General features: G+C 43.5%; 213 protein-coding genes, 4 pseudogenes, 1 riboswitch and 2 other annotated features (1 of these 220 cut by a window edge). Of the genes and pseudogenes, 148 read left to right on the top strand and 69 right to left on the bottom strand.

The window, feature by feature from the left end; translation table 11 throughout:
* Positions 1–240, bottom strand: the 5' end (the start) of a protein-coding gene (locus tag ACFQWC_RS17380; RefSeq protein WP_377108685.1) for a VLRF1 family aeRF1-type release factor. It extends 561 nt beyond the left edge of the window; only the first 240 of its 801 coding nucleotides appear in the window; its start codon is at positions 238–240; the stop codon falls past the left edge of the window.
* A 134-nt stretch (positions 241–374) separates the two neighbouring features.
* Between ACFQWC_RS17380 and ACFQWC_RS17385 the strand changes: the two genes are divergently transcribed.
* Together ACFQWC_RS17385 and ACFQWC_RS17390 are read left to right on the top strand one after the other, a co-directional pair.
* Complete coding sequence (locus tag ACFQWC_RS17385; protein WP_299741532.1) at positions 375–791, top strand: GNAT family N-acetyltransferase; 417 nt, start codon at positions 375–377, stop codon at positions 789–791.
* 164 nt (positions 792–955) lie between these two features.
* A complete protein-coding gene (locus tag ACFQWC_RS17390; RefSeq protein WP_377108687.1) occupies positions 956–1,189 on the top strand; it encodes a hypothetical protein in 234 nt (77 codons plus the stop codon).
* A gap of 239 nt (positions 1,190–1,428) precedes the next feature.
* On the opposite strand, the gene aldA is transcribed toward ACFQWC_RS17390, so the two are convergent.
* Positions 1,429–2,877, bottom strand: coding sequence for an aldehyde dehydrogenase (aldA, locus tag ACFQWC_RS17395; RefSeq protein ID WP_377108689.1), 1,449 nt, complete (start codon positions 2,875–2,877; stop codon positions 1,429–1,431).
* A gap of 267 nt (positions 2,878–3,144) precedes the next feature.
* Positions 3,145–4,167 (bottom strand): NADP-dependent oxidoreductase, encoded by a 1,023-nt coding sequence (locus ACFQWC_RS17400; protein ID WP_299742641.1) that lies wholly within the window; start codon positions 4,165–4,167, stop codon positions 3,145–3,147.
* Positions 4,168–4,277: 110 nt separating this feature from the next.
* Here ACFQWC_RS17400 and ACFQWC_RS17405 point away from each other — a divergent pair, with 110 nt between their 5' ends.
* The gene (locus ACFQWC_RS17405) at positions 4,278–5,210 is read left to right on the top strand and encodes a phosphotransferase (protein ID WP_299741537.1); all 933 of its coding nucleotides are present in this window, start codon (positions 4,278–4,280) and stop codon (positions 5,208–5,210) included.
* A gap of 26 nt (positions 5,211–5,236) precedes the next feature.
* On the opposite strand, the gene ACFQWC_RS17410 is transcribed toward ACFQWC_RS17405, so the two are convergent.
* Complete coding sequence (locus tag ACFQWC_RS17410) at positions 5,237–5,740, bottom strand: peroxiredoxin family protein (protein WP_377108692.1); 504 nt, start codon at positions 5,738–5,740, stop codon at positions 5,237–5,239.
* A gap of 170 nt (positions 5,741–5,910) precedes the next feature.
* Between ACFQWC_RS17410 and ACFQWC_RS17415 the strand changes: the two genes are divergently transcribed.
* A complete protein-coding gene (locus tag ACFQWC_RS17415) occupies positions 5,911–6,228 on the top strand; it encodes a phospholipase (RefSeq protein ID WP_299741541.1) in 318 nt (105 codons plus the stop codon).
* A 356-nt stretch (positions 6,229–6,584) separates the two neighbouring features.
* Positions 6,585–7,682, top strand: a complete 1,098-nt coding sequence (locus tag ACFQWC_RS17420; protein ID WP_377108694.1) for an acyltransferase — start codon at positions 6,585–6,587, stop codon at positions 7,680–7,682.
* Positions 7,683–7,766: 84 nt separating this feature from the next.
* Here ACFQWC_RS17420 and ACFQWC_RS17425 read toward each other — a convergent pair whose 3' ends face one another.
* Positions 7,767–8,210, bottom strand: a complete 444-nt coding sequence (locus ACFQWC_RS17425; RefSeq protein WP_377108696.1) for a GNAT family N-acetyltransferase — start codon at positions 8,208–8,210, stop codon at positions 7,767–7,769.
* A 287-nt stretch (positions 8,211–8,497) separates the two neighbouring features.
* Between ACFQWC_RS17425 and ACFQWC_RS17430 the strand changes: the two genes are divergently transcribed.
* Positions 8,498–9,217 carry a 5-formyltetrahydrofolate cyclo-ligase gene (locus ACFQWC_RS17430; protein WP_299741547.1) on the top strand — a complete coding sequence of 240 codons (720 nt, stop codon included), beginning with the start codon at positions 8,498–8,500 and terminating at the stop codon, positions 9,215–9,217.
* 148 nt (positions 9,218–9,365) lie between these two features.
* Here the strand turns inward: ACFQWC_RS17430 and ACFQWC_RS17435 are convergent, their stop codons facing one another.
* The 3 genes from ACFQWC_RS17435 to ACFQWC_RS17445 form a co-directional block, all read right to left on the bottom strand.
* Positions 9,366–9,923: a beta-class carbonic anhydrase gene (locus ACFQWC_RS17435; RefSeq protein WP_299741549.1), complete on the bottom strand. Its 558-nt coding sequence runs from the start codon at positions 9,921–9,923 to the stop codon at positions 9,366–9,368.
* Positions 9,924–9,958: 35 nt separating this feature from the next.
* Entirely contained in the window at positions 9,959–10,456 is a 498-nt protein-coding gene (locus tag ACFQWC_RS17440; protein ID WP_299741550.1) for a hypothetical protein, read from the bottom strand.
* 120 nt (positions 10,457–10,576) lie between these two features.
* Positions 10,577–11,227 carry a cobalamin B12-binding domain-containing protein gene (locus ACFQWC_RS17445; RefSeq protein WP_299741552.1) on the bottom strand — a complete coding sequence of 217 codons (651 nt, stop codon included), beginning with the start codon at positions 11,225–11,227 and terminating at the stop codon, positions 10,577–10,579.
* Positions 11,228–11,573: 346 nt separating this feature from the next.
* Here ACFQWC_RS17445 and queF point away from each other — a divergent pair, with 346 nt between their 5' ends.
* The 9 genes from queF (at position 11,574) to ACFQWC_RS17490 (ending at position 21,112) form a co-directional block, all read left to right on the top strand.
* A complete protein-coding gene (queF, locus tag ACFQWC_RS17450) occupies positions 11,574–12,071 on the top strand; it encodes a preQ(1) synthase (RefSeq protein WP_034761195.1) in 498 nt (165 codons plus the stop codon).
* Between the two features lie 125 nt (positions 12,072–12,196).
* Positions 12,197–13,096: an EamA family transporter gene (locus ACFQWC_RS17455; protein WP_299741560.1), complete on the top strand. Its 900-nt coding sequence runs from the start codon at positions 12,197–12,199 to the stop codon at positions 13,094–13,096.
* Between the two features lie 255 nt (positions 13,097–13,351).
* Positions 13,352–14,200: a YitT family protein gene (locus ACFQWC_RS17460; protein WP_299741562.1), complete on the top strand. Its 849-nt coding sequence runs from the start codon at positions 13,352–13,354 to the stop codon at positions 14,198–14,200.
* A 123-nt stretch (positions 14,201–14,323) separates the two neighbouring features.
* Positions 14,324–15,961, top strand: coding sequence for a DUF2339 domain-containing protein (locus ACFQWC_RS17465; protein WP_299741563.1), 1,638 nt, complete (start codon positions 14,324–14,326; stop codon positions 15,959–15,961).
* A gap of 79 nt (positions 15,962–16,040) precedes the next feature.
* Positions 16,041–16,154 (top strand): RAxF-45 family protein, encoded by a 114-nt coding sequence (locus ACFQWC_RS17470; protein ID WP_098351140.1) that lies wholly within the window; start codon positions 16,041–16,043, stop codon positions 16,152–16,154.
* A 224-nt stretch (positions 16,155–16,378) separates the two neighbouring features.
* Positions 16,379–18,256, top strand: a complete 1,878-nt coding sequence (gene abc-f / locus ACFQWC_RS17475) for a ribosomal protection-like ABC-F family protein (protein ID WP_377108702.1) — start codon at positions 16,379–16,381, stop codon at positions 18,254–18,256.
* Positions 18,257–18,342: 86 nt separating this feature from the next.
* On the top strand, positions 18,343–19,317 hold the full coding sequence (locus ACFQWC_RS17480; protein ID WP_377108704.1) for an NAD(P)/FAD-dependent oxidoreductase: 975 nt from the start codon (positions 18,343–18,345) through the stop codon (positions 19,315–19,317).
* A 97-nt stretch (positions 19,318–19,414) separates the two neighbouring features.
* Positions 19,415–19,930 (top strand): GNAT family N-acetyltransferase, encoded by a 516-nt coding sequence (locus ACFQWC_RS17485; RefSeq protein ID WP_299741569.1) that lies wholly within the window; start codon positions 19,415–19,417, stop codon positions 19,928–19,930.
* 102 nt (positions 19,931–20,032) lie between these two features.
* Positions 20,033–21,112, top strand: a complete 1,080-nt coding sequence (locus ACFQWC_RS17490) for a nitric oxide synthase oxygenase (protein WP_377108706.1) — start codon at positions 20,033–20,035, stop codon at positions 21,110–21,112.
* 39 nt (positions 21,113–21,151) lie between these two features.
* Here the strand turns inward: ACFQWC_RS17490 and ACFQWC_RS17495 are convergent, their stop codons facing one another.
* From ACFQWC_RS17495 to ACFQWC_RS17530, 8 genes are all read right to left on the bottom strand, one after another.
* Complete coding sequence (locus ACFQWC_RS17495; protein WP_377108708.1) at positions 21,152–21,379, bottom strand: hypothetical protein; 228 nt, start codon at positions 21,377–21,379, stop codon at positions 21,152–21,154.
* Between the two features lie 87 nt (positions 21,380–21,466).
* Positions 21,467–22,114, bottom strand: coding sequence for a class F sortase (locus ACFQWC_RS17500; protein WP_299741574.1), 648 nt, complete (start codon positions 22,112–22,114; stop codon positions 21,467–21,469).
* A 74-nt stretch (positions 22,115–22,188) separates the two neighbouring features.
* Positions 22,189–23,541, bottom strand: coding sequence for a copper amine oxidase (locus ACFQWC_RS17505; RefSeq protein ID WP_374055636.1), 1,353 nt, complete (start codon positions 23,539–23,541; stop codon positions 22,189–22,191).
* Between the two features lie 351 nt (positions 23,542–23,892).
* Positions 23,893–24,609, bottom strand: coding sequence for an anti-sigma factor (locus ACFQWC_RS17510; RefSeq protein WP_377108711.1), 717 nt, complete (start codon positions 24,607–24,609; stop codon positions 23,893–23,895).
* On the bottom strand, positions 24,606–25,169 hold the full coding sequence (locus ACFQWC_RS17515) for an RNA polymerase sigma factor (RefSeq protein ID WP_299741580.1): 564 nt from the start codon (positions 25,167–25,169) through the stop codon (positions 24,606–24,608). Before ACFQWC_RS17515 ends, ACFQWC_RS17510 begins: the two co-directional genes overlap by 4 nt.
* 242 nt (positions 25,170–25,411) lie before the next feature.
* Positions 25,412–26,416, bottom strand: coding sequence for a rod-share determining protein MreBH (mreBH, locus tag ACFQWC_RS17520; RefSeq protein WP_044339203.1), 1,005 nt, complete (start codon positions 26,414–26,416; stop codon positions 25,412–25,414).
* Positions 26,417–27,353: 937 nt separating this feature from the next.
* Positions 27,354–27,857, bottom strand: coding sequence for an acyl-CoA thioesterase (locus ACFQWC_RS17525; protein WP_113968670.1), 504 nt, complete (start codon positions 27,855–27,857; stop codon positions 27,354–27,356).
* A gap of 91 nt (positions 27,858–27,948) precedes the next feature.
* Positions 27,949–29,142 (bottom strand): NupC/NupG family nucleoside CNT transporter, encoded by a 1,194-nt coding sequence (locus ACFQWC_RS17530; protein WP_377108714.1) that lies wholly within the window; start codon positions 29,140–29,142, stop codon positions 27,949–27,951.
* A 136-nt stretch (positions 29,143–29,278) separates the two neighbouring features.
* A riboswitch (purine riboswitch) is annotated at positions 29,279–29,380 on the bottom strand.
* 191 nt (positions 29,381–29,571) lie between these two features.
* On the opposite strand from ACFQWC_RS17530, the gene ACFQWC_RS17535 reads away from it, so the two are divergent.
* On the top strand, positions 29,572–31,395 hold the full coding sequence (locus ACFQWC_RS17535; protein WP_299741589.1) for a solute:sodium symporter family transporter: 1,824 nt from the start codon (positions 29,572–29,574) through the stop codon (positions 31,393–31,395).
* A 68-nt stretch (positions 31,396–31,463) separates the two neighbouring features.
* Here ACFQWC_RS17535 and ACFQWC_RS17540 read toward each other — a convergent pair whose 3' ends face one another.
* Positions 31,464–31,592: a YflJ family protein gene (locus tag ACFQWC_RS17540; protein ID WP_299741591.1), complete on the bottom strand. Its 129-nt coding sequence runs from the start codon at positions 31,590–31,592 to the stop codon at positions 31,464–31,466.
* A gap of 277 nt (positions 31,593–31,869) precedes the next feature.
* Complete coding sequence (locus tag ACFQWC_RS17545) at positions 31,870–33,159, bottom strand: MDR family MFS transporter (RefSeq protein ID WP_299741593.1); 1,290 nt, start codon at positions 33,157–33,159, stop codon at positions 31,870–31,872.
* Between the two features lie 187 nt (positions 33,160–33,346).
* Between ACFQWC_RS17545 and ACFQWC_RS17550 the strand changes: the two genes are divergently transcribed.
* Positions 33,347–33,928, top strand: a complete 582-nt coding sequence (locus tag ACFQWC_RS17550) for a DUF6944 family repetitive protein (RefSeq protein ID WP_341357342.1) — start codon at positions 33,347–33,349, stop codon at positions 33,926–33,928.
* Positions 33,929–34,251: 323 nt separating this feature from the next.
* On the opposite strand, the gene ACFQWC_RS17555 is transcribed toward ACFQWC_RS17550, so the two are convergent.
* Entirely contained in the window at positions 34,252–35,484 is a 1,233-nt protein-coding gene (locus ACFQWC_RS17555; protein WP_299741596.1) for an aminopeptidase, read from the bottom strand.
* A 234-nt stretch (positions 35,485–35,718) separates the two neighbouring features.
* On the opposite strand from ACFQWC_RS17555, the gene ACFQWC_RS17560 reads away from it, so the two are divergent.
* On the top strand, positions 35,719–36,111 hold the full coding sequence (locus ACFQWC_RS17560; protein WP_299741598.1) for a hypothetical protein: 393 nt from the start codon (positions 35,719–35,721) through the stop codon (positions 36,109–36,111).
* A 193-nt stretch (positions 36,112–36,304) separates the two neighbouring features.
* Here ACFQWC_RS17560 and ACFQWC_RS17565 read toward each other — a convergent pair whose 3' ends face one another.
* Positions 36,305–36,763, bottom strand: coding sequence for an RrF2 family transcriptional regulator (locus tag ACFQWC_RS17565; RefSeq protein WP_299741600.1), 459 nt, complete (start codon positions 36,761–36,763; stop codon positions 36,305–36,307).
* Between the two features lie 161 nt (positions 36,764–36,924).
* Here ACFQWC_RS17565 and hmpA point away from each other — a divergent pair, with 161 nt between their 5' ends.
* A complete protein-coding gene (gene hmpA, locus ACFQWC_RS17570; RefSeq protein ID WP_341357344.1) occupies positions 36,925–38,139 on the top strand; it encodes an NO-inducible flavohemoprotein in 1,215 nt (404 codons plus the stop codon).
* Positions 38,140–38,302: 163 nt separating this feature from the next.
* On the opposite strand, the gene ACFQWC_RS17575 is transcribed toward hmpA, so the two are convergent.
* Positions 38,303–38,473 (bottom strand): hypothetical protein, encoded by a 171-nt coding sequence (locus ACFQWC_RS17575; protein WP_299741604.1) that lies wholly within the window; start codon positions 38,471–38,473, stop codon positions 38,303–38,305.
* 201 nt (positions 38,474–38,674) lie between these two features.
* Here ACFQWC_RS17575 and ACFQWC_RS17580 point away from each other — a divergent pair, with 201 nt between their 5' ends.
* Entirely contained in the window at positions 38,675–39,052 is a 378-nt protein-coding gene (locus ACFQWC_RS17580) for a DnaJ family domain-containing protein (RefSeq protein WP_299741606.1), read from the top strand.
* A gap of 38 nt (positions 39,053–39,090) precedes the next feature.
* On the opposite strand, the gene ACFQWC_RS17585 is transcribed toward ACFQWC_RS17580, so the two are convergent.
* On the bottom strand, positions 39,091–39,276 hold the full coding sequence (locus tag ACFQWC_RS17585; RefSeq protein WP_299741607.1) for a histidine kinase: 186 nt from the start codon (positions 39,274–39,276) through the stop codon (positions 39,091–39,093).
* 48 nt (positions 39,277–39,324) lie between these two features.
* On the bottom strand, positions 39,325–40,806 hold the full coding sequence (locus ACFQWC_RS17590; protein ID WP_377108720.1) for a methyl-accepting chemotaxis protein: 1,482 nt from the start codon (positions 40,804–40,806) through the stop codon (positions 39,325–39,327).
* 178 nt (positions 40,807–40,984) lie between these two features.
* Here ACFQWC_RS17590 and motA point away from each other — a divergent pair, with 178 nt between their 5' ends.
* The 15 genes from motA (at position 40,985) to ACFQWC_RS17665 (ending at position 58,222) form a co-directional block, all read left to right on the top strand.
* Positions 40,985–41,776, top strand: a complete 792-nt coding sequence (gene motA, locus ACFQWC_RS17595) for a flagellar motor stator protein MotA (RefSeq protein WP_299741609.1) — start codon at positions 40,985–40,987, stop codon at positions 41,774–41,776.
* On the top strand, positions 41,763–42,554 hold the full coding sequence (gene motB, locus ACFQWC_RS17600; protein WP_341357345.1) for a flagellar motor protein MotB: 792 nt from the start codon (positions 41,763–41,765) through the stop codon (positions 42,552–42,554). Before motA ends, motB begins: the two co-directional genes overlap by 14 nt.
* 335 nt (positions 42,555–42,889) lie before the next feature.
* Positions 42,890–44,281 carry an alanine/glycine:cation symporter family protein gene (locus tag ACFQWC_RS17605; RefSeq protein WP_299741611.1) on the top strand — a complete coding sequence of 464 codons (1,392 nt, stop codon included), beginning with the start codon at positions 42,890–42,892 and terminating at the stop codon, positions 44,279–44,281.
* A 237-nt stretch (positions 44,282–44,518) separates the two neighbouring features.
* Positions 44,519–45,469: an ABC transporter permease gene (locus ACFQWC_RS17610; RefSeq protein ID WP_377108724.1), complete on the top strand. Its 951-nt coding sequence runs from the start codon at positions 44,519–44,521 to the stop codon at positions 45,467–45,469.
* Entirely contained in the window at positions 45,462–46,412 is a 951-nt protein-coding gene (locus ACFQWC_RS17615; protein WP_341357347.1) for an iron chelate uptake ABC transporter family permease subunit, read from the top strand. The genes ACFQWC_RS17610 and ACFQWC_RS17615 overlap by 8 nt, the downstream gene beginning before the upstream one ends.
* On the top strand, positions 46,409–47,170 hold the full coding sequence (locus ACFQWC_RS17620; RefSeq protein WP_299741617.1) for an iron ABC transporter ATP-binding protein: 762 nt from the start codon (positions 46,409–46,411) through the stop codon (positions 47,168–47,170). Before ACFQWC_RS17615 ends, ACFQWC_RS17620 begins: the two co-directional genes overlap by 4 nt.
* Before the next feature lie 18 nt (positions 47,171–47,188).
* The gene (locus ACFQWC_RS17625; RefSeq protein WP_299741618.1) at positions 47,189–48,139 is read left to right on the top strand and encodes a siderophore ABC transporter substrate-binding protein; all 951 of its coding nucleotides are present in this window, start codon (positions 47,189–47,191) and stop codon (positions 48,137–48,139) included.
* Between the two features lies 1 nt (position 48,140).
* Entirely contained in the window at positions 48,141–48,449 is a 309-nt protein-coding gene (locus tag ACFQWC_RS17630; protein ID WP_299741620.1) for an antibiotic biosynthesis monooxygenase family protein, read from the top strand.
* A gap of 121 nt (positions 48,450–48,570) precedes the next feature.
* Positions 48,571–49,665 carry a carbohydrate kinase gene (locus ACFQWC_RS17635; RefSeq protein WP_299741622.1) on the top strand — a complete coding sequence of 365 codons (1,095 nt, stop codon included), beginning with the start codon at positions 48,571–48,573 and terminating at the stop codon, positions 49,663–49,665.
* 22 nt (positions 49,666–49,687) lie between these two features.
* Positions 49,688–50,617 (top strand): pseudouridine-5'-phosphate glycosidase, encoded by a 930-nt coding sequence (locus ACFQWC_RS17640; protein ID WP_299742643.1) that lies wholly within the window; start codon positions 49,688–49,690, stop codon positions 50,615–50,617.
* A gap of 96 nt (positions 50,618–50,713) precedes the next feature.
* Positions 50,714–53,191, top strand: a complete 2,478-nt coding sequence (locus ACFQWC_RS17645) for a PAS domain-containing protein (protein ID WP_377108727.1) — start codon at positions 50,714–50,716, stop codon at positions 53,189–53,191.
* A 286-nt stretch (positions 53,192–53,477) separates the two neighbouring features.
* The gene (locus ACFQWC_RS17650; RefSeq protein ID WP_377108729.1) at positions 53,478–54,794 is read left to right on the top strand and encodes an FAD-dependent oxidoreductase; all 1,317 of its coding nucleotides are present in this window, start codon (positions 53,478–53,480) and stop codon (positions 54,792–54,794) included.
* Positions 54,791–55,780 (top strand): class I SAM-dependent methyltransferase, encoded by a 990-nt coding sequence (locus ACFQWC_RS17655; protein WP_299741627.1) that lies wholly within the window; start codon positions 54,791–54,793, stop codon positions 55,778–55,780. Before ACFQWC_RS17650 ends, ACFQWC_RS17655 begins: the two co-directional genes overlap by 4 nt.
* 532 nt (positions 55,781–56,312) lie before the next feature.
* The gene (locus ACFQWC_RS17660) at positions 56,313–57,620 is read left to right on the top strand and encodes a lysine N(6)-hydroxylase/L-ornithine N(5)-oxygenase family protein (protein ID WP_299741629.1); all 1,308 of its coding nucleotides are present in this window, start codon (positions 56,313–56,315) and stop codon (positions 57,618–57,620) included.
* 83 nt (positions 57,621–57,703) lie between these two features.
* The gene (locus ACFQWC_RS17665) at positions 57,704–58,222 is read left to right on the top strand and encodes a type 1 glutamine amidotransferase domain-containing protein (RefSeq protein WP_299741630.1); all 519 of its coding nucleotides are present in this window, start codon (positions 57,704–57,706) and stop codon (positions 58,220–58,222) included.
* Between the two features lie 70 nt (positions 58,223–58,292).
* Here the strand turns inward: ACFQWC_RS17665 and ACFQWC_RS17670 are convergent, their stop codons facing one another.
* Complete coding sequence (locus ACFQWC_RS17670; RefSeq protein ID WP_044338940.1) at positions 58,293–58,514, bottom strand: DUF1128 domain-containing protein; 222 nt, start codon at positions 58,512–58,514, stop codon at positions 58,293–58,295.
* A 166-nt stretch (positions 58,515–58,680) separates the two neighbouring features.
* On the opposite strand from ACFQWC_RS17670, the gene ACFQWC_RS17675 reads away from it, so the two are divergent.
* The 13 genes from ACFQWC_RS17675 (at position 58,681) to ACFQWC_RS17735 (ending at position 71,120) form a co-directional block, all read left to right on the top strand.
* Positions 58,681–59,175, top strand: a complete 495-nt coding sequence (locus ACFQWC_RS17675) for a low molecular weight protein-tyrosine-phosphatase (protein WP_299741638.1) — start codon at positions 58,681–58,683, stop codon at positions 59,173–59,175.
* Positions 59,162–59,581: a hypothetical protein gene (locus tag ACFQWC_RS17680; protein WP_299741639.1), complete on the top strand. Its 420-nt coding sequence runs from the start codon at positions 59,162–59,164 to the stop codon at positions 59,579–59,581. Before ACFQWC_RS17675 ends, ACFQWC_RS17680 begins: the two co-directional genes overlap by 14 nt.
* A gap of 17 nt (positions 59,582–59,598) precedes the next feature.
* Entirely contained in the window at positions 59,599–60,441 is an 843-nt protein-coding gene (locus ACFQWC_RS17685) for a YihY/virulence factor BrkB family protein (RefSeq protein WP_148967403.1), read from the top strand.
* 118 nt (positions 60,442–60,559) lie between these two features.
* Positions 60,560–62,296, top strand: a complete 1,737-nt coding sequence (locus ACFQWC_RS17690; RefSeq protein WP_377108731.1) for a LytS/YhcK type 5TM receptor domain-containing protein — start codon at positions 60,560–60,562, stop codon at positions 62,294–62,296.
* On the top strand, positions 62,293–63,015 hold the full coding sequence (locus ACFQWC_RS17695) for a LytR/AlgR family response regulator transcription factor (protein WP_377108732.1): 723 nt from the start codon (positions 62,293–62,295) through the stop codon (positions 63,013–63,015). The genes ACFQWC_RS17690 and ACFQWC_RS17695 overlap by 4 nt, the downstream gene beginning before the upstream one ends.
* Before the next feature lie 359 nt (positions 63,016–63,374).
* Entirely contained in the window at positions 63,375–64,823 is a 1,449-nt protein-coding gene (locus ACFQWC_RS17700) for a carbon starvation CstA family protein (protein WP_299741645.1), read from the top strand.
* A gap of 349 nt (positions 64,824–65,172) precedes the next feature.
* On the top strand, positions 65,173–65,370 hold the full coding sequence (locus ACFQWC_RS17705) for a hypothetical protein (RefSeq protein ID WP_299741647.1): 198 nt from the start codon (positions 65,173–65,175) through the stop codon (positions 65,368–65,370).
* A 194-nt stretch (positions 65,371–65,564) separates the two neighbouring features.
* Positions 65,565–65,817: a binding site (T-box leader), on the top strand.
* A gap of 63 nt (positions 65,818–65,880) precedes the next feature.
* Positions 65,881–67,104: an MFS transporter gene (locus tag ACFQWC_RS17710; RefSeq protein WP_377108733.1), complete on the top strand. Its 1,224-nt coding sequence runs from the start codon at positions 65,881–65,883 to the stop codon at positions 67,102–67,104.
* A 24-nt stretch (positions 67,105–67,128) separates the two neighbouring features.
* Positions 67,129–68,154: a hypothetical protein gene (locus ACFQWC_RS17715; RefSeq protein ID WP_377108734.1), complete on the top strand. Its 1,026-nt coding sequence runs from the start codon at positions 67,129–67,131 to the stop codon at positions 68,152–68,154.
* A gap of 46 nt (positions 68,155–68,200) precedes the next feature.
* Positions 68,201–68,405, top strand: a binding site (T-box leader).
* A gap of 171 nt (positions 68,406–68,576) precedes the next feature.
* Complete coding sequence (gene proS, locus ACFQWC_RS17720) at positions 68,577–70,007, top strand: proline--tRNA ligase (protein WP_377108735.1); 1,431 nt, start codon at positions 68,577–68,579, stop codon at positions 70,005–70,007.
* 95 nt (positions 70,008–70,102) lie between these two features.
* Positions 70,103–70,276 carry a hypothetical protein gene (locus ACFQWC_RS17725; protein ID WP_299741654.1) on the top strand — a complete coding sequence of 58 codons (174 nt, stop codon included), beginning with the start codon at positions 70,103–70,105 and terminating at the stop codon, positions 70,274–70,276.
* 105 nt (positions 70,277–70,381) lie between these two features.
* The gene (locus tag ACFQWC_RS17730) at positions 70,382–70,531 is read left to right on the top strand and encodes a hypothetical protein (protein ID WP_299741656.1); all 150 of its coding nucleotides are present in this window, start codon (positions 70,382–70,384) and stop codon (positions 70,529–70,531) included.
* Positions 70,532–70,559: 28 nt separating this feature from the next.
* Positions 70,560–71,120, top strand: coding sequence for a GNAT family N-acetyltransferase (locus ACFQWC_RS17735; protein WP_377108736.1), 561 nt, complete (start codon positions 70,560–70,562; stop codon positions 71,118–71,120).
* Positions 71,121–71,159: 39 nt separating this feature from the next.
* Here the strand turns inward: ACFQWC_RS17735 and ACFQWC_RS17740 are convergent, their stop codons facing one another.
* Complete coding sequence (locus ACFQWC_RS17740) at positions 71,160–72,839, bottom strand: hypothetical protein (protein ID WP_377108737.1); 1,680 nt, start codon at positions 72,837–72,839, stop codon at positions 71,160–71,162.
* Between the two features lie 187 nt (positions 72,840–73,026).
* Here ACFQWC_RS17740 and ACFQWC_RS17745 point away from each other — a divergent pair, with 187 nt between their 5' ends.
* Both ACFQWC_RS17745 and ACFQWC_RS17750 read left to right on the top strand, forming a co-directional pair.
* Positions 73,027–74,049 (top strand): LacI family DNA-binding transcriptional regulator, encoded by a 1,023-nt coding sequence (locus tag ACFQWC_RS17745; protein ID WP_377108738.1) that lies wholly within the window; start codon positions 73,027–73,029, stop codon positions 74,047–74,049.
* 155 nt (positions 74,050–74,204) lie between these two features.
* Positions 74,205–77,165 (top strand): carbohydrate binding domain-containing protein, encoded by a 2,961-nt coding sequence (locus ACFQWC_RS17750; RefSeq protein WP_377108739.1) that lies wholly within the window; start codon positions 74,205–74,207, stop codon positions 77,163–77,165.
* Between the two features lie 279 nt (positions 77,166–77,444).
* Here the strand turns inward: ACFQWC_RS17750 and ACFQWC_RS17755 are convergent, their stop codons facing one another.
* The 4 genes from ACFQWC_RS17755 to ACFQWC_RS17770 form a co-directional block, all read right to left on the bottom strand.
* Entirely contained in the window at positions 77,445–78,248 is an 804-nt protein-coding gene (locus ACFQWC_RS17755) for an endonuclease/exonuclease/phosphatase family protein (protein WP_377108740.1), read from the bottom strand.
* A 3-nt stretch (positions 78,249–78,251) separates the two neighbouring features.
* The gene (locus ACFQWC_RS17760) at positions 78,252–79,886 is read right to left on the bottom strand and encodes a PTS transporter subunit IIBC (RefSeq protein ID WP_341357369.1); all 1,635 of its coding nucleotides are present in this window, start codon (positions 79,884–79,886) and stop codon (positions 78,252–78,254) included.
* Positions 79,887–80,407: 521 nt separating this feature from the next.
* Positions 80,408–82,324, bottom strand: a complete 1,917-nt coding sequence (locus ACFQWC_RS17765) for a heavy metal translocating P-type ATPase (protein ID WP_377108741.1) — start codon at positions 82,322–82,324, stop codon at positions 80,408–80,410.
* Between the two features lie 213 nt (positions 82,325–82,537).
* On the bottom strand, positions 82,538–83,722 hold the full coding sequence (locus ACFQWC_RS17770; protein ID WP_299741670.1) for an MFS transporter: 1,185 nt from the start codon (positions 83,720–83,722) through the stop codon (positions 82,538–82,540).
* Positions 83,723–83,851: 129 nt separating this feature from the next.
* On the opposite strand from ACFQWC_RS17770, the gene ACFQWC_RS17775 reads away from it, so the two are divergent.
* A complete protein-coding gene (locus ACFQWC_RS17775; RefSeq protein ID WP_299741672.1) occupies positions 83,852–84,235 on the top strand; it encodes an OsmC family protein in 384 nt (127 codons plus the stop codon).
* 271 nt (positions 84,236–84,506) lie between these two features.
* Here ACFQWC_RS17775 and ACFQWC_RS17780 read toward each other — a convergent pair whose 3' ends face one another.
* Complete coding sequence (locus tag ACFQWC_RS17780) at positions 84,507–84,926, bottom strand: pyridoxamine 5'-phosphate oxidase family protein (protein WP_299741673.1); 420 nt, start codon at positions 84,924–84,926, stop codon at positions 84,507–84,509.
* 90 nt (positions 84,927–85,016) lie between these two features.
* On the opposite strand from ACFQWC_RS17780, the gene cax reads away from it, so the two are divergent.
* The 3 genes from cax to ACFQWC_RS17795 all read left to right on the top strand — a co-directional run bounded on the left by cax (position 85,017) and on the right by ACFQWC_RS17795 (position 87,439).
* The gene (cax, locus tag ACFQWC_RS17785) at positions 85,017–86,072 is read left to right on the top strand and encodes a calcium/proton exchanger (RefSeq protein ID WP_044338559.1); all 1,056 of its coding nucleotides are present in this window, start codon (positions 85,017–85,019) and stop codon (positions 86,070–86,072) included.
* A gap of 224 nt (positions 86,073–86,296) precedes the next feature.
* Entirely contained in the window at positions 86,297–87,148 is an 852-nt protein-coding gene (locus ACFQWC_RS17790) for a YfkD famly protein (protein ID WP_299741677.1), read from the top strand.
* A gap of 105 nt (positions 87,149–87,253) precedes the next feature.
* The gene (locus tag ACFQWC_RS17795; protein WP_299741679.1) at positions 87,254–87,439 is read left to right on the top strand and encodes a hypothetical protein; all 186 of its coding nucleotides are present in this window, start codon (positions 87,254–87,256) and stop codon (positions 87,437–87,439) included.
* A gap of 331 nt (positions 87,440–87,770) precedes the next feature.
* Here the strand turns inward: ACFQWC_RS17795 and yfkAB are convergent, their stop codons facing one another.
* On the bottom strand, positions 87,771–88,898 hold the full coding sequence (yfkAB, locus tag ACFQWC_RS17800) for a radical SAM/CxCxxxxC motif protein YfkAB (RefSeq protein ID WP_341357372.1): 1,128 nt from the start codon (positions 88,896–88,898) through the stop codon (positions 87,771–87,773).
* A gap of 115 nt (positions 88,899–89,013) precedes the next feature.
* Between yfkAB and ACFQWC_RS17805 the strand changes: the two genes are divergently transcribed.
* The 9 genes from ACFQWC_RS17805 to ACFQWC_RS17845 all read left to right on the top strand — a co-directional run bounded on the left by ACFQWC_RS17805 (position 89,014) and on the right by ACFQWC_RS17845 (position 97,989).
* Positions 89,014–89,196, top strand: coding sequence for an SE1561 family protein (locus ACFQWC_RS17805; RefSeq protein ID WP_034761313.1), 183 nt, complete (start codon positions 89,014–89,016; stop codon positions 89,194–89,196).
* Positions 89,197–89,538: 342 nt separating this feature from the next.
* Positions 89,539–89,985, top strand: a complete 447-nt coding sequence (locus tag ACFQWC_RS17810) for a GNAT family N-acetyltransferase (protein ID WP_377108742.1) — start codon at positions 89,539–89,541, stop codon at positions 89,983–89,985.
* A gap of 84 nt (positions 89,986–90,069) precedes the next feature.
* Positions 90,070–91,626, top strand: a complete 1,557-nt coding sequence (locus tag ACFQWC_RS17815; RefSeq protein WP_341357374.1) for a fumarate hydratase — start codon at positions 90,070–90,072, stop codon at positions 91,624–91,626.
* 125 nt (positions 91,627–91,751) lie between these two features.
* A complete protein-coding gene (locus tag ACFQWC_RS17820) occupies positions 91,752–92,318 on the top strand; it encodes a DUF4825 domain-containing protein (protein WP_377108743.1) in 567 nt (188 codons plus the stop codon).
* A gap of 264 nt (positions 92,319–92,582) precedes the next feature.
* Entirely contained in the window at positions 92,583–93,371 is a 789-nt protein-coding gene (locus tag ACFQWC_RS17825) for a DUF2935 domain-containing protein (RefSeq protein ID WP_341357376.1), read from the top strand.
* Between the two features lie 106 nt (positions 93,372–93,477).
* The gene (pdaA, locus tag ACFQWC_RS17830; RefSeq protein WP_299741694.1) at positions 93,478–94,254 is read left to right on the top strand and encodes a delta-lactam-biosynthetic de-N-acetylase; all 777 of its coding nucleotides are present in this window, start codon (positions 93,478–93,480) and stop codon (positions 94,252–94,254) included.
* Positions 94,255–94,801: 547 nt separating this feature from the next.
* Complete coding sequence (locus ACFQWC_RS17835) at positions 94,802–96,196, top strand: glycosyltransferase family 2 protein (RefSeq protein ID WP_377108744.1); 1,395 nt, start codon at positions 94,802–94,804, stop codon at positions 96,194–96,196.
* Between the two features lie 60 nt (positions 96,197–96,256).
* Positions 96,257–97,684 (top strand): DUF1510 family protein, encoded by a 1,428-nt coding sequence (locus tag ACFQWC_RS17840; RefSeq protein WP_341357378.1) that lies wholly within the window; start codon positions 96,257–96,259, stop codon positions 97,682–97,684.
* A gap of 104 nt (positions 97,685–97,788) precedes the next feature.
* Positions 97,789–97,989, top strand: coding sequence for a Z-ring associated ZapG family protein (locus tag ACFQWC_RS17845; RefSeq protein WP_377108745.1), 201 nt, complete (start codon positions 97,789–97,791; stop codon positions 97,987–97,989).
* Positions 97,990–98,064: 75 nt separating this feature from the next.
* Here ACFQWC_RS17845 and ACFQWC_RS17850 read toward each other — a convergent pair whose 3' ends face one another.
* On the bottom strand, positions 98,065–98,508 hold the full coding sequence (locus tag ACFQWC_RS17850; protein WP_377108746.1) for a DUF4362 domain-containing protein: 444 nt from the start codon (positions 98,506–98,508) through the stop codon (positions 98,065–98,067).
* Positions 98,509–98,659: 151 nt separating this feature from the next.
* Here ACFQWC_RS17850 and ACFQWC_RS17855 point away from each other — a divergent pair, with 151 nt between their 5' ends.
* Positions 98,660–99,529 (top strand): DNA-3-methyladenine glycosylase family protein, encoded by an 870-nt coding sequence (locus ACFQWC_RS17855; RefSeq protein ID WP_341357381.1) that lies wholly within the window; start codon positions 98,660–98,662, stop codon positions 99,527–99,529.
* Between the two features lie 15 nt (positions 99,530–99,544).
* Positions 99,545–100,942: a 23S rRNA (uracil(1939)-C(5))-methyltransferase RlmD gene (gene rlmD / locus ACFQWC_RS17860; protein ID WP_299741705.1), complete on the top strand. Its 1,398-nt coding sequence runs from the start codon at positions 99,545–99,547 to the stop codon at positions 100,940–100,942.
* A gap of 60 nt (positions 100,943–101,002) precedes the next feature.
* Here the strand turns inward: rlmD and ACFQWC_RS17865 are convergent, their stop codons facing one another.
* On the bottom strand, positions 101,003–101,776 hold the full coding sequence (locus ACFQWC_RS17865; RefSeq protein WP_299741707.1) for a TerC family protein: 774 nt from the start codon (positions 101,774–101,776) through the stop codon (positions 101,003–101,005).
* A gap of 413 nt (positions 101,777–102,189) precedes the next feature.
* Between ACFQWC_RS17865 and abc-f (ACFQWC_RS17870) the strand changes: the two genes are divergently transcribed.
* The 3 genes from abc-f (ACFQWC_RS17870) to ACFQWC_RS17880 all read left to right on the top strand — a co-directional run bounded on the left by abc-f (ACFQWC_RS17870) (position 102,190) and on the right by ACFQWC_RS17880 (position 104,678).
* Positions 102,190–103,821 (top strand): ribosomal protection-like ABC-F family protein, encoded by a 1,632-nt coding sequence (gene abc-f, locus ACFQWC_RS17870; RefSeq protein WP_377108747.1) that lies wholly within the window; start codon positions 102,190–102,192, stop codon positions 103,819–103,821.
* 149 nt (positions 103,822–103,970) lie between these two features.
* Positions 103,971–104,234 (top strand): hypothetical protein, encoded by a 264-nt coding sequence (locus ACFQWC_RS17875; protein WP_299741711.1) that lies wholly within the window; start codon positions 103,971–103,973, stop codon positions 104,232–104,234.
* A gap of 72 nt (positions 104,235–104,306) precedes the next feature.
* Positions 104,307–104,678 carry a YnfA family protein gene (locus tag ACFQWC_RS17880; RefSeq protein ID WP_299741712.1) on the top strand — a complete coding sequence of 124 codons (372 nt, stop codon included), beginning with the start codon at positions 104,307–104,309 and terminating at the stop codon, positions 104,676–104,678.
* A gap of 61 nt (positions 104,679–104,739) precedes the next feature.
* Here ACFQWC_RS17880 and ACFQWC_RS17885 read toward each other — a convergent pair whose 3' ends face one another.
* A complete protein-coding gene (locus ACFQWC_RS17885; protein ID WP_377108748.1) occupies positions 104,740–104,931 on the bottom strand; it encodes a hypothetical protein in 192 nt (63 codons plus the stop codon).
* A 411-nt stretch (positions 104,932–105,342) separates the two neighbouring features.
* Between ACFQWC_RS17885 and ACFQWC_RS17890 the strand changes: the two genes are divergently transcribed.
* From ACFQWC_RS17890 to ACFQWC_RS17905, 4 genes are all read left to right on the top strand, one after another.
* On the top strand, positions 105,343–106,464 hold the full coding sequence (locus tag ACFQWC_RS17890) for an NADH-dependent flavin oxidoreductase (protein WP_299741716.1): 1,122 nt from the start codon (positions 105,343–105,345) through the stop codon (positions 106,462–106,464).
* Positions 106,465–106,759: 295 nt separating this feature from the next.
* The gene (locus ACFQWC_RS17895) at positions 106,760–107,188 is read left to right on the top strand and encodes a DUF6526 family protein (protein WP_299741718.1); all 429 of its coding nucleotides are present in this window, start codon (positions 106,760–106,762) and stop codon (positions 107,186–107,188) included.
* Between the two features lie 61 nt (positions 107,189–107,249).
* Complete coding sequence (locus ACFQWC_RS17900; RefSeq protein ID WP_341357383.1) at positions 107,250–108,176, top strand: ABC transporter ATP-binding protein; 927 nt, start codon at positions 107,250–107,252, stop codon at positions 108,174–108,176.
* The gene (locus ACFQWC_RS17905; protein ID WP_299741722.1) at positions 108,173–109,264 is read left to right on the top strand and encodes an ABC transporter permease; all 1,092 of its coding nucleotides are present in this window, start codon (positions 108,173–108,175) and stop codon (positions 109,262–109,264) included. Before ACFQWC_RS17900 ends, ACFQWC_RS17905 begins: the two co-directional genes overlap by 4 nt.
* Positions 109,265–109,417: 153 nt before the next feature.
* Here the strand turns inward: ACFQWC_RS17905 and ACFQWC_RS17910 are convergent, their stop codons facing one another.
* The 4 genes from ACFQWC_RS17910 to ACFQWC_RS17925 all read right to left on the bottom strand — a co-directional run bounded on the left by ACFQWC_RS17910 (position 109,418) and on the right by ACFQWC_RS17925 (position 112,742).
* Positions 109,418–110,179 (bottom strand): DUF3891 family protein, encoded by a 762-nt coding sequence (locus ACFQWC_RS17910; protein WP_299741724.1) that lies wholly within the window; start codon positions 110,177–110,179, stop codon positions 109,418–109,420.
* Between the two features lie 151 nt (positions 110,180–110,330).
* Complete coding sequence (locus tag ACFQWC_RS17915) at positions 110,331–110,795, bottom strand: FixH family protein (protein WP_299741726.1); 465 nt, start codon at positions 110,793–110,795, stop codon at positions 110,331–110,333.
* A 16-nt stretch (positions 110,796–110,811) separates the two neighbouring features.
* The gene (locus tag ACFQWC_RS17920; RefSeq protein ID WP_299741727.1) at positions 110,812–112,155 is read right to left on the bottom strand and encodes a PepSY-associated TM helix domain-containing protein; all 1,344 of its coding nucleotides are present in this window, start codon (positions 112,153–112,155) and stop codon (positions 110,812–110,814) included.
* Positions 112,156–112,172: 17 nt separating this feature from the next.
* Entirely contained in the window at positions 112,173–112,742 is a 570-nt protein-coding gene (locus ACFQWC_RS17925) for a DeoR family transcriptional regulator (RefSeq protein WP_341357386.1), read from the bottom strand.
* A 327-nt stretch (positions 112,743–113,069) separates the two neighbouring features.
* On the opposite strand from ACFQWC_RS17925, the gene ACFQWC_RS17930 reads away from it, so the two are divergent.
* The 4 genes from ACFQWC_RS17930 (at position 113,070) to ACFQWC_RS17945 (ending at position 115,607) form a co-directional block, all read left to right on the top strand.
* Positions 113,070–113,465 carry a VOC family protein gene (locus ACFQWC_RS17930; RefSeq protein WP_377108749.1) on the top strand — a complete coding sequence of 132 codons (396 nt, stop codon included), beginning with the start codon at positions 113,070–113,072 and terminating at the stop codon, positions 113,463–113,465.
* Between the two features lie 89 nt (positions 113,466–113,554).
* Entirely contained in the window at positions 113,555–114,433 is an 879-nt protein-coding gene (locus tag ACFQWC_RS17935; RefSeq protein ID WP_299741733.1) for an alpha/beta fold hydrolase, read from the top strand.
* Between the two features lie 78 nt (positions 114,434–114,511).
* On the top strand, positions 114,512–114,862 hold the full coding sequence (locus ACFQWC_RS17940) for a hypothetical protein (protein ID WP_377108750.1): 351 nt from the start codon (positions 114,512–114,514) through the stop codon (positions 114,860–114,862).
* A gap of 61 nt (positions 114,863–114,923) precedes the next feature.
* On the top strand, positions 114,924–115,607 hold the full coding sequence (locus ACFQWC_RS17945) for an MBL fold metallo-hydrolase (RefSeq protein ID WP_377108751.1): 684 nt from the start codon (positions 114,924–114,926) through the stop codon (positions 115,605–115,607).
* Positions 115,608–115,705: 98 nt separating this feature from the next.
* On the opposite strand, the gene ACFQWC_RS17950 is transcribed toward ACFQWC_RS17945, so the two are convergent.
* On the bottom strand, positions 115,706–116,665 hold the full coding sequence (locus ACFQWC_RS17950; protein ID WP_299741738.1) for a helix-turn-helix transcriptional regulator: 960 nt from the start codon (positions 116,663–116,665) through the stop codon (positions 115,706–115,708).
* A gap of 111 nt (positions 116,666–116,776) precedes the next feature.
* On the opposite strand from ACFQWC_RS17950, the gene ACFQWC_RS17955 reads away from it, so the two are divergent.
* The 6 genes and pseudogenes from ACFQWC_RS17955 to ACFQWC_RS17980 all read left to right on the top strand — a co-directional run bounded on the left by ACFQWC_RS17955 (position 116,777) and on the right by ACFQWC_RS17980 (position 121,480).
* Positions 116,777–117,610 carry an SDR family NAD(P)-dependent oxidoreductase gene (locus tag ACFQWC_RS17955; protein ID WP_299741740.1) on the top strand — a complete coding sequence of 278 codons (834 nt, stop codon included), beginning with the start codon at positions 116,777–116,779 and terminating at the stop codon, positions 117,608–117,610.
* Positions 117,611–117,739: 129 nt separating this feature from the next.
* Positions 117,740–118,471: a YwaF family protein gene (locus ACFQWC_RS17960; RefSeq protein ID WP_377108752.1), complete on the top strand. Its 732-nt coding sequence runs from the start codon at positions 117,740–117,742 to the stop codon at positions 118,469–118,471.
* A gap of 220 nt (positions 118,472–118,691) precedes the next feature.
* A pseudogene (locus ACFQWC_RS17965) lies at positions 118,692–118,991 on the top strand (GntT/GntP/DsdX family permease); the annotation flags it as partial.
* Positions 118,992–119,133: 142 nt separating this feature from the next.
* Positions 119,134–119,502, top strand: a complete 369-nt coding sequence (locus ACFQWC_RS17970) for a YkvA family protein (protein WP_377108753.1) — start codon at positions 119,134–119,136, stop codon at positions 119,500–119,502.
* Between the two features lie 294 nt (positions 119,503–119,796).
* Complete coding sequence (locus ACFQWC_RS17975) at positions 119,797–120,774, top strand: HD domain-containing protein (protein WP_377108754.1); 978 nt, start codon at positions 119,797–119,799, stop codon at positions 120,772–120,774.
* Positions 120,775–120,910: 136 nt separating this feature from the next.
* Positions 120,911–121,480 carry a CBO0543 family protein gene (locus tag ACFQWC_RS17980; RefSeq protein WP_377108755.1) on the top strand — a complete coding sequence of 190 codons (570 nt, stop codon included), beginning with the start codon at positions 120,911–120,913 and terminating at the stop codon, positions 121,478–121,480.
* Between the two features lie 4 nt (positions 121,481–121,484).
* Here ACFQWC_RS17980 and ACFQWC_RS17985 read toward each other — a convergent pair whose 3' ends face one another.
* From ACFQWC_RS17985 to ACFQWC_RS17995, 3 genes are all read right to left on the bottom strand, one after another.
* A complete protein-coding gene (locus tag ACFQWC_RS17985; protein WP_377108756.1) occupies positions 121,485–122,426 on the bottom strand; it encodes a nucleoside hydrolase in 942 nt (313 codons plus the stop codon).
* Positions 122,427–122,511: 85 nt separating this feature from the next.
* A complete protein-coding gene (locus tag ACFQWC_RS17990) occupies positions 122,512–122,694 on the bottom strand; it encodes a hypothetical protein (protein WP_377108757.1) in 183 nt (60 codons plus the stop codon).
* 33 nt (positions 122,695–122,727) lie between these two features.
* A complete protein-coding gene (locus tag ACFQWC_RS17995; protein WP_377108758.1) occupies positions 122,728–123,510 on the bottom strand; it encodes a CPBP family intramembrane glutamic endopeptidase in 783 nt (260 codons plus the stop codon).
* A gap of 137 nt (positions 123,511–123,647) precedes the next feature.
* Here ACFQWC_RS17995 and ACFQWC_RS18000 point away from each other — a divergent pair, with 137 nt between their 5' ends.
* From ACFQWC_RS18000 to ACFQWC_RS18050, 11 genes are all read left to right on the top strand, one after another.
* Complete coding sequence (locus ACFQWC_RS18000) at positions 123,648–124,262, top strand: HAD-IA family hydrolase (RefSeq protein WP_377108759.1); 615 nt, start codon at positions 123,648–123,650, stop codon at positions 124,260–124,262.
* Between the two features lie 674 nt (positions 124,263–124,936).
* Positions 124,937–125,371 carry a cell wall hydrolase gene (locus ACFQWC_RS18005; protein WP_299741765.1) on the top strand — a complete coding sequence of 145 codons (435 nt, stop codon included), beginning with the start codon at positions 124,937–124,939 and terminating at the stop codon, positions 125,369–125,371.
* 354 nt (positions 125,372–125,725) lie between these two features.
* Positions 125,726–126,766 carry a zinc-binding dehydrogenase gene (locus tag ACFQWC_RS18010; protein WP_377108760.1) on the top strand — a complete coding sequence of 347 codons (1,041 nt, stop codon included), beginning with the start codon at positions 125,726–125,728 and terminating at the stop codon, positions 126,764–126,766.
* Positions 126,767–126,865: 99 nt separating this feature from the next.
* Positions 126,866–127,510 (top strand): SDR family oxidoreductase, encoded by a 645-nt coding sequence (locus ACFQWC_RS18015; protein WP_377108761.1) that lies wholly within the window; start codon positions 126,866–126,868, stop codon positions 127,508–127,510.
* 144 nt (positions 127,511–127,654) lie between these two features.
* Positions 127,655–128,107: a YusW family protein gene (locus ACFQWC_RS18020; RefSeq protein ID WP_299741771.1), complete on the top strand. Its 453-nt coding sequence runs from the start codon at positions 127,655–127,657 to the stop codon at positions 128,105–128,107.
* 822 nt (positions 128,108–128,929) lie between these two features.
* Positions 128,930–130,204 (top strand): MFS transporter, encoded by a 1,275-nt coding sequence (locus ACFQWC_RS18025; RefSeq protein ID WP_299741773.1) that lies wholly within the window; start codon positions 128,930–128,932, stop codon positions 130,202–130,204.
* Complete coding sequence (locus ACFQWC_RS18030; RefSeq protein ID WP_377108762.1) at positions 130,158–130,778, top strand: TetR/AcrR family transcriptional regulator; 621 nt, start codon at positions 130,158–130,160, stop codon at positions 130,776–130,778. Before ACFQWC_RS18025 ends, ACFQWC_RS18030 begins: the two co-directional genes overlap by 47 nt.
* Positions 130,779–130,958: 180 nt before the next feature.
* Positions 130,959–131,510 (top strand): DUF3231 family protein, encoded by a 552-nt coding sequence (locus ACFQWC_RS18035; protein WP_299741777.1) that lies wholly within the window; start codon positions 130,959–130,961, stop codon positions 131,508–131,510.
* Positions 131,511–131,799: 289 nt separating this feature from the next.
* A complete protein-coding gene (locus ACFQWC_RS18040; protein WP_377108763.1) occupies positions 131,800–132,360 on the top strand; it encodes a GNAT family N-acetyltransferase in 561 nt (186 codons plus the stop codon).
* A 118-nt stretch (positions 132,361–132,478) separates the two neighbouring features.
* Entirely contained in the window at positions 132,479–132,739 is a 261-nt protein-coding gene (locus tag ACFQWC_RS18045) for a SunI/YnzG family protein (RefSeq protein ID WP_341357401.1), read from the top strand.
* A 65-nt stretch (positions 132,740–132,804) separates the two neighbouring features.
* Positions 132,805–134,223, top strand: coding sequence for a bifunctional metallophosphatase/5'-nucleotidase (locus tag ACFQWC_RS18050; protein WP_377108764.1), 1,419 nt, complete (start codon positions 132,805–132,807; stop codon positions 134,221–134,223).
* A 254-nt stretch (positions 134,224–134,477) separates the two neighbouring features.
* Here ACFQWC_RS18050 and ACFQWC_RS18055 read toward each other — a convergent pair whose 3' ends face one another.
* The 4 genes from ACFQWC_RS18055 to ACFQWC_RS18070 all read right to left on the bottom strand — a co-directional run bounded on the left by ACFQWC_RS18055 (position 134,478) and on the right by ACFQWC_RS18070 (position 138,757).
* Positions 134,478–135,584, bottom strand: coding sequence for a GerAB/ArcD/ProY family transporter (locus ACFQWC_RS18055; protein ID WP_377108765.1), 1,107 nt, complete (start codon positions 135,582–135,584; stop codon positions 134,478–134,480).
* A 22-nt stretch (positions 135,585–135,606) separates the two neighbouring features.
* Entirely contained in the window at positions 135,607–136,776 is a 1,170-nt protein-coding gene (locus tag ACFQWC_RS18060; protein WP_341357404.1) for a Ger(x)C family spore germination protein, read from the bottom strand.
* Positions 136,773–138,260 (bottom strand): spore germination protein, encoded by a 1,488-nt coding sequence (locus tag ACFQWC_RS18065; RefSeq protein ID WP_377108766.1) that lies wholly within the window; start codon positions 138,258–138,260, stop codon positions 136,773–136,775. The genes ACFQWC_RS18060 and ACFQWC_RS18065 overlap by 4 nt, the downstream gene beginning before the upstream one ends.
* Positions 138,261–138,547: 287 nt before the next feature.
* Positions 138,548–138,757, bottom strand: coding sequence for a hypothetical protein (locus ACFQWC_RS18070; RefSeq protein WP_299741788.1), 210 nt, complete (start codon positions 138,755–138,757; stop codon positions 138,548–138,550).
* 334 nt (positions 138,758–139,091) lie between these two features.
* Here ACFQWC_RS18070 and ACFQWC_RS18075 point away from each other — a divergent pair, with 334 nt between their 5' ends.
* Positions 139,092–139,646, top strand: a complete 555-nt coding sequence (locus ACFQWC_RS18075) for a CBO0543 family protein (protein ID WP_299741790.1) — start codon at positions 139,092–139,094, stop codon at positions 139,644–139,646.
* A gap of 856 nt (positions 139,647–140,502) precedes the next feature.
* Here ACFQWC_RS18075 and ACFQWC_RS18080 read toward each other — a convergent pair.
* Positions 140,503–140,634 (bottom strand): hypothetical protein, encoded by a 132-nt coding sequence (locus ACFQWC_RS18080; RefSeq protein WP_341357406.1) that lies wholly within the window; start codon positions 140,632–140,634, stop codon positions 140,503–140,505.
* Positions 140,635–140,821: 187 nt separating this feature from the next.
* On the opposite strand from ACFQWC_RS18080, the gene ACFQWC_RS18085 reads away from it, so the two are divergent.
* From ACFQWC_RS18085 to ACFQWC_RS18135, 11 genes are all read left to right on the top strand, one after another.
* The gene (locus tag ACFQWC_RS18085) at positions 140,822–142,603 is read left to right on the top strand and encodes a M3 family oligoendopeptidase (RefSeq protein ID WP_377108767.1); all 1,782 of its coding nucleotides are present in this window, start codon (positions 140,822–140,824) and stop codon (positions 142,601–142,603) included.
* 99 nt (positions 142,604–142,702) lie between these two features.
* On the top strand, positions 142,703–143,350 hold the full coding sequence (locus ACFQWC_RS18090) for a uridine kinase family protein (protein ID WP_377108768.1): 648 nt from the start codon (positions 142,703–142,705) through the stop codon (positions 143,348–143,350).
* Positions 143,351–143,483: 133 nt separating this feature from the next.
* Positions 143,484–143,879: a hypothetical protein gene (locus ACFQWC_RS18095; RefSeq protein ID WP_299741798.1), complete on the top strand. Its 396-nt coding sequence runs from the start codon at positions 143,484–143,486 to the stop codon at positions 143,877–143,879.
* 40 nt (positions 143,880–143,919) lie between these two features.
* Positions 143,920–144,351, top strand: a complete 432-nt coding sequence (locus tag ACFQWC_RS18100; RefSeq protein WP_299741800.1) for an NUDIX hydrolase — start codon at positions 143,920–143,922, stop codon at positions 144,349–144,351.
* Between the two features lie 113 nt (positions 144,352–144,464).
* Complete coding sequence (locus ACFQWC_RS18105; RefSeq protein ID WP_299741801.1) at positions 144,465–144,779, top strand: hypothetical protein; 315 nt, start codon at positions 144,465–144,467, stop codon at positions 144,777–144,779.
* 31 nt (positions 144,780–144,810) lie between these two features.
* Positions 144,811–145,404, top strand: coding sequence for a GNAT family N-acetyltransferase (locus ACFQWC_RS18110; protein ID WP_299741803.1), 594 nt, complete (start codon positions 144,811–144,813; stop codon positions 145,402–145,404).
* Between the two features lie 792 nt (positions 145,405–146,196).
* Positions 146,197–147,498 (top strand): hemolysin family protein, encoded by a 1,302-nt coding sequence (locus tag ACFQWC_RS18115; protein WP_299741804.1) that lies wholly within the window; start codon positions 146,197–146,199, stop codon positions 147,496–147,498.
* A gap of 108 nt (positions 147,499–147,606) precedes the next feature.
* Positions 147,607–148,059: a GNAT family N-acetyltransferase gene (locus ACFQWC_RS18120; protein WP_341357409.1), complete on the top strand. Its 453-nt coding sequence runs from the start codon at positions 147,607–147,609 to the stop codon at positions 148,057–148,059.
* Between the two features lie 10 nt (positions 148,060–148,069).
* Positions 148,070–148,330 carry a hypothetical protein gene (locus ACFQWC_RS18125; protein ID WP_341357410.1) on the top strand — a complete coding sequence of 87 codons (261 nt, stop codon included), beginning with the start codon at positions 148,070–148,072 and terminating at the stop codon, positions 148,328–148,330.
* A gap of 26 nt (positions 148,331–148,356) precedes the next feature.
* Entirely contained in the window at positions 148,357–148,545 is a 189-nt protein-coding gene (locus ACFQWC_RS18130) for a hypothetical protein (RefSeq protein WP_299741810.1), read from the top strand.
* 157 nt (positions 148,546–148,702) lie between these two features.
* A complete protein-coding gene (locus ACFQWC_RS18135; RefSeq protein ID WP_377108769.1) occupies positions 148,703–149,161 on the top strand; it encodes a DinB family protein in 459 nt (152 codons plus the stop codon).
* Positions 149,162–149,196: 35 nt separating this feature from the next.
* Here ACFQWC_RS18135 and ACFQWC_RS18140 read toward each other — a convergent pair whose 3' ends face one another.
* Positions 149,197–150,390 carry an MFS transporter gene (locus ACFQWC_RS18140; RefSeq protein WP_377108770.1) on the bottom strand — a complete coding sequence of 398 codons (1,194 nt, stop codon included), beginning with the start codon at positions 150,388–150,390 and terminating at the stop codon, positions 149,197–149,199.
* 227 nt (positions 150,391–150,617) lie between these two features.
* Here ACFQWC_RS18140 and ACFQWC_RS18145 point away from each other — a divergent pair, with 227 nt between their 5' ends.
* A complete protein-coding gene (locus ACFQWC_RS18145) occupies positions 150,618–150,941 on the top strand; it encodes a KGG domain-containing protein (RefSeq protein WP_377108771.1) in 324 nt (107 codons plus the stop codon).
* A 188-nt stretch (positions 150,942–151,129) separates the two neighbouring features.
* Positions 151,130–151,900, top strand: a complete 771-nt coding sequence (locus ACFQWC_RS18150) for a PAS domain S-box protein (protein WP_377108772.1) — start codon at positions 151,130–151,132, stop codon at positions 151,898–151,900.
* A 47-nt stretch (positions 151,901–151,947) separates the two neighbouring features.
* Here ACFQWC_RS18150 and ACFQWC_RS18155 read toward each other — a convergent pair whose 3' ends face one another.
* Complete coding sequence (locus ACFQWC_RS18155; protein WP_377108799.1) at positions 151,948–152,193, bottom strand: DUF3243 domain-containing protein; 246 nt, start codon at positions 152,191–152,193, stop codon at positions 151,948–151,950.
* 267 nt (positions 152,194–152,460) lie between these two features.
* Here ACFQWC_RS18155 and ACFQWC_RS18160 point away from each other — a divergent pair, with 267 nt between their 5' ends.
* The 6 genes from ACFQWC_RS18160 to ACFQWC_RS18185 all read left to right on the top strand — a co-directional run bounded on the left by ACFQWC_RS18160 (position 152,461) and on the right by ACFQWC_RS18185 (position 158,097).
* Positions 152,461–153,348, top strand: a complete 888-nt coding sequence (locus tag ACFQWC_RS18160; RefSeq protein WP_377108773.1) for a DUF6843 domain-containing protein — start codon at positions 152,461–152,463, stop codon at positions 153,346–153,348.
* 245 nt (positions 153,349–153,593) lie between these two features.
* Positions 153,594–154,607, top strand: coding sequence for a cyanophycinase (locus ACFQWC_RS18165; RefSeq protein WP_299741818.1), 1,014 nt, complete (start codon positions 153,594–153,596; stop codon positions 154,605–154,607).
* Positions 154,608–154,866: 259 nt separating this feature from the next.
* Complete coding sequence (locus tag ACFQWC_RS18170) at positions 154,867–155,265, top strand: flavoprotein (protein WP_377108774.1); 399 nt, start codon at positions 154,867–154,869, stop codon at positions 155,263–155,265.
* Positions 155,266–155,724: 459 nt separating this feature from the next.
* Positions 155,725–156,234, top strand: a complete 510-nt coding sequence (locus ACFQWC_RS18175; RefSeq protein WP_341357968.1) for a sigma-70 family RNA polymerase sigma factor — start codon at positions 155,725–155,727, stop codon at positions 156,232–156,234.
* Positions 156,234–157,262, top strand: coding sequence for a DUF4179 domain-containing protein (locus tag ACFQWC_RS18180; RefSeq protein ID WP_377108775.1), 1,029 nt, complete (start codon positions 156,234–156,236; stop codon positions 157,260–157,262). The genes ACFQWC_RS18175 and ACFQWC_RS18180 overlap by 1 nt, the downstream gene beginning before the upstream one ends.
* A gap of 145 nt (positions 157,263–157,407) precedes the next feature.
* Positions 157,408–158,097: a Dph6-related ATP pyrophosphatase gene (locus ACFQWC_RS18185; RefSeq protein WP_299741826.1), complete on the top strand. Its 690-nt coding sequence runs from the start codon at positions 157,408–157,410 to the stop codon at positions 158,095–158,097.
* 76 nt (positions 158,098–158,173) lie between these two features.
* Here the strand turns inward: ACFQWC_RS18185 and ACFQWC_RS18190 are convergent, their stop codons facing one another.
* The 4 genes from ACFQWC_RS18190 to ACFQWC_RS18205 form a co-directional block, all read right to left on the bottom strand.
* Positions 158,174–159,268, bottom strand: a complete 1,095-nt coding sequence (locus ACFQWC_RS18190) for a Ger(x)C family spore germination protein (protein WP_377108776.1) — start codon at positions 159,266–159,268, stop codon at positions 158,174–158,176.
* A complete protein-coding gene (locus ACFQWC_RS18195; RefSeq protein WP_299741830.1) occupies positions 159,265–160,359 on the bottom strand; it encodes a GerAB/ArcD/ProY family transporter in 1,095 nt (364 codons plus the stop codon). The genes ACFQWC_RS18190 and ACFQWC_RS18195 overlap by 4 nt, the downstream gene beginning before the upstream one ends.
* Before the next feature lie 32 nt (positions 160,360–160,391).
* Positions 160,392–161,798 (bottom strand): spore germination protein, encoded by a 1,407-nt coding sequence (locus ACFQWC_RS18200; protein ID WP_299741832.1) that lies wholly within the window; start codon positions 161,796–161,798, stop codon positions 160,392–160,394.
* A 464-nt stretch (positions 161,799–162,262) separates the two neighbouring features.
* Positions 162,263–162,811, bottom strand: a complete 549-nt coding sequence (locus ACFQWC_RS18205; protein ID WP_299741836.1) for a CBO0543 family protein — start codon at positions 162,809–162,811, stop codon at positions 162,263–162,265.
* A gap of 298 nt (positions 162,812–163,109) precedes the next feature.
* Here ACFQWC_RS18205 and ACFQWC_RS18210 point away from each other — a divergent pair, with 298 nt between their 5' ends.
* Positions 163,110–163,538 (top strand): GNAT family N-acetyltransferase, encoded by a 429-nt coding sequence (locus ACFQWC_RS18210; RefSeq protein WP_377108777.1) that lies wholly within the window; start codon positions 163,110–163,112, stop codon positions 163,536–163,538.
* A 49-nt stretch (positions 163,539–163,587) separates the two neighbouring features.
* Here ACFQWC_RS18210 and ahpF read toward each other — a convergent pair whose 3' ends face one another.
* On the bottom strand, positions 163,588–165,114 hold the full coding sequence (ahpF, locus tag ACFQWC_RS18215; protein WP_299741840.1) for an alkyl hydroperoxide reductase subunit F: 1,527 nt from the start codon (positions 165,112–165,114) through the stop codon (positions 163,588–163,590).
* A gap of 12 nt (positions 165,115–165,126) precedes the next feature.
* Entirely contained in the window at positions 165,127–165,690 is a 564-nt protein-coding gene (ahpC, locus tag ACFQWC_RS18220) for an alkyl hydroperoxide reductase subunit C (RefSeq protein ID WP_113971351.1), read from the bottom strand.
* 299 nt (positions 165,691–165,989) lie between these two features.
* Here ahpC and ACFQWC_RS18225 point away from each other — a divergent pair, with 299 nt between their 5' ends.
* Both ACFQWC_RS18225 and ACFQWC_RS18230 read left to right on the top strand, forming a co-directional pair.
* Positions 165,990–166,328, top strand: coding sequence for a hypothetical protein (locus tag ACFQWC_RS18225; RefSeq protein ID WP_299741844.1), 339 nt, complete (start codon positions 165,990–165,992; stop codon positions 166,326–166,328).
* Positions 166,329–166,469: 141 nt separating this feature from the next.
* Positions 166,470–166,601 carry a hypothetical protein gene (locus ACFQWC_RS18230; protein WP_299741846.1) on the top strand — a complete coding sequence of 44 codons (132 nt, stop codon included), beginning with the start codon at positions 166,470–166,472 and terminating at the stop codon, positions 166,599–166,601.
* A 99-nt stretch (positions 166,602–166,700) separates the two neighbouring features.
* Here the strand turns inward: ACFQWC_RS18230 and ACFQWC_RS18235 are convergent, their stop codons facing one another.
* Together ACFQWC_RS18235 and ACFQWC_RS18240 are read right to left on the bottom strand one after the other, a co-directional pair.
* A complete protein-coding gene (locus ACFQWC_RS18235; RefSeq protein WP_299741848.1) occupies positions 166,701–167,252 on the bottom strand; it encodes a DUF3231 family protein in 552 nt (183 codons plus the stop codon).
* A 223-nt stretch (positions 167,253–167,475) separates the two neighbouring features.
* A complete protein-coding gene (locus ACFQWC_RS18240) occupies positions 167,476–168,069 on the bottom strand; it encodes a TetR/AcrR family transcriptional regulator (protein WP_299741850.1) in 594 nt (197 codons plus the stop codon).
* 120 nt (positions 168,070–168,189) lie between these two features.
* On the opposite strand from ACFQWC_RS18240, the gene ACFQWC_RS18245 reads away from it, so the two are divergent.
* The 6 genes from ACFQWC_RS18245 (at position 168,190) to ACFQWC_RS18270 (ending at position 172,474) form a co-directional block, all read left to right on the top strand.
* Complete coding sequence (locus tag ACFQWC_RS18245) at positions 168,190–169,038, top strand: ABC transporter ATP-binding protein (protein ID WP_377108778.1); 849 nt, start codon at positions 168,190–168,192, stop codon at positions 169,036–169,038.
* Positions 169,038–169,742, top strand: coding sequence for a hypothetical protein (locus tag ACFQWC_RS18250; protein ID WP_341357423.1), 705 nt, complete (start codon positions 169,038–169,040; stop codon positions 169,740–169,742). Before ACFQWC_RS18245 ends, ACFQWC_RS18250 begins: the two co-directional genes overlap by 1 nt.
* The gene (locus tag ACFQWC_RS18255; RefSeq protein WP_377108779.1) at positions 169,739–170,695 is read left to right on the top strand and encodes an ABC transporter permease; all 957 of its coding nucleotides are present in this window, start codon (positions 169,739–169,741) and stop codon (positions 170,693–170,695) included. The genes ACFQWC_RS18250 and ACFQWC_RS18255 overlap by 4 nt, the downstream gene beginning before the upstream one ends.
* A gap of 152 nt (positions 170,696–170,847) precedes the next feature.
* A complete protein-coding gene (locus ACFQWC_RS18260; protein WP_299741858.1) occupies positions 170,848–171,273 on the top strand; it encodes a DMT family transporter in 426 nt (141 codons plus the stop codon).
* 16 nt (positions 171,274–171,289) lie between these two features.
* The gene (locus tag ACFQWC_RS18265; RefSeq protein WP_299741859.1) at positions 171,290–171,985 is read left to right on the top strand and encodes a Crp/Fnr family transcriptional regulator; all 696 of its coding nucleotides are present in this window, start codon (positions 171,290–171,292) and stop codon (positions 171,983–171,985) included.
* 12 nt (positions 171,986–171,997) lie between these two features.
* Positions 171,998–172,474: a DMT family transporter gene (locus tag ACFQWC_RS18270; RefSeq protein ID WP_299741861.1), complete on the top strand. Its 477-nt coding sequence runs from the start codon at positions 171,998–172,000 to the stop codon at positions 172,472–172,474.
* 597 nt (positions 172,475–173,071) lie between these two features.
* Here ACFQWC_RS18270 and katG read toward each other — a convergent pair.
* On the bottom strand, positions 173,072–175,288 hold the full coding sequence (gene katG / locus ACFQWC_RS18275) for a catalase/peroxidase HPI (protein ID WP_299741862.1): 2,217 nt from the start codon (positions 175,286–175,288) through the stop codon (positions 173,072–173,074).
* A gap of 340 nt (positions 175,289–175,628) precedes the next feature.
* Here katG and ACFQWC_RS18280 point away from each other — a divergent pair, with 340 nt between their 5' ends.
* From ACFQWC_RS18280 to ACFQWC_RS18320, 9 genes are all read left to right on the top strand, one after another.
* A complete protein-coding gene (locus ACFQWC_RS18280) occupies positions 175,629–176,315 on the top strand; it encodes a response regulator transcription factor (protein ID WP_377108780.1) in 687 nt (228 codons plus the stop codon).
* Between the two features lies 1 nt (position 176,316).
* Positions 176,317–177,312 carry a sensor histidine kinase gene (locus ACFQWC_RS18285; protein ID WP_377108781.1) on the top strand — a complete coding sequence of 332 codons (996 nt, stop codon included), beginning with the start codon at positions 176,317–176,319 and terminating at the stop codon, positions 177,310–177,312.
* Between the two features lie 121 nt (positions 177,313–177,433).
* On the top strand, positions 177,434–178,117 hold the full coding sequence (locus tag ACFQWC_RS18290) for an ABC transporter ATP-binding protein (protein WP_299741867.1): 684 nt from the start codon (positions 177,434–177,436) through the stop codon (positions 178,115–178,117).
* Positions 178,114–180,696 carry an ABC transporter permease gene (locus ACFQWC_RS18295; protein ID WP_377108782.1) on the top strand — a complete coding sequence of 861 codons (2,583 nt, stop codon included), beginning with the start codon at positions 178,114–178,116 and terminating at the stop codon, positions 180,694–180,696. Before ACFQWC_RS18290 ends, ACFQWC_RS18295 begins: the two co-directional genes overlap by 4 nt.
* A 152-nt stretch (positions 180,697–180,848) precedes the next feature.
* Positions 180,849–181,319 (top strand): SRPBCC family protein, encoded by a 471-nt coding sequence (locus ACFQWC_RS18300; RefSeq protein WP_377108783.1) that lies wholly within the window; start codon positions 180,849–180,851, stop codon positions 181,317–181,319.
* A gap of 198 nt (positions 181,320–181,517) precedes the next feature.
* Positions 181,518–182,405: an EamA family transporter gene (locus tag ACFQWC_RS18305; RefSeq protein WP_341357428.1), complete on the top strand. Its 888-nt coding sequence runs from the start codon at positions 181,518–181,520 to the stop codon at positions 182,403–182,405.
* A 522-nt stretch (positions 182,406–182,927) separates the two neighbouring features.
* Entirely contained in the window at positions 182,928–183,122 is a 195-nt protein-coding gene (locus tag ACFQWC_RS18310; protein WP_341357429.1) for a hypothetical protein, read from the top strand.
* 580 nt (positions 183,123–183,702) lie between these two features.
* A complete protein-coding gene (locus ACFQWC_RS18315) occupies positions 183,703–187,932 on the top strand; it encodes a S8 family serine peptidase (protein ID WP_377108784.1) in 4,230 nt (1,409 codons plus the stop codon).
* A 241-nt stretch (positions 187,933–188,173) separates the two neighbouring features.
* Complete coding sequence (locus ACFQWC_RS18320) at positions 188,174–189,439, top strand: helix-turn-helix domain-containing protein (RefSeq protein ID WP_377108785.1); 1,266 nt, start codon at positions 188,174–188,176, stop codon at positions 189,437–189,439.
* A gap of 89 nt (positions 189,440–189,528) precedes the next feature.
* On the opposite strand, the pseudogene ACFQWC_RS23215 reads toward ACFQWC_RS18320, so the two are convergent.
* The 4 genes and pseudogenes from ACFQWC_RS23215 to ACFQWC_RS18335 all read right to left on the bottom strand — a co-directional run bounded on the left by ACFQWC_RS23215 (position 189,529) and on the right by ACFQWC_RS18335 (position 193,542).
* A pseudogene (locus tag ACFQWC_RS23215) lies at positions 189,529–189,735 on the bottom strand (YczF family membrane protein).
* 149 nt (positions 189,736–189,884) lie between these two features.
* The gene (locus ACFQWC_RS18325; RefSeq protein ID WP_299741885.1) at positions 189,885–190,967 is read right to left on the bottom strand and encodes a Ger(x)C family spore germination protein; all 1,083 of its coding nucleotides are present in this window, start codon (positions 190,965–190,967) and stop codon (positions 189,885–189,887) included.
* Positions 190,960–192,045, bottom strand: coding sequence for a GerAB/ArcD/ProY family transporter (locus ACFQWC_RS18330; protein ID WP_299741887.1), 1,086 nt, complete (start codon positions 192,043–192,045; stop codon positions 190,960–190,962). Before ACFQWC_RS18330 ends, ACFQWC_RS18325 begins: the two co-directional genes overlap by 8 nt.
* A 33-nt stretch (positions 192,046–192,078) precedes the next feature.
* Positions 192,079–193,542, bottom strand: a complete 1,464-nt coding sequence (locus ACFQWC_RS18335) for a spore germination protein (RefSeq protein ID WP_377108786.1) — start codon at positions 193,540–193,542, stop codon at positions 192,079–192,081.
* Between the two features lie 699 nt (positions 193,543–194,241).
* Here ACFQWC_RS18335 and ACFQWC_RS18340 point away from each other — a divergent pair.
* The 3 genes from ACFQWC_RS18340 to ACFQWC_RS18350 all read left to right on the top strand — a co-directional run bounded on the left by ACFQWC_RS18340 (position 194,242) and on the right by ACFQWC_RS18350 (position 196,623).
* The gene (locus ACFQWC_RS18340; RefSeq protein WP_377108787.1) at positions 194,242–195,486 is read left to right on the top strand and encodes an MFS transporter; all 1,245 of its coding nucleotides are present in this window, start codon (positions 194,242–194,244) and stop codon (positions 195,484–195,486) included.
* Between the two features lie 151 nt (positions 195,487–195,637).
* Positions 195,638–195,850, top strand: coding sequence for a helix-hairpin-helix domain-containing protein (locus ACFQWC_RS18345; RefSeq protein WP_341357435.1), 213 nt, complete (start codon positions 195,638–195,640; stop codon positions 195,848–195,850).
* Positions 195,851–195,915: 65 nt separating this feature from the next.
* Entirely contained in the window at positions 195,916–196,623 is a 708-nt protein-coding gene (locus tag ACFQWC_RS18350) for a DNA alkylation repair protein (protein ID WP_341357436.1), read from the top strand.
* Positions 196,624–196,779: 156 nt separating this feature from the next.
* Here the strand turns inward: ACFQWC_RS18350 and ACFQWC_RS18355 are convergent, their stop codons facing one another.
* Both ACFQWC_RS18355 and ACFQWC_RS18360 read right to left on the bottom strand, forming a co-directional pair.
* Positions 196,780–197,490 carry a type II toxin-antitoxin system VapC family toxin gene (locus ACFQWC_RS18355; protein WP_299741896.1) on the bottom strand — a complete coding sequence of 237 codons (711 nt, stop codon included), beginning with the start codon at positions 197,488–197,490 and terminating at the stop codon, positions 196,780–196,782.
* Positions 197,491–197,555: 65 nt separating this feature from the next.
* Positions 197,556–197,723: a hypothetical protein gene (locus tag ACFQWC_RS18360; RefSeq protein WP_299741900.1), complete on the bottom strand. Its 168-nt coding sequence runs from the start codon at positions 197,721–197,723 to the stop codon at positions 197,556–197,558.
* Between the two features lie 397 nt (positions 197,724–198,120).
* Between ACFQWC_RS18360 and ACFQWC_RS18365 the strand changes: the two genes are divergently transcribed.
* The 11 genes from ACFQWC_RS18365 to ACFQWC_RS18415 all read left to right on the top strand — a co-directional run bounded on the left by ACFQWC_RS18365 (position 198,121) and on the right by ACFQWC_RS18415 (position 209,039).
* Complete coding sequence (locus tag ACFQWC_RS18365; protein ID WP_299741903.1) at positions 198,121–198,333, top strand: helix-turn-helix transcriptional regulator; 213 nt, start codon at positions 198,121–198,123, stop codon at positions 198,331–198,333.
* A complete protein-coding gene (locus ACFQWC_RS18370; protein ID WP_377108788.1) occupies positions 198,327–198,752 on the top strand; it encodes a hypothetical protein in 426 nt (141 codons plus the stop codon). Before ACFQWC_RS18365 ends, ACFQWC_RS18370 begins: the two co-directional genes overlap by 7 nt.
* 12 nt (positions 198,753–198,764) lie before the next feature.
* A complete protein-coding gene (locus ACFQWC_RS18375) occupies positions 198,765–200,309 on the top strand; it encodes a CPBP family intramembrane glutamic endopeptidase (RefSeq protein ID WP_377108789.1) in 1,545 nt (514 codons plus the stop codon).
* A gap of 261 nt (positions 200,310–200,570) precedes the next feature.
* A complete protein-coding gene (locus ACFQWC_RS18380) occupies positions 200,571–201,752 on the top strand; it encodes a permease (protein WP_341357440.1) in 1,182 nt (393 codons plus the stop codon).
* Between the two features lie 213 nt (positions 201,753–201,965).
* Complete coding sequence (locus ACFQWC_RS18385; RefSeq protein WP_299741913.1) at positions 201,966–202,487, top strand: DinB family protein; 522 nt, start codon at positions 201,966–201,968, stop codon at positions 202,485–202,487.
* 46 nt (positions 202,488–202,533) lie between these two features.
* Positions 202,534–202,953 carry a RidA family protein gene (locus ACFQWC_RS18390; protein ID WP_377108790.1) on the top strand — a complete coding sequence of 140 codons (420 nt, stop codon included), beginning with the start codon at positions 202,534–202,536 and terminating at the stop codon, positions 202,951–202,953.
* A gap of 13 nt (positions 202,954–202,966) precedes the next feature.
* Positions 202,967–203,572, top strand: coding sequence for an FMN-binding negative transcriptional regulator (locus ACFQWC_RS18395; protein ID WP_377108791.1), 606 nt, complete (start codon positions 202,967–202,969; stop codon positions 203,570–203,572).
* Positions 203,573–203,892: 320 nt separating this feature from the next.
* Complete coding sequence (locus ACFQWC_RS18400; protein ID WP_377108792.1) at positions 203,893–204,924, top strand: cyanophycinase; 1,032 nt, start codon at positions 203,893–203,895, stop codon at positions 204,922–204,924.
* Between the two features lie 286 nt (positions 204,925–205,210).
* Positions 205,211–206,752, top strand: coding sequence for a spore germination protein (locus tag ACFQWC_RS18405; protein ID WP_377108800.1), 1,542 nt, complete (start codon positions 205,211–205,213; stop codon positions 206,750–206,752).
* Between the two features lie 35 nt (positions 206,753–206,787).
* Positions 206,788–207,879, top strand: a complete 1,092-nt coding sequence (locus ACFQWC_RS18410) for a GerAB/ArcD/ProY family transporter (RefSeq protein WP_299741925.1) — start codon at positions 206,788–206,790, stop codon at positions 207,877–207,879.
* Positions 207,876–209,039, top strand: a complete 1,164-nt coding sequence (locus tag ACFQWC_RS18415) for a Ger(x)C family spore germination protein (RefSeq protein WP_377108793.1) — start codon at positions 207,876–207,878, stop codon at positions 209,037–209,039. Before ACFQWC_RS18410 ends, ACFQWC_RS18415 begins: the two co-directional genes overlap by 4 nt.
* 692 nt (positions 209,040–209,731) lie before the next feature.
* On the opposite strand, the gene ACFQWC_RS18420 is transcribed toward ACFQWC_RS18415, so the two are convergent.
* The 3 genes and pseudogenes from ACFQWC_RS18420 to ACFQWC_RS18430 form a co-directional block, all read right to left on the bottom strand.
* Positions 209,732–210,757 (bottom strand): DUF3231 family protein, encoded by a 1,026-nt coding sequence (locus ACFQWC_RS18420; protein ID WP_299741930.1) that lies wholly within the window; start codon positions 210,755–210,757, stop codon positions 209,732–209,734.
* A 192-nt stretch (positions 210,758–210,949) separates the two neighbouring features.
* Positions 210,950–211,109: pseudogene (locus tag ACFQWC_RS18425) on the bottom strand (YitT family protein); the annotation flags it as partial.
* A gap of 50 nt (positions 211,110–211,159) precedes the next feature.
* On the bottom strand, positions 211,160–211,573 hold the full coding sequence (locus tag ACFQWC_RS18430) for an Lrp/AsnC family transcriptional regulator (protein ID WP_377108794.1): 414 nt from the start codon (positions 211,571–211,573) through the stop codon (positions 211,160–211,162).
* Positions 211,574–211,690: 117 nt separating this feature from the next.
* Between ACFQWC_RS18430 and ACFQWC_RS18435 the strand changes: the two are divergent.
* Positions 211,691–212,448: pseudogene (locus ACFQWC_RS18435) on the top strand (MBL fold metallo-hydrolase).
* A 107-nt stretch (positions 212,449–212,555) separates the two neighbouring features.
* Here the strand turns inward: ACFQWC_RS18435 and ACFQWC_RS18440 are convergent.
* A complete protein-coding gene (locus ACFQWC_RS18440) occupies positions 212,556–212,912 on the bottom strand; it encodes a hypothetical protein (RefSeq protein WP_377108795.1) in 357 nt (118 codons plus the stop codon).
* Between the two features lie 197 nt (positions 212,913–213,109).
* Positions 213,110–213,943 carry a YitT family protein gene (locus ACFQWC_RS18445; protein ID WP_299741938.1) on the bottom strand — a complete coding sequence of 278 codons (834 nt, stop codon included), beginning with the start codon at positions 213,941–213,943 and terminating at the stop codon, positions 213,110–213,112.
* 476 nt (positions 213,944–214,419) lie between these two features.
* Between ACFQWC_RS18445 and ACFQWC_RS18450 the strand changes: the two genes are divergently transcribed.
* Both ACFQWC_RS18450 and ACFQWC_RS18455 read left to right on the top strand, forming a co-directional pair.
* Positions 214,420–214,926, top strand: a complete 507-nt coding sequence (locus ACFQWC_RS18450) for a GrpB family protein (protein WP_377108796.1) — start codon at positions 214,420–214,422, stop codon at positions 214,924–214,926.
* Between the two features lie 153 nt (positions 214,927–215,079).
* On the top strand, positions 215,080–215,895 hold the full coding sequence (locus ACFQWC_RS18455) for a lipid II flippase Amj family protein (RefSeq protein WP_299741949.1): 816 nt from the start codon (positions 215,080–215,082) through the stop codon (positions 215,893–215,895).
* The last annotated feature ends 464 nt before the right edge of the window (positions 215,896–216,359 follow it).

Below are 216,359 nucleotides of genomic sequence, written 5' to 3' on the forward strand. Positions count from 1 at the left end.
TTCTAAACTATATACATAGTTTTCTACTTTCGGACGGATCGATTGAAGCCTTTCTTTTTCCTCGGGAGCACTTTCAAGGTATTCTTCCAGGCGGTTGAATCCGTTTTTGAGGGCGATTTTCCATTCGCCTCCCTGTTGATCGGGATCGCTGCGGTCCGTATTCAAGTATACAGTCAATAATTTATCAGGTTTTTGTAAGTACAAGTTTTCCAGTACGCTCAGTGTTTTTTTGAAAGGCATGTAATTCCTCCTTATAAAATGCTTACTTTTCATATAAACGGTAGAGACCCCTCTTAAACATCATTTTGTAAAAAAAGGAATTGACGAAAGGGATTTTATAGGAAAAAATAGGAGGGGATAAGGGAGGAGAACCAATGAATATAGAGAAGCAGTGGGTCCAGGAAGATAGCGATTACATACGTAAGAAATTAATCGAATACAATATGTCACAAGTAGATGAGCAGACAAAGACACCCCTGGAGCAAATCAGTTTTGTTATGAGAAACGATGAAGATGAAATCGTTGGCGGAGTGGTCGGAGAAATGTTCTGGCATCATCTCCATATTGATTATCTGTGGGTGGCAGATGACTATCGGCATGGAGGGTACGGCTCCAAACTGATTCACAGGATAGAAGAGCACGCCAGGGAGAAGGGATGCCATCTCGTTATATTAGATACATTCAGCTTTCAGGCCCCTCATTTTTATCAAAAATTAGGGTATAAGGAATTTGGTGTCCTTAAAGATTTTCCTAAGGGCCAAAGTCAGTATTTTATGGAGAAACGATTGTAGCAACCAGCCGGGACTGGTTGCTTTTTTTTCGATTGTAGGTTCCTTCTATAAAATCTCCAATATGCTTTTGAAGCCATTTTCTTAAAGAAATCAGATAAATCATGTTTTATGTTCTTTCCATCGGGTAAATATGTACTAAATAACACACGACGGGAGAGAATAAAGTGAGCTATATTAACCAGGGTAGAGAGCGTATTCAATTTGATCGAAAGGGTAAGGAAAAGGATTTACATATTCTGGAGTGCACACATTGTGAGAATGAATTCCGTTCATCGATGAATGTCAACCAAATCGAGTGCTCACATTGTTCAACATCTACAGATCCTAAATTGGACCTTTCAATTTTTAAAGTCATCGGATTTATTGAAAATCTTCAAGGGAGTGAAGTTCGTTGCTAAACAAGGACAAATTAGCCGATTTGAAAATGGATTTTAACGATATTCTTTGGATGAGTTCCGGAGTTGCCATTATTCTATTATTACTCGCTTTAGCAAATTTCTTTATCCTAGCCTAATCATATTGTTGTGATCGGAAAAGTCCTGTACGCTTAGCAGGGCTTTTTTTGTTGGGCGAAACTCTCCATTGAAATAGCCTGCCCGCTTTTAGGAATAAAGCGGGCAGGCTTTTCTTTTAGTTGTTATCCTTTATAATTTTCATCATACTCAAGATAAACAACATGAGTTTCCAGGTATTCGTTAAGGCCGTGTTTTCCATCTGCTCCGCCGATTCCGGATTGACCTCGACCAGCGTGGAAACCATTGATGGCTTCGAAATTTTCCCGATTGACAAAGGTTTCGCCATATCGAAGTTCATTGGAGGCTCTCATGATCTCATGAAGATTTTCACTGAAGATGGATGAAGAAAGACCATATTCAGTATCGTTGGCAAGCTCGATGACTTCATCAAAATCCTTGTATGTCATAATTGGAAGGACCGGTCCAAAGATCTCTTCCTGAATAATCTCCATATCCTGTTTTACATCTACGAGAATGGTAGGCTCGTAGTAGAAACCTTTATCCATATTGAGCGGTTTCCCGCCGGTAAGGATTTTTGCTCCTTTTTCAACGGCTGTATTAACCATTTCAGTTACGGTGTCAAGTCGATCTTTATTCACAAGAGGTCCGATGTCGTTATCCCGGTTTGTCGGATCTCCGACAGTCGTATTTTTCATCGCTTCGGTCATTTTGCTTATGAATTCCTCTGCTATATCCTCGTGGACATACACTCGTTCTGCGTTCGTGCATGCCTGCCCGGAGTTGGTGATTCTCGACGTTTTGATCTTTTCAACGGCAAGATCAATATTTGCATGCTTGGTGACGATGGCAGGTGCCTTCCCCCCAAGCTCCAGGTTTACTTTTGTAATGGACTTCGATGCGGCCTCCATCACTTTTGAACCAGCCGGGTAGCTTCCCGTCATGGATACCATGCGTATTTTAGGATGGCTGGACATTGGGTTTCCGATATCGGACCCTTTACCCGTTACCAGGTTGAAGACTCCTTTTGGCAATCCGACTTCGTCTATGATCTTAGCAAACTCACATGCGGTATTTGGCGTGTATTGACTTGGTTTCATTACAATCGTACAACCTGTCACAATCGCAGGGGCAACTTTCCTGGCGAGGATGAACATCGGAAAGTTCCACGGTACGATTCCTGCTACGACACCGATCGGTTTTTTGTAAACAAGGATGTTTTCATTCGAGCGCTCACTTTCAAGGATTTCACCTTCATATCTTAACGCCCAACCCGCCATGTACCGGAAATACTCGATGGCAAAATCGAGCTCACCCTCAGAGGCATCCAACGTTTTCCCGTTTTCTTCTGTCAGCATTTGAACAAATTGGTCTTTCCGTTCCTCCAGCTTATCGGCTATTTTATATAAATAGGAAGCACGCTCCTTGGAAGGGACCTTCTCCCACGAAAGAAAAGTAGAATGAGCAGCATCAATCGCGTGATTCACATCCTCTTCCGTCCCCATCTGAATGGAAGAAATCGTCTCCTCATTCGCAGGATTGATCACGTCCAGCGTATCCTTCGACGTACTATCCACAAACTCACCATTAATATACATCTGATACTTCTTCACGATTACTCCTCCTTGTAGAACTCTTTCTTATCATATCTCCTCCTTTTCCCGTTCAATGGGGAGGGATAAACATGGGGATGTGCGAGGGACCTCAATCACTCATATATTAACCTCTGAAATCTGAATACAAAGGGGGCTAAGTGAGTTTGTGGGTTCGGTTTTGGAGATAAAATGATTAGAGGGACGGACCTCATCCACTCAATCCTTCAATCGAAACGCTGATTTAATAGGATTTGAGTAAAAATGGAGGTCCGTCCCTCAGAAGGGCTACTTGCTTGATTCTGCGATTTTGACGAGTTGTTTGCCGATGTTTTTGCCTTGGAAGAGTCCGAGGAAGGCGTCGGTTACGTTTTCTAAGCCTTCTGTGATGGTTTCTTCGTATTGGAGTTTTCCTTGGGAAAGCCATTGGCCGAGTTCTGTTGCCCCTTCTTTGAAGCGGTCATTGTAGTCGTTGACGACAAAGCCTTTCATGAGTGCGCTTGATTTGATTAATCTGGTTTGTACGCGGGGGCCCAGGTCACGATCCGTTTTGTTATAAGAAGAAATCGCTCCGCATACTGGTACGCGTGCATGCTTATTTAGTAAACTAAGGGCAGCGTCACCAATTTCACCACCAACGTTTTCGAAATACACATCGATGCCGTTTGGACACGCTTCTTTTAACGCAGTATAGATGTTGTCCGTTGTTTTGTAGTTGATTCCTTCGTCGAATCCAAGCGTATCTGTCAGATAGCTTACTTTTTCATCCGAACCTGCAATCCCGACGACACGGGCTCCTTTGATTTTGGCGATTTGTCCAACTACAGAGCCGACTGCACCTGCAGCACCGGATACAACCACGGTTTCGCCTTCTTTCGGTTGACCGATGTCAAGGAGTCCGAAATAAGCGGTCAATCCAGTCATTCCCAGTATACTAAGGTGAGTAGAAATAGGAGCGACTTCAGGATCGATTGAGCGGATCTGCTTTTCGTCTGCAAGGGAATACTCCTGCCATGGCAGCATTCCTACAACGAAATCTCCTTTTTGGAAGTGTCCGGATTCTGACTCAACGACTTCTCCAACGGCTCCGCCAGCCAACGCTTCGTTCAATTGGAATGGTTCTACATACGACTTGGCATCAGACATTCTGCCCCGCATATAAGGATCCACGGAAAGATAAAGAGTCTTGACTAATACTTGACCTTCGGATGGTTTAGGAACTTCAATCTCTTTAAAGTTGAAATCCTCTTTAACAGGCATTCCTTCAGGACGGGCGACTAATTGAATTTGTTGCTGCTTTTCAGGTAACATCATGATTCCTCCCCGTAATTTAAGCTAGAATATATTTTCCGATTACTTGAAACTTATCACATGGAGTTTAGGTTCTACAAAGAATAACACTTGAGAAAGGTGGGGTGAATGTGGCGAATAGTTGGGATGCGGAGGTCGCTGTCACCATTGAACAGGCAAAAGCATTAATCGAGAATCAATTCCCGGAACTTCATCCAGCAAAAATTGACATCATTGACTATGGATTCGATAACACGGTCATGAATGTAAACAGTAGTTGGGTCTTTCGATTTCCACGACGGGAAATCGCCGTGAAGCTTTTAGAAACAGAAGGAAAGCTCTTACCGCTGCTCGATGCAAAGAATCTCGGACTCCGAATTCCGGTTCCGACCTTTTTTGGAGAGTCTTCCCCTCAATACAAATGGCCTTTTCTAGGCTACCGGTATGTCGAAGGAACGATTCCATCCCGAGCAAGTGGGGTAGTTAGAGAAGGGGAGTCAGCCCTTAAGTTGGCATGGTTTCTAAAGAAACTTCATCTGACGGATGTTTCAGAGGCCTTGAAACGGGGAGTACCTTATGATGAATTGAATCGTTTAGATGTTGAAAAACGAATCCCTGCTTTGGAGAAAAACATTCAGGAAATCATAGAACTAAACCTTTTTTTCCAGGCTGGAAAGTTAAAAGACTATCTTAAATACGTACCAATAAAGCCATTACCATCAGAAACCACACTGGTTCATGGCGACCTTCATTTTAAAAATATGGTTGTGAATGAGAATGGAATCTTATCAGGGATTCTGGATTGGGGTGACGTTCATATTGGCCATCGAGCCATTGATCTTAACCTCGCGTACAGTTATCTCAATCCCGCGGGACGGGAGTTGTTTTTTAAAGAATATGGCGAGGTAGAGGAAGTTGAGTTGGAATATGCCCGGTTCAAAGCCATCTGCACAAACGTTGTTCTGCTTCTTTATGGCTATCATGAAGAGCAGCCTCATACAGTTGCAGAAGCGCAGAAAAGTTTAGAACGTGCATTAAGAAGAGGGACGGACCTTGATGAGTAACATCAAGGTCCGTCCCTCTTCAGATATCATTTAACGTTCTTTTGAATATACTTCACGATTTTTCTCAGTTCATTCGCGTGTGGACGGCCAAAGGGGCTCGTTTGTCTTTGCTGGTACATGGTTTGTCCTTTTTCGTTCACAAGGAAGTAAGCCGGTTCACCATGCTGTCCGTGATCCTCATAAGGGGCATCCTCATCGTGATAGAACACATCATAAGCTTTGATAGCCTCTAGTTTTTCGTCGGCTAAAACCGGAAATGTTAAATCCTCTTTGTTCGCAAACTCTTGTAAGTCCTCCAGTTTATCACTGGAAATCGCAACTATGTGAACATTATGTTTTTCAAAATCCTCTTTGTTTGCTTGAAGTTCTCTTAACTCTTCCTGACATACCGGGCACCATGAGCCCCTGAAGAAAACGATAAGATGCCAGCTTTGATGTTCTTTTTGATGGTCCTCGAACGAGAACGTCTCACCTGAAACTGCCGGGAGCGTGAAATTTGGTACCGTATCATTTAATTGAAAAGTTGCCATTATTCATTCCTCCTATTTGTTTTCTTTCTAGTCAGATAGGCGTTAGGACAAACCTAACCAAATCATGAACATACAATAAAGTAATATATTTTGCTTACATGAAGTGTATTTCCCTTCATGCAAGAAACAAAACGTATGAATGTGTAAAGTGAGTAGAAAGGACGAAGGGTATGAGAAGAAATAAGACAGGTCCGAATCTGTGTGTGTTCCCAGGATACAAATGGTGCGGACCGGGATGCAGCGGCCCCGGTGCCCCCATCAATTCAGTTGACGCAGCATGTAAAGCCCATGATCTATGCTATGAGCAATACGGTCCAAGTTGCCGGTGTGATCGGATGTTCATGAGAAGACTTAAGAACGAAATCAATCCGGAGACTCAAAAAGGAAGGCATGCCTTTCTTCTTTATCAATATATGAAGCTCCAGACAAGGGTTACGTGTCAGGGGGATCGGTGTGGGAGGAATCGGTGTCGGGGGTCGTGGATTTAGGTATTAACCGCTTTGAGTGATCAAGCGGTTTTATTTTATTTGGAGTTAGAAGTGTATATAATCCAGTTATTTCCTCTTCTTCAAGTAAGTTGATGTTGAAATTTGTCGTTATTTGTTGAAAAATGGCTAGTGTACCCTATAAGACATTGTTCTTATTTTAGTAAATGATAATGCACAACTATTTTAATTTAAATAGATTTAACCCTGATTACAAAGGATTCCTTGAAGGTATTGTGGTATGAAAGTATTCCAAACGAAATTAGAACCAAAGTTGCCTTTTAAATTTGTACAGGGATTTTCATGCCTGATTCTATTACAATTACCTATGTTATTGTCAGCAAGAAAGGGGAGAGACTGTGTCAACAAAAAAGAAAAAATACCTCTTTGAAATACATTTTTTAAGAGCATTTGCTTGTTTAGCTGTTTTAGGAGTTCACGTATCAGCTACTTATTACTCCATGAATGATAATACGTTTAATTGGTTTTCATACTTCTTAAATCAAGTAGGTCGTTTTGGAACGCCTATATTTGTTGTGATTGCCGGTTTTCTATTATTCTATCAAGTAAAAAGAAACACGTATTCCTTTAATAAATTTGTCACTTCCAGAATATCAAAAATCATTATGCCATTGATACTATGGAGCTTGGTCTATCGTTTCTTGCTCTATTATTTTGATAATCAACAGATTGGAGCAATAAAGACAGAACTTGTGAAGATCTTTACAGGCGGTCACTTCTATCATCTCTATTTTATTGCTATTATCGTTCAATTTTATTTTATCTTTCCTATTCTGCAAAAAGTATTCAGAACGAAAATGGGATTGATTATATTAACCGTCATCTCATTTTTTATCAGTTATAATATGATCGGGTTTGACCCTGGAATTGAAGGATTTATCGGAAACTTTATGGCAAGTAAATCATTTATGCCGTTATGGATTTTCTATTTCTCATTCGGTGGACTATTGGCCTTCTTCTGGGAGGATATTAGGGATTTTGCAACAGACTTTCCTTGGATGATGTTAGCCTTATCATTACTCATAACAGCAGGAGCAATCGTAGAGTATACACTCAATGGAGATCTGACCAACAGAAGAGCAAGTAATTTATTAAATATACCTCTATTAAGCATTGCTACAATTGGAATGTATCCTTTACTTTCTCATTGGAGTGTTTTGAAAAAGCCTCTGACGTTATTAGGAAAGTATTCTATGGGGATATACCTGATTCACCCCTTTGTTCTTCACTTGATGAAAATTTATTTACCTGCTTCTACGTGGAATATGATGTATTTGCCAGTAACATTTGTCGCCGTGTTAGTAATTTGTGTAGGATTGATCCGACTTATCCAGCAGGTTCCATTTAGCAGTTATTTCATTCCAGTACCAAAAATCAAAAAAACACCAAACAAAGAAAGTGTAAGGAATGTCTCATCAAAAGAAGCTACAGCATAGACGAAAGAACCGGGTTGAACGCCCGGTTCTTTTTTTGTGTGAACCTATAAATTGAGCCAAGTCGATTGAACTCCGGCAACCTTTTCACTTCAAGGGAAGAGTGTAGTGATACACGGTCTCTTCCTTTATATAACCATTCTTTTCATACAATGCCTGGGCATGAACATTGTCCCGGTCGGTTTCCAAAATAAGCGACTTTGCATTGGTTTGCTCAGCGTACTCTTTGGCAGCGTCTAATAATATCTGTCCGGCCCCTTGATTTCGTGCTTCTTGAGAAACATAGAGGTCGTTCAGTTTCCATATCCGCTCCATGTAAATAGAGGAGAAAGAAGGGTACAACTGTGTGAAGCCTACATAACTTTCTTTTTCGACCGCAACAAAAATGACAGATTCATCCCGTGATAATCGTTCTTCAAGATACCGTTTTGCTGCAGACCTATCTGTCACTTGATGATAAAACATACGATAAGAATTAAAAAGGTCCACAATTCCTTCTAAGTCTGAAAGTCGTGCCCGAGCTACCTTCATCCAATCCCTCCCTATATACATTATTTTATGAGAGTGGGGAGAGAACATGCTTGTGATGATGAGAATGATGTAGGGGAGGAAAAGGTCTGTTCTCGAGAAGAATAATAGGTAAGATCTGAAAAAGAGGTTAAAGAGACGGAAAATGTTGCATTCAAGGTGGATAATGCAAGCCCGGGAATGGATAAAGATAGTGTATTGCGCCTGTTTTAATCATTCCAGTATTTTGTATAATGATACTGAAAAAGTTTTAGTTCTATCGATTTGAAAAAAAGGGGGAAAGCAAAAGTATGATTGAGAAAGATGAAATCAGGCATAAAGTATGGAATCGGTTGACGGAAAATAAATTAGGCCGGTTTCCATTTCCGTTAGTTGGCCGGATTCCGAATTTCAAAGGGGCAGAAAAGGCAGCCGAGTTTGTTCAGAGTATGGATATTTACAAGGATGCTCAAGTGGTAAAAGTAAACCCAGATGCACCGCAGCTTCCACTTCGGGCAACTGTGTTGAAAGACGGGAAAACCTTGCTCATTCCAACACCGCGCTTGAAGGACGGATTTGTCATGATTAAGCCTGAATGGGTGCCCCGGGGAGAAGAGAAAAAGGCAGCGAGTATCAAGCATATGAACTCTTACGGTCAAGTCGTGCCGCTCACGGACATACCTCCCATTGACCTAATCGTCGTAGGTTCCGTTGCGATTCATCGTGATGGGAGAAGGCTTGGAAAAGGAGAGGGATATGCCGATCGTGAATATGCCATCCTGCGTGAAATCGGAAACAAACCAGTGCCGGTCATCACCACCATTAACAGTGAGCAGCTTGTAGGTGACGACATCCCAAGAGATTCCTATGACCTGGCCGTCGACTGGATCATCACCGAAGAAGGCATTACAGAAACCCGCACTCCATACCCAAAACCACACGGCATCGAATGGGACCACGTAACCGAAGACGAAATGGAGAAGATGCCAATTCTGAAGGAGTTGAAGAATTTCTCTGGAGGCGCACTTTAAATTATAATCAATTGGCAAGAATGCTATAGGGACGGGCTTTTGTGAAAATTGGAGGTCCGTCCCTCTAAAAAAATCCCTGAAGGCAAATTCGCCTTCAGGGATTTTTGGGTAATGCTTGTCGCCTCTGGGCAAAGCCCTTCTGCTTTTCTTAGTATCCTTCTACTACCAAATCAAGTTTCCCTGTTTCAGGACTGATGACAAGTCCGTGGACAGGAATCTTTTTATCCATCAATGGATGGTTTTTGATCATGTCGACGCTGTGGGCGACGCTTTCCTGTACTGAGCTGAAGCCTTTCAGCCAGTCGTGGAGGTCGATGCCGGAGTAGTTGACGGTGTCGAGTGTTTCTTCTGGAATCCCACGGTCCTTCATTTTGTCCAGGATTTTGTGGCTGTCAATGGCGCTCATGCCGCAGTCATGGTGACCGATTACGAGTACTTCGTCGGCTTGAAGCTCATACACCGCAACGAGGAGGCTGCGCATGATACTACCGAATGGGTGACTCACTACCGCACCGGCGTTTTTAACGATTTTCACGTCGCCATTTTTCATGTTCATGGATTTAGGCAGAAGCTCCACTAGACGGGTATCCATACAAGTAAGAATGACTAAGCGTTTGTCTGGAAACTTGGTTGTTCTGTACTCTTCGTACGATTGTTCTTGTACAAACTGTTGGTTGTAATCAAGTATGTTCGTTAATAATGTCATGTCGTCTTCTCCAATCTCCTATAAAATTTTTTTTATCACTTCACATTTTGTTGAAGGTGATTTTCTATCTCTTTTATTTTATCCATAATTTCTTGTCGATTCCAATCAGAAGTATTTGAAAGCTTCAAATAAAGAGAAGATACTTTAGCCAATACTTCTGTCAAATTCGGTTCTTTTCGTGGATACGTGGATTTACCCATGAGGTCAAATAAGCCATTCATTTGATCTGACACTTTCTTATACTGATCATCTTTTGAAATGACCGCTACATGGAAATATTGCTGCATATCTGAAAACTGATAAAAAATATCGAACAGTTCAAATGTGCTGTTTTTCTTCAGGTTCAATTCAATTTCACCGAAGGGATTTTTATGAATAATCCGAGCGAACTTTGGGGAACTTTCTTCTTCTATAATAGACATGAAGTTTTCCCCGGGCTTTAAAAGGTCGTACCCTGTATTGGAAGCATCAATTAAATTAAATTGCCTATCCAATAGTAAATAAGGAATCGGGCATAAATGCAGGTTTTCCACATGATCACTCCTTTGGGCAGGTTAATGGACGTCATTGCCCCGTTCCTCGCTACAGAGAAGGTTTCATGTGGGATAACATTCAGTGAACCTTATTATGTTTGGCTATTTAGGATTAAGGAGTTAGCCTTTCTGGAAGACAAGCTGTTCAGACATATCTGTCAGATACGCATTGAGCTCTAACAAGTCATTAAAGCTTTCTACCTGTGGTTTCTCCAGAAAATCGAGGGTATAGTTTGAAATCAATCGGCCCCCAACTAGAATTTCAACTTCTTGATTATGCTCTCTAATCTCTTCGATGCACTCTTTCAATCGAGTTAGTTCCGTTGTCATACCGATGGATATTCCAATGGCATGAGGTTTCCAAGCATTAATGAAGGTCAATGCATCTTTGACAGGGACATTGGCTCCTAAGTAACGAGTATTCCATTGCTTTTCTTTGAATACTTCGTTAGCAAGCTCCAACCCCAGACTGTGATGTTCACCCTCTATACAAAATAAAAGAGCTTTAGGGTGGTTTTCTAAAGCTTCTTGATGGGTAAATACGGTAGCAAGTAAATATTTAAGAGTTGCAGTAGCCAGATGCTCATCTGCAACGGTAATTTGATTCTTCTCCCAAAGATCACCAATTCTATACATAGATGGTTTTATGATTTTCTCGTAAAAAGTAAAATTATCTATTTTTGAGTGAATAGAAGACGAATGTAATTCCATTAATGAATGCACGTCTCCTGCGAGAATAGACTTGGTGAAAGCCTTGACCAGCTGATTCATTTATGATCACTCCCAGCAAAAATACCAATTACTATATTCAATAGATAGAATTGAAATTCCTGCTACAAATTTCAATCTATAATTGGATTGACTTTCCCTATATTCTTATTTAATATAACCTCTGTATCACTAATAATCGCTCAAGTACCTGAGAGAGGTTCATAGCATTAACCCTCTATAAAAAACTATGGTTCTATGAATCAAACATGTGGTTTTCTTAAACATGTTATCCTTTAAGCGTAACAGGATATAACAATTTTTGCAATTTTACTGCCTGTTACTCCGATTCTTAGGCTAATGCTATGTCCTCCTTCATTCGAGGCACTCTGAAGAGGAGGATTTTTACATGTCAGGAAGAAAAGACGAAGATTTAACAGATCTATCATTATTAGGAAATCAAGGAACAAATTACTTATTCGAGTATGCTCCACACATTTTGGAAGCATTCGACAATAAGCATCCAAACCGGGACTATTTTGTGAAATTCAACTGTCCTGAATTCACAAGTCTCTGTCCGAAAACAGGTCAACCGGATTTCGCTACCATCTACATTAGCTATATACCAGGTGAAAAGATGGTGGAAAGCAAATCACTCAAACTCTATCTATTCAGCTTCAGAAATCATGGTGATTTCCACGAAGACTGCATGAACATCATCATGAACGATCTGATCGAATTAATGGACCCTCGTTATATCGAAGTATGGGGGAAATTCACCCCACGCGGTGGAATAAGCATTGATCCATACTGCAACTACGGGAAGCCTGGTACCAAATACGAAACGATGGCCGACCACCGGTTGATGAATCATGACTTGTATCCTGAGAAGATAGATAATCGATAGTATGGAAGGACGATTCCACTCAAGGAATCGTTCTTTTTTTGTTTAATGATAGGCTGATATTTCTATTGCCGAAATAAATAGCGAGGGCTATACTTGCGAGAGAGTTAGAAAAAGGAGGGAGCGGGATGAAACCATTAAACGCATCTCTTTGTGTGCTGATCGGTGCCAGCTCATACGGAATTCATGCTTCTGTCGTGAAGCTTGGATTTGATGAAGGATACTCGGTGTCAGAAGTGACGGGTGTTCAATATTTATTTGGAGTGGCGATGCTATTCCTTGCTTTTCTTTTTACGAAAAAAATTAACCTAAGTAAGAAACATTGGATTTCGCTCCTTGGAGTCGGGGTTTTACTCAGTATGACGGGGATCTTTTATGGACTCAGTCTTCATGCAGTACCTGCATCCATTGCGGTAGTCATGCTTTTTCAGTTTACGTGGATAGGCGTTTTGATTGAATCCATCTATATGAAGAAACTTCCTTCCAATAAAAAGTTGGTGTCTGTATTATTTCTTTGGATGGGAACTCTCTTGGCAGGCGGAATCGGCTCTTCATCAGGCTTCAGATGGATGGAAAACAGTATGGGGATCCTATTTGGATTCTTTGCAGCCATCACCTTCGCCCTGTTTATTTTCTTCAGCGGAAAAGTGGCGAAAGAAGTACCGACGATTCAGAAGAGCATGATGATCACCCTTGGTGGTCTGCTCGTCGTCCTTATCGCGTTTCGCCCGGCTTTTCTAACAGAACCGGTGCAAATTGTAGAGATGGCTGACTTCGGCTTTCTTGTCGGGATATTCGGAAGCATCCTTCCTGTCGTATTCTTCGCCATTGGCACACCACATATCGATTCGAGTCTATCGACCATCATGGGGGCAGCGGAACTTCCGGCTGCAATCCTTGCAGCCATGTGGATCTTGCAGGAGCAGGTCCTTCCCTTGCAGTTCATTGGCATCCTGCTCATATTAATCGGGATTGCCATTCCCCAGTTTCATATAAGACCTACCCAACCACGGAAACAATACGGGTAAAAGGAAGCTCTCTTCTATGATGAAGGGAGCTGCTTTACGGTGGAGGCTAAAACTCCTCTTATACCCTGAATGTTAACTCTTAAACCTAAATCCCATCCTCATCACATCTGCAAACCCTTCCAATTTTCACAATTATTAAACCTTATTTTTTTACCCGTATTCCCTTTACAAAGGGTCTTTATGGGCTTTATAATCCCGTTGTTCAACTCTTTACGGAAAACCAAAAAAATTTTAAAGAAAAAGGAGGTTGCGGTGATGCGACAAAGAATATTTTCCTTCTTAATGATGAATCTCGGTGCATTTCTTGTTTCGGTGAATGTCCATTTTTTCTTATCGCCTAATAATTTAGCGACAGGGGGAGTCAGTGGATTGTCGATCATCATGAACGATCTATTTCCGGGTCTTTCACTTGGACTGTTCATGATCATTATCAATATCGTGTTATTTATCGTCGGTGTGATCTTTCTCGGGTTTAACTTCGGTGCGAAAACCATTTACGCAAGTTTCGCCCTTTCATTCTATGTCTGGTTATTAGAGAAATTTGCTCCGATGAGTGCGCCATTAAGTGATGATATATTGATTCAATTGATCATCGGTCAATGCATTGCCGCAACCGGGATGGCCATTGTGTTCAACCAGCAGGCATCAACGGGTGGAACGGATATCGTGGCCCTGATCTTTAATAAATATTTCAATATAGATGTTGGCAGAGGCGTTTTACTGGCAGATTTATCAATCGCCATGTCCTCAGCCGTACTATTCGGACCGCAAGTCGGTATGTATGCATTCTTCGGTGTCATCCTGAACGGTCTGGTTATCGATTATGCATTGCAACAATTCAATTCAAATAAAGAGATTGTGATCATCAGCCGATACAGCGATGAAATCAAATCTTACATCGTCCATGAACTTGGAAAAGGAGCGACGATCCATACGGCAACGGGAGCCTTCACTTCCGACGAAAAGGAAGTTATTACAACGATCCTTGGTCGCAAGGACTTTTCCAAGTTAAAAGGGTTCATCACCCAGGTCGATAATCGTGCCTTCATCACGGTTCATACGATGAATGAAATACTAGGTCAAAACTTTAAACGACTGGCATAGAAACGAAGCTTCACCTTTATACAGGGTGGAGCTTTTTTATGTGCAAAAATAATTTTCGACCACAAAAAAATAAAGGAAAATATTAGACTCTTCCTGTATAAATAGAAGGGAGGGGGTGGAAATATGGAGAAAGAAGAGTTTGAACGCCTGGAACGAAAAATCAGCACTCTGGAAAAAGAGCTATACCTTGTGAAAAGGCAGTTGATTCAAGCGAAAAGTGAAAGTGAAGCGACTGTCATTCAAAAAGCAGAAGTGTATGAAGAACCTGAGAAGCAGATCCCTGCTGAGGAAAATGAGCACTTCATTGAAAAAGAGCCCTTCGACTTTTCAGTGGAACGCTGGCTTCCGAAAGTGTTTCTGTTTGTGTTATTGATAGGCAGTATCTGGGGCTTTATGGCTGCTTCTCAAAATGGCTGGGTTACGCCCGGATTGAGGGTGTTAACGGGGGCTGTCATCAGTATTGGGATGTATTTCTTAGGAGAACGGTATATCAGGGATCAGAGGAAATTAGCCCTCACACTGCTATCGGGAAGCATCGTCCTTGCGATCATTACGTTATTCTCAGCAAACATCTTATATGGATATATAAGTGGACTCATCACGAATCTACTATTACTCGTCATTATTTCTCTCGGACTGTGGACTTCCCATAAGCATGGTTCTGAAGTGATCCTGTGCTTGATCGGGGCAGGAGCGTATCTGTTTCCGTTTCTTTTTGCAGGGGATGAGCGGAATGAGTGGTTGTTTTACGGATATGAGTTAGTATTGTTCTTTGTTTTAATGACGTTCAGTACGGTGAAACGATACCGGATTGCCTGGAATATACACTATTATTTACTTTATTTCTCATTGTTTTTCTTTGCGGCCTTCGGGGTAGGGGCGATGACGCTGACCATTCTGATTCCATTTGCGATTCAGCATGCCTATGTTTTACTGTTGATCGTGCTGGGCCGGGATGAGCGGGTAAGTGCCGAAATGATTCCTGCTTTGGTATCAGGCTCATTTATCCTTCTTGGATTGTTGAATGATATTTACGCAGTGATCCCGCTCTTTTATTATGTGACTTTCGCTGCGGTGTATATCGGCGTATCGTTCATTGAACCGAAGGAAAAGAAACAAACAAAGGATGTTCTGCTGGTCTTAGGTTTCCTGCATGTGCTCCTCTTCTTACTTGAACTATTCGAATACGATTGGCGCTTTGTCTTAGTCGGCATTCAGGCTACTGCCCTTTTATGGCTTGCGGGAAGAAGGGAAAGCTATCTTGGTTTGATCGCTTCCATTCTTTTGATGATGGGTTCATTCCTCGGGGTACCGGGTGGTGCATCTGATGATTTCTTTACGATTGAGCTGCCGATTTTTGTGATCGCTTTTGGGTATGTGCATCTGTTTTCCCGCTACAATAAGAGTGAGTCCTCGTTCTTAAACGTGTCGACAACGGCGATTAAAGTCGTGTTGACGGGGCTTGTGATGTTCTTCGTATTACGTTTAACGGATTTCATTGTGATCGGCTGGGAATATACCCCGCGGACAACCGCCTTCACCGTAGCGATTGCGGCTCTGTCCATTGCTTATCTCATCTTCGGTGAAAGCAGGAAGGACACCTTTTACCGCTGGGTGGGGATCAGCTTTTTAGCTCTGGCATTGATCAAATTCTTCCTGGCAGATCTCGTGTTCCTGGATTTCACGATCCGTGCCATGATCCTGATTCCAATCGGGGCGATCGGTCTTGTGTTATCAAGAATTTTATATAAAAAGAAATAAACACATTGCAAAAGCTTTCAGAATAATTATATAATGATGATATTAACTAACGTGTAATGGAGAAGGAGGTGGAATTGAGATGAATCGTTCTGTAGGGTTGCGTGGAAAGTATTTAGACTATATTTACATTTGCCGTGCAATTTTTCATGCATTTGCGTTCAAGGGGACACGTATGCCCTTTTTCAGCAAGTGAATATGAATACTGAACGGTAAGAGGTCTCAATTCCAATCACTTTTCTATAAAGAATCGGAAAAAGGGGGCGTTTTCGCTCTCTTTTTTTATGTCTTCTTTTATAAAAGGGGGAAATGCGTACAATCGCATTTCATGTCAGCCATGGGTGAGCCTTCTGCTTCCTCATGGCTTTTTTGTGATAAAAACCTCTTACCTTAAAATAGATGACCGAAAGGAAGAGGAAAATGATACTATGCAGTGCACAGGAATTAAGCAAGATGTTTGGAGGACATTTAATATTTGAGGAATTATCCTTTGAAATACCGGAAAGAACAAGAATCGGTCTCGTTGGCAGAAATGGGACGGGGAAGACGACGATTTTTAAATTATTATCAGGAGTAGAATCCCCTGATAAAGGTCTCGTTCATTTAAAAAAGGGAGCCAAGGTAGGCTATCTTGCGCAAATCCCTCACTATCAGGAAGGGACGAAAGGTCTCGACGTATTGCGCTCTGCGTTTTCAGATTTAATCAAGACTGGTGAGCGCTTAAAAGAGTTGGAATTTCAAATGGGGATGGAGCAGGATGCTGATACTCTCAATCATTTATTAGAGGAGTACGGCAAAATTCAGGACGGATTCACCCTTGCCGGGGGATATGAAATTGAATCCAACATTTCAAAAATCGTCAATGGATTGGATATTCATGAACTGATCGAGAAGGACTTCAATGACTGCAGCGGCGGTGAACAAACAAAGCTTTGTTTAGGGTTGATCCTATTGCAAAAGCCTGACCTCCTGCTCCTTGACGAACCCACGAACCACTTGGATATTGGAGCCGTCGAGTGGCTGGAGGAATTTTTGAAGGAGTATGAAGGAGCCGTCGTCTGTATCTCCCATGATCGCTATTTTCTCGATAACGTGGTTACAAAGGTGTATGACTTAGAGGATGGGGAATTAACGATTTATCACACGAACTACTCCGGTTTCGTGAAGGAAAAGGAAGAACGTCTGATGATCGAATTTCAGGCCTATCAGGAGCAACAGAAGAAAATTAAGAAAATGAAAGAGGCCATCAAACGATTGAAGGAATGGGCGAATCAGGCCAATCCTCCTAATGAAGCTTTGCATAAACGGGCACGTAACATGGAGAGGGCGTTAGAACGGATGGAGAAGATCAAGCGCCCGATTCTGGACCGCAAGAAGATGGGATTGGAGTTTGAAGAAAGTGATCGAAGCGGGAAAATCGTGTTTTCCATGGAAGATGTTTCAAAGTCTTATGGAGACAAAAGCTTGTTCAGTGACGCCGATCTCCTCGTCCATTTCAAGGATCGCACGGCGATTGTCGGGCAGAATGGAACCGGTAAATCAACGATTATCAGAATGCTTCTCGGAGAAGAAACCGCCGATGCAGGTGTTGTGAAGATCGGAAGCAATGTGAAATTAGGCTATCTTTCTCAACACTTTACGGTGGCGGATCCTAGTGTTCGTTTGATTGATGCGTTTCGGGAAGAGGTTCCCGTGACAGAGGGGGATGCACGGCATATTCTAGCTAAATTTTTATTTTATGGACCGAATGTGTTTCGACGAGTAGGTCAGCTGAGCGGTGGGGAAAAAATGAGACTCCGCCTTGCACAATTGATGCATCAGGACATTAATTTCCTTGTCCTTGATGAGCCGACGAACCATCTGGATATTGATTCACGGGAGGTGTTGGAGGATGCCCTGGAGGACTTTAAAGGCACGATATTGGCTGTCTCTCATGATCGGTATTTTTTAAATAAGTTATTTAAGAAAACGTACTGGATTCATAAAGGGGAGCTCTATTTCTTTGATGGACCCTATAGCTGGGCAAAAGAAAAGCTGCCTGAGCTGGTTCCCCAGGAAGTGCCTGCAACACCCGTGAAAAAACAAGCAGCCCCTAAAGCTGTGCCGAAAAAAGCGTCGCGGACGATGGAGGAAATAGAAGCTGAGCTTGAACAGGTTGAAGAAGAAATTTTTGCTATTGAAGAGAAGCTTCTCGCACAAGGGGACTTGGACATTCTTCAGGAGTTATATAGGGAAAAAGAACAGAAAGAGCAGGATCGGGACAAAATGTATCAGGAGTTAGAAGAATTATTGGCGTAGGGAAGAAGGGGGATGACGACGGAGTCATCTCCCTTCCATTATTTCCAAAGACCTTTGTATAATGAAAAAAGAGAGGATGAGAAGAAATGACAACGAAAGAAGTGATTATCATAGGTGGCGGCTTGTCGGGAATCATGGCTGCCAGAACGTTAATAGAAAATGGAATAACGGATATCCTGATCATTGAAAAGAGTAAAAGTGTCGGAGGGCGACTCGCCACAAGAAGGATACAAAAAGGAAAAGCGGATCACGGTGCCCAATTCTTCACAGTGCGTTCCGCAGGACTTCAAAAGGATGTAGAGAATTGGCTCCAATCAGGCTGGATCAAAAGATGGTTCGGCAACCCCTACCCGCGATACACCTCCGTTAATGGAATGAACGCCCTTGCCCAAAAACTGGCCGAAACACTTCCTATAAACCTCAACACAAAAGTCTCCTCCATCCGTGATGGGAGGGACGGACCTCTGGAAGTGGTGCTGGATAATGGTGAAAAGATCATTGGGGAACATATCATTGTAACGGCTCCCGTACCTCAGGCCCTTACATTGCTGTCTGAAGTCAGGGGCACGGAGCTGTTGAACACTATCACATTCGCTCCATGCTTCGTAGGTATGTTCACCTTTGCTAATGAGAGCATCGTACCTGCACCGGGACATAAAGACGAACAGCTGCCCCCGGGAGTAGAACGGGTGGTGGATCATCACAAGAAAGGAATTTCTTCTACCGTAACGGTGAGTGTGTATATGACGGGAGTCTGGTCGAAGAAGCGCTTTGACCTGGAGGACGACACCATTTTGGGTGAAATTCAGAAGGTTGCAGAGCTTCATCTGGGAGAGGGAAATCAATTGGTCGATGCTCAATTGAAACGTTGGAAATATGCTGAGGCAGAAGAAGTCGTTCGCTCTCCTTATGTGGAACTTGGAAGTGATAAGCGGGTTATGGTTTGTGGAGATGCCTTTTTAAGAGAAAAGGATGAAGCAGGACGAACACGGTTTGAAAGTGCTTATTTATCCGGGATTTCAGCCGGGGAAAGAGTGGCAGAAAAGCTGAAGGGAACATGAACTGTGTAAGGTTGATTGTGGGGGTTCAGTATAACCACCTTATCATCAAGAAACACTAGAAGAGTACATTAATTCAATGATAAGAAGAGGAAATAAAATGAACATACAACTAAAGCAAGCGAACCCTGACCATCTCGACACGATTATGGACGTTTACTTGAGATGTAAAAAGGATCTGGATGAAAAAGGATTACTTCAATGGAATGAAGTCTACCCGAGCCGTGAATATTTTGAGGAAGAAATGACCAATGAAAATCTGTACGTACTCATGATAGATGAAAAAATAGCAGGATCCGCGACCCTGAATGAATGGCAGTCCCCGGAATGGTCCGAGATTCCTTGGAGATTTGCGAAGGAGTGGGTGATTCATGCATTGTTTCTTGATCCCCTTCAGCAGGGAAATGGATTGGGGAAAGTTTTCATGGGGAAGTGTGAAGAGCTCGCTCGTAAAAAAGGGTTCGAGAGTATCAGATTAGATGCGTATTCGAGGAACACGGGAGCCAATTCCCTTTATGAAAAAATGGGCTATGAGTACCGGGGATCGGTCTATTTTACCTCTAAACCAGAGGGACATCAAGAATATCGATGCTATGAGAAAGCCCTGACTCTCTAAGATTCAATGGTTGTTCATATGTACCAAGGAAAAGAACATAGGATAAATGGTATACTTGAAGGTACAGTATGCGCTGAATAAGATAGCAGGGAAGCGATTATATTGACACCGATTTTGGATGAGGCGAGGGCCTTCATTGAGCAATGTTATCAGGAACTGAATAAAAGCGAATCAGACATGATACTTCGCTTACAACAAATAGAAGATGAACTAAAAACAGAAGGGACTTATACCCATACGAGGGAAGAGCTTGTGCACGGAGCCAAGATGGCATGGAGAAACAGCAATCGCTGTATCGGCCGGTTGTTCTGGAATTCGTTAAACGTGTTTGACGCACGGGATGCCTCCACTGAAGATGAGGTGTTCGGAGCGTTAGAGCGGCACCTTGACTATGCTTCTAATAACGGTAGAATACGTCCGACGATTACCATCTTCAGACCGTCACAGCGACATCAACCGGACATCCGAATATGGAATCATCAATTGATCAGATATGCTGGCTATGTGGAGGATGGTCAATATATAGGCGATCCCCATTCCATTGCGTTTACCAAGAAATGCGAAGGGTTCGGCTGGAAAGGGCAGGGGACTCACTTTGATGTCCTGCCTTTCGTCGTGCAGATCGGGGACGGACCTCCACAGTGGAAAGAGATTGATCTTAATCTGAGATTGGAGGTTTCCCTGCGTCACCCTGAATTTGACTGGTTTCAGGATTTGGGGTTGAAGTGGTATGGAGTCCCGATCATTTCTGATATGGAATTGAAGATAGGAGGCATCTCCTATAAAGCGGCTCCGTTTAACGGCTGGTATATGGAAACGGAAATCGGCGCACGGAATCTTGCGGACGAGAATCGCTATAATCTTTTGCCGAAAGTAGCGAGCTGCATGGGGTTGGATATGTCGAGAGCGGCAACGTTGTGGAAAGATAAAGCGCTGATCGAGTTGAATATCGCCGTGCTCCATTCCTTTAAGGAAGATGGGGTAAGCATCGTGGATCATCATACGGCTGCCCAGCAGTTCCGCTTGTTTGAAGAGAACGAGAAGAGCGCTGACCGTGATGTGACCGGGGATTGGACATGGTTGATTCCGCCTGTGTCACCGGCAACGACTCATATTTTTCATAAAGAATACGACAATACGTGGAATACGACGAATTATTTCTATCAGGATAGACCTTATTAAGGGGAGCTGTTTTCTGTTTCGTGCAGAAAGCAGCTTTTTTCAATACGTAAAGGGCGGGCGTTTGGACACCTCATAGTATTGAAACCAAAACCTGAATTCATCAAATAAGACAGGACCATCGAATGTGAAATTCTCAAAGAAATCCTCAAGCAATTCTGCGTCGGCATCATCCATAATGCCAGTCACATAAAGAGGCGTCTTGAATCGTTTGTATAAATCCTCATATCCATAAAAGCTAAACAGATCTTGCAGTTGTTGTTCATTCATCATCTTCACCTTCCTTACTAATAGGTTTTCTCTATCTTGTAAAAATATCCATAAAAAAACAGCAGCGGAAGGAGTCCGTGCTGTTTTTTATTGCTTCAATTCTGTATAAACGACCAGGCGCTTGCTGTAGTTTCTTGAGGAACGGTCAAAGTCACCAGTGCAAGTGATCAAATTAAGGGTACTGGCATGGGAGTATCCAAAGATTGATTGAAGGGGGGCGTCATTCCAAGGATATTCCTTCATGTCTGTTACAACGAAGGTTCGTTCTTCGCCATCTTTATTCTTTACAATGATTTCATCACCTTTTGAAACCTTGTTCAGGTTATAAAAAATAGCGGGACCATTCCGGCTGTCTACGTGACCCCCGATGACGGCATTACCCGGTTCACCCGGCATATATCCACCTTCGTACCATCCAGTCTTTTCGAAACTTTCCGTTACGGCCATTTCCCCGTTTTCCTTTAATCCGACAGCTTCTACAGGTGCCGATAAATCGATCGCCGGGATTTCAATGGTCGTTGGCACGATTCCACTTCGCTCATCTTTAATGATCGTTTCAGCAAATGGGGAAGGGGAAGTAGTGGTACTCGCCATTTGAGCTTTTGGCTTTTCCTCTTGCTTTTCGATTGTTTGTGTTTTCGCTTTATCCTCTTGAGAACTTGAACTTAATCCTGCAGAACAGGCAGAAATGGGCAATAGTACAAGCACAAGTAGTACAACCCTCATAGTATACATTATGTGAAGCCACTCCTTTCATCTTCACACTGGGGGACGGACCTTAATAGGTCCGTCCCTCTCATCTTTTCCTATTATTTTTTGTGTGTAGCGTATTTTTTCATTCCGAGTGTTGTTCCACCAGCGATGATTAAGAGCGCTGCAAGAAGGAACTCGAACGGGAATTCGTTTCCGGCTGTTCCACCCATACCTGTGTTTGGCATTTCTGAAGGCATATTGGCTTTGAATTTGTCAGGGAACTGATCGGCAAATGCTCCTGATAATCCTTTTGCCGGATTCAGCATATGCTCATACGCCATGCGGATTTGATCCCAGGATTTTTCGTAATCCCCGGCTACATAGCTGTCAAATGCTCCAACCAGTTGCTCCACGTGCATTTGAAGTCCTTCTGCAAGGGCGTCAGATTTTAAACGACCGTCCGTCGCCGTTTCAAGGAATTTGGAGAATTCTGCACGATATCCATCCAGGTTCTTAAGGGCTTCTTCTTTCGCTGCTTCATCTTCAGCACCTGTTGCTTCTACATAATCAACGAAGAATCCGATGTGCTTGGACCACATATCTTTAAATTGATTACCTGCTTCTTCACCGTAGACCGATGCGATCGCTGCAGATAAGTCTTCAGTATTTGCATTCAGGGCACCAACAGAAGCATCGAAATCTTCTGATCCGTCAATCCCGTTTTGCATGGCCATCGTTGCAAGGGCAGCATGCTCTGTTAATAAGTGGTTAAGGGTTGAACGTAAATCCGTTGCGGGTGTGACAGCCATCGTATTTTCAAATTTGTCAGGATATTGATCTGTGATGGCACTTGATAATCCTTTTGATACCATTCCCATATGTCCGATAGCCTCACGCTCGTATTCGTAAGCCTTTTCATAGTCACCGGCTACATAACTATCAAATGCACCGATCAGTTGATTGATATGCATTTGAAGTCCTTCTGCCAAACTATCAGATTTTAAACGTTCACCAGTTGCCGTTTCAAGGAAGTTAGAGAACTCTTCTTTGTAGCCTGCGAGATTTGCAAGTGCTTCGTCTTTTGCCGCTTGATCATCAGCACCCGTTGCTTTTACATAGTCAACGAAGAACCCGATGTGATTCGTCCAAATCGTATTGAATTGATTACCGGCTTCTTCACCGTAAACAGAAGCGATCGCTCCTTTTAAATCGGCTGCGTTATCATTCAGGGCACCGGCTGCTGCGTCAAAATCTTCAGCTCCCTCAGCTCCGCGTCTCATCGCTTCCACTGCTAAGTATGCATGCTCAGTAAGTAAGTGATCTAATGTTGTTCTTAATTCTCCTGCTGGAGTATCCACTTTCACCTCGTGTGAATGATCTTCACCGTTGTGGGCTGAAACTGTACCTACAGTCGGTACTAGTAATGTCATACTTAATGGGACCGCTAAATAACTTTTTTTCATTTTCATATTGGAATCTCTCCTTTTGGTTTTTTTATATTTTCATAGAGCTAACGAGAGGAGTTGAAACTTGGATCACTTTTTTTGAAAAAACTTTTGCACTTTTTTTTAGAAAGAGATAAAAGTAGGGTGAAAGTATGTAGAGAGTGGGGTCTTCTTTAACTATGTATCCTTAATAAAAGAGTAGAAAAGATTGTAGCGGGATCTGTAATAGATTTGTACAACTTCTGTTCTAATAGGACTAAATTACCTAGTTCTATTTTCTTGAACATCCAGATGTGCTAAAAAAATATGGGTGCTTTCTTATTGAAAATAAAAAAGCCCAGCAGTAATGGACTGCAGGGCGAGGAGAAAAGATTATTAAATTTCTGAAGCCAGCACAATTTCTCCCTGTGGAAGCTGGCTATCGGCATCCGGTTCGAGTGTAATGGCCACCGTATCCCAATCTTTCTTTGTGAACTCTTCGTTAAACTTAAATGCAACCGATCCTTTGCCATCTTTACTCGTGACAAATGTTCCGGCACGTTCAGGTTTGTCGTCTTTAATGAGCCATACCTGATAGACTTCTTCGTTAGAAAGATCCTGAAGCTCAGAAGCCTGGACAACCATGCTTGTTTGTTCACCCTGCTTAATGATACTGGCTGTTCCCTTGGCATTTCCACTGACGGCAGCGAGGTCGACATATTGTACTACCTGATCGATGGTTGCTTGTTCCACCACTTCGTTTTGATCCTCAAGCTGCATAAACAGGTACGCATTCCCGACTAAGGAAAGGGCCAGGGCGGCTGCGACAGAAGGGAGGAACCACGCTCTCTTTTTCTTATTGGAGAAAGGTCCGACCTCAGCTTCTGGCTTCTCTTCACCCAGAATGTTAGCCAAAACACGGTCTTCCAGGTCTTTGGGGGGCTCGACAACATCAGATGCGAAAGGCATATATTCTGCTAACTGCTCCAGTTCATGAAGCTCTTCCCGGCACTGGGGACAGCTTTCCAGATGCTTTTCAAATTGGGCTCTCTCAAGTTCAGATAAATGACCGTTGTAGTAATCCAGTAAGTGCTCGCATTGGTGTGTAGTCATTCGAATTGACCTCCTTTCCCTTTAAGACACGTGTGTAAATGCTTTAGCGCCAAACGTATTCTTCCCTTGACAGTCCCTAGTGGAGTGTCGGTGGAATATGCAATGGATTGCTGAGTCAATCCTTTAAAGTAGAATAATTGCACAATGTGTTGCTGGTCTTCTTTTAACGATTGGATACACTCCCGAATCGCTGCCCCTTTTTCCTTCCATTCCAATTGATCAGCCGGAGTTTCGTAGGTGACCTGCAGGGAGTCCTTCTCAATATATTCAACAGACTCATGTTTCTTTCGTCTGCGGATTGCATCGAGGCAAGTGTTCCTTGTCATCGTTAACAGCCAGGACGAAAACTTCCCTTTACTGTGATCATACGGAGAGTGCTTTTTCCAGAGCTTCATGAATACCTCTTGAATCACTTCCTCGGCGATTTCACGGTCTCCTGTCATTTTATATGAGAAAGAATAGATCAGTTTTTCATATTGTTGATAAAGCTGTCGCAGTGCAGTCGAATCTTTGGCTAACACTTGTTGATACAGTTCTAAATCGTGACGATCATTGGGCATAAAACGCTCCTTATCTTTGACATGAATACAATAAGGATACTAAACAACGGAGCTGAACTCAATTTTAAAAAGCTAACGTAAGAAATAAGAATTTGGATCATAAATGTTTGGGGAAATTGTTAGTGGGGTATATAAATGAGTTTGAAGTGGGAGCTGGACTTGTCTATCTCATTATGCGGCGATAAAGCATTTGAATATTCCCCAAAACAAAATCCCCCAAATCATTGGGGGATTTCTCCAGCTTATTTTACTTTTTGTAACTTATCAATCACTGATAAAGAACGTCCTGTTCCGATTGCCACTGATTCAAGCGGGTTAGGAGCTAAGTGAACCGGTACAACGATCTCTTGGCTTAACCAATCTTGAAGTCCGTTCAATAATGCTCCGCCACCAGTCAGGATTACACCGCGGTCAACAATGTCACCGCTTAGTTCAGGAGGACAATTTTCCAATGTTGCACGGATCGTTTCCAGGATGTGAAGAAGAGATTCTTTCAACGCATCTTGAATCTCATTGGACGATAGTTCAATCGTTTTTGGAAGACCGGTAACCAAGTCACGTCCACGAATATCCATCGTTCTTTCCTCATGGTCGATCAGTGCTTGACCCACTTCTATTTTTACCAATTCAGCCGTTCTTTCACCGATCAGTAGATTGTAGCGTTTGCGTACGTATTGAACGATGTCTTCATCCATTTGGTCTCCGCCGATACGGATCGTGTTACAGGAAACAACACCGCCATAAGAGATGATCGCAACTTCCGTTGTTCCGCCACCGATATCAACGATTACGTTGGCTACAGGCTCGCCTACAGGCAAGTCAGCACCGATCGCAGCAGCTACAGGTTCTTCAATAAGTGTCACTGATTTCGCGCCGCTTCCTCTCACTGCATCCTGAATCGCTCTTCTCTCGACACTCGTTGCACCAGAAGGCGTACACACGACAACCGTTGGCTTGCGGATGGAAAATCCAAGTTTTTTACTCGCTTTTTTCATCACTTGTTTTAACATTTCAGTTGTCACATCAAAGTCGGCAATCACACCATCTTTAAGTGGGCGTACAGCCACGATCTTTCCTGGCGTTTTCCCGATCATGCTCTTGGCTTCGGTTCCAACCGCCAATACCGTTTTATTTTCTGTGTCAATCGCCACAACAGATGGTTCATTAAGTATAATTCCTTTATTTTTACTATAAACAAGTATATTTGCAGTTCCTAAATCGATACCAATTTCAGAGTTTGATAACATCAATATTCCTCCAACTATAAGAATTCTAGACAGTATATCCTTCTATACAGTATAGGAGATTTCTGTCGGTTATGAAGGTGGAGATATTTACCACCGACAAAATGTTACAAAGTATGACAGATATGAAAGCGTTAACGAAAAAATAAAAAGCTTGTACGGAGGTGTTTTGTATACCTGGGTGTGTATATAAGGGCGGACCTTGAAATATTGTTCGTTAAAAAAATTTAAACGTTCTGTAATATAGGTGGGGAGATTTGGAGTAGTCGGATGGTGGTGAGGGGAGTGTTTGTGAAGGTTGGATTGGTCTTTGGGAGGAGGGTGTGGGGCAAAAGTAGAGAGGAGGTGTGGGAGGGTGTCGAAGGTAGGCGAGTTTTCTTTGGGCTGTAACTAAAATGGGAAAATCGGGTGGAATCGGCAATTAACATAGGGAATTGCATTTTTTTGGAGTGGAATCGCTATTAATGTTGGCTGAAAAGAGGGAGGAGATGGATTTTGGATGGAAAATGAGAAGAATTTTAGGTAACGAATTCAAGATATCAGCGGAATTCCCGATATATCAGCGAAGTCGGTTCATATATCAGCGAACTAGGTCCACATATCAGCGAAATTCTGGATATATCAGCGAACTCGGTCCATATATCAGCGAAATTCTCGATATATCAGCGAAATCGGTCCATATATCAGCGGAATTCTCAATATATCAGCGAACTGCCATTTCGCCTTCTTAAATAACACTATGAATTCTCCTACTTTTAATAAGCGTAATAGGAGAAGAACCCAAGATAACGGCGAAAATCAGAATATAACGGCGATATTTTAAATATAACGGCGAAATCTCTGATTTAACGGCGAAAATCCAATTATAACGGCGAACAGACAAATTACCAGTTCTCTCCCAACAAAAAAAGAGATGCTCTCATCAAGCATCTCCCCTTCATTAATACGCTTTACGGAAAAACTCCGCAAGTTCCTGACTATGTTTTTTGCGGGCTTTACGATGTTCTGCACGGTTCTTGGCAGTTTCGTTCAACCATTTTTCCTCTTCTGTTTCCGGTACGACTTCCGCAATGACGGCTGGTTTATTGCCTTCTAAAGCAACAAAGGTCAAGAAGGAGATGGCTGCCACATTGGTTTCCCCTGTTAGAAGCACCTCTGAAGTGACCTTCACACATACCTCCATTGAGCTGCGTCCGGTATACGTCACCATCGCTTCCAACGTCACGGCATCCCCGACTTTTATGGGCTGCAGGAAGTCTACGGAATCTGTTGAAGCCGTGACGACGGGCTTGCGGGCGTGACGGGTAGCGGCAATGGATGCCACGTCGTCTATATAGGCCATCAGTTTTCCACCAAACAATGTACCGTGATGGTTGGTGTCGGGTGGAAGAACGTGGGTCGTTTTACTTGTTTTCGTTTCTTTCATGAACTTTTTTTCTCTCAATGAATTCACCTTCCGTTATCAATGTGCAAAAAGATTGCTACCTTATACTATTCACTAAAGTGGGGTGGAAGAAACATGAAAACAGAAAAAGTTATAGAAATATACTAATGATAATGGCCGTTATGAAGCTCGCCAGTGTTCCTGCGATGATGGCCTTCAAGCTTAATTTAGAAACCATAGGTCGTTGTGTCGGCTCTAAAGAACCCAAGCCGACAATCAATTGTCCGATCGAAGACAGGTTCGCAAAGTTGCAAAGGGCAACGGAAAGAATGGCAACGGTCTTAGGGGAAAGCTCGCTCATCATTCCTGATAGTTCTTTGTATGCGACGAACTCATTCACAGAAAGCTTCGTCCCGATGATGGAGGCTGCACGGAACGCTTCATCCATTGGAATACCGACGAGTAGTGCCAGTGGATAGAACAGGTAGCCGAAGACCGTGGAAAGACTCATGTCGACAGCACCCAGTAATCCGTTGACGAGAGCAAGGATCCCGATAAATGCGATGAGCAGTCCACCAATATTGATCGCCAGCTGTGTACCACTGAGGGCACCTTCCGAAATAGCTTCAAACACGTTCGTATGAGTGGTTTTTCCTAACGAAATATCTCCATTCGTCTTGGACTCTTCCGTTTCAGGTTCGATGATTTTGGCCATCACAAGAGAGACGATTGGCACACTAAAGACGGATAGAAGAAGGAATTTCATGTCGATCCCCATCAATGAATATCCGATTAATATCGCTCCACTTGCTGAAGCTGTTCCTCCAACCATCACGGCAAAAAGTTCTGAACGAGTCAACTTCGCTAAATAAGGCTTAATTAAAAGAGGAGCCTCTGCTAATCCGAGAAAGGAATTCCCAATGGCATTAAAGGATTCAACCTTGGTTGTACCAAGGGTTTTCCCCAACCCGATTCCGATATATTTTACGAAAAACGGGATGATTCGCAAGTAATAAAGAGCCGAAATGAGTGCAGAAATAAAGATGATCGCACCCAGGACATTGATCGCGAAAACGAATGAAATATTCGTCCCTTTTTCGAAGAATCCCCCGAACACGAACATGATTCCTTCATTGCTGTAATCAATGACTTTCTGTACGCCTAAGGCTGCTTTTTTCAAAATGGTTTGTCCAAATGGGACTTTTAATACAAACAAGACAAGCAGGAACTCAAGACAGATCCCGATGATGATCGTACGCCATTGAATGGCTGAGCGGTTGCTGCTCAACAGCCATGCTAAAAATAGAACTCCAAGTAATGATAATACGCCATATACTAAACTCATAATACCAATCCCCCAACATGTAATCTTCAACGAATTCTCAGGTTTACGTCGTATGATGTCTGACCTCTCGGGGAAATAAAAAAGTGCATGAAGACATTCTCTAAAAAATAGGGAAAGTCTCCATACACAAACAGCATATAGAAAAGACTTTCCTTATAGTCCGGCACTTTACGGCTGCCAGGTAGAGACTTATGGTCCATATCACCATAGATATATAAGGAATTCGTATGAAGTTGATTTGAAATATGTTTTCTACTCTATCACACGATTGAAGACTATCACAATAGTTTTTTTGAAAAGAAAAGCATGGAAAAACGTGGTGGTTCATTTTTACTGTTTTTAGCAAAATTCCAAAAATAATAGTTTACTAGTATAACATTTGGGGAACTTTCACCAACACATGTAGTAAATATGAAGGGAAGAGGATGCATGTTTGAAAGTGGATTGCTATTTACTCTATTGTCCTGTGTGTTTTTTATGGGGCTGGTTGCTTGGGTTTCATACATAAAGACCAAAGGATCATTGAACGACTCGACAGGATATTTTTTAGCCGGAAGAGGATTGACTGGAACGTTTATCGCTGGTTCCTTACTTTTAACCAATTTATCAGCTGAACAGTTAGTTGGTTTGAATGGACAAGCTTTCAGGGCGAACCTTTCGAATATGGCGTGGGAAGTGACAGCCGCCATCGCGATTATCATCATGGCCTTATATTTGCTTCCGAAGTATTTAGGAAGAAGCTTCACGACGTTGCCCGAGTTTCTGAATCAGCGCTATGACAAAGGGGTTCGTCAGTATACAACCATCCTCTTTATGCTGGGGTATGTATTTGTTACGATCCCTTCCATGCTTTATTCAGGAGCACTAGCCGTATTAAAATTATTTGATGTCCCCGACCTCATGGGCATTTCCTATACACAATCAATCTGGATGATTGTGTGGGTGATTGGGATCATCGGCAGCATTTATGCCATCTTCGGCGGACTGAAAGCCGTTGCGATTTCCGATACGTTGAATGGAGTCGGACTCCTGATCATCGGGATTCTCGTTCCGATTCTGGGGTTTTATGCTTTAGGAGAAGGAAGTTTCCTATCAGGTGTGAAAGAGATTGCCACCAACAATCCGGAAAAACTGAATTCGATTGGTTCATCTTCAGATTCAGTGCCGTTTTCAACGATTTTTACCGGAATGATTTTTGCGAATTTATTTTATTGGGCATCAAACCAGTACGTGATCCAAAGGACTCTGGGGGCTAAAAACTTAGCAGAAGGACAGAAGGGTGTCCTCATTTCGGGGTTCTATAAGCTGCTTGTGCCGTTCATGATGATGCTTCCGGGAGTCATTGCATTCCACCTTTATGGAGATTCTTTGAAAAGTGTGGATCTGGCATATCCGGCTTTAATCAATGCGGTCCTGCCGTCTTACTTAACAGGCTTCTTCTTGGCCGTGCTACTGGGAGCGGTGTTGAGCTCGTTTAATTCTCTATTAAATAGTGCAGCGACTTTATTTGCACTGGATATCTATAAGCCTCAGTTCAATCCCGATGTCAGTGATCAGAAGCTGATCACGATCAGTAAATGGTTCGGTGCTGCACTCGCAGTCGTTTCTATGTGTGTGTCACCTATGTTAATAAACGCGACAGATGGCTTGTGGGACCTGATTCGAAAGTTCACAGGATTCTTCAATATTCCGATTATCGTCGTTCTATTGGTGGGAGTGTTCTCAAAACGCATCCCGGCTTTAGCCGCCAAAACAGTCATTATTCTTCACGTGTTCACGTACTATATGCTGGTATGGGGAACAGGGCATCTATTTGGATTCACGATAAACATTAACTTTATCCATATCTATGGAATCCTATTTGTTTCAGAAATTGTACTGATGGTCTTGATCGGCTGGTGGAAGCCGTTGAAGAAACCATACGAATATCGTTACAATCCCAAGGTGGATATGATGCCTTGGAAATATAGCATTCCATTGTCCATCGTGCTCATGGCGTCCGTAGTGCAAACGTATTTCTTATTTTCTCCTGTTGGACTGGCATATGAAACAAGTGTCATTTCACCTTACTTCTGGCCAGCCACAATCGGATTGGCCCTTGTCACCACAGGATTGATCTACTGGTCAATGAAGAGCTGGACCCGGAAATACCAAGCCTACCTGCTGAAAAACAAAACGTACAAACTAAACCGAACCAAAAAATACTCCCTGCAAAACCTGAACCCAATCTATTCATCAAAGCTGCTAAAATAAAAAGGAGGGACGGACCTTCATTCCTATGACCAGGTCATAGGAATCGAGGTCCGTCCCTCGCTTATGTTTTATTTTATGCGTTCTAATAGGTTTGCCAGAACATGTTTTTTATAGGATTCTACTTTGCGTTCCTCGTAGCGGCGAACGCCTGCTTTTTTTAGTTCTTCCACGTACCAGCCTTTGCTTCCGATATGCATTGAAATAAACATCCTTTCTTTGCGTAGTATTGATTGGAATCTCCGACTAGCTCATTTCACATGAGCTACGCTAAGATTGCTTACGGTTGTACATTGTAACATCTCATTTTTTATGAAAAAAGGGGGTGAAGGGAATTTTTCGGATTCATCCTTTTCTGAAAATTTTTCGAGGAAAATGAAGGGGTCTTAATACAATGTTGCAGTGAGATGATAAAGGTTTTGATTCAAGACTGTAACTTGAAAGAAAAGGAATGATCCGCATCGGATCATTCCTTTTTTAATGAACAGCTTTCTTCAATTCCAATTCTTCTTTTTCAAAACGCTCGAACATGATGAAGAAGAGTCCCGCGCTCACAAGAGCAAGAATCGACAGGATGATGAACGTCCAATCATACCCTAGATAAAGTGACAGGGTGATGGATAGAGGTGCAATGGTCCTTGCAATCGTGAAGCGTAAACTTGCTGCTGCAAAGTACTGCCCCCGCATATGATCCGGTGCAAGCTTCGATACAAAGCTTTGCTGGATACCTGCTGTCATGAGCTCTGCGAAAGTGAATACTGCCATCGCAATCACAAACATCCAAACCGAGCTTGTTTGTCCAAACATAAAGATCGAAATGGCGTAAATGACAGAAGAAAGGATGAACACATTACGTTCACGGAACTTCGTGATCCAGCGAGTGATGACCACGGTAAGAAGGGCCACCAGGAATCCATTTTCAGATAGAATTAACCCGAATACCTGCTCACTCACAAGGGTCAATGACCAGTCCCCGAAGCTGAACAGAGTGGCTTGATCCATCACATCTTTAATATATACGGGAATCAGCAGGTCCAATTGCATAAAGGTTTGACCCACGAGAATCCCTGCTAATATGAATAATAAAAACGTTTTGTCTTTAAAAATAACACTATAATCCTTCATCTGATCTGATATCACACTATGCCAGGCTTTCTTTTCACCTTCTGTCACTAAAAGCTTACTTTTATCTCGAGGTGCAGTTTCTCTCGTCATTTTATATAAAAGAAGAGCTAAGAACATGCAAATAAGCGCAGCTGCAATTAATAGCTGGAAGCGGTAGTGAACATAGAAAATCCCGCCAAGTATCGGTCCTACGACTACTGCGATATTTATGGACGTATAAAAGACGGCAAACACGTGACTACGGTCCTTTTCATCCACTACATCAGCTACCATCGCCTGACTTGCCGGCCAATAAAACGAACCGAATACCCCTACTAAACTGAAACAGATAAATCCGATCATGGCAGAATCGAGCCAAGGTGAACTGGCAAGCCCAAAGATTAAAAAAGCAAAGCCTTGTCCGAAAGCGGAGATGACCATCATACGCTTGCGGCCGAAACGGTCTGCGCAATAGCCTCCCATCAGGTTCGCCAATACTGCAAATACCTGCGAGAGAACCAATAGTAATCCTGCCGTTTGCTTTCCGAATGACTCTGTAAAATAGATCGTCAAAAACGGAAAGAACATCCAGAAGGTGATATTAATCGCTGCTTCCCCAAACAGCCGGACCTTTAAATTACGGTCCCAATCCCGAATTCTCATCTATATTCCTCCCCTCATGAAACGCTAGATGAACTAGAATATCATAGCTCGATAGGACAAAATAAACAAGACTGATTTACTGGTATTTACAAATTTTTTACTGGAGGTGAAATGAATGCGAATGATACCAATTTCCCTTTTTTGAATACATTAAAAGTATCGCAGGGGAAAGGAACGGTGGGTGGAGGTGATTGATAGGCTTATCCTTATTACTGGTGCTTGGACGCAAGTGATCGGAACGGTGATTGCAGCAATTGGCGAAACCATGGTCATACAAGAAGAACGATACAGTCAAGAGCCTCTCGGGTTTCGGTTAGTCTCCATCGGAAATGGATTTGAAGCGGCAGGAAATGCACTTCAAGGTGTGGGAGCTGAAAAGCTCTCGGACGGTTCGTTTGGAGAAACGTTAAGAGTGATCGGTGATTGGATTCAAGCTTCAGGAAACGTAACAAACGTCGCAGCAGCTGAACTCCAATTCGCAGGGAGAGAAGTGGAAGGATTGAACCTTGATATTTTTGGAGACACCGTCCAATCCTTAGGGGCAGGGCTGGAAGCATATGGGGCCACGTTGAGTACGCGGGAGTTTTCAGATCTCCTTGCAGCCGGAAATTCACTTCAATCCCTTGGTGCAGCAATTGAAGCGATAGGAGAAATTTATATTCTAAAGGAAATGAAGGAAATCGGGCTGCAGATCACCGCATTCGGAAGCTATGCCCAGGCAGCCGGTGCGACGATTGCAGCCATTGCTTTAACGAAGCAGTATGGGTGAGCTTTTGATCGAAAGAGGAGGATTTGTTTGGAAAATGTGCTAATTACATGATGAATGGAAGGTAGATGGAATCACGGGAGAAGGATACACCGATTGAAAGGGGAGAATTGCGTCTTTTTTTCAGGTTTTTTGCGTCAAAATATAATTTTATGCGTGGTTTTTCAAATTTATGCGTCAAAATTTCGATATATGCGTTTTTTTTCAGTTACACCCAACAGATTGAGCGCTCAGTCAACCGATTTTCTTCCAAGCCCGTCCTCATCTCCATAAAAAAATCCCAAAAGGCAGCCAAACCACCTTCCGGGATCCTCCACAGTCAAATATTAAAACGCCCAACCGCCATCGCGGAATACTGCTTCAGTCGAGCCGTCTTCTTTCACTCCATCGATGTTCATTTTGTCTGAACCGATCATAAAGTCAACGTGAGTGATACTGTTGTTTAAGCCATTTTTCTCAAGCTCTTCTTCACTCATTTTCTTTCCGCCTTCAATACAGAATGCATAGGCATTACCGATCGCAAGGTGGTTTGATGCGTTCTCATCGAATAAAGTGTTGTAGAATAAAACGTTCGATTGAGAGATTGGGGACTGATGTGGAACAAGGGCGATTTCCCCAAGGTAATGAGATCCTTCATCTGTATCCACAAGGCGCTTCAGGATTTCTTCGCCTTCCTCAGCCTTAACGTCCACAATGCGGCCGTTTTCGAATGTAATCGTAAAGTTGTCGATCACGTTTCCGCCGTAGCTAAGCGGCTTCGTGCTTGATACTGTTCCGTTTACACCTGTTTTTAGAGGAACCGTGAATACTTCCTCCGTTGGCATGTTCGCCATGAAAGTGGTTCCTTGTTCGTTTACACTTCCAGCTCCTACCCACAGGTGACCTTGAGGAAGCTCGATCGTAAGGTCCGTCCCTGGTGCAGTGTAGTGTAGCTTTTTGTAGTTTTTGTCGTTCAGGTATGCCACTTTTTCATGAAGGTTTGCGTCGTGATCCTTCCAAGCTTGAACAGGGTCAGCCTGGTCAGCGCGGACTGCTTTAAAGATCGCATCCCATAATAGGTCCACTTGCTCTTCTTCAGAAGCGTCCGGAAATACTTTTGCAGCCCAATCTTTCGAAGGAGCAGCCAGTACGCACCAGCTCACTTTGTCCGATTGAATGAACTGACGATATTTGGACATTGCTTTTCCAGCTGCTTTTTGGAAGTTTGAGATACGATCTGGATTTACTCCTTTAAGCAAATCAGGGCTTGAAGACACGATACTCATGAATGCAGCTCCGCCTTCAGCCAGCTCTTCGACTTCACGTGCCTTCCACTGAGGGAACTCCTGGAATGCTTCATCTGGAGCAAGATCATATTTCGTACGATTGACCACATCATCATTCCAGTTAACGTATACGTGCTTAGCCCCAACTTCATAGGCTTTCTTTACTACTAAACGAACAAATTCTGCAGAATCGATGGACGTGTTAATGACCAGGGTTTGACCTTTTTGAACATTGACACCGACTTCTACAGCCAGGCTTGCGTATTTCTCAAGATTTTGTTGGAAATTAGGCATATGTATTCTCCTTTTTTCAGAATGTTCTATTACATTCTTATTGTATCAGTGCGGGCATCGTTTGCAAGTGTTTACACCCATCTTTCTATCGTACGCGAAAGAATGGAAAATTATTTTGGCGCATGAAGAATATGAAAGTTCTATGGCATTCAAACAAGAATCATAGCCTTGTCCTGGATAACTATACTATAATGATTGAAGCAATACTCTAGACAAAAAAAGGGGGAAGGAACATTGGCGTGGAATGTCCTTTTATTACGAATGTCCGCCATCTATGGGTTTATTGGAGCATTTCTCGGGTCTCATATGGCAGGAGCAGGATCGTATGCGTTTAAGCCCATTCATGCTCATATTTTAGTAGTTGGTTGGTTGAGCTTATTTGCGTATTCATCCTATTATCGTTCCTATCAAGTACCGAAATCTTCTAAACTGGCATTTGCACATGTATGGACGGCGATGATCGGTTCAATCGGATTAACAGTCGGAATGTGGATGTACAACTTAAATCCATTCAATCTGCCAGGCAGCTTCACGATGGTCTTCTACATAGTAGGAGGCAGTACGCTACTTCTGAGCTTTTTTCTATTTGTATGTATGACATTTAAATATAGTGAGAGTAAGAAGTAAGAGATAGCCTGTTTTCATGATGAAAGACAGGCTTTTTTTTGGGGACTGTGAGTGATTTGTGGATAAATTGTACCTGGTACATATCGTGTGAAATGTACCAGGTACAATCTGGACAATAGGTGCCAGGGACCACTCCACTCATATCCCCAATAAAAAACTCCTCCCCATCTAAATGGAGAGGAGTAATCATACCTTATGGTGACGCTTCACCCTTCTGCTGCTCTTGAAATAAAAACCGGTAGTCCATCGGGTTTTGGATCAAATCTGCCAGGGTGTATTCGTCAAGGACAGAGAGATAGGCGTTTAACGCCTTTCCAAGTACATGCTTTAGTCCGCAAACTGGAGTGATGACGCAGTTGTTGTTTTTTGCATCAAAGCATTCGACAAGGTGGAAGTCTTCTTCTGTTGTCCTGACAAGTTTTCCGATATTTATATCTTCCGGGGATTGTGCAAGCTTGATACCCCCGTTCCTGCCGCGGATCGTTTCGATCAGACCGTTTTTCCCCAGTTCATACGTCACTTTCATCAGGTGATTCTTTGAGATGCTGTAGGCATCAGCGATTTCTTTTATATTAGAGAGTTCCTCCTTTGGTTTAGATGCCAGGAAGATTAGGACTCTCAGTGAGTAGTCAGTGTATAAAGTTAGTCTCATTTATCTCACCTTTCCGATCCGTTATTATTATTATACAGAAGGAAGCATGTTTGTGTCTAAATGTGGCTGTTTTGTTAAAGGTGTATTTTGTATATTGCTTTATGGAAAAAAGAGGAGTACGCTAAAGATGTATTTAAAATATATCTTTAGAGGTGACCAATATGCTATCTCAAAAAACCATTGAAATCGTGAAGTCAACTGTGCCTGTGTTAGAAGTGAAAGGGACAGAAATTACGTCCACTTTTTATAAAAATATGTTTGCGAATCATCCTGAGTTATTGAATATTTTCAACCATGCCAATCAGAAAAAGGGAAGACAGCAAACAGCATTAGCCAATACGGTTTATGCAGCTGCACAGAATATTGATAAGCTCGAGATGATCCTGCCCGTTGTAAAGCAAATCGCTCATAAGCATCGAAGTTTAGGAGTTAAGCCCGAGCATTATCCGATTGTTGGGGAGCACTTACTTCAAGCCATCAAACAAGTACTTGGAGATGCAGCGACAGATGAGATCCTTGAAGCGTGGGGAGAAGCATACGGTGTCATCGCCGGGGTATTTATTGATGTAGAAGAAGAGATGTACCAAGAAACGGAGAACAAAGACGCTGGATACAGAGACTTTAAACCGTTTGTCGTAGCGAAAAAGGTAGTTGAAAGCGATTGCATAACCTCTTTCTATCTTCAACCAAAAGAAGGGGGCAATGTCCCAGCCTACATGCCAGGTCAATATATTTCTGTACGAGTGACCATCCCTGGTGAAGAGTTCACCCATATTCGTCAGTACAGTTTATCAAGCGCGCCAGTGGAAAATCTCTTCAGAATTTCTGTTAAAAGAGAAGCAGAATTTGATCCGGAAGGGAAGGTGTCTAATTTCTTACATGACAAAGTTGCCGTAGGAAGTGAGATTGAGGTCAGTGCACCAGCAGGGGATTTCTATTTAACGGACGCTGAAACACCTGTTGCTTTTATAAGCGGAGGTGTGGGAATCACGCCTATGATGAGTATGCTTGAAACGGTGGCAGGAACGAAGCCGGAACGCCCGACTGCCTTTATTCATGCGAGCAAACATGAAGGGGTACATGCCTTTAGAAAAGATGTCGACGGTTTAATGGAAGAATTAATGAATGGGGAAGCGTGCTATGTTTACGAAAATCCCCGTGACGAATCTCAAGGTCATTTTAAAGGATATGTGAACAAAGAAATTCTTTCACACTATGTGGATGGAGAAACGGAATGCTATGTGTGTGGACCGGTACCATTTATGAAAGCTGTCATCACAACGCTGAAGGAAATGGGGGTCCCTGAATCTAACATCCACTTCGAATTCTTCGGACCAGCCATGGACTTATCGAAGAAGGAAAGTGTAAATGTTTAAAAAGCGGATCGGGAATTGGATTTGAAAATAAAATGGGAAAGTTGAAAATAAATGGGCCGAAATTGAAAATAAAATCAGTTTTCGCCTCTCTCAACATTCCAATTTGCCCTCATTTCAGCCAATCAAACGGAAAAACGCCAGGAAATCCTGGCGTTTTGTGTATTTACAGACGATGTTCGTCCTCATCCACCCGGTTTTTAAACGCTTCCTGGGTCACAATCAGTTCTTCATCCCCTGCTGCGTCTTCTGAGTGTTTTCCCTCTGGTGTACTATACTGAGGAAAGTTTCCTGGATGTCCCTTTTTCTTTGATTCGAACGATTTTCCGCGTGCCATGGTATCCACTCCTTTTAATTCGTGATACAGGTAGTTTTTCCAGCACGTACGAAAATATGTGAGATGAATTGTCAGAAAATAGACGTATCTAAAGCATTCAAAGCCGGAGTCTTTTGGATATACTAATGGTAACAAGTGGGTAGTAAACGATACGTCTAAGACCAGCCGCGTCCACTATAGTTTGGAGTAGGAGGGGTAGAATTGGATTTTTCGATGATCATGTCCGAGCAACGAATTAAGAAGGCCTATGAAGAGGGGGAGTTTAAAGAGCTTCCGGGATTCGGTAAACCTCTTAATTTAGACGATGATTTAGGAGTTCCCCAGGAGTTGAAGATGGCCCATCGGATGATGAAGAATGCCGGCTTTACAACAGATGAAATGAATCTCAAAAAAGAAATGATGCGCATAGAAGACTTGATTAAAGCATGCGATGACGACTTGGAGAAGCGGGAGCTGCAGAAGAATCTGAATGAAAACATCCTGAAATACAACGCGATGCTTTCCAGGAAGAGAATCAATACGAATGGTTCCTTATTCAAAAATTATGAGCACAAAATAGAAAACAAGCTCCTGAAATAATGAAAACACCACTTTCAGAAAATGAAAGTGGTGTTTCTTTATTTCTTCTCGGGTTCATCTTTAAATAAGAAGAATGAGATCACTCCGGATAAGAGTGCCGCTCCTATGATGATCATGGTTTTGGCTTCAGAAGGGATTTCAGAGTATCCTTTGCCGATCATCCAAGTCGCTACCACGGCTACGATAAACATGATGGGGATCATCATGATGATTCTTCGTTTCAAGGTGCCACATCCTTTAGTACTCTAATAATGCTTTTAGTTTATCATATTTTACAACTCTACACTGCGTTGAATTCGCTCTGCACTTGTGGCGGTATCTTGAACATATTGAGCAATCATACGGTTATCACCATGAAGGGTCTCGATAGTGGCACTGATTTCTTCGAGTCCTGCAGAGGTTTGCTGAATGACGGCTGCAAGCTCTTTCGTTGATAGTTCGGCTTCTTCGGTTTGGCCTCTTACTTCTGATGCGGTAGAGGTCAAGGTCTTGAACTCGTTTGAAAGGGAATCAAGCTTTTCGCGAAGTGTCGTGAAATACTCCGTTACCTCTCCCGTTGCTCCCACATTTTCATTTAGCTTTTCTGAGCTGAGATTCATGATTTCGACAGCAGAAGAGTTCACTAAGTTAACGGAAGCAAGATTGTCGTTAATGCGGATGGCTGTGTTTCGTGTAATCTCTGCAAGTTTCCGGATTTCATCGGCCACGATACTGAATCCCCGCCCGGCTTCTCCTGCCCTCGCCGCTTCTATAGATGCATTTAAGGCAAGTAAATTGGTTTGGTCCGTAATGTCTTGAATGCTTCCAATGAACGTATTCGTTTCTTCTATTTTGCTTGTTAATTCGCTGAACGTTTGACGTAGTCCTTCAATAATGTTTTTCAGTTCAATCATGTTTTCCTGCAGATATGTGACACGCTCGCTTCCTGAAACGGCGATAGAATTCGCTTGGGTAGAATGAACAGTGAGATTGTTTGAAAGCTTGGAAACCTCCTCCATTTTACTCATCGTCGTTTCCGAAACGGCAGCAATGTTGTTAATCTGGTCACTTTGTGTGACGCTTCCAGCCGATATTTCATTAACGGCGGTTCTCATTTCATCATGTGAGACGAGGTGGGTTTGAATCTGCTCGTTTATTTGATGAATGCTCGTAGAGATGGTCGCTAATTCTGTTTGTAGGAAGTTTCGTTGTTCTTCTTTTTTCATGCTGTCGCTTTCTGTCATTTTGATCAATTCCTGAAGCTGCTTGAATTGATTGCGGTTCAAGTGTATCACCACTCCAAGGACCGTCCCCAACAGAACATAGGCAAGCAATGCCGGAATGAATAATTCTGTGAAAATCGGGTCGTTGTCGGGCGCAAGGATTCCATTTAAGATGAACAATGCAAGTCCCGATACATATCCGATTCCAAAGATCACTGGATTAAAGTGAATCGCACTGATGACAGCCAAAAATAATAAGATGACTAATTCTGTGGGATTGGATCCTTCTAAAAATAGCCAGATTCCGATGATGGCATAAACGGTAGGAATGCTGAAATAAACATAGGAATGTGGCTTTTTCAAGATTACTTGCAGCACAATAAAGTATCCTGTAAGAAATAGAATCTGGGAAGCGAAGACGGTTACGGCGATGATTCCTGACTCATTTATGATGGAATACGTGAGGGCTGCGACCAGACTGATGGAATACGTGATCAGGAACAGCAGGTTTTTTCTTTTACTATCGATTTCTTTCAATTGCTCTGGGGTCATGACGTTTTCTCTCCTTTAATAGTGACACCTGTATAGTACATATATCGACAAGATCAGGTAGTACTTCATAACGATTTACGGTAATTTATAAGAAAATTTTGAACACTTTCACCTCTCAATAATTAGAAATTCCATCCGATACTAGTAGTAGACTACGATGAGTAAGGTGGAGCGATCGATGGATAAGACGTCTTTAATAGGAGTCATTTTAGGATTGATAGCGGTTGGAGTGGGGATGGTTTTCAAGGGAGTAAGCCCTGTTGCCTTATTGAACCCTGCAGCCATTTTGATTATTTTGCTTGGAACAGTGGCAGCAGTGACCATTGCCTTTCCAACCCATGAAATTAAAAAAGTACCTAAGCTATTCGGCATACTGTTTAAGGAACAAAAACTGCAGGACCCGAAACAAACGATTCAATTCTTCTCTCAATTAGCAGATCTTGCCCGAAAAGAAGGACTGCTTGCACTCGAGGCCAAAACACAGGAAGTCGAAGATCCTTTTTTGAGGGACGGACTTTCATTAGCGGTGGATGGACAAAGTGCTGATTATATACGGGATGTGCTTCATGAAGAAATTGATGCCATGGAAGAGAGACACAGTGCCGGGGCGCTCATTTTTACACAAGCAGGGACCTATGCACCGACACTCGGTGTGCTTGGAGCGGTGATTGGACTTATAGCGGCCCTCAGTCACATGGACAATACGGATGAACTTGGCTACGCGATTTCAGCGGCCTTCGTTGCAACACTCCTCGGTATCTTTACGGGTTACGTTCTTTGGCATCCATTTGCCAACAAGCTGAAGCGCAAGTCAAAGCTTGAAGTACAGATGAAAATGATGATGGTGGAAGGGATCCTGTCGATCATCGAGGGAGAATCGCCGCGGGTGATTGAACAGAAGCTGGCGTCCTATTTACCGGCAAGTGAACGATTATTGTTATTAAAGGGGGATGAGGATGAGGCGGCGTAAGAAGAAACATGACGACGAGCATATGGACGAGTCCTGGCTGATTCCATACGCTGACTTACTCACCCTGCTGCTGGCCCTGTTTATCGTGCTTTATGCGTCAAGCTCGGTGGACGCTCAAAAATTCAGGGAACTTTCCCAGGTGTTCAGTGAAATCTTCACGGGAGGGACGGGAATGATGGAGTACCCCAGTCCCGTAGCACCTCAGCAGTCGAGCGATCAGGAAAGCAAACAGGCAGCATCTTCAGGGAATGAAGAGGAAAAAGAGAAGGAATTAAGCAAGGAAGAACTTGATAAGCAGGCTTTTCTAAAGGATCAGGAAGAGCTAAAGGAAATACAGGAAAAAATAAATCAGTACATCAAAACGAATAATCTGGAAATTCAATTCGTCACGAAGCTTACCGATGAAGGCTTGCTTCTCACGATTCGGGACAATGTCTTATTCGACTCGGGATCAGCCATTGTCCAAGGCAATGACCTGAGCGTGGCCGGGGAATTATCTGCGCTGCTTGAAATGAATCCTCCACGGAACATTATTATTAGCGGCCATACGGATAACGTGCCCATCAGTAATGCGGAATACGATTCAAACTGGGAGCTAAGCGTCATGCGGGCAGTTAATTTCATGAAAATCATTTTGGACAATCCAAAGCTTGATCCCCAGTGGTTCAGTGCAAAAGGATTCGGAGAATTTGAACCGATTGCCGACAACACTACATCAGAAGGCCGGGGCCAAAATCGCCGGGTGGAAGTGTTGATTCTGCCCAGGGTATCAGATTAAGAAACAGGATCTGCAGTCAGAAGTTGGCTGCAGATTTTTTGTTGGTCAGAAATTGCCGTATTTCCGGGGAAATGAACGGGTTTTGTCGAAAGGACCTTGGTTTTAACCAACTAAATCATCCTCATCCTTCCTCATTTTTAAACAATATGTTTCACACCACCAAATTTAGGGAAAAGTTTGAAAAACCATTTAGAAGTAGTGGCTAATTTTTCAGGAACAGGGGTCTCTATATGCGGAGGAAGGGCATTATACATACTTTTCCACCATCATTTACGCCTTCCCCAACCAACAATTCCAAACCTTAGCCACTGCCTCTACTAAAAGGAGGAGCACGATTGGATACGTTTTTTGACATCATAGGTAAAGTTTCGGCATGGTTATGGGGGCCCCCATTAATCATTGTCCTGGGTGCAACGGGTTTGTACCTGACATTCTTATTGAAATTCATACAATTTCGCTATCCTCTCTACATCTTTAAACAAACGATAGGGAGCGTTTTTAAGAAGCCGAAAGGCGAAGGAACGGTGACGCCGTTGCAGGCCTTGACATCGGCTCTATCGTCCACCATCGGGGCGGCGAATATTGTCGGTGTACCGGCAGCGATCATGTTTGGTGGGCCGGGAGCTGTTTTCTGGATGTGGGTGATTGCCTTAATTGGAATGGCTCTTAAGTTTTCCGAGAGTGTACTTGCGGTCCGCTATCGTGAGAAGAATGAAAAGGGGGAATATGTTGGCGGTCCCATGTACTACATGACGAAAGGATTAAACATGAGATGGCTCGGTGTATGGTTTGCCTTTGCCCTTATGATCGAGCTGATTCCAAGTGTGATGGTGCAAGGGAATGCTGTGGCATCAACGGTAGAAGAAACATTTAATGTAGATGGGCTTATCACGGGCATTGTTGTGGCCCTCATCGTTGTATTAATCGTATTTGGTGGAATAAAGCGTATTGGTAAAGTAACGGAAATATTTGTCCCATTCATGGCTCTGATCTATGTAGGAAGCGCTTTGGTCATTCTATTTATGAACATTGGTGCAGTGCCCGAATTCTTCAGTCTGATTCTGTCAAACGCTTTCCAACCCATGTCCGCAATGGGTGGGTTCGCCGGGGTAGCAGTGGCTGAAACGATCCGTTGGGGATTTGCCCGTGGATTATACTCAAATGAGGCAGGACTTGGAACTGCGCCGATTGCCCACGCTGCGGCACAAACCGATCATCCCGTCAGGCAGGGGCTTTGGGCGATCGTTGGGATCGTGATTGATACGATCATTGTCTGTACGGCAACGGCCTTCGTAGTGTTATCATCAGGGGTGTGGACAGCAGAGAATGCATTGGATGACCCGTCAGCCCTTACGACAGAAGCATTCACAAGTTATTTCGGGGAATTTGGTGGAATCCTCGTTACGATTTCATTGATTTTCTTCGTACTATCGACGATTATCGTCATCGTCTTTTACGGAGCAAAGCAAGCGGAATTCCTATTTGGCTGGAAGGCGGCACAAGGAATCAAGGTTGTATATACGGTTGCGATCGTGCTTGGTTCAGTTGGTGCAGCAAAAGTCATTTGGCAATTCCTTGACTTAGCCCTTGCAGCGATCTTAATTCCGAATATCATTGCGGTTCTTCTTTTAAGTAAAGAAGTTAAGAGGCTTACACATGAGTTCTTTACGTCGGATGAGTATTACATGAAAGACACCGGCAAGGTAAAAGAAAAGAAAATATCATAGTCCAAAAGACTTGTTTTTCCGAGTGGGGAAGCAAGTCTTTTTTTTATGGAATTCTGGCTGCCCTGCGCATTGCGACCTACTTCTGGTTCGTGGATGATTATGGAATTAGTGATAATCATTTTCAATTAGGTGTTGACACCTTTTGAAAATGCAGTATATGATAGTCATGTGCTAAATGATAATGATTTTCAATATCAATGAAATTTAGTAAAATCAATGAAAGTTTTGGGGATAGTCATGAAACAACGTTACCTTTTTATTGCGCTCATCTTGCTGTCACTCCTGTCTATATTTGTAGGAGTGAGCCATATTACACCGATGGATTTACTTCAATTTCAATCCGAAGAGACACAGATTTTTCTCATCAGTCGATTCCCCCGATTATTGGCGATCTTACTTGCCGGTGCGGGAATGAGCATTGCAGGGTTGATCATGCAAAGCTTGAGTCGAAACAAGTTCGTATCCCCTACGACGGTGGGGACGATTGATGCTGCCCGGCTGGGGATCCTTGTATCGATGATTGTGTTTGTAAACGCCTCTTTACTTGAGAAGATGATTGTTGCTTTTGCATTTGCGTTAGCCGGCACATTGCTTTTTATGCAAATACTCGATCGGATCAAGTTCAAGGATGCAGTCTTTATCCCCCTCGTCGGGTTGATGCTTGGGAATGTGTTGTCTTCGGTGACAACGTTTTTTGCCTACAAGGCAAATGTGATTCAAAATATGGCGGCATGGCTGCAGGGTGATTTCTCATTGATCATGAAAGGCCGATATGAACTTTTGTACATAAGCATTCCCATTATGATCATTGCCTATCTTTATGCGAATCGGTTTACTGTCGCCGGGATGGGGGAGGACTTCTCCAGGAACCTTGGTGTTTCTTATCGCAGAATAGTGAATACTGGTCTCGTTCTGGTGGCCCTCATTACGGTGACAGTCGTATTGACTGTCGGGATGATCCCATTTCTGGGTTTGATCATACCCAATATCGTTTCCATCTTTAAAGGAGATCACTTACAGAAGACATTGCCTCATACGGCCTTACTTGGAGCGATCTTCCTTCTTGTCTGTGATATTTTAGGCCGGATTATCATCTACCCGTACGAAATTTCGATTAGTTTAATGGTTGGGGTCATCGGCAGTGCCATCTTCCTATACTTGCTGGTAAGGAGGAAGGCATATGCGTAATCGGTGGAAAATGCTTATTTTATTATTTGTAGCCCTGTTATTTTGCGGGATTTATTTATTCTACGAGCTAAATGGAAGCTATGATTATGCACTGCCTCGACGGGGGATGAAGGTGCTTGCTATGGTCATTACGGGAATCGCAATCGCCTATTCAACGGTCGTATTTCAAACGATCACACATAATAGGATCTTAACACCGAGTATTATGGGGCTTGATTCTCTTTATCTCCTTCTTCAAACGGTGATCATTTTCTTCCTGGGATCGGATCACATGCTTGTCATCAACAAGAATATAAACTTCTTACTATCGGTTGCAGCCATGATTGTATTTGCTCTTATCCTGTATCAATTATTATTCCGTCATAGTAATCAACCCATCTACTATTTATTGTTGATCGGAATCATCGTTGGTACATTCTTTGGAAGCATCACCACATTCCTGCAAGTGTTGATTGACCCCAATGAGTTTTTAATGGTTCAGGATAAGATGTTTGCGAGTTTCAATAACATGAATGCGGATCTGGTTTGGCTTGCCCTTATCGTGGTAACCATCGTGATGATGATTGGCTGGAGGAAGATCCATTACCTGGATGTCATGTCATTGGGAAGGGAGATGTCCATTAATCTTGGTGTGCCTTATGATCGAATGGTGCGTCGTATGCTGGTGATTGCGTCTGTACTCATTGCTGTTTCAACCGCCCTGGTCGGGCCGATTACCTTTTTCGGATTAATCGTCGCAAACTTAGCTTATCAATTCTTCCGGACCTACAAACACAGCATGTTCATTACCGGCGCGGGCTTGATGAGTATCATTGCCCTCGTTGGCGGACAGTGGGTGGTAGAACGGATCTTCACGTTTTCCACGACCCTAAGTGTGATTGTAAACTTCATCGGAGGAATGTACTTTATATATCTTTTGTTAAAGGAGAGTAAAGCCAAATGATACACATTCGAGGGCTATCCAAGTCGTACGGGAAAAAGCTGGTGGTTGAAGACGTGACTGTCACGATTCAGCCTGGTCAAATTACTTCGTTTATTGGACCGAATGGTGCCGGGAAGTCGACCCTTTTATCAATGGTAAGCCGTCTGCTTGACTCAGATAGTGGTGAAATCATACTGGATCAAGCTGATCTCAAGAAAATGAAATCAGATGATCTTGCCAAAAGAGTCGCGATCCTAAAGCAATCGAACTTCCTTAACGTCCGTTTGACGGTGAGAGAACTGGTATCGTTTGGACGATTTCCTTATTCGAAAGGCCGATTAAAGGAAGAAGATGAAAAGGCAGTTAATCAGGCACTTGACTATATGAATCTGGGGGAGTTAGAGGGGAACTACTTAGATGAATTATCCGGGGGGCAAAGGCAGCGTGCTTTCATTGCCATGGTCATCGCCCAGGATACAGATTATATTCTCCTGGATGAGCCCCTGAATAACCTGGACATGAAACACTCCGTCCAGATCATGAAAATTCTGCGCAGATTAGTGGATGATCTGGGGAAGACGGTCGTCATTGTCCTGCATGACATCAATTTTGCCTCGGTGTATTCAGACAGAATCGTTGCAATGAAAAATGGCAGGGTCATAAATGAAGGTTCAACAGATACCATCATTCAAACCCAAGCGTTAAAGGAAATCTATGATATGGACATTCCTGTACAACAGATGAACGAAAATCGGATTTGTGTTTATTTTAATTCATAAAAAAGAGGAGAAAAGATAATGAAAAAATGGTCATTAATAACACTATTACTTACAGTTTTACTAGTATTGGCAGCGTGCGGTTCAAAGGAAGAATCAACGACAGAATCGGAGAGTTCCGGTGGAAACGAAGAACTGAAAGAAATCACAGTCAAGCATGAACTTGGCGAAACGAAGGTTAAGCAAAATCCTGAAAAGGTCGTCGTGTTTGATTTCGGTGTCCTTGATACGTTAGATGAGCTTGGAGTGGAAGTAGCGGGAGTACCGCAAGCAACCATTCCTCCATACCTTGAGAAATACAGCGGTTCTGACTACACGAACGTAGGAAGTTTGAAAGAAGCAGACTTTGAAGCGATCAGCTCCATGAAACCGGATGTGATTTTCATCTCTGCCCGCCAATCGGAAATGTATGAAGAATTCGCGAAAATCGCTCCCACCGTGTATGTTCAGACGGATTACACAAATTACATGGAATCATTCACAAGCAACATGAAAACCATTGCAGAAATCTTTAATAAAGAAGATGAAATGAAGAAGGAATTAGAGGATGTTCAAGCTGGTGTCGACGGTATTAAAGAGAAGACTGGAAGCCTTGATAGCAAAGCGTTGATCTTGATGGGGAATGAAGGGGAAGTCAGTGCATACGGTCCTGGCTCCCGTTTCGGAATTCTCCATGATGTATTCGGATTCAAGCCTTCTGATGAAAACATAGAGGAATCCACTCATGGTCAAAATGTGACGTTTGAATATGTATTGGAACAAAATCCCGATGTTCTGTTTGTGATCGACCGTGATGCTGCCTTTGATCCAAACGCAAGCGTCAAAGATTCAATTGAAAACGAACTTGTACAAAAAACGAACGCCTACAAAAATGAAAAAATCGTCTATCTGAATGGGGGCCCATGGTACCTTTCAGGAGGCGGACTTCAATCGATGAAACAAATGGTTGAAGATGCGAAGGCAGGTTTATAATATGTTTTATCAAATAAAGAGACTGGTAGTGAAAGAGGGAGCATCATCAAAAGTGGTTGAAAGGTTTTCCGGTGAGGGATTAATTGAAAAACAGCCAGGGTTTATCGACTTAAAAGTCCTCGTCAAAAAAGTACGCCGCGGCGACGAAGAAGTGATTGTCATGATTCAATGGGAATCGGAAGCGGATTGGAAAAATTGGGAGAAGAGCCCTGAGCATATTGCAGGTCATAAAGCGAGTGCCGGCAAGCCTAAACCCGACCATATTCTTGAATCGAGTCAACATGTGTATGAGGTAAAGGCAAGTAAATAGTGAAAAGAAGTGTCCTGAGGTATATCGGGACGCTTTTTCTTTTATTTTCCTTCTTGTCTAAATTTAAACAAAAGTTTAAAATATTAACAAAAGTTATTTTTCTTTATAGGGGTGGGAGCTTGTGAACGAAAAAGAAAAGCTTTTGTTGACGTATATTGAGGAAAATCCATTTATGACTCAACAGGAATTGTCCGAGCGAAGTGGGATGTCACGCTCAGCGGTTGCAGGGTATATTTCGAATCTGGTGAAGCAGGGGAAAATCATGGGGCGTGCGTATGTTCTTCCGAAGAAAAACGGGATCACGTGCATCGGAGGAGCAAATATCGACCGGAAGCTTCAGTTGGACGGTACGTTTATTCCTGAAACCTCAAACCCTGCGAGAACAGAGCAATCCAGTGGCGGCGTGGCACGCAATATTGCCGAAAACTTAGGCCGGCTGGGAAAACAGGCCAATTTGATAACGGTTGTAGGCGAAGATACGGAAGGAAGCTGGCTTTTATCTCAAACGAAGTCGTATGCCGATGTATCCGCATCCCAGCGGCTTCCAAATGAAAGCACCGGGGCTTACTCCGCCATATTGGACGAAGAAGGGGAAATGCTGTTTGCCCTGGCTGATATGAACATTTATGAAAGCGTTGACATTGGTTTTATTGATAAGAGATGGGGATTGATTTCTTCATCTGAAATGGTGCTGCTCGACACCAATTTTCCAGAGGATGTACTGAAGTACATCATCCGCAGGTGCCAAACGGAGGGAGTGCCCCTTACGATCATCCCGGTTTCTGAACCGAAAGTGTTGAAGCTTCCTACATCATTGGAAGGGGTTTCCTGGTTCATATGCAACAAAGGGGAAGCGGAAACGTATGTAGGAATGACGATTGAGACAGAGGGCGACTATTTTAAAGCGGCCAAAGCCATCACCCAAAGAGGTGCGGAAAGGGTCGTGATTACACGGGGAGATCAGGGATTGGTCTATTACACTACTTATAAAGAAGCGAGAGCCGTGTTACCTCCCAAAGTTGAAGTCGCTGATGTAACCGGTGCTGGAGATGCCCTTGTTGCGGGAATATTATTTGGCTATTTAAAAGGATCCGATACAGAAGGAGCTTGCCGGATCGGAGTGATCTGCTCGTCCATTACACTGCAATCCAAATTTACGGTGGCACCTACGCTGAACAAGTCCAAGCTTCAACAAGAGTTTAGTCATTACTATTGATTAGGGGGAAATGTACGTGAATATCAACTCATATATTGAATACTCGCAGGAAGTATCAGAAGCCAAAAAGGCAGGAAAGGCAATTGTGGCATTGGAATCAACGATTATTTCTCATGGAATGCCTTATCCACAAAATGTGAAAACCGCTCGTGAAGTGGAGGGTATCATTCGTTCAAAGGGTGCAGTTCCAGCAACGATTGCCATCTTGAACGGGAAGATCAAGATTGGTTTATCTAATGAAGAGCTTGAATATTTAGGACAGGCTTCAGACGTGATCAAGGCAAGTCGCCGCGACATCCCTTATATCCTTGCTTTTAAAAAGGACGGGGCGACTACGGTTGCTGCCACCATGATCTGCGCGGAGCTTGCTGGTATTTCGGTTTTCGTGACAGGAGGCATCGGGGGTGTGCATCGGAATGCAGAAGTGACGATGGATGTTTCGGCGGATCTTGAGGAGCTTGCTGTGACGAACGTGGCCGTTGTCTGTGCCGGTGCTAAATCCATCCTGGATATAGGCTTGACGATGGAATACCTGGAAACAAAAGGAGTGCCTGTTTTAGGATACGGAACAGATTCCTTACCGGCCTTTTATACACGAAGCAGTCCTTTTTCAGTGAACTATAAAGTAGAGACCGCCCAAGAGACGGCTGATATTCTAAAAGCGAAATGGGACCTTGGATTAAAAGGAGGCGTGGTCATCGCTAACCCGATCCCTGCCCAGGACGCACTGGATGAAAACGAGATGAATAGTATCATAGAAAGAGCGTTAAACGAAGCGGAAGAACAACGTATTTCAGGTAAGGAAGCTACGCCTTTCCTCCTTGGGAAAGTAAAAGAATTAACAGAAGGAAAGAGCCTTACAGCCAATATCGAACTCGTGAAGAACAATGCTCATGTAGGGGCAGATATTGCAGTTCATTATGCCAAACTTGCGAAGGTGAAAACCTTCTAATACTGTGAAAATAGGAGAAACCTGGGCAGATGGTTGTGCCCGGGTTTTTTATATGAAATATATTGACCGTTTATATGTTTGAAGAGGTAGGGTAAAATGGTGGTAAATAACGATACAAAAAAGGAAGGTACTATGGCTGATATGCAACCCTATCATGCATTGAGTGTTGACTCGATTCCAGTCCCGGCTGCAATAATAGATGTGCAAGACCAAAATTTTATAGAAGAGAATGAAGAATGGAAAGGTTTGACCCTGCAAGAAGATAATCTTCTTCAGAAAATATTAGTAGAAAAGAATTGTTCCATCCGATTAAATCATTATACCTACAAAGTTAAACGTAAACAGATCGATGAACAAAAAGAATTAGTGATGATTGTTCCGGAGGTGTGTGGAGAGAAGCACGTATCCCATGATTATTCAAATAACTCCCGTTCGGCCATATATGAGTCTCTTATTTATAACACCCCGACTTGTGTTTGTATTCTTGATAACAAAGGGAAAGTAGTGGAGATGAATCAATCCTTTCAGGAGCTGTTTCATATTTCCGATACCGTTTTGGGTGAGTCCCTGTGCAATCAAACACCCCTTCAGAATCAAGCCTTTATCAACTTAGTGATGAACGGAATAAGGGGAGTGAATACGACCGGGGAAGAAGTAACCTTCATGATGGATAATCGACGGAAGATTACATGCAATATTACCATTTCCCCGGCCAATTACAAAAGTGACGGAACTGTAGACAGTGTCGGAATCATCCTTCACGACATCACGGAGAAGAAAAACTATGAAAACGAACTGGTCTCATTGAAGGCGGAACTTGAGAACACACTTCGCCTCCAAAAGACGATCACCTATAAGATTAATAAGAGGGACAATGAATTTGTCATCGAGATGGCGGCAGGGGAGCTATTGAAAAAATTAAATCTGACTCCTTCAAAGGTGATTGGTAAAACCATTGAAGAAGTATTTGATTCCCATCATTTAGGGAAAATCCAACCTAAACTAAAGCGTATATGGGAAACAGGGGAAGAGTTGACGTATGAGGATGAATACAAGGATTTAGAATATATCGCCTCCATCGTCCCAGTGGTACAAGATGGAAAAGTAGCGGAAATCATCTGCTCCATTTCAGATATTTCCCTGATCAAAGATATTCAGAGAAAACTGATCGAAAGCGAGCAAAAGTATAAGTCAATTGTGAAATACAGTCCTGATAATATTTATATGGTTGATACGAAGGGGATCATCCAGGAAGTGAACCCTGCTGTGAAACAGCAATGGAATCATATCTCTCCTTATATGATCGGCAGTCACTTCAGTGAATTCATCGCGGAAGGCAGTAAGCATTCAGCCATCAATCACTTTGAAGTCGCCCTAAAAGGAGAAGCGTCAAGATTTGTCACCACCTTCGAAAATGGTGAAGGTGGCAAAAGCCATGTAGCGGTCACCAACATCCCGATCCGGGTCAAAAACAAGGTCATCGGAATTTATGGATTCGGACAGGATATCACAGAGAAACTGAAGATGGAAGAAGAACTAAAAGAAGCGAAAGAATTACTGGAAGCGTACTTTGAGCATGCCGGTGATGGAATTGTTCTTTTAGATCCAGAGGGAAGCGTATTGAAGGTCAATCAGCAGTTTGAATCGATGTTCGGTTGGAATAAAGATGAAATTACAGGAAATAAAATCACCTTTATTCACCAGGAAGACCAGGTAGGACAATTCAAACAGAATTTAATGACCATCAAGGCCGGGAAGCGAATAAAGGATTATGAAACGGTGCGGTACCGAAAAGACGGCACGCCGATTGAAATTGCCTTTAACATGAACCCGATCTTAAATGACGATGGAAACCTGATCGGTATTTCAGCCATCATCCGGGACCTATCCGAGAAGAAGCGAAATGAAGACTTACTGAAGAAATCGGAACAGTTAGCGATGATCGGACAGCTCGCAGCAGGAGTGGCCCATGAAATCAGAAATCCGCTGACGACCCTGAAAGGCTTCCTTCAACTAATGAAAGAAAATGCGAAGGATGACTTTTACTTAGGGGTCATCCAGGGAGAGCTCGATCGAATCGAAATCATCACCAATGAGTTTCTGGCCTTGGCGAAACCAAGAGCCGTTCAATTTTCCCTGACCTCCTTAACGACCCTGCTCACAAGCTCTGTCGAATTCATTAAGATGGAATGCCTGAAGCAAGGAGTCGATGTAAGGTTCTCCGTGGAAGAAGCGGAAATTTATTGTGATTCCCATCAAATGAAACAGGTCATATTAAATGTCATGAAAAATGCCCTGGAAGCCATGCCAAGTGGGGGTCTCCTCAGTGTTCAACTTGAAAAAGAAGACGGTTATGCGAAAATCTCCATTCAGGATAATGGAAATGGAATCCCGCCTGAGCGAATGAAGCATTTAGGTGAACCTTTCTACAGCACGAAAGAGAAAGGGACCGGTCTCGGATTGATGATCTGCCAAAAAATCATCAAAGAACATCACGGCTCACTATCGATTCAAAGCAATGTATCGGAAGGAACGACCGTTACGATCTTGCTGCCGATTGCAAATGAAAAATAGAATAGAAGAAACTCCATGATGAGAGGGAACTCTTGTCGTGGAGTTTTTTTATTTCCTCGGCTATTGTCGATTTAACTAAGGGAAATCATCCGACAAAAAATGTAAATTCCAGATAAGGTGGACTCTTGAAATGCTGATATTTTCCGGGAAATAGTACGTTCTACAAATTTCTTATTTCTCTTTTCTTTCTTAAGAACTTGTCTACTCGTGGCGATTGGATGAGAGCACATCGCCACGTTTCAACATCCTGGAAAAAGGTTAAAGAGAGAGAAAGAGGTGAGGAGAAATGGAGACAAACGTCTTTATTAGTGGTGGAGGAATCGGCGGTCTGACACTCGGCTTGAAATTAGCGCAGTGCAATATAGACGTAACGGTAGTGGAACGGTTACCAGGTCCAGGTTCCGTATACAAAGGCGAACTCCTCCAGCCAAAAAGCCTGGAAATATTCGATTCATTGGGGGTCATTGACTCCGTCTCCGAAAACGGCCATATCATTTCCGATTTGGAACTCATTGAATTGAAACGTGCGAAATCAAAAGCGGAGAACTCCACGATGAGCTACTCGATTCTTCCCAGTCGATACCCTTACTCATTAATGATCCATCATGAAACGTTAAAGGAGATTTTACGAGATAAAGGGCAGGAGTATCCAACATTTCATTATCGATCAAATACAGCCTGTAAGAAAATAGACGGTCACATGGTGACCATCGAGGATCGGAAGACGAAAGAGATACACGAGATTCATAGTGATTTCATTATAGGGGCTGAAGGAAGAAGCTCTGTCACCCGTGACTATATGGAAGTGGATGTAAAGGAAAGAAAGTACAACCATCATTTCTTGACGGTGACGTTTCCACGTCCAAAGGAAATGGTGAAGGGACGTATCATTTCTACATATCAATCATTCCTGGGTCTGTTCCCGTTACCAAACGATGAAGTACGATCCGTTTATCTCATTCCAGCAGGGGAATATAAGTCTCTTCGGAAAAAACCGATTTCAGAATTTCATAAGCTCTATATCCAAATGTGCCCGGATCTCGATGGGTATGTGAACCAAATAGAGGACTGGAAAAAAATTCAGCTGATGGTACCCCTGAAATATCATGCGGAAACCTATGTGAAGAATCATCTTGCCCTCATAGGAGACGCCGTCCACACGGTTCACCCTATGGCAGGAGAAGGAATGAATATGGCGATACAGGATGGGAGCATTCTTGGAGAATTGTTGTGTGATATGTATTCGGCCGGTAAATTAGATCCTGCTAATTTAGAGTGGTACCCAAAGGTCCGGAAAAGAAGGGTGGCCCATCAAATGCATCTCAGTCATTTATCGGCCCTGGTTTATTCATATCCGTATCGCCCGGTTGGCTGGCTGCGAAATAAGAGCCTTCAGCGCATGGAGAGGGATTCGATCTCCCATTACAAGCAGATGCTGAACATATCCGGTCTCGGCATGTGGAGAGAAACCCTGTACGACCGGATGGTCCAGGGGGGAGTGCTTCCAATCAGAAATGATTCGTTAACAGAAGAAGAAAAATCCAACACAAAATTTACGGAAGTTCAGGATTATCCCTGGAAAGGAAAGGAGGCACTACGATGATCGGAGAAATGGTGAAAGTATGGCGGGCAAGAACATGGATGAAAAAGAATGTGCCGTTTCTGTACAGCTGGCACGCTTATGTAGGGTATGAAATGGATCTTTTTGAAAGCTTTACAAAGCCTGCCTCCATTCAGGAAGTTGCGCTTGAAAAAAATATCGAAATGGACCTCCTTGAACAGTGGGTAGAAGTTGGCATCACCATCAAGCATATGAAGCGGGTGGAGGATGAGAAAGTCACCACGAGAAACCGATGGAAGCTTCCGACTCCCAAGAGGGACCCTCATTCGTCAGGTATTTTGCTGAAAGAAATGATGGAGCTTCACATACCGGCCCTCTTGTCGTATCCACAATTATTACGTAATCAAACGAAGCAGCATTTCAATTCCGATGTCCATGGCTCGACTGTAGCCAAAACGTCGATTCTGTTAGAGCGCTTTGCCTTTCCAAAGGTACAGAAGGCGATTAAAAGATACAATGTGAATTCGATATTGGATCTGGGCTGTGGTGAAGGCGGGTATGTGAAAAGAATAGGAGATCGCTATCCTGATAAGAGAATGGTAGGGATCGAGATTCATGAAGCCGTCGCAAAGGCTGCTGAAGAATCGCTCAGTGACTATGAAAATATTGAAATCCTTTGTAAGGACCTCCATGAATATGAACCTGGTCAGCTCTTTGACATGATCATGGCCAATAATCTCTTTCACTATATCGATCCGTCCGAGAGACTGCAATTCTTTGAGAAAGCATCGACTTGGCTTGAAAAAGAAGGCTTGTTCTTTGTTCTGACACCTATGCAGAAATCAAAGCACGGTCAGCAGTTTTCCAGCGCCTTCAACAGCTTCTTCATGACCTTCCAGAACCTGTATCCGATTCCGTCGCAGAAGGAGATGGAGACATTGGCCGCTAAAACAAATTTCAAAGTGGAGTCCGTCGAACCGATCGTGAAAGAAGGCGGATGGTATGTGATGATATTCAGGAAGAACTGATCCTGTGGTGGGATTGGTTTTTTTGTTTGGGTATGTGGTGCTGGCGTGTGTGGCGGAGGTGTATGTCGGTTTGTGTCGTTTTATCCTTAGTCGATAATAAAAGTGCCGAAGTCGATAATATATCTGGAAAGTCGATAATATATGGAGTAAAGTCGATAATATAATCCGAAAGTCGATAATATTATATAGTGGAAACTCGATAATAAAAAGTTTCGCATCCCCTTTGAAGTACCGCATCTATACACATTTGTCCCTTTCCTTAACCAATATTCAATCGCGAATAATAAAAAACACCGTTAAGGGTGCAATTCTTAAAGCGAATCAATTAAAATAGTTCAGCAGCTGAATATCGGGTATATTTTAACAGTCAAATTCCGATTGAAAATCAACTGTTAAATATCACACGAAATTCACCAGTCAAAATATTCGCCCACCACACACATCCGTCACAATTATTTTCACTAAAAAGGGTAATCCCCCATCGTTTTAGGGTAAAAATAGAAAGATGATTACAAATGTGGAGGAGAGCCAATTGAGTAGACAGGATGTATATGATTGTATCGGTATTGGGATTGGTCCATACAATTTAAGTTTGGCGGCGTTGATGGAGGAGAAGACGGATTTGAAGGTGAAGTTTTTTGATCAGACACCTGAGTTTCAGTGGCATCCGGGGATGTTGATCAATCTGACGGATCTGCAGGTTCCATTTATTGCGGATTTGGTGACGTTTGCGAATCCACAAAGCCGGTACAGTTATTTGAATTACTTACATACGCATAATCGTTTATATAAATTTTTCTTTTTTCAAAAGTTTGAAATGCCCAGGCAGGAGTACAATGATTATGCCCGCTGGGTGGTGAGTCAGCTAAGCTGCTGTCAATTTCATAGTGAAGTGATCGGGGTCACGGATCAGGGCGACTGCTATAAGGTTGTGATCGATAACCGGTTGACCGACGAGCGTGAGATCTATTATGCGAAGCATGTGGTGATGGGGACGGGAAGTAAGCCGTTGATTTTAGACGGGATGGATGGTCTGCCGGATGTGGACGTACATCATACGAGTAAGTATCTGTTCCATAAAAACACAACAATGGAAGGTTCCGCGATTACAATTGTGGGATCCGGTCAAAGTGCAGCCGAGGTGTTCTTTGATTTATTGAAGGAGCAGGAAAATCATTCATATCAGCTTACATGGCTGACCCGTTCAGAAGGAATATTGCAGCTCGAGTCGTCGAAGCTTGGACAGGAATTCTTTGCCCCTGACTATGTGGATTATTTTCATGGGCTGACGTATGAGAAGCGTGTGGAGGCATTAGAAACATTGGATCAGCTGCGGAATGGGATTGATCCCGATACCCTCAATAATATTTACAACATCCTTTATAATCATTCGGTCAGTGATCACTCACCGGACATTATGATTCAGCCTTTAACGGAAGTGAGTAAGATCCGGAAAGAGGAGGATCAGTACGTTCTGAATTGCCGTCAATGGCAGGAAGAGCGTGATTTTTCATATCAGACGGATAAAGTGATATTGGCGACGGGTTATAAGCCGAATATTCCTGATTGGTTTTTTGAGGAGTTCGAGGACAAAATCGTTTGGGAGGATGAGAAGAAGTATAAAGTCTCCCGAAATTATAAGCTGGAATTCAAAGAGAACAGAGACCGGGATCATCACTTCTATACGGTGACGAGCCTGGAGCATTCTCACGGTGCAGGGGCAACGAACTTAGGGTTGGCTGTGGACCGTAATATTCAAATCATCAATGATATCGTGGGTGAAGAAGTGTATGAAGTGCAGAGGAACACGATTTTTTCTCAATTCACGATGGATAAATAAGGGTGTTGTGTTTGAATGTATGCACAAAGGGTAAAGTACATGTGTGGTAAAAAACAAACGATAACTAGGAGTGTTTCAATTTTATGGCTAAAATAGCAACGTTAATCACAGACATGTTTGAAGACGTAGAATTTACAGATCCTGAAAAAGCGTTTAAAGAAGCAGGTCACGAAGTTGTGACGATTGAAAAAGAAAAAGGGAAATCAGTGAAAGGGAAGCAGGGCGATGCAACGGTGAAAATTGATGAAAGCATCGATGACGTTAATCCTGCAGACTTTGATGCCCTATTATTACCAGGGGGATTCTCTCCTGATCAGCTGCGTGCAGATGACCGTTTCGTGAAATTTACGAAGCATTTCATGGATGAGAAAAAACCGGTATTCGCCATATGTCATGGTCCACAATTATTGATTACGGCAAAAGCACTGGAAGGACGCAAAGCGACTGGCTTCAAGTCCATCAAGGTTGATATGGAATATGCAGGTGTGACGTACGAGGATAAAGAAGTTGTCGTATGCGGGAACCAGCTTGTGACAAGCAGGACACCGGATGATATTCCAGCATTCAACCGTGAATCACTGGCGCTTCTTTCTAGTAAGTAGGACAAGTAAATGAAAGGGGACATTCCCCAAGGTATTTTGTACCTTTGAGGGAATGTCCCCTTTTTACATATCATTTTCGCAGGTTACCCATTTCTTCAATGATCGCAGTCATTTCACTCGGGCTGAATCTGTCCTTGCGATCGACCATTACGTAAAGGTCGTGAAGATCTTCATACATTTCTTCATTGAAGTCTTCAGGCTTTACGGCTCCGGCATTGACAATTTTTAATTTTTCTTTAATGGCAGTGACCATGAATTCGATATTTTCCGTTGTATTTTGTGATAAATCCATATGGAATCGTCCTTTCTGACGTGCATTCATTATATTTATCTTTCCATGATTCCTTGAACCTGTCAACATAACTTCCACCCGAGAAGGATTTTTTTCTGAGAATGTTTTACACTATTAAGGAATGGGAAATGAGTAGGTAAGTTAAAACGTTAGGAGAGGCACGTTCATGGTATCTGTGTTATTTGTATGTTTGGGAAATATTTGCCGGTCCCCTATGGCGGAGGCGATATTCAGGTCAAAGGTTAAAGAAGGGAATCTGGATGGCGTGATTGAGGTTGACTCTGCAGGCACGGGAGATTGGCATGTCGGTAAGAAACCTCATGAAGGAACTTTAGCCATTCTTAGAGAAAATAATATAAAGAGTGATGGCTTGCTCGCGCGACAATTCCATGGTGAAGATAAGAAATATGATTACATCGTGGCCATGGACGCTTCGAATGAACAAAACATGAAGAAGATTCTTGATCGTGATCATCACGGAAAGGTGTTCAAGCTCCTGGACCTGGTGGAAGAAAGCCGGGAGAAAGATGTTCCCGATCCGTACTTCACGGGGAATTTTCAAGAAGTGTATGATCTAGTGGAGTCCGGCTGCAGCCTATTATTAGAAAAAATAAAAAAAGACAATCATTTGAAGGAGGGTAATACATATGGGAAGCAATAAATTTTTCAAAGGGGTTTTGTTAGGTGCCGTGGCAGGAGGGCTGCTTTCCCTCTTGGATAGAACGACCCGTCAGGAAATGGGTACATCTTTAAAGAACAGTGGGAATTATATTTCAACATACTCAAAAAATCCTCAAAGACTGGTCGAGTCATCGAAGGAAGTGTATGAGAAATTACGTACGACAGCTGATCAGGTCAGCAGGGATATTCAATTCATCAGTGAAAAGGTAGATGAAATCAAAGGGATGACTCCACAGGTGAAAGAAATCATCGAGGAAACAAAAGAAACCTTTGAAGACTCTTCAGAAACCTATAAAGATACGTTTTCAGATAGGGAAACATCAAATGAACTAACAACTCAGGATGAAGAAAATCAACCGATTGCTTCATCATTCAAGGGATATTAATTAAACGAGGTGAGAACATGTCGGATGAGACGGTCAAAGGAGGATGGAAAGGATTTTCTAAAAGTCTTTTCTCAAATATTAGTGCGAATGATGTAACGGGCCTGGCCGCACAAATTGCCTATTACTTTCTTTTATCGCTCTTTCCACTGCTGATTTTTATCGTAACACTCTTGCCATACCTTCCTGTCGAGCAGGGGGACATACTGGGTCTGGTCAGGGATTTTGCACCAGGGGAAACGATGTCCATGATCGAGGAAACGCTACAGGACATCATGTCGAACCGGAATTCCGGTTTACTGTCTGTCAGTATCATCGCCACGATATGGTCGGCATCCAATGGGATGAATGCCATCGTGAAAAGTTTAAATCGTGCTTATGATGTAGAGGAAACAAGATCATTCATTGCGACCCGTCTCATGTCTATTCTATTGACACTAGCCATGATTCTCGTATTTGTCATAGCTCTTTTACTTCCGGTGTTCGGGAAACAGATCGGTCTTTTATTATTTTCTCAATTCGGATTTTCAGAGCAGTTTTTAACGGTATGGAACGGGATTCGCTGGGCGATCAGTCCCATCATCCTGTTTATTATTTTCGTTGGGTTGTATTTCTTTGCTCCAAGCAAACGGATCAAATGCTTAAGTGCGTTCCCGGGGGCGATTTTTGCGACGCTTGGCTGGGTACTCGCATCCTTGGCCTTTTCTTATTACGTCGGAAGCTTTGGGAATTATTCAGCCACATACGGCAGCATCGGAGGGATCATCGTCCTCATGATCTGGTTCTACTTAACGGGAATCATCATCATGATCGGCGGAGAAATCAATGCACTGGTCACGATTAAAGACAAAGATTCATGTTAAAATAGGGGAAAGACTCCCCGGACATAGTACAGGTCAAAGTAGGGGAAGATTCTATTAAACGTGACGTTTAGTAGGTCTTCTTTTTTTATGTATATAAGAAAGAGAGGTGGTCCCCTTGTTGATAGCTGCGATGGTGGAGAGGCTTGGTATCATTGTGACGATTGCTTTTATTATGACCAGGATCAGCTTCTTCCGTCATCTTATTGAACAACGAACCCATGTGAAGAAAACCCAGACTTTTTTGCTCATATTGCTATTTGGTTTCTTCGGGATCGTTGGTACATATACAGGATTGATCGTGAATCCGTTTCAAGAGGAATATACAAAATGGCAGTGGCATCTTCAGCAGAATGAAGCGATTGCCAATTCAAGGGTGATCGGTGTCGTGGTCGCCGGGTTACTGGGTGGTCCATGGATCGGACTAGGAGCTGGATTGGTCGCTGGGGTCCACCGGTATTTTCTTGGAGGATTCACGGCATTCTCGTGCGGGATCTCGACGGTGTTAGCTGGATTACTGGCGGGGTGGATCGGGAAGCGGGAAAAGAAGAACAGGCTTGTTTCCCCTCAAAAAGCGTTTTTGGTTGGCTTTGTCGCAGAAGGGATGCAGATGCTTCTCATTCTTCTATTATCGAAGCCGTTTGATGATGCGTATTTACTCGTTTCCGATATCGGATGGCCGATGATCCTTGCAAATGGAGTCGGAACCGGGATTTTCCTGCTGATCATTAAAAGCGTTTTTTATGAAGAAGAGCGGATGGGAGCGGCTCAATCCCAGAAAGCACTTCGATTGGCTGATAGCACGGTGAAATATATGCGAAAAGGATTGAATGCCGCCTCTGCACAGGCAACGTGTGAGATCCTGATGAGAGATGTGAACGCGCTGGCAGTTTCCATCACGAACACTTCCCACATCCTCGCTCATGTAGGTCTTGCCTCGGATCACCATCAACAAGGGCGCCCGATTCAAACCGAAGCGACGAAACGGGTCATCAAAACGGGAGAGCTCATGAAGGTGGGAAGAGAGGATATTCAATGCGACCGGAATGGTTGTCCATTGGGAGCGGCGATCATGGCGCCCCTTTTAAAAGGGGATGAAATTGTCGGAACCCTTAAATTCTATTTTCATTCGGAAAAAGAAATCTCGCCTATCCTGATGGAATTAACGAAAGGGATTGCGACCCTGCTTAGCCATCAGCTGGAGCTTGCTGAAATCGATACCCATAAAGAGCTTGCGAAAGAGTCAGAAGTAAAGGCGCTGCAGGCACAGATCAATCCGCACTTTTTGTTCAATACTATTAATGTCATCGTGTCGTTGACAAGGATCAATCCCGATAAGGCAAGGACCCTGCTGATTTCACTATCTCAGTTTGTACGTCAGAATCTGACAGGAAGCACGAAATCCACCTCGACTCTTAAAGAAGAAGGACAGCATGTAAAGGCCTATCTCGCCATTGAAGAAGCACGATTTTTTGACCGGCTGGAAGTGGTGTATGAGATTGATGAAGATGCCCTGCCGGCGAAAGTCCCTTCGATTACCCTTCAACCTCTTGTTGAAAATGCGATTAAGCACGGGATGAAGAATGTTGAAGAAGGATTTGTGCTCAAGATTTCGATTGCGCTTAATGGTGATGAGGTGACTGTCCGTGTGGAGGATAACGGAGCGGGGATTGATGAAGAGAGACTGGAGAAGCTTTTGCTTGAGCCTGTGGAATCACAGTCCGGTACAGGTATCGGACTCTATAACGTGAACAAACGATTGGAAATGATGATGGGGAAAGAAGCAGGTCTATCGATCACTTCATCAATAGGAAATGGAACCACCGTTGAATTTACGGTAAGGAGTGATAAAGAATGAAAGTCGCCATTATTGATGACGAACCATATAGCCGGGAGGAAATGAAACATCTATTAAGCGGTTATACATGGGTGGAAGTAGTCGGAGAAGCAAGCTCTGCCGAAAAGGGATTGGAAATCATTTTAACAAAAGAACCTGATGTCTTATTCCTTGACATTGAAATGCCGGGCATGAGCGGGGTCGACTTAGCAGAAGCCCTGCAAAAAATGAAGCACAAACCGGAAATCGTCTTTGCCACTGCGTATCCGGATTATGCCCTTAAAGCGTTCCGGGTTGAGGCCGTTGACTACTTATTGAAACCATTTGAAGAAGATCAGCTCGGGCAAACGATGGAGCGGTTGAAGAATCTTTTGAAAGTGGGAGTGAAAGAGCAAAGCGAGAGTCCGTCGATGGGGAAACTGGCAGTTCAGGATGAAGACAAAATTGTATTCATTAGCCCGAAAGACATTCTATATATCTTCCGTGAAGAGCGGGAAACCTTTATTTGTACGGAGAGGAAGAAGTATACGTGCCGCTTGCCGATCAAGGAATTGGAATCGAAGCTCAGTACATATCCATTTTTCCGGGTTCATAAAAGCTACCTCGTTCAGCTGCCCTTCGTGGAGGAGCTCATCCCGTGGGGGAGCGGTGTGTATCAGCTGAAGGTTCATGGAGCGGTTGAGGCAATTCCGGTGAGCCGGAATTATGTGAAAGAATTGAGGGAGCGATTGGAGTTGTAGGTGGGGGTGTTTTTTTGAGAGTTTGGTTTGTACCAGGTGCAATTGATGTTGTTTGTAATGGGTACAGGTTAATGGACTTGTACCAGGTACAAATACGGTTTATTGTACCAGGTACAAATATGGCTTTTGGTACCTGGTACAAATCAAGCATCTGGTGCCAGGCACCAAACCCGTCATCAGTGCCAGGCACCAAACCATCTAATAGTGCCAGGCACCCATCATTTCCACCATGCACATTAACCCCCGCTCAGAACATCTCAACCCTGATTTACGACATCTTGAACAGAATGTGACAAAACTGTGAATTTGATTGCTATAATGAAAGCGTATTCACAAATGAACGAAAGGGGATCATAAGCATGGTCACATTTCTGGTCTCGATTGTTGTATTAATTATCGGTTATTTCACATATGGAAAATTAATTGAAAAGATTTTTGGAATTAATGAAAGTCGTTCGACTCCTGCTTATGCGAAGGCGGATGGAGTGGATTATGTACCAATGAAGACGGGTAAGAACTCTATGATCCAGCTGTTGAATATCGCGGGTGTAGGACCCATTTTCGGTCCGATCATGGGAGCACTTTATGGACCGGTCGCTTTCCTTTGGATCGTACTCGGTGCGATTTTTGCCGGAGCGGTGCATGATTACTTAACGGGGATGATTTCGATCCGTAACGGTGGAGCTCATTTACCGGAGCTTGCAGGAAGATTTCTAGGCAAAACGATGAAGCATGTGGTGAACGCATTCTCGATTTTATTACTCGTGCTGGTGGGAACGGTTTTCGTTACAGCACCTGCAGCACTGATCGCGAATCTGACGCCGGCTTGGATTTCACTTGGTGTCATTATCGCCGCAATCTTTATTTATTATATTGTCGCAACCCTATTACCGATTGATAAAATCATCGGTAAGGTTTACCCGCTTTTCGGAGCACTGCTTGTAGTGAGTGCGGTTGGGATCGGTGCAGGATTAGTGATTACAGGGGCGGATATCCCTGAGATCAGCTTAACGAATATGCATCCTGATTCAGTTGCTATTTTCCCATTATTATTCTTAACAATTTCTTGTGGGGCACTATCAGGGTTCCATGCCACACAATCACCAATCATTTCAAGAACCACGCAAAATGAAAAGAACGGACGCAAAATTTTCTACGGTATGATGATTTTAGAAGCGATCATTGCGATGATCTGGGCAGCAGCTGCCATGAGTTTATTCCAGCCTGGTGAACTGAATGCCATCCTGAAAGAAGGCGGACCTGCAGCGGTTGTAAGTGAAGTATCGATCCTTATGCTTGGATCAATCGGTGGAACACTCGCCATCCTTGGAGTAATCATTCTTCCGATCACGTCTGGTGATACATCATTCAGAAGTGCGCGTATGATCATTGCCGATTATATCAAAGTAGGACAAGTGAAAATCTCGAGCAGACTTTGGATTGCGATTCCATTGTTCGTGATCTCAGTCGTATTGACCCGAATTGATTTTAATCTATTATGGAGATATTTCTCCTGGGCGAACCAATCGACAGCAATGATTGCTCTTTGGGTAGGTGCCATGTATCTGGCCCTTCAAAAGAAACCGCACTGGGTCGCAACGATTCCAGCGATCTTCATGACAATGGTGACATTCACTTATATCCTGAATGCACCAATCGGTTTCGGTTTATCCATGGGTACAGCCTATATGGGAGCAACAGTCGTAACCATCGCCGCAATCTTAGCTTTTATTTACACATTAAGAAAGCGCTTAAACGATGGATCTGTCATTCAAGTCGACGAAGACGTTCCTCAATCAGCAGCTTGATTAGAAAAGAGAGTTTTCCGGTAATTACCGGGGAACTCTTTTCTTTTTTTGCACAAAATAAGAATGGTTCAAAAACCACAAGTTTTCTTGATGACGACTACTTATTAGGAGTGATTCAGCATGACAAAGAAAACGAAAAAAGACGGCGGCACAAAGCAAAACGGCAAGCACAAGCCGAAACAGAAAACATCCGGTTCTGCTAACGGGCAGAATGGATATCACTAGAAAATGACGGCCAATCCTTAACGGGTTGGCTTTTTAATTTGGAACTCGAGATGTTTTCTGATGGAGGATGTATTATAATAGGAGTAGTTTCAAAAATTTAGTTGTCTCAAAAGGAGATCCCATTATGTCTAATAATGATCAGCAAATACAGCCAGAAAAGAAAAAAATCAGCCTGCAGGAAGCAATGAAGCAGCAGCTGGCAAAGAAAAAGGAAGCACAAGCCGGTGGGAAACAATCAACAGGCGGTTTAGCGTCGAATCAACGCATGCAAAGCCAACAAACGAAGAAGCCCAGCAATACTCGCCGTAAGATGGGGAGTTAATGGGGGAGAGCGCTCGGGAATTGGGAGTGCTCTTTTTTTGTTTACTGGTGATGTTTCGGGGTGTCGGTTGGGCGATGAATGACAGCAGGCACTAGGGAACTCGACGACTTCGTGAACTGATCATCCATATCACTTTTATGTGAATATTCCATTTACTTCCTCCCTCTATCATGCTATCATAATAAAAATTTCAATTAAATGCCATGAAGAGAAGAGTAGATATCCTGAAATCTTTAACAGAGAGCTCCGGCAGCTGAAAAGGAGCAAGAGGGACGGTATTGAATCAAGACTCTGAGCAGCGCATCGGAACCGGGCAATGGGGATGGTGTGACGGGAGCTCCCGTTATCGGGCTAGGGTATAAGCCTGTTGGCCGTACCCGAAAAGGTTAGTATGGCGACATATTAACGAACTGGGGTGGCACCGCGATATCGAATCTCGCCCCCAAGATCAACGTCTTGGGGGTGGGATTTTTTTTGTTTTTCTAGACATATCGCGGGGAGGAATAACCAATGAGGAAGTGGAAGTATCCTTTATTGCTGCTGGCAGGCATCGGGATTTCGAATGTAGGAGGGTGGATTTATTTAATCTCCCTAAATTTGATTGTTTTAGACGAGTGGGGATCACCTCTGGCAGTGGTGATTTTATATGTCTTGAAGCCTGTGGCGGCCATTTTGACAAATGGCTGGGCGGGAAGCTTGATTGACCGGGTCAACAAGCGGAATCTGATGGCGGGTCTTGATTTTTTCAGAGGGGTGTTGATTGCGGCATTGCCTTTTCTTTCGTCCAATTGGTGGGTGTATGCGGTTGTGTTGATCATCAATATGGGAAGCGCCATGTTTTATCCGGCGTCCATGGCGTACATCACGACCATCATTCCCCGGGGTAATAGACAGCGATTCAATGCTATCAGGGGGCTGATCGGATCGGGTGCGTTTCTTATTGGACCTGGAATTGCCGGACTGATGTTCATGATGGGGACACCTACGTTTGCCCTTTATATGAATGCATTGGCCCTCTTTTTATCAGGAGTGATCACCCTGTTTCTACCGAAGCTTGAGGATGGAATCCCAGTTGATAAAGGTGATACCAAATGGGAAGTCATCAAAGAGGATTGGCGGATGGTGTGGAGGTTCAGCCGGCGCGCTACTTATGTGATGGTTCTTTACGTCTTGTTCAGCATCCTGCTTGTGATGACGGCAGCCATCGATTCCCTTGAGGCCGCATTTTCTAAAGAGGTATTGCAGCTTTCGAACAGTACGTATGGATATCTTGTAAGCGTTGCAGGGGGTGGATTTGTATTGGGGTCGATCCTGAACGCGTCCCTTTCCCATAAGCTCCATCACATGCATCTGATGGGATTTGGTTCTCTGCTCGTTTCCGGAGGATATCTGATTTATTCTTTCTCAGAAGGTTTCTTATTAGCGGCGATTGGGTTTGCTGTTTTATCATTTGCCCTGGCCTTTGCGACGACAGGGTTTGAAACCTTTTATCAAGAACATATTCCCGCTGTGATCATGGGGCGGGTAGGCAGTATTTATGGATTGCTGGAAGGGGTATTGGTCATCCTTTCCACGGTGCTTATTGGAGTGGGAGCCGAGTTGGTGTCGATTCGATTTGTTGTGATTGCGGGTTCGATGATCATGCTTGGGGTTACAGTGATTTTGTATATTAGCTCTACCAGGAATTATTGGGAAAAACAGTTAAGACGTAATTCTGAATGTTATAATAAATAAAAAAGGCACAAAGGGGGTCAGTGGATGAAGATGACGGCTGATCAATACTGGGACCGGTGGGAAGAGTTGATGGGCCAGGAAGAAGCAAGTTATGAGAAATGGAACGGTTTAGAGGATCTGTTGTCCATTGCTCAGAAAGAAAAGGACCTCTATAAGGAGTTTTGCTGCCGGTTCGGGATCATGAGGACCGTCAACTATCTTGGGGAGTATGAGGAATTATTCGATCATTTCGAGTGGTGCAACGGCTTCTTTTTAGATAATGAAGAGAGCCTGCAGGATTGGGTGGAAAGCCTCTTTTGGATCTATAAATGGATGGCGGAGCATCTGGTGAAGATGCCCGGCATTGACACGGAACTGTTAGATGCCTTTTTCAGTGACTTTCAAGAAGCGTATGACCGTTATGGCTACAGTCTAGGCCCCTTTTACCAGCATCAGCATAAACGTGCGTTGAAAACAGGGAATGTAGAGGAAGCGGAAGAGTATTATCAAAAGTGGATGACAGCGGAAAGAGACTCGCTTTCAGACTGTGAAGCCTGTGAATATCAGACACAGCTTGAGTATTTTTATTTTACCGGGGAAAAGGAAAAAGCCCGCCCCATTGAAATGCTTTTATTATCAAAAGAAGTGACATGTGGTGAAATTCCCCACTTGACCTATAGTAAGCTGCTCTTGCCTTATGTTGAAGATGGTCAGGTGGAGGAAGCCTCGCGCTATCAGTCAAAAGGATACTTTTTCATCTATGATAAGCCACACTTTTTAGTCGAAGCTTCCGAACATATCCGGTTTCTTGCTTTAACGGAACCTGTCAGGGGAATTAAAGTATTGGAGCGTCACATCGAGTATGCGGATAGCGGGAAGGATCCTTACGGGTTGTTTTACTTTTATATGAGTGCGATTGTTCTTCACCGTAAGCTTGTGGAAGCCGGTCATCGTCCGGGATTTGCCATTGATGTGATGAGTGAAATTGCGAAAGAGATCGCCGGAGATTTTGATGAGAGGAATGGGAATGATTTCTTTAGTCGGGAGATGGAGAGAATTTATTCTTTGTAACAAATATTGACACCCCCATCAAATCTATATATAATCATCTAAAATATGTGAAACATTGCCGAGGATCAGTAAAGGGATCTTGTCTTTATAGAGAGGGAGCGTTTTGGTGAAAAGCTCCTATAGATGAACCTTTGAACCTGCCTCTAAGTTCTGTATCGAATGAAGATATCAGCGGTCCGAAACCGTTATCATGGAATGAGTGTAAAGCTTTGCTTTGAATCAGGGTGGTACCGCCAGAAATGGTCCCTGATGAGAAGCAGGGCTTTTTTTGTTTTATGGGTGTCGATCAGGCGATTCGCTGATAAATCCGGTATTTCGCTGATAAAATGAAAATTTCGCTGATAAATCCAGGATTCCGCTGATAAAATGAAAATTTCGCTGATAACTAAACCAATCCAATTAAAAATAAGAGGTGCTTTCAAATGGCAAAAGAATTTGTAAAAGATGTTACGGGCATGAATGAGGATTTTGCCCAATGGTATACGGATGTCGTGACGAAGGCGGAGCTGATCGATTACTCAAGCGTCCGCGGGTCGATGATCATCAGACCTTACGGGTACGCCCTGTGGGAAAATATCAAAGATGCCCTTGATGCGAAAATAAAAGAAACAGGGCATGAAAATGTGTATATGCCACTTTTCATACCTGAAAGCCTCCTGCAACGGGAGAAGGATCATATCGAAGGCTTCGCGCCTGAAGTGGCATGGGTGACCCATGGAGGGGAAGAGGAGCTGGCGGAACGATTATGTGTACGTCCGACTTCCGAGGTATTGTTCGGAGAGCACTATAAAAACATTATCCATTCCTACCGTGATCTGCCTAAGCTTTATAACCAGTGGGCCAATGTGGTCCGCTGGGAAAAGACGACCCGTCCTTTCCTGAGAACATTGGAATTCCTCTGGCAGGAGGGACATACGTGTCATGAAACGGACCAGGAGGCACATGATGAAACGGTGAAAATGCTTGAGGTGTATGCGGAGCTTTGTGAAGAGCTGCTGGCGATCCCGGTCATCAAGGGGCAGAAAACGGAAAAAGAAAAGTTTGCCGGTGCGAAGTATACGTATACGATCGAGAGCCTGATGCATGACGGGAAGGCTTTGCAATCAGGAACGTCCCACCATTTAGGTGATGGATTTGCGAAAGCATTCGGCATTCAATTCACGGACCGTGATGGAAAGCTTCAGCATGTGCAGCAAACGTCCTGGGGATTCACGACCCGCATCATCGGTGCGATGATCATGGTTCACGGGGATGACCGGGGGCTGGTGGTTCCTCCACGAATCGCACCGACTCAGCTGATGATCGTGCCGATTGCCCAGCACAAGGAGGGCGTCCTTGATTTTGCCTATAATCTGAAAAGCCAGCTTGCCGGCGCTGCACGAGTTAACATCGATGCGAGTGATAAAAAGCCCGGCTGGAAGTTTAATGAATATGAAATGAAGGGAATCCCACTTCGCCTGGAGGTCGGTCCACGGGACATCGAGAACGGGCAGGTGATTTTAGCAAGACGAGATACGGGTGAGAAGATCACGGTTGCCATGGAAGAGCTAGAGGGGAAAGTCACAGAACTTCTAGAGGACATTCAACACAATCTTTTAGAAAAAGCGAGAGCTCACCGTGAAGAAAAAACCACGGTAGCGAAAACCTTTGAAGAATTCAAAACGACGGTGAACGAGAAAGGCGGATTCGTCAAAGCCATGTGGTGTGGAGACCGTGCCTGCGAAGACAAGATCAAAGAAGAAACGAGTGCTACATCACGATGTATGCCATTTGAGCAGGTGCAGGTGTCCGAAACGTGTGTGTGCTGTGAAAAAGGTGCGAAACACCTAGTATATTGGGCAAAAGCGTACTAAGAGACAAAAGACTGGTTCTTCCGTCCTTTTTCTTACAAAAGTCGTCTTTTTATCGTGTTTGATTAATAAACATAGGTAAAGGAGGCGTCGATTATATGGATTTTGAACTCATCATCGTTTTGTTTATGGTATTCGTGGTAATCAGCCTTTGGGTCGTGCATACCAAGCTCAACCGGATCACCGAGCATGTGCAGCAAATGGATGAAGAATACTTATCCGATGAGCAAATCGAGAGGGAATTAGAGGAAGAATGGAATAATGATAAGTAATGACTAAGGCGTTTCTCCTCAGAGGAACGCCTTCCGTTTTTATGAAAAAAGACTACCAATCTAAATGGCCGGTTGATACAATTAAACGTATGAGGGGTGAGGGAAGTGGGGGCTTTTGTCATCATTTTGGTCCTAGTGCTATCGCTATGGTCTATAACAGTCACCATTGAGAAGCAAACAAGCAGACTGGTAGAAAGCCAGCGTGAGCAGATCGAATGGTTAAAGAAGATACAATCAAAATTAGAAGAAAAATGACTTATATAAACGAAAGGGAGGGGCAAAGATGAAATATAAGGACTTAATCATCGAAACACCCCGATTGGTCATCAGACCCTTTGTAAACCGGGATTACAAAAACTGGTTAAGGGAACACCTGAACAGGCTCCCATCCCAGCATAAATATGATGTTGGCTATCAGGACATGAGTGAGTGCACGGAGTTCTGGTTCAGGGAGATGCTTCTGAAGCATGATGAAATGATCGATCGGGACCAGGTCTATGTTCTGGGGATCTTTCTGAAAGAAGGTGGCGCGAATATTGGGACCATCGACTTCTCCACTCTGATGCGGTACAACTTTAACTGGGGAAGGGTCGGTTACACGGTACATAATCGTTACTGGAACCGGGGCTACGGGAAAGAAGCTGTGAAGGCAGCCCTTCAGCTGGCTTTTGTCAAATTGAATTACCACAGGATCGAGGCCCATATCAATCTCGATAACGCGCCATCGATCAGCCTTGCAGAAGGTGTCGGCATGCAGTATGAGTGCACGCGGGAAGGATTCATTTATGAGTTTGGGAAGTGGACGGATAATCTGGTGTATTATGTGAATGCCGGTGAACCATAAAAAAACGATGAGAGCTCATGAGCCCTCATCGTTTTTTTATTATAATCCTTCGATGGTCAGTTCTTTCACTGGCAGGAATTCTTCCCCTGTATCCATGTACTTCACGTTCACCTTGTCATTTTCCTTCAGGTAGATCGCAAGTAAGCTGTTTTCGGAGGAGACGATATAGTTGTTGCCGTTGTCGAGTAAGAATGATACGACTGTGGAGTCGCCTGTCTTTTCTTTATAGACCCGGACGACTGTACCATTTGTCTGTTTCTCCTCGGCTTTTGAGCTGCCGTCAACGCTCCCGCCTCCTCGTTGAAGGGCGGTTTTGTATTGCTTCAATGCCTGGTTTGGTGTGCCCGCATAGGCTGATATTTCCGGGTTGGCTGCCGAGACGATGAAGTAGTTTTGTAAGAAACCATTCGCATCGAGCACCGGGGTCAGCCAGCTTGCTTCTCCGTAGAAGTTATAGAGCACCGGCATTTCGCCGTCCCATTTTTTCTCGATGAATTTCTTCTGGATGATCTGTAGGGCTCCTTGTGAATCCATGTAGGATTCTTCAAGATTTCCTGTGTAGAATGTCGCTTCTCCCGTTCTTGAGTTCGTCAGGGAGTAACCGAGCATGGAATCGACACCTTCTTTTGGCGAGGTGAAATCGGTGAAGTAGTACATGTCACCATTTTCGTCAAAAATAGGGCTCACATTGGCTTCGGTCCCTTCATCTGAAGGAAGCTTGACGTCTGATTTACCGAAGCGGCTGTTCCAGAATCCTTGAACGTAGTTACCGAAATAACTGTTTTGGAGGCTGACGGTTTCCGGTGAAATCGCGCCGTCAATGAAATCCGGTACGTCATCGATTTTGTATGACTTGGTATCACCGGATTTTGGATCTACCATGACGATTCCTTTCGCTTCAAATCCATTTCGTGCAGAAATGAACTCACCGTACGTTCGAATATAGAATGGCTTTCCTTCGTCATCGACCTCAAGCTGAACATCACCATTGAAGATCTGCTTCGGATAGTTCAAGCGGATGTGTCGCTCGATCTTTTTATTAAAGAAGGCAGATGGTGTGTAGACCATTTCCTCTTTAATGAATTTAGGGTTTGCTGATGAATCGGTGGCACTTAGCGTGAAGTAACCAGGTGTTTCATCCCCCTTGAACCATTTAAAGAATCCGGAGAATTCAACCGGTGCAATGTAGACGTACTCGCCATTGACCTTTTGAATCTGCAGTCGTCCAAGCTCATAGTAACTCGTATTCGGAACCTGACCGAATGCTTTCTTCATTTTGTTACGGGCGAATTGTGGAGGGACGCTTGCCGGCGTTTCCTTCTCATCGAACGCTTCGATTTCCGTTTTTACGTCCATTTTCGCTGATTCAAATTTCTGATCGGCGTTGAAGACAAAGGCAGTCAGGAAGTAAGCCCCGATGAGGAGACTTCCAAGGAACAATGCGCCCTTCACCATTCGTTCGGTCCCGGTTGCAAGTGTGGCGCCGAATCCTGCAGCTACGATGAGCAAGATCCACATGCTCGTAAAGTTCTGATCAAGATTCGTCATGTAATAGAAGACGAATACAATGATCGTCGTGATCAGGAGAGTGGCTCCGGACAGTGCTGCAAATGACGGATACCCCTCTTTTTTATTCTGCTTTTTCATGATTGCCATCGGTACGACGAGTAAGGCCATGACCAATCCGACAATGACTGAAAATAGTAATATATTTCCCATAGTGTTCCCCTTTCAAGTGCTTCTGTTTATAGTGTATATACGGATGAGGGGGTGGGGAGGTTTCAATTGTTTTTAGGAGCGTTGACTGAGTGTTCGATTGGGTGGATCGATCGTCCGATCATGGCTATATATCCAACCTAAGCATCATTCGGTATAATAAAAGAAAGCAACCATTCAGGAGGAGTCTATGGATATATTTGATATTGCGAGGATTGCGGGGGTGTCTCGGAAGACGGTACAGCGTGTATTGAACAATTCGGATCAGGTACGAGCGGAGACCCGTGAACGCATTCTGCAGATTATGGAGGAGAATCACTATCAGCCCAATGTGTCAGCGAGAAGGCTGGTGAAAAAAAAGACGTACACGATCGGCCTTTTTATCATTCAAGATCCTTCGAAGCATCGTATATATTCGGATGACCTATTTTACAGTGTGGTGATCGGGGCCATGATCAATGCCTGCTCAGAGCGGGGCTATAATATGCTGGTGACTATGACGGATCTGAATGATTCCTCCCCGGTTTTAAAACTTTACCGTGAAAAGAGCATCGATGCGGGGATCATCATCAGTTGGAGCAACGTCCAATCAATCGTGGATCAAATTTCCGCAGCGGGCTTCTTGGTGGGGGTCTTTGATCAAAACAACGTGTCAAGGTGGACACCTGAGATCCCGATGCCCGTATTACAAAACGAGGTGAGTGCACTGGGGGCGACCAATCATTTCATTGAGCTTGGTCATGAGGCGATCGGGATCATTACGGGTGATGAAGATAATCCTGCAGCAATGGCGCGTTTGAGAGGCTATCAAATAGCGATGCAAACAGCAGGGCTTCCCGTGCAAACGGATTACATATATAAAGGTAAGTTCATCGAGGAGTCAGGACGGGATGCCGTCAATCATTGGATCGGGCGGGGGACTCTTCCTTCAGCTATCGTTTGTTCGAATGATCATATTGCATTCGGTGCCCTCAAGGCGTTAAAAAAAGCCGGCAAAAATGTCCCTGACGATGTGTCTCTCATTGGCTTTGATAATCTATTGCTTACGGAATATACGTCTCCCGCATTAACGACCATGCATGTACCTAGAGTTGAGATGGCGGTGGCTCTGGTGGAGCAGCTGATTCATAGAATCGAGGAGATTCCCTATGAAAAGATGAGTCCATTTCAAGCTGCACTCGTCAAACGAGCTTCCTGTCGTCAAAAAGATTAAGAAGAGAAAATGCTGTATTCCCAAGGGAGTAGGCATTTTTTTTCGTTAAAAATGGAATTGTTATTGTAAAAAAATGTTGTCAAAGAGTGGTGATGCTTTTATAGTTATATACAAATGTCCCACGTGAGACATCAATCAAAACTGGAGGCGTTCCAATGATTAAAAAAGCTGTCACCTCTTTTACCGCTGCATGTCTCATCATGAGTCTTACACCAGGAAACATAGGAAAAGCAACGCAGAAAGAAAAGCCTTTTCACCTCAAGGATTCGACATTAATAGATAAAACGATTGAAGGCGACCTGGTGATCACACCTGATGCCGGAAAAGACATCACCCTTGAAAACGTGACGGTTCACGGGAAGACCCTTATCAAAGGGGAAGCGCCTGATACCCTTCAGCTGTCCGATTCGGAGTTACACAATCTATCGGTTCAAGGACCTGGTCACCCTACAAAGATCACCGTCTCTGGGGAATCAATAGTCGAAGAAACCCTGTTGGATGGAAATGCCGAGCTTGAAGAAAGAGAACTTTCGTCCGTTGGATTCCAGAACGTAACCGTATCGGCATCCACGGTCAAAACGAAGAAAGCTGATTTGAAAGGCGAGTTCGAAACCATTACAACCACTGGTAAAAAAGGAGGGGCTCAAGTAGAGCTTGACGGCGTTGCAGATCGGTTTGAAATGAACGCGCTTTCAAGCGTCATCCTTGCTACGGATGCGTTAGTAAAGGAACTTACTGTATCAGCATCCGGTAAAGGGTCGATTATCGATGGAGACGGTAACGTGGAGAAAGCAACTTTGAACGGCACCGTTACATATAAGGGAGAAGAAACAAGTGATGCATCTTCTTTTGCTTCACCATGGTCCCTCGTATGGAATGACGAATTCAATCAGGCCGAAATTGACCGTTCGAAATGGACATTCGATATCGGCAACGGGTTTACCGATGCCAATGGTATCTTTATACCCGGGTGGGGGAATAATGAAAAACAATATTACACAGACCGCCCTGATAACGCTAAGACAGAAGATGGAAAGCTCGTCATCACGGCTAAAGAAGAAGAGTATGAAGGCCACTCTTATACGTCCGCACGCCTGAAAACGAAGGGGCTTTTTTCAAAAACGTATGGGAAATTCGAAATGAAGGCGTCGCTTCCAGTCGGGAAAGGCTACTGGCCGGCGTTCTGGATGCTCCCGGAAGATGATAAGTATGGAGGATGGGCAGCCTCCGGTGAAATCGATATATTAGAAGCCCAGGGAAGTAATCCACAAGAAGCGATCGGGACTATTCATTACGGTGAAACCTGGCCGAACAATAAATACACCGGCGCTCACTATGCCTTTGAAGATGGATCGACCATTGCCGACGAGCATGTATACTCAGTTGAATGGGAGCCGGGGGAAATTCGTTGGTATGTGGATGGAAAGCTCCGCCAAACCCAAAACAATTGGTATAGCAAAGGGACAGGCAATGCGGCCAACTTCACGTATCCTGCACCATTTGATCAGCCTTTTCACATGTTATTGAATGTGGCGATCGGCGGGAATTTTGACGGGGATCCAACAGAGGATACCATGTTCCCTCAATCCATGGACGTTGACTATGTGCGGGTTTATGATCTGACGGGAAGACCGTATAAAACGCCGGAGTTGCCTGTATTCGAACAGCAACCATTACCGGAAGAAGCGAAACAACCCCTCGAAGACGGAAATCTCATTTACAATAATGGATTTGATCAGGACTGGGATGACGTTGAAGGGATTGAAGGGGTGGAGAATACGGATTACTGGTATTTCTTGACCGTCCCTGACTTTGGAGGGAAAGCGAATGTGTCCCTTGATCAGTTGGATAGCGTGAACTACGCAAAAGTCGATATACAGGAGCCCGGTAATCAACCTTATTCTGTCCAGCTGATACAAGATGCCTCTATTGGAAAAGGACGTTATTATCGTGTGTCTTTTGATGCGAAGTCCAGTGAGGCGCGTCCGATCAATGTAAAAGTCAGCGGGGGTCCAGAGAGGGGATATGCCACGTATTCACGAAGTGAGTCGTTTGAGTTAACAGATCAGGTGCAAACCTATGAAACGGTGTTCCAAATGACGGAGGAAACCGATCTTGCAGCCCGACTGGAGTTTAATGTAGGCTTGTCCACCCTGCCTGTCTGGATCGGAAATGTCCGGGTCGAGGAAATCCCTCCTGTGAAAGTGGATCCGGATGCTTCCAAGTCTGCGCTTCCTGACGGGAACCTTGTCTATAATGGGACGTTCGACCAAGGATTCCCTGACCGTTTGCTTTATTGGAATTTGGTAGATTCCGAGAATGCTGAGTTCATCGGGGTGGATCCCGATGAGCGGGTATTTTCTGCCAAGCCTTTAAATGAAACGGACAAAGTACAATTAGTGCAAAAAGGTGTTCAGCTTCAAGCTGGAAGTGAATATGAACTGACACTGGACGGGATGGCTGAAAGTGCCCGTGATATTCAGATTGAGATGAGAAGCAAGGATGGAGAGGTTTCCTATGCAGCGGAAACGATTCCTCTGAATGGTGATTGGGAGAGTCATGGCATGGCTTTCAAGATGCGGGATGTAACGGATTTGGAAGCGCAGCTGGTCATCCACCTTGGGGGCAGCACTCATAAAGTGAAACTGGATAATATGAAACTATTGAAAAAAGTGGGACCCATTGATCCGTTTCCTATTAAAAACGGGACATTCGACAATGCTTTAGATCCCTGGGAGTCTTACATCCATTTTGATGCAGGGGCAAGTATTCAGCATGTCGATGGTGAAGCACATATCTCCATCGGGAATGAAGGGAAGGAAGCATGGAGCGTTCAACTCTTTCAAGGGAATCTGGTGCTAGAGCCCGGGAAAGAATACACGCTATCCTTCGATGCAAGCTCTTCAGTAGCACGGTCGATGGAAGTGACGCTGGAAAACAGTCAATATACGAGGTACCTTTCGGAATTTGCTGAACTTAATGAAAATCTGGGTCGCTTTGAATATACGTTTACCACCCCTTTGAGGGAGGAAACGAGTTTGAAGTTTTTACTTGGTGCCACTGGAGAGGTGCTTGGCGCACATGATGTGGTGATTGATAATGTGGAGTTGAAATAAGTTTGGGTACAGCGTCTTTTGGGCGCTGTGCTTTTTTGTTTAGGTTTTGAGTGTGGGGAGGCTTGAGGGTGTGTGAATGCTTTGGACTAAATGTTCCGCCGGGTGGAGGGCGTGTAGTTTTGACGGAGAATAGTAGAACGGTCGATAAATCTCAAAGCGCCCATAATCCCCCTGGGCAAAAACGACTCCGACACCCAAAACTCGTATGATTCCCGTTCAAACTCCTCCCAAAACAACACAAACCTCATTATAATCACAAAAAAAGCAGCCGATCTAAGATCAGCTGCCTACCCCTTCACCCAAAACCACTTCAACCCCGAAGTGATCCGAGACAACAGGCTTATTGACATCATTAAAGATGACCCGGGACGACCGAACGTCCACTTTCTCACTGGACAACACAAGATCAATCCTTAAATCGACCTTATTCTCATCCCATCCGGCAATCTTCCCTTCAACGGTTATCCCGTTGTCACGTTCAACAGCTTCATCAAATGTATCCATGAGTCCTTTGGAAAGAAGGTAATCATATCCTTCCTCACGAACCCATGCATTATTATTGAAGTCGCCCATTAAAAAGAAGGGGAATTCAGTGGTGACTTGCTCGATCAATGAGTCAACCTGAAACTTAAACGGTTCTTCTTCGTCCGTCCACCAGCCGAGGTGGCAGGAGTAGAAGGTGAGGGGCTTTCCTTCATATGAAATCGTGGCCCCTACGATCTTACGGGTTTTCCAGTAGGATTGGTCATGGAATTTTGAGATGAAGAAGCGGTGTTCTTCAACGACCGGGTGCTTCGTTAAGATGGCGACGCCTTCTTCATAGACGTCGTACCCGATATGAGCGAAGTCCCATACTAATGAATAATCCTTCACGCCAAGTTTCTCCAGTTCCCCAAGAAGGACAAGGGCAAAATTGTCTTTTTTAACTAAGCCCTGGGCAGTCTCACTTTCGATCAGCTGACTGACTTCCTGGAGGGCGATGACATCGTAGGATTTCTCCGCGATGTCATGTGCCAGGATCGAGATTTTTTCGAGTTGGCTGTCTTCTTGCCATGAGTGGCAATTCAACGTGAGTAATTTCATGTATTACGCTCCCAGTAGATCTTGAATGTCAGACTTGATGACGTCTGCTTTCGGACCATAGATGGCTTGTACGCCTTTGTCTTTCAGGATGAGCCCCAATGCTCCGTTTTTCTTCCATTCCTGTTCAGTCCCGACTAGGCTTGTGTCTTTTACAGTTACACGAAGACGGGTCATACATGCATCCACGTCTACGATGTTGTCTTTACCGCCAAGCATGGCAACGACTTTCGGCGCGATGGAATCTTTACTTACTGTCCCGCCGCCGGTAGTTGCTTCGTCTTCAATGTAGTTCCCGTTACGACCCGGTGTCGGGAAGTTGAACTTTTTGATCAAGAAGTTGGCAACCGTGAAGTTAAGGCCAAAGAATACGATACACGCAATCACAAAGTTCACAAGGTCGACCCATAGGCCGGCTTTGAGGATCATCGGAACACGAGTCAATAGCTCGATGGATCCAAATGAGTGAACACGGATGTTGACGATATCCACAATCGCGAAAGCAAGTCCCGTCATGATGGCATACACAACGTATAAAAGCGGAGCTGCAAACATGAACATGAATTCGATTGGTTCTGTAACACCTGTTAAGAATACAGCTAAACCAGCTGATAGGAACATGGATTTGTATTTTTTCTTCTTGTCTTTATCCACATTACGGTACATGGCATAAGCGATACCGATTAAAGCAGCTGTGGATAAAATCATTTGACCTACTTTGAAACGTGCAGGTGTGACGTCATTTAATAATTGTTTGTAGCTTTCCGTATCTCCTGCAGCCAGGAAGTTGTTTAAGTCAGCGATCCATGCGAGCCATAGTGGATCTTGACCAGCAACCGTCGAACCTGCTCCTGAACCAGTCAGGATCTTGTACGTTCCGCCGAGTTCCGTGTAATTGATTGGAACCGTTAACATATGATGCAGACCGAATGGTAATAATAGACGCTCTAACGCACCGAAAATGAATGGCGCAATGATTGGCGCTGTGTTACGGGATGTTGCGATCCATTGACCGAAGTCATTGAGTAATCCTTGAATGAATGGCCATACAATGGACATTACGACAGCGATTACAACAGAACCTACAATAACGACGAATGGCACGAAACGTTTTCCGTTAAAGAAGGAAAGGGCATCTGGTAATTTATCATAGTTATAATATTTGTTGAAAAGGTTGGCTCCTAAGAAACCTGAGATGATTCCGACGAATACACCCATGTTTAAAGCGGGTGCACCAAGAACCGATGTGAAATAATCAGAAACAATTAACGTTTGTCCGAAAAGAGAAGAGACCGTTGCTTCGGGGTCTCCAAGCATATCTCCATTGACTCCGAAGATCGCTCCGGTAATACGGTTGATCAGGACAAAGGCGATCAATGCAGCGAAGGCACCGCCCGCACGTTCTTTCGCCCATGAGCCACCGATGGCTACTGCGAACAAGATGTGAAGATTGGTGATGATTCCCCAACCGATATCCTCCATAACTCTTGCAATCGTTTGCACTAATGTGATGTCTCCACCCATCATTGCAATCAACTTACCGATGGAAATCATAATCCCTGCAGCTGGCATGACGGCCACGACCACAAGCAATGCTTTCCCGAACTTCTGCCAAAAATCAAATGACAATAAATTCTTCATAAACCCGTTTCCTCCTTTAATATCAATCTATTCGACTATATATTTTACATTGGATTACATGTGTGCGTTTACATTTCAGATTAAGTGAAATGCTGATTGGTGCGTCTTTATCATTAGAGTGCATGTATCATGAAAATAGATGCAACCGTTTGCACTAACTAAACACATTTTATGATATCCCTTTCAAGAAAGCAACAACAAAATATTATTTTAGTAAAATATTATTAGTTTGAGGGACGGACCTTGGTAGGTGAGGGTATGTTACAGGGGGTGTGGATAACTATTCTGGTTGTTTAGTAGTGGGAGGAATAGAGGGGGATATATTCATGGGATGAGGATTGTGGATAATTTTCAGGAGGTGTAATGGGTTGATCTATTGTGGATGAAATAGGGGTGTGGATAAGTGTCAGAGAATCGCTGGACCGCCATTCAATTTCAATCACTGCAATTACATCCCTCACGAATTCACCGCCAATTCACAAAAAAACATCCAACCTCTCAAGATTGGATGTTTTTAAACATTATTTCAACAATCGCAGACCATTTAAGATAACCAAGATCGTACTACCTTCATGCCCGATGACCCCATAAGGGAGATCCAGGATTTGCAGGAAGTTCGACGCGATCAGCAGCATGATCACAGCGATGGAAAACACCACGTTTTGTTGCACGATCCGTTTCATTTTTTTCGAAAGCTTGATGGCTTCAGCAATACGGGTAAGATCGTTTTTCATTAGCACGACATCGGCTGTTTCCAGTGCGACGTCGGTTCCTTCACCCATGGCGATTCCTACGTTGGCCGTTGCAAGTGCAGGTGCGTCGTTGATTCCGTCCCCGACCATTCCGACGGTACCGAATTGACGTTTCAGCTTTTTCAGTTCGTCTACTTTCGTTTCCGGCAGGCACTCGGCAATGAAGGAGGCAACCTTGGCTTCTTCTGCAATGGCACGGGCCGTCTTTTCGTTGTCCCCTGTCAGCATGATCGTTTGGACGCCTTCATCTTTAAGGAGTTGCAAAGCTTCGATGGTTTCTTTACGAACCACGTCTTTCAATGCGATCAATGCCACAATCTGATTTTCCTTGGCAACGAAGACCGTTGTTTTACCTTCAGAAGCGATTCGTCCAAAGGCACCATCCATAAATTGTTCTGCCAACACTTTATCCACAAAATCTGCTTTCCCGATTTTCCATTCGGTTCCGTTCACAAGCGCTTTGACTCCCCAGCCGGATACGTCTTCGAGGGAATCAGGCTGAAAAAGTTCCGCGTTACGTTCACGAGTTGCGTGTTTCACAATGGCTTGAGCAAGTGGATGATTCGACTGATTTTCAATCGAAGCGATGACAGTCATCACTTCATGTTTATCCACATGATCCGCAACCACTATATCCGTCACAACTGGTTTTCCTTTCGTCAACGTACCGGTTTTATCAAAGGCAATGGCTTTGATGTTGCTCAAGTTTTCCAAGTGAGCTCCGCCTTTAAAAAGAATTCCATGACGGGCACCGTTTGAAATCGCCGATAAACTCGCCGGCATGATAGCGGCAACCAGGGCACAAGGTGAAGCAACAACGAGTAGGACCATTGCCCGGTAGAATGTTTCCGTCCAGCTCCATCCGAGTAGGAAGTGGGGCAGGAACATCATCAGGAAGACAACGGCAAGCACTACTTTTACATACGTTCCTTCAAAGCGTTCGATGAACTGCTGTGAAGGCGATTTTTCGCTTTGCGCGGATTGCACAAGGTCAATGATTTTTTGGAAAAGGGTTTCACTGCTTGGTTTGGTCATTTCAATGGTGATGGCACCGTTGATGTTGACCGTTCCAGCGAACACTTCATCTCTTTGACCTTTAGTTACAGGGACGGCTTCCCCTGAAATGGCTGCTTCATCGATGGACGTTGTTCCTTTTACGACAATACCGTCCGTTGGCACGCGTTCACCCGGTTTGATCAGAATATGGTCTCCGATTTCAAGGCTTGAAACGTGGACTTTCTTTTCGCCAGATCCTGTCACGAGCCATGCTTCTTCAGGCTGAAGCTGCATGAGTGCGGAAATTTCCTTCTGACTTTTGTTCATCGTATACGTTTCAAGTGCGCCGCTGACAGCGAAGATGAAGATCAGGATGGCACCCTCTGTCCAGTAACCGATAATGGCAGACCCCACTGCGGCAAAAATCATCAGCATCTCTACATTCAGCTCTTTGTTTTCGATGGTTTCTTCGATTCCTTCTTTGGCTTTCGCGAATCCGCCGATGACAAAGGCGAGGAGATAGAAGATGATGCTCAAGCTTGAGTCGTCATTTGATGTCAACCATCCCAGTAAAATAAACACACCACTGACCAATGCGGCAATCAATTCTGCATGAGGTTTTATTTTTTCAAAGAAGTGTATTTTTTCATTTGGTGCTCCCATGGATAAGGCTTTGGATTGTGAGCTCATAGCGTATTCCTCCTTCAGATAAATGAAAATACGAGATTCTCATTGAGAATAATAATCAACGTCAATACCCCTATAAAACGACGAAAGCTGCCACCAATGAAAGGTGACAGCAAAACTGCACGTGCTCTTAGATGATTTTATATGAAGTTAGTAATTTATAATTATTATAATCTAATCCTATCACATGTATATGATAATGGAAAGAGTTTTGTGCTAGTTATTCTGGGTTATTTCACTACGTCGATTTTGAAGGGAAAAGACGAGTAGGCTCACAAAAATCATCAGCATCATGCATGCAATTAAGTAGAAGAAGCTTGAGCCTTTGAACCAGTCGATGGTGATCCCTCCAACGAATGGACCCATCATGCTTCCGAAGCTGAAGAAGATCCCGCACATGATGTTTCCGGCAGGAAGTAATTCTTTTGGCAGAAGATCAGTCATATAACTAATACCAAGTGAAAAAGTCGATCCGACAGCCATCCCGGCTAACGTAAAGCAGATAAATAAGCCCATGGTGGATTCAGAGACGATTCCTGCGGCAGAAAAGCAGAGAAAGCCGATCATCATGACGATGAGCAGGACATTTTGTCTTCCATATTTGTCACTCAGAATCCCGAGTGGTACCTGGGAAATGATACTTCCCACGGCAAAAGCAGGCAGGAGGATGGCGACTGCTTCAATGGAAAGACCGTTTCGAAGGGCGAACACAGGGAAGTTTCCATTTAATGAAGCTTCAAGGAAACCATATCCCAACGGAGGCAACAGGGCGACCCATGCATATTTGAGAACCTTTCCGAAGCGCTGGAACGATCCAAGGAACGAGGCACTGCCGATATTTTGCTGATCGGGGAATTCGTTTTGTAATTTAAAGACGAACATCCACACGGTCAGGCTTAATAAGGAAGAGATGATGAACGGCAATGCCTGATGGATGGTGATGAGCTGAGTCATCATCGGTCCCACGGCAAAACCGACTCCAAAAGAGACCCCGTAGATGGATATATTACGTCCGCGATGTTCTTTTGGTGAAAACGATGTGATCCATGTCTGGGTGGCGAAGTGCAGCATGTGATCGCCGATTCCAATGCAAAGACGCAGGAAGAACCAGAACCAGAAGGATTTCCAAACCGGGAACAGTAAAAGTGACGCTGCGACCACTATTCCTCCGATGATGATCATAGGCTTGTATCCGATTTTTTGAAGTGGCCTTTCCATTAATGGAGAGGCGAGTAAGATTCCGATATATAGTGCAGTTGCGTTTAATCCGTTCAGGGAGGAAGAGATGCCGTCCTGCTCGAATATGATGGCGATTAAAGGAAGGAGCATCCCTTGTGAGAATCCTGAAATTGCCACGATTCCGACAAGGACCCAGAAACGGAAGGTCAGTGTTTGATTCATTTGTAAAAACTCCCAATCAATGATGATTACTTATTAGATGGTACCCCCAATTTCATTGTTTGGCAATACGAAACGAATAGAGTAAAATCAAAACATCTACTAACATAATAAGGAAGGAATGATGTAAAAATGGAATTTAACATGCAAGAAGGCGGATTTTTCACAGATTTAGGGTTTGGGAAGCTGGAGGTTTCGGGTAACGAAGAGTATGGCTTTCGGCCGTTCCAATTATTGGTATCTTCCGTAGCAGTCTGCAGCGGGGGAGTGCTCCGAAAAGTACTGGAGAAAATGCGCATCGAATTTGACGACATACATATCAAAGCAGATGTAACCCGCAACGAAGCCGAAGCAAACAGAGTCGAAGCCATCTCCCTTCACTTCACCATCAGAGGGACGGACCTCGACGAAAACAAAATCGAAAAAGCCATGAAGCTCACCCGCAAAAACTGCTCCATGGTCCAATCCGTACAAGACAGCATCAAAATCGAAGAAACGTTTGAGTTAGTGCAGTGAAATTTTGAGGGACGGACCTCCATTCAACGAGCATAAATCCTATTGTAACAAGGTTTATAACTAGATGGGAGGTCCGTCCTTCAGTGCAGTAGAGTGTTGAGGGATGGACCTCAAATCAGTTTAAGCCCTATTCCATCAAGGCTTACAACCAGATGAAGGTCCGTGTCCCTCACTACAGTAAACTGTTAAAGGACGGACCTCTAAAATCAGCATAAGTCCCATCAAACAAGGTTCTCATCTGATTGAAGGTCCGTCCCTCTTTAGGTGTCCTCTATAGGCTTAGTTCTTGTGGTTCTTTGCCTGTTTTTTCGTAGTAGAGGATGGTTTTGGGTGTGAGTTTGAGGAGCATGTATTCCGGGTCATCGGGGCTTGCGATCCAGGATTTTAGTTGGTCGTTCCAGAATTTCTCTTTCAGCTCTTTGGATTCTTCTACAGTTGCCTCTGCTTCAATTTCTACATAGTGCTCATGATCGGAATCTCGGTCATGGCCCAGAAGAATATGAACATGAGGGTTTTGTGCGATGTCTTCCGCTTTGTGCGCATGCTCATTGGTTGCGGTGTAAAGAGTAAGGTCTTCATGGTAGAACATCATAAAGCGTGAATATGGTTTGTTGTCTCGGATTGTGGCAAGGGTGCCCGTTTTATGGTTGGAAAACAACTCAACGATCTTATCTTTTAAGTTTTGTGCCATGGGTGGTACCTCCTAATTAGGTTCTACCTATAATGTGTCTAATCTCACTTGATTTAAACAAATTTTCTTTTAGAAAGAAGGATCTTACACATGAACAAAATATTTGCACTGCTTGTATTTGCAGGAGTTCCGATCTCAGTCATCGGTTCACTGCTTCATTGGCCGAATGTAATTATGTTCGTAATCTATTGTGTGACGATCATTGCCCTTGCAGCATTTATGGGAAGGTCGACGGAAAGTTTGGCCGTTGTGTCAGGACCCCGTATCGGCGGGTTGCTTAATGCCACCTTTGGAAATGCGGTTGAACTCATTATTTCAATTTTTGCGTTAAAAGCTGGTTTGGTTGGCGTCGTGCTTGCCTCCTTAACTGGATCCGTACTTGGAAACCTTCTATTAGTTGCCGGGTTGTCCTTCTTTGTTGGGGGAATCAAGTTCAAACGTCAGAAGTTTAATGTGTTTGATGCCCGTCACAACTCGGGGCTGCTTATGTTTGCCATTATCGTTGCTTTCGTGATTCCGGAAGTATTCGCCCAGGATATGAACGAAGCGAAGACCATGTCCCTTTCAATTGGTGTGTCTGTTATTTTAATCGCCCTTTATTTATTTGCCCTATTCTTTAAATTAGTCACTCACCGCGGGGTGTATCAGCATGAAGGCGAAGAAGGTGCGCACGCTCATGAAGAACCGGAGTGGAGTAAAGGGAAAGCATTACTGATCCTTGCCGCCTCTACAGCAGCCGTTGCCTATGTATCTGAACGCCTCGTTCATACCTTTGAAGAAGTAGGGAACACATTCGGCTGGAGCGAACTGTTCATAGGGGTCATCATCGTAGCCATCGTCGGAAACGCTGCCGAGCATGCGTCGGCGATCATAATGGCTTATAAAAATAAGATGGATATCGCTGTGGAGATTGCAGTGGGATCTACCTTGCAGATCGCGATGTTTGTAGCGCCGGTTCTTGTATTGATTTCACTGTTTTTCGAAACGAGCATGCCGCTGGTGTTTACGTTACCGGAACTGGTGGCCATGGTTTCAGCAGTACTTGTCACGATCGTCATATCCAATGACGGGGAGACGAACTGGTTTGAAGGACTGACCCTACTCGCAGCCTATTTCATCATGGGGATCGGATTTTATCTACTATAATAAAAAAAGAAGCGGAGTCCAATTACGGACTCCGCTTCTTTTTTAGGGAATGTAGGAATGATTGAAAACGGTCAGTATGCCCGACTGTTTTCTTTTCAAAAGTAGTATAATATAATATTTGAATTTTGTAAATATTCTTTCAAATAAAGTTTTTTGGATAAGCTATTCCAACTAGGAAAAACTAACGGCAAACCCTTAAGTTAAGCTTGAAAGGAGTCAATTTTATGAAAATCATGCGCACTGCTCTTATGGTCATTCTCGCATTTTTCGTTGCAACCACTGGTATCCATGCTGAAAATAGTCCTAAAAAAGCAACTGACAAAGCACCGAAAACAACGGAGAAAGCTCCGCAAGCAAATGAAGATACCAGTGTAAAGATCCCGAATTCGGTTTTAAATATCGCCAAGGAAAATACGTATCCCAATTCCACACAGGATCAGCCGTATCTTCAACCGAGCGAATGGTCTCAGGAACTAATTGAAACATCCAATGTGAAAATTGAAAATCCGAACCTGATTCGGATACTGAACGAATCCACGATGAATAAAGCACCGACGATTGGATTGCGTGCAACCATTTATTTAGGGGAATGGCCTTTAAATTATGCTTCAACGGAGACATCTCCTAACTGGGAGTATCAAAAGGTCAATACGAACTATTTCGATAACCGTGGCGGAAAATCCAACTATCAAATTCATTACGTCCAGGAAGCACAAAAAGTGGTGAAGGGCGGACTCACGGCAAAAGTTCCACATGCAGAAGATGTGGAGAAAATGATGCTTATTAAAGCAATGGATAAATCAAAGCTGCCACTCGCATTTCAAACAATTGTAGGAGCAGGAACGAAGAAAGACCAAGTGTACAATATTTCACCTAAACGACTTGGTTACTTATATGCCTACGCACCAGCGATTAACGAAAAAGGAAAAGTGACCTACGGTGAAGTGTTCCTTGTCATGAAGGGTACGAAACGCTCCATCGTCGTGAAAAACGTAACCTCTCAAGGAGTTGGAGCGTGGATTCCAGTTCAGGATCATGTCCACTTTGGCTTCATGGCAAGCGAAACACCAAGATAAATGTTTAAAGAGGAGTGAAATGGGGTAAACCTTAATTTCACTCTTTTATTATTTTCTTTGATATGTTATAATAATTAGAATATTCAGAATTGAAGGAGGGATATCATGGAGTATCTACTTATTTTTGGTGGGATCCTGATTGCGTACACAGCTATGAGAATTTGGTTCGGAGCGAAAAGGGCTAAAGTATATGCCGAAAGCCTCAAGAATCAAAAGTATAACGTAATGGACCCAGCACTACAGAAGATTGACCAGCCCGTGAAAGAAAATCACCGCGGTCCAATCGGATAAGAAGCACACCGGATAAATGTCCGTTGTGCTTTTTTTTGTGTATGAGAGGGACGGACCTTGAGTTGGAAGAATGGCGTGATATTTAGGATTAGAGGGACGGACCATGTTTTTAGGGGAGAAGTGGGGTTTATTGGCGTGCTTGGAATGAATGGGTATTTGGTGTACGAGTTGCGATTGGTTCACAAATTGGCACAACAAACCTGGAGAGTTGCACAACAAACAGTCAAACTGGCACAACAAGCCCTTAAAGTTAGTCAACTAATAGAAAATCAGATCCAAAATTACATGAAAAAAGCCCAAATCTATAATGGATTTGAGCCTTCACACTATTTTATCGAGAAATCTTCGCTTCACGCTCCGAAAAGTCAACATCACCATAATACATAGACTTCACCAGGACGTTCGGTCCAAGGCAGCGGGCCATAGGGCAGTGACAGTTCAACTCTTTCGCAAGAGGTTGTTCTTTCCACTTTTCAAAAATGGCAGGAAGCGTATCCTTTGTTATGTTTCCAAGTGGTGGCGTGTCGCCGAAGTCAGTGACGATGACATCACCGGTGAATATATTTACGTTCAGACGGGAACGGCCGTCGGGATCATTACGGACGCTAACATTTTTAGCTGCATAGAGTTCAGTCAGAAAATCCAAGTCTTCCTGTGAAGAGCTGCATGGATAGAATGGCAGCGTTCCAAATAGCATCCACACGTCTTCATCACGGAAGGAAAGAATGTCTCTAATTGCTTCACGTGTTTCTTCCAATGAAAGAGTTTCTAGGCTTGAAGCGAAATCGGAAGGGTACATTGGGTGAATTTCGTGACGACCACACTTCATTTCGTCTACTACTTGACGATGGATTTTTTCCAAGTAGGGCAGGGTGTTTTTATTTAACATGGTTTCTGCCGAGACAAGGACTCCACGCTCAGAAAGTGCACGGCTGTTTTCGATCATGCGGTCAAAGAGTTTCTGACGCTGCTCCCTTGTTGGCTTTCGTTCCATATTGGCAAAGCCGACATCGATGAACTCATCGACCGTTCCCCAATTGTGAGAGATGTGCAGGACATCCAGGTAAGGGGCAATAAGTAAATAGCGGTCAAGATCCAGGGTCAGATTTGAATTGATTTGGGTATGTACGCCTCTGGAATGTGCATACTTGAGTAATGGCAAGACATAATTTTCAACGGATTTCTTTGACATCATCGGCTCTCCGCCGGTAATACTAAGGGAACGAAGTGTTTTAATATCGTCGAGCTTCTCGAGAATCAATTCTATGGGAAGAGCGCTTGGATCCTTCGGAGACAGGGTGTAACCGACGGCACAGTGCTCGCATCTCATGTTACAGAGCGTTGTGGTGGTGAATTCTATATTGGAAAGCGTGATATCACCATGCTCATCCACATCTAAGTAAGCCTCCCAAGGATCATGGTCAATCGACATTTTCTTGGAGAGAGTATCAGTTTTCATTCGTAAAAGCTCCTTTATTAGTAAGTCACCTATCCATTATTGAGAAACGCCCAGCCCTTGTCAATCCGAAAGTTATTGGTTACCATAGTAAACGTATTGAAAGGAGAGAGAACTCTTGGGTAAAGCTATCAACGATAAAGACTCACAAGTGAGCTATTTAAAACAACGCCTGAACCTGTTCGTCGACGTTCTGGACTCAATCGACCCTGAACAAGCGGATATAGACGATATCGACCGCCTTATTGCGATGATCGATGATATAGAAGTAAAATGCGAGCAATTTAAGAAGAGTGAGTAAGAGTCCTTGATGGGGCTCTTATTTTTTTTGAGGGACGGACCTTTGATTGGGGTTGGGGGGTGAGGTGAATAGCGATGGTGAAGGTGATTTTTTGCGGAATTTGTTGGATTTTGTAGAACGGTTGATATTCGGATGATTTCAGTCGATAAATCTGATTAGCGATCGATAAACTTTAATAACGGTCGATAAGAATTCATAACGGTCTACAATTTTTTTATCCGCCCCATAAACCTCACCCTTCATCCTATGCAAAATAGGAGACAAGAATACCAAGCAGGATTTCCCCGCTAAAACGTCAAACTTTAATAAAAACATCTATTATTAAAGGAGCGAATCATCCCCATGATCATCACACCCATTGAAAAACACCAATGCCAAGCAGCCAAAGACGTGATCCTGTCCGGTTTCCTCGAACGGTTCGGCTTCATCGATCATACCCTGAATCCCGATATTCATGATATTTCTGTAGAGTACGATGGGACGCACCATCATTTTTTTATAGGAAAAGATAACGACAAGATCATCTGTACAGGCGCTATCCGAAAAGAAACCCAGGATACGTATCGGATTGTGAGAATGTCTGTATTATCCCCATTTCGAAAACGAGGTCTTGGCCGCATCATGCTCAATCATTTAGAAGAAAAAGCTTATTCTCTTGGTGCACGCACACTCACCCTCGAAACCAACAAGCACTGGGCGGACGCCATCCAATTTTACCAGAGTAACGGGTACACCTATAAGGAAGAAGACAAGGTTTCATGTTATTTTGAGAAGGAAATTCCATTGTGAAATCCCTTTCAATCTTATTCTTATAGGAGTATAATGATGTATGAAAATTAAGACTGTTTTTGAGATCTTTAGAGGGGGAGAACGATGAATAAAGAGACATTACAGCAAAGTATGTACGATTTGATTGTGGAAACATCCACAAACCTGCCAAAGGATGTTAGACGTGCGATCCGCACGGCGAAAGCCCGTGAGAACGCCGGCACGCGTTCGGCTATGAGCCTGGACACGATTTCAAATAACGTAAAGATGGCGGATGACAATGTATCACCGATTTGTCAGGATACAGGGCTTCCGACTTTTAAAATAAAAACACCGGTCGGCGTGAATCAGCTTGACATCAAAGAAGCGATTTATGCTGCGATGGTACAGGCGACGAAGGACGGAAAGCTTCGTCCTAACTCAGTTGATTCATTGACCGGGGCAAACTCTGGAGACAATCTTGGCTTAGGGACACCGGTCATCAAGTTCGAGCAGTGGGAGAAGGATTACATCGATGCGCGCCTGATCTTAAAGGGCGGCGGTTGTGAAAATAAAAACATCCAGTACAGCCTTCCGTGTGAGCTTGAAGGACTGGGCCGTGCCGGACGTGACTTGGATGGGATCCGTAAATGCGTGATGCACTCGGTGTATCAGGCTCAGGGACAAGGCTGCAGTGCCGGTTTCATCGGAGTTGGAATCGGAGGAGATCGTTCTTCAGGCTATGACCTGGCAAAAGAACAATTATTTCGTTCCGTTGATGATGTGAATCCGAATGAAGATCTACGTAAGTTAGAAGAGTACGTAATGGACCATGCGAATGAGCTTGGAATCGGCACGATGGGATTCGGCGGTGAAACGACGCTGCTTGGCTGTAAAGTCGGTGTGATGAATCGTATCCCTGCAAGCTTCTTCGTATCCGTTGCTTATAACTGCTGGGCATTCCGTCGCTTAGGGGTGAAGCTTGATGTTGAATCAGGCGGTATCGACGAATGGTTCTACCAGGAAGGCGAGAAGATTGACCTTACTCAAGGATCTGAGGCTGAGCTTGAAACGGCAGCGGCTTCATCCGGGGAACAGCCGAATGTTGTGGTACTGCAAGCTCCGATCACGGAAGAAAAGATCCGTGAGTTGAAAGTGGGAGACGTGGTTCAAATCAACGGGCGCATGTACACCGGCCGTGATGCGATCCACAAACATTTGAGTGAGAATGATGCACCGGTGGATCTTGATGGCCAAATCATCTACCATTGTGGTCCGGTCATGCTGAAGGACGATGAGGGCAACTGGCACGTGAAAGCGGCTGGCCCGACAACATCGATTCGTGAGGAGCCTTATCAAGGGGACATCATGAAGCGATTCGGCATCCGTGCTGTCATCGGGAAAGGCGGAATGGGACCGAAAACCCTTGCTGCCTTGAAAGATCATGGCGGTGTTTACCTGAATGCCATCGGTGGAGCGGCACAGTACTACGCAGATTGCATTAAAGGCGTAGACGGAGTGGATCTGATGCAGTTCGGTATTCCTGAAGCGATGTGGCACCTGAATGTGGAAGGCTTCACAGCGGTTGTAACGATGGATTCACATGGTAACAGCCTTCATGAAGAAGTGGATAAATCGTCATTGGAAAAATTAGCTCAGTTTAAAGAGCCAGTTTTTAAATAAGAAATTGGAACCACCTCGTACGGGATACGGGGTGGTTATTTTATTGGTTATTTATGTTAAAATCAGGTTGAAACTTTAAAGAGCGTTCGTTCGTATTACATACAAACAGGAGCTGGAGGGCTATGATGATTTTCAATAAATTAGTGAGCATGTTGTTTCTTTCCTTGATGGTGTTCTTAACAGGGTGTGCAAGCACTAGTGAAAAGTCCAATATCACTTCAATAGAAGATGTGAACGTTGATACGTTAAAAGAAAACAGTGGAACCTATGTCGGGGATAACTCCAAGGTCAGTGCGATCCTTCAGGAATTGCCCGGTGGAGAGACCATTCAGGAAGTCGATCTTTCAGGAGAAATGGTGAAGGTGACCTACGGCAATAAAGAAGGGGGCCTTTCTGAAAGTGATGTGGATGAGTTTTGGTTTGACGGTAATCATGCCGACCGCAAGAACTTTTATTACAACGCCATCTACATGACCCTACTCGTTCCGAATGCCCGGGAATATCATTTCCAGATAGACGAATCCATGGTATCCGTTTCAAGGGACAAAATGGTCAAGAACCTCCAGGATGAATTTGAGCAATTCCCAACAGGAGAGGCCATCTGGGATAAAAAAGTCGTGTCTGAATTCATCGATGAACATAACGGGAAACTAACCGAAATGGCGACGAAGTATCAGACATTTTTTGAGTGAGGGACGGACCTTATCTCGAAACATGTCTCTCTTCGACGAAAAATGAAAGATCAGGGTGACCTGCCCAAGCTTTTGTATTGTATGCAAGTTATAATCATCTAAACTTTATTCTACTGTCATCCCACTCGAAGATTCCTTTTGTACTAATAGAAGGAATCTTTTTTTTACTTATGAACTATATGAATTCAACATATTTAAAGTATTATCTTAAATACATCTACATAAGTATGAGGAGGAAGAGTGAGAGTGAAGGGGGAAGAACATATGACAAATCCGATCGTGGCCCGATCTTTAGATGAGATTCAATTCTGGTCGAGAATTATGAAGGAGCATGCGTTGTTTTTGAGCTTGGGATTCACGTATGATCAGAAGCAATTAATTGAAGAAGCACAACAATTCATTGTGGTTTTCGAAAGAATCGAGGAGAAGCTGAATAAATACTCTATCAACACGGATGTGCGGCAAATCCAGGCATTTAACAGCGAAGTTTATCAAGCGGCAGCTGCGATTTGGAACTATAAGCGGAAAATATTAGGTTTGACATTGCGATGTGAAATTCGCTCTAATAATTATCCCTTGTTAGTGGATCATATTAGCAGAGAGGCAGCATTCTTTGCCAAGCGTCTGCAGGAATTGAATGAGGGGAAACTTGTACCAGAACAGGATTCCATAATCCAGGAAAATGTATTCTTTCTGAAAATCATGGCCGATCACGCGAAGTTTATCGGACATCTATTGGATCCTTCCGAACGGAAATTAGTTGAACAGGCAAGAGAATTCAGCCAGGATTTCGATCAACTGGTTTTTCAAGCGATTGATTTAGACTCCATGCGTCCACAATCAGAAACAAAGCCGATGTTGAATCAATTTCTGAATCAGAATAAGGTTTCAGTTAAGTCATTACGTGATTTCAAGAAAACGGCAAGAGAATTAATTGAAGAATGCAGGATCAAAAGTAATATCCATCCACTATTGGCTGATCACACATTTAGAGAAGCAGAACGATTCCTGGAAATCATCGATCTATTTGAAGCGAGTTTGCAAACGAAATAAAGGTTGAGGTTTGATAACCGCTTATATTATTGGATACTTTTAGTACACATGAATCCTTCCCGTTCTCAAAAACTAAGGGAAACGGAATGTGAAAGAAGGGTTCAACTTGCGGAAATCACAAAAAGTGTTGATAATAGCGTCAATCTTAGTATTGCTCATCCCGGCACAAGCCTATGCAGTTTCAAACAACCCGATAGGCTGGGGATTTAAGAAGAGTCAGAATGAAGCTCCTGCAGAAGCAGGGGCTCAGCATGATCAGCTGCTTGATAAATATGATGCTTTTTACAAAGGATCACCGGATAAAAAAGTCCTGTATCTGACCTTTGATAATGGGTATGAAAATGGCTACACAGGTCAGATCCTTGATGTATTGAAGCAGGAAAAAGTGCCAGCCACCTTCTTCGTGACAGGGCACTACTTACTAAGCGCTGAAGACCTGGTCAAGCGCATGGTAAAGGAAGGGCACATCGTTGGGAACCATTCCTGGCATCACCCGGACTTCACGGCAAGCTCCGATCAGAAAATCCGTGAAGAGTTGGAAAAAGTAAAAGTGAAAACGAAAGAGTTGACAGGTCAGAAAGAAATGAACTACTTGCGTCCACCGAGAGGCGTATTCTCTGAACGTACGCTTCAAATCGCGAAAGAAGAAGGCTACACCCACGTCTTTTGGTCAGTCGCCTTCATCGATTGGAAAACCGATCAGCAAAGAGGCTGGCAATACTCGTACGACAATATCATGGCCCAAGCCCATCCAGGCGCAATCATCCTTCTGCACTCCGTCTCCAAAGACAACGCAGACGCCATGGAAAAAGCCATAAAAGACCTAAAGAAAAGGGGCTACACCTTCAAAAGCCTGGATGAACATCCAATGATGAAAAAATAAGGGGGACGGACCTTCATTCCTAGGACCTGGTCCTAGGAAATGAGGTCCGTCCCTCGATGCTCAGACAAAGGACATGATCAATTTTCCTTACAGCGCTAATTGTTATAAATAAAGAAAACCCTATCATTTGTATATTGTAAGTACGAAGACTCACATTCATACTTAATGGCAGAAAAGCAGTTAAAGAAAATGCCTCCCAACCTTCATTAAATATCCTGATGAGATATTTGTTTCCAATTCTAATGAATGAGGTAATGTGAAATGCCTACTGTGGGTGGATGAAAAGGAAAAGGTTACCTTGATATACACAGTTTGCACTAGGTATGCGGAGTATTTTTTTAGAACCTTCTACTGTATTGGTTCCACTCTAAGTGTGCTATCATTTTAATAATGATAAATACTCGTCCTCCTTTTTAGGAGGGCGTTTTCTTTTTGTAAAAGGGTGAGAATGTCCATGTATGTGATTGTTGACATACTTTTTTTATCATTTTTCGATAGTCGTCTGATGGAAAATCAGGGATATTCGGTCAAAGAGGAGTGTTTTTTTTTGGAAATAGTCATCATCGTGTTTTTCTTTTTAAGTGTGACGTTCCCGGTGCTGCATCTATATCATTGTCTACCATTGTTCCGTGATCCTGACGAAAGGTCGAGGCGAAACCCTGCTTTGAAAAAGTGGATGATCGAACATGGGTATGAAGATGAAAAGGGAATGAGCATTTTGATTCCCTGTTATAACGAAACGGGTATTATTGACACGTCCATTGAGAGCATGAAATCATTGCCGTATTCTCAAATGGAGGTTGTGTATATTAATGATGGTTCAACGGATGGGACAATGGATTATTTATTTGAACGGCTTAAGTTGAAATCATGTTCCATAGATCCAATCGGAAAGCTGTCATATGAAAAAGTCGAAGGAGTATACCGATCGAAACTTTACCCACATTTCTTCGTGATTGATAAGGAGAACGGGGGAAAAGCGGACGCTTTGAATGCCGGCATTGAATACGCGAGCCATGACATCATCATTACGTTGGATGCTGATACGATTTTGGCCGAAGAAGCATTATCGGCTGTCAATGATGCGTTCGAAGATAAGAACGTCGTTGCTGCAGGCGGGATGGTACATGTTTTGCAAGCAAAGACAAATGAACCTTCGAACCGACTGTCTTTAAGGCATACAAACATGCTATTAAGGGTTCAAGTGCTGGATTTCCTTAAAGCATTTTATATTTCAAAACTATCTCTTGTACGATTCAGAGCTTTAGCTGTCATATCCGGGGCATTCGGGATTTTCAGGAAGCAAGCACTACTCGATGTCGGGGGCTATCGCAAGACAATAGGAGAAGATATTGACATCACACTCCGTATCCAAAAACTCATCGCGAAACATAAAAACTTACGAATCAAGTTTATATCCGATGCCGTCGGGTACACCGAACTACCGGAAACATGGAGGGACTTAACCAAGCAGCGGTTACGTTGGCAGAAAGCCTATATCGACTGCATCATTCATTTCAGCGCCTTCTTTGGAAAAACATTATTTACAAAGACCGTTTCTTTCTTCTATATATTTGAAGCGTTTCTGATCGGTACCCTTGCTTCTTATATTATGACAGGAATCGTGATCTTCAATATGATATACGACCCTCAAAATACATATGTGGATTATCTGTTTTTTTATTTGTTTTGGATATTCTTATTTGGTTTCATGTATGACGTGGTGGCGATACGCCAAGGGAAGCGGTACGGTTTCACCTTCTCTATGAAGGATCGTTTCCGTCTGTTTTTTGCGATTTTGTTTGATATTTTCATCTACCGATTTGTCACGATGTATTTTGTCATGTATGGAAGCATCTCCTATTTCTTCAACAAAAAGTGGAACAAGGTGTCCCGGACAGGACGGAATTATCATCAGGAAGGCTCTAAACCCGCCGCATAGTCAACAGGCGCATTTTTGAGCCGACATCATTGTAGCAGGCTTTAGTGTGGAGGACAGATAATGGGTAAAAAATTTCTGCTATTCAGTTTAACCTCTGTGACAGTATTGATTCTGGGGGTAATCAGCTTTACATTCCAATTTGTCACCTCGATCGAAGCCGGTATGGACGAAGAGGTCGACAGGAAAGAATCATTCGAGAAACATGTGGAAACGATCCACTTGAAGGATGGGGACCCCATCTCGATTCTGTTGATGGGAGTCGATACGAGACCGGGTGAAGCGGGCGGCCGAGCCGATACCATGGTTCTCTTAACGATCAATCCCGATTCCCAATCGATGCATATGGTCAGTATCCCCCGCGATACGTATGCCAATATAGAAGGCGGCCTGAACAAAATCAACAGTGCCTATCAAGTGGGAGGGCCAGAGGAGACCATCCACTCTGTAGAAAATCTCCTCGATGTTCCCGTGGATTATTTCTTGCAAATAAACATGGAGGGGTTCGAGGGCATTATTGATGCGTTTGACGGGGTGGAAGTGAACAATGATTTAGAGTTCACTGACAAACATGTCCACTTCCCCGAAGGTAAGATTCGATTGGATGGTAAAGAGGCATTGATTTATGCCCGAATGAGAAAGAAGGACCCACGAGGAGACTTCGGCCGTCAAAAACGTCAGCGTCAAGTCATTGAAGAACTGATGCAAAAAGGGGAGAATATATCCTCGATCACGAAATTCGGTGAAGTCGTCAAGGTCCTTGAAAAAAATATCAAAACAAACATGTCCTTGATCGAGATGTGGAATATTCAATCTCATTATAAGGGAGCCCGGGAAAACATCAAGGAGCACAAAATCGATGGTAAAGACAAAACCATGAAGGGTACCTACTATTACATACCCGATAAGGAAAAGCTTCATGACATTTCTGATCAGCTGAAAAAGCACTTGGAACTTGAAGGCGATTCAAAACTGCCAGAAGAGAATCGAAAAACAAGCAGTTCAGGCAATAAGACTGATCATGTCAAAGAAGAAAAAGCGACTTCCCCTAAACCAAACGATACAGGGTCAGGCGGGGAGAAAGAAGATACTCCCAGTGATGACGCCAAGGAAGAGTCTGATAAACAAAAAGAAATTAAAGATTCGGACGGGATAACCGTCAAGAATAGCGACGAACCGAACGTTGATAAAGTCATCACGAAAGATTGGCAGTCAGTACCAACCAATCAGAAAAACCATACGAGAGTGACATTGGATGAAGGCTCCCTTGATTGGGAGGAGATGACGACTGCCATTTCAAGAGGAGCAGACTTATCAAAAGAGGATATGATTCTATGGTGGGTGGAAAGCGATCGTTCTGATAGTGCCACTGCTACAGTGACGAATAAAGCTCAAACAGAAACCTACCGGGTCTACGTATCATGGCTGGACGGGACAGGGTATACACCGACCAAAGTGGAATTGCTTCATGTCAATGATCAAAAGCAGTAAAAACATTGTACGAAACACTCTAGAGTAAGGATTCCGAAAAAGGGGGACATTTCCCTCTTTTTTTGGTTAATAGAATGAAAAGAATATAGAGGAGAGGCTTATTGATGGAAAACACAGTCATACTTACAGTAGTCATTATCGTATTGGCAGGTATCATTTTGGGACAGCTACTATTCATTAGGAAGAAAACGAAAAGGTACGAAGAGCGAATGACAGAACTTGAGACGGAAGCTCTTGCCAGTTTAAATAGGGTGGAACATAATCTTCTTTTTAAGAGAGAGCAAAAAGGGGGAGATCCTTCATAGTAGGTAGGGTCTCACGCTTTCCCATGCAGCAGATCTGATTTTCAGTCAAGAAGGAAGGTCCGTCCCTCCAAACCATCAATACCAAAGGACGCTATCATCGGCATCATTCTTGTTGCAATCGGCCAGGTTATACATATTCTTTGCCATTGTTCCATCTTCGACATGCTCGATCTTCTTACATGTCATTTCCATGATTTCACCGTTGCCAAATGTATCCTGACGAGAATCTCGTACTGAATGAATCAGTATTCCATCAAACTCAAGGTCATGCAAGATTGGATCGCCTTCATCTGTATAGCTGACAATTCGGACACGATCCTCAACGCCATTCTTCACATTACCGTAAAACTCCTCAAATTGCTCGAGATTTAGAACATCACCATGTGTATTTACAATATCCGTCTCTGCAGGTTCATAATCCGCTACTTGCTTACCTAATCCAACCTCGACCTGATCTCCATGCTCATTACAACCAGCGACCAGCACAAGGAACAAACCAGCCATCATCAATCTCTTCATCCAATCACCCTTTCAGAAATTCCATAAGGTCCGTCCACTTTTAGAGGTCCGTCCCTCTCTTCTAATGTATTAGACGAACGACAACGTTGAAGTGTTACACTCCCGTTATGCTATAATACACATACAAGTTTTGTGCGGAAGGATGAGGACGATGGTAAGTAGGAATGTTAAGATTGAAGGTCCGTATGATTTCGACCGGGTACTGGAGCGGCTGTCGCTGGATCCATTGAACGCAGTGGATCAGGAAGACCGAAGCGTAAAGGTTCCATATTATCTCCCGGATGGGAAAGGCGAGGTCATCATGGTTCAGGCGACAGGCACCACGGATCAACCTGAATTCAGCATCACCTTTGAACATGAAGAATTCCTTGAACAAAAGCAGGACCGAATCTCAGATATTTTCCAGTGGCACACCGGTCTTAACAAAATGCACGAGCACTTCCTGCAAACCGATCTTAAGCCGATCTTCGAAGAGCATATCGGCACACCCATCATCCTGGAGTTCGACCCGTTCGCCACAATCATCAAAAGCATCATCCACCAGCAGCTGAACCTGAAATTCGCGTTCACCCTGACCCATCGTTTCGTCACCAAATATGGCTGGCAAAAAGACGGAGTGTGGTTCTATCCATCACCGGAAACAGTCGCCGGACTTACTGTGGAAGAACTGCGGGAGCTGCAATTCAGTCAGCGGAAAGCGGAATATGCAATTGGCATCGGACAGAAGGTAGCAAGCGGAGAACTGGACCTGGACAAATTAGCCGGGCAGTCGGACGAAGAAGTCATCAAGGAACTTACTAAAATCCGCGGAATCGGCCCATGGACAGCCCAAAGCTTTCTGTTATTCGGACTTGGTCGGCCGAATCTCTTCCCGAAAGCGGATATCGGCATCCAAAATGCCATCAAGAAATTATTCCAAATGGATCAGAAACCGACCATGGACGAGCTGGATCAATTCAGCGCATCCTGGCATCCTTATTTAAGCTATGCATCCTTGTATTTATGGAGAAGTATCGAATAGAACGGACGTGAACCAATGAAAAAGCAATACGCAAAAAAGCAGCACAATGAAGTGAAAATCGAGTTGAAACAACAGTTCCCTCTGACCATAAAAAAAATCGGCATCAATGGTGAAGGAGTCGGATTCTTTAAACGAAAGATCGTCTTCGTACCTGGAGCACTGACGGGAGAAGAAGTGGTCGTCGAAGTGACCAAGGTCCACCCGAAATTCTCCGAGGCCCGCATCAAAAAGATCCGGAAGAAGTCACCAGAGCGCACCAAAGCCCCATGTCCGGTCTACGAGCAATGTGGAGGCTGTCAGCTTCAGCATCTCTCATATGAAGGGCAGCTCGACGCCAAACGGGATATCCTGCTTCAATCACTTGAGCGTCATACGAAGCTCAAATTAGAAGACCTGGACATCCGTTCGACGATCGGGATGGACAACCCTTGGCACTACCGGAATAAAAGCCAATTCCAAGTGGGAACCCAAAACGGGAAAGCCATCGCAGGGCTATACAGCATGAACTCCAACAAGCTCATCGACATCGATGAGTGTATCGTTCAGCACCCACTGACGAATAAAGTCACAACTGAAATCAAGCGCATTATCAACGACTTTAACATCCCTGTCTTTGATGATAAAAAGAAGAAGCCGTTCCTGAAAACGATCGTGACCCGTGTCGGCTTTGAAACAGGCGAAGTCCAAGTCGTACTCGTCACTGCAGAGAAGAAGATTCCACGCAAGGAATTACTGATTTCTGAAATTCAGAAACGTCTTCCGGAAGTCGTTTCAATCGCCCAAAACATCAATCCTAAGAAGACGGCACTCGTATTCGGAGACGAAACAATCCATCTATCAGGTAAAGAAAGCATCGAAGAACGCCTGGAAGAGTTCACCTACGAGCTATCCGCCCGGGCATTTTTCCAGCTCAACCCGATCCAGACGAGCAAGCTGTATAACGAAGCGAAAAAAGCAGCGGGGCTCACAGGGGAAGAGAAGGTTGTCGATGCGTACTGTGGAGTCGGTACAATCGGTCTCTGGCTCGCAGATGGAGCGAAAGAAATCCGTGGGATGGATGTCATCAAAGAAGGAATCGATGACGCGAAGAAAAACGCCAAGAAATTCGGAGTGGATCACGCTGAGTACTTTGTCGGGGGTGCGGAAACGCTCATGCCTCAATGGAAAAATGAAGGCTGGCGTCCGGATGTGGTTGTAGTCGATCCTCCTAGAACAGGTTGCGATAACAAGCTGCTTGATACGCTAAAAGAAGTAAAACCGAAAACATTCGTTTATGTATCCTGCAACCCTTCCACCCTTGCGAAGGATATTGATTATTTGAAGAAGCACTATCGCGTGGAGTATTTGCAGCCTGTTGATATGTTTCCGCAGACTGCCCATGTGGAAGTTGTGGCGAAGCTGGTACTAAAATAATAAAAACGGACAAAGCCCTGTGATTTTCTCGCAGGGCTTGTCTTATTGATTATTTATTCCTCAAACATTACTATGCTGTGATTGTTTATTCCCAGGGGCAAACCAACCAAACAAAGCGATCCCCACAAGAACACCGTAGAAAGTGAGTGTCCAACCAGTACTGTGAGGGAAATCATGATCCAGCACCCCGATATCTTCATGTGCAAGGGTAATGACCGCAAGCTTCACCCCGACCCATGCGACAATCGCATAAGCGGTAGTTTCTAAAGCTGGGCGCTTTTCAAGCAGCTGGACAAACCAGGTTGCCGCATATTTGATTAAGATCAGCCCGGCAATTCCTCCAAGGACGACAATCAGGAACTTCCCGCCGTCCATTCCGCCGAAATTATCCAGAGGAGAATCAGGCAGCCCAAGGGCAAGGGCCACAGCAGCTAGGATCGAATCAATGGCAAAGGCAAGGTCCGCCAATGCGATTTTCCCGACTGTCGGCCAAAAGCCTTTCCCTGCAGCTTCTTCTTCTGTGTCTTCCCGTATATTTTCGTTTTCTTTTCCAAAACGTGCTTTGATGACATGCTTTAAGCCCAGGTAAAGAAGGTAGGCTGCACCTATGGCCTGTATCTGCCAGACGTTTGCGATAAACGAAATGGCAAAGAGGGCACCAAAACGGAAGGCAAAGGCGAGGAAAATCCCATATTTAATGGCCCTTTTCTTCTCGTCGTCCGGCAGGTGTTTTGCAATAACGGCGAGGACAAGGGCATTATCCGCTGATAACAAGCCTTCAAGGCCAATAAGGATCAGTAATGTCCATCCGTATTCTAACCAGATTGATTCCAAGCGTAAAACTCCTTCCTAGTGAATATGCAACCCGATACGGGTCATACCTTTTGAAAATAAGTTCACATGGTTAGCTTCCCACTTAATTTGCATCTGATACTTTCGTTTTTAGTGATGGAAGGACGAAAGCAGAATCCAATTTCCTTTTGCTTCCGTCATCCCTTCATGGTATAGTTAATTTACTAATTATGACAGGAGTGATGGGTGGACGATGAAGAACTAATCTTATTTTCGCGACGTTTGAAATTTCATATTTCAAATCAACCAAAATAGGATTAGTCTGCCCATTTTTATTACATCGTCTGAGCCATTGATTTCAAGTGGCTTCTTTGAGCGCGACAGGTACGGCTAATCCTTCCAGAAGAAATGGGAGGATTTTTTTTGTTCTCCCTTTGATGAGAGGGGAAGATCGTATGAGAGAATTAATGAAATTAGTGAATATAAGCTATGAAATCATGGATCAGAATATTATTGAGGGTGTAAAAGCGAGTGTGCAGGAAGGGGATGTCATCGGGATCATCGGGCAGAATGGTGCGGGTAAATCTACACTTCTGCAGTTGATTAACGGGGATTTAGTACCCTCCGAAGGCATAATCCAATGGTTGCAGCATGACTTGAACATCGGTATGGTCGAGCAGGAAATGGAATCCTATTCCATCAACGACACGACCCCCTCCGAATCCAGGTTACTGGAAAAATGGCATGTTCCCGACAATGATTTTCAGCATTTGAGCGGCGGTGAAAAGCTGAAGGCGAGGCTTGCAAAAGGCTTTGCGATAAACAGAGACCTCCTTCTGCTGGATGAACCGACGAATCACCTGGATCAGGAAAGCATGGAGATCCTGACAAAACAGGTCAAGGAATATAAAGGGACGATCATTCTTGTGTCTCATGACCGGTATTTTCTGGATGAAGCCGTAACAAAGATATGGTCGATTGAAGGCAGAAAGTTCCTTGAGCATAGAGGGAATTATTCGAGCTACATGGAGGCACGAAAACAGAAACGGCTGTCCCAGCAGCGTGAATATGAAAAGCAGCAGAAGATGGTGGAAAGGATCGAAAGTCAGATCAGCGAGCTCAATTCCTGGTCACAAAAAGCCCATGCTCAATCCACGAAACAGGAAGGATATAAAGAATACTACCGTGTAAAAGCAAAGCGGACGGACAGTCAGGTGAAATCGAAGCAAAAGCGTCTTGAGAAAGAGCTTGAGAGGGCAAAGGTGGAAGAGGTTGAGGAAGAACATACGGTGCGATTCTCCCTTAAGGCCACATATAAGACCGGAAAGCGGTTCCTGGAAGTGAAGGATCTGACGAAAGCTTTCGAGGGACGAATCCTATTCAGGAACGCCAATTTTACGATCCAGCATGGCGAAAAGGTCTCGATCACCGGACCGAATGGCAGCGGGAAGACGACATTATTGAAGGTGATCCTGGGGCAGGAGAAGGCTGACGGTGAAGTATGGGTTTCACCATCTGCCCAAATCGGCTATCTGACGCAGGAAGTGTTCGACCTTCCTCTTGACGAAACGCCCGAGCAGCTTTTCCACCAGGAAACATTCGAGGAAAGAGGGAAAGTCCAGACGCTCATGAAGCACTTGGGATTCCAGACGACCCACTGGCGGGAACCGATCAGGAATATGAGCATGGGTGAGCGTGTAAAGTGCAAATTGATGAAGTATATTTTAGAAGAAAGAGATGTGCTGATCCTGGATGAGCCGACGAATCATCTTGATCTGGCATCGCGTGAACAGCTTGAGGATACTCTCTCCAAGTACAGTGGAACTTTGATCGTCGTGTCCCATGACCGGTATTTTCTAGAGAAGACGACGAGTACCAAACTTGTGATTGAGAACGAAGGGATTCATAAACGGCTGAATGAACCTGCTCCAGAACGGGATGAGCAGGGGGAATTGAGGCTGAAACTGGAGACGGAGAGACAGGATGTGTTGGGGAGGCTCAGTTTTATGACGCCGGGTGATAAAGGGTATGCTGAATTGGATCAGAAATTCTTAGAGCTTACGAAGGCGATCAATGGGTTGAAGTGATCATTTTTATGAGAACAAATAATACCGGGCACGACATTATATCGGTTTTCGGTTGTTTTCTTGAAATTTGCCTGTTGGTAGATGGTATTGCTGCTAATAGTCCTGAGTTGGGGATAAACTAACATATACTTACAATGAGGAGTGAGAGTATGTTCTTGCAAGGGACCATTATTGCGGGGGATTTTGATTCAACTACTAATGAATTTTCTATACAGAAAGTAAAGGATTTGAATACAGAGTCAGTCCTCAATAAGAATCAGATCGATAGTATCTATCAATATTTAAAAAAACATCAAAACGAAGATGACGGACAAATTATTACACTAAATGATCAAATGCCTGTACGCTTATCACAGGTTGAACTAAATGATTTGATCAGTGATGTAGAGAAAGTGCTTTCCATGTATCAGTGAAATAGGATTGTTGGGTACAGGATTTGCCTTAACACCTAAATGGCGATCACTCATCGGCTTTTCAGGTAAAAGATGTTATATTTATCTGTAACAATAGAACGCTGGGAAGTGATGGATATCCTTTATGCAACGATTTTATTTATATGTGCCGGTCTAGCTGAAATTGGTGGCGGGTACCTGATTTGGCTTTGGTTAAGAGAGGGAAAACCTGCTTATCTGGGGTTATTAGGAGGGCTCGCATTAGCTTTGTACGGTGTCATTGCAACACTTCAAACCTTTCCATCGTTCGGCAGGGTGTATGCAGCATATGGAGGAGTCTTTATTGTCCTCTCTGTTTTATGGGGCTGGGGAATTGATAAAGAAACACCTGATTTATATGATTGGGTTGGTGCCGGTATTTGCTTAGTCGGGGTATCGGTCATGCTTTTTGCACCCCGGCAGTGATGAATAAATTTCATACAAAAAGGCTCAGAGCTTAATTCTGGGCCTTTTTGTGTGCAGCAGATCAATTTCCACCCGTATACCACTTGTACTGATTGGAGTCTGCGCGGCATTGCGTGTTATATCCCTCACTCTTATGGGTGTCGTAGCAATCACCCGTGAGGTAGCATTGGGAAAAGTATTTCTCTTTGATGCTGCCTCCGATTGCTACTGCACCCAGGAAAGAGAGGGGAATCAGGACGAATAACCAAACCATTCTAAAAACCTTCTTTATAACCGAGTTAGGTGAAAGCAGGTGACAACCCTGTTGTAATAGCTCATAGATATGGAGATCCCGGAGAAAAAAAGATGAAGAAGTGGGACAAGGGACCTGTCCCTGCGTCCCATCCTGCTACTATCTTACCGTTGAACATATGGAAAAATATAGATAATATTTCGACGTGGGAGAGGCAGGTTTGTACCTGGTACAAAAGCGTTGAATTGTACCAGGTACGAAAAAAGACCGTTAGTACCCGGCATAGATAATCAGATGGCGGATAAAGGTTTTCAGCAAGTTGTTTTGGATTTACAGGAATCAAGCGTGGCACATTCCCCAAGCAGATGAATGGTCAAAACATCTTTTCATCTACTATGATATTCCTTGAACAACAAGAAGGAGGCAAAAACCATGAATGCAAAGTATAAAGATTTATTTACCCCATATAGATTCAAAAACGGAATAGAGCTGAAAAACCGTATCATCATGGCACCGATGACGAACTTTTCATCAGATGATGATGGAAATGTAACGGATGCAGAGGTAGACTATTATGCCCGCCGTTCGAAAGGTGTCAGCATGGTTGTCACAGCTTGTACGTATGTGACACCTAACGGGAAGGGATTCCCTGGTGAATTTGGTGGTGACACGGATGAAATGATCCCGAGTCTTGAACGATTGGCGGGAGCAATCAAGGATCAGGGTGCGAAGGCGATATTGCAGATTTTCCATGGCGGGGTGCAGTGTCCTTCTGACCTGGTTCCTGATGGCGACGTTGTCAGTGCGAGTGATGTGATGGGTGACAATCAAGAGAAGAAAGCAAGAGCTTTAACGGAGGCTGAGATCGAGGAAATCATCGAAGCTTTCGGAGAAACGACCCGCCGTGCAATCGAGGCCGGCTATGACGGCGTCGAGATTCACGGAGCAAACGGTTATTTGATCCATCAGTTCTTTTCTCCAATGACAAATCAGCGAGAGGATCGTTTTGGAGGCAGCTTGGAGAAACGGATGACATTCCCGATGGCGATCGTGGATAAGGTGAAGAGTGTGGTTGATGAGCATGCCAAGCATCCATTCATCGTCGGCTACCGTTTTTCACCTGAAGAGCCTGAGGAGAATGGATTCTCCATGGGGGATACTCTTTCCTTGGTAGACGCATTAGCAGACAAAGATCTGGATTATCTGCATGTGTCTCTATTCGATTTCTTCTCGAAACCGAGAAGAGGCGTGGAGGATGTAGAGAAAACGAGAATGGATTACCTGCTTGAAACGATTGCAGATCGTACTCCACTTATCGGTGTAGGCTCTATCTACTCTGCAGAAGATGCGCGTAAAGCATTTGAGACAGGGGTTCCTCTATTGGCACTGGGGCGCGGTCTCATCATCGATCCCGATTGGGTACAGAAGCTTGCAGACGGGAAAGAAGATGAAATTGTGACGGAGATCGATAAGGAAAAGCAGGAACAGTTAGTAGTGCCTGATCCTTTATGGAATGCAATCATTCATACGCCAGGGTGGTTCCCGGGGGTATAAGGCACGTAGTTATATTAAGCTTAAAGGCAACTGCCTATAGTGGCAGTTGCCTTTTCTGTTACCAAAGTGATCTTTAACAATATGAACTTTTTTTCTATCTTCAATTGGTGTGTGGCCAATGTGAATTGGGAGGGATCTCAAGTTGGATCAATCCCCCACCACTCATAACAAAGTACATTCCAGAATATGATTTCTAAGTGTGTTCAATTACAAAATGCATAAATGGGACAGTAAACCTGTCCCCCTGTCCCGCACATCTGGTATATAATGAATCTATAAACCTTTGGAGGTACATATGAAACAACAAAGCTATGAGAATCACAGTAAGATCGATCCGTTGTATCATTATGGGATAGCACTTTTATCGATTGTGACGTTGGTATTATCGATTACGTTCTTCGTGAAAAATGTGGGGACAGAGGCGCTCCTCAGTTTTATTGTGCTGTTCGCTGCGATTACGTTCCTGTTTATGACGGTGAAGCTGCGATTATATGCTCTCCAGCTTCAGGACCGGATCATTCGCAACGAAGAAAATTTCCGTTATTATCGCTTAACGGGGAATCGGTTAGATCCTACTATTTCCATGAAACAGGTGATCGCCCTGCGGTTTGCCCCGGATGAGGAATTTCCAGGTTTAGTGGAACGCACATTAACAGAGGACTTAACTGCAAAGGATATTAAAAAAGCTGTACAAAACTGGCGTGCAGATCATCACCGCGTATAGACATCTAAAGAACGGACCGCTCACTCATGGGCGGTTACATTTTTGTAAAAGGAGGCTCGTTATGACGAACGGGATTATGGTAGACGTAAAAGGTCTTGTGAAAAAATATGGTTCCTTCACTGCTGTGAAAGAAGTCCGGTTCCACGTGGAAAAGGGAGAGATATTCGGCCTGCTTGGTCCGAATGGAGCGGGGAAAACGACGACGATCGAGATGCTTGTGGGACTCCGGAAGCCGGATGAGGGGACGGCAACCTTAGCCGGCTTTGACGTTCGGAAAGACGTGAATAAGGTGAAGGAAGTAATCGGGGTTCAGCTTCAGTCGACCTCGTTGTTTGAGTTGCTGAAGGTGGAGGAGATCCTTCATTTGTATGCAAGTTTTTATCCGAGACATGTGGACATCGATCAATTGATCGAGGAGATGCTCCTGACCGAGAAGAGGAAGGACCGGATCAAGGGGCTGTCTGGCGGTCAGAAGCAGCGGCTCGCAATTGCCCTGGCGCTGATTCATGATCCGGATATCGTGTTTTTGGATGAGCCGACGACGGGATTGGATCCACAGGCGCGACGGACGCTTTGGGACATTGTGCTGCGCTTGAAGGAGCGGGGAAAGACCGTGATTCTGTCCACACATTACATGGATGAAGCCCATGTACTCTGTGACCGCATCGGCATCATGGATCAAGGGGAGCTGATCGCCCTTGACACGCCGGCTAATCTGGTGAAGACACTGCAGTCGACGAGTACGGTAGAATTTCACCTCACCAATCCACCTGAACAGGAGTGGTTCATGGAAATGGATGGAGTCGAGGAAGCTGCCATCAAGGATACGTTTGTCCAGCTGTATACAGATGATCTTCAGCTTTCCCTTACATCCTTGATCCAATTGTCTGAGGAGCACGATCTAAAAATCAGGGATCTTCAAACGCGGCAAGCGACATTAGAGGATGTCTTCATTCATATGACAGGAAGGAGGCTGCGGGAATCATGAGAGCTTATTGGCAGTTAACCCTGGCACAATTACGGATTTTTGCCCGTAACAAGCAAGTCCTATTCTTTACATTGCTCTTTCCAGTCATCCTGATGGTGGCCCTCGGGTCATTTGCAGGCGGGGGGAATTCGATTTCATTAACAGTGGGGATGATCGACGGGGATCAATCCGAAGCTTCGAAGGAATTAAAGGACTTATTTTATAAAAATGAGGGAATTGAGACAACGAAATATAAGAGTGTCAAAACGGGGAAAGAAGCCGTTGAGAATGGAGATATTCAGCTTCTCATCGAAATCCCGAAAGGGTATGAAGATAACCTGAAGGAGGGGAACGAGGCTTTTTCCCTACCTGTGTACTATAATGAGAAAAACCTGACCACGTCAGAGCTTGGATTGACGGTGGTGAACGGAATCATCGATCAATACAGCAAGGACCTGGTGGACTACAAGCCGTTGGTGACGGTTGAAAAGGTAGGAATCGAAGCGTTGAATCTTCGATATGTAGATTTCCTTGTCCCTGGTATCGTAGCTATGATGATCATGAGCAACAATATGAACGGGGTGGCGGGTCAAATTTCCGCCTGGCGTGAACGGGGGATCCTCCGCAGAATGCAGGGGACGAGACTGAAGGCTTCCACCTTTATCGCAGCCCAGATTACGGCGCGCTTGATGCTGAACGGGACCCAGGCATTGCTCGTCGTCCTGATCGCCGACCTCATCTTTGACATTAACGTCGCCGGTTCGTGGCTCGCCATGATCTTCTTCATCATCCTCGGAACCCTTGCCTTTATGGCACTTGGCTTTATCATCGCAGGAATGGCGAAGAATCCGGAAAGTGCCGGGCCGATTGCTGGATTTGTGACGTTCCCGATGCTGTTCCTTGGGGGCGTGTTCTTTCCCATCAACAATATGCCGGATCTTATTCAGCCGATCGTGAAGGTGCTGCCGATCGCTCATCTGAGTTCGGCTCTGAGAGAGACGATGAATCTTGGGACTCCGTTTTGGGAGTTGGGGATGGAGACCCTGATTTTGGGTGCTTGGCTTGTTGGCGGATTTGCGCTGGCTAGTTATGTGTTTAAGTGGGAGTAACATAAAAAAGTCCAATCGGATCAACCCGGTTGGACTTTTTTATGTCCTCTCCCTTAGCAGTTTGACTTCTTTCCACATCCTTTTCATTCTTCTAGGTGCCGAATTACGCATCGACGAATGGCGTTGACACCCCGTACCAGTCATTTTCGTCTTCTATTTGTAAATGAAAATCATACGCTCTTTCATGTCACTCTTCTCATAAGCTTCAGCAACCCCCACCTCATCAATCAAGCTTTTTACGACTATTTTGTATTGCAGGGATACGTGAAACTCCTTCTCAAAGGGATAAGGTTCAAGGGTCACTTCCTTTTCATTCAACCATCGGGCCATGAGCGGCTGATTTTCCGGATGAAACATTTCTGTATTCTGAAATCCATTTTTAAACCACGGATGCTCGTCTTCTTTCGCCACACCCGGCTCATTCAAACACAGGTATAAGGACAGGTTATCTGAGAATTGGAGTAAGTGGAAATGCTGCTGCAGTAATTCTTCATCGAGGTCAGGGAACGACTCCCTAAGGTTCATTTGTCTTCTGGCTTCGCCCGTCAAAAAGACAAGGCAGTCTTTATTTTGGGATTGTGAAAAGAAGGAGCAGAAGTGCAGGCTGCATAGGAGACTGGCATAGGTGTTCACTCTCTCAATCTCGTCCACCCCGATTTTATAGAATGCGAGCTTTGGCAGGAGGGGATAGTCAGAAAAGGTGAAGGGAATACTCTCCCTATCATTCCAGATCGGGGTCTCGTCCAGGCCGATCCAGCTGCGGTCATGCTGATAGGCTGCATATAAGGCGTCGTCAAAGAATGCATCTGATTTTAGCAGGGAAGGCTTGAAGTGCTTGATGAGTTCGCCTGATAAAAAGGCGTGGTCGTGCTGCCTGATCATGATAAATGAATCCTTGATTTCACGAATGATCATGATGGGTGGGCTCCTTTCTGTGGGCTTGTCTATGAATCCATTATAGCAAAGGTGTAGTCTATTACAGAAAAAAATATGGGAGAAGTGATGAGGATGGCAGTCTTTTCTTCAAAAGAAAAGACCGGAAGCGAGTGCTTTCGGTCTTTTGTCATCAGTGGTGAGAATCATGATTTCCACTATCATCTGGAGTTTGATCATTCAGGGCTTCGACATCAGCCTTGGACAGCTCACCGACAGCGAAGGGCAGGGTCGGCAGGATGGTGGATCCGTTATTTGCGGCATGGACCTTGATGTAATAGAGTCCATCTTCCGTCAGCTTTTTGTTAAATGTATAATACCCGTCTCCGGCATTATCGGCTTCCTCCATCTGATCATGGAAGGAGCCGTCACCTTTCCATATTTCGACATGGACAAAATCGGCATCATCGACGGATTGACCGTTTTGTGTGAGGGCAATCTTGACCGGTTCACTTCCGGAAAAGTCTTCAGGCATGGTGATATCCGCCTGAAGCGGAGATTCCTGACGGTAAAGCTCGGCTGCATCCTCTTTAGGGGAACAGGCTCCGAGCATCATGCAGATGAGGATGAGACCAATGGTTTTCGTGCGATTATTCATGAAGTATCGCCCTTTCTTATTCCGCACCGAGGAATTTATTTAAAGCCGGGATCCGTTTGATAACCAGCCAGTCAAGAAGCAAGATAACGATCAAGGAAACTCCAACCAGAGGGAAGAGGATACCCAAGACAATCATGAGAAGCAGGAAGAGCTTCATTTTCAAGATGCTTGGCGCTTTCGGTGAGCCCATTTCTCTTTTCGGTTTCCGCTTTAACCATAGATAGAATCCGCTCACCACCACCAGGATAATCCCCAGGCAAATGAAGAGACTGATCAATTGGTTGATGAAACCAAATTGAGTTCCGGTATGGAGGGTAATACCCATGGCGACGATTTTCCCGCCGATACCGTAATGGTCGAAGCGATAATCAGCCAGGACAGCTCCAGAATATTGATCAAGGTGCATGGTGACCTCATTCTGAGCTTTTGCTGGAAAGGCAGATAGTGTATAGACGCCGTTCTCACCCTCAGGGATGTACACCGTGTAACTCGGGTCGATTCCTTCTCTGTCGGCGATGCTCACGACATCATTGATCGATACGGGAGTGTAGCCTTCGAGTGCCGATACAGGGACTTCCAGGTTTTCCGCTGCCCATGGGACGTCGGCGATTTCTTTTGTTTTCACAACGGACTGTGGTGCTTCACCTGTCCAAATCGATGGAGGGTATCCGGCACCTGCATTCGTCATGAGATTCTGGAAGTTCGTTCCCCAGAAGCCCGACCAAGGCAAGCCTGTCATGATCAGGAACAGCATTCCAGCTGTAATCCAGAAAGCGGGTACAGCGTGAAGGTCCCGGCGCAGGATGCTTTTTCCCTTACCGAAACGGGGAAAGAACACTCCCGACAGCTTGTCTTTCTTACGTGGAAACCATAGGAATAATCCTGTGATAATCAGAACGATGGCCCAGGAGGCGACAAGCTCAACGATACGATCTCCGATGGTTCCCGCCATCAGTTCCCCATGGAATTCAACTATTTTATCCATGATCCGGTCTTCAGGCTTTAACTCTCCAAGTGATTTTCCGGTGTAGGGATCCAGGAAGACAGTGACTGAACCATCATCGGTGCTGATACCGATTTCACTGGAGCGTTCTGGACTTTCTCCCGGACGATACTTGGTGATTTGTGCATCCGGGTGGAGTTTCTTCACTTCCTCAATTTGTTCAGAAGCAGGAAGTTTCTCCCCTTGTGCTTTCACTTCGTAATACTCTTTGTATAGATTCTGTTCGATCTGGGGCTTGAATAGATAAATGGACCCCGTCACAGCCAGGATGAGCAAGAACGGTGAAATGATGATCCCCGCATAGAAATGCCATCTCCAAATCGTTTGATAAGGAGACATGTTCAACTTTTTACGCATAGTAGATTCCTCTTTTCTTAGTCATGACAGCAGTCTGAGCCCGACATTTCTTCTGAAATGACGGCGATGGCCTCTTGAAAGCTGTAAAGATGCCCTCCAAATCCCGTTTGGAATTGACGGGCCTGCTTGTTCGATTCGAATGCCATCACCTGGGGCTGGCAGCAGTTCAGGTTTAAGTCGGCATCGATCAGGAAAGTGGCGGTCTTCCCACTTATCGTCATATCCGTTAAGAAATCACGACACATGATCTGCACGACCTCTCCCTGGATGTCCCCGTAACGGAGTAATCCACAGTGAGGGCAGCAGGCCTGCTCGATCGTGTGATCCTTCTTCACCAATTGAACCGATCTTCTGGAAGTGGCCGGCTTCAGGCAATAGATGCAGATATTCGTGGGAATGCCTTGATCTTTGAGGGTTGAAATGCCATTGGAGGTTTTGTGGACCCTGTTCTCTTCAAGGAGAGGCTTCAAGTCCCGATACACCGTCATTTCCGAAACCTCAAGGCGGGAGCTGATTTCCGATACACGAAGTGTCCCTTCCTCTTTGAGCCAGGTTAAAATCTGTTGTTGTCTGTCGATGGGCAGCATAATCATCGTCCTTTCGAATGAAATCGCTTTATAGTTAAATAGTATGGAAGGATCATAGGTTATTCAAGAAAATGATTGTTGGTAAATGTGAAAAAATGTTGATTTGTAACACGATGGACAATTGTACTTCATATTTCTCACACAAATGGGTTTCTCGCTTTTGAATTCTTAATGAAGGGGCACTAAGGATACGCATTTTTAATATGATTTGGATTATAGAATTCAGATTTTTTAAAATATTGGAGAGTCCTGAAGGAAAAAGAAGGGATTTCCCTTCAGAAACAGAATGATTATAGTGAAATGATAGAATTCAAGGAGGTAAGAACTATGGGGAGATTGGTACATTTCGAAGTACACGTGGATGATATGGAACGTGCAAAGACATTTTATGGCGAAGTATTCGGATGGAAGTTCGAGGATTGGAGTGAATTCGCCGGAATGCCTTACTTTGGTGCGGTGACAGGGGATGAAAATGAGATGGGGATCAATGGTGCGCTGATGCAGCGTCAAAGTCCTCCACCAGAACGGAACCAGCCGATGAATGGGTATTCGTGTACGATGGGTGTGGAAAATTATGACCAAACGGAGAAACTCATTCTTGATCATGGCGGCAAGGTAGCGATGCCGAAATATGCCCTTCCTGGAATGGCGTGGCAGGGGTATTACATCGATACAGAAGGCAATGTGTTCGGGATTCATCAGCCGGATAAGGATGCGAAGTAGAATTTTTTAGATTGATAGAAGATATGTTGCCTGACCTTCTGCGGGTCAGGCAATATGTATGAATGGATGAGTTCATGGAGGAATAGGCATTGATAAATGGAGAGTTATGTATCAAGGTAAATGGTGTGAAACATTGGGTACGGATTGCTGGGGCAGAGCACGATACCACCCCTTTGATTGCGATTCATGGCGGGCCTGGAGGGCATCAATGGATCCTGGAGCAAACGGGGGGGAAACTGCTCGAGGAGTTCGCGACGCTTGTGTATTATGATCAGCGGGGCTGCGGCCGTTCAGACCCACCGGCAGACCCGGGGGAATATTCCATCGACATTCTCCTTGATGATCTGGAGGAAATCAGAAAAGCACTAAATGTGGACAAATTCATTCCATTAGGACACTCGTTTGGAGGGGAGTTGGCACTGGAGTATGCGTTGAAATACCCTGGGTGTGTCGAGAAAATCATTCTGGAGGGGCCGGCCATTGGTGACTGGGACAGGCTAGCGATCAATCAGATCATGAGTTTTATATCGATTACGGACGGAGAGGTTCAGTGGAAGCTAAGGAACCTCCTGCAAGAAGGGGCTCCCTATACAGGCAGGAATGGAGCGGCTTGGGGATTAGTGGATGAACAGACGACGATGGCATTCTCCTTTTTCAAAAAGGGGTCCTATGAGAAACTAGTCGAAATCAGCACGGATGACGCCCCAAGGGTTGGGAATGAAGATATGAAAGAGAAGATCCAAGAAGTCCCTTTTTCGAATCTGACCGGGAGAATCAAGGCGATTGAATCGCCCGTACTGGTCATGACCGGGTTATATGATGGAAATACAGGAATCGATATGGCGCGGGATGTCTACCGGAATCTGCCTAATGGCGAGATAGAAATCTTCCTGGAAAGCGGACATTATATCCAGATGGAAGAACCGGAGAAGATGGCAGAGGTTGTGAAAGAATTCATGATTAAGTAAGAAAACAGACGTCCTGAGACAGGGCGTTTTATTTATGGATGAATTCATTTGGTATGGTAAAATAAGGATGAATACTGGGTGTTTAAGCAATTTTGTAAAATAATTGGGGATTATGCGTTGAAATGGATGCATCTTATTTATCTCGAAGACATTGTATATATAAGAGGAAAAGAGGGATCAACCGTGCTGAAAAAATTAAGAAAAACGATAAGTATCATCGTTCTGGCACTATCACTCTATGGATTGGCTTCAAATCATAACGATTTGCTTCCATATACCATGGCAGGCTTGGCGGTCCTCATGGTGATTATGGGAGCGGAAGAACACCAGAAGGATCGGAAATCGTATCGAAGCTATCTGTTTTTTGCCGTATCTGCTTTCTTGCTCATGGTTTTCATCCAAGGTTTTATCTACCAACTTCTCCCGTGAAAAGGAGAATCCCCCCTGTTTGTTGAATTGATTCAAATGGAAATCAGGAGGGGGAGCGAAAGTGGATTATCTATTAGAACAGGTGAATGATCAAATAGATGTGTTAGCGGTTTGGGATGCTGAATGGAATACATATACGAATGCTTACTTTATTCAGGAGGATGCTGGATTGACAGTGGTCGATTCGTGTAAAGAGGGTCACTTGGAGTTTCTCCGGCATTCCTTAAACAAAATCGGGAAAACGGCTGACGATGTAAAGCTGATGCTCGTCACACATGGTCATGAGGATCATGTGGGAGGGGCGCCGTTATTTACTAAGGCAAGGAAGGTCATTCATGCTGACGAGACGTTGCCGGCTGAGTCTTTCATTAGCGGGGAGCTCCTTGATAGGGGAACGATAGGGGATTACGAATACACGAGAGTCGGCTATCATTCTCCGGGTTCTGTGATTTTCTTTCATCGGCCAACCAGAACGCTCTTTACGGGGGATTTCCTCTGTTTCTTTGGGGATCCTTTGTCGGATGGAGGGCTTGTTTCAAAAGGGGAAGAGCTAAGGCAAGCCTGGATTGAATTTCTTCAGTGTGGTGGAGTTGCAAAGGTGGACTTACCAGTATTCCTGAATGGACTAAGGATGATGAAGGAATATGATCCGGATGTGATGTGTACGGGACATGGCGGTGTGTTAGTGGGGGATCTTGACGTGTTCCTTGAAGAGTTGATCACTATTGGAGATGCGGATAAATAAAGAGTGGAAGGGATGGGTGGAAGTAGATGCCCATTCCTTCTTTCTGTGCTATTTACTCTGTCCTGACCAAGATGAAATCCTCTAATGATTCAAGTCTATTATCGATGAAAGGCAACAGCCGCCTCTGCCATCTCTAGTATTTTTTGACGAAGATTCTTCGGTTCAATCACTCTTACCTGATTGGCGAAACCGAGGATGTATCCCTTTGCTTCGTCTTCTGTATCAAAAGAAAGGGTCACCGGTATCCAGTTCTCTTTGTTTCTATCCCCCATCTCAAGGACACGGGCAAAGCGTCCGGTGAATGTCAGCCTCGATAAAGCAAGTGGAGAGACCTCGACTTTCACTTCATAAGAGGGCAGCCGTTTAATGAAGGATTGAGTGGAGGATGTCCAATACTGAGCCAGGTCGAATCCCCGGGGTCTTATGAACGTTCCGGCCAAAGAATCGGCAGAGAGGATACGGGAGGCCCTGTAATTCCGGATGTCTCCGTTTTCCTTGGAAGCCACGAGGTACCAGAGGTCACCTTTTGCCACGAGTCCGAGTGGTTCCACAATGCGGTCGTCTGTTTTTCCGTCTGCACGCTGGTAGGTGATCCTCAGTTTCTGTTCCTTCCATATGGCCTCTTTAATGACTTCAAAGGAGGCTGCTTTTTCTTTCTGCTTCCGCCATGAGCTTGTGTCGATGTGGATTCGGTTCCATACGTCTTTAGCGTTTTCACGATAGGTGGATGGAAGGGAGGCGATGAGTTTGTTTCTGGCTTCCTCGGACGTACGGGTCAAGCCGAGATCGTCGAGGAGGTGGGATGAAGGTGAAACGAACAACGAGCGGATTTCTGATTCTTTCAGACCGGTCAGATCCGTCTGATAGTCTTCGAGTAAAGACCAGCCGCCGTTTTTTCCGCGCTCTGCCACCACGGGGATCCCTGTTCCGCTCAGGGCGTCCATGTCCCTGTAAATCGTCCGTTCGGAAACTTCCAATCTCTCTGACAGTTGTTTTGCGGTCATCTGCCCGTGTGATTGTAATAATAAGAGAATGGATACCAGTCTGTCGCCTCTCATCTGCTTCACCTTTTTCTCAATTTGTTAATTTTATTTAATTAAATATGACAGTGGATGTCAAGAATAGGATCGTATAATAAACGTATCTTGTAGATGAAAGGAATGGGTTGGATGAAATCATTGACTGGAAAAGTTGTACTTGTAACGGGGGGAAGCCGGGGAGCAGGACGCGCAATTGCGATTGAATTGGGAAAAGCCGGGGCGACAGTGTATGTCACGGGACGAAGCACAAAAGGGAATTCAACGCAAAACTTTCCGGGAACGATTGACGACACGGTTACTCAAATAGAAGAGGCCGGTGGGAAAGGGATCGCGGTTCGTTGTGATCATACGATTGATTCAGAAACGGAAGCTGTGATCAAGCAAATTCGTGAAGAACAGGGGAAGCTTGATATTCTGATCAATAACGTGTGGGGAGCGCATGACATCGGGGTGAATCCGGGAGCGTTCTGGGAGCTGCCGCTCGCGAATTGGGATACGATGTTCACGGCCGGTGTCCGGGCACAGTTGGCGACGAATCATTTTGCCATCCCATTACTTCGTGAAAACAAAGAGGCCCTCATCGTTCACACGACCTTTTGGGATGAAGGCAAGTACGGAGGACAGTTCTATTATGATTTGGCGAAGAACGCACTGGTTCGCATGGCGTATGGACTTTCAGAAGAATTAAAAGGGGACAATATCGCGGTCCTTGCTGTTTCGCCGGGGTTTATGAGGACAGAGCTTGTACTCGAGCATATGGGAGTGGACGAGGATCACTGGCAGGAATCGGAAGACTTGAAGAAATCAGAAACGCCTTATTATATTGGACGGGCCATCACGGCGCTGGCGATGGATTCAAAGGTGATGGAAAAGACAGGACAGGTAGTAAGAGCGGGTGATTTGGCGAAAGAATATGAGTTTACGGACGTAGATGGGCGTTATATTCCGCCGTTTACGATGTAACCGTTTGTTTTGTTCCCCGGATTAAAGGTCTGGGGGACAAATTCAATAGATGAAATCCAGTCTTAACCCGCATCTAAGCCGAATAGACTATTCATGATAACCACTTTCAAAAGGAAGAGGGGTGGCATGATGTTTTCGGTGACAGAGATGCGTACGTTCGAGTTGTTTTCTGTTCCGCATATTGCTGTGCTTTTGATGTTTGTGGCTTTATCGTTTATCCTTGTTTACTTTAGACGCTTCCTGAAGAGGTATCAGTCATTCTTGAAGGGGACGTTATTCTGGATGCTGGTCCTGTCAGAGGTATCGTGGCATATCTGGCTCGTCTCAACAGGGACGTGGGAGGTGGGGGATCTGCCTCTGCAGCTCTGTTCAGTCAGTACCTTTATCGCTATTTATTTATTCCTGAAGCCGAATCAGAAGGCATTCTATCTGCTGTTCTTTATTGGATTTCTTCCTCCGATCTTAAGCATGGTAACACCTGAAATAGCATATCAATTTCCTCATTTTCGCTTTCTTAAATACTTTCTCCATCATGCAGCGATTGCATGGTCCGTCCTTTATTTCATCGTGTATGAGGGATACAGGGTGCCACGAAAAGCTGTATGGACCGGCTTCCTGATGGTCAATCTTCTCGCCCTTCCGATTTTCTTTCTAAACCTTCTTCTAGAAACGAATTTCTTCTACTTAGCCAATCCAACGGAATCTAAAACGATCCTTTCCTTTTTCGGGTCGGGTGTCATGTATTATATCAATCTGGAAATCGCGGCACTTGTGGTGTTTTTCGTGACGTATCTTCCGATGGGGATGCTTATGAAGCGGGAGAGGGATAAGGATAAAGTTCATTCAGATGGATTTGCCTAAATCCAGCCTTATGATTCCGCGACTACCAGGGACTTACCCAACTTACAATCTAACTAAAATACAAAAGACCCGTTCTCTCAAATGACGGGTCTTTTCAGCTTTCTCATATTTTCCCTGTTCCACCTGCATAATAACCCCATAGACCCATATCGAGTCAATCAGCACGACTTACGAATCATTGACGGGTTCTTCGCTTCTGTTATAGTTTAGACTTGCTGAAATTCGGAATGCGTCACTTGGATCCGCGACCGTTGCCCTTGTGACAACGTCCAGTATCCTTGGACCAATGGCCGTTGAGCTTGGTGTATCACCAATCTTACTCGGGCTTGCCATCTGTGCCGGTGGTATCGGTCTTTCTCTTCCGAACGATTCAGGATTCTGGGTTGTGAACCGATTTGGTAAATTCACGGTTGTGCAGACGTTGAAAGCGTGGACCCTCGGTGGTTTCATTGCCGGGTTGACGGCGATTACGACGGTATTAATTTTGAGTTTGTTCTCGGGGATACTTCCGGGGTTGTAGGAATAGGAAAGGTCCGTCCCTCATGTGATTTGGGGGACGGACCTTTTAAGGCTAACCGAATGTTTGTCTAATTCCATCAAACCCTCTACAATAAAAGCAACAAGAGATTGGACACTCGTCTCATTACGGAGGTGGAAGTGAAATGAATAAGACCGAGAAACATTATTCAGAGGAAAAGTTTTGGGATAAGTTGAAGAGGTACGGTTTGAAGGCCGGGCATTCTGTGGTTTATACAGCATTGCTTCTCTATTTTGTCCTGCAAAAGCCGGATATTCCCTTGAAGGCGAAGATGATCATCATCGGGGCACTCGGATATTTCATTCTTCCAACGGACTTCATTCCCGACATGGCGGTGGGTGTAGGATTTACCGATGACTTTGGTGCGTTGGGTCTGGCTTTATTGCAGGTGGCGATGTATATCGATGACGAGGTGAAGGCGCAGGCCAAGGCGAAGTTGAGAGATTGGTTCGGGGATGATGTGGACACGTCAGAGGTTGATGGGAAATTGTAAGAGACAGAGAAAAGCCACCCGCTGAATTCAGAGGGTGGCTTTTCATACGAGATGGTCTATTTCAAGATAGAACTACACTAACACAGAGTTCAATGGATGACAAACTTAAATGATCAGGGATGAGCGGGGCCCTTGCCACGAACTGCAAATTGGTGTATGCTGATGGCGAAAATATATAGGTGACATAGAGAAACTATGTTGGCGTCCAATTGGTTAATGACGATTTGTTATCGTAGCGCAGTGCCTCCTGATTATCGGGGGGCACTTTTATTTATATCTAAGGGGGAATGGGTTGTGTGGATAAAAGACGTTCTGTACGGAGAATACAAAGTGGACAGGGTATTGGAAGAACTGATTCTAAGTGATCCTGTTCAACGATTAAAGGGGATCCATCAAGGCGGAGCCAGTTTCCTGGTCAATGAGGAGTGGGATGTAACCAGATACGAGCACTCAGTAGGTGTAATGCTTTTGATTAAAATATTGGGAGGCCAAGTAGAGGAGCAGATTGCTGGATTACTGCATGATGTATCACATACTGCCTTCTCCCACGTCATTGATGGGGTTCTCGATAATCTTTCTGAGGATTACCACGAAGAGATTTTCAAACAGGTCATCCTTCAATCTGAGATTCCTCAAATCTTGGAGAAGTACGATTATGACTATCGGGACACCCTTCTTGATGATTCCAAATGGTCACTGCTTGAGCAGCCGGCACCTGAGCTTTGTGCAGACCGGGTGGATTATACGTTGAGGGATATGTATAGATATGGGTTTATCTCATTTGAAGAGGTTCACGATTTCCTGGAACAGGTTGCAGTGGTGGAAGGGAAGATCTGCGTGAAAACCATTGATGCAGCTGAGTGGTTTGTTAAAACTTATTATACAGAAGTGATTGACTTCTTCATGAATCCGTTGAATATCTATGGAAATCATTCTCTTTCTAAGGTATTAAAAAGTGCATTAGAAAAAGGATGGATCAGCTTGGATGATTTTCTTGGGGAGGATGAAGAGGTACTCCAGAAACTCCAACACACTGATGACCACATTCAGATGCTCCTAAGTGAACTGAATCAAGATGTATATATAGAAGAAAACAAAGCCGACTACGACATTCACCATAAAGGAAAGGTGAGGCTGATAGATCCCTCGGTTATGAATGGGTATGGTTTGCAAAAGTCGTCTGATATGTCGGAAGAAGTGAGACAAAGGGGAGAAGCTGCTTTTGAAGTCAGTAAAACAGGCAGGTATTTGAAGGTGAATGGCGTTGGTTAGTTGAATAGGGTCCTGCTTTGGGTCGAGCAAGCAAAGCGGGTCGTCTATTAGGATGCCCCGCATTTTATACTGGAAAAACATAATTGGTCATTTTCATGCTCATACTAAAGCATATACGTTTAAAGGAGCGAGTACCATGACTGAATCCCAGCAGACCATGCTTGGCCGTTTAAAAGAGATCCAGGAGAATCAAACCGAAATGTGGACCAGCTATTGGCAGCAATATTCTGATCTTGCCACCTGGCCGTTTTGGGTATTGGCTGCATTGTTTGTTCTTCCTTTGATCATTCTTCTTTTTAGAATAGATAAGCGAAAGGCCCTACTTATAGGGTTTTATGGATATAATGTTCATGTTTTTTTTACATACGTAGATGCGATAGGAGCCAACATGGTGAAGTGGTTCTATCCTTATAAAATTTTCCCGGTGCTGGCGAGCTCGGTCTCACTGGATGTGTCCTTGGTTCCCGTTGCCTACATGCTCATGTATCAATTTACATTAAACCAACATAAAAATTATTATCTATTCATGTTGCTGCTCAGTGCAGTCTTTGCATTTGCTTTCAAGCCATTGCTTGTTGCGGTGGGTCTGTTTGAGATGAGCAGGGGGACGAATTATTTCACCTTATTCAGTGGATACGTGGTGGTCGGTCTGATTGCGAAATGGATCACGAATACCTTTGTTTACTTCGAAAAGAAAACTCATTGATCTTTCATGGTTTCCCGTCTGCCTTACCCATGACGTTGATAAAATCCTCGACAAAGCTTGGATAGTCCAATTCAAGGTAGATGTTGATGTTTTTTTCAGCAGGCTTTGAACTGGGCCTGAAATCAGCGATGGACGTTCCCATTCCTGTTCCCGTGGTCAAGATGTTGATTTCCCTTCTGATAGACTGCCCCATTTCCGGGTTCACCATCAGGGATAGGGTCACGACATCGTGAAGGGGGGCACCTTTTATTCCGGGAACGAGCTTCTTATAAGCATCAATATAGTACTCCATGACTTCATCCATGATTTCAATCAATGGATTATCTGACATCTGCTGGATATAACGGATTTGGTCCATGGTGATGATGGCTTTGTTCGAGACATTCAAGGGAACGACGTAAAGATTGTCCAGATCCCTGACCACCACCTGTGACGCAATGGGGTCCCCATAGAAGTTCGCTTCTGCAGACGGGGTGACGTTTCCGGGAACTAAAAATGCTCCTCCCATAATGTAAAATTCCTTGATGTCCTCGACGATATTCTCACCTAATAAGTAAAGGGAGGCGAGGGATGTACTTCTCCCCACGTCAACGATGGTGATATCGTCCTGGTCCTTGATGATTTTGTAGAGTTCTGAGAAATTGGTCAGTTCACCAGCTAAGCTCACAGGGGGTCTGATGGGTCCGAGCCCTTCCTGTCCGTGGATCTCAGGATAGTACGTTGGGATTTCCCCTGACGATGGGCTATTGGTTCCCCCGATGATCGGGACATCCTCTCGTCCGGCAAGCTTAAGCAAGTAGGCGATATTATCCGTTGCCTGCTCTTTTGAAGTGTTCCCATAGCTTGATACGATGGCGAGTACTTTAATCTTGGGATTTAGTAAGGCGTACATGATGGCAATGGAATCATCAATGCCGGGATCCGCAAACAAAATGATTTTCTTCATCGGACATTCTCCTAACCAATGATAGTGTATTTATATAACGTATCGATAGAAAAAAGGGATTATGCCTTTGAATGGAGTCTTTCTTCTACTTATCCTCGAATAAATCCTCGTCCCCCTGTGGTTCTTTGATTCCATGCTTTTCTTCCAGGAATCGTCCGATGACCGAGCTATTAATGCCTTCTCGAACGGCTCGCTCGATAATGATATAGAAGATAAAAAGAAAAATAATCAAGATGATGATGCTAATAAAGACGAAAAAGAGTTCCATGGCGTTCACCTCCGAAAATTGATTTGTGTTCGTTTAAATTATCCACCCATTCAACACCATTCCCATATTCATCACCATATGAAAAGCAATTGAAGGATAGAGGCTATCGGTTTTCAACACCACGATGGCATAGAATAAGCCTCCGAAAGAGAAGAGGAGACTCAGAAGTACCGGGATTCCGATGGAGAGGTGTAATAGACCGAACCCCAAGCTTGTCACCGTGACGGCATAAAGGACGGAGACGTTTCGTTCCAGCGATGACAACATGATGCCTCTCCAAATCAGCTCTTCTAGTATAGCGTTAAGGATGGTAAATCCTATAGCGAAGAGGAATAATGATTTCACCTCACTGATTTCTAGGGACCAGATGAGTGGGATGAAGATGGTGCTTGATCCCGCCAGGCCAATCAGTAAGAATAAGGGCAATGAAATGGTGTGCGATGGCATGGAGATGCGCTTTCTCCAATTCGGGAACTCAGTGAAGAATCGGATTTTTTCTTTTGATATCAAGTGTGAGACTGCTAGCGCCATCAAGATGATTAGAAGGAAGCTCCTGTTCAACAGAATTTTCGTTTCTTTTGAAACATTCCACTCGTTGATCCAGCCGGTTGCAAGTTGAAACACCAGTAACCCGAGCAGGAAGAACAGGAATAGGGAAATGACCGATCGGTTCTTTTTAGTAGAAAGATAGAGAATGAGAAAGCCCAGGAGCGGCAACAGTCCCCAATCGTATGTTCTATATGAAAGAAGGATGATTCCTGTGAAAAACAGGGAGGCAGAACTGATAAGGAAAATCGTTTGCTGTGAACGGATCATGGGGGTCCCCCTTGGTTGTTCTTTATAAATACTTTAGCATAATTTTCCTATCTTGTATGAGTCCTTTTTCGTTAAAGATGAAGAGGCCGTTGCTTGTGGTAAAATTAGGATAAGTTACATAAGAGAGGGGAAAGAACATGTACAAACATATCATATGGGACTTCGACGGCACTCTTTTTGATACATATCCCGTCATGGCTGGCTCCTTCAAGGAAACGCTTGAAAGTCATGGAATCGAAGAACCGTTAGAGGAAATCATGAACCAGATGAAGGTATCGATCACATCCGCTCTAAAACACTATGAAGAAAAGTATGGGATTGGGAAAGAATTTGTTACAGCCTATAATTCCCGGAGAAAAGAAGTTGAATTCGACAGGTCCAAGCCCTTTGAAGGAATCGTGGAACTTTGTAAGTATGTTCATGAAACGGGAAGAAGGAATTATCTATATACCCACAGGGGAGAGTCATCGATCAGGATGCTGGAGAGTTACGGATTGACGGCTTACTTTTCAGACTTCATTACCTCACAGCACGGATTTGAGCGGAAGCCGAGTCCCGATGCCATTCAGCATTTGATTCGTACACATGATATTGATCAATCGGAAGCAATCATGATTGGTGACCGGGATTTGGATCTGGAATCAAGAAAGAATGCCGGGATCAGCTCATGCTTCTTTACGGATAAGCGGGTAGCGAATCCCCATGCTGATTTTGTGGTGACTAGTGTGGAGGAGTTGTATAAGATCATTTGAGGGAAGGAAGTCGAATGGAAAGGCACTATAAAAAAGCTCCAGTTACTCCCAAGGGAACGTACGTGAGCAATATATGCAGTTGCTTAATAAGGGCCAGCTTGAGCGAGGGTGGTTCTAGGATATATAAAAGGAATGATTCAGTGGAGGGTCATTCTTTTTGGGGGGGTCAGAAAGTTACGCCATTATGAATAAACGGTAGTAGGATACAGCGATGAGGCCATTTTCTAGGAAGGTGGACGGAACCGGTATCCAATGGACTGTTTTAGTACGGAAATGACGTTAATTACCCTTTTTTAGCTAGTGGAGGATTTTAAAAGGGCTTGTGAGACAGAATTTGGGGTGAGATTCCTCTTAAGCAGATGCATCCAGGGAGGAATTGATCCGGATTGGACCGTTTCAATCCTGATCTCAGATAATTGATCCTGATTTGATTTTATCAATCCCATTTTTAATTTATCGATCCTCTATTAAATTAATTGATCCTACTTGTCGAATTTCCTTTAACTTAACGCGTGCTATGGCTGGAAGGCTTCCACTGAAGCCATTAAGTGTTAAGGGAAATTCTCAAAGGTAGCAAGATGTCCTCAACCAGTGAACCGGTCCCGTTTCTCCTTCATTAATAAATCCTGACATGAATAGCGGCATTTTTCATAAAATATTCTGAGGTGAGAAAAATGCCAAGAGTCAAATATACAGATGCAGACGTTGCCTTGATGGCAAGGATGATGAGAGCCGAGGCGGAAGGTGAAGGAAAACAAGGGATGTTGTATGTTGGAAATGTCATCGTGAATCGGGCGAGAGCGGATTGCCTGGACTTCAAGAAGGTAAGGTCCATCCGGCAAGTCATCTTTCAAGTGCAAGGAGGAAATTATTCCTTTGAAGCCGTTCAAAAAGGTAATCTCTTCTATAACAGAGCGAGATCGGTTGAGAAAAGATTAGCAAAGCAGAATCTGGACTATTGGGCGCAGCATCCGGCGAAATATGCTCTTTGGTATTTCAATCCTTATGCCCCGTGTCCTCCAACTTGGTATGATCAGCCTTTTTCAGGGCAATTCAAAAACCATTGTTATTACGAACCAGCAGCCGGAACGTGTGCCAGTGTTTATTGATAGCGGAGGATAAGTAGATATTTTATAAAACGGGAACTCTTGGCTGGCAAGTGTTCCCCTGTTTTTATTAGGAAAAGAAACTTGTAAAACGTCATGAAAGCTTTTTTCAAATTCCATACACAAGACTAACGACTCGTCCTTGACGGGTCGTTTTACTATTTATCAATGACTATCCTTGCGGGGGCCAAATGAATTGTAACATTTAAGAACATTGTTAAAAGTATGCAAAACAGGAAAGTTGATGAAAATAAATGAAAGAGAAATAATATATCGTGTGTGTTGCTCTTTTATAACAAGCAGTCTGTTGATAGGAATGAAAAGATAGGATTCGAAAAAGAGAAAGGTGATGATTATATGAGAGCGGTACAAGTAACAGGATATGGGGATGTGGATAAGTTAAAAGTAGTCGATATCCCCATACCTGAACCTAAAGAAAATGAAGTACTTGTAAAGGTAAAGGCGTGTGCCATTAATAATACAGAAATCTGGATGAGAGAAGGTGCATACGGTACCGGTTCAAAATCCGGGTGGCGGCCTGAAGGAGTACAGTTCCCGCGTATACCCGGGTCGGATATTACAGGCGAAATAGTGAAAGTTGGAAATCTGGTAGAGGAATCGATGGTGGGTAAAAATGTTGTTTTATTCCCGTTTACGTCTAGTGGAGAAGCGGGATCTGAACATATTTCTGAGGATATGTCCTTTATAGGCTCAGAATACGACGGGGGTTATGCGGAATATGTGGTATGGCCAGCTGATCTCTGTTTTGATATGCCCCTCTCCGACTACTCGGAAAGCGCCGTTTTTTCCGTAAGCGGGTTAACGGCATGGCATATGGTCAAGCAGATCCAAGTTCAACCTGGAGAGACTGTTATGGTGACGGGAGCAAATGGCGGTGTCGGATCGTTAAACGTGCAAATCGCCTCTAAGGTCTTTGGTGCCAAGGTTATTGCGATTATTGGTGACTTGGGTGGTGAGGAAAGAATGAAGGAATTAGGCGCTACACATGTATTATCATATAATTCCGGAAATCTTGCCGAAGAAATCCTGGAAGTGAACGGAGGACCTGTCGACTCTGTATTAGATGTGGTAGGAGATGCGTTGTTCTCTCTATCTCTTCAGGTTTTAAAAAAAGGAGGCAAGTTCTGCATTTCAGGATCTGCAGGCGGCCAGAAGACAGAGCTTGATTTCAGAACACTGTATCTAAAGCATATTACCATGTATGGATCGGTGTTGGGGACGAGGCAGGAGTTTCAAGAAATGCTTCAGGCCATTTCTGAAGGGAAAATAGAACCAGTCATCGATAAAGCTTTTCCTTTGGAACAAGCGAAAGAGGCTCAAGTATATTTTAAGAATAAGGGGAAGTTAGGGAAGATAGTATTACTACCTGAAGAATAAATACATTCGATTAATGCGCCAAACAAATGATTTGTCATCATACTTCGAACATGTCATGATTAATTCATACTAAAATAATCGGGATAAGGAGATGATGAAATGAACGTAGCAGTAGTAGGTGCAAATGGACAGATCGGAAAGCAAGTGGTCGGGTTGTTAAAGGAAAGCAGTGAGCATACACCAAGAGCGATTGTGAGAAAGGAAGAGCAGGCGCAGTCCTTTGAACAGGAAGGTGTTCAATCTTCACTGGTTGATTTAGAGGGAACGGTGGATCAGATTGCGAATGGCCTGAAGGATGCCGATGCCGTCGTATTCACGGCCGGATCCGGGGGCAAAACGGGTGCCGATAAAACATTGCTCATCGACTTGGACGGAGCGGTCAAAGCAATGGAGGCGGCCAAGCAGGCAGGAATCGACCGGTTCGTCATGGTGAGTGCCCTGCAGGCCCATCACCGTGAGAACTGGAATGAGTCCTTGAAGCCGTATTATGTGGCGAAGCATTTCGCGGATCGGGCTTTGGAACAGAGCGGGTTGACCTATACCATCATCCGTCCCGGGGGATTACTGAATGAATCAGGGACAGGGAAGGTAGCCGCAGCAGAGAATCTATCAAGAGGCTCGATTCCGCGTGAAGATGTGGCCAGAACGATCGTGGCTTCACTTACCGAGGAACGTACATTCAACCGAGGGTTCGATCTGATTTCAGGAAATGATGGAATTGAAGAGGCTGTGCGGAATATATAAGGAGAATGAAGGAATGATCATCCAAAGGGTGGTCATTCTTTTTTTGTAGAGTAATTACTTGTAAAAAGCCATAAACGAATATAAGTGATTCAATCCTCCAAAACTGGGTAAACTATCCCCACCTATATTTAAGGAGGTCATTAAATGAAGAAGAAGTTAACCGTTTTAGCCCTTGTTTTTTTCTCGGTTTTTTTATTGGCAGGCTGTAATGATAAGGAAGAAGTCAAGAATCCACCGGAAAAGGCACCTGTAGAAAATACGAATAATGAGAACAATGAACAAGGAGCTTTTCCTTTTACAAATTTCGATTTAGATGTTGATTATAAAGATAATAAATCGATCGATGTGGACTATGAAAATGAAAAAGACGGAGTGGAAGCGAAATACCAGGATGACCTCAATGGTCAAAACCTGCTATCAGATGAAGCAATGGACAAGCTCGCCCCTATCTTTGAAGGGTTCGACTTCGATCAAAATACAGACGGGCAAAAGGTCATCCAGCAAGTAAAAGAAGCATTCTCTGTTGAAGAAGGCTATCAGGTATTTGAACTTGAAATTACATACTCTGATGGGGTTGAAAAGGAGTACAGGGAATAAGACTCTGGTTTTTTTGTTAATCGGTATACCGCGACTAAAAGAAACAGCTTTCATTCACGCTGTTTCTTTTTTTTTGAATACGAGGGTGTGAGATGAATCTTTAACCTTATCATAAGCTCCTCCATTGGATAATAAAAATGATAGGAAACATATAAAAGTGAGTTAGATGATGCGGTTATGGTAGGTGGCTCTTCGATCTAGAATATTGTCCTGGATTCGCTGAACTAGAGGTTGGGGACGGCTGTAGAAAAATCGTTTAATGATTATTAACATGGGAATCTCTCCTTTCAATCATTCATTGATTAAGCAATCAGGTTATGGAGATGGGCCCTGCGATCCAGGATATCGTTCTGGATTTGCTGAACTTGGGGTTCGGGACGGCTTTGGAAAAAACGTATAATGATCATGAACATAAAAATCTCTCCTTTCATTAGTTGTTGGTTAACCGATGCTGTTATGGAAGTTTGCACGGCGATCTAGGATGTCATCCGTGACGCGCTTTACTTCTGGGGCAGGATAGTGATTGAAAAATACTTTAATAATGGCAAGCATCGTCATTCCCTTTCTTTAAATATCAGTGTGTTCTTTAAATGATATGTGAGAGCTGAATAAAAAGTGACACATATGTCGTTATTATAATCGACAAAAGTGTCATTTATAACCACTTTTTAATTTTTCTTATAAAAAAGTATTATAATGCAGTATTTTTCCATTTTAACTTTCTGAATAATGGATAAAAAGGATTGAAAATAGATATAAGTATCGCTATAATTAAATTAATAAAACGACATTTATGTCTATTATAAGAGCGGGAGGGTTAAGATGAGTTCATCATTAAGAAAAAATAAACACTTCGTTACCTTAATGACGGCACAGGCTATTTCAAGTTTGGGAGACTGGTTGAGTATTGTGGCAATCATTACGCTGGTTGGACTGAAATGGGAGGCAACACCCATGCAGATGTCCTTTATCATCCTGAGCCTGGCACTGCCGATGGCTCTATTGGGACCGATCTCGGGGACCATTGCAGACAGGATGGAACGAAAGACGTTAATGATTTTTTCAGATGTGGTCAGGGGAGTGCTCATCCTGCTATTGACGCTTGCGACGAAAGTTTGGATGGTGTACGGCTGTTTGTTTCTAATCGGAATTTTCTCTTCCGTCTTTGTGCCGGCAAAGAATGGGAAGTTGAAGGAGCTGGTCCAGGATGAACACATCAAGGGAGCCATATCTCTGTCGTCTACCATCGATTCAAGTACGAAAATCATTGGTCCGTTGGTGAGTGGGATCCTGGTTTCAACGATGGGAACCTACAATGTATTTTATATCGATTCAGCCACTTTCTTTCTCTCTGCGCTTTTCATTTTGCTTTTACCTAAAGCGTTGAATGAAACGGAAGCTGTTGAGGGAATGGAGAAGAAGGGTGGGCCTTCCTTTAAAGAGGAGATCAAAGTCGGGATGGGCTTTATCAAGGAAAGCAGGTTTTTACTGTATGGATTGTTTCTACTGGGTGTCAGCTTATTAATCCTGCAATTATCTGATTCCCAAATCATCGTATTACTTCGTGAGTTGACCGATGTATCTCCTGATCTATTCGGTTATACGGTGACGGGGGCGGGTGTCGGTATGCTCGTGACAGGGATTTTCCTTTCTAAGAAAACAGATTACAACGCATTCTTCTATATGTGCTTCGGAGTGTTAGGTATTGGAATAGGGTTTGGAACGATGGCGATCCTGACGTATTATGATCTAAGCCTGTCATTGCTTTGGGTTCCTGCACTCGGCTTCCTGGCAGGGGGCTCAGCCGGATTTGTTTTCATTCCGTTTCAAGCAGCGGCACAGGTGAAAACTCCTGTTCATATGACGGGAAGGGTATTTGGAGTGGTCAACAGTACAACGACTACAGCAACGATCATCGGGCCATTAGCCGGTGGGGGACTTGCCACGATCATAGGTATCATTCCATCCTTTATTGTCACAAGCTCATTACTGATCGTACTATTCATTGTTTCTGTTTCGGTAAGAAATAAAGTAGAAGAGGGGGAGAAGGATGTCACCGAAAGTCAGTCAGGAACACAAGGAGCAACGCCGCTCTAACTTATTAGAAGCAGCAAAAGAGGTATTTATTGAGCATGGCTATGAAAAGGCCACGATGAAGCATGTGATGGATAAGGCAGGTGTCAGTCGGGGGGGATTGTACCAATACTTTGATAATAAAGAGGATCTGTTCGAAGCGTTGATTGAAGAACAGCAGATGCAGTCGATAGATGAGTCCCTTCAGGCGATGCTTAAACATCAGGGCTCCTACTGGGATGCTTTATTGATGACCTTCCTTGGGGAAGCCAAAAAGCCTACCAATAACATGGATCCATTGGCTCCTTCCAAGCTGGAATACTTCATTACCGGGAGAAAGGAAAAAAGAAGGCAGGAGCATGCCAGGAAGCGGTTCGTTCAAGCTTATAAAATGACCATTCACATAATCGAAGAAGGCATAAAAGCGGGAGAATTTGCTCCCCGGTTCGAAGTGGAAGTGATGGCAAAGTCCATTATCTCCTGGATTGATGGCATGGCAGTGGATCATGCCATCTTAGACTCGGAAAGTATACGATTAAAGGAACAAACCGAGATGCTTCTGGAGTATTTGAAATGGGGATTAAATGTGAAGGAATAGATGCAATCGTAGTAGAAGAAAGAAAAAGGAATTCCTGATGAGAGGTTTCCTTTTTTGGATTTAGATCCCTTAACCGACAAACGTATTGTAATGCAGGAATCCGACATATAGCTCATTTCACTGAATGTATAACGAATAATGAGGAATAATAGTGGCGACAAGCAATTAGGAGGCTACTTGATGACAAGTACTTTTGAAGCTATTTCAGCCATTATTAAAAATTTTGTAGATGAAGCACCTAAACCCCCTTTACATGTCGGTGAAGTCATGGATCTTTGGACAGCATTTACCGCATTTCATGAAGCCCAATCTCTTTATCAAGTAGGACTGAATACAACGAGTGATCAAGATATGGAACACGTGTTACAAAATGCGTTGGAAGGTAGCAAGACTGATACGAAAAAAATAGAGGAATTCCTTTTAAAAGAAGGGGTTCCGTTGCCTTTGGTCAACCCTACAAAACCATCGTCGAATTCAGCTGCGGTGCCTGAAGGAGTTAAACTGAAGGATGATGAGATTGCCAATCTCATATCTGCCAAAGTAGCCACTTCTATCACCTTTTGCGCACAGGCTATGTCCAAGACCGTTCGGACCGACGTCGGACTAATGTTCTTTTCCATTCAAATCAACTTAATGAAATTCGCTGCCCCTTTAAAAAATCTAATGATTGCAAGAGGCTGGCTGAGAATTCCACCTAAATATAATCCTCCTGGGTTACCGGAAAAAAGCTAAGGATTACCTGAACGTAAGGTTGATATATTTGAAAGGGGAAAGAATTGGATTTACAACTGATCACTTGATGATCAAATAATTTAGTATGAAGAAGTCATGAACAATAGTCTACGAAGGAAGTTTATCTTAAACAAGGTAAGCTTCCTTTTTTTTGAATTAATCCTTGAGATGAGCAGAGTGTTTTGAAATAATTGGAATTGATCGGTTTGATTGTATAATTCGATAGCAGAAGTGAGAGTAGCATCTGTAGAAAATAAAAACTGAATATGGGGTTATGGGGGAATTTGAATTGATAATCAAACATAGTCATTACCAAAACCGCGGATTGGATTATTGTGTAAGGTCAGCAACAGAAGATGATGCGAAAGCTCTGTCCCATGTGAGGCTACAGATCGATGGGGAAACGGAATATTTAGACCGGGAAAAAGGCGAGGCACACATCGACGAAAGAGGCTTCAAAGAAATCATAAAAGAGGATGCGGAGAGTGCCAATCGCTTATTTTTAGTGGCAGAAATAAACGGAGGGATTGCAGGATTTTCAAGGTGTGAGGGAAACGGGTTGAAAAGGACTTCCCATCATGTTGAGTTCGGGGTTGGGGTATTGAAAGAATTCTGGGGATATGGAATAGGAAAGGCCCTTTTAAATAAATTCATTAAATGGGCTGACTCCAATGAGATCCGCAAAGTAACATTAAAGGTGATCGAAACAAACGAAAAAGCTATTAATCTATATAAAAACTATGGTTTTGAAGTGGAAGGGATCTTAAAAGAAGACAAACGGCTGTCTGATGGATATTACTATCATACGGTATTGATGGCACGGTTCAAGCATCGGGTCAGTTCACTTTAGAAAAAAGGTGAGAAATGAATGTATAAACATACGCCATTGAACTATATGCGGAAAAGCTTAGAGGCTGGTTTCATTCTAATAGACTGAGTGAAAGTGAATAAAGATAGGAGTGTAAGATATGGAAGTAAAGGTATCAAAGAATAACGAAAACTTAAATATCAAGTGGCAACTAAGTAACATCACTATTCCTTTATCTGATATTAAAGAAGTGCGAGATGATGATACATATAGCGGTGAAGGGAAAACAGCAGTGAGAATAGGTTTTCCATATGGACACACGGATAGAGTCGTGATCCATACAAGTTCAGAAACGTTTATTCTGTTCACTAGTAATGGTGGTTTGAAAGAGAAGATTTTGTCGTACATTGGGGGAGAATGAGCAAGGTCCTGATTACTACGCGGACATAGAGTTAAGTAAGCATTTATAAATAGGGGGAAATACATATGAAAAAAAACATCACCATTCTTCACACCAATGATCTTCACGGAAACTATGATTTGGTCGTACGGCAGGCTGCATACATAAAGAAACGTGTCAGGGAGCTTAAGGCGCAAGGGGAAAGTTATTTATTGCTGGATGGCGGGGATCACATGGATATGAGCATCAATGAGTGCCTGGCGACGAATGGCCATATGCATTTGGAGATGCTTGCAGATGTAGGATATCATGCGATGTCGGTGGGGAATAATGAGCTGTTGCGATCGACACCGGCGTTGATACGAAAGCATAGCCTGGAATCCAGTGTACCCTGGTTGTTATTAAATCTGGTAGAGGGTGATGGGACTCCCATCGGGGGGATGAAAGAAACGCTTCTCGTGACAATGGATAACGGTGTGAGGGTTGGACTATTTGGAGCGACCGATCAATTTGGGGATCTTTATGAGAACAAGCACGATTTCAGGAATCGGGAAACCCTTGTGGCCATCAATAAAGCGGTAAATGACCTTAAAGAGCAGGGTGCAGATGTCATCGTCTTTCTATCTCATCTGGGGTATGGTGCCGATGTGGAGATGGCGAAAGAAGTCAGCAACCTGGTCGATGTGATCGTGGGGGCGCATTCTCATACGGTGCTTCAAAGTCCCGTGGTGGAATCAGGTGTCCTGATTGTTCAAGCGGGGTCTCACGGACAATATGTCGGGGAGTTGAAATTGGGTTTATATATCGAGAATGGTCTTCATAAGATCGAATCCTTCGAGGGAAAATTAGTGGAAATCACTCCCGAGTCAAAAGCTGATGCCAGCATGGAAGACATTTTAGAAAAGGGTCGTGAGGAAACGAAGGAGTTTTTGTCCGAGGTATTGTACACAACCAGCGTAGAACTTACTCATGCTGATGTCATTCAATTAATGGCAGAGGCCGTACGGGACTACTGGAAGTCTGAGATTGGCATTATGTATGGGGGAGCCGCAGTGGAAGAAGCCCTGGAATCAGGCGATGTGACGAAGGGGGATGTGTACAACAGATGCAAGAGCATGCATTCCCCTGTGTTGATGGAGCTAAAGGGTGAACAAATTGCCGGATTGATAGAGGATAGTTTTAATGAAGAGGTTATCTCCAAGCCGGTATACGGGAATGGATTCAGGCCTCATGGCATTCCGATCGGTCCTCTATCGTTCGCTGGAGTTACGTGGTGTCATCATGAGGGTGTGATTTCGGATATTAAGGTAAATGGAGAAAGCTTGATGGAAAAGAGGATCTACACGGTAGGGACAGGGTCTCCGTTACTGTATGAAGAGGTATGTGGATACGAATCGGTGAAAGGGAATCAATTGATCGAGGTTGGAAAAACAGAGATGGTGAAGGATGTGTTTATGAATTATTTAAGAGCCAACCGGGAGAGTTCTGGCATGTTCAATCGTTAGATGGTATGGGAGCAGCCCGGATTCTTATAGAGTTGGTCATCTAGAGGTGGAAACCTGCTTTTTTGGAAAAATAATCACTAGTTGGATTAATAGAGTACTTTTAATCCAAACATTTATTAAAAATTCATGCCCTCCCGGAATGTATGAACCGGTTTTCGCACTTTATAATCCGTAATTTACATTTATAATCCTTTTGTAGAAAAATCACTGGAAACGACCAGCGGTTCAGGAGCCGCTGATCGTTTTTATTTTCTCTATCCCTGAACTGACTTTTTCTTTCGCGTCTTCCAAAAAACCACCACGCCCAATATCAACGGGAGAATGAATTGAATTGGAATATGAAGGTAATAGGGGACGAGCTTTAATCCCACATATAAGTGCTCCGCGATGTCGTCACTTCGATGGAGGGAAAGCAGATAAACGGCCACCAGTAAGAAGAGGACATGCCAGTTCTTTTGTTTTAACTTGAACAACTGAGTCAGGACGACCTGCGCTGCATATAGGAAAACCGATACCTTCATGAATCCTCCACCTATTAAAAGGAGATAGGTGAAAATTTCCAAGTGTTCAACGACGCCTAAATACGACACCAGTTCCATCGCTTTCACAAACGGAAAGTAGTACGTGTTGGCGAAGGGGGCATGGAGAAGACCGATGACCATCTCCATCGTGATCATGACAATCAGACCGGCGCTGACGATGGGAATCCAAACAATTTTTTGGAGCTTTTCTTTTTTTGCAATGAATGGAAGCAATACCAGAAAGACAACAAGCTCACCGTAGGGAAAGGTCAGTCCGGTCGGGAAGATCATTTTCTTGAGGGGCTCCCACCCTTGTGAGAACAAAGGAAACAGATACTGAACCTGGAATTCCTCCGACAGGAAACCTAGCAGCCATAAAACAGCTAAGATGAAGAAGGTGAAAAAGGTCACGATCACCGCACTCCTTGCAATCGCTTCGATTCCAAGCATCGTACAATAGCCAACCACGAGCAGGAATGGTATGGAAGCAATCCAGTTGGGGGCATCGGGATAGAGGAGCTGGGTGGTGAAAAAGGCAAAATCATTCATCACCCTTCCCGCTATATATAGAAAATAGAAGCTGAAAACCACTGCGAGAACCTTGGATAGAAAGGGTCCGAATCCCATTTTCAGAAGAGGGATGAATTCCAGCCATGAACTTCTTTTTAACAGGAGGAGGTAATAATAGAACAGGATGATTCCGAATCCTACTTCCATTGCTATCGCCAGGATGCTGTCTTCCATGGCCGAAAAGTTCAAGCCGACCACGATGGTGCTTCCCGTTAAAAAGAGAAGCATCATCGAGCATAATTCAAGCGCGGATATGGATACTTTGTTCATATCATCAGTCCCCCTTCTTTGATTATTGCTTAGTGTGCCCAAATCGGATGAATCGGACATCGACGCTCGTGTCTACGTTAACCGTTGAGAGTAACATCTTGTCATTCCGTTTCTCTTTCCATACATCCGGGTGCTGCCGGTAGAGGGCATCCTTCAGTCCAAGAATATCCGTTCCGTCTTCCTGTGACTTTTTGATAAGCGCCTCTATATCGGATTTGATCTTGGTCTTTACTTGGTTTGCAAGCTTTTCCTGTGCAGACAACTTTGTGAGATCCATCTTGCACGAAGTTTCCTCCAGGTTTCCATCAAGGGCTACCTTCAGCTTGAAAGAGACCGGGTCAGTGTCTGCCTTCAGGGAAGAAGCCGTCTTGATCGTGTCGATGGTGAACTCTCCTTCAGCACCCGGACATGGAGTGGATATGGAAACGACCTGGTTGATATCTTTGACCAAGGCTAATGTATTGCTTTCCTTCTGGGTTAAAAAAGAATGGAGATTCTCATTCTTAAAGGTAGCAAATCCCTCGAGTGACACATGGGCTGTCGGAGTGAAATCCTCGATATTACTCTTGGATGTCCCTTCTTTCACATCTCCATGAATCTCCACATAAGGAATGATAATGTCTGAAGTCTTGTCCTCTAAATGACTTTTGATCCTTTCCGAAGACGTGTTCACCAAATGCCCCCAGGCTTCTTTCGAATTCTTCAGCATGATATTCGTGTATAAAGCGGATAGTTTCTGCTGAGGGGTAAACAACTGTAAAAATAATTCAGGACTTTGATTCTTAATGACGATGGTGCTGATGTTTGCCGGAACCCTTGGATCACGAACGAGAAAATCCAATGTTTCATTCAAGCCCTCTTCCTTTGCAAGTCTTTCACTCAGTACCACGACCTGCAATGTGTCGAGGATCGCTTCCTTAAGGGTGTCTTTCTTGATCCGCTCGATGGCTTCCGGAATGGTTTTCCCTGTTTGGGTATAGGTGAATCCACCAGTCGGATCCACTGCATTCTTCTGATTGGCGGAAGGGTTGAAGACCTGCAGGGTAATGGAATAATGGTCGTCCATTTTGTCAATTCCGAGACCTGATACCAGCTCGACTTCATTTAAAAGGCTAGTCTTCACATATCCGACGATAACGCATCCGATCAAGATAAAAAGGATGATGAGGTGACGAAGATTGGACAGGTTCACGAGTCATTCTCCTTTTTATCAGAGTCTTCCATTGGTTCCTCCTTATGAAATGAAGGAATGTTCTTATTAATGTCCGGGATCGGATTCCGGAAGAATACATCCTTTGCCATATCTTGCCATGTGAAAGGGGAAACGGGTGCAAGATAAGGGACCGTGAATGATCTTAAATAACAGAGATGCACCAATAGCATTAAAGTGAATAAGGCAATCCCATACAAGCCGAGCAGGGCCCCGATCAATATCAAGCTGAGCTTAATGATTCTTGTGGCATAGCTCATGATGGCAATCGGGATGATACTGGATAAGATGAAGGAAGTACTGATGATCACCAGGGTAATGGGTTGAACAAGCTGAGCTTCAACAGAGGCCTGGCCGAACACGATCGCACCAAACAGAGAAATCGTGATTACAACGGTCTGAGGAAGTCGGCTTGAGCCTTCATAAATGGCCTCCGTCAAGACGAACACGAGGAGGACTTCAAAGACCGTCGGGAAAGGCACAGACTCCCGCTGGGCCAAGAATCCCACCAGTAAATTCACCGGCAGCAGGCCTTTGTGGAACGTGGTAAACGCCACATAGAATGCCGGGATATACAGGGAAAGCCAAAAGAGGAGGAAGCGCATGGGACGGACCAGCCTCGTTGCTTCACTGTTGATATAATAGTCATCCGATGACTGAAAGAACTGTAAGAACACGGCCGGGGCAATCAGGGTGAAGGGAGTCCCGTCCACCATAATGCAAACCCTTCCCTCCAGCACTTCCGCCGCCGCGACATCCGGCCTGTCCGAGTTCATGACTAAGGGGAAAATGGTTTTCGACTCTTTCGTCAAAAACTCCGAAATATAGTTAGATCCGATGACGGAATCAAGGGAGATTTGTTCAAGCTTGCCCCTGATTTCATTCAGTATGTCCCCATCGACCATATTTTCCAGATAAATAAGGGATACGGACGTACTGGTGAATTCACCATACGTTTGAGTCTCGACATGCAGGGAGGGATTTTTGATGTATTTTCGGATCAAGGCTACATTCCCGCTGCGACTCTCGGTAAAGCCGACATCCGGCCCCTCAATAGTCCGCTGCCCCTTCGGATTGGTAAGGGAACGTTCCTCCCACTTGGACGTATCGGCGGCAAGGATGTCCGCTTGTCCTTCAAACAGAATAATTGTGGATCCATCCACCAGTTTGCCGCTGACCTTGTCCTTATCCTTCACCACTTCTACATCAGAAACCTGAATAACCGACTCGGTCAGGAAAGGAATGAAACGTCCTTCCTCCTCAGGTGCAGGCTGTTGTAATATAGGTTCGATGATATGCTCCTGGATGGACACGGTATCCACGATGCCATCTATATAGAGGAGGCAGGCCGAAAGACGTCCTCCGGATAACTTCAAGTATCTTGATTTAACATCCGAGCTATCACTCAAGCTAGCAAGAATCCCGGCTACCCGGTCTTCCAACGTTGCGGGTTGATTCATGTTCATTACGCTCACCCTTTAGACTATGTCAATATGGTAGTATGCGCTAAGATTGCTTGATTATTCCATAGGGGAGTCATTTTTTATATAGGGAAGGAGAAGATTGAAATCATGACAATAAATTCTATCAGGAAGTTGGATCGAAAAGCAGAAGTCAGTCCGGAAATTCCAATATTCACAATAACTCCAGCGATTTGAACAACAATCATAACTAACAGCCGGGTGGTCTTCGGAAACTCAAAAAGACCTGTCGATTAGCGACAGGTCTTTTTGAGTTGATGTGTATTGATAAGTCATAAATGTTCTAATCGGGTTAAAGCGGAATGGATATCATCATAGGTTTCCTTTGTGCCATTCTGAATGATGATAAATGATTCTAATTCCTTTGAGTACGAAACAAACAATGGTTCCGAACAATGTTCAGTGAAGGAATGAGTAATGTCACACTCTGAATAGGTTTGGAGGGTCTGCAAGATTGTAAGAAGCTCTCGGTTTTCTGACATTTTCTTTATCTCCTTTCGAAAAAAGGGAAGGAATTTGTCGGTTTTGGATAATATTAACACAAACATGAGATGCTTGTAAGTGAGAAAAGTCATACGATAAATTAACTGAAAAGAGGGATAGCAACTCATTTTTAGATGAACGCATTGAAGAGCGGGCATCAGTATGTAAATCACTCAATGAAAACATGAATGAAAATACGTTGACCGTGGAAACTATGAACGATGCAACTCATGAAAACCCATAAAAACCCATAAAAGCTTTCATTTACTCTCTAACAAATTGAAATTGAAAAGGATCTTTTTATAAAAAATAGTTGATCGTAGGGGGTCGTGTATGAAAGAACAATATGATCGAATAAGAGAAAAGGCTTTGAATGTTGTTCACGAGAATACTGTGTATTGGCAGGAATATTGTTTCCTATCCCCACGCTGGTGGTTCTTAATAGGACTCTTCATCCTGTCCTGGTACTTCTATTTTCGTTTAACGAGAAGAGAGGAGATGCCGAGGCTGCTCTTTCTTGGGTTAATATGGATCATAGTGGCAGCGAACCTGGATGGGCTTGGATTTGAGCTTGGGTTATGGGGCTATCCGTCACAATTAATCCCTATTCTTCCAAAAGCATATGTCTTTGACTATGCATTAATCCCTGTTACCTACATGCTTCTATATAAATACTTCCCTAAAGGGAAATCCTTTTTGTATGCGAATATCGTTCTAGCAGCATGTGCATCGTTTATTGCTGAGCCAGTGTTTGAATGGTTAGATATTTATAAAGTATATCATTGGAAGAGATGGTGGTCTTTTATCATCTATATCATCCTTTCCTATGGGATAAGATGGCTGGTTGAGGTTGTATTTGATTCTGAGTCGGGCACTGATAAGAAGTGAAACGGATATTGCTGTCGTGCAATATACTCACCCCATGACACCAACTACCAGAATATTTAGTAAGACCTAGAAGTGTGGTGGGGACAGAATCGTTCTTCCTTCGTGTATCTAGGAACGATAATAAAGGAAAATCCTTTCCTTGACGGATCATGGAAAGGGTCTGTGTCATTTTCTAAATCCATCACCGGTAGGAATGATCATAAGACTAATCGAACTCATAATAGAATCCACCATTCATGGGCGTGACCAACTCAACTGAAGGATGGTGTGTAGATCATACTGTGCGTCATAAGATGGTTGGCAAAGCCCTGCCCCTGGTGCTTTCATCGATAGAGAACGAGGTTAGTAGTCTTGCCTTTTTTGATTAGAAGTGTATTTACGAAGTTTTCCCCCTTTTTCCTAAGCAAAATATCCGACGGGTTCGACGTCATGCGGGATCACTACATGGGTGGTGCCTTTGAAATAGAGGGATGATGGATTTGATCGAGTGGCATGCTGGTGAATTCCAGCTGGTCTTCCGGCAGGTGGAAGTTGCTAAGATAGTCCTTTACGGTTAAATAAAGATTTGGGCCAGCTTGAGGAATGGAATGAACAGTGACCGGGGGAGGGCTCCCATCGATCATCCGGTTTGAGGTTTGAATAGAAGTCCATCGGTCCTCTTTTTTCTGTCTTTCAACGGAAAAGGACGTTAGTTTAGCTAGATTCGGTTCCTTGAGTGATAATGAGTACCGGAATTAGAGTGAAATTCTTTATTGGGAATCCCTTCTGCTATGGAATTGATCCAAATCGGACCATAATCGATCCTGATATAAAATGATTAATCCTGCTTAAACTTTTTTGAACCTTTTTTGATTTATTAATCCTCTTTTAAAATAATCGATCCGCCGTGTCGAATTTTCTTTAGTATGGTAGCCGGGTGATCGGCCCCGTTGCTCTTAATGCAGTTGCTTGAACAATAGATTTGGGACTCTCGATCAATTCCATTCATGACAATGCTTCCGTTCATATGTATCGTTGTATTTGACTAAAGGCATGGTGTGATCCTCCAGTTCAGTGTTAGGAAGAAATTATAGTCTATTTGGAATTTTAGGGCAAATAGGAGTTGGAAAAATGTTCAAAATGGATTAAAATAAGAACGTATGTTTTGTTCGGAACTAAGGTAGGAGGAGCTTATGATGACTCAAACAAAATACAAAACAGTATGGAATCTCGACAGCATCTTCAAAGGAGGAAGCACATCACCTGAATTACATGATCATATGAAGTGGACGGAAGCCAAAATTATGGAGCTGGAAGAAATGGTGAAAGAGTGGACGGCGGTATTAGATTCGGATCAACTAGTCGATGTTCTTAATCGACTTAGGGATATAAAGATGTCCGTATCACAAGCAAGATCCTATGCTATCTGTCTTCTTTCCGAAAATCCGAAAGACCAGGGCCCACAATTCTACAGAGGGGAATCCACGGCTCTTCAATCAAAATATGATTCTATCAACAGTGACCTGAAGAGGAAATTAGCCCATACGGAGGAATCGGAGTGGATGAGCCTGCTTGCATCAGAGGATCTGAAGGAGTATCGCTTCACCCTTCAAGAGTGGCGGGAAGAAGCGGACCGGGAGCCTTCGCAGGAGGTGTCGGACCTTATGGCAGACGGGTACCATGCCTGGGGGCAGTTCTATCAATCGTTCATGAGCAGCATTAAGGTCCAGGTAAAGGGTCAGGATTTCTCTGTAGGGCAGGCCATCAATCTGCGTTCGCACCACGATGCTTCGATTCGAAAAGAATCTCATGAGGCGCTGGTGGAAAAGTGGACCGGGCTTGAGGGGCAGTTTGCGCAAATCTTGAACCATCTGGCCGGTTTCCGGTTGAATATGTATAAGAGCGTGGGAATTGAGGACGTCCTCCATGTTCCTCTGGCCCAAAACCGGATGAAGGAAGAAACGCTGAATGCGATGTTTTCGGTGATGGAGAGATATAAAGAACCGTTTGCCCAATACTTGAATGTGAAGGCAGACATGAACGGCGATGCCAAAATGAAGTCTTATCACTTTTGGTCCCCAATGAATCATCACCATCAAGGAATGGAATACGGAGAGGCTGCGGCTTTGGTCGAGGAGCAATTTCTCGCATTTGGTACCGAAATGGGACAGTTTGCAGAGACGGCGTTCCGTGAAGGCTGGGTCGAGGCAGAAAATCGTCCGGGAAAGTCTGCAGTTCCCATTTGCGCGGCGTTTCCGTTGACGGGGGAGTCCAGGGTGTTCCTGACATTTCCCGGCACATTCAAAGGGGTATTGACCCTTGTGCATGAACTTGGTCATGCCTTTCATAACCATGCGATGAAATCAGTGAACGGGATGAACAAGTCCTACCCCATGAGCCTGGCCGAAACGGCTTCGACCTTCGCAGAGATGATTATTCTCGAGGCGGCCATGGAGAAAGCGGAGACGGAGGAAGAGAAGCTGTTCATCCTTGATGAGAAATTAAAGCGCAGTGTCATGAACTTCATGAACCTTCATGCCAGATTCATCTTTGAAAAAAACTTTCACGAAGAACGGAAAAAGGGGTTCGTCCCCGCATCACGTTTGAACGAACTGATGGAGGCTGCCTTAGAAGAAGGGTATGCGGGTTCCCTGGATGAGGTCCCGATTCACTCGTGGGTATGGACGCCCCATTTCTATAAAACAGAATCTCCTTTTTATAACTTTCCTTACACCTTTGGATATTTACTTGCACTGAATCTCTTCGTCAGGGCAAAGGAAATGGGGAAAGGATTCGAGGAGCAATACATGAACCTCTTGCGGGATTCAGGGCGCATGTCGGCAGAAGAACTCGTCATGAAGCATCTGGGAGAAGACATTACGGAGGAAGCCTTTTGGGAAAAAGGGATGGCGTTGTGTGTAGAGGATAGTGAGGAGTTTGTGAGATTAGCAGCTTATCTTCATAAAGAGGAAACCTAATGAATAGGATTCAAATGTGATTCTGAAATCGATTTGAGCGGTGATGTTTGAAGATGTATTTTACGAGAAAAATAATCACGAATCATAGGGAGAGAGTTCATGGACAAGATCTTACATAACATAGCCAATCTATTAAACCAGCAAGATCGAAAAATGGTCATCGGTATTTCAGGACATGGTGCTTCGGGTAAAACCACGTTTGCCAAGAAGCTTTTGACGCTGCTGGAAGGAAAGAATATCAATTATATCAATGCCGATCCCTATATCGTCAGTTCTGGCGTAAGAAGGCACACCTCCATCCAATATGAGTACAACAATGAAATCCATCAATCCAAAATGACTGCCTGCCATCCGGCTGCCCACCATGTATTGGCTCTCGATCGGGACGTTAAGATGGTAAGGGAGGGAATGGACTTCTATACCATGGACGTCCCTTATGAAAGAAGTCAGCTCATCTCCTCCCGAATCAACTTGACGATTGTAGAAGGGATGACGGTTGCATTCAGCAACCCCGACTTATACGACCTTAAGATTTACTTTTACACAGATGGCGAGACAGAGCTTATAAGAAGAGGAATCCGCGATGTTTCCGAAAGAGGCATGGATGTCGAGTATTTACGGAAAACCCATGACGAACGCAGAATCCAATATGAGGTATTTATGCATCCGAAGCATGAGAATTTTGATGTAGTGGTGAGGAATTCGGATGAGGGGTATTGGGTGGAAAAGGATATGGAGTGGTCGTAAGTGTAAACAGGAAGCTTATCCGAATGTGGGTAGGCTTCTTTTAGTGAAAATAGTGATTGAGTGTGATGGTTTATTTTGACATAATTGGAATTAAGGGAGTTTGTAGACAACGTAAAATAATGGAGGTCAAATCGTGAAGAGACCTATAGGTGTATCCATCATAAGTTATTTCTATATTTTTGGTGCAATCGTATTATTATTTACCGCTATTTTTTATCAGGCTGCTGCTGATACGATTAGCATTTCTGAAAGGTTTGGAGTACCGATTATGCCTGAACGATTCATGAGAGTAGTAGTGGCGTTCTTTTCCTTAGTGATGGTTTATGGGTATATGAGATTGAAAAAATGGGGTTTTTGGCTATTCATCGCGTACTCCGTGTTGTTTGGGGTGATCAGTTTCCTATTGTTATCTGTACAGCCCGATCAGCCTTTTATAGGGAATTTTATTTTTTCGGTGATTGTCTTGACGTATACGATTTATGTGAAAGAGGCATTTTTTAGATCTACTCACGAACATCGTATAAATTAATTCTGAGGAAAATTATTATTGAAGTGGAGGGGTGTTATTTATGACACAAAACACACAGGATATATATTCACCGCCAAAACATATCGTTTCAGCTGCCACCATTGTCATCAATAACCAACAGGAAATCCTGTTGATAAAGGGACCAAGGCGTGGATGGGAAATGCCCGGTGGTCAGGTGGAAGAAGGGGAGTCGTTGAAAGAGGCTGCGATCAGAGAGACGAAAGAGGAAACAGGAATGGATGTGGAGGTACTGGCATTTTGCGGGGTATTTCAAAATGTGAAAAGATCCATCTGCAACACTCTGTTTCTCGCGAAGCCTGTTGGAGGCGAACCGACGACTTCAGAGGAGAGTCTTGAGGTGGGCTTTTTTTCGATTGAGCAAGCGCTCGAGATGGTGACTCATTCGAATTTCAGAGAGCGGATCGAGCTTTGTTTGGAAGAGAGTCAGCATCCATTTTATATTGAGTTTTAGGGGGATTCAATCTTCCAGGAATGGTGTACAGTTGAATCTCTTTTTGACTGAAAATTGAAACTTTTTAAGGCCTCCACTCGTAAGTATTAGTAATATACGAGGGGGTATATAATATGAAGAAATTCATAACACGAACGTCATTACTAACGGCTGCGATACTTGCTATAGCTATCTGGGTCGGGAGCCTTCTGTTCTCTTTTTCTTACGGAGAATGGAGCTTTTTTATCGGACTGGGATTAACGGTCGGACTTTTCTTTTTTAACAGTAGTGGTGGTGCCTTATCCAAAGGAGCTACTTTGGAGGCGAGTGAGGCAGGATGGAAGATCCAAAAGGACAATGAATTGAAGGCAAATGTAGGTTCAGTGTTTTATGGAGCTGTCTTATTTACGCTTATCAGTTTTGTCATTATGATGATTACCTATTTTTAAAATGTGTGGTTAATAGACAAGGAGAGATAGTATGGTCCATTTTTACGGAACTCCCACTTTGGAAACAGATCGACTCATCCTTCGAAAATTGGATCTCGACGATATTCAAAGCGTCTTTGGCCACTGGATGTCGGATGAGCGGATCGCCGACAATCGAGTTAGTCCGGCACATAAGACCGTTGCCGAAACGCAGGAGCGTGTGGAGAGGATTGTGAGTGGGTATGAATCGAAGGAGTTTTGTCACTGGGGCATTGAACTCAAAGATGATGGTGTACTCATCGGAGAGATCGATTTATATGATTTTGGCCACTCTACAGGGAATTGCGAGGTCAGTTATTCCCTTGGATACAATTGGTGGAATAAAGGATATGGTACCGAAGCCTTGAAAGCGGTCGTGGAATTTGCCTTTATACATATGGACGTTCATAAAATATCCGCCGCCCATAATACGGATAATCCGGCTTCAGGCAGGATCATGACGAAAGCAGGGATGGAGCAGGAAGGGATCATCCGGCATATGATTCGAAATGCGAAGGGTCAGTATAAGGACTGTGCTGTTTATGGGCTTCTTCGGGAGGATTATGTTAGAAATCATACTAAATCCCATATCCTTGTAGGAATGTAAGGCGCTATGGTAAATCAAACAGGTTTTTTTATTCAGTTGGTGTAACGGTTAAGTGACAAACGTTCAAATTAAATTAAGGGGAGCTTATCATTAACTTGAATAAGCTTCACTTTTTTGGGGATTTCCTCTGCACATACTTTTAGAAGGCTCTTTTCGTGAAATTTGTTGCTATTGTAGAGGGAAAGTAGTAGTTGATTTACGCTATAGGATGATCTTTATTGAAGCATTGAATGGTTTTCCTAGTGCGTTTCCAATCAAATGTTAGATACGATCGTATTTTATAGAATACCACAGGGTGAAAGAAAATTCGGGGACGAAGAAGTTTGGGGAATGGTATCATCGCAAGGATTTGGTTTACGATATGAGGGATACAAATGATTGGCGGTTTGTATAGTGGCTATTTATTCGATCAATTATTGGTTTTGTAGGAAAGCGTTCATAAGCAAAGCTATCCCAATCTATTTGGGAATCCTCTATCGTAATATGTTTGAATAAAATCTCATAATTAAGTAAAATCATAATATATTATTTTATATTAACGTCTGGAGGGATACTAATGGGACAGAGAAGCTAAGATACGACTCAGCTGAGCGATGCTGCGTAACATTCGGTTCAATGATTCAATCCGGGTTGCTGGAAGCTGGACGGTCTACTTCTCAATATGGGTTCTATTCAATCCCTTCTAGAGATAAGTAGTTTTCACTTCATGCTTTCATCGATCTAGCCATTCACTTGGTGTATGAAATTTATCATGATGGAGGTGTAAGCCTTATCTAAGGATAAGGCTGCTAATTGACAACGTCTATAAACTTAATTTTAATTGTTTTATTGATTGCTTTAACCGCTTTTTTCGTAGCGACGGAATTTGCGATTGTAAAGGTACGGGGTTCCAGGATTGATCAGCTCATAGCGGAAAATCGTAAAGGATCGATTGCCGCTAAGAAGGTCGTGACTCATCTTGATGAGTATCTATCTGCTTGCCAGCTTGGAATTACGATTACGGCACTTGGTTTGGGCTGGCTGGGTGAGCCGACTGTGGAGAAGATTTTGCATCCACTTTTTGCTTATTTCGAGTTAAATGAAGCGATCACGCATATCCTGTCCTTCGGTATCGCCTTTGCCCTTGTGACATTCCTTCACGTTGTAGTCGGGGAACTTGCGCCAAAAACGGTGGCGATCCAGAAAGCCGAAGCCGTCACGCTATTATTCTCCGGCCCGATCATTTGGTTTTACCGGATCATGTATCCTTTTATCTGGTTCTTAAATGGATCTGCACGTGTGCTTGTGGGAATCTTCGGGTTGAAGTCGGCTTCGGAGCATGAAGAAGTTCATACAGAAGAAGAGCTTCGGATCCTGCTTTCGGAGAGTTTTAAAAGCGGTGAAATCAATAAGAACGAACTAAAGTATGTGAACAACATCTTTGAATTCGATGAACGGATTGCGAAGGAAATCATGGTCCCACGAAAAGAAATCGTCTCCCTTTCCATAGACGATACGCTCGAGGACGTGATAAATACCATTCGAAAAGAGAATTTCACGCGTTATCCTGTCGTGAACGGCGATAAGGATAATGTCAAAGGATTCGTAAATATGAAAGAGCTTCTGACAGAGGCGATGGTCAACGAACTGGATACGAACTTTACCCTTCGACCTTTTGTCAATCCCATCATTACAGTCATCGAGACGATTCCGATTCATGACCTGCTTGTCAAGATGCAGAAAGAGCGGGTTCATATTGCCGTTCTGATTGATGAATACGGAGGTACATCAGGAATTGTGACGGTTGAGGACATCCTTGAAGAAATCGTCGGTGAAATCCGGGATGAATTTGACGAGGATGAAGTAGCTGAAATCCGAAAACTCAAGGATGGTCATTACCTTCTTGATTCAAAGGTTCTCATCAATGATGTCAACTCTCTTTTGAATATAACCATTGACATTGGTGAACTGGACATCGACACCATCGGCGGCTGGTTCATGACACAAAACCTCGATGCCAAAGTCGGCAGCTTCATTGAGGAAGAAGGGTATCGCTTTAAAGTGATTGAAAAAGACGGGATCCAGCTCCGCTATATAGAAGTGACAAAGATATAGACACCAAAAGAAGCAACCGGCTCAAGAAAGCTGGTTGCTTCTTTACTTGTAATACCAAGGCAACATCCTGATTTGAAAGGAGTCTTCATATAAAAAGGAGGATACAGCATGCGACAAAAGCACATCACTATTACTCCGTTTCACCCCGACTATGCCCAAGAAACCGTGAACATGTGGCGGGAAAGTAAAGAAACAGCCATTGATCAAAAAGAAAAGCACAGCGTGGACAGTCACCTCTTTTTTTTAACCCATATCCTGCCTGAACAATATCAAATCGATTTAGCACTAATAGATGGAAGAGTAGTGGGAATGGCCGCATATAATGAAACGGAAATCAGTCAGCTTTACATTCATGTCGATTATCAAGGTGTTGGAATAGGTCAGACCTTATTGGATAAAGCGAAAACGCAATCGAGTGGCCGCTTAACCTTATATACGTTTGAAGTGAATCGAAATGCTCAGCGATTTTATGAAAAGAATGGATTTATGATTATCGGCAGAGGGAAGGAGAATGAAGAGAATCTGCCGGATATTAAGTATGAATGGCGTCTAAAAGAGTAGGGGGATTTAGATGAGAAAATACAATGGTCTTGTATCAATCTTCATCCTGATTGTCACGTTCTTGATTTTACAATCCCTCGTTGGCAAACAGATTGGGAATCTGTGGGTGTGGATCATTGCAGTAGGATATATCGGTTCGGCCCTTGCTTCCTGGTATAGTGCGCCGGGATTTTGGAGGAAGGCATCGGCGGTGCTTTTGGTGGTTCTTCCGGTAGGATTTATCATCTTTATTGGTTTATTTATTATTGGATTGATAGGGTTCGGGTTTTAGGACTATCCATTATGAAGGAGGAACACATGAGCCACCATACTAACGAAAAGCAGAAGCGGGTTCAAGATCTATATCGGAAGAAAAAGCGGGAGGATTCTTCCCCTACATTCTGGACGGTGATCTTGATGCTCTGTGTAATCCCGGTGCTGATTCTTCTTGTAACGAGCGCATTATTCGACCTTGGCGTACGGCTGCCTGAGTTTTTTGGAAGATAATAGAGTCTCTGTGGAAATGAAGATAAGCTAATGAAACAGTGGAGATCCCTTTTTAACAAAAAAGGATCTTTTTTAATGGAGAATTGAAATGGTAAGAGGAAACACCCTTCTCTATCTTGAAAGTATAAGTGATACGGAAATGCAGGAGGGAATTAGGATGAATGCGAAACAAGTATTACTCATGCAACTGGATGCATGCCACACTCAAAATACCTGGTTTGTCTCGTTGATCAATTCCATCAAGGATCTCACAGAGGAACAAGCAACGTGGAAACCAAATGAAGCCACCAATTCGATCTCTGAAATCATCCATCATCTCATCTACTATAATCAACGCCATTTAAATCGATTGAAAGGGATTGAGAATGAAGAGAGTACAGGTGGGAGCACGTTCAAGAATAGGGAACGTCTCAGTTGGAGTGAAACGTCCGAGCGGATTGATCAGTTGATGGCTGACTGGAAGAAGACGGTTGAAGCGGTAAATGAGGTGAATCTGACTAAGTGGACTGAAATCATTGCCCACCTCACCATCCATACCACTTACCATGCAGGACAAATTCTTTATATCAGAAAATTACAGGGGTCTTGGGATCCGCGAGCGGGAGTGAAGGGCTAAAGCCTAAGAGAGAGGACTTGGTGGCAAGTCCTCTTTTATGTTGATTGTGCTAGTTCTCTTCTCCCCAACCATAACGATATCCCAATGGAGGTCACGGAAAGGGCAACGATCATCCACACGACACCTGGCCAGTTAAATTGATGATAGAAGCTACCACTGACGGTTCCTCCGACACTCGATCCTGCGTAGTAGGCGGATAAGTAGAGGGCCGAAGCCTGCGCTTTATCATGGACGGCCAATCGTCCGACCCAGCTGCTGGCGATGGAGTGGCCGGCGAAGAATCCGTAGGTAAAGATGGCGATCCCGATGATTTTCACCCACAGATTCGGATGCAGGGTGGCTGATACCCCGGATAACATGATGATGAGCGACAGGGGCAGGATTCTTTTTTTTCCATACTGATCGGCGAGCATCCCCATCCACGTCGAGCTGAAGGTACCGACGATATAGACGATGAAGATGAATCCGACAACGGTCTGGCTGAGTGAGTAGGGTGGTGCGATCAGCTCGAATCCGATGTAATTGTAGAGGGACACGAACCCGCCCATCAATAGAAATCCAATGGTGAAGAGATACGTGAGTCCCGGTACCTTGAATTGGCTGAACAGGGATCCGGCCAATGATTTCAGCTGAAATGTCTGAGGTTTGAAATGGGCAGACGGCGGGATAAGCACAAGAAAGATGACGGTTGAAAGCAAGCTGATGATCCCGACTCCCATCAATGCGACATGCCAGTTGAAATGGTCGGTAAGGACGCCACTGATGATCCGACCGGACATTCCCCCAACGGAATTCCCGCTGATGTATAACCCCATGGCCATCCCAAGACTCTTCGCTTCAATTTCCTCACCCAAGTATGCCATGGCAACAGCAGGAAGCCCGGCGAGTGTAATCCCCTGCAAGATCCGGCCGATGATGAGCATATGGAAGCTTGATGTAAATCCTGTGCATATGGCAAGAATGGAAGATGCCAGTAACGAGAAGGTCATGACGGATTTTCTTCCACAGACGTCAGATAAGGATCCTGCGATTAATAGACTGATAGCGAGGGCAATGGTAGTGGAAGACTGGCTGAGACTTGAGGTGGCCGGTGAAATATCAAACTCATTTGCGATATCCGGGAGCAGGGGCTGAGTTCCCCAGAGGATGGCGAAGGTGCTGAATCCGCCTGCAAACAGGGCCAGGTTTGCGTTTTTGAAGGCCGGTGTTCCCCGTTTGATGTAATCCATGTAGCAAGACTCCTTATATTTTTTTGAAGATTTCTATCTTCATCATACACCTCTGGAGGAAGCACTTCTATCATAAGGCATTCTCCTTCCTAACCTCGCTCCGGTGTAAATTAAATTACAAAAATGTTAAAAACCCCCTACATCTGTTTAGCTCTCATCTCACGAGGTATATAACCAATGTACAAACATACAACACCATTTTACTAAACTTAAGGAGGATTTTATTTATGTCTAACAGTAACAACAGTAACAACAATAACAGCAACAGCAGCAACAGCAATAACAGCAACAACAAAATGAGTTACGAGGAAGCAGGTCGTAAAGGCGGCGAACAAACAGCGAAGAACCACGACAAAGAATTCTACCAAGAGATCGGTGAAAAAGGTGGAGAAGCAACTTCAGAAAATCACGATAAGAAATTCTATCAGGAAATTGGAGCGAAAGGCGGAAGCCAGTCCGGGAACTCGAGCAGCTCAAATAATTCCAATAGCTCGTCCAACAGCTCGAATAATTCCAACAGCTCCAATAGATCTAACAACTCAAACAACTAAATCCAATAGCCGGATCTTTTCCGGAAACGAAAAAAGACCTGTCAAACATCCATGACAGGTCTTTTTGTATATTTCCCGCTTCAAGGGCTCCGATATATGTATGTGATAAAAGTCATGAATCGAAGGGGAAACATTTTCCCTTATTTCTTGCGTCCTATAGTGATTAACGCTATCGTTAGGGGAAAGGAGTGAGCATTGTGTGTGAGGATATATCAGAAATAGATTATCTCGAGGTTATGGAATATTCACTAGATCCACTTATCATACATACGGATTACAGAATCATGTATGTAAACGGGGCGGCGGAGGAATTTTTTCGAACGGATAAAGAAGGCGTCGTCGGTCAAAGTCCCTTGGATATCTTCAGGGAATCCTCAAAAGACGCGATCAGGAAAAGAATCCAATCTGCCTACGGAAAGCCCGCGGATGTCATTGAGGAAACGGTCTATCGAACGGACGGATCGACCGTGGAAGTCGAATTGTATTGTCACCCCCTCATGATAGGGAATACTCAGGCGATTCAAACATATGTGCACGACATCACAGAGAAGAAAGAAAGGGAAAAGAAGCAATCGGAAATGGTGGCTGAAATAAATGAATTGTCTGCTACGTTGGTTCCACTGCTGGACGATATTGCCGTCTTTCCTATCGTCGGGAAGGTCGATGAAGAGAAAGCCCGCCTGCTCCTCGATATCATTCCGGCCAAAGTGAGAAAACAGAACGTCAATCAGGTGATCATTGATTTTTCCGGTGTCTACACCTTAGATCAATTCGTTACCGATGCCCTTTTTAAGATTACAAGTGTGCTAGCCTTACTGGGCGTTCGATCCATCATCACGGGACTACGACCGGAAATGGCCATGTGCGCCATAAACCAGAACATCGAGCTCTCATCGATTCCTACGTTTGCTACAGTAAAAGATGCCCTAGCTTACATGTATGTAAACGTCCAGCCATAAAAAAACGCCCCCAGCGGTCTATGGCGCTGGGGGCGTTACTTTGTGTTTTAGTTGGTTTGATCAGCAAGCTTGACCAGCACATGAGCCATATGTTCCCGCTCTTCCTTATTAGCGACATTCCACATCTCATTCAGCACTTTCTGTTCCCGGTTTCGTGGCTCCTCATGCTCCGCTAAATAGTCGGCTACACGCTTGGCTCCCTTAGAAAGTGCTTCCTTACCTAGACCCAGTTTCTCTCCCTTTTGAACCTGATTTCCCAAATAGTTCTTGAAAGAGTCGAAATGCTGCAGGATTTCTTGTCTTCATTCATTTGTGCGGCTGCTTGTTTTGGACCGTGTTCGATAATGCATTCCTCCTTTTGTAGTTGTTATTAGTGTCTTTCTCTTGCAGAATGACAATAAACAAGGAAGAGCACATCGAGATACCGGGGTGGTGTTATTTGAAGAGAGGTACAGCAAAATACATCCAGAGAAACCATCATATTTTCCTTCCAACAAATCACTATTTATGATAAATTTATAATGTGAAATAATTCACAATCTCGTTTGGAGGTTGAGAGAATGAATAAATTAAAGCAGGCTATTTATACGAGTTTGATTCTTTCTACTTTTTTGATGATCATCAGCATACTGGACGGGGGCATTGTGCTCTTTCCATTTGTCTTGATTTATTCCTTAGCCGGTAACCTGGCTTATGGGATTCCCGTTTCATTGCTTTCTGATAGGTTAACGAGAAGGCTATCGAAGGGACGGATAATGGCTGCTGGTTTCATCCATGCTTTCTTTGGAGCTATCACGTATTTTGTGATAGACGGGTTTGCATGGTTTGCGGTGATATGTGCGGTAATATTCTTCTTGGTAGATGAATGGCTGAAAAGGAAGAACACACCGGGTCCTGACCGGGAGAATAAGCGATTCTATCTTAAATTAGTAAGCGTGGTTTCTGTGGTGGCAATTGTGATGCTGGCAGTGAATTGGATATCCAGTGAAGATCAAGGAGAAATAATAAAAAACCGCTACCTGATCCCTGAAGGTTATGAAGGGACGATTGTCGTTTTCTATGGCATGCCGGATCGACCTTCCATTGAGAAAAATGGAGAGTTTTCCGTCATTCCTGTAGAGATTGAGAGTCTGCCCACGTTGATGAGTACGGATATTGAAAAGTACGGTATCTATCAAACTTCTAAAAAAGAAATGGGATATAACATAAATCAAAATCAGTATTTCTACGTAGATGATGATGGAAACAGAACCTCCATCGAGGATTACTGTATACATCATAGCGTGAGTGGAGGCGTGACCGGCTCCGATGGCAGGGACCTATCCTATGATGCATTCCAGGTGACGAATTCGGACTGCGGGGAGGACTTCTATTTAGATGGAAATGACCGCTACTCTGCCCAGGGACGGGAGATTGTGAAGTATTGGTCGGGTTTGCATGATGACTAGGAGGAGTTTAACTAAACAGGTTGAGCCTTTTTTATGTGAATTGGTGATTGAGTTTTAAGGGATATTTTCATTCGATTACAGCCAAGGGATAATACATAATTGGGTTGATTAAAACCGAAATTATAGGACCCAATAAAAACCAATTATTGTTTAAATTTTTACATTATTCAGTAAATAAAGCGCTTTCGTAATTGGCATAGAACTTGCAATAGATAGAGTGATCTTAAAAAAAGGAGGACGAGTGTGTGAAAAGACTGATTGCTTTATTGGTTGTCGCAGCTTTATGGGGAGGTACCGTTACTTCCGCAGGTGCTGCAAAAAGGAACTATACCTATTATTCCTATGGAAGTGAAGGGGATGTCACGACTGCCACTTCATATGGTGTGAATCTGATGGGTGGCTCGACTGATGTGGATGAAGCGATGAGGTGGATGGCGGAGAAAGCGAATGGAGGAGACTTCGTTGTACTTAGAACATCAGGCAGTGACGGGTACAATCAGTACCTGTACGATTTAGCGGCTGACAATCAATCGCCACTGAATTCGGTTGAAACGATCCTGTTGCAAAATCGGAATGCCGCGTATGAAAATTTCGTGCTGGATAAGGTGAAGAACGCAGAAGCGATTTTCTTTGCTGGGGGAGATCAGTTCCTTTACGTGGATTATATTAAAGGAACTCCTCTTGAAGATGCACTGAACGCTCAGATTCAGAAAGGGATCCCGATTGGAGGTACCTCTGCGGGACTAGCCATTCAAGGAGACTTTGTCTACGATGCTGCAAATGGGACCGTGTATTCAGATGAAGCATTGGCTGATCCATACAATCGCTATATGACTTTTTCAAGGGACTTCCTTCAGAACCGTTACCTGGATAATACCATTACGGACAGCCACTTCGAGCAGCGGGACCGGATGGGTCGATTCGTCGGGTTCTTATCCCGAAATCTATTAGATGGATGGACAACAGAGGCAAAGGGGATAGCGGTGAATGAGCAAACCTCTCTATTGATCGAAGCCGATGGATCGGCCAGGGTGGTCGTGCAGCCGGGAGGGACCGATCAATCGGTTTATCTTGCCAAGGCTTCTTCACAGCCTGCCAATGTATCGCCTCTTTCCATCAGCAATGTTGATGTCATTAAACTGGAAAATGGCGATACGATCGATATGACGAATTGGGCGAGTCATACTGGTTTTTCTTATCAGTTGGAAGCGGTCAATGGGGTTCTGAGTTCGTCGAGTGGTTCGGTTTATGGGAATTAGTATGGGGCTTGACGAGGGCTTGTGAATAATAAGAAGGGTGCTGAATCTTGTTGATTTGGTGCCTTTTTTTTGAGTGAAACCTTTACCTGATTTCCGGAGGCTCAGTGGATATTTTCTATAACATGTGGAATCAGCCTTCACTTAAAAAGAAGGAGAGTTTCCTGTCAGATATGATGAGCTTCTTTTTAATAAGAATTAGTGATTGAGTACATGGCCGACTTTTGAAATAATTGGTAGTAACATACTTTAGGAGGTTTCTATGAACGACAAAACATTCAAGCCGTTTCTTGATGTATTTTTAGAAGCTTGGAAGAATCCATCTATCAGAGAGTTTGAGAAATTCATTTCGACTGATTATCGAGCCAGGGAAATCAGGGATGGAGAAATCGTTGATTTTGGTTATGAGGAATCGATTGAGGGATGGAAGCAGGGGTTTGATTTTGTGAAAAAGCAGCACGCAGAGTGGGAGATCCATGAGGTGTCGATCATTCCTATGAAGGAAGATGAAGTGATGGCGATTCTGTCTGCAACGATTGTGCTGAATGGGGAAGCAATGGAAACGTGTCACTTGTTCTTTGACACGTTTAAAAAGGGGGACAATTGGAAGATAGTGAGGAGTTATATTGAGACGGGGGTTGTGCGAGGGACGGACCTCTAAAACGACCGCAAAGAGTACGTTCTCCTGGAGAATCGAGGTACGTCCCTGATTGTGGTGGAGGCAATTCGCCGTTAAATGGAGAATTTCGCCGATAAAATTAATATTTCGCCGTTATATTGAGAATTTCGCCGTTAAAATCTGATTTTCGCCGATAAATGGATGTAAAGGCTTGTCACACATCGAAATGATAGAGCAATTTCTTTATATGAGCTGCTCTGGTGTGCTCGGATGAGACGATTTTTCGCGTGAGTGACCATTTTCACTCGAAAAACGGAGGAAATAGTAACTTTAACGTAGGCATAGCCGAAAAAGAGTACATAACATGGGATTACATCCGATTACATGAAGACGTTAGAGTTCATCTAAGTGTAGATAGATTCTTTTTTTGACATAGTGTGAAACGTTTTGGTCTGTTCACTAGTCTAACGGGTAGAAAGCGGGTGAGTGCAGTTGAAGTTGATGGAGAAAAAGGTCAAGAAAGCGAAAAGGGGAGATGAGAAGGCCTTTCAAGAGTTGATTCATCAGGAAAAAAACAAGCTTTATCGAATGGCCTATATGTATGTGAAAAATGAAAATGATGCTCTTGATATTGTACAGGATGCTATTTATAAAGCTTTTATATCCATTAATGCCCTGAAAAATCCTCAGTATTTTTCAACTTGGTTATCAAGGATTTTAATCAATACAGCATTGGATTTTATTAAAAAGAATGAACGTATCATCCTGACGAATGAAGTAGATATACTTTCTAAAGAGCAGAATCTTGGAATTGAAGAAAAAATGGATTTAGCAGGGGCGATTGAACGGCTGGATGTTTCATATAAAACGGTCATTATTCTTAGATATTATCAAGATCTTACCATAAAGCAAATCGCTGAAATGCTCCATTGCCCTGAAGGAACGATCAAGACGCGATTGCATAGAGCCATTAATCTCTTGAAATCGGATTTAAGGGAGGGGTGTATCTGATGAAGGATCATTTAGGCAATAACATTAAAGACGAGATGGACAGCATTCAAATCCCTGAAGACAAATTGAACCATACGATTCAAATGGCCATTGAGAGAGGGAAGAAGGATCGGGGAGGCCGCGGAAGGAAGTGGATGTATTATAGCAGTGCCGCCATCCTTTTATTTGGATTATTAATCGGTTCGGCTCTGGTATCGCCCGCCATGGCCAATGTGGTATCCAAGATTCCGTACCTGGGGAGCATTTTCGAATCCAAGGGTGATGTCGTAATGGACATGTCAGATGAACTAAGAGAAAAAGGATATCCTGTTAACGGCCTCGGTGTATCATTTCCGGAGAAAGTGATCCGAATCGGAATTGAAGGCGATCAAGACTATTTTAATCGTGTCAAAGCAGAGGTTGAAAAAGTGGCCATGGATTTTCTGAAATCGAGAAACTATGATGCCTATACAGTTAAAGTGAGTAGATATAAAGAGCCAAAGGTTCCGCAGAAAGATAAGGAAACGCAGCAGAGAAGTGAAGACTTCCAGTTGATTGATAGTCGTGTCAGGGAAGAGCTTGGGAAGCGAAACGTAGAAGTATTGCAGCTGGCACACTTGGCGAGACCAGAGAGCATTCAGCTGGAAATCCCCAATACTACGGAAGCCACGAGCGATGAAATCAAGGAAGTAGTAAGAGAGATAATGAGTGAAAATAATATACGCCCTATTCCAGTTGAAATCAAAAAAATCAACATGAAGAAGAGAGAGCAAGATAGAAGATGGAGGGAGATCCTGCAAACTGTCAGTGATGACCTATTAGGAAAGAAAGATTACAAAGTGAGGATGGTCGGGTATTCCGTGCATCCGGAGCCGGAGATTCAAGCACATATCACTTTATCAAGTAAGGACGAAGATGCCAAGGATTTTGCCAGGCAGCTTGAAAGAGTCATTGATGAATTTCTGAAATCCGACCATATGAAAGAAAGGATCAAGGGTGATTCCTACCATATCACGATCTATAGTAAGGACGATAAGGTAATCAACTGAAGTTAATCCATTTAAGGGGCTTATCTAAGCCTCTTTCTTGTGAAAAGATGTTTGAGTTCCTTGTTCAGGTTTGGAATAATGAATATTGAGAAAACTCATTATTATGATAGAGATAGTGGGAAGAATCCGACACATGGAGGTCCAAATGAAAACAGTCATAGCATTCAGCGGTGGAAAAGATTCCACCATGGCATTATATAACATACAGCAAAATCCGCAATACGAGGTGGACTCACTGCTCGTGACGCTGACGGAAGGATTCGATCGGGTTTCGATTCATGGGGTCCGGTATGGGATGTTGAAGCAGCAATCTGAGTCGTTGGGGATTCCGCTTCGGGAAGTCTGGATCCCGCAGGAGTGTCCGAATGAGGTGTATCAGGAACGGATGGAGGGAGCGGTATCTGACATGTTGGGTGATGGAGTCACTCACATGGTCTTCGGGGATATCCACCTGGAGGATGTGCGGGCGTATCGTGAGGAGATGCTTTCAGGGACGGGGATCAATCCGGTTTTTCCGCTTTGGGGGCGACCAGTGGGGGAGTTGAGTCGTGAATTTATCGAGCTTGGATTCAAAACCGTGCTCACATGTATTGATCTGGAACAGTTGCATCGATCTTTTGCAGGGAGAGTATACGATCGGGATTTCCTAAGAGATTACCCTGAAAGTCGTGACGTGTGCGGTGAGAAAGGGGAGTTTCATACGTTTGTGTTCGACGGTCCGAACTTCGGGTTTCCGATCGAGTATGAGTTGGGGGAGGAAAGGGTGACGCCGGATGTTCAAACAGAGCGGGATCGATTCTTATTTGTAGATGTTTTACCGATGAGACCCAAATAACCCTTTATGCAGGAGAAAGACCATTTAAGAGGATAAAAGAAGCCGGCCGGTAAGAATCGGCCGGCTTTTTATGATTTTACTTCAGATTGTTCGTTCCGACGATTTCAACGTTGACCTTTGGGATAAACTTGACTTCTTGATAGTCTTCCTTCCACGTATCGGGCTTCCATGAATCATGATAGGTGACCGATAATTTCTTCCCGACTCCCAGCGCGTCACTATTGGCTTCAAGTAATAGATCGGTGAGTTCCCGGGCTTTTTTAGTGAGTTCTTTTGAAGCGATTTTATTTAAGCTTTTAATGTCTTTTGGAGTGGTCTCCTCATAATAACTTAAAACCCGTGCTTTCAAGTCCGTATTGATCGTACAGGTGACTTGTCCTTTCGCTTTTTTGACGTCCATTTTTGTTGTGGCTTTATGGATGGCCAGCGTCAGGGGCTGGCTGAATTCATTTGATTGTATAATTAATTTCCCCCGTTTTTTCAAATGATTCATCATCATGATCAGCAGGGAGGTTTGGCTGGTGGTGAGGGTGTGCCCGGTAAACTTATCGTCGTTGAATAAAGCAGATCCGGCCAGTTTAAGCTTATCTTCCTTGTCTTTTTTAATAAATGGGAGGATCATGTCCTTCTCTTTGGCCGTGTGGTGATTCCAGACAGTAAATGTCGTTTCATCAGGGATATAGGCTTCTTCCACCCCACCTATAAGCAAGTCATTCACCTCGAACACAATCGGACTGTCTTGTCTGTTTAAAGTGAGAATGTCATTTCCTTTCCCTTCACTAATGACGATGGATGAAGCGATATATCCTTTGACGGATCTGAAGATCGGCTCTAAAAGGGGAGCGATGCCCCTAGACTTTGCAAGGTCCTCCCCTACAATGATGATGAAGGCCTTTTCCACATCCATCTGACCGGATACTTTATTCTGGAGATTGATCTCAAGCTCGGAAACCGTTTCCTCTTCGGCTTCATAGAATTCATCCATTACCTCGAACTTTCCCCCACCGGAACTTCGGATATTAATGGCCCGGGCTGTTCCGAGGATCTTATCTGGATCTTCCGTCGTGTCAAAACTGATTCCGTTGACCAGCCGGCTGTCTTTTAACTGCCTTTGATCCCAGCACCCGGTCAAAAGGAGCAACGAACAGAATAGGAATGGTAATTTTCTCAACGGGAATCCACCTTTCTATGTTTGTGTAAGAATCGTGAACATAGTAGTAGCATGAACGGAATGGCGACTAAGACCAGGTAGCTCATATATTCGATCCAAATAGTATAGAGCTGCTTAGATTCAAGATCTTTCGGCGCCACTATAAAAAGGAGGAATACGGCCAGGCTATTCATAAGCACCCGTTTCGTTTGGTTGTGAGTAAATAGTCGCAGGCTTTTACTTGCCAAATAAATAAATATGATGATCGAAGCGGCCAGTGGAACGATCCAGATGGATATAAACAGTAGATCGAGCCGGTCGATCATTTGAAAATGAAGGGGTCGCAGAAAATAGATGACAGGATAGTTGATTTCTTCTAAAAAGGCTTCACTGAATATCAGTATGCATATTAGTACAAAGTAAGCCGTCAGCCCTGTGACAAAGACGTTCGCCCACGTAATGACCTTGAGGAAATCGGTTCCTTTTTTCTCTGCTAATGGGTATAAAAAGAGAATCACTTCAAATCCCAACAACGTTAACATAGAATCACGGCTGCCTAAGGTAATGTTCTTTAGGCCGCTGCTTCCGAATGGGAGGATACGATGCAGTTCCATCGGAAGAAGAAAGGAAAAAAAAGAAATCCCGAATAAGAAAAGAAATAGAATGGAAATCAGACCAAAAAATCTGGCGATGATCCGGATATCACTGATGGCTGCATATGTACAAGTCAGAATCATTAATAATCCTATGACCCAATAGGGGGTACTCATGAGCAGATGCTCTTCAATAATGGATGTGAACTGCAGTAAAACGAACGTAGCCGCCCAGATGAAATACATGTAAATAATCAGGTTCACAAATGTTCCTACTTGTTTTCCCAGCACAAATTGTGTGATTTCAGGATAGGTCAAACGTGGGAACCTTTTTAATAACAGCCAGAACATGATGAGGACAAGCTGAATCATCACTCCGGCGATAATGACTGAAATCCAGCCGTCACCTTTACTGGTGGTTTGCAACGTATTGGGAAGGGATAAAATCCCGAAACCGATTTGGGTCTGGGACATCAAAAAAAAGATATGCCGGTTCGTCAGGAAATTTGTCTTGGCCATGAGAGATTCCCTCCCCCCTTTCTGAAGGTGAGCTACGTTTGTTTCATAGGGTGATTTCTTTTCTTCGTTTTAATAAAGGTATCTTTCAGTTGATGGAAGTAAAATGGTGCGATCGATTCCAAATATGGCTTACCGAACGATTCCAGACGGCATAAATGTATCAATAGTACAGCAAGGGAAAGGACGATTCCTAAAAACCCAAAGAAATTAGCCGCAAGCATGATTGGAAACGCCATGATCCTTGCACCCGTCCCCATTTGGTTGACAGGTGCAACAAACGATGCAATCGCCGTCAGGGCGACAACGACGATCATCGTGTTGGATATAAAGCCAGCCTCTACAATCGCCGTCCCGATGACCAAACCGCCTACGATCCCAACCGTTTGAGCAATGGGGGAAGGGAGGCGGATCGCCGCCTCTTTCAAAAGCTCCAATACTACCTGCATGGCGATTGCTTCGAAAAATGGCGGGAGCGGGATGTATTCGATCTGAACACGTATGGCGTACAGAATCCCAAGAGGCAGAATTTCTGAGTGGAAAGACACGATGGCAATGTAGACAGCTGGTAAGCAGATCGCCATTAAAAAGCTGAAAATCCGGATGAGACGGAAAAAAGATCCAATGATCCATCTGCTGTTATAGTCATCCGGAGATTGATAAAAGCTGAAAAAGGTGATCGGTGAAACAAGCACATGAGGATTTCCATCCACGATCACAAGTGATTTTCCTTCCAGTAAATAAGACGCCGCCCGGTCGGGTCTTTCCGTTGCTAATAGTTGGGGAAAGACAGAATAACTATTATCTTCAATCAATTCTTCCAGCTCCCCTGCAGATTGGAGCTCCTCCACCTCTACCGCCTCGATCCTCTCAATAAGAATGTCTAATGGTCCATGATCCACCAATTCCTCCAAATAGACGACCGATACTTTGGTTTGTGTTTTAGACCCCAGAGTATAATTCTTCATTTGCAAAGATGGATTTTTCACTCTTCGCCTGATCAAGAAGAGGTTTTTGTTCATATTCTCCGTGAAGCCATCATGTGATCCCTTGATGATGTGTTCATTTTCAGGTTCCTGGATGGACTTATCATCGCCGGCCGCAACGGGCATGAGGAGAACGGAAGCTACACCTTCTTCTAACAGGGCACAGCTCCCCTCAAGGAGACCGGTCACTGCCACTTCCAGATCAGTCGATCTACTATATTCGGCGTTCTTGATTACGGTTTCAGGGGTGGCATTTCCTTTGGTTTCAAGAAAAGGTTCAATAATGTTTCGTTCGATCAACTTTTTATCCACCAGGGAATCGATGTAGAGTAGTTTGCATGGTTTGTCCAGAAAAATGAGATCCCTTATCTTCAAATCTTCCGTATGATAGAGGGCGGAATGAATCTCCTCTATATTTTGTTCGATTCTGTCGACGATATTTTTAGAAGGACTCATTTGTGATTCACCTGCCGTCTTTAGATGGTTGCTATTATTTTGCCTGAAATGGGATATTTTATGTTTGGAAGTAAGGGAGGATTTCGTGGAGGGATCTACGAGGTAGCCGAAATGATGTCTACGATACTAGGGGGTGAGATCCAATACCCGAATCCTTCAGTGAAGGAATTTAAATCTTATATGGTGAAAAAAGGTGGGAAAGTGGATTTCGTAAATGTGGTCATCGGGATTCATTTTTCCAACCAAGTTAGGGGTGGCGGGAGGAGTCACACATGAATTCAAGAAAATAACCAATTCGGATCCCATTCGATTGGAACGTTATATAGAAGAGTTTCAGGGAAGCTGGGAGAAAAACTAGGGTAAATGTATCATGGTATTGTGTCATTATAAAGGTCAGAAAGATTGATTCCCTGAGCGCTTTCTGACCTTTTTAAAATCCATCAGTGATATTCCCATGGAAACGATTATTTTTGGATGGGTCTAAAGTGATTTCTTGTACTTAAATAATGAGAGGCGAAATACATAGCTGTATAAATCGGGAATGAATAGATGTATTTCCATCCTGTATACACCACAAATTCACTCCACACAAATATCGGCTCTGCTACAAAGGAAATCAAGAAACCATATAGTATTCCTTTTATAAAGAAATGGGCATGTGGTTTGACTTGAATAAAAACAATCGTTAACACAGGAATTAATGTAATATCCCACGGTTTATAAGAAGGAGAGAAGGGGAGGACTTCATAATTATAATGCCATAAGCCCAGTTGAACCCCGATGCTGTCCAGCCAAATCGCGATGAACATGACGAAAAAGGCGATATACAATAATCGGTGGGTACTCTCCTTTGGGCGGTATTTGGCCCATAAGAGCCAAGGAATGATCGTCAGGAGGACCCCGACCCACCATTGCCAGCTGAACACAATTTCCTCTTGCCACAATTCGAACTTCTCTATGTAGGTTTGATGCATAGCTTCATAAATTTGTTGGACCTTTTGCTCCGTGCTCATCTTTCCCTCCACCTCCGCCTATACAACATCTCACTAACGAAAGTCCAAAACACCAGTAAAACTGGAAATCACATTATCCTGTAGTATGAGAGAAAAAGGGTAATTTATGCATTCAGGATGGAAGAGGGACGGACCTCGAAATGGTTATGGAGGGTGTACAAATGAGAAAAATCTGTCAAAAGAGGTCCGTCCCTCTGGAGGAGGATATGTTAAAATTTAGTGAAAAGTAATTGTGTAGGAAGAAGGTACATGCTGGCATTATGATTCAATATTGATTATACGTAAAGAGGGATGAGAAATGGCAACCATTAAAGAACTTCAAACCCGGAATGAGATGATTCAAGCCTATCCGGTGATGAACGAGTTACGTACCGATTTGTCGGAAAAGACATATATGGCATTGGTTGAGGATATGAGGAAAGAGGGATATCGCTTGTTCGCTTTATATGAGGACGATGAGATCGTGTCTCTCACCGGTATTGGGGAACGGATCAATTTTTACAACAAACATCATATGTACATCTATGATTTGATCACGTCGTCCAACCATCGCTCCAAGGGATATGGAAAGCAGTTGTTGGAGTACGTCCATCGATTGGCTGAAGAGATCGGGGTGGAATATGTAGCCCTGGAGTCCGGACTTGAAAGACGTGATGCCCATAAATTCTATGAAGAAAAGCTGGGATATGAGAAATGGTGTTATTCGTTTCGAAAGAAGTTGTTCTGAATATATAAAGGTCCGTCCCTCAAAACGAGGGACGGACCTCTAAACCATCTTAATTCCGTATCAGGTAGTCGAATGCGCCAAGTGCGGCGTTTGCGCCTGATCCCATGGAGATGATGATTTGGTTGTATGGGCTGTCTGTACAGTCTCCTGCTGCAAATACGCCAGGGACGTTGGTGGCACCGTGTTTGTCCACGATGATTTCACCGAATTTCGTGCGTTCTACAAGGTCGCCGAGCCAGTCTGTGTTTGGCACAAGACCGATTTGGACGAATACACCTTGTAGTTCGACGTGCTTCTCTTCAAGAGTTTCACGGTCTTTATAAGTGATTCCATTCACTTTATCTGTACCGGTAATCTCCTGAGTTTGTGCGTTCGTGATCACTGTCACGTTCGGCAGGCTGTAAAGACGTTTCTGCAGTACGTCGTCGGCTTTTAGTTCTGAGTTGAATTCAAGAACCGTAACGTGCTTGACGATTCCTGCAAGGTCGATGGCTGCTTCGATACCGGAGTTTCCTCCGCCGATGACAGCGACATCTTTCCCTTCGAACAGTGGTCCATCACAGTGAGGGCAGTACGCCACTCCCTTGTTCTTGAACTCCTCTTCACCAGGAACGCCGATGTTGCGCCAGCGTGCACCTGTCGAGATGATCAGACTCTTACTCTTCAGGACCGCACCGTTTTCAAGCTCAAGCTCCACAAGGTCTTTTTTCTCAAGACGGCTTGCGCGCTGAAGGTTCATGACATCGATGCCGTAGTCTTTCACATGCTCTTCAAGGCTTGCGACAAGCTTGGGACCTTCCGTGTGCTTCACACTGATGAAGTTCTCGATGCTCATCGTATCAAGGACTTGACCGCCGAAGCGTTCCGCAACGATTCCAGTACGGATTCCTTTACGTGCAGCATAGATCGCGGCACTTGCTCCTGCAGGTCCTCCACCGACGACAAGGACGTCATAAGGATCTTTATCCGATAGCTCATCCGCACTTGGACCTTCTACGATTTTAGATAGAATTTCTTCCAAAGTCGTACGTCCGCCGTTGAAGAATTCCGCATTCAGGTAGACAGCAGGAACGGCCATGACGTTCTTGCGTTCCACTTCTTCCTTGAAGGCAGCTCCGTCAATCATCGTGTGCGTGATATTCGGGTTCAGGACACTCATGATGTTCAGCGCCTGCACCACGTCCGGGCAGTTGTGACAGCTAAGACTTACATACGTCTCGAAGTGGTGTTCGCCTTTGACACTCTTGATCTGGTCAATGACGCTCTGATCCACTTTCGGCGCTCTGCCGCTCACTTGAAGAAGGGCAAGGACCAAGGATGTAAATTCATGCCCAAGAGGAATCCCGGCAAAAATGATACCGGTCTCCTCACCAGGACGATTCACGCTGAAGCTTGGTGTTCTTGTCAACTCTGCTTTTTCAACACTGATGCGGGATGACATGGAAGCTAGCTCTTCAACAAGAGCCAGCATTTCCTTTGAAGTGTCATCTTCCCCTGCACTGACTTTCAGGACGATGTCGCCTTCCATCATTTGCAGGTACTGTTCTAATTGTGCTTTAATATCTGCTTCGAGCATGCGTAGCACTCCTTATAATTTACCAACTAAGTCAAGGCTTGGCTTAAGTGTTTCAGAACCTTCCTGCCATTTCGCCGGGCAAACTTCGCCTGGGTTGTTACGCACATATTGTGCCGCCTTGATTTTGCTTACTAAGATATCTGCGTCACGGCCGATTCCGCCAGCGTTGATTTCAACTGCCTGGATGATACCATCCGGATCGATGATGAAAGTTCCGCGGTCAGCAAGACCATCTTCTTCATTCAATACATCGAAACCGCGAGTGATGCGTTGTGACGGGTCACCGATCATCGCGTATTTGATTTTACCGATTTTTTCAGAGCTGTCGTGCCAGCCTTTATGTGTGAAATGAGTGTCCGTAGAAACTGAGTACACTTCTACGCCAAGCTCTTTAAGAGTTTCATAGTTATTTTGAAGGTCTTCAAGTTCTGTCGGGCATACAAATGTGAAGTCTGCAGGGTAGAAGCAGAAAATGCTCCATTGGCCTTTCAGGCTTTCGTCTGTCACAGTGATGAACTCACCGTCTTTGAATGCTTCTGCTTTAAATGGTACGACTTGTGAACCGATTAATGACATAGTGTAAATTCCTCCTAGTGGTTTGTGTGATTGAGAATCATTAATAGATTATAATAATTCTAATTCGATATTTATTATTATATATATACGTTCTAATGTCAAGGGAAAAGATTCAGGTTCTGATAGAATGATAGAAAGGAAAAATATAGAGGAAGAAACGATACTTAACCTGTTTGCGATGTTCACGATTCTTCCCGTCCATATCTACGCGGTGTCGACATTTATAATAGGGGACGGAGAAAGTGTGAGGTTTATATATCATCGTTTTATTCCAACATAAAGCAAAGGAGGTTCAATTCATGTATTCTACACAAACCTTGCCTCAATGGTTTTGGCTACTCTATTACTCACTCATTCTATTAACGATTGCATCTGTCTTCTTCTCAATTCAAAACCAACGGGACATATGGAGGGCAATGATCACCATCTTTGTCACTCTTTCCATTCCGGTTGTCGGCTTTGTTAATGGAATTTATCGAGAGCAGAATCAAAATGAATGGGAGCAATGGCTGAGCCACCTTGGCAAAGGGGAGTTGTGGGCATTATATCTTCTGTTCGGTTATATATATGTGGTCGTTTGGTGGGGGGCATTGATCCGGAAGAGGAAGGAAGCTGAAAGAGTCAGCAGACAAGGATAAGTTATATTCTGGAGCGATTCCTTATCCACCCTGTTACCTGGGCTTTCCCAAACATAAACCAACAATAAAGTAAAACCTTTTCCGGGCTCTCACGTATGTAAGAAAACCAAAATGGAGTCATATGAAAGGGAGGATGGTCAAATGGATTATTTTCAAAGGCTCAAAGAAATCCAGCTCCTTCAATGGGAATTATTTATTGATTATTGGTTTTTACATATTGGGGTTTTGATAGTGGGGGTAGGTCTCCTCCTATTTTGGATCTTGAAAAAGTAAGAGAGTGTGGGCTGTCCAGGCTATTTGCTTTTATCGGAGAATAACTTGAAAAAGCTGAAGATCAGAAAGAGGAGCTTCAGCTTATTTTCATTTGAGCGTTTACCTGTTTTTAGGTGCCCCTGGAGGATAATAGTACGGTGGTACCTTTATCCACCCTCTTTTGCGCATAGCCGTTTTCAGTTCAAAACCGAACACCATTTTTTCTGCCTGGAATCGTGACCACATGAGTCCAATATCATTGCGAATGCTTTGGCTTGTGTTTGTGGCACACATCACAATATTTGTGGCAACCTTAATGGAGATGAAGTTAGCAATTTCCTCATCTGTCATTTTGGCCCCTAAGGGAATACTGTTGGGATCGGATTTTGGCCTTGGTTCTGACGTTTGAGATAGGGGGATGCCTTCATCGACCATAAATTGTTGTAGGGCGTTCAATTGGTGTTCCCCAAGCTTCTTTGATTTGTTAATAAGTTGAATTAATTCGTTGTCTGTCGTTGTATTTAATGCAGCCTCGAGGACCGGTATTTCTTCTGCCAGGGCAGTGAAATACAGCCAACATCCCATTGCTTCACCGATATGTGGAGGCGTCTTGGGTTCTGTATCAAAAGTGGTTCGCAGGTAATCGAAAGCGGTTTCAAAGATATTCTGCATGTAGGGTCATCCTTTTTTTAGTACCATTGTTGCCAATTTCCATCCTTTTAATCTGTTGTTCTTCACTTAAGGAAATGGGAGGGACCTGTTGGTTAATTCTTTTCTTCTGGGATAGTACGAAAGATTCCTGGCGATGGAGTTGTAAGTAAATGACTCGGTGGGGCCAAAGCAAAAAGCTTAGAGACCGGCTCTAAGCTTTTATCTATTCCCCTTAACCACCCACCTATTCTCTGTATCCGGAGATTCCATACATCAGGATCCTCAGGATGACGTCATGTTTTTTCACGTCCTTCGGATCACTGAAAAGGATGCTTTGTTCGGAGGAAACATCCTTTCGATACAACTCGATGATTTTCATGATGATATCATTGGGGACCTCATTGGAGATTGTTCCTTCTGATTTTGCATCATTGATGAACGCGGTAATCAATTCATACGTCCTGGTGATGAATTCCTGTTCGATCAGTTCCTTCATTTGAGGATCATTCATGATGAAGGAAATGAAATCGGGATGGAATTGACTTAATAACTCATTTTTGGTGAATATAAGTCCGGCTATCTTCTCTTCTGTAGAATCATCCGACTGGGTGATTTCTTCTGCCACATGTAACTGATTGGATAAGACCAATCGAACCACTTCAAGCATCAACCCTTCTTTATTCCCGAAGTAGTTGTAAATGGTCACCACCGAGACCTTTGCCTGTCCAGCAATTTCCCGAATAGAAACCTTGCTTGGGGAGAATGATTTAAATAAGACGAGAGCTGATTGGATAATCAGTTCTCTTTTTTTATCTGTACGTGCTTTAAATCCGTCCATTGCTTCACCTCAGAAAAAATTATAACAAAACGTTGATTTTGTTTCAAAATATTATTATAATCATTTTTGTACCAAATGAAACAAAAATATAAAAATGTTTCAAAATTAGGAGTGGATGACATGATTGCAATAGAAGCCAAAGGATTGACCTATTCATATGATGGGAAGTCAAACGCGGTGGACCAGTTAACGTTTCAAGTGGAGAAAGGGGAAGTGTTCGGCTTTTTGGGTCCGAGTGGAGCCGGGAAGTCAACGACGATCAGACTGTTGACCAAACTGATTGCCCCGCCACCGGGAAAGGTTTTTATACTCGGGCAGGATATGTCAAAAGCGAATCATTCGTTTTATAAAAAAATCGGGATCGCCTTTGAAAATGATGTCTTATACCCTACCCTTACCGGCTATGAGAACCTTATTTTTCACGCAAAGTTGTTTGGGACGGGAGAGGCAGAGGTGAATGACATCCTGAAAAAGATGGATCTTTACAAATCGAAGGATAAGAAGGCAGGGGAGTATTCCAAAGGGATGAAAACCAGGCTTGTTCTCGCCAGGGCCCTTGTCACCAATCCGGAAGTGCTTTTCATGGATGAGCCGACGTCGGGAATGGACCCGGAAATCGCGGCCTATGTCAGGGAAGTCATACGCAAAATGAACCAAAAGGGTACGACCATGTTCCTTACCACACATGACATGAATGAAGCGGAAAAGCTTTGTGATCGCATCGCTTTTTTCAATAACGGAAAGATTGTAGAGCTTGATACGCCTGAAAGCTATAAGAAGCGATTCGGTGAAAAAACCGTCACAATCGAACAGAGCGGGAAGAAGCATACCTTTACGCAAGATGGTGATCTGACATCCCTTCTTGCCATGATTGGAAGCAAAGAATTCGAGAGTATCCATTCCCAGGAAGCAAGCCTGGAAGAGATTTTCATCAAGGTAGTGGGCCGGGGACTGAAGGGGGGAGCATAATGCTGAAAATGGAGTACCTGAAGCTGATCCGAAACAATGTGGTTGCACTGATCTTTGGTTATATCCTTATCATGTCGATCGGGATCAATATTCTGTCATATGGATTTCAGGATGTTGACTGGGTAGCCCGATGGCTGCCGATTTTAACGATCTTTTATATTGTGATTCTCATCGACCTCTTATTTTGGATGGCGGCCATGCAGATTTCAGAGGACATGGAGACAAACATGATACAGGTCATGAGAACAAGCCGGAATATTGTCCAGTACTTTATGAGTAAACATATTCTGTTGCTTATCATCATTCTGGTCGCGGCCTTTCTCGCTGTGATTCCTGCAGCTCTCCAGATCGGATTTGTCCTGCAGTTTTTATATGTGACCTTCATTCTTTCGCTCTTTATGATCGCGAGTGGTGTTCTCCTTGCGATGATCGTGAAGAAACAAAGTGTTGTGATGCTTGCCGGGAGTGTAGTCACCGGATTTATCTTTGCCGTCATGGTCCGGCTCGTCTTCCCATTATGGAACATCCAGCCTGTACCATTTAACCCGTTTGAACCCTTCATTCAGGCATACTACAACCTCTATCTGGCAGATGGACCGGGAATGGAATCGTATGTTGGCCTGACGGTTCTTGCAGTAGTATTCTATGCGGTCAGTCTTTTTATTTTTAAAAAGGTTACGTTTGACAGGGGGTTTCGATTATGAAGAGGGGATTATCCATGTTTATCCAAAAAGATTTTACCCTGGCCAGACGGAATATTCTGATCTGGCTCATCATTCTCTTTCCCATCTTCACAGCATTCGGAGCTTCAGGGATCACCGATACGTATTCGGATACTCCGAAAATGGTGGTAATGAACGGGGAGCAGCTCGAGCATGATCTGCCTGCTGAAGTGAAGGTCCTGGTCGCAGATTCCAAAGATGAAATGAAAAAGATGGTGTATGATCTCGATGCCAAGATTGGTATTTCAGATGGGGAATTGGTGACCGATGGCCGGGAGCCGAAAGAGGCGATGAAAAAAGCAGAACAGATGCTAAAAGGAGAGCCTATCAATACCGCCACACTGAGCAAGGATTTATTTGAAAAGGTGTATGCGTTCAATTTATACGGGGCCTTCCTCTTTTTTGGAATCATCATTCTTTTCAGCTTAGTGGAAGAGAGGAAAAACAAGACGACGGAGCTTCAACATGTGCAGCCGGTCCACCCGGTCATTCCGATCCTTTCCAAGGTGGTAATCGCCTCTTTGATCACTGTGATGGACTTTGCCATTTGCAGTTTCATATTAAATGTCCCGTTTCAATTGGGTCCAGTATTGTTGATCATCGTGATTGGAATCCTCCTTGGAACTGTCCTTGGTATGGCCATGGCATTTTATGCCTCAACCGAAACCCAGGCACTGGCGATCTTAAAGCCGGTGACACTCGTCTTCTTAATGGCCATTCCCGGATTGGGCTTTTTCCTGGGAGGCATCATGCATAGCGTGGCCATGGCGGATCCGTTCTATTGGCTTTTAAGATTGATTCACGGTCTTTATACAAATCAGTTGAACCCGATGTACGTGTGCCTGAGCTTTATTGTTTCCCTTACTGCCCTAACTTTAATTGCCCTGAATTGGCACCGCACGCCTTATGGGGTGAAGAAGCACCATAATGCCTAGAGTATAATAAGGCAGGTACTGAGCGACCCGGTGCTCTTGGTACCTGCCTTTTGGGGTTTACCTGATCACGGAATCGGCAACCCTTAGGACATATGTCCTTTCACAAAAATCGGTCCTCCTATTTAATAGAACAAAGAATAGGAGGATGAACGATGAAAGGTGCTTTATTTGCGCTGCTTGGTGGACTTTGCATCACCATGCAGGGGATATTCAATGCAAGGATGAGTGACGCGATCGGCGGGTGGCATACGACTTCGATGGTTCACCTTGTGGCCTTTGTGATTGCGATGACGATCTATATGAAAGTAAGAGATGGCAAAGGGAAGAGCTTCAGGCAGGTGCCGTTCCTGTACTTGATCGGAGGATCGTTCGGTGTGATCGTGGTGTTCTCGGAACTGACGGCGATCCACATGATCGGCCCGGCATCGGCGATTGCGATCCTTCTCGTGGCACAGATCGGGACAGCATTTCTCATCGAGTCACGTGGATGGTTCGGGGAGAAGAAGATCCCGGTCACGCCGAGGCAGGCAATTGGCCTCTCGATGATGCTTGCAGGGGTCGTCCTTTTCCAATTGTAGAAGAAGGAGTTTTACGATGAGAGAAATACAAGGGGGTTCCCCCCATCATTATATAAATCAATTCGAGCTGGAGGAGTTATTCCCGGCGGATTTCAGAAAGCATATCAAGGTGTATCACTTTGAAAAAGGGGACAATCTTTTTTCCACAGGGGAAGAACTCGACGAATTGTACTTCCTCATGGAGGGAAAAATCAAGATCTTCACCCATACACCGGAAGGAAAACTGTTGATCAACCGGTTCAAGCGTCCCCTTGCCCTGATCGGGGATGTGGAGTATGCGAAAGGTACGGCGGTGCTCAATTCAGTGGAAGCCGTGACGGACGGAGTGTTCTTATCCGTGCCTTTCACCGATCTTTCAAGGCTTGAGAAAGAGAATCCCGCCATTATGCGATTTTTATTTGATACAGTGGCCCACAAGTTCTACACGGAATCACATATCACGAGCATGCACATGCTGTATCCCGTCGAAGTGCGCCTGGCGAGCTATTTACTATCCATATCAGAAGCAGGAGAAGGGACCATGTTCCATCAGGAAATGCATACGTCCAATCTCATGGAGCTCGCTGAATGGATCGGAACCAGCTACCGCCACCTGAACCGGGTACTGAAGAAGATGGCAACGGATGATCTCATTGAACGGGTCAACGGTTCCATCACCATCAAAGATCTTGATAAACTCAGCATCCTTGCGAAAGGAAACATCTATGAATAAGGAGGGTCTCATATGATCGGAATTGCACTCGCCATCATGGCAGGAATCTTAATCAGTTTGCAAAATGTATTCAACGCACGGGTCAGTGAAAAAACAGGCCCATGGGCAACGACGAGTTTGGTACTCGGCCTTGGTCTCGTCTGTTCACTGCCGGTCTTCTATACAATGGAAGACAAAAGTCTGCTCGACTTCAGCGGGGTCGATCCCGTCTTTCTGTTCAGCGGCGTATTCGGTGTCGGCATCGTATTCTTCCTGATGAGGGGAGTCACGCTGATCGGCCCGGCGTATGCGATCTCGATCGCACTTATTTCTCAAATCACCATTGCATTTGTCGTCAATACAGGTGGATGGTTCGGTTTTGAACCTTCTGCCCTTTCCTGGGAGAAGATTCTTGGGATCGGATTGTTGATTGGCGGAGTGTTGGTTTATAAGTTGGAGAAGCGGACGGAAGTAGGAGAAGATGTTGTAGGTGAGAAAATTGGAGCATGATTTTTATAGTAGGCAACGGGGACGGTTTTACTGCTTATGTAGCATAAAACCGTCTTTTTGTTGCGCTCTAATAAGCGATGACATGGAGGTTCTGTTGAACATAAACCTGAACCCGATAGATACGCCTTTTCAAAAACCGGTCCAAATCCTGAAGAGGGTAAAGCTGCCTTCCGTGTAGATATGTATGCCCACCTAAAGAAAATTCGACAACTAGGATCAATTGTAGATAGAGGATTAATAAATAAATATTTGGATTAATAAATCCCAATCAGGATTAATAATCTGAAATGAGGATTGAAAATAATCCAATCCGGATCGATTACTCCGAGAAGGGATTGCTCACCAGGATTTCCACCCATATCCGGCCCCTCAGACCATGTCCAGAATCCTACTTCAGCTTAAAAATAGACAATCTAACGTCATTTTTCGTCCAAAAGCAGTCCGAATATATGATGTGTTCATCAATGGCACACAAAGCCCAGACTTGCTGCTTCAAAAACCGATTGTATAAACCCAAACAGGGATTTCGAAAGTAAGAGGAAAAGATTATTGAACAGAAAACACGCCTCTTCCCAACATGGAAGAGGCGTGTTTCGTTTATTTCAAATCAAACCGATCTGCATCCATCACTTTCCCCCAAGCGGCAACAAAGTCACGGACAAATTTCTCTTTATTGTCATCCTGCGCATACACTTCTGCTAGAGCACGAAGGACAGAGTTCGAACCGAACACCAGGTCAAAGCGTGATGCCGTACGAACCACTTCACCCGTCTTGCGGTCACGGCCCTCATACTGATTGAAGCCTGCCGGTTTCCACTCGATGTTCATATCGAGCAAATTCACGAAGAAGTCGTTGTTCAGCGTACCGACGCGATCTGTGAATACGCCGTGTTTCGAATCACCGTGGTTGGCGCCGAGAGCACGCATACCACCAAGAAGGACGGTCATTTCCGGTGCAGTCAGTCCTAACAATTGTGCTTTATCCACAAGCATTTCTTCCGGGCTGACAGCGTATTCCTGCTTCTGGTAGTTGCGGAATCCGTCTGAAACCGGCTCCAGTACACCGAAGTTTTCAGCATCAGTTTGATCGGCTGTTGCATCGCCGCGACCAGGTGAAAATGGAACCGTTACTTCGAAACCGGCGTCACGGGCGGCTTTTTCAACCCCTGTGTTTCCGCCTAACACGATCAAATCAGCCAAGCTGACTTTCTTATCAAGCTTGCTCTGAAGGCCCTCATAGACACCCAGGACTTTCTCAAGCTGCTGTGGTTCGTTCACTTCCCAGTCCTTCTGCGGTGCGAGACGGATGCGTGCACCGTTCGCACCACCGCGCATATCAGAACCGCGGTACGTGCTTGCGGATGCCCAAGCTGTTTTCACGAGCTCGCTCACGGTTAGACCTGTTTCCAGAATCTTTTCTTTCAACGAAGCTACTTCAGAATCGGATAAATCATAATCCACCGCAGGAACCGGATCTTGCCAGATCAATTCTTCATCAGGAACCTCTGGACCCCAGTATCTTGCTTTCGGCCCCATGTCGCGGTGAAGAAGCTTGAACCAGGCACGGGAGAAGGCATCGGCAAACTCTTCCGGATTCTCGTGGAAACGACGGGAAATCTTTTCATAATCAGGATCCATACGCAGCGCCATATCAGCGGTCGTCATCATCGTCTTCACTTTGATCGACGGATCTTCGGCATCAGGTGCCATATGTTCTTCCGTCATGCCGACCGGTGCCCATTGGGAAGCGCCTGCCGCACTCTTCGTTTTCTCCCACTCATACCCGAATAGAAGGTCGAAGTAGCCGTTATCCCATTTCGTCGGATTCGTCGTCCAGGCACCATCGACACCGCTTGAAATCGTGTCACGGCCTTTACCGCTACCGTATGAACTGATCCAGCCGAACCCTTGATTTTCAATGTCCGCAGCTTCCGGATCGTCACCGACAAGAGAAGCGTCGCCGGCTCCATGAGCTTTTCCGAATGTGTGACCGCCTGCAATAAGGGCCACGGTTTCATAATCGTTCATCCCCATGCGTCCGAATGTATCACGGATATCACGGGCACTTCCAAGTGGATCCGGCTCACCATTCGGGCCTTCCGGATTAACATAGATGAGACCCATCTGGACGGCAGCGAGTGGATTTTCAAGCTCACGGTCCCCTGAGTAGCGGTTGTCCGCAAGCCATTCTTTCTCATTTCCCCAATATACATCTTCCTCAGGATGCCAAATGTCCTCACGTCCTGCACCAAATCCGAATGTCTTCAATCCCATGGATTCAAGAGCAACGTTACCTGTTAACACAAGCAGGTCAGCCCAGGAAATCTTATTCCCATACTTTTGTTTAATCGGCCACAACAGGCGGCGGGCTTTATCAAGATTGACGTTATCCGGCCAGCTGTTCAGGGGGGCAAAGCGTTGTGAACCTGATGAGCCGCCTCCGCGTCCGTCCGTTTCACGGTATGTACCTGCTGCGTGCCAAGACATCCGGATGAAGAATGGACCGTAGTGACCGTAGTCAGCAGGCCACCAGTCCTGGCTGTCTGTCATCAGATTGTGAAGATCCTGCTTCAGGGCATCGTAATCAAGCTTCGAGAATTCTTCTTTATAATTGAAGTTTTCCCCCATTGGGTTTGATTTCGTGTCATGCTGGCGAAGGATGTTCAGGTTCAACATGTTCGGCCACCAGTCTTTATTCGTCGTACCTCCTGGAGCCGTGGTCGTCGTGATGGCACTATCCTTGTGGTGAGTGACAGGGCACTGACCTGCAGCTGCTGAGTGATCCTTTTGGTCTGGGCGATTGTTGTTTTCCATTTACAATTCTCCTTTCAGATATGGGACACTTGGTCGAATAAACCATTACCATTTGCTAGAGGTGAAGAGTTAGATTATTATGATAATTCTTACTTGTATTATAGTGGACGATGAGTCTGATTCAAAGTGAGAAGTGTTCAATCGACGGATTTTTATGGAAAATGTATCAAGTAGGAGGCTTCTTATAGAATAAGAGTAAGTCGAGGGGGAATAACATGAATGAAACAGATTTCGAATATGTCTTCTTAGGTGAAGGGACGGCTGGTCGGAACCTGTCCATTGATTCTGCTTCCATGATAAAATATGTTGATAAAATGACTGACGGTTAGGGTGTATGTATATGAAAGTGTTGTTGGTAGAAGATGATCGGACGATTGCGGCAGGGTTGGAGTATTCGCTGCGTCAGGAGGAATATGAGACGATTCTTTGTTATGATGCGGAGTCTGCCAAAGCGATGATTCATGGTCGGTTAGAAGAAATCGATTTATGTTTGTTTGATTTGTCGCTTCCTGATGGGAGCGGCTATGATTTGTGTGAGATGGTGAAGAAGCGGGACGATAAGCCGGTGATCTTTTTGACAGCGCTGGATGACGAAGTGAACGTCGTAATGGGGCTGGATATGGGAGCGGACGATTATATTACGAAACCGTTCCGGGTCCGTGAGCTGCTATCCCGTATCCGGTCGGTGCTCCGTCGATATCATAAGCAACCGGCACAGGCAAATGTGTGGATGGATATTGAGGATATCCGGATTAACACGTTAGAGGGCAAAGTGTATAAAAATGGTGACGAGGTAGTATTGACCGCTTTGGAATACCGGCTTCTCCTTATCCTTGCCAATCACGTCGGACAGGTTCTGACGAGGGCCCAGCTCCTCGATCGGATATGGGACGTGGCCGGTGATTTTGTCAACGATAACACGTTGACTGTTTATATCAAGAGGCTGCGCGAGAAGTTAGAGGACCATCCGCAGCGGCCAACGATCATCAAGACCGTTCGCGGTATGGGATATAAGGCGGGGGATTAATATGTGGCGGAATCGGGAAGTTCAATGGCTTTTCATCAGCCTATTATCCATCAGTCTTGCGGCATTCGTATTGGCAGGTTTTCTGTTTTCGATTCGGGTTGCATGGTTTGTGCTGGTCACATCCGGCTTGCTCGCAGGATGCAACTTTTTCTTTACAAGGTGGCGATACGATGAAATTGAAAAGCTGTCGGGTTATTTGAGAAAAATCAGCAGCGGGGATGACAGCCTCGATGTCCGGGATAACCAAGAAGGGGAGCTCAGCATATTAAAGAATGACATCTATAAGGTAACCTTGATGCTGTCTGAGCATCGTTCATTTTTAGAGAAGGACAAACTCACCTTGACCAATGCCCTTTCTGACATCTCGCATCAGTTGAAGACACCTTTGACTTCGATGATGGTGATGGCCGATCTCTTAAGTGATAGCACATTGGAGGAATCCAAACGTGCCGAATTCACTCAACATATCCGGGTGCAGTTGGAGAGGATCGAATGGCTTGTCTCTTCCCTTTTGACATTATCCAAGATCGATGCAGGGACCATCGCCTTTAAGAAAGACACGGTGGCCGTCCGGGACCTGATTCAGAGGGCGGTGCAGCCTGTCTTGATTCCAATGGAAATTAAAGAGCAGACATTGAACGTGAACGGGGACGAATCGGTCACGTTCATCGGTGATCTTCGCTGGACGGCCGAGGCCCTCATCAATATCCTGAAAAATGCTGTGGAGCACACGGGAGAAGGAGGGGTGATCTCCATTTCGTTTTCGGAGAATCCACTCTACACTGAAATCACCATTTCCGATAATGGAGACGGGATTCCAAAAGAAGATCTCCCATACATATTCAGGCGTTTTTACAAGGGCAAGAATGCAAGTGACGACAGTGTCGGAATCGGTCTGGCGATGGCTTACAGCATCATCACCAGTCAGCAGGGGGATCTTGAGGTCCGAAGTGAAAAAGGAAATGGGACCGTGTTTTCGATTAAATTTTATAAATAGGAAGGTGTTTATTCTTGCTCCCCGTACCCACTAAAGTGAATAAATTGTCACTTTCATAGTCACTTTAAAGTCATATTGGACAGATATACTGGGGTCTACATCAACATTATGGAGGTACCAAATGAATATTTTACAAATTGAAAATCTGTCTAAGATATATGGCAAAGGGGAGACGGCGGTCAAGGCACTGGATGATGTCTCATTCTCTGTGAAAAAGGGGGAATTCGTTGCGATCATCGGTCCTTCTGGATCGGGGAAATCCACCTTGCTTCACCTGCTTGGAGGCGTCGACCGTCCGACAAGTGGGAAAGTGCTGATCGATCAAACCGATATTTATCAATTGGATGAAACCCAGCTGGCTGTTTTCAGAAGAAGGCAGATCGGGTTGATTTATCAGTTCTACAATTTGATCCCGATCTTGACGGTGGAAGAGAACATCACCCTCCCCATGTTATTGGATCAGCATAAAGTGGATCAAAAGCAGTTGACGGATCTAGTAACGACATTGGGCCTTCATGAAAGGCTGAACCACCTGCCGAACCAATTATCCGGTGGACAGCAACAGCGTGTATCCATCGGAAGAGCGCTGATCAGTAATCCTGCCATCATTCTCGCGGACGAGCCGACAGGAAATCTCGACAGCAAAAACTCTACGGAAATCATCGAACTGTTAAAGATGTTCAACAAAACCTATAACCAGACATTGATCATCATCACCCACGATGAACGGATTGCGCTGCAGGCCGATCGTGTGATCGAAATCGCAGATGGAAAGGTCGCAAAGGATGAGGTGATCCGTCCATGAATATCATCAACAAACTGACATTACGGCATCTGAAAGAAAACAAAAGAAGGACCCTTGTGACCATCACCGGGGTGATCATCTCGGTGTCGATGATCATGGCCGTTGCGACACTCGGCGTCTCATTCCTGGACATTATGAAAAGACAATCGATAGCCGACAATGGCGAGTGGCATGTTAAATATCAAAACGTCAGCCCCGAGCAAATCGAAGCAATAGCGAATGACGAGGATACGGGAAGATTGCTCCTATCCAATGACTTGGGGTATGCAAAGCTCGATGGGGCCAAAATGGAAGATAAGCCCTACTTATTTATAAAAGAATATAATGAAGAAGGCTTGAAGCAATTTCCGATCGAGTTGAGTAAAGGCCGCCTGCCATCCGATGAACAGGAAGTGGTCATCTCCGAGGAAATCGCGAATGATGCCGGGGTTCAGTACAAGATCGGGGACCAGATCAAACTGGCTATCGGGAGCCGGATGATGGAGGGGCAAAGCGAGCCATTGGGACAGAATGACCCGCTCCAAAGGGATGGAGAAGGCATGAAGGAAAAGCTCGAAGTGAACTCCATGGAGACCTTTACGGTTACGGGCATCATCGAGAGCCCATCATGGGAACCGGCATGGTCTCCGGGCTATACGGTGCTCGGCTATATCGATAAGAGTTCCTTGAATAAGTCAGATATGGTGGATGCGGTTGTGGTGTTGGACAAAGTGAAGTCCTCCGTATTTGAGTATGCCCAGAAACTGGCAAAAGAGAATGGAATCGAGAAGGTAGCTTTCAATGATGAATTACTACGCTACTACGGTGTGACGGACAATGACAGTCTCCGCTTCACTTTGTTCTCCTTACTTGCGATTATCATGGCCGTCATCATCATCGGCTCGGTATCTCTTATTTATAATGCATTTGCCATTAGCGTATCTGAACGATCCAGACACTTAGGGATGCTTTCGAGCGTGGGGGCGACGAAGAAACAGAAGAGAAATTCCGTCTTTTTCGAAGGGATGGTCATCGGAGTCATCAGCATCCCCCTTGGTTTATTGGCAGGTGCCTTGGGGATCGGAGCTACCTTTTGGTTTATCAATACCTACATTGACGGGGCATTGGGCATTTCGGAGAGACTTCAGGTTGTCGTCACACCGTCAACGGTCCTGGTTTCCTGTCTGATTTCAAGCGTGACAATTTTTATTTCCACTTATCTGCCTGCACGAAAAGCCTCGAAGATTTCAGCGATCGATGCGATCAGGCAGACGCAGGATATCAAATTGACCGGTAAGGCGGTCAAAACATCCAAGCTCGTCCGGAAGCTGTTCGGGCTGGAAGCGGAAATCGGCTTAAAGAATCTGAAACGCAATAAACGACGTTACCATGCGACGATCTTTTCCCTGGTGATCAGTATCGTTCTCTTCTTATCGGTGTCATTCTTTACAGATAACCTGAAGAAATCGGCAGTCATGTCCCAGGAGGGCACGAATTTCGATATTTCCGTATCGGCCAACACGGGGGATACAGAGCCATTGGAAGACTTGGTTCAACTGGAGGATATCACAGCATACAGCGTCCAAAAAAGTCTGAACCCGACGGTCCTTATTGATAAAGACAAATTTCCACAGGAACTGAAAGACATGATCAAACGGGATAACATTCCCCTTGATGATGGACGTTATCAATACTATGTGAACTTACATGGATTGGATGAACAGAGCTTTAAAGACTATGCCAAAAAAGCAGGCGTAGAACCCGGGATGTTCGACGATCCCAAGAAGCCGACAGCCATCGTCATTGATCAGATTTCCTATCAGGATCCGACGACGGCCAAGTTCATCGAGGCCAAATCGATCGTAACCGAACCGGGAGACGTCCTCGATTTGATCTTCACGAACTATGATACAGAGAAATCGAAACCTTTGGGATCGTTTACGATCGGCGCCATGACAGACCAAGTGCCGATGGGGGTCCGTACCGCAATGATGGGCGGATTGGATGTCATCGTACCAATGGAAACGATGGATGCCTTGATGGATGACGAGATGAAAAAGCAAGTCCGCAGCCAGTTATATATAAACAGTACCGACCCGATGGAAACCCAGAAAGCCCTTGAAGAAGTGGTGCCATCGAACCTGTATATATACAATGTCTATCAAGACAGGCAGCAAGAAGAGCAGCTCATCCTGTTCCTCTCAGTCTTCACATATGGGTTCATCGCACTGATTTCAATGATATCCATCGCGAACATCTTCAATACGATTTCAACGAGCATTTCCTTGAGAAAAAGGGAATTCGCTATGCTGAAATCCGTTGGGATGACGCCAAAAGGATTTAATAAAATGATCAACTATGAAAGCATCTTTTACGGAGTTAAGGCATTGCTGTACGGGCTGCCGATCAGTATCGGTGTCATGTATCTGATCCACAGATCTGTCGGAGAGACCTTCGATTACGGGTTCGTGCTGCCGTGGATCGATATCCTATCTGTCATCGCGGCGATTTTCATCATCGTCAGCTCGGCCATGCTTTATTCAATCGGAAAGGTCAAGAAGCAGAATATCATTGAAGGTTTGAAGCAAGAGAATATATAGACGAAAGGAGATGGGCTTTTATAGGCTCATCTTTTTTTATGGTAGAAAGAAGGAAGCCCGGTAATATTTTTTGAAACTCAAATAAAAGAAGGAATTAAGAAAAAGTTGTCAAATCTATTTCAGAAGCACGATATCTGAGGAGGTCATTCCATTTGAGTATCCCTTTCGAAGTAAAAAGAAACTTTCAGGTTTCAAAAGAAGTAGCATATAGAAGTCTATTAGATCTTGATTCTGCCAAAGACTGGATGCAAGGGTTGGTGAAAATCGAGCGGATGGATGAAGGGCCGCTCCGTGAAGGCAGTCAGTGGAGGGAAACGAGGAGGATGTTCGGCAAAGAGGCTTTGGAACATTTTGAGGTAGTGGAGCTTAAAGAGCCTGATAAGATTGTGCTGCGATGCGACGGCACGAAGGGGACGACAGGTAAAGGAGAATTTGTATTTACCTATCTGCTTGCTTCATCAGGTGATCAAACTGAAGTGACCTTACTTGGTGAAATCAGAGGACTGACCGGCCTGTCAAAATTGTTCGGTAAGCTAATGGCAGGCGTCTTTAAGAAGGCTTGCGCAAAGGATTTGGATTCATTGAGAGAGTATTTGGAGAAAAATAAAGTGGCAAGCTCCTGACAGTGTCAATCGGAAATGGTATAATCTTTTAGAAGGAAAGTTAGCGTTAAAAGCAGTCTGTAGTTGATCTCGTACATTTTATTATAATAATAAAACCTTTTTAGGAAGTGGATTTTTATAGAGGCAGCTCTATTTTCGCCACACAATGTCAATTGACAATTGTGTGGTTTTTTTATGTGTAGAAAAGGGGGAGAAAAAATGAAAACGTGGCAATATGCATCGATTGTATTTTTGGGTGGATGCTGTTATGGGATATTATCAACATTTGTCAAACTTGCTTATTCAGCAGGTTTTTCAGTAACAGAGGTAACAGGTGGCCAATATTTATTTGGAGCTTTGCTTACCTGGGTGCTGGTTCTGTTTACAAAAAAGAAAAGAATACCTTTCAATCAAGCTTTCAAACTATTATTATCTGGAATTCCATTTGGACTGACAGGTGTGTTCTATTATCAGGCGCTGCAGACACTGAATGCTTCGCTTGCAATCATTTTTCTATTTCAGTTTGTTTGGATCGGAACGCTATTCGAGTGGATCTTCTATAAAGAAAAACCAACTAAAGGTAAAATCATCTCAATTGGTATACTAATAATCGGCTCCATTTTAGCTGCAGGTGCATTTGCAAAGAGTGAAGTTGTTCTATCCTTGCAAGGAACTGCCTGGGGGTTACTTTCGGCTTTGACGTTTACCACTTTTATAACACTCAGCAGTTCTGTCGGAAAAGATTCTCCACCCGTCTTGAAAAGTGCTTTCCTTTCAACAGGTGGTTTAATTGTCGTATTTTTACTATTTCCACCCACGTTTTTAGTTGATTTACCTACTTTGACGGGGGTCGCACAGTATGGTTTATTGCTCGGCTTCTTTGGCGTTGCTTTACCACCTCTTTTATTTTCAATCGGCATGCCCCATGTTGGACCAGGACTTGGCACAATCTTAACTGCTTCTGAACTCCCAGTGGCTGTAACCATGTCCGCTCTAATATTAGCTGAAGTAGTCAGTTTTTCACAATGGGTAGGAGTCGTGATCATTTTATGTGGAATTGTGCTCGGTAATTTAAAACTGAAAGGTAGAATGAAATCCATCTCATAATGAGAGTACAATGAAAAAAAAGAAAAGAGGTCCGTCCCTCATTGCGGTAAAGCTTTACCGTGGTGAGGGACGGACCTTTTTTAGTTTCTCATGATTTCAGGACTTCTTTGAGTTATGAAAGTCTGATTTTAGAGGGAGTTGATAGTTTGGAGCTTTTTATGCAAAGCATGAAAAATTTAACCGCTACTGTCCAGTAACTTTCATAATTCTGATTGTTATGGATGTGGGTGTGTGAGCTTAATTACTTATTTCAATTCACTCATTTCACTCATTGTCTGCATAATCTCCCATATTAAATAAAAAAAGCCAATTCAAAATAAGAGTTTTTTCATAATTTTCACTTAATTTTGCTTATATTCTGAATGGTAGGTTCAAAAAAGCGAGAGATAAGACCTGTAGTAACCAGATGGAACATATAAAATTACGTGGGATGTAAAAGAAGATAGTGACTATCTCGGAAGTTTACTTTGAATCAATGATAGTGGCCCTATATATGATGTAATGGAAAGTGGGGAAAAAGACTTGGTGTTAGCAATTGATAATTTCTATAATACAGGTTTCGGTTATGCTGGAAATGAGAAGTTACTGCATGCCGGACCATTCATCCAATGGTGGCATGTTACCGGTACAAACGTAAACAAGCCTGTCAGCATCACAGTCTTCAGTTATAACCGGGTGGGTTGGCATGCAGAGATTTTAGACGCCGAGGCAAAGTGAAAGAATATGCTGATATTGAAAATGAACATTCCATTTATGGATTACCGTGGAATCCAAGTTCTGAATATCCTGATGGAGAGTATATGTAACAGTAACTGGTACGGATGATAAAGGTTTCTCCTTAACGTCTGAACCGGAGACCATAACCGTAAAACACTAAGAAATGATGCCTGTCACCGAATGGTGGCAGGCATTTAACATATAGTCAAGTCCTCACTCGAGATTAAGATCCACCAACCATGAAAATACCACCACACATTTATCTTACATTACCCCAAATGACAAATAACAAAAATAAGTCTTTAGGACTACATAAACAAAACTTAATTGGTTATATAGAACTGAATCAAATGGATAGGTTCGTACGTGTTGCAGCAGCAAAACCCCGATTTACAGTGTACTAGCACCATGCTAACATTCAAAATGAATAGTTCGATTATTCTAAAAAGAATAAAAAAAGGAGTTGACTATCGAAAGGTATTGGTAATAATTTACTAGTTGCACTGAGTTGTCATTCTGAAAGAGAAAAAACGTGAATTGTCGGTTTAGATTGAAAAAAGGCTAAAGGGGGAAAATTTAAGTGAAGTCTACTACTTTAAAGGGAGTAGCGTCAGCTGCTTTAAGTGCTAGTTTATTAATGACTCCAATGAGTTCGATGGCTATGGGGTTGGACTACTTGAAAAAGGCTCCAAATGATCAAAAGGGAATATCGGATGTGGAAGTTGCATTGAAGGGCCTGACTGAGCAGCAAAGATTGCAGTTTACTAACTTGTATTCAGATAAAACCGCCAAATTGCGTATTTCATCCGATGTCAATCTAAATAATGAAGAAAACTTGGATATTATCGTTCAGTTTCAAGTAGATCCTGCAGCAGTACAGGTCGCAAAAGAGAAAGCAAAAGGCAAATCCGCTTCAACCCTTCGATTAGAAGAGGCTCAGGAGAAAGTGGACAAGTCCCATAAAGAATTCAAGGAAAAAATCAACAAAGTAAAATCTGAAAACAAGAGTAAGATTACAAGAGAATTTAAAAACGCGTTTAACGGCGTATCAATGACAGTACCGGCAAAAGAGGTACTGGAGCTCATCGAATTGCCAGATGTTAAAGCGGTTTGGGTCGATCAAGAGATACAGCTGGACCTTCCGATAGAAGAAAAAGAAACGATTTCTCCACAGATGAACGATAGTATTCCTTTCTTGGGGGTTGATGGACTCCATGACGAAGGAATCAATGGGAAAGGGATAAAAATAGGAGTCCTGGATACTGGTATTGATTACAACCACCCCGATTTAGAGGGAGTTTACAAAGGGGGTTATGACTTTGTAGATAATGATGATGATCCAATGGAGGCTACATATGAAGAGTGGAAAGGGTTGGATCCTGCTTCATGGCCGGAAACATGGAACGGATCTCCATATTATACATCTCATGGTACGCATGTATCTGGGATAATTGCAGGCCAAGGTCAAAATGATTCCGGCCATGCCATAACAGGTGTTGCGAACGGGGTGGATTTATACGGTTATCGTGTGTTAGGACCATATGGATCGGGATTTACAGGTTCTGTTCTGGCTGGTATTGATAAAGCGGTACAAGATGGGATGGATGTTATTAACCTGTCACTGGGAGCTACAGTAAATGATCCTCTTTATCCAACATCCGTTGCGTTAAATAATGCGATGATTGCTGGAACAGTAGCGCTGGTAGCTGCAGGAAATGCTGGTCCGAATGACTTTACCGTGGGCTCCCCTGGAACATCACCATTAGCCATAACAGTGGGAGCAAGTGACGTTTCTGTCAGTATACCAACTGCAAAAGGCGAACTTGGGGAAGATTCATTTGCTCTTCAGTTAATGGCCAAGCATTTTGATGACAATATAACCGAATTGTCAAATACATCCCTGGAGGTTGTGGATGCTGGTTTAGGTTATGCTGAGGATTTTAACGGGAAAGATTATTCTGGAAAGTTAGCGTTGATTAAACGCGGTTCACTCTCATTTAATGAAAAAATTGCAAACGCAAAGAATGCTGGAGCAAGTGCAGTCCTCATATGGAATGATGTTGACGGAAAGATTTCACACTATTTCGGTGAAGGAATTGATTACATTCCTGCTTTTACTTTAACGAAGGAAGAAGGACAAAGACTACAAGATCTTTTAACCGAAGAGAAAATGTTTACATTTAAGGAAATCAGCGAGATCAAAACAGAAGGAGATAAATTAGCGGAATTCAGTTCTCGTGGACCAGCTTTAAAAACATACGATATTAAACCAGAAATTACAGCACCAGGGGTTAGTATCTTATCGACCGTACCAGCTTATATAAATGATAAGGAAGATACATCAAATTACCAATATGCATATGAAAGATTGTCTGGAACTTCCATGGCCACGCCATATGCCGCTGGTGTTGCTGCCCTGATACTTCAAAACAATCCTGAATATTCACCATTTGATGTGAAAACGGCATTAATGAATACGGCAGACGACTTAAGTGAAGATTACAGTGTATTTGAAGTAGGTGCCGGCAGAGTCGACCCAACTAATGCTGTTCATTCTGAAGTGAAGCTTCAAGTAATGGACGAAACGATCTCTTTAGATGAATCTTATAATAAAATTGTCATTGATGATATCACAGGAGCCATTGCTTTTGGGTATCATTATAAACAAAAAGATTCATCAACAGCAGATGGGAGAACAGTAGAATTAAAGAATAATAGTGACGAAAAGAAAGATTTTAATGTAAATGTAGAACTATTGTCTTCTGAAATTTCAGGTGCAAATAATGCAGAAACGAATGACATTGTCTTTACTGTAAATGACAAAGTCTCTGTAGAGGCTAACAGTAAAGTTGAAATGACACCAAGTATCGAAGTGCCGAAAGAAGCAGAGGCAGGAACATATGAAGGCTATATCCATTTCACAAATGCGGATAACGAACATGAGAAATATCAGATCCCTTTCTCCATCATCGTGGCTGATAGAGGAATAAATTATTCAGTCGATCGACCTGCGTTTGCTTCAGACGCCAGCATGTATCATGCACATATGAGCGTCCCTGCAACGTTCTTAAATGTCGGTTTGAGAAGTCCGATGGAAACCATGGATTTAGTTGTAAAAGATGGAGACACAGGTGAATATCTGGGCTATCTAGGCTGGATTAATACGGAATTCTTAAACGAACAGCTGGGTGTTGACTTTTTAGTACCATTTGTCTTCGGTAGTGGAGCATATTACCCATTTACAGGGGACAAAGAAAACCCAATAAGTGAGGAAATGGTGTTGGCGCCTGATGGAGCATATGAACTTGAAATCATCGGGACTAATGAAGAAGGTGAAATGTTTCAGCCATCAGATTATGTATTCATTGATAATCAAGTGCCGGAAATAACAATGGAAAAAGAGCCCGGCGTTTATGAAATTGAGTACAACAAGGATGATGAACAAGGGGTCTCGTGGTTTAATGGAAAGGTCTACGATTCAAACGTAGATGCTATGAAAGAAAAAGGGTTAAAGGAAATAAAAAATAATCGGGACGGGCAATTAAGTCCTGTTGACCAAGGATTGAATACGGTTGTGGGCTATGATAGTAAGGGCTGGGGCTTCCCTACTCATTATTTTACTCCTGAAGCGGACGGAAGCTTTAAGTTCGGTGTTACTCCAGAAGAAGTAGCTAACGGTCAATACGTTGACTTTGGTTTCTATGGATTTGATGCAGCCACAGCAGGAGATCAAAGCAAGGGTATGCATAAATATTACTTCATAGAAAAAGGCGAAAAATATGCTAAGGCTGATCTTGATAAGGACGAACTGTACTTGGGTGATGAAGTAACTGTGACTTTAACGTTGAAAAATGTTGAGAAGTTCATTGGTGGAGAGTTTAAACTTAGTTATCAAAATTCATATTATGAGTTCGTTGATGCACAAATAAACCCGGAATTTAAGAAATTCGCAGAAGAAAAGAAATTAAGCACAAGGGTGGAAGTTGGCGAAATCAAACATGACCTATGGGAGGATCAAATCCCTGTTAGTGCATTTTTAGAAGGGGATTCATTAGAAGGGGCAGATGGCGATATGCCTATTCTGAATGTTACCTTCAAAGTCACGAATGATGAATTTTATGATTATATTCCTTCATTTAATTTTACAGAAGCTAAATATCATAAATTGGGGGAAGAGGAAGTTGTACAAGTTCCAGGTTTTATTACAGATCAGTTAGAAATAGTGCCTAAACAATCTGTAGTCTGGGGATATTTAGGACCTGAAGCATTCCTTCATGAAGAAGGATGGGTAAATGTAGATTTACATGGTAAAGGCGTCGAAATTACTGCAATCTCACCTGATGGAACTAAATATAAAGGTGAGATTGTGGAATCATCTAAATCAATATTCGAAATTCACGGTATTCCAGCTTCTGAAGATACCTATAAGGTAGTAGTGAAAGCACCAGGACACTTTGAATCCCACACGACCGTTACTGTAGGTGAGGTGGTTAATGGCGAGGTATTGGGAATAAAAGAAAGAATGTATCCGGGATTGCAATTAGCTGGTGATGTTAATGGTGATCATGTCATTGATATCAAGGATGCTTTTTTCTTGAAAAATCATATCAATAAGCCAGGAGAAAGACCATTAAAAGCAGATATTAACCAAGATGGAGCTATTGATGCTACCGACATGTCATTTGTCGTGAACAACTATTTAAAAGTGAATGAAATGGTAGACAATGCCCCATCCCCTACAGAAAAGCACGGGGGGAAATCGCTTGAAGATATTCTTAAAGAGGTAGGTTTAAGTGATTTATTAAATTAGTAGAAATATCAAATGAATAGGGCCCATTTTGGGCCCTATTTTCAAGAAACCACTAATCAAAGTTCCATTGAATTATGGATATAGACGTTGAAAATACGAAATGACTAAATGGTAGAATCACATAGCTATGAATCAACATCAAAGCATGCGAATGTGATCGTAAAAAACGTGTATAATGATTAATGAGTAGCTTTACAAGTGGTTAAATAAATGGTTTTAAAGGCGGGATGGGGGGACTGTGATGATTGAGGGGAAGATCATAAAGTTTTATCGTGAAAAAGCAAAATTAACACAAAAAGAGCTTGGAGGTGGAATTTGTTCGATTACTCATTTAAGTAAAATTGAACGAGGGTTAACAGAATGTTCCACTGAAACGATCGAGCACATTGCCAACCGTTTAGGAATTGATATAGAAATTGAACTGGGAAAGCTTTACAAGATCAAAGACCTTCTTGACCGTTGGCATGAAGTTATGATTAAAGAGGCACTCCCTGAAGTAGAAGCCATAAAAAATGAACTTGAAAATGCTCCGTTAATTCATATTTCTACCTATAAACATTTTTACAAACTGTTAAAAATAAGATATGAACTCATTCATTATCATTTTGATAAAGCAGAGGACATCATACATGATCTCCAGAAAATCGAATTTCATTTATCAGATTACGAAAAGAACTTGCTTAAACAATTACGAGGAATGTACTACATCGCGAAGAGTGACTATGTCAAAGCAATCGATACATTAAAAACCATCAAGCAAAATGAATATAATCATCCTGAATATTATTATCATCTGGCCGTTTCCTATCATAATCTTAACTCTCAGATTATGTGTTACCATTATGCTGAGAAAGCATTGCACTATTTCAAAAAGAGTAATAACTTTCTGAAAGTCATTGATACTGAAATGCTTATGCTAATCCAGCTTCAATTTGATCAGCACCATGATTTCAACGAAACAGTAAAACAATATGTAACGTTAATTGAAAGCTGCGTTATATGCAATGCAATCAGAAGAAAATCCAAGCTTTTACATAATTTAGCCTTTTTCTATTATGTTCGAAAGGATTATCAAAAGGCAAGCGAGCTATATAAAGAATCATGCAGTCTGAAAAATAAGAAGTCAAGCGAATACTTATTGTCATTTGAAGGCTATATCCGCTGTTCTTATGAAGCTGGCCTGTTATCAAAGGCAAAATTAATCCAATTGACCAAAGAAGGATTATCGGTAGCGGTGGAATTGCAACAGAATACATTCAGGATCCTCTTCAATCTCCTATTGTATTTAATTAAAGGACAACACGATCAGTACTATCGCTATCTATATGAAGAAGGCTTGCCTTACTATAGAAAATATGGATTTGTCTATTTAATTCAGCGCTCAGAAAAAGAACTGTTTCATTATTATCATGAAAAGAATGAGGTGGAAAAGGCTTTAGACATTGCCTATCTTTCCTTTAGTGGAGAAGACAGTGTGCCCATTGAGACGAGAAGGAATAATGAGTGAGTCAAGGGTCGATTGTTGTCCGGTTCACCATGCTTTATGATGATGAGTCTTTAGCGGCTCATCTTTTTTGTGCATTCTTCTATTGGGCTTTACTCTTTTTGAAAACATAATAACAATAAGGAAAAGAAGCTAATAGAGCAGAATAACTCAGACAATTCCATCACTCGAAAGGGACTTACGGCATTATGCTATGCTAGCGACATCTTATATCCCTGCAAAAGGTCAAGGCCCAGGGAAAAGGCAAATAAACATCCCAACATTAATAGGGTAATACTTAAGGTTTTCACACCGATCACACTCCTCCTCTTATGTTCTTCCTCAACAGTTTCCTGTGACCGACGTCGGTGCCCTCAACAATGGAACTTCGGTCAGCACCTTTTCCAATTACACAGATGGAGCCGAGCCTTCCTCACTCAGTCTCTTGACGGAGGCATGTATAAACGTTTTAATCTATTGTTCCTGTTTGTTGGATTTCACACTCTGCCTTAACAGTAACAGGTACATTTGGATAATACGTTTCCCATTGTTCTTTATTAAATTTGCGATAATGTTCCTTATATTTCGCACCTAAACCTAGTGGATCAACGTTCTGTTCTTTTAGTTGCGTGATGATTTTGTCAGCCCTATCTTCTAATTGTTGCTCTATCTCTTTTTGATATTTCTTTTTATTAAAAGACTGCCTTTTTCTCTTTGAAGAAGAAAATTCCTGTAGCTTTGTTTTCATTTTAATATTAATGATAAACTCCGGTTTACCGTGTACGATATTGACTTTATATTCTGGATTTGATTTAAGAGTTTCGAGAACCACCTTATCTCCATTATCAAACTTATATCCCTGAAGACCATCACTTGTATTTTTAGTAACTAACATCTTAAAAATATTTATTTCTTCCATCGGTATGGATGTAATATATTTATCATAGTGAAAAAAGGCTATCCCTGTGATTTTGATTTTGCCATTTACATTTTTGATCAAAGGTAAATAAGGGTCCTGGCCTATTTGAAACAATTGAAATAAAAAAGTTTGTAAATTGGTGTGGGGGAGTTCACCGGATTCCATATTTTGATCCAGTAATTCTTGAAGGAAAATAGAAATATTCTCATTCTTATATTTATTCAAATTTAATAACTCATTCGCACTACCATCAACAATGGCTATTTGAACAATACTTCCGATAGATGGATCACGGTTCAGGGTATCGACAAAATCATTGATCCCAATTTCCGCCAGTGCTTTTCCGTAAAGAGCAAACCTGAGTTGTCCGCTTACTAAGCGACGTTGTGTTTCATTATTTATACTGGTCCGCATTTCTTTACTGGATTGTGCCAAGGCGGATCTGACTTCTGTATGGGATTCGTTCTTTTTAATAATAGGATATAATATGGTTCCCAATATGTTTCCTTCGTCGGCCAAGTCATAGCCCACGCCTTGTATCATCCCGATCTCATTTACAATATTGGTAGGGAGTAAGGAACAACCTGATAATAGTAAAATGAAGAACATTGAAATGGCAGCACGATTAAACACTTTGATTCCCCCTTTTAAGCAAAGTAAAATAAAGCAGGAGCAGAGGGATATAGATGTAAAAGATGTATAGATTCATTTGAGTGACAGAAGTATCAATTATCTTCTTGACATGCTCGTTTGCTAATTGACAAATCAATACACTTATGAAGCTTAGAACCAGTAATGCATATTTCTGTTTCATATTGAAAATTTTCTTTAGCCCTCTGCATGAGCACCATAACAAAAGTGAAATCAATGCCGTAACAATGATTGAATACATAGAGATATACAAGTATTCAAATCGTTCCAAATAAGAGAACTTTATTATTTTGGTAATCGAAAGCTCAGGCCAAATAGTGGCCTTTAATTGATCCTCACTATAAAATGTGAAAGAAACAATAGAAGAAATGGTATAGAGTGCTGTAGTAAAAAGGACACCAAGATGAGCAAACTTTTTGGATTTATCAGGTTTTCTAATAAATGGATAGAACATTAATAACACCTCTGTACCTGCTATGGTGTACATCGAGCTCTTAATGGAGTCCAACATGTCCATTACGGAATGATTCATTATTGGCATCAGGTTTGAAAACTGAGCAACTTTCAAGGGAAAAAAATACAATACCATTATCAATACTTGTGGAAATATAAAAGACAAGAAAGACAAGCCTACAACGACGCGAAATCCTCCGGAAATACAATAATAGACTAACATTAGAATCAAGGTGGAGATGACCCAGGATGGTAACATGGGAAACATCCATACTTGAATAATTTCGATGAATGTAAGCATAACCGATATGCTGGCTAAACCGTAGTAAATGATAATGAAAAAACTTAAGAATCTCCCAAGAAACTTACCGAAGGCAGCAGTATGTACGTCAATAATATCCCCATCTGCTTTTCCTAGCAGTTTATACATAACCCAAATGAAAACCTGGACCAAGCACCCTGCGGCTAAGACACCAATCCATGCATCATATCCTGCTTTCGTTGCAATCGTTCTTTGAAAACTTAAAATTCCAACACCTACCTGGGAATTATAAATGATAAAGAAAACTAAATAAGGAGAGACTTGGTGCCTTACATCTACTTTCAAAAGTAATCACCCTATATGTTTATTCAAAAATATTTATTCATAAAAATCATTCAATGGCTCAGGTTTTTTCTTGCTGTCTACAAGTTTTTTCTTTTTTTGTGGTCTTAAGTTTTTGGGGTTATCTTTCTGCATGGAAAAAGGGAGTCTTACCCACAAATCTTGAAATGAAGTGATTCGTATCGGATACTGGCTTAAATAAGGTCGTCCAAGTGACGTCAATCTTAGCAAATGGATCAATGTATAGATTAAGCATAGAAAGACACCTAATAAGCCCATCCAAGCAGCAAGAAAAATGACTGGAAACTTAATAAAACGGATGGTGTTACTAAACTTATACACAGGAGATGTGTAGGAAGCTAAGGTTCCGAGTCCCACGATAATTAACAATACATTACTGGTTAATCCGGCTTCCACAACGGCTTGCCCAATGACAATCCCACCTACAACACCAAGTGATTGCCCAATTTTCAGTGGTAAACGAATCCCTGCCTCCTTTACCATTTCAATCATTATCTCTAGAAACAGTGCCTCCAGAAATGGAGGAAAGGGAACAGTTGCCCTTGACCCTACAAGCGGCTCAAGTAATCGAGCTGGAATCAGTTCGTAATGATAGGTCATGATTGCCACGTACATCGGAGTGACAAAAGAAGAGATAAAAATGGCGGAAAATCGCAATAACCGAAAAAAATTGCTAATAATCCAAGAATAACTATAATCTTCCATTGCAATAAAGGATTCCATAAAAGTTACTGGGAGGATAATCAGGTTTGGTGATCCGTCAACCGCAATGATTATTTTTCCTTCAGTAAGACCAGCAGCCACCCTGTCTGCTCTTTCCGTTGCAATTGACTGTGGAAACAAAGAATTTGAATTATCCTCAATCATGGCTGAAACATAGGAACTGTCCTGAATATGATCATATTGTATATCATTGATCCTCTGAATTATGGTGTTTACATTTTCTTCATCAGCGATTCCGTTCACATACAAAACAGCTACTTTGGTTCTCGATAATTTTCCGACCTTCATTTCCTTGACGGTAAGCTCCGAGATAGGCAATCTTTTGCGGATAAGATTGATATTTGTATCTAATTCTTCTATAAACCCAACCTGTGGACCCAATGCAGAGGATTCCAATGTTGGTATTCCTACATCGCGAAATTTACTGTTTGCAATATTCACTAATAAACATTCTTCATCATGGGGATGTAATTGAATAGACATATACCCATTCATAAGATTCTGGATAATGTCATCTTTATCACTGGTCAGAATACTTTCTTGAATGGGGATGATGCTCTTTAACTCTTTTAATGAGCTCTGATCCTGTACATAGGGAAGAACATCTTTATGTAAGATATCTGAAGAAATAAGCGTACGATAATAGGAAATCCAAAAGGGTTCTCCATCTGTTAAGGAAGTGTGATAATGAATAAAGTCATTTGAGTCAGAAAGAACTGCAACCCAGTCTTGATGGTTGGCATCGCCACTTCTCACCTTCCTAACCCCCTTCAATGCTTTTTCTTATTATGTGTAAAAAGGGAAAATGTATGCAGAGGCACGATCGGATGATAAATGGGACTGATCCCTCACACGGTGGAGATTTAGTGTGTTGGAAGTCAGAAGCTAATAAAAAAACCTCCACACAGTGAGAAGGTCATATTCCATCAGTTCCAGAAACCACATTTTTTGCACTTCGATGATTTCGTTGTCGGGTGTAACGGTACTTGGATACAGGCATCAGTTGGTGGAGGTTGAGGCGGTCGCGGCAGTGAAGAAACGTACACATTTAACGTAATCTAGGTTTGTCCAATGGATAAACTAAGTATTTTTCATCTGTTTTTAACTACTGAAACACCAAAATTCAACAGAACAAGACAAGAATGTTTCCCAAAAATCGATTGCGCCAGCAGTAGTCCTTTGCTATGATGATCTTACTAATAAATGAAATGGAGGTTTTCCTGTTGACAGCATCAATCAGATTGCGTTTCCCGCTTTTCACTCGTTAATTGAATACGTTTGAAGGCTCTGCCTATGTTCAGAGCAATGGGATTGATCTGTCTATTTTTAAGAAAACCTGTATTTGTCGGTATTTTTAAAGAGGGGAGGAGTCTCCTCTCTTTTTTGTGTCTTAAAAATAACAAGTAGGCAAGGCTTATTTTTATATAAAATATAATAGAAATGAGTTGGTGGGAAATGAACATAGTAAATCAAAATCAGAAGGAAGATTGGATAAGAAATATCATTCTTTTCCTTAGCAGTCAGACGATTTCGCTATTTGGATCGTCTTTGGTGCAATACGCGATCATGTGGCATATCACGTTAGAGACGGAGTCCGGGTTGATGATGACGTTGTTCATCATTTGCGGATTTATTCCGACCTTCCTCCTGTCCCCGGTTGCGGGTGTCTGGGCGGATCGCTATAACCGGAAGCTGTTGATTGTGTTATCGGATGGATTGATCGCGACTTCAACACTGGTTCTCGCGATTCTCTTCTTAATGGGATACGATTCGATCTGGCTGCTGTTTGTCATGGCAGCGGTCCGGGCCCTTGGAACCGGGATTCAGACACCGGCTGTCGGCGCGATTTTGCCGCAGATTGTCCCAAAGGAGAAGCTGACGAAGGTGAATGGGGCAAATGGGAGCATCCAGGCTGTCATCATGTTCGTGTCCCCAATGGTCAGTGCGGCATTGCTTGGGATGGCATCAATTGAGATCATCTTCTTCATCGATGTCATTACGGCAGCCATTGCGATCATCACACTGCTGGCCTTCTTGAAAATCTCGGTGCATGAGAAGGCAGCGGGCATACAAACAACAAGCTATTTCAGTGACTTCAAGCAAGGCTTGCAATATGTCAACAACCATGGATTCTTGAAGAAGTTCTTCCTGTTCTTCTCCATCTTCTTTGTTCTGATGGCACCTGCAGCCTTTCTGACTCCGCTGCAGGTCACCCGGAGCTTCGGAGACGATATTTGGAGACTGACGGCCATCGAAATTGCCTTTTCCATCGGGATGATGGCAGGCGGTGCCATCATTGCTTCCTGGGGCGGGTTTAAAAATAAGATTGCCACGATGACCTTCTCAAGTCTGATTATGGGATTCTGCACCTTCGCCCTTGGCATCGTTCCGGTCTTTTGGTTCTATCTCGTCTTCATGGCTTTATTCGGAGTGGCCATGCCGATTTTCAATACACCGACAATGGTGCTGCTACAGGAGAAAATCGAAGAGAATTACTTGGGAAGAGTCTTCGGGGTCATGGGGATGATCTCCACCTCGATGATGCCGATTGGCATGCTGATATTCGGACCCTTGGCAGATATTATCGCCATTGAATGGCTCCTCATCGGAACAGGGGTATTGACCATTCTCCTTTCCGTCATGCTGGGCCGCGACCAAGTGTTGATCGAAGCAGGAAAGCCTGCACCTGCGCTGGAGTGAATGTAGCCTTAAAAAGAGCTGTCCTTGTGGCAGCTCTTTTTTGTGTCGTGATATAAAGGAAAAGTAATATATAAAGAGAATACTTATACTAAACAGGAGCAATCGATTCAGTTGTATTGCAAAATAGATGAAAAGAGAGGGGAACAGGAACATGACCAATAACCCAACACCCGAAAGCGAATTGCCTAAGATGAGTAAGCCCGCGAACCGTGAGCTTCATAACGCCGGATTTTATCGCCTTGAGCAATTAACCAGCGTGTCGGAATCCGATATTCTGAAGATTCATGGGGTAGGACCGAAAGCAGTGCGCATTCTGAATGAGGCCCTTAAAGAAAAAGGGCTGTCTTTTGCAAAAAAATCATAAAACGATTTGATTAAAGTGTAGTTGTGCGAAGGTGGATAACCCATAAAATAAAGGAAGTGGATAGGATGGATTCACAAACGGTCATGCAAGAGCTGGAAGCACTGGGCAAGGAACGATCGAAGAAAATGTACATATCCAATGGTGCCCAGGAGCCGGTCTTTGGCGTCGCGACAGGTGCAATGAAGCCGATCGCCAGGAAAATCAAAAAGGATCAGGCGTTGGCTGAGGAGTTATATGCAACGGGGAATTACGACGCCATGTACTTTGCCGGTGTCATTGCCGATCCGAAAGCCATGACGGAGGCTGACTTTGACCGCTGGATCGACGGGGCGTATTTTTATATGCTGTCCGATTACGTGGTGGCCGTCACTTTGGCTGAAGCCGATATCGCCCAAGACGTGGCAGACAAGTGGATTGCAAGCGGGGAAGAGCTGAAAATGTCCGCGGGGTGGAGCTGCTACTGCTGGCTGCTTGGGAATCGCAAGGACGAAGAGTTTTCGGAAACGAAGCTTGCAGGGATGCTTGAGAAAGTCAAAGAGACTATCCACGATGCCCCCGAACGGACCAAATCCGCAATGAATAATTTCGTCACGACAGTCGGGGTTTCTTATGTTCCTCTTCATGAACTGGCTCTTCAGACGGCAAAAGAAATCGGACCTGTTGAGATGGTACGGGAAGGGAAAAAGAACAGCACACTGAAGGCTGCCGATGATATTCTGAAGCAAGTGGAGAAAGGGAAGATTGGGTTTAAGCGGAAGTATGTGCGGTGTTAATCCGTTCACCGCGACAGGTACTTTGGCCATGTGAGCCAGGTGACCTGTCCTATGGTGTTCTTGGTGGGTTAAAGAAGAGAAGTGAGTCATGAGAGATTGACTCACTTCTCTTTTTAGGTCATTACCTAACTAATGGGTGGAAAAAGAGGATTTTCCTTAAGGATGTCCAAACTTCTTTTCAAATTGTTCAGACCCACCAACAGCTTGTTCAATCACTTTACCAAGACTTTGATCGAGTCTGTTCATAAGTTGATGAGAACGCTTGTTAAACAAGTAGTTATTAGTCATCATTAAAGTGAAGATTTTCACTTTACGTCCGGAACCAGGGTTGATAATCGTAACCTTCTTGAAATCGCTATCAAAAGTTAGTAGATTAGCAGACTGATTTACTGCAGAAGCAGCGATGAAGGCATCATTAGACTGAAGGGGAACGGACTTTGAGAACTGCATGCCGGTCTCTAGGCATGCAAATGTAGTGTTAGAGAGCTTAAAAAATCTTGACTGAATCAAGCCTTCTAATCGTTCAGTCGATTTTTTATTATAGTATCTTAAGAGTTCTGGTTTTTCGTGATTTTTCACGATGTTTGTAATGAATGTGCTGCGAATCTCGTCTTTCTTATCTTTATATTCGTTCTTACTCCCTGTATGTTGAGTTAACCAATGGTCATGTTCCTCGCTTTTTATCCACTTATGGAATTGTTCTTCTGTATATATTCCCCGTGCTAATACATCGACTGCTTCAGAAAGAACAGTTTCACTTATATACAGTCTAGCCTTCTGCTGAAGTAGATAAATCGTATGTATGACGGTGGAAAGATGGTGGGGGTGGGACGAGTCAATAAATGCAATAAGATAATTGGTATCCATGAAAAAAGCATCCTCCGAATAATCTTTTCCGGGGATGCAATATTCCTCAAGGTATTGAATAGTCATCATTCTTTTCCTCTGACTTCCCGGCAGATTTGATCTGAATCTTCGCCTAAATCAATGGTTCCAATGGATTTTGATAACAGTCTGAGCTGCTCCTCAAAGGGAAGTTCCTTTTCCTTATCAATGGATGGAGTTTGTGTCGGCATAGCTTGATCATCCCCCTTTTTCATCGTTACACCCCCTTAGAATAAGGATTACCTAAAATCACTTATTATAAAAGGTATGTGGTGAATATATATCTATTCTATAAAATGAGGAGATGATTTACAACTATTACCTGTTGGTGAAAACCATGGCTTCAGTTCCCTTGTCCTGTGGTTTCCGGACGGATTACTATTCGTCTTTTATTCCCAACTCATTCATGAATATACAATAACACCCTACTAGTAATCGCTCCTTAGCATTTCCTCCCATTAAGAAAATCTCCCTGTCAACCCAAAATCAAATCATTAACAATTCCGCCACAATCAAATGTCCATTTTACAAATAAAGTAAAATATCCTATGCATAATGCAAAGGATACCTTACATTTAAGTTAATAAATCCATAAAAGGAGAAAAATGGTAGATGTTGAATAATTCTGTTCGAGAATTGCGCACCAGGTTCCGGTTTACCCAGCAGAATCTGGCTAATCGTATAGGCGTTACCAGACAGACGATCGGATTGATCGAAAAAGGGGATTATGCACCGTCCATCACGCTGGCTCTGAAGATCGCACACGCTTTTAATGTGCCGGTGGAAGAGATATTTCGCTTGGAAGAGGAGAGAGGTTCATGTTAATGAAGATATTTCAGTCACCACTGTTCAATGCCGTTCTCATCATCGGTCTTGGGATCATCATGTTGGGAGATCATTATGCGGCCCACATCCCGGATTGGCTGGTGATTGATTCGATGGTGCTCGGGATTCCGATCCTCATCTTGATGGCGATCATTCCTGTCTATAACAGACGGCATCCGGAGAATCGGATCAAGCCGAGCGTGATCCCGATGGAACTGCGGGAAGAAGATGAGGGGATGCAGTGGCTGACGTTCAAGGCGACGAGAAAGGTGTATATCTTCTTTGCTTTCGCGATTCCGATCGGCATAGCGCTGACGGCTTATTTACATCACATTCCTTATGTCCCTATCATTCTATTAATCGGAATGGGCGTCGTTCAATACCTCATTTATTGGTTTCAGATGAAGCGATTCAGCTAAAGGGGGAAACAGATGGATACTCAGTTGATCATCTCAATCATCATACTCATCACTCAGGCGGAGGTCGGTGCCGTCATCCTGTTTGTGAAATACAGAAGGGGGGACATGGACAGCAACCCGTTCATGACCATCCTGAAAAAAGAGTGGATCATTCTTTTCTATGCCTTGTTTAAATGGAAGAGGAAGAAAGGCAATGATAAAGGAATCCAGAGCTATTATTATCACAAAGGATCGAATTATTTCTGGCTGTTCATCGCGCTCCTTCATGAACAGGTGATTGAAGGTATTGTCTTTCATATCTACTTAAAAGAAATCGATCCCCTCAGGGCAAATATCCTGGTTGTGCTGCATGTCTACAGCATCCTCTACATGCTGGGGGACTACAACTTAGTCAGGAACTCGCCGATCATCCTGAAAGGGAACAAAGTTGTCATGAACATCGGGGTAAGAAGGTCACTGACCTTTCATATCAGGGATGTCGACACCATCCAACCGGCAAGGACGCAGTATAGCAAGGGTGGTGGCCTCATCCACGAGAAAAATGCCTACCATGTCAGCATGCTTCCAAGGGCGTTCACCCGTGTATTCGGCATGATGGATGAACTGAAATATGAAGTCACCTTCAAGGAACCCATTTACGCCAGAGGATATTTCGGCCAGAAAAAAATAGTAAAGAAAGCTTTGATATCGATGGACAACCCGGAACAGTTCATCATGGATCTTAGGGAAAAGGTGGACAGCTATGATGAAAGTGAAGACACGGAAGGTGATCGATTGGTTGCTGCCGCTTATGAGGGGAAAAGACCGAATTTTATCAACTGGAAGGTCTATTTTACCTTACTTGTCCTGAACATACTGGGAGCTTTGGCGATTTCCCCCTATGCGATGGAGCGGGAGAACCTTCATGAAGTCATGGGACTAAGCAAGCTGTCCTTCACTCTGTTTTACGTCATTCAGGTGCTGCTGGAAGCGGGAATCCTGCTATTCATCGCTTTATGGCTCGCAAAGAAGGTGAAGCTCAAGGCACCGATCATCGAAGCCTTTTTCAACGAAAAAAAACCGCTCCGTTTATTCAAGAAACCAATCATGCAATCCGTCATTTACGGGGTACTTGCAGGTGTGGCCATCAGCATCTTCAGCTTGATTGTATCGAAGCCACTCGGAGTGGACAATTCGTCACTCAATGAACCCGCATGGTGGCTCGGTACATTGGGGTCATTCGGTGCAGCCGTGAATGAAGAGTCGATTTTCCGTCTCTTCCTGGTCACGGGGCTGATTTGGCTTCAGATGAAACTATTCAAAGGAACGGCAACGAAAGCGAAGAAATGGACGGCCATCGTCATTGCCTCCCTAGTATTCGGAATCATGCATTATGGCGTGGCGGCATCTAATTTTGAGATGACACTGGGCCTATTCCTCAGTATGCTGGTCATCAACGGAATAGGTGGCCTCGTGTTCGGGGCACTCTTTGTCTTTATGGGACTTGAATTTGCCATGATCGCTCATTTTACAGCGGATATTGTGCTGCATGTGGTGGGGCCGCGGGTGGTGGAGTGAGGGAGACACGGGGACAGGTCCCTTGTCCCATTTTTGGTGCCTGCCCCGGAGCGTTATTGTATAAGCGTACCGGAGCAGGCACTTTTTTAAATTTGAAGTGTTACATAAGGCAGTCAGTGGTAATAGTACAACAAGTGTGATGGGGATCTGATTCCCATTTTTATTTTGCGTTTTCCTACATTTCATGCAAGATGCAAAGTTTCTGCATAATGAGTGGGTAACTGTAAAGTAGATATCGATTACAGAAAAGGAGATGGTCATTTGTTAGAATTGATTGGCGAATCTGCGAAGACCTCACTGGGGTATTTCTGGAAATCCGGTTGGGCATTCGTACTTGGATACTTAATCAGCTCCATGATTCAGGCTTTTGTACAGAAGGATAAAATGGTCAAGTATATGGGAAATCCAAGTTTGAAGTCCGTTGGGTTATCCACACTATTCGGGGCGATCAGTTCCTCCTGTTCCTTTGCAGCCCTGGCAGCAGGGCGGAATCTTTTCAAAAAAGGGGCCCATTTTATTCCGACCCTTGCCTTTCTATTTGCTTCTACCAACCTGGTGATTGAATTAGGCATACTTATTTATATCTTTCTAGGGTGGCAATTTGTGGTTGCAGAGATGATCGGGGGCATCGTTCTGATCTTTATTACCTGGATTCTTGTGAAAGCCACCTATCCTAAGAAGCTGGTGGAGGAAGCAAAGGATCATGTGGAGGACGATGAGGGAGACGAAGAAGGCTTCAACTGGAAAGAGAAAATCAAGACCAAAGAGGGCTGGTATCAGGTCGGACATGAATTTGTGATGAATTGGCAAATGGTGTGGAAAGAGATTACCATTGGATTTACGATTGCGGGGATCATGGCAACATTCATATCAGAAGATACTTGGAAAATGTTCTTCCTCGCCGATCAGCCGGACTCATTTTTAAAGGTGCTGGAAAATGCACTGATCGGGCCGATCGTTGCCATGCTCACCTTTATCGGGTCAATGGGGAATATCCCCATTGCCACAATCCTCGCTTCCAGTGGAGTGGCCTTTGCAGGAATCATGGCATTCATCTATTCTGATTTGGTCGTGCCACCGATTGTGGCGGTCCACAAGAAGTATTATGGCTTAAAAACGGCATTATACATTGCAGGTATCTTCTATTTATCAATCATCCTGACTGCGATGGGGATGCATTATGCGTTTACGGTCATCGGATTGATCCCGGAAAACGCCAAACAAGTGATGAATGAATCACCCTTTCAAATCGATTACACGTTTTGGTTAAACATCGTATTTGCCATCGTTGCGATGGTGTCCATCTATTTGAATCGACTGTTCATGAAATCCGGTCATCACCATTCGATGATGAACATGGAAGGTGACTCGAAAGTGAAGACAATCGTAACGTATATTTGTATTGGATATTTAGTGGTTGGGACTGTGGTGCATTTTGTGTGATTCGTTCAGTTAGGTTGCCCGTGATAAGCGGGCAGCCTATTTTTTTGTGTCGGATACCTACCGAATAGAACAAGGGATTTATTCCCTCACGTCGAACTTACCTTAAGAGATTAATAGGATTCACTCCTAATCATGGGAACCGCGAAGAAGGGGAGGGTGAAACAGCATGTCCTCACATTTTCACTTGAGAAATTGAATAGAGGGGGAAAGCTTATGAACTTTGAATTAAATGAAGGAATCGAGGTTTTGGAGAGAACCCCAAAGACCCTTGAATATTTCCTTACCGGTTTGTCAAAAGGATGGTTGGAGTGTGATGAAGGGGAAGGGACCTGGAATGCCATTGGAGTTGTGGAGCATTTAATCGAAGGGGAGAAGCATAATTGGATTCCGAGATTGAAGATGATCTTTCAAGAGGGGGAAAGTACGGTGTTTCCTGTTTTTGATCGTTTTTCTCATTTAGAAGAGGGCGCTTCAAAAAGTCTTGAGGAGAAGATCATGGAATTTGCTTCGCAGAGAGCAACGAATGTGAATGAGTTAAAAGAGTTAGCGGCTCGGTATTCCCTTGATGCAACGGGAATGCATCCTGCTTTCGGAAGGGTCAGTGCCCGTGAACTCATCTCCACTTGGGTAGTCCATGATTTGACCCACCTTTCTCAAATTGTAAGGGTGTTTTCCAATCGTTATATGGAAGATGTGGGGCCATGGAAGGAATATTTAGGGGTATTGAACTCTTAAACATGAGTGAGTCTTCAGATTCGTCAAAATAAATGGAGGGAAAAACATGAACAAAAAAGTATCAATGATTCAATCAGCCCATTTAGCCAATGTTGATTATGCATACGCTTCAAGAGTACCTTCGGACATGGATCTCCTGTTTTTAGCAGGGGCTTGTCCTCTTAACAAAGAAGGGGAAGTTCCTTATATCAATGATTACGAACTTCAAGCCAAACTGTGTGTGGAGAATATGAAGGAAGTATTGAAAGAGAGTGGTGCCTCCTTGAAAGACGTCGTATATACCCGGGTCCTTGTAGCCTCCCAACATCAGTCTGATTTAGTAACGGCTTGGAACGCAATAAGAGAAGAGTTTGGAGATCATGACGTCCCGAGTACGTTATCAGGAGTAACTGTACTGGGATACACCCATCAATTGGTGGAAATCGAAGCGATTGCAGCAGTAGAGAAACGTACAAATGATAGCTGAAAGGAGGAACATGATGTATATTCCAAAAGAATTTAAGATCACGGATGAAACGGTAGCTTACGAAGTCATGAAAGAGCATAGTTTTGCAACTCTATTTTCTCAACACGAAGGAATGCCTTGTGCCACTCATTTACCGTTAATAGTAAAGGAGGAGTACTTATATGGACACTTTGCCCGTCCGAATCCCCAGTGGAAAGATATTGAAAACCAAACCGTCCTGGCTGTTTTCCATGGTCCTCATTGTTATATCTCCCCATCCTGGTATGAGACCGGGAAAGCAGTGCCGACATGGAATTACGTGACCGTTCATGCGTATGGAGAAGTCGAGCTTCTGGAGGACGAAAATGAGTTGATGGATTCGTTCCATGATATGGTAATGGAGTATGAAGCTCCTGACAGTCCATACAGATTACAGGATGCAGGTGCTGAGTATCTCGCTGGCTTGAGCAAGGGAGTTCAAGGTTTCAAAATGAAAATCAATAAGGTAGAAGGAAAAGCGAAGTTAAGTCAAAATCATTCATTGCAACGACAGGAGCGGGTGATCCATCAACTTGAAAAAATTCCACATACGGATGAGCAACAGATTGCAGCATGGATGAAGGCGAATTTAAAAAAGTGATAGGTTAATGCTTTGGAAACGGGTGGTGGCTTAGCCTGCGTTTCTGCTCCGATTATTTTGATTATCCTCTTCATTATTATAAGGAAATTGTGTTTTAAGACTTAATTCATCTATTTGATAGAATGTAAGGTTCATTGGGTTTATAGGGGTTAAATGGTTTTATTAGAAATAACCCAATAGCCACTAAAAAAGTAAATAAACTTCTAATAATACTGAAAATTAACAATATTCAAAATTGGCATAAAACTTGCATTTGTATGGAGTGCAGGGACAATCTGATACGTCTCTGCAAATTATGAAATGCGGGGAGTGCAAGAAACATGAAGAAATTTTGGAAAATGGCAACAACGATTGGTTTGTCGGTGGGATTATTGGCGGCTCATGCGCCTGCTGAGGCTGCAAGTGGGGACCATACATATTACGGCTATGGGGATACGACCAACATTAGTCGTACAACAACGTATGGGATCAACTTGATGGGTGGTTCGACGGATGTGGACGAAGCAATGCTATGGATGGCGGAGAAGGCAAACGGTGGAGACTTTGTCGTACTGCGTACTTCTGGTGATGATGGGTATAATCAATATATTTACGACTTAGCCGCAAGGAATGGTGTTCCCCTCGACTCGGTGGAAACCATTGTATTGAATAATCGGAATGCTGCGTACGATTCCTTTGTACTAGATAAAGTATACAGGGCAGAGGCTGTATTCTTTGCCGGTGGGGATCAGTCTTTATATGTAGACTATATCATCAATACCCCACTGGAAGATACATTGAATGATCTCATTTCAATTTACGATGTCCCAATAGGTGGTACGAGTGCAGGACTCGCGATTCAAGGACAGTTCGTGTATGATGCGGAAAACGGTTCGGTTTACTCAGACGAAGCATTAAGCAATCCAGGGAATCGGTACATGACGTTCACACGCAACTTTTTGGATAACTCGTACTTAACAAGTACCATCACGGACACCCATTTTGAACAGCGTGACCGCATGGGGCGATTTGTCGGCTTTATGGCCCGTAACATCATGGACGGCTGGACGACACAAGCAAAAGGGATAGCCGTTAACGAGCAGACTGCTTTATTAGTGGAAGCAGACGGTTCCGCAAGAGTCGTATCGCAACCGGGAAGCACGGATGCAGCTGTATACGTAGCACGTTCAACCAGTGCACCAACGAGCGGCTACAGCTCACCATTGACCATGAAAGACATCGAAATGATCAAGTTAGAAACAGGTGACACCTTCTCTTTCCCATCTTGGTCGAGCAATAATGGTGTTGAATATAAATTAAGTGCTCAGAATGGTGTATTGACGTCAACGACGGGAAATATATACGGCAAGTAATCGAATAGAGCGTTTATAAAGGGTATATATAGTTTCATCGCTTTTTTTGATAGTCCTCCGACGAAATCGGGGGATTTTTTTCATTTTATCCCATTTTCCTTGTAGTGAGATGTTCCTTATTCACCACCTTTTCCAGCAACGAATATGTGCCTCATCAGTATGGGAATAATTTCTTGAATGGAAAGGGAAACTAGGTGAAAGCAAGCTTGTTTAGGAGGGTTGTTTAGTGGATTTTCTCAATAAGGTGATAAGGTTCCTTCCTGATTTCAATGTATACATCTACGCAATGGTTACATTGATCGTACCCATTATCATTATGAAAATAAAGACCTTCCTTACTGGTGCATTGTATCAACCCGGCTCGCCAAAACAGATGGAATCAACCCTTATGATGACAAGCGATATAACTGAGAATGTATCGATGATCAATGAAGTGCTGGGAGAAAATAATGATATCATAACACGTGAATTTTCCATGAATGATTCAAGAGCTTCGATCATTTTCACGAGAGGGTTAGTGGACACAGCCATTATTAATAATAATATTTTGAAACCTCTTATGTTCAACACGATAGATGAAGAGAGGATCCCATATTCACTTAAAGAAATGCTTCCTGTGAGTGAATGTCATGAGGAAACGGATATACATACAATCACCTCCTATATATTAAGAGGGGAAACAGCATTGCTTCATGAGAAATCTCCTAAGGCAATCATTTTAAAAACAAGTGAATCAAAAGATCGTAGTATTGAAGAACCGGTAACCGAGCAGGTGGTGAGAGGTCCCAGAACCGGTTTTAATGAAAATATTAATGATAATCAAGCCATTCTAAGAAAAGCTGGTGTAAATAAGGATCTCAGGTTCATTAGCTTCCAGGTAGGGGAACGATTTAAAAAGGAACTGGTCATCGCCTATATAGAGGGCATTGCCAATGAGACCATCTTACAGAACGTGAAGGAAAGGATTGAATCGGTTCACATCGATAATGTACCGGAATCTGGATATATTGAGGAATTTATGGAAGAGAGTACTTTCTCACTCTTTCCGCAAATTCAAAGCACGGAGCGACCTGATCGGGTGATTGCTGCATTGTCTGAGGGGAGAGTGGGTATATTGCTGGATGGTACCCCTTTTGTCTTGATTGCTCCAGTGACCATCAATATGTATCTGCAATCACCAGAAGACTATTATGATCGCTGGATTCCCGGCTCATTGATTCGGTTATTACGATATACGGCTGCTTTCATATCGGTCTTCACTCCCGCATTATATATTTCCTTTGTCTCTTTCCATCAGGGATTGATTCCAACGAATCTGGCCATTTCCATTATCGGCTCTCGTGAAGGAGTCCCCTTTCCTGTTCTCATTGAAGTTCTGTTAATGGAAGTTTCGATTGAAATCTTAAGGGAGGCAGGGTTGCGTTTGCCAAAACCCATCGGCCAAACGATTGGGATCGTCGGGGGTCTTGTGATTGGAGAAGCTGCGGTGCAAGCAGGTATCGTTAGTCCGGTTACAGTCATTGTTGTGGCTATAACGGCCATCTCATCCTTTTCACTCCCACAATATACGTTAAGTATTTCATTGCGTATCTTACGATTTATAGCCATGTTTTTAGCTGCTACTCTGGGACTCTATGGTGCCATCGTCTTTTTCCTTTTTTTCTGTATTCACCTTGTCCGGTTAAAAAGCTTTGGAGTCCCGTTCCTCGGTCCTGCGGTACCGTACCAAGTTAGTGATTGGAAAGACTTTTTAATCAGATTGCCGATCCAATCAATGAAAAAGAGACCCGACATTCTGAAGCCTGGGGACAAAATGAGAAAAGGTTAGTCATGGACTTTACTTATTGAAAGGACTTGTCATGAATGAACATGAATCAACAGGAACGAATCAGTCCTACTCAAGCGATCATCCTCATCATTAACTATGTTCTTGGGGTCGGAATATTAACGCTGCCAAGGACAGCAGCTGCTGAAGTAGGAACGCCCGATATCTGGATAACGATTATCATCAGCAGTATTTTTCCCATCCTGGCAGGGATGATCATTTTAATTCTTAACAACAGATATCCTGATAAAACCTTTTTTCAATATAGTAGAGAAATTGTCGGGAAAGTAATCAGTATCATCCTTGGGGTAACGATGATTTTTTATTTCCTTACACTCACCAGCTTTGAAGTCAGGGTTATGGCTGAAGTAACCGAAACCTATCTACTCGAGGGGACTCCCATTCAAGTATTAATTGTATTATTTCTTTGGCTTGCCTTTTACTTAAATACGGATGGAATTAATTCCATTGCCCGTGTGTTCCAGGTGATTTTTCCCCTTACCGTCATCATTTTCATCTTAATTGCCACCATGAGCTTAGGTTTATTTGAAATCAATAACCTGCGCCCTGTTATGGGAGATGGAATCCTCCCCGTGTTAAAAGGCGTTAAGACAACTTCACTTTCCTATATTGGGATTGAGTTAATGATTATTTTATCGGCCTATTTAACGGAACCTAAGAAAGGGAGAAAGATTGTCTTTATTGGAGTGTTACTACCGATGATTTTTTACCTGGTTACAGTCGTTATAGTCATAGGTGCATTATCAATAGATGGGGTGGGTAATCTCGCTTGGCCGACTATTTCTCTCATCAATTCGTTTGAATTTCCAGGCATCTTTTTTGAACGCTTTGACTCGTTGTTTTTGATTGTATGGATCCTACAAATATTCGCTACAATCTCCATCACGCTTTATGTTGCCTCTCTTGGTATGTCACAATTATTTAATAAGGACATAAAAGTGTTTCTGCTAATCTTTCTTCCCATCGTATTGATCATCTCGATGGTCCCGAATGATATCCACCAATTATTCGCATTGGGAGATTACCTTGGAAATGCTGCCATCGTTTTATTTGGTGTCCTGCCAATCCTATTATTAGCGCTCTCTTTCTTAAGGGGGAAATTCAATTGAAGCCTATTGCATATCTTCTCATCCTCTTACTCACTGTTCTACTGTTGACAGGATGTTGGAGTTCTAAGGATATTGAAAAATTGGACCTTCTATTGGGCGTGGGGATCGATGAGGGGCAAGGGAATAGTCATGAGTATGAGTATTCAGAAGAGGATTTAATGAATGTGACCTTTCAACTTGTGAATGTATCAGGCAATCAATCCTCAAACACATATTCTGGTAATGCTAAGCCTTTTGTTAATGTGAATGAAACAGGTGAATCATTACTCGAGGCTGCACGGGAAGTGTTACTAAAACGAAAAAACACTCTGAACGGGCAACATCAAAGACTGGTTGTATTAAGCAGTGCAATAGCCCAAAAAAGAAATATCAGAGAATTATTGGATTTCTTCATTCGTGATCCCGAAGCAAGGATGAGTTGCTTGATCATGGTAACGGATGAACTGTCCAGGGACATCATGAACACGGAAACGAATGAAATCCCTTCGGTGCATATAAAGGATATTTCAGACCATATTGAAAAATCGAATAAGCTGATCGAGCCCATGACTTTATCCAAAATCAATGCAACGATGGAGGCGAAATCTAGCTTCTTGTTACAAAATATTGAGAAGAAAAATAACGAAGTCATCCTCACCGGTGCAGCTGTTATAAAAGGGGATACACTAACTCAAATCGGATTTCTAAATGAAGAAGAACTGGTCGGGATTAATTGGTTAACAGCTTTAACAGAGGGAGGAATCGTAAAGATAAAGGAAGAAGGCAGCAACAAAACGATTACGTTTGAGCTGGAAACCGTCAATAGCAAAGTCAAACCTCTACTAGAGAATGGACGAATTTCCTTTCAAGTTGATACTAAAGTAAGCGGGCACATATCTGAACTGATCGCAGAAACGGATGAACTCACAAAGAAAGAAAATATAAAGGATCTGGAAAGACAAATAGAAGAAAAAATCAAAGAACAAATAAAAAATAGCTTAGAGAAAATCCAACAGGACTTGAAAGTGGACGTCATCGATTTTCACGAATACGTTAGAATTCAACACCCGGACTATTGGAAAACTCATAAAGAGGACTGGGACCATATTTTCAGTCAAGCAAACATCGATTATCAAGTCGATGTCGGAGTTTCTTCGTTGAATATGAATATAAGTGAATAATACAAGCTTTATAAATGAAAATGAATTTCCTACCGTAAATTGCAGCTATGCCAGGCTATGTAAAGTTTTATTGAAGAGAAACTGGCCCTGTTCCGTACAGAATAGGGAAAGGAATTTAGATGCAACGGTTAATGGATGGAATAGGAGGAAGTATTGTGAAAGAAATAAGATATTCTTGGTTAAGTTATTTATCAATCGGATTAGGTTAAGGTTGTCCTTTCTAAGACGAATTCCATTAAGAAAATCTCAAAAGGATGGAACCAAGTATAAGGTAATCCCTTTAAATACTACATTGGTGAACAGAAAGAGCCTGGGACAAAACTAAAGTGCCACGATGTAAAGAATAACAATAGAAGTGTAGTTTCTTAATACGCTAATGATTTCCGTGCAAGACTACGCTTTCCACGGGTAGCCCGTGAGCCTCCTCAGCTAAGGGGTCTCACATAAGCTTTTTCCCGCAGGAGTCTTCGTCTTGCACTCCAATCAACCGCTGGAAACAGCTAAAATCCAATGTATCGAAATAAATAATAAACCCGAACAAATCCACCTTCCAGGAAACAGATTTGTTCGGGTTTTACTTAGACTAATACACTTTTGTCCAGCCTCTCTTAAATTCTGAAAAATTATTTGAATGGACTCTTTAAGTCAAAGGAAAGGACTTATAGTCGCCCGGGCAAAAGATTAATAATTCCCTACTCAGGATCTTTGGATTTAGACAACTTGTCTTTATCTATTGTACCTGGTGGTTCTTCCAACCATTTATTCTTAATCATTATATCTGCACCGTCTTTTGCATATTGTCCTATTTCCAATGAGAGTCTTTCATAGATAAGAACTAAATCATTTCTCTGACTAGCAGCTGCTGCAGTTGAATAATTACCCACCCCAGAGGCGCTTAAAAAAGTCATAAGAAATAATGTTAACTTATCTGAAAAAGGTGGAGTCGTCTCGTTTGTAATGGATACGTCTGAAGACATAGGAGATTGTAAATTATTATCCAATAATTTTTTTGAAAATATCTCAATATGCTTTTTTGCAATATCGCTTCCTCGCAACATCCATTTTTGGACATCCTGACGAGGCGAGGTTTGAGCAAAACTTATTGCGAGCTTTGTTCCAAGTACATTGGTTTTAATGTTCATAAATAAATATGAAATTTCAATAGCATTTAAAGGACGTTCCTTATTAAAAAAGGAAAAACCAGATAAATAGGATTTATTGTCGACAAAATCGTTTCTAGTTGGATATGCAATATAAGGTGCTTTAACATATAGCCCTTTAAGAAGAGCGGCATCCGTACATGCGTCAAACAATTTTGTTGTCTCATGTAATTGTTCAATTAGATAAGCTCTTATGTCTTTTCGAGAAACCATTGAAATAAATCCGCCATAGGCAATTAACCCTGATTTTGACATAAGGTCTAAAAAAGTTAACATAAATTCATCCGTATATAACCTGGGTGCATTTAAATTAACATCATTTTCAATAGCAAATCCATTAGGTATGAGCAACCCTTCATCTTTAAAAATAAGAGTGATTTTCTCAATATGTGTTTTTGTAAGGGTTCTTGCATATCCAACAAGCGGACGTATTTCTCGATCCTTTGCATGAACATAAAAATATTCTAAGATGCAGTGAGCCATGGTGTCGTTCATATAAGCAGACCAAAGGGTGGCAATTTCAGCCGAAGTTAATTTGATTGATTTGTCTGTTGACATGGTTATCCTCCGTTGGGAAAGGTTATTACTATTCTTTACATATACAAACCATATTATTTGATTTAATTTCACTGCAGACCCTGACCAAGTTGAAAAGCGGCTCCTAAAGAGTGAAAACCGGCTCATAGAACGGATAAGGTGGTGACAATCAAAACTAGCCCGCGGCAACCGCCACGGGCCAGACACTATTTCTTATGTCTTCGTGATCGTAAATCCTCCCCCAAACACATCCCTCACACCATGGACAACCACAAATGCTTTCTCATCAATTTGTTGGATCGTTTTTCTTTAAGAGAAATAACTCTTGTTTATTAATGACAACATACAAAATGCCTTTTGACTCATTTGAATAATGACCCCTTGCATTAATAGCGTGATGAGGGACGGACCTTTGGCGGGTGTTTAGTGTTTGTTGATGACAATGGATAGTTTGTAGTTTACATATTCCGTCAACCTGGTGATGAAGTCATCGAGTTCATGGTGTGATGGGAATTTGCACTCAAGGAGGTAGCAGCCTTCCCCGCTGATTTTATAGTTATGGATGACGTACTTTGGAAACTCCTCCAGAAAAGTGAGGTACGGATCATGATGAAGGCTTTTGGTATAAATATTGATATAGGCATGAACGGAATAACCTGTCTTCCGGTCATTGACCTTGATTGTGTACCCTTCGATGATTCCTTCTTCTTCCAACTTCAATACTCTGGTGGAAGCCGCCTGTCCTGTCAAATGAACTTTGGCTCCCAGCTCTTTCATGGTGATCCGTCCATTTTTGGACAGTTCTTCGAGAATCCTTTTATCCGTGGCATCCAGCATCCCGACCCATCCTTTCACTATTCAAGTCGAATCCGATAAACACTTGATTTCTTCTATGTATCGGTCATCCTCCCTATTTTATACTATAGGTGAAGTCAATAGAAGGAGGAAAGAATGATGAATTTACGACTGATACGAAACGCGACCATGGTGGTGGAGTTCGCTGGAAAGAGATTTCTGATCGATCCTTTCTTCGCTGAAAAAGAATCCATGCCGCCATTCCCGAATACACCTAATCAAGACCGTGCCAACCCGCTCGTGGGTCTTCCCATTGCAGTTGAAGATGTGATAGACGTTGACGCGGTCATTGTGACGCACTTACATCCCGACCATTTCGATGAAGCGGCCATCAATGCTCTTCCTAAGGAAATAAAAGTGTTTGCACAGAACGAAAAGGATGCAGGAACCATCCGGGAGAAAGGCTTTCTGAATGTGGAAGAATTGAGAAAACGACCTTGTTTGAAGGGATCGAACTCATAAAAACGAGCGGTCAACATGGCAGGGGTGAAATCACCCAATTTACAGGAGAAGTGTCAGGGGTTGTTTTTAAGCATCCTGACAAACAAAGCCTATACATCGCAGGTGATTCGGTCTGGTGTGCTGAGGTCGAAGCAGCGATCGACACTCATCAACCCGAAGTGATCATCGTGAATGGAGGTGCAGCACATTTCCTGGAAGGCGGTCCGATTACAATGGCAAGTGAAGATATTCTAGCTGCACATCAGGCAGCCCCCGAAGCAAAAGTCATTGTCGTACACATGGAGTCCCTGAATCATTGTATGTTGTCAAGAGATGAACTGGCTGGAATTCTTAAGGAGAAGAAAATAGAAGGAAACGTCCTTGTACCGGATGATGGAGAGTGGATTGTAGTTTAGAAGTCGGAAAAGCTTAAGGGAGAGGACCCAAGATTGGGAACCATCCCTTAAGTATGCTGCTCTTTTTTATCCCCATTGGAATGAAGGAGCAGAAATGAGTAAGACCATTATCCCGGAATAGCAGGAATATGATTTCTTGTACTTGGCTCGTCATTGATAAAGGTTAGATTGATTGAACCCTTTATTTCTTTGTCTGCATGAGCCTTTACACTAATTTCGGGGAATTGATTCATGATTTCGTTGCTCTCTTCGAAGAGGGTCAGCCCGTTTTGATTAAGTGAATGCACTAACTCTCTTATTCCTCTAGCTTCTATTTCAAAAATGATCACAATCATTTTATTTGAATACATCGTATGATTGGTCACCCAACCTGAACATTTTGATATGCTGCTAACGGCATAATCAATCATTTCATGTCTATTTTCTCTTGTGAATCCTTTTAATCGGATGGTACTTGGCAGCATTCAATCACCTTTTTTCCTTATTTATGCCTATATGAAACCATCATTCTTTTTACCTCTTATCCAAGTAAAGGGAAAACAACTACATGAACGATAATAGTGTCGTTTCCTCCGATTTAAAGAGTAAGAATACAATCCCTGCGTGAGCTGGACCAAGTAAACTAAGCCCGCGGCAACCGCCACGGGCCAGACACAACTTCTTACGTCTTCGGAAACGTAAATCCTTCCCCAAACACATCCCTCACATCATGGACCACAACAAAGGCTTTCTCATCAATTTGCTGGATCGTCTTCTTTAAGAGGAAGAGCTCCTGCTTATTGATCACTACGTACAGGATATCCTTCGATTCCTTCGAATAGTGGCCTTTTGCATTAATGATGGTCACGCCACGGTCCATTTCTTCGCTCACTTTCTCAGCGATGGAGACGGTATGCTCGGAAATGATCGTGACCGCCTTACGTGTATCGAAACCATCAATCAGGTAATCGAGGATCTTCGTACTGATATAGATGGATATTCCCGTGTACATCGTGTTCTCGATCCCTATGACAAACGCCGAACCGAGGACGACAAGGATATCGAACACGAACATCGACGTACTGACAGCCCATCCGAAATGCTGATTCAGCATGCGGGCAATGATGGTGGATCCACCCGTGGTCCCTCCTGAACGCAGCACAAGTCCAAGTCCGAGACCGATGAATACACCGGCGAAGACCGTCCCGAGCATGATGTCGACGGAGTTCCCCATGCCTTCCGTAAAGTGAATGAAGAGGGAGGTAAAGAAAATGGCAAGCATGGTGTACCATGTCACGCGTTTATTTAACACTTTATAACCGATCGCTAAGAGGACTCCGTTCATGACGAAGTTGGTGATGCCGGGAGACCATCCCAATACATAATAGAGAGTCATGGAAATACCGGTCACGCCGCCTTCCCCAAGCTCATTCGGGATGGCGAACAAGTTCACCCCGAGGGCAAAGAATAAGGAGCCAATAATGATCAGTGTGATTTCTTTCGTTGTTGAGTTCATATCATCACCCCGTTCCAGTTGAATACTAGGATACTATATCACACGGGGGATTTTTATGGAAAAAAATATTCAAACACCGTACGATTTTCATAAGGGGTTCCGTTCAGGGAGAGAAAATAGCAAATAGCACTATAAATAGCAGGCTAATTCGCATACGGATTAGACCTGCTTTATTTATTGTTATATCAATGTTTTCATCAAATTCGGGGGTGAATTAGCACTTCAAATAACACCTTAATTAACAAGCGTACAATAATTATTGTACAGCAAAAAAATGGGTGCTAATTAGGGTGCTAAAGGACTTGTCAATTCGCAACCTGTTCTTGCGGAAATGAGACTTTGGTGAGGCATTATGTGATACAATTGTAAATAATGGATATTCCATTAACGGGCAGGTTAATGGAATAAGAGTGGTTATTTATGGTGCGATATTCCAATGTTTAAATATCGCATGCATATTAAAAAGGGGGAATAAGATGTTAGGCTTGCCGAAAGGAGAGGTATTCCTCGTTCCTTGGACAGAGGAATGGAATAAGGAATTTTTACTTGAGAAAGAAAAAATCCAAGATAAAATTGGCGGGTGTATAAAGGATATTCACCATATAGGAAGTACTTCAGTAAAACATTTAAGTGCAAAACCAATTATTGATATAGCCATAGAAATCAAAACTTTTACTGATGGGGAGAATACAGCTTCATTTTTAGAGGAGTTGGGATATTCATATAAAGGTACAAATATTTTGCCTGACAGACATTATTTTAGTAAGGGGGAGCCAAGAACTCATCAAATCCATATGTATCAATGTGGAAATGATTATTTACTTGAACAACTAAAGTTCAGAGATTATCTGAGAAATAATGATGCAGTAAGAATTAAATATGAACAGCTCAAACTTGATTTAGCAAGCTTAAATAAAAGTAACAAACATAAATATGCAGAAGAGAAAACAGCCTTTGTTAAATCAATCTTAGAAAAAATCTAAGAGCTACTTATTCAACAAACGGGGGCTATAACTGAAGATCAATGGGTGATCTCCAGTTATGTCCTTATTCATTATTGGGGCAGGTTAGTGCAACAAGAAATTTGAACAGTGTGGTAAAATTAGGGTATTAAATGTGAAAAAGAAGGTAACTTTATGGAGTTCTTAACTGAAAAATTATTATTTATAGCTTTGTTTATTTTTATCATCCATTCGATAGAAACACTTGCTTATGCAGTAAGGTTATCAGGTGCAAGAGTTAAAATGATAGCGTCTGCATTATCTCTCTTTAACATAATGGTCATTGTTTCAAGACTTGCTAATATGATGCAACAACCATTCACTGGTAGTCTGATCGATACTGCTTCAAAAGAAAATGCTCTGGAATTTGTAGAAACTCAATTTCGAATTCTTATAGGTGCATCAACGGTTGGTACAGTTTTTGGAATAATACTACTTCCTACTTTTATAGCTTTATTTTCAAGAGCAATCATTCATTTGTCACAGGAAAAAGGGTCTGTACCTTCATTAATGAAAAGGATATTTTCTTTCGAATACATAAAGCGTGGCATAACGCATTTTAGTTTACCGAAGTTTTCATACTTACAGGATACTCGAGTTAAGGATATTCCAATAAGACTATTTTTGGTAAATATGATAATAACAGCGATATACACTATCGGTGTATTATCTGCACTATATGCAGCCTTATTAGCTCCTGAAAGAGCTTCTACGGCTATTATGGCATCAGGTTTAATAAATGGGATAGCAACAATACTCTTGGTTATTTTTGTAGACCCGAAAATATCTGTAATAGCAGATGACGTTGTTAATCAAAGAGGAAGTTACAATAAGCTGAAAAATATGTCGTTAATGATGGTAACTTCAAGGTTATTAGGCACAATACTTGCCCAATTGTTTTTTATATGGGGAGCAAAATATATAGCATGGTTTACGAAATTTATTGTGTAATCGTTATTCAATTAAAGGCGGCGTTTGCTGAACAGGCAGCCCCCTGGATTGTTAAAGTAAAGGGAATTTAACACAAAATGGAATTTCCCCACTAAAAGGAGTTGTTTTTTTGATAAAAATAAGCAGACAAGTTATAGCACTTTTAATAATTATCTTTTCAATCTACGGTCTAATATCTAATCGAAACGAACTTCTACCATTTTTGCAGTTGTTTTTCGGGCTACTTATGTTAGTTTATTGTATTGAAACTTTCATTATTGATAGAAAAAGAATTTGGGGCATTGTATTTTTGGGCTGTTCAATTATATCTTTCGCCACCTTTGTCAATAGTTCAGTATTCCATTAAACCAGCTAATAGTTTGTCAACATTTTTCAATGAAAAGTTCAGAATAAACATGTTACACTAAATTTGGGCATACCAAATAGCCTTCCACTATGCTTGTTATGGAAGGTTTTGTATTAAG

This window comes from Rossellomorea sp. GCM10028870, from assembly GCF_042666755.1.
Taxonomy (GTDB): domain Bacteria; phylum Bacillota; class Bacilli; order Bacillales; family Bacillaceae_B; genus Rossellomorea.

Excerpts from the sequence above, each read along its gene's own strand:
- ACFQWC_RS17750 (WP_377108739.1), top strand. The coding sequence starts at position 74,205 with ATGATTAAAAAAGCTGTCACCTCTTTTACCGCTGCATGTCTCATCATG.
- ACFQWC_RS17590 (WP_377108720.1), bottom strand. The coding sequence starts at position 40,806 with ATGACCCCAGAGCAATTGAAAGAAATCGATAGTAAAAGAAAAAACCTG.
- ACFQWC_RS17400 (WP_299742641.1), bottom strand. The coding sequence starts at position 4,167 with ATGTTACCTGAAAAGCAGCAACAAATTCAATTAGTCGCCCGTCCTGAA.
- ACFQWC_RS17795 (WP_299741679.1), top strand. The coding sequence starts at position 87,254 with ATGGAGTATCTACTTATTTTTGGTGGGATCCTGATTGCGTACACAGCT.
- ACFQWC_RS17430 (WP_299741547.1), top strand. The coding sequence starts at position 8,498 with ATGATTGAGAAAGATGAAATCAGGCATAAAGTATGGAATCGGTTGACG.
- ACFQWC_RS18110 (WP_299741803.1), top strand. The coding sequence starts at position 144,811 with ATGGTCCATTTTTACGGAACTCCCACTTTGGAAACAGATCGACTCATC.
- ACFQWC_RS17505 (WP_374055636.1), bottom strand. The coding sequence starts at position 23,541 with ATGAAAATGAAAAAAAGTTATTTAGCGGTCCCATTAAGTATGACATTA.
- ACFQWC_RS17810 (WP_377108742.1), top strand. The coding sequence starts at position 89,539 with ATGATCATCACACCCATTGAAAAACACCAATGCCAAGCAGCCAAAGAC.
- yfkAB (WP_341357372.1), bottom strand. The coding sequence starts at position 88,898 with ATGAAAACTGATACTCTCTCCAAGAAAATGTCGATTGACCATGATCCT.
- ACFQWC_RS18410 (WP_299741925.1), top strand. The coding sequence starts at position 206,788 with ATGAACATGAATCAACAGGAACGAATCAGTCCTACTCAAGCGATCATC.
- ACFQWC_RS17745 (WP_377108738.1), top strand. The coding sequence starts at position 73,027 with ATGGATATATTTGATATTGCGAGGATTGCGGGGGTGTCTCGGAAGACG.
- ACFQWC_RS17950 (WP_299741738.1), bottom strand. The coding sequence starts at position 116,665 with ATGAGAGGCGACAGACTGGTATCCATTCTCTTATTATTACAATCACAC.
- ACFQWC_RS18350 (WP_341357436.1), top strand. The coding sequence starts at position 195,916 with ATGGATTCACAAACGGTCATGCAAGAGCTGGAAGCACTGGGCAAGGAA.
- ACFQWC_RS18010 (WP_377108760.1), top strand. The coding sequence starts at position 125,726 with ATGAGAGCGGTACAAGTAACAGGATATGGGGATGTGGATAAGTTAAAA.
- ACFQWC_RS17675 (WP_299741638.1), top strand. The coding sequence starts at position 58,681 with ATGGTATCTGTGTTATTTGTATGTTTGGGAAATATTTGCCGGTCCCCT.
- ACFQWC_RS18195 (WP_299741830.1), bottom strand. The coding sequence starts at position 160,359 with ATGGCCAAGACAAATTTCCTGACGAACCGGCATATCTTTTTTTTGATG.
- ACFQWC_RS18245 (WP_377108778.1), top strand. The coding sequence starts at position 168,190 with ATGATTGCAATAGAAGCCAAAGGATTGACCTATTCATATGATGGGAAG.
- ACFQWC_RS18395 (WP_377108791.1), top strand. The coding sequence starts at position 202,967 with ATGTATATTCCAAAAGAATTTAAGATCACGGATGAAACGGTAGCTTAC.
- ACFQWC_RS17910 (WP_299741724.1), bottom strand. The coding sequence starts at position 110,179 with ATGATCATTCGTGAAATCAAGGATTCATTTATCATGATCAGGCAGCAC.
- ACFQWC_RS18355 (WP_299741896.1), bottom strand. The coding sequence starts at position 197,490 with ATGGATACCAATTATCTTATTGCATTTATTGACTCGTCCCACCCCCAC.
- ACFQWC_RS17645 (WP_377108727.1), top strand. The coding sequence starts at position 50,714 with ATGGTGGTAAATAACGATACAAAAAAGGAAGGTACTATGGCTGATATG.
- ACFQWC_RS17415 (WP_299741541.1), top strand. The coding sequence starts at position 5,911 with ATGAGAAGAAATAAGACAGGTCCGAATCTGTGTGTGTTCCCAGGATAC.
- ACFQWC_RS18050 (WP_377108764.1), top strand. The coding sequence starts at position 132,805 with ATGAAAAAAAACATCACCATTCTTCACACCAATGATCTTCACGGAAAC.
- ACFQWC_RS17825 (WP_341357376.1), top strand. The coding sequence starts at position 92,583 with ATGACAAATCCGATCGTGGCCCGATCTTTAGATGAGATTCAATTCTGG.
- ACFQWC_RS18450 (WP_377108796.1), top strand. The coding sequence starts at position 214,420 with ATGTTAGGCTTGCCGAAAGGAGAGGTATTCCTCGTTCCTTGGACAGAG.
- ACFQWC_RS18430 (WP_377108794.1), bottom strand. The coding sequence starts at position 211,573 with ATGCTGGATGCCACGGATAAAAGGATTCTCGAAGAACTGTCCAAAAAT.
- ACFQWC_RS18000 (WP_377108759.1), top strand. The coding sequence starts at position 123,648 with ATGTACAAACATATCATATGGGACTTCGACGGCACTCTTTTTGATACA.
- ACFQWC_RS17480 (WP_377108704.1), top strand. The coding sequence starts at position 18,343 with ATGACAACGAAAGAAGTGATTATCATAGGTGGCGGCTTGTCGGGAATC.
- ACFQWC_RS17995 (WP_377108758.1), bottom strand. The coding sequence starts at position 123,510 with ATGATCCGTTCACAGCAAACGATTTTCCTTATCAGTTCTGCCTCCCTG.
- ACFQWC_RS17470 (WP_098351140.1), top strand. The coding sequence starts at position 16,041 with ATGAATCGTTCTGTAGGGTTGCGTGGAAAGTATTTAGACTATATTTAC.
- ACFQWC_RS17740 (WP_377108737.1), bottom strand. The coding sequence starts at position 72,839 with ATGGGAAATATATTACTATTTTCAGTCATTGTCGGATTGGTCATGGCC.
- ACFQWC_RS17625 (WP_299741618.1), top strand. The coding sequence starts at position 47,189 with ATGAAAAAATGGTCATTAATAACACTATTACTTACAGTTTTACTAGTA.
- ACFQWC_RS18185 (WP_299741826.1), top strand. The coding sequence starts at position 157,408 with ATGAAAACAGTCATAGCATTCAGCGGTGGAAAAGATTCCACCATGGCA.
- ACFQWC_RS17905 (WP_299741722.1), top strand. The coding sequence starts at position 108,173 with ATGAGAGCTTATTGGCAGTTAACCCTGGCACAATTACGGATTTTTGCC.
- ACFQWC_RS17920 (WP_299741727.1), bottom strand. The coding sequence starts at position 112,155 with ATGCGTAAAAAGTTGAACATGTCTCCTTATCAAACGATTTGGAGATGG.
- abc-f (WP_377108747.1), top strand. The coding sequence starts at position 102,190 with ATGAGAGAATTAATGAAATTAGTGAATATAAGCTATGAAATCATGGAT.
- ACFQWC_RS17670 (WP_044338940.1), bottom strand. The coding sequence starts at position 58,514 with ATGGATTTATCACAAAATACAACGGAAAATATCGAATTCATGGTCACT.
- ACFQWC_RS17820 (WP_377108743.1), top strand. The coding sequence starts at position 91,752 with ATGATTTTCAATAAATTAGTGAGCATGTTGTTTCTTTCCTTGATGGTG.
- ACFQWC_RS17780 (WP_299741673.1), bottom strand. The coding sequence starts at position 84,926 with ATGGCACAAAACTTAAAAGATAAGATCGTTGAGTTGTTTTCCAACCAT.
- ACFQWC_RS17615 (WP_341357347.1), top strand. The coding sequence starts at position 45,462 with ATGCGTAATCGGTGGAAAATGCTTATTTTATTATTTGTAGCCCTGTTA.
- ACFQWC_RS17535 (WP_299741589.1), top strand. The coding sequence starts at position 29,572 with ATGTTTGAAAGTGGATTGCTATTTACTCTATTGTCCTGTGTGTTTTTT.
- ACFQWC_RS18455 (WP_299741949.1), top strand. The coding sequence starts at position 215,080 with ATGGAGTTCTTAACTGAAAAATTATTATTTATAGCTTTGTTTATTTTT.
- ACFQWC_RS18340 (WP_377108787.1), top strand. The coding sequence starts at position 194,242 with ATGAACATAGTAAATCAAAATCAGAAGGAAGATTGGATAAGAAATATC.
- ACFQWC_RS18030 (WP_377108762.1), top strand. The coding sequence starts at position 130,158 with ATGTCACCGAAAGTCAGTCAGGAACACAAGGAGCAACGCCGCTCTAAC.
- ACFQWC_RS18260 (WP_299741858.1), top strand. The coding sequence starts at position 170,848 with ATGAAAGGTGCTTTATTTGCGCTGCTTGGTGGACTTTGCATCACCATG.
- ACFQWC_RS18235 (WP_299741848.1), bottom strand. The coding sequence starts at position 167,252 with ATGCAGAATATCTTTGAAACCGCTTTCGATTACCTGCGAACCACTTTT.
- ACFQWC_RS18025 (WP_299741773.1), top strand. The coding sequence starts at position 128,930 with ATGAGTTCATCATTAAGAAAAAATAAACACTTCGTTACCTTAATGACG.
- ACFQWC_RS18210 (WP_377108777.1), top strand. The coding sequence starts at position 163,110 with ATGGCAACCATTAAAGAACTTCAAACCCGGAATGAGATGATTCAAGCC.
- ACFQWC_RS17930 (WP_377108749.1), top strand. The coding sequence starts at position 113,070 with ATGGGGAGATTGGTACATTTCGAAGTACACGTGGATGATATGGAACGT.
- ACFQWC_RS18370 (WP_377108788.1), top strand. The coding sequence starts at position 198,327 with ATGTTAATGAAGATATTTCAGTCACCACTGTTCAATGCCGTTCTCATC.
- ACFQWC_RS17665 (WP_299741630.1), top strand. The coding sequence starts at position 57,704 with ATGGCTAAAATAGCAACGTTAATCACAGACATGTTTGAAGACGTAGAA.
- ACFQWC_RS18400 (WP_377108792.1), top strand. The coding sequence starts at position 203,893 with ATGAAGAAATTTTGGAAAATGGCAACAACGATTGGTTTGTCGGTGGGA.
- ACFQWC_RS17425 (WP_377108696.1), bottom strand. The coding sequence starts at position 8,210 with ATGAAGGTAGCTCGGGCACGACTTTCAGACTTAGAAGGAATTGTGGAC.
- katG (WP_299741862.1), bottom strand. The coding sequence starts at position 175,288 with ATGGAAAACAACAATCGCCCAGACCAAAAGGATCACTCAGCAGCTGCA.
- ACFQWC_RS17850 (WP_377108746.1), bottom strand. The coding sequence starts at position 98,508 with ATGAAGAGATTGATGATGGCTGGTTTGTTCCTTGTGCTGGTCGCTGGT.
- ACFQWC_RS17955 (WP_299741740.1), top strand. The coding sequence starts at position 116,777 with ATGAAATCATTGACTGGAAAAGTTGTACTTGTAACGGGGGGAAGCCGG.
- ACFQWC_RS17620 (WP_299741617.1), top strand. The coding sequence starts at position 46,409 with ATGATACACATTCGAGGGCTATCCAAGTCGTACGGGAAAAAGCTGGTG.
- ACFQWC_RS17960 (WP_377108752.1), top strand. The coding sequence starts at position 117,740 with ATGTTTTCGGTGACAGAGATGCGTACGTTCGAGTTGTTTTCTGTTCCG.
- ACFQWC_RS18385 (WP_299741913.1), top strand. The coding sequence starts at position 201,966 with ATGAACTTTGAATTAAATGAAGGAATCGAGGTTTTGGAGAGAACCCCA.
- ACFQWC_RS18420 (WP_299741930.1), bottom strand. The coding sequence starts at position 210,757 with ATGTCAACAGACAAATCAATCAAATTAACTTCGGCTGAAATTGCCACC.
- ACFQWC_RS17630 (WP_299741620.1), top strand. The coding sequence starts at position 48,141 with ATGTTTTATCAAATAAAGAGACTGGTAGTGAAAGAGGGAGCATCATCA.
- ACFQWC_RS17885 (WP_377108748.1), bottom strand. The coding sequence starts at position 104,931 with ATGGTTTGGTTATTCGTCCTGATTCCCCTCTCTTTCCTGGGTGCAGTA.
- ACFQWC_RS18145 (WP_377108771.1), top strand. The coding sequence starts at position 150,618 with ATGTCTAACAGTAACAACAGTAACAACAATAACAGCAACAGCAGCAAC.
- ACFQWC_RS18270 (WP_299741861.1), top strand. The coding sequence starts at position 171,998 with ATGATCGGAATTGCACTCGCCATCATGGCAGGAATCTTAATCAGTTTG.
- ACFQWC_RS17990 (WP_377108757.1), bottom strand. The coding sequence starts at position 122,694 with ATGGAACTCTTTTTCGTCTTTATTAGCATCATCATCTTGATTATTTTT.
- ACFQWC_RS17970 (WP_377108753.1), top strand. The coding sequence starts at position 119,134 with ATGAATAAGACCGAGAAACATTATTCAGAGGAAAAGTTTTGGGATAAG.
- cax (WP_044338559.1), top strand. The coding sequence starts at position 85,017 with ATGAACAAAATATTTGCACTGCTTGTATTTGCAGGAGTTCCGATCTCA.
- ACFQWC_RS18105 (WP_299741801.1), top strand. The coding sequence starts at position 144,465 with ATGAAGAAATTCATAACACGAACGTCATTACTAACGGCTGCGATACTT.
- ACFQWC_RS18065 (WP_377108766.1), bottom strand. The coding sequence starts at position 138,260 with ATGAACATGAATCAACCCGCAACGTTGGAAGACCGGGTAGCCGGGATT.
- ACFQWC_RS17650 (WP_377108729.1), top strand. The coding sequence starts at position 53,478 with ATGGAGACAAACGTCTTTATTAGTGGTGGAGGAATCGGCGGTCTGACA.
- ACFQWC_RS17840 (WP_341357378.1), top strand. The coding sequence starts at position 96,257 with ATGGGTAAAAAATTTCTGCTATTCAGTTTAACCTCTGTGACAGTATTG.
- ACFQWC_RS18100 (WP_299741800.1), top strand. The coding sequence starts at position 143,920 with ATGACACAAAACACACAGGATATATATTCACCGCCAAAACATATCGTT.
- ACFQWC_RS18090 (WP_377108768.1), top strand. The coding sequence starts at position 142,703 with ATGGACAAGATCTTACATAACATAGCCAATCTATTAAACCAGCAAGAT.
- ACFQWC_RS17725 (WP_299741654.1), top strand. The coding sequence starts at position 70,103 with ATGGATTTTGAACTCATCATCGTTTTGTTTATGGTATTCGTGGTAATC.
- ACFQWC_RS18280 (WP_377108780.1), top strand. The coding sequence starts at position 175,629 with ATGAAAGTGTTGTTGGTAGAAGATGATCGGACGATTGCGGCAGGGTTG.
- ACFQWC_RS18445 (WP_299741938.1), bottom strand. The coding sequence starts at position 213,943 with ATGAACTCAACAACGAAAGAAATCACACTGATCATTATTGGCTCCTTA.
- ACFQWC_RS17575 (WP_299741604.1), bottom strand. The coding sequence starts at position 38,473 with ATGGCACGCGGAAAATCGTTCGAATCAAAGAAAAAGGGACATCCAGGA.
- ACFQWC_RS17540 (WP_299741591.1), bottom strand. The coding sequence starts at position 31,592 with ATGCATATCGGAAGCAAAGGCTGGTACGTGGAAGAACTAAAAAAAGCA.
- ACFQWC_RS17760 (WP_341357369.1), bottom strand. The coding sequence starts at position 79,886 with ATGAAGAATTTATTGTCATTTGATTTTTGGCAGAAGTTCGGGAAAGCA.
- ACFQWC_RS17985 (WP_377108756.1), bottom strand. The coding sequence starts at position 122,426 with ATGAAGAAAATCATTTTGTTTGCGGATCCCGGCATTGATGATTCCATT.
- motA (WP_299741609.1), top strand. The coding sequence starts at position 40,985 with ATGGATAAGACGTCTTTAATAGGAGTCATTTTAGGATTGATAGCGGTT.
- ACFQWC_RS17770 (WP_299741670.1), bottom strand. The coding sequence starts at position 83,722 with ATGAATCAAACACTGACCTTCCGTTTCTGGGTCCTTGTCGGAATCGTG.
- ACFQWC_RS18440 (WP_377108795.1), bottom strand. The coding sequence starts at position 212,912 with ATGCTGCCAAGTACCATCCGATTAAAAGGATTCACAAGAGAAAATAGA.
- ACFQWC_RS17565 (WP_299741600.1), bottom strand. The coding sequence starts at position 36,763 with ATGAGACTAACTTTATACACTGACTACTCACTGAGAGTCCTAATCTTC.
- ACFQWC_RS18075 (WP_299741790.1), top strand. The coding sequence starts at position 139,092 with ATGAAAGAACAATATGATCGAATAAGAGAAAAGGCTTTGAATGTTGTT.
- ACFQWC_RS17510 (WP_377108711.1), bottom strand. The coding sequence starts at position 24,609 with ATGACTACACACCAATGCGAGCACTTACTGGATTACTACAACGGTCAT.
- ACFQWC_RS17530 (WP_377108714.1), bottom strand. The coding sequence starts at position 29,142 with ATGAGTTTAGTATATGGCGTATTATCATTACTTGGAGTTCTATTTTTA.
- ACFQWC_RS18180 (WP_377108775.1), top strand. The coding sequence starts at position 156,234 with ATGAAGGATCATTTAGGCAATAACATTAAAGACGAGATGGACAGCATT.
- ACFQWC_RS17875 (WP_299741711.1), top strand. The coding sequence starts at position 103,971 with ATGTTCTTGCAAGGGACCATTATTGCGGGGGATTTTGATTCAACTACT.
- ACFQWC_RS18055 (WP_377108765.1), bottom strand. The coding sequence starts at position 135,584 with ATGAACAAAGTATCCATATCCGCGCTTGAATTATGCTCGATGATGCTT.
- ACFQWC_RS17980 (WP_377108755.1), top strand. The coding sequence starts at position 120,911 with ATGACTGAATCCCAGCAGACCATGCTTGGCCGTTTAAAAGAGATCCAG.
- queF (WP_034761195.1), top strand. The coding sequence starts at position 11,574 with ATGTCAGGAAGAAAAGACGAAGATTTAACAGATCTATCATTATTAGGA.
- ACFQWC_RS17445 (WP_299741552.1), bottom strand. The coding sequence starts at position 11,227 with ATGAATCAGCTGGTCAAGGCTTTCACCAAGTCTATTCTCGCAGGAGAC.
- ACFQWC_RS17900 (WP_341357383.1), top strand. The coding sequence starts at position 107,250 with ATGACGAACGGGATTATGGTAGACGTAAAAGGTCTTGTGAAAAAATAT.
- ACFQWC_RS18140 (WP_377108770.1), bottom strand. The coding sequence starts at position 150,390 with ATGGATTACATCAAACGGGGAACACCGGCCTTCAAAAACGCAAACCTG.
- ahpF (WP_299741840.1), bottom strand. The coding sequence starts at position 165,114 with ATGCTCGAAGCAGATATTAAAGCACAATTAGAACAGTACCTGCAAATG.
- ACFQWC_RS17545 (WP_299741593.1), bottom strand. The coding sequence starts at position 33,159 with ATGAGAATTCGGGATTGGGACCGTAATTTAAAGGTCCGGCTGTTTGGG.
- ACFQWC_RS18265 (WP_299741859.1), top strand. The coding sequence starts at position 171,290 with ATGAGAGAAATACAAGGGGGTTCCCCCCATCATTATATAAATCAATTC.
- ACFQWC_RS18320 (WP_377108785.1), top strand. The coding sequence starts at position 188,174 with ATGATTGAGGGGAAGATCATAAAGTTTTATCGTGAAAAAGCAAAATTA.
- ACFQWC_RS18250 (WP_341357423.1), top strand. The coding sequence starts at position 169,038 with ATGCTGAAAATGGAGTACCTGAAGCTGATCCGAAACAATGTGGTTGCA.
- ACFQWC_RS18285 (WP_377108781.1), top strand. The coding sequence starts at position 176,317 with ATGTGGCGGAATCGGGAAGTTCAATGGCTTTTCATCAGCCTATTATCC.
- ACFQWC_RS17385 (WP_299741532.1), top strand. The coding sequence starts at position 375 with ATGAATATAGAGAAGCAGTGGGTCCAGGAAGATAGCGATTACATACGT.
- ACFQWC_RS17455 (WP_299741560.1), top strand. The coding sequence starts at position 12,197 with ATGAAACCATTAAACGCATCTCTTTGTGTGCTGATCGGTGCCAGCTCA.
- ACFQWC_RS18240 (WP_299741850.1), bottom strand. The coding sequence starts at position 168,069 with ATGGACGGATTTAAAGCACGTACAGATAAAAAAAGAGAACTGATTATC.
- ACFQWC_RS17695 (WP_377108732.1), top strand. The coding sequence starts at position 62,293 with ATGAAAGTCGCCATTATTGATGACGAACCATATAGCCGGGAGGAAATG.
- ACFQWC_RS17845 (WP_377108745.1), top strand. The coding sequence starts at position 97,789 with ATGGAAAACACAGTCATACTTACAGTAGTCATTATCGTATTGGCAGGT.
- abc-f (WP_377108702.1), top strand. The coding sequence starts at position 16,379 with ATGATACTATGCAGTGCACAGGAATTAAGCAAGATGTTTGGAGGACAT.
- ACFQWC_RS18390 (WP_377108790.1), top strand. The coding sequence starts at position 202,534 with ATGAACAAAAAAGTATCAATGATTCAATCAGCCCATTTAGCCAATGTT.
- ACFQWC_RS18255 (WP_377108779.1), top strand. The coding sequence starts at position 169,739 with ATGAAGAGGGGATTATCCATGTTTATCCAAAAAGATTTTACCCTGGCC.
- hmpA (WP_341357344.1), top strand. The coding sequence starts at position 36,925 with ATGCTATCTCAAAAAACCATTGAAATCGTGAAGTCAACTGTGCCTGTG.
- ACFQWC_RS18020 (WP_299741771.1), top strand. The coding sequence starts at position 127,655 with ATGAAGAAGAAGTTAACCGTTTTAGCCCTTGTTTTTTTCTCGGTTTTT.
- ACFQWC_RS18295 (WP_377108782.1), top strand. The coding sequence starts at position 178,114 with ATGAATATCATCAACAAACTGACATTACGGCATCTGAAAGAAAACAAA.
- ACFQWC_RS17700 (WP_299741645.1), top strand. The coding sequence starts at position 63,375 with ATGGTCACATTTCTGGTCTCGATTGTTGTATTAATTATCGGTTATTTC.
- ACFQWC_RS18360 (WP_299741900.1), bottom strand. The coding sequence starts at position 197,723 with ATGAAAAAGGGGGATGATCAAGCTATGCCGACACAAACTCCATCCATT.
- ACFQWC_RS18230 (WP_299741846.1), top strand. The coding sequence starts at position 166,470 with ATGGATTATTTTCAAAGGCTCAAAGAAATCCAGCTCCTTCAATGGGAA.
- ACFQWC_RS17815 (WP_341357374.1), top strand. The coding sequence starts at position 90,070 with ATGAATAAAGAGACATTACAGCAAAGTATGTACGATTTGATTGTGGAA.
- ACFQWC_RS18015 (WP_377108761.1), top strand. The coding sequence starts at position 126,866 with ATGAACGTAGCAGTAGTAGGTGCAAATGGACAGATCGGAAAGCAAGTG.
- ACFQWC_RS17495 (WP_377108708.1), bottom strand. The coding sequence starts at position 21,379 with ATGAATGAACAACAACTGCAAGATCTGTTTAGCTTTTATGGATATGAG.
- ACFQWC_RS17915 (WP_299741726.1), bottom strand. The coding sequence starts at position 110,795 with ATGAATAATCGCACGAAAACCATTGGTCTCATCCTCATCTGCATGATG.
- ACFQWC_RS17515 (WP_299741580.1), bottom strand. The coding sequence starts at position 25,169 with ATGCCCAATGATCGTCACGATTTAGAACTGTATCAACAAGTGTTAGCC.
- ACFQWC_RS18375 (WP_377108789.1), top strand. The coding sequence starts at position 198,765 with ATGGATACTCAGTTGATCATCTCAATCATCATACTCATCACTCAGGCG.
- ACFQWC_RS17460 (WP_299741562.1), top strand. The coding sequence starts at position 13,352 with ATGCGACAAAGAATATTTTCCTTCTTAATGATGAATCTCGGTGCATTT.
- ACFQWC_RS18085 (WP_377108767.1), top strand. The coding sequence starts at position 140,822 with ATGACTCAAACAAAATACAAAACAGTATGGAATCTCGACAGCATCTTC.
- proS (WP_377108735.1), top strand. The coding sequence starts at position 68,577 with ATGGCAAAAGAATTTGTAAAAGATGTTACGGGCATGAATGAGGATTTT.
- ACFQWC_RS17680 (WP_299741639.1), top strand. The coding sequence starts at position 59,162 with ATGGGAAGCAATAAATTTTTCAAAGGGGTTTTGTTAGGTGCCGTGGCA.
- mreBH (WP_044339203.1), bottom strand. The coding sequence starts at position 26,416 with ATGTTATCAAACTCTGAAATTGGTATCGATTTAGGAACTGCAAATATA.
- ACFQWC_RS18005 (WP_299741765.1), top strand. The coding sequence starts at position 124,937 with ATGCCAAGAGTCAAATATACAGATGCAGACGTTGCCTTGATGGCAAGG.
- ACFQWC_RS18080 (WP_341357406.1), bottom strand. The coding sequence starts at position 140,634 with ATGAATGGAATTGATCGAGAGTCCCAAATCTATTGTTCAAGCAACTGC.
- ACFQWC_RS18225 (WP_299741844.1), top strand. The coding sequence starts at position 165,990 with ATGTATTCTACACAAACCTTGCCTCAATGGTTTTGGCTACTCTATTAC.
- ACFQWC_RS18170 (WP_377108774.1), top strand. The coding sequence starts at position 154,867 with ATGAACGACAAAACATTCAAGCCGTTTCTTGATGTATTTTTAGAAGCT.
- ACFQWC_RS17485 (WP_299741569.1), top strand. The coding sequence starts at position 19,415 with ATGAACATACAACTAAAGCAAGCGAACCCTGACCATCTCGACACGATT.
- ACFQWC_RS17705 (WP_299741647.1), top strand. The coding sequence starts at position 65,173 with ATGTCTAATAATGATCAGCAAATACAGCCAGAAAAGAAAAAAATCAGC.
- ACFQWC_RS17685 (WP_148967403.1), top strand. The coding sequence starts at position 59,599 with ATGTCGGATGAGACGGTCAAAGGAGGATGGAAAGGATTTTCTAAAAGT.
- ACFQWC_RS18160 (WP_377108773.1), top strand. The coding sequence starts at position 152,461 with ATGAATAAATTAAAGCAGGCTATTTATACGAGTTTGATTCTTTCTACT.
- ACFQWC_RS17755 (WP_377108740.1), bottom strand. The coding sequence starts at position 78,248 with ATGAAATTACTCACGTTGAATTGCCACTCATGGCAAGAAGACAGCCAA.
- ACFQWC_RS17410 (WP_377108692.1), bottom strand. The coding sequence starts at position 5,740 with ATGGCAACTTTTCAATTAAATGATACGGTACCAAATTTCACGCTCCCG.
- ACFQWC_RS17655 (WP_299741627.1), top strand. The coding sequence starts at position 54,791 with ATGATCGGAGAAATGGTGAAAGTATGGCGGGCAAGAACATGGATGAAA.
- ACFQWC_RS18135 (WP_377108769.1), top strand. The coding sequence starts at position 148,703 with ATGAATGCGAAACAAGTATTACTCATGCAACTGGATGCATGCCACACT.
- ACFQWC_RS17895 (WP_299741718.1), top strand. The coding sequence starts at position 106,760 with ATGAAACAACAAAGCTATGAGAATCACAGTAAGATCGATCCGTTGTAT.
- ACFQWC_RS17855 (WP_341357381.1), top strand. The coding sequence starts at position 98,660 with ATGGTAAGTAGGAATGTTAAGATTGAAGGTCCGTATGATTTCGACCGG.
- ACFQWC_RS17880 (WP_299741712.1), top strand. The coding sequence starts at position 104,307 with ATGTTATATTTATCTGTAACAATAGAACGCTGGGAAGTGATGGATATC.
- ACFQWC_RS18130 (WP_299741810.1), top strand. The coding sequence starts at position 148,357 with ATGAGCCACCATACTAACGAAAAGCAGAAGCGGGTTCAAGATCTATAT.
- ACFQWC_RS17790 (WP_299741677.1), top strand. The coding sequence starts at position 86,297 with ATGAAAATCATGCGCACTGCTCTTATGGTCATTCTCGCATTTTTCGTT.
- ACFQWC_RS17610 (WP_377108724.1), top strand. The coding sequence starts at position 44,519 with ATGAAACAACGTTACCTTTTTATTGCGCTCATCTTGCTGTCACTCCTG.
- ACFQWC_RS18120 (WP_341357409.1), top strand. The coding sequence starts at position 147,607 with ATGCGACAAAAGCACATCACTATTACTCCGTTTCACCCCGACTATGCC.
- ACFQWC_RS17715 (WP_377108734.1), top strand. The coding sequence starts at position 67,129 with ATGAAGATGACGGCTGATCAATACTGGGACCGGTGGGAAGAGTTGATG.
- ACFQWC_RS17925 (WP_341357386.1), bottom strand. The coding sequence starts at position 112,742 with ATGCTGCCCATCGACAGACAACAACAGATTTTAACCTGGCTCAAAGAG.
- ACFQWC_RS18365 (WP_299741903.1), top strand. The coding sequence starts at position 198,121 with ATGTTGAATAATTCTGTTCGAGAATTGCGCACCAGGTTCCGGTTTACC.
- ACFQWC_RS18205 (WP_299741836.1), bottom strand. The coding sequence starts at position 162,811 with ATGAGCACGGAGCAAAAGGTCCAACAAATTTATGAAGCTATGCATCAA.
- ACFQWC_RS17555 (WP_299741596.1), bottom strand. The coding sequence starts at position 35,484 with ATGCCTAATTTCCAACAAAATCTTGAGAAATACGCAAGCCTGGCTGTA.
- ACFQWC_RS18045 (WP_341357401.1), top strand. The coding sequence starts at position 132,479 with ATGGAAGTAAAGGTATCAAAGAATAACGAAAACTTAAATATCAAGTGG.
- ACFQWC_RS18200 (WP_299741832.1), bottom strand. The coding sequence starts at position 161,798 with ATGAGTCCTTCTAAAAATATCGTCGACAGAATCGAACAAAATATAGAG.
- ACFQWC_RS18175 (WP_341357968.1), top strand. The coding sequence starts at position 155,725 with ATGGAGAAAAAGGTCAAGAAAGCGAAAAGGGGAGATGAGAAGGCCTTT.
- ACFQWC_RS17465 (WP_299741563.1), top strand. The coding sequence starts at position 14,324 with ATGGAGAAAGAAGAGTTTGAACGCCTGGAACGAAAAATCAGCACTCTG.
- ACFQWC_RS18305 (WP_341357428.1), top strand. The coding sequence starts at position 181,518 with ATGAAAACGTGGCAATATGCATCGATTGTATTTTTGGGTGGATGCTGT.
- ACFQWC_RS17710 (WP_377108733.1), top strand. The coding sequence starts at position 65,881 with ATGAGGAAGTGGAAGTATCCTTTATTGCTGCTGGCAGGCATCGGGATT.
- rlmD (WP_299741705.1), top strand. The coding sequence starts at position 99,545 with ATGAAAAAGCAATACGCAAAAAAGCAGCACAATGAAGTGAAAATCGAG.
- ACFQWC_RS18125 (WP_341357410.1), top strand. The coding sequence starts at position 148,070 with ATGAGAAAATACAATGGTCTTGTATCAATCTTCATCCTGATTGTCACG.
- ACFQWC_RS17890 (WP_299741716.1), top strand. The coding sequence starts at position 105,343 with ATGAATGCAAAGTATAAAGATTTATTTACCCCATATAGATTCAAAAAC.
- ACFQWC_RS17775 (WP_299741672.1), top strand. The coding sequence starts at position 83,852 with ATGGAATTTAACATGCAAGAAGGCGGATTTTTCACAGATTTAGGGTTT.
- ACFQWC_RS18290 (WP_299741867.1), top strand. The coding sequence starts at position 177,434 with ATGAATATTTTACAAATTGAAAATCTGTCTAAGATATATGGCAAAGGG.
- ACFQWC_RS18070 (WP_299741788.1), bottom strand. The coding sequence starts at position 138,757 with ATGTCAGAAAACCGAGAGCTTCTTACAATCTTGCAGACCCTCCAAACC.
- ACFQWC_RS17765 (WP_377108741.1), bottom strand. The coding sequence starts at position 82,324 with ATGAGCTCACAATCCAAAGCCTTATCCATGGGAGCACCAAATGAAAAA.
- ACFQWC_RS17500 (WP_299741574.1), bottom strand. The coding sequence starts at position 22,114 with ATGTATACTATGAGGGTTGTACTACTTGTGCTTGTACTATTGCCCATT.
- ACFQWC_RS17735 (WP_377108736.1), top strand. The coding sequence starts at position 70,560 with ATGAAATATAAGGACTTAATCATCGAAACACCCCGATTGGTCATCAGA.
- motB (WP_341357345.1), top strand. The coding sequence starts at position 41,763 with ATGAGGCGGCGTAAGAAGAAACATGACGACGAGCATATGGACGAGTCC.
- ACFQWC_RS18035 (WP_299741777.1), top strand. The coding sequence starts at position 130,959 with ATGACAAGTACTTTTGAAGCTATTTCAGCCATTATTAAAAATTTTGTA.
- ACFQWC_RS18405 (WP_377108800.1), top strand. The coding sequence starts at position 205,211 with ATGGTTACATTGATCGTACCCATTATCATTATGAAAATAAAGACCTTC.
- ahpC (WP_113971351.1), bottom strand. The coding sequence starts at position 165,690 with ATGTCATTAATCGGTTCACAAGTCGTACCATTTAAAGCAGAAGCATTC.
- ACFQWC_RS17435 (WP_299741549.1), bottom strand. The coding sequence starts at position 9,923 with ATGACATTATTAACGAACATACTTGATTACAACCAACAGTTTGTACAA.
- ACFQWC_RS18345 (WP_341357435.1), top strand. The coding sequence starts at position 195,638 with ATGACCAATAACCCAACACCCGAAAGCGAATTGCCTAAGATGAGTAAG.